Origin of the sequence: Pedobacter aquatilis, from assembly GCF_032678405.1 — a bacterium.
GTDB lineage: Bacteria > Bacteroidota > Bacteroidia > Sphingobacteriales > Sphingobacteriaceae > Pedobacter > Pedobacter aquatilis_A.
Genome location: NZ_JAVTSJ010000003.1, coordinates 57,672 through 288,357, shown reverse-complemented (window position 1 = coordinate 288,357; position 230,686 = coordinate 57,672). Strand labels below are relative to the sequence as shown.

The 230,686-nt window shown below is 37.6% G+C and carries 190 protein-coding genes and 1 tRNA gene (2 of these 191 only partly in view); 107 read left to right on the top strand and 84 right to left on the bottom strand.

All coding sequences use genetic code 11. The features are described 5' to 3' along the window. The 6 genes from rimO to rpmB all read right to left on the bottom strand — a co-directional run. On the bottom strand, positions 1 to 378 hold the 5' portion of the coding sequence (rimO, locus tag R2R71_RS10500; RefSeq protein ID WP_316831233.1) for a 30S ribosomal protein S12 methylthiotransferase RimO. The gene continues 951 nt to the left of window position 1, outside the view; only the first 378 of its 1,329 coding nucleotides appear in the window; its start codon is at positions 376 to 378; the stop codon falls past the left edge of the window. Positions 379 to 441: 63 nt separating this feature from the next. Further along, positions 442 to 816: a GxxExxY protein gene (locus tag R2R71_RS10495; protein ID WP_316831232.1), complete on the bottom strand. Its 375-nt coding sequence runs from the start codon at positions 814 to 816 to the stop codon at positions 442 to 444. Between the two features lie 59 nt (positions 817 to 875). Next, positions 876 to 1,838 carry a signal recognition particle-docking protein FtsY gene (gene ftsY, locus R2R71_RS10490; RefSeq protein ID WP_316831231.1) on the bottom strand — a complete coding sequence of 321 codons (963 nt, stop codon included), beginning with the start codon at positions 1,836 to 1,838 and terminating at the stop codon, positions 876 to 878. Between the two features lie 87 nt (positions 1,839 to 1,925). Further along, complete coding sequence (locus R2R71_RS10485) at positions 1,926 to 2,081, bottom strand: DUF4295 domain-containing protein (RefSeq protein ID WP_010599808.1); 156 nt, start codon at positions 2,079 to 2,081, stop codon at positions 1,926 to 1,928. Positions 2,082 to 2,167: 86 nt separating this feature from the next. Beyond that, a complete protein-coding gene (gene rpmG, locus R2R71_RS10480; RefSeq protein WP_010599807.1) occupies positions 2,168 to 2,350 on the bottom strand; it encodes a 50S ribosomal protein L33 in 183 nt (60 codons plus the stop codon). 44 nt (positions 2,351 to 2,394) lie between these two features. Beyond that, entirely contained in the window at positions 2,395 to 2,628 is a 234-nt protein-coding gene (gene rpmB, locus R2R71_RS10475) for a 50S ribosomal protein L28 (RefSeq protein ID WP_316831230.1), read from the bottom strand. A gap of 212 nt (positions 2,629 to 2,840) precedes the next feature. On the opposite strand from rpmB, the gene acs reads away from it, so the two are divergent. Next, the gene (acs, locus tag R2R71_RS10470; protein WP_316831229.1) at positions 2,841 to 4,736 is read left to right on the top strand and encodes an acetate--CoA ligase; all 1,896 of its coding nucleotides are present in this window, start codon (positions 2,841 to 2,843) and stop codon (positions 4,734 to 4,736) included. A gap of 75 nt (positions 4,737 to 4,811) precedes the next feature. On the opposite strand, the gene R2R71_RS10465 is transcribed toward acs, so the two are convergent. Together R2R71_RS10465 and R2R71_RS10460 are read right to left on the bottom strand one after the other, a co-directional pair. Then, positions 4,812 to 6,176: a RagB/SusD family nutrient uptake outer membrane protein gene (locus R2R71_RS10465; RefSeq protein ID WP_316831228.1), complete on the bottom strand. Its 1,365-nt coding sequence runs from the start codon at positions 6,174 to 6,176 to the stop codon at positions 4,812 to 4,814. An 18-nt stretch (positions 6,177 to 6,194) separates the two neighbouring features. Beyond that, positions 6,195 to 9,290: a TonB-dependent receptor gene (locus R2R71_RS10460; RefSeq protein ID WP_316831227.1), complete on the bottom strand. Its 3,096-nt coding sequence runs from the start codon at positions 9,288 to 9,290 to the stop codon at positions 6,195 to 6,197. 204 nt (positions 9,291 to 9,494) lie between these two features. Between R2R71_RS10460 and R2R71_RS10455 the strand changes: the two genes are divergently transcribed. The 3 genes from R2R71_RS10455 to R2R71_RS10445 all read left to right on the top strand — a co-directional run bounded on the left by R2R71_RS10455 (position 9,495) and on the right by R2R71_RS10445 (position 10,795). Next, complete coding sequence (locus R2R71_RS10455) at positions 9,495 to 9,680, top strand: CsbD family protein (RefSeq protein ID WP_316831226.1); 186 nt, start codon at positions 9,495 to 9,497, stop codon at positions 9,678 to 9,680. 64 nt (positions 9,681 to 9,744) lie between these two features. Beyond that, on the top strand, positions 9,745 to 10,584 hold the full coding sequence (locus R2R71_RS10450; RefSeq protein WP_316831225.1) for a glycosidase: 840 nt from the start codon (positions 9,745 to 9,747) through the stop codon (positions 10,582 to 10,584). After that, positions 10,571 to 10,795, top strand: a complete 225-nt coding sequence (locus R2R71_RS10445) for a hypothetical protein (RefSeq protein ID WP_316831224.1) — start codon at positions 10,571 to 10,573, stop codon at positions 10,793 to 10,795. The genes R2R71_RS10450 and R2R71_RS10445 overlap by 14 nt, the downstream gene beginning before the upstream one ends. A 51-nt stretch (positions 10,796 to 10,846) precedes the next feature. Here the strand turns inward: R2R71_RS10445 and R2R71_RS10440 are convergent, their stop codons facing one another. Then, entirely contained in the window at positions 10,847 to 13,777 is a 2,931-nt protein-coding gene (locus R2R71_RS10440) for a M16 family metallopeptidase (protein WP_316831223.1), read from the bottom strand. Between the two features lie 214 nt (positions 13,778 to 13,991). Between R2R71_RS10440 and surE the strand changes: the two genes are divergently transcribed. The 19 genes from surE (at position 13,992) to R2R71_RS10345 (ending at position 42,191) form a co-directional block, all read left to right on the top strand. After that, positions 13,992 to 14,831, top strand: a complete 840-nt coding sequence (gene surE, locus R2R71_RS10435; protein ID WP_316831222.1) for a 5'/3'-nucleotidase SurE — start codon at positions 13,992 to 13,994, stop codon at positions 14,829 to 14,831. Between the two features lie 6 nt (positions 14,832 to 14,837). Continuing rightward, positions 14,838 to 15,110: a stationary phase survival protein SurE gene (locus R2R71_RS10430; RefSeq protein ID WP_316831221.1), complete on the top strand. Its 273-nt coding sequence runs from the start codon at positions 14,838 to 14,840 to the stop codon at positions 15,108 to 15,110. 89 nt (positions 15,111 to 15,199) lie between these two features. Further along, a complete protein-coding gene (gene lpxB / locus R2R71_RS10425) occupies positions 15,200 to 16,306 on the top strand; it encodes a lipid-A-disaccharide synthase (protein ID WP_316831220.1) in 1,107 nt (368 codons plus the stop codon). A 108-nt stretch (positions 16,307 to 16,414) separates the two neighbouring features. Further along, complete coding sequence (locus R2R71_RS10420) at positions 16,415 to 17,419, top strand: LacI family DNA-binding transcriptional regulator (RefSeq protein WP_316831219.1); 1,005 nt, start codon at positions 16,415 to 16,417, stop codon at positions 17,417 to 17,419. Positions 17,420 to 17,783: 364 nt separating this feature from the next. Continuing rightward, positions 17,784 to 20,816: a SusC/RagA family TonB-linked outer membrane protein gene (locus R2R71_RS10415; protein ID WP_316831218.1), complete on the top strand. Its 3,033-nt coding sequence runs from the start codon at positions 17,784 to 17,786 to the stop codon at positions 20,814 to 20,816. An 11-nt stretch (positions 20,817 to 20,827) separates the two neighbouring features. Then, a complete protein-coding gene (locus R2R71_RS10410) occupies positions 20,828 to 22,468 on the top strand; it encodes a RagB/SusD family nutrient uptake outer membrane protein (RefSeq protein ID WP_316831217.1) in 1,641 nt (546 codons plus the stop codon). Positions 22,469 to 22,658: 190 nt separating this feature from the next. Further along, complete coding sequence (locus tag R2R71_RS10405) at positions 22,659 to 25,103, top strand: glutaminase family protein (protein WP_316831216.1); 2,445 nt, start codon at positions 22,659 to 22,661, stop codon at positions 25,101 to 25,103. Beyond that, positions 25,081 to 27,387 (top strand): GH92 family glycosyl hydrolase, encoded by a 2,307-nt coding sequence (locus tag R2R71_RS10400; RefSeq protein WP_316831439.1) that lies wholly within the window; start codon positions 25,081 to 25,083, stop codon positions 27,385 to 27,387. The genes R2R71_RS10405 and R2R71_RS10400 overlap by 23 nt, the downstream gene beginning before the upstream one ends. A gap of 66 nt (positions 27,388 to 27,453) precedes the next feature. Then, complete coding sequence (locus R2R71_RS10395) at positions 27,454 to 28,377, top strand: ROK family protein (RefSeq protein ID WP_316831215.1); 924 nt, start codon at positions 27,454 to 27,456, stop codon at positions 28,375 to 28,377. Positions 28,378 to 28,481: 104 nt separating this feature from the next. Further along, the gene (locus R2R71_RS10390; RefSeq protein WP_316831214.1) at positions 28,482 to 30,716 is read left to right on the top strand and encodes a GH92 family glycosyl hydrolase; all 2,235 of its coding nucleotides are present in this window, start codon (positions 28,482 to 28,484) and stop codon (positions 30,714 to 30,716) included. A 5-nt stretch (positions 30,717 to 30,721) separates the two neighbouring features. Continuing rightward, a complete protein-coding gene (locus tag R2R71_RS10385; RefSeq protein ID WP_316831213.1) occupies positions 30,722 to 31,393 on the top strand; it encodes a basic secretory protein-like protein in 672 nt (223 codons plus the stop codon). A 48-nt stretch (positions 31,394 to 31,441) separates the two neighbouring features. Beyond that, positions 31,442 to 33,727: a GH92 family glycosyl hydrolase gene (locus R2R71_RS10380; RefSeq protein ID WP_316831212.1), complete on the top strand. Its 2,286-nt coding sequence runs from the start codon at positions 31,442 to 31,444 to the stop codon at positions 33,725 to 33,727. Between the two features lie 59 nt (positions 33,728 to 33,786). Continuing rightward, on the top strand, positions 33,787 to 35,205 hold the full coding sequence (locus tag R2R71_RS10375) for a DUF1080 domain-containing protein (RefSeq protein WP_316831211.1): 1,419 nt from the start codon (positions 33,787 to 33,789) through the stop codon (positions 35,203 to 35,205). An 11-nt stretch (positions 35,206 to 35,216) separates the two neighbouring features. Further along, the gene (locus tag R2R71_RS10370; RefSeq protein ID WP_316831210.1) at positions 35,217 to 37,205 is read left to right on the top strand and encodes a hypothetical protein; all 1,989 of its coding nucleotides are present in this window, start codon (positions 35,217 to 35,219) and stop codon (positions 37,203 to 37,205) included. Between the two features lie 297 nt (positions 37,206 to 37,502). Beyond that, a complete protein-coding gene (gene rpiA, locus R2R71_RS10365) occupies positions 37,503 to 38,192 on the top strand; it encodes a ribose-5-phosphate isomerase RpiA (RefSeq protein WP_316831209.1) in 690 nt (229 codons plus the stop codon). 387 nt (positions 38,193 to 38,579) lie between these two features. Further along, positions 38,580 to 38,966, top strand: a complete 387-nt coding sequence (locus R2R71_RS10360; protein ID WP_316831208.1) for a LiaF transmembrane domain-containing protein — start codon at positions 38,580 to 38,582, stop codon at positions 38,964 to 38,966. Positions 38,967 to 39,248: 282 nt separating this feature from the next. Further along, positions 39,249 to 39,662: a transcriptional regulator gene (locus tag R2R71_RS10355; RefSeq protein ID WP_316831207.1), complete on the top strand. Its 414-nt coding sequence runs from the start codon at positions 39,249 to 39,251 to the stop codon at positions 39,660 to 39,662. 88 nt (positions 39,663 to 39,750) lie between these two features. After that, positions 39,751 to 41,070, top strand: coding sequence for a DUF3887 domain-containing protein (locus R2R71_RS10350; protein WP_316831206.1), 1,320 nt, complete (start codon positions 39,751 to 39,753; stop codon positions 41,068 to 41,070). Between the two features lie 152 nt (positions 41,071 to 41,222). Beyond that, complete coding sequence (locus R2R71_RS10345; protein ID WP_316831205.1) at positions 41,223 to 42,191, top strand: YihY/virulence factor BrkB family protein; 969 nt, start codon at positions 41,223 to 41,225, stop codon at positions 42,189 to 42,191. Positions 42,192 to 42,194: 3 nt separating this feature from the next. On the opposite strand, the gene R2R71_RS10340 is transcribed toward R2R71_RS10345, so the two are convergent. Continuing rightward, positions 42,195 to 42,617: a secondary thiamine-phosphate synthase enzyme YjbQ gene (locus R2R71_RS10340; RefSeq protein ID WP_316831204.1), complete on the bottom strand. Its 423-nt coding sequence runs from the start codon at positions 42,615 to 42,617 to the stop codon at positions 42,195 to 42,197. Between the two features lie 180 nt (positions 42,618 to 42,797). On the opposite strand from R2R71_RS10340, the gene kduI reads away from it, so the two are divergent. Both kduI and R2R71_RS10330 read left to right on the top strand, forming a co-directional pair. Then, entirely contained in the window at positions 42,798 to 43,637 is an 840-nt protein-coding gene (gene kduI, locus R2R71_RS10335; protein WP_316831203.1) for a 5-dehydro-4-deoxy-D-glucuronate isomerase, read from the top strand. 63 nt (positions 43,638 to 43,700) lie between these two features. Continuing rightward, positions 43,701 to 44,465 carry an SDR family NAD(P)-dependent oxidoreductase gene (locus R2R71_RS10330; protein WP_316831202.1) on the top strand — a complete coding sequence of 255 codons (765 nt, stop codon included), beginning with the start codon at positions 43,701 to 43,703 and terminating at the stop codon, positions 44,463 to 44,465. Between the two features lie 77 nt (positions 44,466 to 44,542). Here R2R71_RS10330 and R2R71_RS10325 read toward each other — a convergent pair whose 3' ends face one another. Together R2R71_RS10325 and R2R71_RS10320 are read right to left on the bottom strand one after the other, a co-directional pair. Further along, a complete protein-coding gene (locus tag R2R71_RS10325) occupies positions 44,543 to 45,169 on the bottom strand; it encodes a carbonic anhydrase (RefSeq protein WP_316831201.1) in 627 nt (208 codons plus the stop codon). Positions 45,170 to 45,203: 34 nt separating this feature from the next. Beyond that, on the bottom strand, positions 45,204 to 45,713 hold the full coding sequence (locus R2R71_RS10320) for a flavodoxin family protein (protein WP_316831200.1): 510 nt from the start codon (positions 45,711 to 45,713) through the stop codon (positions 45,204 to 45,206). Between the two features lie 354 nt (positions 45,714 to 46,067). Here R2R71_RS10320 and R2R71_RS10315 point away from each other — a divergent pair, with 354 nt between their 5' ends. Then, positions 46,068 to 49,115, top strand: a complete 3,048-nt coding sequence (locus tag R2R71_RS10315) for a SusC/RagA family TonB-linked outer membrane protein (protein WP_316831199.1) — start codon at positions 46,068 to 46,070, stop codon at positions 49,113 to 49,115. 10 nt (positions 49,116 to 49,125) lie between these two features. After that, the gene (locus R2R71_RS10310) at positions 49,126 to 50,727 is read left to right on the top strand and encodes a RagB/SusD family nutrient uptake outer membrane protein (protein WP_316831198.1); all 1,602 of its coding nucleotides are present in this window, start codon (positions 49,126 to 49,128) and stop codon (positions 50,725 to 50,727) included. A 62-nt stretch (positions 50,728 to 50,789) separates the two neighbouring features. Here R2R71_RS10310 and R2R71_RS10305 read toward each other — a convergent pair whose 3' ends face one another. Then, complete coding sequence (locus tag R2R71_RS10305) at positions 50,790 to 51,410, bottom strand: Crp/Fnr family transcriptional regulator (RefSeq protein ID WP_316831197.1); 621 nt, start codon at positions 51,408 to 51,410, stop codon at positions 50,790 to 50,792. A 76-nt stretch (positions 51,411 to 51,486) separates the two neighbouring features. Between R2R71_RS10305 and R2R71_RS10300 the strand changes: the two genes are divergently transcribed. The 6 genes from R2R71_RS10300 (at position 51,487) to R2R71_RS10280 (ending at position 55,655) form a co-directional block, all read left to right on the top strand. After that, entirely contained in the window at positions 51,487 to 52,182 is a 696-nt protein-coding gene (locus tag R2R71_RS10300; protein ID WP_316831196.1) for an HAD family hydrolase, read from the top strand. After that, positions 52,179 to 52,826, top strand: a complete 648-nt coding sequence (locus R2R71_RS10295; RefSeq protein WP_316831195.1) for a chloramphenicol acetyltransferase — start codon at positions 52,179 to 52,181, stop codon at positions 52,824 to 52,826. Before R2R71_RS10300 ends, R2R71_RS10295 begins: the two co-directional genes overlap by 4 nt. A gap of 325 nt (positions 52,827 to 53,151) precedes the next feature. Further along, positions 53,152 to 53,225, top strand: a tRNA-Ala gene (locus R2R71_RS10290). Positions 53,226 to 53,874: 649 nt separating this feature from the next. Continuing rightward, positions 53,875 to 54,423, top strand: a complete 549-nt coding sequence (locus tag R2R71_RS10285; protein ID WP_316831194.1) for a hypothetical protein — start codon at positions 53,875 to 53,877, stop codon at positions 54,421 to 54,423. Then, positions 54,410 to 54,742, top strand: coding sequence for a type II toxin-antitoxin system PemK/MazF family toxin (locus R2R71_RS21170; protein WP_410478219.1), 333 nt, complete (start codon positions 54,410 to 54,412; stop codon positions 54,740 to 54,742). Before R2R71_RS10285 ends, R2R71_RS21170 begins: the two co-directional genes overlap by 14 nt. Before the next feature lie 169 nt (positions 54,743 to 54,911). After that, the gene (locus R2R71_RS10280) at positions 54,912 to 55,655 is read left to right on the top strand and encodes a hypothetical protein (RefSeq protein ID WP_316831193.1); all 744 of its coding nucleotides are present in this window, start codon (positions 54,912 to 54,914) and stop codon (positions 55,653 to 55,655) included. A 497-nt stretch (positions 55,656 to 56,152) separates the two neighbouring features. Here the strand turns inward: R2R71_RS10280 and R2R71_RS10275 are convergent, their stop codons facing one another. The 3 genes from R2R71_RS10275 to R2R71_RS10265 all read right to left on the bottom strand — a co-directional run bounded on the left by R2R71_RS10275 (position 56,153) and on the right by R2R71_RS10265 (position 58,549). After that, positions 56,153 to 56,530 carry a helix-turn-helix transcriptional regulator gene (locus tag R2R71_RS10275; protein WP_316831192.1) on the bottom strand — a complete coding sequence of 126 codons (378 nt, stop codon included), beginning with the start codon at positions 56,528 to 56,530 and terminating at the stop codon, positions 56,153 to 56,155. Positions 56,531 to 56,618: 88 nt separating this feature from the next. Further along, entirely contained in the window at positions 56,619 to 57,875 is a 1,257-nt protein-coding gene (locus tag R2R71_RS10270; RefSeq protein ID WP_316831191.1) for a HAMP domain-containing sensor histidine kinase, read from the bottom strand. Continuing rightward, a complete protein-coding gene (locus tag R2R71_RS10265) occupies positions 57,875 to 58,549 on the bottom strand; it encodes a response regulator transcription factor (RefSeq protein WP_316831190.1) in 675 nt (224 codons plus the stop codon). Before R2R71_RS10265 ends, R2R71_RS10270 begins: the two co-directional genes overlap by 1 nt. Before the next feature lie 140 nt (positions 58,550 to 58,689). On the opposite strand from R2R71_RS10265, the gene R2R71_RS10260 reads away from it, so the two are divergent. From R2R71_RS10260 to R2R71_RS10245, 4 genes are all read left to right on the top strand, one after another. Next, complete coding sequence (locus R2R71_RS10260) at positions 58,690 to 59,862, top strand: DUF4856 domain-containing protein (protein WP_316831189.1); 1,173 nt, start codon at positions 58,690 to 58,692, stop codon at positions 59,860 to 59,862. Positions 59,863 to 59,937: 75 nt separating this feature from the next. Next, positions 59,938 to 61,089: an imelysin family protein gene (locus R2R71_RS10255; protein ID WP_316831188.1), complete on the top strand. Its 1,152-nt coding sequence runs from the start codon at positions 59,938 to 59,940 to the stop codon at positions 61,087 to 61,089. 9 nt (positions 61,090 to 61,098) lie between these two features. Continuing rightward, on the top strand, positions 61,099 to 62,454 hold the full coding sequence (locus R2R71_RS10250) for an HTTM domain-containing protein (RefSeq protein WP_410478218.1): 1,356 nt from the start codon (positions 61,099 to 61,101) through the stop codon (positions 62,452 to 62,454). Beyond that, entirely contained in the window at positions 62,435 to 64,855 is a 2,421-nt protein-coding gene (locus R2R71_RS10245; protein ID WP_316831186.1) for a TonB-dependent receptor, read from the top strand. The genes R2R71_RS10250 and R2R71_RS10245 overlap by 20 nt, the downstream gene beginning before the upstream one ends. 553 nt (positions 64,856 to 65,408) lie before the next feature. On the opposite strand, the gene bla is transcribed toward R2R71_RS10245, so the two are convergent. Further along, complete coding sequence (gene bla, locus R2R71_RS10240) at positions 65,409 to 66,278, bottom strand: subclass B3 metallo-beta-lactamase (RefSeq protein ID WP_410478223.1); 870 nt, start codon at positions 66,276 to 66,278, stop codon at positions 65,409 to 65,411. Between the two features lie 349 nt (positions 66,279 to 66,627). Between bla and R2R71_RS10235 the strand changes: the two genes are divergently transcribed. The 14 genes from R2R71_RS10235 (at position 66,628) to R2R71_RS10170 (ending at position 81,514) form a co-directional block, all read left to right on the top strand. Then, entirely contained in the window at positions 66,628 to 69,417 is a 2,790-nt protein-coding gene (locus R2R71_RS10235) for an outer membrane beta-barrel family protein (protein ID WP_316831184.1), read from the top strand. Positions 69,418 to 69,419: 2 nt separating this feature from the next. Further along, positions 69,420 to 70,202: a GLPGLI family protein gene (locus tag R2R71_RS10230; RefSeq protein WP_316831183.1), complete on the top strand. Its 783-nt coding sequence runs from the start codon at positions 69,420 to 69,422 to the stop codon at positions 70,200 to 70,202. Positions 70,203 to 70,308: 106 nt separating this feature from the next. After that, positions 70,309 to 70,542, top strand: a complete 234-nt coding sequence (locus R2R71_RS10225; protein WP_316831182.1) for a hypothetical protein — start codon at positions 70,309 to 70,311, stop codon at positions 70,540 to 70,542. 110 nt (positions 70,543 to 70,652) lie between these two features. Then, positions 70,653 to 71,207, top strand: a complete 555-nt coding sequence (locus R2R71_RS10220; protein ID WP_316831181.1) for a hypothetical protein — start codon at positions 70,653 to 70,655, stop codon at positions 71,205 to 71,207. 70 nt (positions 71,208 to 71,277) lie between these two features. Then, complete coding sequence (locus tag R2R71_RS10215; RefSeq protein WP_316831180.1) at positions 71,278 to 71,775, top strand: phosphoheptose isomerase; 498 nt, start codon at positions 71,278 to 71,280, stop codon at positions 71,773 to 71,775. A 156-nt stretch (positions 71,776 to 71,931) separates the two neighbouring features. After that, positions 71,932 to 72,660 (top strand): acyl-CoA desaturase, encoded by a 729-nt coding sequence (locus tag R2R71_RS10210; RefSeq protein WP_316831179.1) that lies wholly within the window; start codon positions 71,932 to 71,934, stop codon positions 72,658 to 72,660. Positions 72,661 to 72,863: 203 nt separating this feature from the next. After that, positions 72,864 to 73,193 carry a DUF1475 family protein gene (locus R2R71_RS10205; RefSeq protein WP_316831178.1) on the top strand — a complete coding sequence of 110 codons (330 nt, stop codon included), beginning with the start codon at positions 72,864 to 72,866 and terminating at the stop codon, positions 73,191 to 73,193. A gap of 58 nt (positions 73,194 to 73,251) precedes the next feature. Continuing rightward, positions 73,252 to 74,058 carry a DUF1295 domain-containing protein gene (locus tag R2R71_RS10200; protein WP_316831177.1) on the top strand — a complete coding sequence of 269 codons (807 nt, stop codon included), beginning with the start codon at positions 73,252 to 73,254 and terminating at the stop codon, positions 74,056 to 74,058. Further along, positions 74,042 to 74,173, top strand: a complete 132-nt coding sequence (locus R2R71_RS10195; RefSeq protein WP_316831176.1) for a hypothetical protein — start codon at positions 74,042 to 74,044, stop codon at positions 74,171 to 74,173. Before R2R71_RS10200 ends, R2R71_RS10195 begins: the two co-directional genes overlap by 17 nt. Beyond that, positions 74,160 to 75,206: a cyclopropane-fatty-acyl-phospholipid synthase family protein gene (locus R2R71_RS10190; protein WP_316831175.1), complete on the top strand. Its 1,047-nt coding sequence runs from the start codon at positions 74,160 to 74,162 to the stop codon at positions 75,204 to 75,206. The genes R2R71_RS10195 and R2R71_RS10190 overlap by 14 nt, the downstream gene beginning before the upstream one ends. Positions 75,207 to 75,302: 96 nt before the next feature. Beyond that, positions 75,303 to 76,547 carry an NAD(P)/FAD-dependent oxidoreductase gene (locus tag R2R71_RS10185; protein WP_316831174.1) on the top strand — a complete coding sequence of 415 codons (1,245 nt, stop codon included), beginning with the start codon at positions 75,303 to 75,305 and terminating at the stop codon, positions 76,545 to 76,547. A 227-nt stretch (positions 76,548 to 76,774) separates the two neighbouring features. After that, entirely contained in the window at positions 76,775 to 77,578 is an 804-nt protein-coding gene (locus R2R71_RS10180; protein WP_316831173.1) for a DUF1365 domain-containing protein, read from the top strand. 17 nt (positions 77,579 to 77,595) lie between these two features. Beyond that, positions 77,596 to 78,834 (top strand): cyclopropane-fatty-acyl-phospholipid synthase family protein, encoded by a 1,239-nt coding sequence (locus R2R71_RS10175; protein ID WP_316831172.1) that lies wholly within the window; start codon positions 77,596 to 77,598, stop codon positions 78,832 to 78,834. Positions 78,835 to 79,084: 250 nt separating this feature from the next. Continuing rightward, entirely contained in the window at positions 79,085 to 81,514 is a 2,430-nt protein-coding gene (locus R2R71_RS10170) for a TonB-dependent receptor domain-containing protein (protein ID WP_316831171.1), read from the top strand. 59 nt (positions 81,515 to 81,573) lie between these two features. Here R2R71_RS10170 and R2R71_RS10165 read toward each other — a convergent pair whose 3' ends face one another. Continuing rightward, the gene (locus tag R2R71_RS10165) at positions 81,574 to 83,235 is read right to left on the bottom strand and encodes an ABC transporter substrate-binding protein (protein WP_316831170.1); all 1,662 of its coding nucleotides are present in this window, start codon (positions 83,233 to 83,235) and stop codon (positions 81,574 to 81,576) included. 19 nt (positions 83,236 to 83,254) lie between these two features. Here R2R71_RS10165 and R2R71_RS10160 point away from each other — a divergent pair, with 19 nt between their 5' ends. After that, on the top strand, positions 83,255 to 83,707 hold the full coding sequence (locus R2R71_RS10160) for a hypothetical protein (RefSeq protein ID WP_316831169.1): 453 nt from the start codon (positions 83,255 to 83,257) through the stop codon (positions 83,705 to 83,707). Between the two features lie 119 nt (positions 83,708 to 83,826). Here the strand turns inward: R2R71_RS10160 and R2R71_RS10155 are convergent, their stop codons facing one another. Further along, positions 83,827 to 84,348 (bottom strand): NADPH-dependent FMN reductase, encoded by a 522-nt coding sequence (locus R2R71_RS10155; RefSeq protein ID WP_316831168.1) that lies wholly within the window; start codon positions 84,346 to 84,348, stop codon positions 83,827 to 83,829. Positions 84,349 to 84,530: 182 nt separating this feature from the next. On the opposite strand from R2R71_RS10155, the gene R2R71_RS10150 reads away from it, so the two are divergent. From R2R71_RS10150 to R2R71_RS10105, 10 genes are all read left to right on the top strand, one after another. Continuing rightward, a complete protein-coding gene (locus R2R71_RS10150) occupies positions 84,531 to 85,334 on the top strand; it encodes an AAA family ATPase (protein WP_316831167.1) in 804 nt (267 codons plus the stop codon). A 7-nt stretch (positions 85,335 to 85,341) separates the two neighbouring features. Beyond that, complete coding sequence (locus tag R2R71_RS10145; RefSeq protein ID WP_316831166.1) at positions 85,342 to 86,250, top strand: ParB/RepB/Spo0J family partition protein; 909 nt, start codon at positions 85,342 to 85,344, stop codon at positions 86,248 to 86,250. Beyond that, positions 86,250 to 86,990: a DUF5683 domain-containing protein gene (locus tag R2R71_RS10140; protein ID WP_316831165.1), complete on the top strand. Its 741-nt coding sequence runs from the start codon at positions 86,250 to 86,252 to the stop codon at positions 86,988 to 86,990. Before R2R71_RS10145 ends, R2R71_RS10140 begins: the two co-directional genes overlap by 1 nt. Before the next feature lie 24 nt (positions 86,991 to 87,014). Continuing rightward, positions 87,015 to 87,749, top strand: coding sequence for a 4-hydroxy-tetrahydrodipicolinate reductase (gene dapB / locus R2R71_RS10135; RefSeq protein ID WP_316831164.1), 735 nt, complete (start codon positions 87,015 to 87,017; stop codon positions 87,747 to 87,749). A 169-nt stretch (positions 87,750 to 87,918) separates the two neighbouring features. Continuing rightward, the gene (gene lepB, locus R2R71_RS10130; protein WP_316831163.1) at positions 87,919 to 89,115 is read left to right on the top strand and encodes a signal peptidase I; all 1,197 of its coding nucleotides are present in this window, start codon (positions 87,919 to 87,921) and stop codon (positions 89,113 to 89,115) included. Between the two features lie 156 nt (positions 89,116 to 89,271). Then, complete coding sequence (lepB, locus tag R2R71_RS10125) at positions 89,272 to 90,462, top strand: signal peptidase I (RefSeq protein ID WP_316831162.1); 1,191 nt, start codon at positions 89,272 to 89,274, stop codon at positions 90,460 to 90,462. A gap of 132 nt (positions 90,463 to 90,594) precedes the next feature. Continuing rightward, positions 90,595 to 91,782, top strand: a complete 1,188-nt coding sequence (locus R2R71_RS10120; RefSeq protein WP_316831161.1) for an ROK family protein — start codon at positions 90,595 to 90,597, stop codon at positions 91,780 to 91,782. 97 nt (positions 91,783 to 91,879) lie between these two features. Next, positions 91,880 to 95,206: a SusC/RagA family TonB-linked outer membrane protein gene (locus R2R71_RS10115; RefSeq protein WP_316831160.1), complete on the top strand. Its 3,327-nt coding sequence runs from the start codon at positions 91,880 to 91,882 to the stop codon at positions 95,204 to 95,206. 31 nt (positions 95,207 to 95,237) lie between these two features. After that, positions 95,238 to 96,833 carry a SusD/RagB family nutrient-binding outer membrane lipoprotein gene (locus tag R2R71_RS10110; protein ID WP_316831159.1) on the top strand — a complete coding sequence of 532 codons (1,596 nt, stop codon included), beginning with the start codon at positions 95,238 to 95,240 and terminating at the stop codon, positions 96,831 to 96,833. A gap of 50 nt (positions 96,834 to 96,883) precedes the next feature. Continuing rightward, positions 96,884 to 98,311, top strand: a complete 1,428-nt coding sequence (locus R2R71_RS10105) for an alpha-L-fucosidase (RefSeq protein ID WP_316831158.1) — start codon at positions 96,884 to 96,886, stop codon at positions 98,309 to 98,311. A 1-nt stretch (position 98,312) separates the two neighbouring features. Here R2R71_RS10105 and R2R71_RS10100 read toward each other — a convergent pair whose 3' ends face one another. From R2R71_RS10100 to R2R71_RS10070, 7 genes are all read right to left on the bottom strand, one after another. After that, positions 98,313 to 99,398 (bottom strand): Ldh family oxidoreductase, encoded by a 1,086-nt coding sequence (locus R2R71_RS10100; RefSeq protein ID WP_316831157.1) that lies wholly within the window; start codon positions 99,396 to 99,398, stop codon positions 98,313 to 98,315. Between the two features lie 50 nt (positions 99,399 to 99,448). Further along, a complete protein-coding gene (gene bshC / locus R2R71_RS10095; RefSeq protein ID WP_316831156.1) occupies positions 99,449 to 101,035 on the bottom strand; it encodes a bacillithiol biosynthesis cysteine-adding enzyme BshC in 1,587 nt (528 codons plus the stop codon). A gap of 72 nt (positions 101,036 to 101,107) precedes the next feature. Then, the gene (locus R2R71_RS10090; RefSeq protein WP_316831155.1) at positions 101,108 to 102,940 is read right to left on the bottom strand and encodes an alpha-L-fucosidase; all 1,833 of its coding nucleotides are present in this window, start codon (positions 102,938 to 102,940) and stop codon (positions 101,108 to 101,110) included. A 106-nt stretch (positions 102,941 to 103,046) separates the two neighbouring features. After that, entirely contained in the window at positions 103,047 to 104,561 is a 1,515-nt protein-coding gene (locus tag R2R71_RS10085) for a heme peroxidase family protein (protein ID WP_316831154.1), read from the bottom strand. Between the two features lie 279 nt (positions 104,562 to 104,840). Continuing rightward, a complete protein-coding gene (locus R2R71_RS10080) occupies positions 104,841 to 106,706 on the bottom strand; it encodes a DEAD/DEAH box helicase (RefSeq protein WP_316831153.1) in 1,866 nt (621 codons plus the stop codon). Between the two features lie 211 nt (positions 106,707 to 106,917). Beyond that, positions 106,918 to 108,102, bottom strand: a complete 1,185-nt coding sequence (locus R2R71_RS10075) for a hypothetical protein (RefSeq protein ID WP_316831152.1) — start codon at positions 108,100 to 108,102, stop codon at positions 106,918 to 106,920. A gap of 44 nt (positions 108,103 to 108,146) precedes the next feature. Continuing rightward, positions 108,147 to 108,614 (bottom strand): DUF4293 domain-containing protein, encoded by a 468-nt coding sequence (locus R2R71_RS10070; protein ID WP_316831151.1) that lies wholly within the window; start codon positions 108,612 to 108,614, stop codon positions 108,147 to 108,149. An 85-nt stretch (positions 108,615 to 108,699) separates the two neighbouring features. Here R2R71_RS10070 and truA point away from each other — a divergent pair, with 85 nt between their 5' ends. From truA to rlmF, 6 genes are all read left to right on the top strand, one after another. Beyond that, a complete protein-coding gene (gene truA, locus R2R71_RS10065; protein WP_316831150.1) occupies positions 108,700 to 109,458 on the top strand; it encodes a tRNA pseudouridine(38-40) synthase TruA in 759 nt (252 codons plus the stop codon). 63 nt (positions 109,459 to 109,521) lie between these two features. Further along, positions 109,522 to 111,285 (top strand): ABC transporter ATP-binding protein, encoded by a 1,764-nt coding sequence (locus R2R71_RS10060; RefSeq protein WP_316831149.1) that lies wholly within the window; start codon positions 109,522 to 109,524, stop codon positions 111,283 to 111,285. A gap of 53 nt (positions 111,286 to 111,338) precedes the next feature. Further along, positions 111,339 to 112,364, top strand: coding sequence for an isoaspartyl peptidase/L-asparaginase (locus R2R71_RS10055; protein ID WP_316831148.1), 1,026 nt, complete (start codon positions 111,339 to 111,341; stop codon positions 112,362 to 112,364). Next, positions 112,364 to 113,197, top strand: coding sequence for a cyanophycinase (locus tag R2R71_RS10050; protein ID WP_316831147.1), 834 nt, complete (start codon positions 112,364 to 112,366; stop codon positions 113,195 to 113,197). Before R2R71_RS10055 ends, R2R71_RS10050 begins: the two co-directional genes overlap by 1 nt. A gap of 54 nt (positions 113,198 to 113,251) precedes the next feature. Further along, positions 113,252 to 114,520, top strand: coding sequence for a C4-dicarboxylate transporter DctA (gene dctA / locus R2R71_RS10045; protein ID WP_316831146.1), 1,269 nt, complete (start codon positions 113,252 to 113,254; stop codon positions 114,518 to 114,520). A gap of 220 nt (positions 114,521 to 114,740) precedes the next feature. After that, positions 114,741 to 115,739: a 23S rRNA (adenine(1618)-N(6))-methyltransferase RlmF gene (gene rlmF / locus R2R71_RS10040; RefSeq protein ID WP_316831145.1), complete on the top strand. Its 999-nt coding sequence runs from the start codon at positions 114,741 to 114,743 to the stop codon at positions 115,737 to 115,739. 194 nt (positions 115,740 to 115,933) lie between these two features. Here the strand turns inward: rlmF and R2R71_RS10035 are convergent, their stop codons facing one another. Both R2R71_RS10035 and R2R71_RS10030 read right to left on the bottom strand, forming a co-directional pair. Continuing rightward, positions 115,934 to 116,356, bottom strand: coding sequence for a cupin domain-containing protein (locus R2R71_RS10035; protein WP_316831144.1), 423 nt, complete (start codon positions 116,354 to 116,356; stop codon positions 115,934 to 115,936). Positions 116,357 to 116,419: 63 nt separating this feature from the next. After that, positions 116,420 to 116,677 carry a hypothetical protein gene (locus R2R71_RS10030; protein WP_316831143.1) on the bottom strand — a complete coding sequence of 86 codons (258 nt, stop codon included), beginning with the start codon at positions 116,675 to 116,677 and terminating at the stop codon, positions 116,420 to 116,422. Between R2R71_RS10030 and sucD the strand changes: the two genes are divergently transcribed. The 11 genes from sucD (at position 116,676) to fabG (ending at position 128,083) form a co-directional block, all read left to right on the top strand. Continuing rightward, positions 116,676 to 117,548 carry a succinate--CoA ligase subunit alpha gene (sucD, locus tag R2R71_RS10025; protein WP_090771663.1) on the top strand — a complete coding sequence of 291 codons (873 nt, stop codon included), beginning with the start codon at positions 116,676 to 116,678 and terminating at the stop codon, positions 117,546 to 117,548. The genes R2R71_RS10030 and sucD overlap by 2 nt on opposite strands. Positions 117,549 to 117,719: 171 nt before the next feature. After that, entirely contained in the window at positions 117,720 to 118,112 is a 393-nt protein-coding gene (locus R2R71_RS10020) for a GxxExxY protein (RefSeq protein WP_316831142.1), read from the top strand. A gap of 238 nt (positions 118,113 to 118,350) precedes the next feature. Continuing rightward, a complete protein-coding gene (locus R2R71_RS10015) occupies positions 118,351 to 118,854 on the top strand; it encodes a methionine-R-sulfoxide reductase (RefSeq protein ID WP_316831141.1) in 504 nt (167 codons plus the stop codon). A 219-nt stretch (positions 118,855 to 119,073) separates the two neighbouring features. Continuing rightward, a complete protein-coding gene (locus R2R71_RS10010; protein ID WP_316831140.1) occupies positions 119,074 to 119,454 on the top strand; it encodes a septal ring lytic transglycosylase RlpA family protein in 381 nt (126 codons plus the stop codon). 453 nt (positions 119,455 to 119,907) lie between these two features. After that, positions 119,908 to 120,879 (top strand): ribonucleoside-diphosphate reductase small subunit, encoded by a 972-nt coding sequence (locus R2R71_RS10005; protein ID WP_316831139.1) that lies wholly within the window; start codon positions 119,908 to 119,910, stop codon positions 120,877 to 120,879. 154 nt (positions 120,880 to 121,033) lie between these two features. Beyond that, the gene (locus R2R71_RS10000) at positions 121,034 to 123,418 is read left to right on the top strand and encodes a ribonucleoside-diphosphate reductase subunit alpha (protein WP_316831138.1); all 2,385 of its coding nucleotides are present in this window, start codon (positions 121,034 to 121,036) and stop codon (positions 123,416 to 123,418) included. Between the two features lie 231 nt (positions 123,419 to 123,649). After that, positions 123,650 to 124,081 carry a hypothetical protein gene (locus R2R71_RS09995; protein ID WP_316831137.1) on the top strand — a complete coding sequence of 144 codons (432 nt, stop codon included), beginning with the start codon at positions 123,650 to 123,652 and terminating at the stop codon, positions 124,079 to 124,081. Positions 124,082 to 124,209: 128 nt separating this feature from the next. Continuing rightward, positions 124,210 to 124,443: a cysteine-rich CWC family protein gene (locus tag R2R71_RS09990; RefSeq protein ID WP_316831136.1), complete on the top strand. Its 234-nt coding sequence runs from the start codon at positions 124,210 to 124,212 to the stop codon at positions 124,441 to 124,443. A gap of 675 nt (positions 124,444 to 125,118) precedes the next feature. Then, positions 125,119 to 125,994 carry a carbon-nitrogen hydrolase gene (locus tag R2R71_RS09985; RefSeq protein ID WP_316831135.1) on the top strand — a complete coding sequence of 292 codons (876 nt, stop codon included), beginning with the start codon at positions 125,119 to 125,121 and terminating at the stop codon, positions 125,992 to 125,994. A gap of 140 nt (positions 125,995 to 126,134) precedes the next feature. After that, complete coding sequence (locus tag R2R71_RS09980) at positions 126,135 to 127,211, top strand: agmatine deiminase family protein (protein WP_316831134.1); 1,077 nt, start codon at positions 126,135 to 126,137, stop codon at positions 127,209 to 127,211. A 128-nt stretch (positions 127,212 to 127,339) separates the two neighbouring features. Then, positions 127,340 to 128,083: a 3-oxoacyl-[acyl-carrier-protein] reductase gene (fabG, locus tag R2R71_RS09975; protein WP_316831133.1), complete on the top strand. Its 744-nt coding sequence runs from the start codon at positions 127,340 to 127,342 to the stop codon at positions 128,081 to 128,083. Between the two features lie 103 nt (positions 128,084 to 128,186). Here fabG and R2R71_RS09970 read toward each other — a convergent pair whose 3' ends face one another. Further along, the gene (locus R2R71_RS09970; protein ID WP_316831132.1) at positions 128,187 to 128,921 is read right to left on the bottom strand and encodes a murein L,D-transpeptidase family protein; all 735 of its coding nucleotides are present in this window, start codon (positions 128,919 to 128,921) and stop codon (positions 128,187 to 128,189) included. A gap of 179 nt (positions 128,922 to 129,100) precedes the next feature. Between R2R71_RS09970 and R2R71_RS09965 the strand changes: the two genes are divergently transcribed. Both R2R71_RS09965 and R2R71_RS09960 read left to right on the top strand, forming a co-directional pair. Next, complete coding sequence (locus R2R71_RS09965) at positions 129,101 to 131,185, top strand: hypothetical protein (RefSeq protein ID WP_316831131.1); 2,085 nt, start codon at positions 129,101 to 129,103, stop codon at positions 131,183 to 131,185. Then, positions 131,172 to 131,792: a trimeric intracellular cation channel family protein gene (locus tag R2R71_RS09960; RefSeq protein WP_316831130.1), complete on the top strand. Its 621-nt coding sequence runs from the start codon at positions 131,172 to 131,174 to the stop codon at positions 131,790 to 131,792. The genes R2R71_RS09965 and R2R71_RS09960 overlap by 14 nt, the downstream gene beginning before the upstream one ends. A gap of 49 nt (positions 131,793 to 131,841) precedes the next feature. Here the strand turns inward: R2R71_RS09960 and R2R71_RS09955 are convergent, their stop codons facing one another. The 3 genes from R2R71_RS09955 to R2R71_RS09945 all read right to left on the bottom strand — a co-directional run bounded on the left by R2R71_RS09955 (position 131,842) and on the right by R2R71_RS09945 (position 134,370). Continuing rightward, complete coding sequence (locus tag R2R71_RS09955; protein WP_316831129.1) at positions 131,842 to 132,141, bottom strand: FtsB family cell division protein; 300 nt, start codon at positions 132,139 to 132,141, stop codon at positions 131,842 to 131,844. Positions 132,142 to 132,316: 175 nt separating this feature from the next. Continuing rightward, positions 132,317 to 133,612 (bottom strand): phosphopyruvate hydratase, encoded by a 1,296-nt coding sequence (eno, locus tag R2R71_RS09950; protein ID WP_316831128.1) that lies wholly within the window; start codon positions 133,610 to 133,612, stop codon positions 132,317 to 132,319. Between the two features lie 233 nt (positions 133,613 to 133,845). Continuing rightward, positions 133,846 to 134,370: a GNAT family protein gene (locus R2R71_RS09945; RefSeq protein WP_316831127.1), complete on the bottom strand. Its 525-nt coding sequence runs from the start codon at positions 134,368 to 134,370 to the stop codon at positions 133,846 to 133,848. 183 nt (positions 134,371 to 134,553) lie between these two features. Between R2R71_RS09945 and R2R71_RS09940 the strand changes: the two genes are divergently transcribed. Further along, a complete protein-coding gene (locus tag R2R71_RS09940; RefSeq protein WP_316831126.1) occupies positions 134,554 to 136,869 on the top strand; it encodes a mechanosensitive ion channel family protein in 2,316 nt (771 codons plus the stop codon). A 9-nt stretch (positions 136,870 to 136,878) separates the two neighbouring features. Here the strand turns inward: R2R71_RS09940 and dacB are convergent, their stop codons facing one another. Beyond that, positions 136,879 to 138,285, bottom strand: a complete 1,407-nt coding sequence (gene dacB / locus R2R71_RS09935) for a D-alanyl-D-alanine carboxypeptidase/D-alanyl-D-alanine-endopeptidase (RefSeq protein WP_316831125.1) — start codon at positions 138,283 to 138,285, stop codon at positions 136,879 to 136,881. 87 nt (positions 138,286 to 138,372) lie between these two features. Next, positions 138,373 to 139,362 carry an aspartate-semialdehyde dehydrogenase gene (locus R2R71_RS09930; RefSeq protein ID WP_316831124.1) on the bottom strand — a complete coding sequence of 330 codons (990 nt, stop codon included), beginning with the start codon at positions 139,360 to 139,362 and terminating at the stop codon, positions 138,373 to 138,375. Between the two features lie 49 nt (positions 139,363 to 139,411). On the opposite strand from R2R71_RS09930, the gene R2R71_RS09925 reads away from it, so the two are divergent. Then, positions 139,412 to 142,021 carry a lamin tail domain-containing protein gene (locus R2R71_RS09925; RefSeq protein ID WP_316831123.1) on the top strand — a complete coding sequence of 870 codons (2,610 nt, stop codon included), beginning with the start codon at positions 139,412 to 139,414 and terminating at the stop codon, positions 142,019 to 142,021. 54 nt (positions 142,022 to 142,075) lie between these two features. On the opposite strand, the gene R2R71_RS09920 is transcribed toward R2R71_RS09925, so the two are convergent. From R2R71_RS09920 to R2R71_RS09850, 15 genes are all read right to left on the bottom strand, one after another. Next, complete coding sequence (locus tag R2R71_RS09920) at positions 142,076 to 142,945, bottom strand: sugar phosphate isomerase/epimerase (protein WP_316831122.1); 870 nt, start codon at positions 142,943 to 142,945, stop codon at positions 142,076 to 142,078. 15 nt (positions 142,946 to 142,960) lie between these two features. Beyond that, the gene (locus R2R71_RS09915) at positions 142,961 to 143,824 is read right to left on the bottom strand and encodes a sugar phosphate isomerase/epimerase (protein ID WP_316831121.1); all 864 of its coding nucleotides are present in this window, start codon (positions 143,822 to 143,824) and stop codon (positions 142,961 to 142,963) included. Positions 143,825 to 143,830: 6 nt separating this feature from the next. Beyond that, on the bottom strand, positions 143,831 to 144,724 hold the full coding sequence (locus tag R2R71_RS09910; RefSeq protein WP_316831120.1) for a hydroxypyruvate isomerase family protein: 894 nt from the start codon (positions 144,722 to 144,724) through the stop codon (positions 143,831 to 143,833). Between the two features lies 1 nt (position 144,725). After that, positions 144,726 to 145,964 carry a nucleoside permease gene (locus R2R71_RS09905; protein ID WP_316831119.1) on the bottom strand — a complete coding sequence of 413 codons (1,239 nt, stop codon included), beginning with the start codon at positions 145,962 to 145,964 and terminating at the stop codon, positions 144,726 to 144,728. Positions 145,965 to 146,049: 85 nt separating this feature from the next. Continuing rightward, positions 146,050 to 146,730: a DUF1080 domain-containing protein gene (locus tag R2R71_RS09900; RefSeq protein WP_316831118.1), complete on the bottom strand. Its 681-nt coding sequence runs from the start codon at positions 146,728 to 146,730 to the stop codon at positions 146,050 to 146,052. Between the two features lie 85 nt (positions 146,731 to 146,815). Beyond that, complete coding sequence (locus R2R71_RS09895; RefSeq protein ID WP_316831117.1) at positions 146,816 to 148,273, bottom strand: Gfo/Idh/MocA family oxidoreductase; 1,458 nt, start codon at positions 148,271 to 148,273, stop codon at positions 146,816 to 146,818. Between the two features lie 26 nt (positions 148,274 to 148,299). Then, positions 148,300 to 148,683, bottom strand: coding sequence for a c-type cytochrome (locus R2R71_RS09890; RefSeq protein WP_316831116.1), 384 nt, complete (start codon positions 148,681 to 148,683; stop codon positions 148,300 to 148,302). A gap of 92 nt (positions 148,684 to 148,775) precedes the next feature. After that, positions 148,776 to 149,828, bottom strand: coding sequence for a sugar phosphate isomerase/epimerase (locus R2R71_RS09885; protein WP_316831115.1), 1,053 nt, complete (start codon positions 149,826 to 149,828; stop codon positions 148,776 to 148,778). 6 nt (positions 149,829 to 149,834) lie between these two features. Further along, on the bottom strand, positions 149,835 to 150,992 hold the full coding sequence (locus R2R71_RS09880) for a Gfo/Idh/MocA family oxidoreductase (protein ID WP_316831114.1): 1,158 nt from the start codon (positions 150,990 to 150,992) through the stop codon (positions 149,835 to 149,837). 82 nt (positions 150,993 to 151,074) lie between these two features. Beyond that, positions 151,075 to 152,775 carry a GMC family oxidoreductase gene (locus tag R2R71_RS09875; RefSeq protein ID WP_316831113.1) on the bottom strand — a complete coding sequence of 567 codons (1,701 nt, stop codon included), beginning with the start codon at positions 152,773 to 152,775 and terminating at the stop codon, positions 151,075 to 151,077. 25 nt (positions 152,776 to 152,800) lie between these two features. Then, positions 152,801 to 153,385 (bottom strand): gluconate 2-dehydrogenase subunit 3 family protein, encoded by a 585-nt coding sequence (locus R2R71_RS09870; RefSeq protein ID WP_316831112.1) that lies wholly within the window; start codon positions 153,383 to 153,385, stop codon positions 152,801 to 152,803. 275 nt (positions 153,386 to 153,660) lie between these two features. Next, positions 153,661 to 154,569 (bottom strand): sugar phosphate isomerase/epimerase, encoded by a 909-nt coding sequence (locus R2R71_RS09865; protein ID WP_316831111.1) that lies wholly within the window; start codon positions 154,567 to 154,569, stop codon positions 153,661 to 153,663. A gap of 54 nt (positions 154,570 to 154,623) precedes the next feature. Next, the gene (locus tag R2R71_RS09860) at positions 154,624 to 157,560 is read right to left on the bottom strand and encodes a TonB-dependent receptor (protein WP_316831110.1); all 2,937 of its coding nucleotides are present in this window, start codon (positions 157,558 to 157,560) and stop codon (positions 154,624 to 154,626) included. A gap of 193 nt (positions 157,561 to 157,753) precedes the next feature. After that, positions 157,754 to 158,773 carry a FecR family protein gene (locus R2R71_RS09855; RefSeq protein ID WP_316831109.1) on the bottom strand — a complete coding sequence of 340 codons (1,020 nt, stop codon included), beginning with the start codon at positions 158,771 to 158,773 and terminating at the stop codon, positions 157,754 to 157,756. 96 nt (positions 158,774 to 158,869) lie between these two features. Further along, positions 158,870 to 159,400 (bottom strand): sigma-70 family RNA polymerase sigma factor, encoded by a 531-nt coding sequence (locus R2R71_RS09850; protein ID WP_316831108.1) that lies wholly within the window; start codon positions 159,398 to 159,400, stop codon positions 158,870 to 158,872. 225 nt (positions 159,401 to 159,625) lie between these two features. On the opposite strand from R2R71_RS09850, the gene R2R71_RS09845 reads away from it, so the two are divergent. Together R2R71_RS09845 and R2R71_RS09840 are read left to right on the top strand one after the other, a co-directional pair. Beyond that, entirely contained in the window at positions 159,626 to 160,573 is a 948-nt protein-coding gene (locus R2R71_RS09845; RefSeq protein ID WP_316831107.1) for an NAD-dependent epimerase/dehydratase family protein, read from the top strand. A gap of 91 nt (positions 160,574 to 160,664) precedes the next feature. Then, positions 160,665 to 161,393, top strand: a complete 729-nt coding sequence (locus R2R71_RS09840) for a YebC/PmpR family DNA-binding transcriptional regulator (protein ID WP_316831106.1) — start codon at positions 160,665 to 160,667, stop codon at positions 161,391 to 161,393. Between the two features lie 55 nt (positions 161,394 to 161,448). On the opposite strand, the gene R2R71_RS09835 is transcribed toward R2R71_RS09840, so the two are convergent. From R2R71_RS09835 to R2R71_RS09780, 12 genes are all read right to left on the bottom strand, one after another. After that, positions 161,449 to 162,228, bottom strand: coding sequence for a dienelactone hydrolase family protein (locus R2R71_RS09835; RefSeq protein WP_316831105.1), 780 nt, complete (start codon positions 162,226 to 162,228; stop codon positions 161,449 to 161,451). 60 nt (positions 162,229 to 162,288) lie between these two features. Beyond that, positions 162,289 to 163,794 carry a sulfatase gene (locus tag R2R71_RS09830; protein ID WP_316831104.1) on the bottom strand — a complete coding sequence of 502 codons (1,506 nt, stop codon included), beginning with the start codon at positions 163,792 to 163,794 and terminating at the stop codon, positions 162,289 to 162,291. A 67-nt stretch (positions 163,795 to 163,861) separates the two neighbouring features. Beyond that, positions 163,862 to 166,159 (bottom strand): beta-glucosidase BglX, encoded by a 2,298-nt coding sequence (gene bglX, locus R2R71_RS09825; protein ID WP_316831103.1) that lies wholly within the window; start codon positions 166,157 to 166,159, stop codon positions 163,862 to 163,864. 27 nt (positions 166,160 to 166,186) lie between these two features. Beyond that, complete coding sequence (locus tag R2R71_RS09820) at positions 166,187 to 167,932, bottom strand: discoidin domain-containing protein (protein WP_316831102.1); 1,746 nt, start codon at positions 167,930 to 167,932, stop codon at positions 166,187 to 166,189. Between the two features lie 74 nt (positions 167,933 to 168,006). Further along, positions 168,007 to 169,374 (bottom strand): glucoamylase family protein, encoded by a 1,368-nt coding sequence (locus R2R71_RS09815; protein ID WP_316831101.1) that lies wholly within the window; start codon positions 169,372 to 169,374, stop codon positions 168,007 to 168,009. A 15-nt stretch (positions 169,375 to 169,389) separates the two neighbouring features. Next, positions 169,390 to 171,057 (bottom strand): glucoamylase family protein, encoded by a 1,668-nt coding sequence (locus R2R71_RS09810; protein WP_316831100.1) that lies wholly within the window; start codon positions 171,055 to 171,057, stop codon positions 169,390 to 169,392. Between the two features lie 60 nt (positions 171,058 to 171,117). Continuing rightward, on the bottom strand, positions 171,118 to 172,599 hold the full coding sequence (locus R2R71_RS09805; protein WP_316831099.1) for a RagB/SusD family nutrient uptake outer membrane protein: 1,482 nt from the start codon (positions 172,597 to 172,599) through the stop codon (positions 171,118 to 171,120). Between the two features lie 11 nt (positions 172,600 to 172,610). Further along, the gene (locus tag R2R71_RS09800; RefSeq protein WP_316831098.1) at positions 172,611 to 175,649 is read right to left on the bottom strand and encodes a TonB-dependent receptor; all 3,039 of its coding nucleotides are present in this window, start codon (positions 175,647 to 175,649) and stop codon (positions 172,611 to 172,613) included. A 345-nt stretch (positions 175,650 to 175,994) separates the two neighbouring features. Next, positions 175,995 to 178,874: a triple tyrosine motif-containing protein gene (locus R2R71_RS09795; RefSeq protein ID WP_316831097.1), complete on the bottom strand. Its 2,880-nt coding sequence runs from the start codon at positions 178,872 to 178,874 to the stop codon at positions 175,995 to 175,997. A 65-nt stretch (positions 178,875 to 178,939) separates the two neighbouring features. Beyond that, complete coding sequence (locus tag R2R71_RS09790; protein ID WP_316831096.1) at positions 178,940 to 179,311, bottom strand: DMT family protein; 372 nt, start codon at positions 179,309 to 179,311, stop codon at positions 178,940 to 178,942. A 54-nt stretch (positions 179,312 to 179,365) separates the two neighbouring features. Further along, the gene (locus tag R2R71_RS09785; protein ID WP_316831095.1) at positions 179,366 to 180,313 is read right to left on the bottom strand and encodes a rhodanese-related sulfurtransferase; all 948 of its coding nucleotides are present in this window, start codon (positions 180,311 to 180,313) and stop codon (positions 179,366 to 179,368) included. Between the two features lie 96 nt (positions 180,314 to 180,409). Continuing rightward, positions 180,410 to 182,857, bottom strand: a complete 2,448-nt coding sequence (locus R2R71_RS09780; protein ID WP_316831094.1) for a DUF5686 and carboxypeptidase regulatory-like domain-containing protein — start codon at positions 182,855 to 182,857, stop codon at positions 180,410 to 180,412. A gap of 213 nt (positions 182,858 to 183,070) precedes the next feature. Between R2R71_RS09780 and kbl the strand changes: the two genes are divergently transcribed. The 4 genes from kbl (at position 183,071) to R2R71_RS09760 (ending at position 186,440) form a co-directional block, all read left to right on the top strand. Further along, complete coding sequence (gene kbl / locus R2R71_RS09775; protein ID WP_316831093.1) at positions 183,071 to 184,258, top strand: glycine C-acetyltransferase; 1,188 nt, start codon at positions 183,071 to 183,073, stop codon at positions 184,256 to 184,258. Positions 184,259 to 184,407: 149 nt separating this feature from the next. Then, entirely contained in the window at positions 184,408 to 185,448 is a 1,041-nt protein-coding gene (gene pheS / locus R2R71_RS09770) for a phenylalanine--tRNA ligase subunit alpha (protein WP_316831092.1), read from the top strand. Between the two features lies 1 nt (position 185,449). Beyond that, a complete protein-coding gene (locus R2R71_RS09765; protein WP_316831091.1) occupies positions 185,450 to 185,863 on the top strand; it encodes a hypothetical protein in 414 nt (137 codons plus the stop codon). A 1-nt stretch (position 185,864) separates the two neighbouring features. After that, positions 185,865 to 186,440, top strand: coding sequence for a TetR/AcrR family transcriptional regulator (locus tag R2R71_RS09760; protein WP_316831090.1), 576 nt, complete (start codon positions 185,865 to 185,867; stop codon positions 186,438 to 186,440). Positions 186,441 to 186,509: 69 nt separating this feature from the next. Here the strand turns inward: R2R71_RS09760 and R2R71_RS09755 are convergent, their stop codons facing one another. The 3 genes from R2R71_RS09755 to carA all read right to left on the bottom strand — a co-directional run bounded on the left by R2R71_RS09755 (position 186,510) and on the right by carA (position 189,805). Next, a complete protein-coding gene (locus R2R71_RS09755; RefSeq protein ID WP_316831089.1) occupies positions 186,510 to 187,586 on the bottom strand; it encodes an ABC transporter permease in 1,077 nt (358 codons plus the stop codon). A 140-nt stretch (positions 187,587 to 187,726) separates the two neighbouring features. Further along, positions 187,727 to 188,491, bottom strand: a complete 765-nt coding sequence (locus R2R71_RS09750; protein WP_316831088.1) for an ABC transporter ATP-binding protein — start codon at positions 188,489 to 188,491, stop codon at positions 187,727 to 187,729. A 201-nt stretch (positions 188,492 to 188,692) separates the two neighbouring features. Next, positions 188,693 to 189,805 (bottom strand): glutamine-hydrolyzing carbamoyl-phosphate synthase small subunit, encoded by a 1,113-nt coding sequence (carA, locus tag R2R71_RS09745; RefSeq protein WP_316831087.1) that lies wholly within the window; start codon positions 189,803 to 189,805, stop codon positions 188,693 to 188,695. A gap of 258 nt (positions 189,806 to 190,063) precedes the next feature. Between carA and panB the strand changes: the two genes are divergently transcribed. Together panB and R2R71_RS09735 are read left to right on the top strand one after the other, a co-directional pair. Further along, positions 190,064 to 190,879, top strand: a complete 816-nt coding sequence (gene panB / locus R2R71_RS09740; protein WP_316831086.1) for a 3-methyl-2-oxobutanoate hydroxymethyltransferase — start codon at positions 190,064 to 190,066, stop codon at positions 190,877 to 190,879. Positions 190,880 to 190,939: 60 nt separating this feature from the next. Beyond that, the gene (locus tag R2R71_RS09735; protein WP_316831085.1) at positions 190,940 to 191,626 is read left to right on the top strand and encodes an RluA family pseudouridine synthase; all 687 of its coding nucleotides are present in this window, start codon (positions 190,940 to 190,942) and stop codon (positions 191,624 to 191,626) included. Between the two features lie 20 nt (positions 191,627 to 191,646). Here R2R71_RS09735 and R2R71_RS09730 read toward each other — a convergent pair whose 3' ends face one another. The 6 genes from R2R71_RS09730 to R2R71_RS09705 all read right to left on the bottom strand — a co-directional run bounded on the left by R2R71_RS09730 (position 191,647) and on the right by R2R71_RS09705 (position 197,804). Further along, positions 191,647 to 192,129: a hypothetical protein gene (locus tag R2R71_RS09730; protein WP_316831084.1), complete on the bottom strand. Its 483-nt coding sequence runs from the start codon at positions 192,127 to 192,129 to the stop codon at positions 191,647 to 191,649. Positions 192,130 to 192,213: 84 nt separating this feature from the next. Then, entirely contained in the window at positions 192,214 to 193,659 is a 1,446-nt protein-coding gene (locus R2R71_RS09725; protein ID WP_316831083.1) for a glycoside hydrolase family 30 protein, read from the bottom strand. A 60-nt stretch (positions 193,660 to 193,719) separates the two neighbouring features. Continuing rightward, positions 193,720 to 195,036, bottom strand: a complete 1,317-nt coding sequence (locus R2R71_RS09720) for a HAMP domain-containing sensor histidine kinase (RefSeq protein WP_316831082.1) — start codon at positions 195,034 to 195,036, stop codon at positions 193,720 to 193,722. Positions 195,037 to 195,071: 35 nt separating this feature from the next. Continuing rightward, complete coding sequence (locus R2R71_RS09715) at positions 195,072 to 195,749, bottom strand: response regulator transcription factor (RefSeq protein WP_316831081.1); 678 nt, start codon at positions 195,747 to 195,749, stop codon at positions 195,072 to 195,074. Between the two features lie 109 nt (positions 195,750 to 195,858). Beyond that, positions 195,859 to 197,058 (bottom strand): aspartate aminotransferase family protein, encoded by a 1,200-nt coding sequence (locus R2R71_RS09710; RefSeq protein ID WP_316831080.1) that lies wholly within the window; start codon positions 197,056 to 197,058, stop codon positions 195,859 to 195,861. 44 nt (positions 197,059 to 197,102) lie between these two features. Next, on the bottom strand, positions 197,103 to 197,804 hold the full coding sequence (locus R2R71_RS09705) for a LytTR family DNA-binding domain-containing protein (protein WP_316831079.1): 702 nt from the start codon (positions 197,802 to 197,804) through the stop codon (positions 197,103 to 197,105). A 253-nt stretch (positions 197,805 to 198,057) separates the two neighbouring features. Between R2R71_RS09705 and R2R71_RS09700 the strand changes: the two genes are divergently transcribed. The 4 genes from R2R71_RS09700 to R2R71_RS09685 are packed head-to-tail and all read left to right on the top strand — an operon-like array spanning position 198,058 to position 202,572. Continuing rightward, entirely contained in the window at positions 198,058 to 198,276 is a 219-nt protein-coding gene (locus tag R2R71_RS09700) for a hypothetical protein (protein ID WP_316831078.1), read from the top strand. Continuing rightward, positions 198,207 to 199,184: a GLPGLI family protein gene (locus R2R71_RS09695; RefSeq protein ID WP_316831077.1), complete on the top strand. Its 978-nt coding sequence runs from the start codon at positions 198,207 to 198,209 to the stop codon at positions 199,182 to 199,184. The genes R2R71_RS09700 and R2R71_RS09695 overlap by 70 nt, the downstream gene beginning before the upstream one ends. Continuing rightward, positions 199,184 to 199,942: a GLPGLI family protein gene (locus tag R2R71_RS09690; RefSeq protein ID WP_316831076.1), complete on the top strand. Its 759-nt coding sequence runs from the start codon at positions 199,184 to 199,186 to the stop codon at positions 199,940 to 199,942. Before R2R71_RS09695 ends, R2R71_RS09690 begins: the two co-directional genes overlap by 1 nt. After that, positions 199,942 to 202,572, top strand: a complete 2,631-nt coding sequence (locus tag R2R71_RS09685; protein ID WP_316831075.1) for a hypothetical protein — start codon at positions 199,942 to 199,944, stop codon at positions 202,570 to 202,572. Before R2R71_RS09690 ends, R2R71_RS09685 begins: the two co-directional genes overlap by 1 nt. Positions 202,573 to 202,628: 56 nt before the next feature. Here R2R71_RS09685 and R2R71_RS09680 read toward each other — a convergent pair whose 3' ends face one another. The 9 genes from R2R71_RS09680 to R2R71_RS09640 all read right to left on the bottom strand — a co-directional run bounded on the left by R2R71_RS09680 (position 202,629) and on the right by R2R71_RS09640 (position 209,922). Then, a complete protein-coding gene (locus R2R71_RS09680) occupies positions 202,629 to 203,063 on the bottom strand; it encodes a hypothetical protein (protein WP_316831074.1) in 435 nt (144 codons plus the stop codon). 14 nt (positions 203,064 to 203,077) lie between these two features. Beyond that, positions 203,078 to 203,734: a hypothetical protein gene (locus R2R71_RS09675; RefSeq protein WP_316831073.1), complete on the bottom strand. Its 657-nt coding sequence runs from the start codon at positions 203,732 to 203,734 to the stop codon at positions 203,078 to 203,080. Positions 203,735 to 203,767: 33 nt separating this feature from the next. Then, a complete protein-coding gene (locus tag R2R71_RS09670; RefSeq protein ID WP_316831072.1) occupies positions 203,768 to 204,328 on the bottom strand; it encodes an RNA polymerase sigma factor in 561 nt (186 codons plus the stop codon). A gap of 97 nt (positions 204,329 to 204,425) precedes the next feature. Further along, entirely contained in the window at positions 204,426 to 205,382 is a 957-nt protein-coding gene (locus R2R71_RS09665) for a transketolase family protein (RefSeq protein ID WP_316831071.1), read from the bottom strand. A gap of 11 nt (positions 205,383 to 205,393) precedes the next feature. After that, complete coding sequence (locus tag R2R71_RS09660; RefSeq protein WP_316831070.1) at positions 205,394 to 206,239, bottom strand: transketolase; 846 nt, start codon at positions 206,237 to 206,239, stop codon at positions 205,394 to 205,396. 56 nt (positions 206,240 to 206,295) lie between these two features. Beyond that, on the bottom strand, positions 206,296 to 206,760 hold the full coding sequence (bcp, locus tag R2R71_RS09655) for a thioredoxin-dependent thiol peroxidase (protein ID WP_316831069.1): 465 nt from the start codon (positions 206,758 to 206,760) through the stop codon (positions 206,296 to 206,298). A gap of 258 nt (positions 206,761 to 207,018) precedes the next feature. Further along, on the bottom strand, positions 207,019 to 208,752 hold the full coding sequence (locus R2R71_RS09650; RefSeq protein ID WP_316831068.1) for a M23 family metallopeptidase: 1,734 nt from the start codon (positions 208,750 to 208,752) through the stop codon (positions 207,019 to 207,021). A gap of 5 nt (positions 208,753 to 208,757) precedes the next feature. Then, entirely contained in the window at positions 208,758 to 209,369 is a 612-nt protein-coding gene (locus tag R2R71_RS09645; RefSeq protein ID WP_316831067.1) for a fumarylacetoacetate hydrolase family protein, read from the bottom strand. A gap of 76 nt (positions 209,370 to 209,445) precedes the next feature. Next, on the bottom strand, positions 209,446 to 209,922 hold the full coding sequence (locus tag R2R71_RS09640) for a T9SS type A sorting domain-containing protein (protein WP_316831066.1): 477 nt from the start codon (positions 209,920 to 209,922) through the stop codon (positions 209,446 to 209,448). A gap of 233 nt (positions 209,923 to 210,155) precedes the next feature. Between R2R71_RS09640 and R2R71_RS09635 the strand changes: the two genes are divergently transcribed. Further along, entirely contained in the window at positions 210,156 to 212,135 is a 1,980-nt protein-coding gene (locus tag R2R71_RS09635) for a KUP/HAK/KT family potassium transporter (RefSeq protein ID WP_316831065.1), read from the top strand. Positions 212,136 to 212,414: 279 nt separating this feature from the next. Here the strand turns inward: R2R71_RS09635 and R2R71_RS09630 are convergent, their stop codons facing one another. The 5 genes from R2R71_RS09630 to yihA form a co-directional block, all read right to left on the bottom strand. Then, entirely contained in the window at positions 212,415 to 214,361 is a 1,947-nt protein-coding gene (locus tag R2R71_RS09630) for an amino acid permease (RefSeq protein ID WP_316831064.1), read from the bottom strand. A gap of 146 nt (positions 214,362 to 214,507) precedes the next feature. After that, the gene (locus tag R2R71_RS09625) at positions 214,508 to 216,931 is read right to left on the bottom strand and encodes an outer membrane beta-barrel protein (RefSeq protein ID WP_316831063.1); all 2,424 of its coding nucleotides are present in this window, start codon (positions 216,929 to 216,931) and stop codon (positions 214,508 to 214,510) included. A gap of 212 nt (positions 216,932 to 217,143) precedes the next feature. After that, positions 217,144 to 218,859, bottom strand: a complete 1,716-nt coding sequence (locus R2R71_RS09620; RefSeq protein ID WP_316831062.1) for a M3 family oligoendopeptidase — start codon at positions 218,857 to 218,859, stop codon at positions 217,144 to 217,146. Between the two features lie 44 nt (positions 218,860 to 218,903). Further along, on the bottom strand, positions 218,904 to 219,776 hold the full coding sequence (locus tag R2R71_RS09615) for a UbiA-like polyprenyltransferase (RefSeq protein ID WP_316831061.1): 873 nt from the start codon (positions 219,774 to 219,776) through the stop codon (positions 218,904 to 218,906). A 6-nt stretch (positions 219,777 to 219,782) separates the two neighbouring features. Beyond that, positions 219,783 to 220,406, bottom strand: coding sequence for a ribosome biogenesis GTP-binding protein YihA/YsxC (gene yihA, locus R2R71_RS09610; protein WP_316831060.1), 624 nt, complete (start codon positions 220,404 to 220,406; stop codon positions 219,783 to 219,785). A gap of 134 nt (positions 220,407 to 220,540) precedes the next feature. Here yihA and ubiE point away from each other — a divergent pair, with 134 nt between their 5' ends. The 11 genes from ubiE to R2R71_RS09555 form a co-directional block, all read left to right on the top strand. Then, positions 220,541 to 221,272, top strand: coding sequence for a bifunctional demethylmenaquinone methyltransferase/2-methoxy-6-polyprenyl-1,4-benzoquinol methylase UbiE (gene ubiE, locus R2R71_RS09605; protein ID WP_316831059.1), 732 nt, complete (start codon positions 220,541 to 220,543; stop codon positions 221,270 to 221,272). Beyond that, positions 221,269 to 222,045, top strand: a complete 777-nt coding sequence (locus tag R2R71_RS09600) for an outer membrane beta-barrel protein (RefSeq protein WP_316831058.1) — start codon at positions 221,269 to 221,271, stop codon at positions 222,043 to 222,045. The genes ubiE and R2R71_RS09600 overlap by 4 nt, the downstream gene beginning before the upstream one ends. Before the next feature lie 81 nt (positions 222,046 to 222,126). Continuing rightward, entirely contained in the window at positions 222,127 to 222,885 is a 759-nt protein-coding gene (locus tag R2R71_RS09595; protein WP_316831057.1) for an SDR family NAD(P)-dependent oxidoreductase, read from the top strand. Between the two features lie 140 nt (positions 222,886 to 223,025). Then, a complete protein-coding gene (locus R2R71_RS09590) occupies positions 223,026 to 223,472 on the top strand; it encodes a GatB/YqeY domain-containing protein (RefSeq protein WP_316831056.1) in 447 nt (148 codons plus the stop codon). Between the two features lie 226 nt (positions 223,473 to 223,698). Next, a complete protein-coding gene (locus tag R2R71_RS09585) occupies positions 223,699 to 224,463 on the top strand; it encodes an alpha/beta hydrolase (RefSeq protein WP_316831055.1) in 765 nt (254 codons plus the stop codon). Further along, on the top strand, positions 224,463 to 225,125 hold the full coding sequence (locus R2R71_RS09580) for a CBS domain-containing protein (RefSeq protein WP_316831054.1): 663 nt from the start codon (positions 224,463 to 224,465) through the stop codon (positions 225,123 to 225,125). The genes R2R71_RS09585 and R2R71_RS09580 overlap by 1 nt, the downstream gene beginning before the upstream one ends. 7 nt (positions 225,126 to 225,132) lie before the next feature. Further along, entirely contained in the window at positions 225,133 to 226,014 is an 882-nt protein-coding gene (locus R2R71_RS09575; RefSeq protein WP_316831053.1) for an NAD kinase, read from the top strand. Between the two features lie 2 nt (positions 226,015 to 226,016). Continuing rightward, complete coding sequence (locus tag R2R71_RS09570; RefSeq protein WP_316831052.1) at positions 226,017 to 226,814, top strand: DUF6089 family protein; 798 nt, start codon at positions 226,017 to 226,019, stop codon at positions 226,812 to 226,814. A 19-nt stretch (positions 226,815 to 226,833) separates the two neighbouring features. Next, positions 226,834 to 227,574: an isoprenyl transferase gene (locus tag R2R71_RS09565; protein ID WP_316831051.1), complete on the top strand. Its 741-nt coding sequence runs from the start codon at positions 226,834 to 226,836 to the stop codon at positions 227,572 to 227,574. 149 nt (positions 227,575 to 227,723) lie between these two features. Further along, positions 227,724 to 230,267, top strand: a complete 2,544-nt coding sequence (gene bamA / locus R2R71_RS09560) for an outer membrane protein assembly factor BamA (RefSeq protein WP_316831050.1) — start codon at positions 227,724 to 227,726, stop codon at positions 230,265 to 230,267. 102 nt (positions 230,268 to 230,369) lie between these two features. Then, on the top strand, positions 230,370 to 230,686 hold the 5' portion of the coding sequence (locus R2R71_RS09555) for an OmpH family outer membrane protein (RefSeq protein ID WP_316831049.1). The gene runs 214 nt beyond the window's last position; 317 of the gene's 531 nt are visible here — the first part of the coding sequence; it begins with the start codon at positions 230,370 to 230,372; the stop codon falls past the right edge of the window.

Genomic DNA, 230,686 nt, shown 5'->3' with positions numbered 1-230,686 from the left:
ATGCAATATATTTTGTAAATCGTTGGTGCCAAAAAATGCATCGACGTTCGTAATTTCTGATTCTAATTCAGGTTTATAGCGTTCAGATAAGCAGCCGGTTACGACCACTTTGCCGATTTTCCCTGCTTCTTTTAGTTCGCTAAATTGTAAAATCGTATCAATGGATTCCTGCTTAGCATTATCAATAAAGCCGCAGGTATTAATAACTACGATATCGTCTTTGCTCATTTTGTCGGCTTCGTGAACAACGTTTAAATTGTTGCCGCGAAGTTGTCCCATTAAAACTTCCGAGTCGTAGATGTTTTTTGAGCAGCCTAAAGTTATTACGTTGATTTTAGGCTGCTTAATTGTAGCTTTTTTTATTGTTTTGGTATTCATGTTATGTGTGATAGCACCGATATAAAATAATTACACCGATTTAGGTGAGTACCGATGATATATTTAAACGGACAGTCGTTTTACTTCGCAGCTTGAGTTGCCAAAGTTAATCAATAATCCTGTTTTAATTTTACTGGCTTTTAAGTATGATATAAGTTGACTTTGAAATAACTTAGGTTGATACCCCGTAACGGATTTTAATTCTACAATTACCTTATCTTCAACGAAAAGATCGCATCTGAACTTCCCAATTATAATATTTTCAAATATTACATTAAATTCCTTTTCTGCAATGTAGTTTAAGCCTGCTTGCTGGAGTTTAATTTTTAGTGCGTTTACGTAGATTTTCTCTAAAAAGCCTGGGCCTAACTGGTTGTGAACTTCATAGCAACAGCCTATAATCTTTTGTGTTAGCGTATCTTTTTCATATTCGATCATATTTAAATCTATATAAAATCTGAGAAATCACATAAATCTGTGAAATCATACGCTTGCGCTTACTTAAACAAACTATTCACAAACTCTTTCTTATCAAAAAGCTGTAAATCGCCTATTTTTTCACCTACACCTATATACTTTACAGGAATTTTAAACTGATCTGAGATTCCGATAACCACACCGCCTTTTGCCGTTCCATCGAGCTTTGTTATGGCAAGAGCGTTTACATCGGTAGCTTCGGTAAATTGCTTACATTGCTCGAAAGCATTTTGTCCTGTCGATGCATCGAGAACAAGTAAAATTTCATGCGGTGCATTTGGAACAACCTTTTGCATAACTTGTTTAATTTTACCCAGCTCGTTCATTAAGCCGATTTTATTATGTAAACGGCCTGCAGTATCGATTATAACAACATCTTCGCCATTGGCAACGGCCGATTGTAAAGTATCAAAAGCTACAGAAGCCGGATCGGAGCCCATTGCCTGTGCTACAACCCTAACGCCTACACGTTCGCCCCAAAGTTTAATCTGGTCTACTGCAGCAGCCCTGAATGTATCGGCAGCACCTAATACAACCTTTAAGTTAGCTTCTTTAAGTTTGTGTGCCAGTTTACCGATTGTTGTTGTTTTACCAACACCATTTACACCAACCACCATAATAACGTAAGGCTTATGGTCGCCGTATTCAAATTGCCGGAAATCGTTGCTGTTGTTTTCGGATAGGAGTAGCTGAATTTCATCACGCAGGAGAAAATTTAACTCCGATGTATTCAGGTATTTATCTTTGGCAACACGTTCTTCAATACGTTTGATGATTTTTAAGGTTGTACTTACACCTACATCAGAAGTTACCAGAACCTCTTCCAGGTTATCGAGCACTTCATCATCTACTGAAGATTTTCCTGCTACTGCTTTGGTAATTTTATTAAAGAAACCATCTTTAGTTTTCTCTAAACCTTTATCCAGTGCTTCCTGGGCTTCAGGAGCAGTTTCTTTCTTCTTGAAAAAATCGAATAAACCCATATCTAAATTTTGATATAACAAAAAAAGCCCTTCCGGTTTAAACGGAACGGCCTTTAATATTTTTAATATTAAAAAATATTAACCTTATTATTTAGATGCGATAGCATCTTTTACGTGGTCGTTATGAACGATAAGTTCTTTGAATGAATAAGCACCAGTTTTAGGTGATTTTACCATTGTAATTACTTTCGAATATTCTTTACCTGTACCTGTTTTAAGGGTTGCAACTACTTTCTTTGCCATGTTTTCTAAAAATTTTAATGATTGAATTAGTGGATGTTAGAATGAGAGAATGTAAAATTCAAACCTTCAGTCAATCTATCATTCAATTATTTTATCTCTTTGTGAACGGTTACTTTTCTCAATACCGGGTTAAATTTTTTCAATTCTAAACGCTCAGTAGTGTTTTTACGGTTTTTGGTAGAAATATATCTAGACATACCTGGCATGCCACTTTCTTTATGTTCAGTACATTCTAAAATAACCTGAACTCTGTTACCTTTTTTTGCCATTTTATTATAAATTATAAACTGTTAATCTCAACAGTTAATGTTTTTTACAAAAATCCTTTTTTTACGAAACGGTTAATTGCTTCGCTAATACCCACTTTATTAATGGTTTTAATTGCTGAAGTAGAAACTTTCAACGTAATCCAACGATTTTCTTCAGGGATATAAAATTTCTGAAGTTGAAGGTTTGGGTTAAATTTGCGTTTGGTTTTAACGTTTGAGTGAGAAACGTTGTTACCTATCATTGCTTTTTTTCCTGTTAAATCACAAACTCTTGACATGACTTGTAAATATAGTTGTTAATATCGTCCGCTTAATTTTTTTAAGAGTGTGCAAATATCTGAATAATAATTGTAAACGGCAAGAGCACAGCTAAATATTTTAATATATTTTTAAAATTGGCTTAGCCGATTCATTTTGATACAATTTCACCATTTCAGGTTATCATTATTTATTTAAATTAGCCGATACTAACAAAATATATAAACGAGCGATGCAAATTACATCTTTTGAGCAATACGAAGAAGACTATAAAAAAAGTGTAGAAAACCCGGAGCAATTCTGGGGCGAGGTTGCACAAAACTTTCAATGGCGTAAACCCTGGTTTAAGGTGTTATCATGGAACTTTAAAGACCCGGAGATTAAATGGTTTGAGGGGGCTAAACTGAATATTACTGAAAATTGTTTAGACCGGCATTTGGCAACAAATGGTGATAAACCGGCGATTATCTGGGAGCCAAACAACCCTGAAGAAGAAAGCGTTACGCTAACTTATAAAATGCTGCACGAACGTGTTTGCCGCTTTGCAAATGTTTTGAAAAGAAACGGCGCAAAGAAAGGCGACCGGATTTGTATTTATATGCCGATGGTTCCGGAACTGGCCATTGCAGTTTTAGCTTGTGCCCGCATCGGTGCTGTACACTCTGTAATTTTTGGCGGTTTCTCTGCTAAATCTATCGCCGACAGGATAAATGATTCTCAGTGCAAACTGGTAATTACTGCTGATGGAGCTTATCGCGGTAATAAACAAATTCCGTTAAAAGATGTAATTGATGATGCTTTAATTGGCTGTCCGACCGTAGAAAAATGTATCGTTTTAACACATGTGCGTACGCCTGTTTCTATGCTTAAAGGAAGAGATGTATGGTGGGAAGATGAAGTAAAACATGTGAATGACAGCTGCGATGCAGAGGAAATGGATGCTGAAGACCTCTTGTTTATTCTTTACACTTCAGGCTCAACGGGAAAACCAAAAGGAGTAGTGCATACCTGCGGGGGATATATGGTTTATGCGGGCTATACTTTTTCAAATGTTTTTAATTATCAGCCGGGCGAAGTTTATTTCTGTACCGCCGATATCGGCTGGATTACAGGTCACTCGTATATCGTTTACGGTCCACTTTCGCAAGGGGCAACTTCGGTTTTATTTGAAGGAATTCCTACTTATCCAAATCCTTCACGGTTTTGGGATATAGTAGAAAAACATAAAGTAAATACGTTGTATACAGCGCCAACGGCTATCCGGTCATTAATGAGTTTTGGCGATGAGCCGTTGAACGGTAAGGATTTAAGTACTATCCGTGTTTTAGGCTCGGTAGGAGAGCCAATTAATGAAGAAGCCTGGCATTGGTTCGATGAAAAAATAGGACACGGTAAAGCGCCTATTGTGGATACCTGGTGGCAAACCGAAACAGGTGGGATTATGATTTCGCCAATTGCTACAGTTACCGAAACAAAACCTAGTTTCGCTACACTTCCATTGCCAGGTATTCAGCCAGTTCTGGTTGATGAAAACGGAAATGAAATTCAAGGCAATGGCGTAAGTGGTAATCTTTGCATTAAGTTTCCGTGGCCGGGTATGTTGCGTACAACTTATGGCGACCATGAACGTTGCCGACAGACCTATTTTTCGACGTACGAGAACCTTTATTTTACCGGTGATGGCTGTTTACGCGATGAGGATGGTTACTACAGAATTACGGGGCGTGTGGATGATGTTTTAAACGTTTCGGGACACCGGATTGGTACTGCCGAAGTTGAAAATGCAATTAACATGCATGCAGGCGTAGTGGAAAGTGCAGTAGTTGGTTATCCGCATGATGTTAAAGGACAGGGAATTTTTGCCTTTGTAATTTATCCGGAAATGCATGGCGAAGCAGAATTATCCAAAAAAGATATTTTGCAAACGGTAACACGGGTTATTGGTGCAATTGCTAAACCGGATAAGATTTTATTTGTTTCAGGCCTACCTAAAACTCGGTCGGGCAAAATTATGCGTCGTATTTTGCGCAAAATTGCTGAAGGAGATACTTCGAACTTAGGCGATACCTCTACCTTGTTAGATCCGGCAGTTGTGGAAGAAATTATAGCAGCATCGAAAAAGATGTAGGCCTAATAAACAGATTTAAACAAGAAATGCCCTCCATTAATGGAGGGCATTTCTTGTTTAAAGGGAAATTTGATCCTAGTAACCAGGATTTTGAACCAAATTTTTATTTGCATCCATTTCCCGTTGCGGGATTGGGAAGACTAAAGCATTTGAATTCCAGGCTAAAGAACCAATATTTGTTTGGGTTCTTTTAGCATCGTGCAAGGCGAAACCTTCAAAAGCAAGTTCTAATTTTCTTTCCGCCAAAATGTTTGCCAGTGTTGCAGTAGTGGTGGTTAGTCCGGCTCTGCTTCTCACAACGGCTAAATCCTGTAATGGTGTTCTGCCGCCAATTGGTGTTGCAGGAGCTAAACGAACATTTGCTTCAGCTCTGATTAAGTACATTTCTGCTAACCTCATTACCGAAACATTTCCGTATGGGTTTGCATATTTAGAAGTGTACATGTCTCCATCGTCATAAAAAGCGTTAATCCTGTCATCATTTGCAGCGTAGGTATTGTCAATCCAGTTCTGAGAAATAACAGCATCACCACGGCCACCGTAAGATGACGAGCCATAGAATTCGTTATAGCCATTAAAACCCGTAAGCGTGGTTACCTGTATCGAGAACACATCTTCGGTTGTATTAACACCCGGAGTAGACCCCATGGCAGGAAAGGCATTTATAAATGAAGTGGTTAACGAATAGTTTCCTGAGGCTATAACCCTGTTGGCCGCTGCCGCTGCTGCTGCATAATTTCCCATTTGCAAGTATATCCTGGCCAGCATTCCTGCAGCTGAAAACTTTGTAACAAAGAAGCCATTTGTGGCTGGTAATTTTGCTTCAGCATCTGTTAAGTCGGCAATTGCCTGTGTGTAAACTGCTGCAACAGTAGCCCTGCTCACATAACTGGCTTCGGTTACCGATGTAGTTGGCGTTAGCACAATTGGAACACCAGGGTTTGTTGTTGGGCTTCCATCATTGTATGCCTTTCCGAATAACCTAACCAAATCGAAATAAGCGGCACCACGTATAAATTTTGCTTCGCCTTCTACTTTATTCTTTTTTGCTGCATCTACCTTATCAACGGCTGCAATTACGTTATTCGCATCATTTATAGCTGTATAACCTGCCGCCCAAACATTGTCTACAAAGACGTTGGTTTTCAGCAGCGATTTATTAATCGTCTGCGTAAGCTCCTCATAAGTTCCATACCATTCAATGGCATCAGTATTGGCTAAAAAATCAGCCATTAAGAACGGCCGGCCACCATAAAAATTACGGCTTCCAAGTGCCGAATAACTTCCCACTAATGCTACTTCAACATCTTTAGAAGTTAAAAGCGCTTTACTTTGTTCTATGGTATCAACCGGATTAATTTCAAGCGCTTTTTTACATGAAGATGCTGCGGCTAAAAGCATCGATGCAAATATTAAATTGTATATATATGTCTTTTTCATAATGAATCTCTATTTAAATTATAGGCCAATGTTTATACCGAATGATATCACTCTTGGTTGAGGAGCAGAATAAAAATCTACACCTTGATTAATGTTTGTCGATTGATAATCGGCGTTAACCTCAGGGTCCCAACCTTTGTAACCTGTAATTGTTGCTAAATTCTGCGCTGTAGCATAGATTCTTAATTTACTTAATTTAAGTTTGCTCAGTACCTCTGGTGTAAATGTGTAGCCTAATGTTAAGGTTTTTAAACGAAGGTATTTACCATCTGATAAATATCTCGTTGAATTTCCAGTACCATTGGCATAGAATAAACGTGGTTCAGGTACCTGCGTAATGTCACCGGGTGCATTCCAATAGCTCATTTGGTCTGCAGTTTGGTTGTCGTATCCGTTAGATGCATTGGCGCTCATGTACTGTCCACCGGCATTAAAGATTTTATTACCACTTACACCCTGAAAAAATACACCTAAGTCGAAATTCTTGTAAGAAAATGTATTGTTAATCCCGAAGATATATTTAGGATTAGGATTTCCTGCGAAAATCCGCTGCGCCTGATTGATATCATTTGTGGTGCCTCTGTTTACGTTGCCGTTTGCATCTGTCGTATTTAAATAATAAATCGCGTCGCCATTGGCAGGGTTTACACCTGCGTATTCAGGTAAATAGAATACACCAATTGGCTGGCCTGCAATTGCAGCATTAATTTCGTTACTGTTCAAAATCTGCCCGCCTAAATCGGTAATTTTGTTATTATTTATTGCCGCTGTTAAAGCAGTTGACCATTTAAATTCCCCGACAAGATTTTCGGTATTAATGCCCAACTCATAACCGGTGTTTTTCAATTTTCCAAGATTCTGTGTCTTTGTAGAGAAACCGGTTGTTTGCGGAACAGGTACATCCAGCAATAAATCGGAAGTATTTTTCTGATAGAAATCAAAAACACCTGTAATTCTGTTCTTAAGGATACCAAAATCCAATCCTAAGTCTAGCTGTTTGGTTTTTTCCCAGGTTAAATCAGGGTTTGCAATTCTGGTAGGGATTTGACCGGCGCTGCCACCGTAAGCACCTGTACCGCTGAATAAACCCCGTGCAGAGTAGTTGCCGATTTCGGCATTTCCTGTTAAACCATAACTAGCCCTGAATTTTAACAGGCTGATAGTGGTGCTGCTTTTTAAGAAATCCTCCTCAGATGCAATCCATGCCAATGAACCGGCCGGGAAATAACCATACCGGTGATTCGCTCCGAAACGTGATGAGCCATCAGCCCTTACACTAAAACCAACTAAATAACGGTCGTTGTATTTATAATTTGCCCTGAAGAAGTACGATAAAAAGCTGAAAGCACTTTCATTCGAGGTAGCCGTAACTTTAGTTGCAGCACTTCCCAACTTGATGTAAGAATCACTAGGGAAATCCTGACCTTCGAGGGTACTATATTTTGCTGTGGATTTTTGATAACTTGTTCCTAAAACAGCATCGAATTTGCTCTTTTCACCAAAGTTTGCATTGTAGGTAAAATAGTTATTGGTGTTAGCATTAATTACGAAAGTAGAAATGTTCTGTCCATCGCCATTAGCTGTACCTGTGTTTCTAAAGGTTAATGAACCATAGTAACTTTCTTCATTCTGGTTTAAGTTATCAATTGAAAACTCAGTGCTGAATTTCAGGCCTTTCACAATGTTAACATTGGCAAAGGCTTTACCGATTGTACGGTACACGGTAGCTTTGTAAAATGCATTGTCAATACCAATAAACGGGTTGTAATATACCGGGTAATTTGATGCTGCACCGGGTAAAGTACCACTTATCAAACCTGAACGCGGATCAATAAATGGCGTAATCGGTGATAAAGCAACTGATTGTAGCGGGCTAGAGAATGCGTTATCATTTGATAGCCTGTTGTTGATGCTGTTTGAGAAGTTTAAATTTACCCCAACCTCAAGAAAATCAGTAACCTTATTGGTTAAATTTAACCGGCCACTGTAACGTTTGTAGCTGTTACCAACAACGATTCCATCCTGATCTAAGGCCTGACCGCCAATGTAGAATTTAGTTTTTTCATTACCACCAGTAAGGTTTAAGTCGTATTGTTGTGTTAAAGGGTTATTTTGAAAAGCCTCTGCTTCCCAGTTTGTGTTAACTTTATAAGTCTGGTAATCGGTGTTTCCTGCCGAATATCTCGTTAATCGACTTTCAATACTTGCTGAATAGTCGACCTTGGCAGCGGCAAGTGTCGAATAATCTCCATTTAAGAAATCCTGATTGGCAGCACCATCTCCTGCACGACGTAGAATTTGTACGTATTGCTGTGCATTCATAAACTCTCTGTGGTTTGAAGGCGAACTTATACCACCTAAGGCACTGAAGTTTATTGTAGTTTTTCCGGCTTTACCTTGTTTGGTCGTGATTAAAACAACCCCATTCGATGCCCTTGCTCCATAAATTGCCGAAGCCGAGGCGTCTTTTAGCACTTCTATGGATTCGATGTCATTCGTATTGATATCAGCCAAAGCACTCGTTGGTGCTGAGGTACTTGAAAAATCTCCGGTAGTAATCGGAATTCCATCTACTACATACAATGGTTCGCTACCCGCTGTAACCGATGCGGCACCCCTTACCCGAACCGTTATACCCTGCCCTAGCTTACCATTTTGTGCTGAAATACTAACCCCGGCAGCTTTACCTTGCAAAGCTTGTTCGAATGATGTTACTGGCAGGTTTTCTAAGTCTTTTGAGCTAACAGATGATTGAGAGCCTTTTAAATCTCTTTTTGATTGCGTACCGTAACCAACAACCACAACATCTGTTAAAGTGGTATTTTCTTCTTCGAGGTTAACATTAATTGTAGCGCCGCTTATAGCAACTTCTTTACTTTTATAACCGATGAAGCTAAAAACCAAGGTTTTCGCATTAGCTGGAACAGCTAATTTATAGGCTCCTGAAGGATCAGTCTGAGTGCCCGAAGCCGGTGAACCCTTAATAGTAATGCTGACACCTGGAATAGGTTCTGCATTTTGGGTCGTTACCTTTCCGCTAATTACTTTGTCCTGTGCGGAGACAAAAGCAATTGTACAAAAAGATAAAAGTAAACATAGGAGTAGTTTTTTCATCAAATTTTCAATTTAGTTAAAGAAATGTTAGTTGATTGGCAATTATATGTACCTAAATGTAACAAAATCAATAGATATAATTATGAAGAAAGCCAGTGTTTTTCTAAAAATCGGTTGATTTTATTTTGCGTGAAACAATGTGTAAGTCTTTGATGTTGTTAAGAAACAAAAACAAATCATAAAAAATATAAAACGATTATTAGTATGGATAAGTTAGAATTAAAAGGGAAATGGAACGAGTTAAAAGGTAAAGTAAAACAGGCATACGCAGATTTAACTGACGATGATTTGAAACATGAAGAGGGACAAGATGAAGAACTGTTAGGAAAATTACAGCAAAAAACAGGAAAGGGGAGAGAAGAGTTGGTGAAGTGGATTAATTCCCTTTAATCTGAATTATCTTAAATTATAAATGGGCAACTCAATGGGTTGCCTGTTTTGTTAACGGAAAAATATGGCAGATATCGCAAAACGTTTCCATCAAAATCCAATTTTATCGCCAAAGGATTTATCACCAGGTACGGCAGGCCTTGAGATTGCCTGCTTACTTAATCCCGGTGTTTTCACTTTTAAAGGGAAGATTTGGTTATTAATCCGCGTGGCAGAAAGGCCCGAACAGAAAGTGGGAATGATATCTTTTCCTGTATTGAAAGACGATGGTATCGAAATTTTGGAGATAAATGCGAACGATTCTGAATTAATTGCTGAAGATCCAAGGGTGATTAATTACAAGGGGACTGATTATTTAACAACCCTATCTCATTTAAGATTGGTTTGCAGTGATGATGGTGTTAATTTTTACCAGGCCGAGGGCTATCCTTTATTGTATGGTGAAGGACAAAATGAAGCTTTTGGGATTGAAGATTGTCGAGTAACTTTAATTGATGGAACATATTACCTTACCTATACAGCAGTTTCAGCCCATGGGGTTTGCGTTGGACTTAGAACAACTACTGATTGGAAAACTTTTAAAAAACATGGCATAATTATTCCCCCACACAATAAGGATTGTGCGATTTTCGAGGAAAAAATTAATGGTAAATTTTATGCCTTACATCGGCCAAGCAGTGTAGATTTAGGTGGTAATTATATCTGGCTTGCGGAGTCTCCTAATGCCCTCCATTGGGGAAACCATCAATGCATCATAAAAACCAGAAAAAATAACTGGGATAGTAAGCGTGTTGGTGCGGGAGCTGCACCGATTAAAACAGAAATAGGCTGGCTTGAAATTTACCATGGCGCCAATGCCGAAAATCAATATGGTTTAGGCGCTTTTTTTAATGGATTTAAATAATCCTTCTAAAGTTCTGGCCCAGACTGATGGATCTATTATGAAACCAACCGCTGATTACGAATTGAATGGCTTTTTCGGAGAGGTAGTTTTTACCAATGGTCATCTGGTTAATGGCGATGAACTTACGATTTATTATGGTGCAGCTGATGAATTTGTTTGTGCAGCAAAATTCTCAATAAGTGAAATATTATCGAAGTTAATTTTTAACTAAAAAAGCGGCTTCCGTTTCCGAAAACCGCTTTTAAATAAGATGTTTTAGCTGTTAATAGCCAAAAATTTGCTCTAAAGTTAAAGTCTTAACGTTCCCAAATTTTTGCATGTCTTCTAATTTTACTTTTTTATCAGAAGCAACAATTAAATAGCTGTATGGCTTATTGGCTACTTTCTCATCATGGAAAGCCTTGATGGTTGCGAAAGTAATCGGTTTTAATTCTTTGTATAAATCAATTCTAGAATCGTAATCATAACCTAGTTTTTTATCGGCAAAGTAGTAATAGAAAATACCATCTTTAGTTACCCTGTTCGATTCAAGATAGGTTAATACATTCGATTTAGCACCATCGAAAGATTTATCGCTTTGCGGCAAAACATTTAATAATTCATTCATGCCATTTACCGCATCAGTCATTTTATCTGCCTGGCTGCCAACATAAGCAATCATGCTGTATTGCTTGTCTGCTCTATCAGGCGATTGATAGGTAGCATAGGTAGAGTAAGCTAATGCTTTAGACTCCCTGATGGTCTGGAATACAATTGATCCCATACCACCACCAAAATAATTGTTAAACACCTCGATATTCGCCCTGTCTGTTTTGTTATATAATCCGGTATTTCTTAACCAGCGGATTTCAGACTGAACCATGTCGTAGTTCGCGAAATATACCCTGTTACTATCCTGAACACTGTAAGTGTAAACTTTTGCAGGTGCTGAAGGCGTAAATTCTTTTGGTAATAAATGTTCCTTTTTAATGTCAGCTGTGAAAGCAGTTACATCTTTCGGGCCGTAATAAGTAATTACATGCTCGTAATTTGTAAGGTTTTTCAACAAATAAATTAAATCATCCGCTTTCATGTTTTTAACATCATCGTTTGATAAAACATTGTTGAAAGGATTTACGCTGCCATATTGCGCATAAGAAGTTAAGCCAGACATGATCTGTCCTTTGTTTAATTTATTGTTTTCCCTGCTTTTTAATATGGTTGTTTTTAAATCGGCCAATGCTTTTTCGTTAGGTTTAACATTAGCAAAAATGTGCTCAACAAGGCTAACAGCTTTATCGAAATTTTCCTGTAAACCACTAATGTTAATCGTTGTATTTTCAGAACCCACACTTAAGCTATAGGTACAGGCAATATTGTAAAATGCTTTGCTGATATCTTCAGCACTATATTTATCAGTACCTAAGAATGGCAGATAACTTGCCGCATAAGGTAATAATTTATAGCTGTTAGCACCATGATTGAACCTGTAAGTCATTCTGAAAATAGAGTTCTCGCTGTTTTTTGTGGTTAAAATATCAGCGATACCAACTTTACCTGTAATGATCTCTTTTTTATAATCTAAAAACTTCGGCTCTAATGGTTTTACCGGTGCTTCTAAAATGTTTTTTACAAAAGGAGAAGTTAAATTACCGTTAGCATTAATCGGGGTAATGGCAGGTTTTTCAACTTTAACCGTATTCTTATCTTCACCCTTGTGCTTAAAACCAATTACGTAATTGTCTTTAAAATAAGTGTTAGCGAAGGCTACCACTTGGGCTTTTGTAATTTTTGCGGTAGCATCAATATCATCAAGGCTTTTATCCCATTTAGTTCCCCTGTTTAAAATAAACTCATTTGAAAGGTATTCTGCCCTGCTGTTATTGCTGTCAAATGCCTGTAAGAAACTTAATTTCTGGTTGGCTACGATTGCTTTGATTAGGTCATCATCAAATTTCCCTTCTTTTAATAAATCAATTTGCTCCAGTAGTAATTTGGATGCCTGTTCCAGGCTCTGCCCCTGACGCGGCTGTGCCGATAAATTAAACACCCCATAATCTTTCATCTGCTGATAACTTGCGCTCGAACGTTGTGTTTTTTGTTGTTTATTTAAGTTAATGTCGATTAAACCAGCTTTTCCGTTAAACAAGATACTTTTAATCAAGTTAAGCATAAGGCTGTTTTGTGTATTCTCCGCAAAACCACGGTAGTAAATTTCAACCATTTCTGCGCTAGGCCCGTAAACATCAACCTTCTGGATTTTTGTTAGTGGTTTTTCAGGCGCAGGATTGTAAAGTGTAGCTGGTTTCGAAACCATGTATCCGAAGGTATTATCAATCTTTTTAATCATTACATCCGGGTTGAAATCTCCAGCAAATACAGCAGCCATGTTGTTTGGAACGTAATACTTATTGTAATAATTCCTGATTTCTACCAGCGATGGATTTTTTAAATGTTCAATCGTACCAATAGTTGTTTGCTGTCCGTAATTGTGGGTAGGAAACAATAACTCCATCATTGCTTCATCCAATTTGTTAGGATCACTATCCAGGCCACGGTTTTTCTCTTCATAAACAGCCTCTAATTCGGTATGGAAAATACGGAAAATTGGTTTACGGAAACGCTCGCCCTGGATGGCTAAGAATTTATCAGTAGCATTTGATGGGAAATCTTCGTTATAAACCGTTTCTTCATACCAGGTATGAGCATTTGAAGAATTACCACCAATACCCGACATCATTTTGTCATATTCATTGGCGATGGAATAATTCGATGCTTCACCAGAAGTCTTGTCTATTTCTTTATAAATTTCTTTACGCTGCGCCGGATCAGTGGTTTTGTTATACTTTTCATAAAGGGCATCAATTTTATCTAAATAAGGTTTTTCTTTTGCCCAGTTTGTAGTACCAAACTTGTCAGTTCCTTTAAATAAAAGGTGCTCCAGATAATGTGCTAAGCCTGTCGCATTCTTCGGGTCAGTATTACTGCCGGCCCTAACACTCATGCGGAACTGTATATTTGGCTCTTTATTGTTTGGGGATAATATAACTGTTAATCCATTTTTTAAAGTATAAAAACGGGTTGAAGACGGGTCGTTCGTTACATATTTGTACGTGTAACCACCCGAGGTGCCTGTTTTCCACTGATAGGTCTGCGCTTTAACAAACGTACCGGTTACGAGGAAGCAAGCCAGCGTAAATAGTTTGAATTTCATTTATTTGATTTTGGTTTATGATTACGATTATAGATTCAGAATTGCGTAAAATGTATAATCGCAGCTAAATAAGTTATTTATCCAAATATATATGCTTTACATTACCAAATGAAATAAATTTTAAGAATAACTAAAGATATAGTAGTAGCTCGCTGGCGACTTTAATTTTCAGGTTTAGTAGTAGCTTAAAATTTATTATCTGTATTTTTACCGAATGACGAAGCAAAGCACAAAACCCAATATTTTAGTTGTAAATGATGATGGTATAACCGCTACCGGGATAAAAAACCTGATGGAAGTTATGCAGGAAATAGGGAACGTAGTTGTGGTTGCACCTGATAGCCCGCAAAGTGGAATGGGCCATGCCATCACTATTGGTAAACCGATTCGCTTTGATAGGGTAGACTTGTATCCCGGCGTTGAAATGTATAAGTGTAGTGGTACTCCTGTTGATTGTGTTAAAATTGCCGTAAACAAAATATTTAAAGGGAAGAAACCCGATTTGTGCGTTTCAGGCATAAATCATGGATTAAATAATTCTATAAATGTAATTTACTCAGGAACAATGTCGGCAGCTGTAGAAGGTGCTATAGAGAAAATTCCTTCAATTGGTTTTTCGCTCGACGATTTTGCGCAGGACGCAGATTTCAGTCATTGTAAAAAATATATCAAAACTATTTGCGAACAGGTTCTGGCACATGGCCTACCCGAAGCAACATTGTTAAACGTGAATTTTCCAAAAGGCAGCAATATAAAAGGTATTAAAATTTGCAGACAGGCAAATGCAAAATGGGCTGAGGAGTTTGAGGAAAGAACCGACCCTTACAAAAGACCATATTATTGGTTAACCGGAGTTTTTCAGAATTTTGATAAAGGTGAAGATACGGATGTTTGGGCGCTAGAACATAATTATGCATCGGTTGTTCCTGTGCAGTTCGATTTAACAGCGCACCATGCGATTCCGATTTTAAATGGTTGGAGCTTTAATGATGAAAACGGAGAAGATAGTACACCTGCTAAAATTTCAGCTCCCGATGGTTTAAATCTGGGTTAATTGGTGATGAATAAACAATTAAGTAGATTAAATAATTCAGTTTGGGTAGGTGTGGCAATAGGATTAACTGTCCCTGCAGTACTTTGCAGCATAGCCTGGTATATTATTCATCATGTTATTTATATGGCAAAGGCCGATTTGTTATATATTGGCGGCATTGCTGTAAATGCTTATCTAATGCAGTATTTTTTTAAATACAATCGCGAAAACATTGGCCGGGGAATACTGGCGGCTACCTTTTTATGTGCATTTATCTTTTTCTATTATAAGGTTTTTTAAATCAATTTGTCCAAGCGAAGTTCTAATCAATCTATGATGCAAAAAGAGATTGCTTAGTATCCGGATAGGGCGGTAAAGTACAATTAACTATGAAATACTACCTCGTAGCAGGCGAAGCATCAGGCGACTTACATGGTGCGAATTTGATGAAAGCACTGAAATCGGAAGATAACGAGGCTGTTTTCAGGTTTTTTGGTGGAAACAAAATGCAGGCAGAGGGCGGGCAGTTGGTAAAACATTACGCCGATATGGCTTTTATGGGCTTTACTGAAGTTTTACTTAACCTCCGAACGATATATAAAAACCTTAGCGCCTGCAAAAATGATTTGCTCGAATGGAATCCCGATGTTTTAATACTGATTGACTTTCCTGGCTTTAATTTAAAAATAGCAGCGTTTGCGAAATCAAAAGGGATTAAGGTTTGCTACTACATTTCTCCGAAAGTATGGGCGTGGAATCAGAAACGCGTTTTAAAGATCAAGAAGGTCGTCGATCACATGTTCTGCATTTTACCTTTCGAGGTAGATTTTTACAAAGAATGGGGCATGGACGTAGATTACGTTGGTAATCCGCTTTTAGATGAAATTGCCGGTTTTGAGCCTAATGCTAACTTCAGGACAAGCCATAAGCTCAATGAAAAGAAAATTATTGCACTGCTGCCAGGCAGCCGGAAACAAGAAATAGAACGATTGCTCCCGGTGATGTTGAGCATTACCGAAGATTACCCTGAATATCAATTTGCGGTTGCAGCAGCACCTACCTTTAGTGAAAACTATTACCAGCAGTTTATTGGTAATAAAGAAGTCCAGCTTTTATTTGATAATACTTATAATTTACTACATCAGGCCCATGCCGCAATTGTTGCTTCCGGCACGGCTACCTTAGAAACTGCTTTGTTTAAAGTGCCTCAGGTTGTTGTTTATAAAGGTAGTACCATATCCATAGCTATTGCAAGGATGCTGGTTAAAATTAAGTTCATATCACTGGTGAACCTTATTGTTAATAAGAAAATTGTAACTGAATTAATTCAGGAAGATTGTAATCCCGTAAAAATTAATAATGAACTAAATATTATTGTTACCGGAAAGGGTAGGGAAGAGATGCTAAACAATTATGATGAACTTTTAGCGCTAATGGGTGAGCCAGGAGCATCAGAAAAAACTGCAAAATTGATTTTTAAGTACATCAAAAGTTAAATTTTAACAGCAAAATGTTAAATGAATATGCTGAATAAGCCTTTATTATTTATTTTCTAGAATTTTTATTTAGTTTTGGTTAAATACATAATGAATTAGCTAACACAAATGAAAGCCCTCTCTATAAAAGATATCGCTGTTAAAGCAAATGTTTCAATAACTACAGTTTCATTTATCATCAATGGAAAAGCAAAAGAAAAATCCATTAGTGAAGCCGTAATAGAGAAAGTTCAGAAAATTATTGATGAAAGTGGTTATAAACCTAATCAGATTGCCCGAAGTTTAAGAACCGGCAATTCAAATATCATTGGTTTAGTAGTGGAGGACATTTCTAACTCCTTCTTCGCCAAAATTGCCCGTCTTATCGAAGATAAAGCTTATAAAAAAGGTTATAAAATTATCTACTCAAGTACTGAGAATAGCGTAGAGAAAGCACAAGAGTTGATTAATATGTTCAAGTCGAGAAAGGTTGACGCCTATATTATATCGCCAATTAAAGGACTGGAAGAAGATATTCAGATGCTATTAAGCGATAATAAACCTGTTATTCTTTTCGATAGAAATTTGCCTGGTCTAAGTACAAATTATGTCGGGGCAAACCATTTTACAGCTTCTTATCAATCTATTGAAAATTTTATTGAGCAGGGTAAAAAGAAAATCGCGTTGGTTACCACTGATATAGATGTAGAACAGATTACTGAACGTTTCGAAGGTTATAAAAAAGCCTTACAGGATTACGGGTTGCCTTACAACGAAGATCTTGTTCTAAAAATTCATTTCAATCAGGGTGAGGAGGCCACCATAAGTCAGATTAAAACTCTTTTCCAATCGCAGGAAATTGATGCCGTTTTGTTTGCAACAAACTATCTTGCTATAAGCGGATTAAAAGTACTTAAAGAAATAAAGAAAAAAATCGGGGCCGATTTCTCAGTAATTGCTTACGATGACCACGAAGCATTCGAATTACATACACCTGGTATTTCTACCGTACAACAGCCACTTGAGGAAATAGCTGAGAATGTTATTAAATTAATATTAAGCCAATTATCTTCAAAATCAAAACTACCTAATCAACAGGTAATCATACCAGCAAAGCTTATCATCAGGGATTAAAAGACATTAGAATTGTTTTAATGTAACGCGTTTTTTACAACTAAAACGTTTTATTAATTGAAAAAGAATTTCTATCATTGATGAAGTAAAACGATTTACTATAACCAAATGTATTTATGAGACTTACGCAGGGCCCTAACTGTATAGCAAGTACCAATATTCTTAAAAACAGTCAGGCGTTTCAGTTCCCAACAGTTTTGTTTTTACAGCTAACTATTTCAATATTTTAAAATAAATAATACCGGGAGTGTAGGGCGAAGAGATTTATGCCTTTCATTTTCATTAACGATATTCTGATATCGATAAGGGAAAATTACAGTAAAACTATACATAACTAATCAATTAAAATTTAACAAAACCGCTAATGAAAATTAATTTACTAAAAATTACGGGGCTGTCGGCTGCAATAATATTGCTAAACGGCCCTGCGTTTTCAATGAATTCGGAGTGGGAAGGAGCGAAAGGATTCTTGAACTCGAACAAGCTGGGGCAGCATGTTCAGGCGCAACAGGTTATTACCGGAACGGTGGTTGATGATAAAAACTCTCCGGTTCCGGGAGTGGGTATCAAAAACCAAACAACTGGTAAAACCACAGTTACCGATGCAAACGGTAAATTTTCTATCGAGGCTAGTGCAGGTGAAATATTACGCTTCACGTACATTGGTTACACAACACAAAATGTTACTGTTGGCACAGGCAGTACTTTAAGTGTAAAACTAGCTGCTTCATCTGAAACTAAATTAGATGACGTAACCGTTGTTGCAGTTGGTTACGGAACGCAGTTACAAAAAGAAGTAACATCGGCGGTTGCTCACGTGGGTGCTGATGATTTCAGACAGAGTGGTTCCAGAAATGCTTTAGACCTTATTCAAGGTAAAGTTGCCGGCTTAGTTTTAACAAGAGCAAGTGGTTCAAATCCTAACAGTGGTGTTAATGTTCAGCTGCGTGGTGTGGTAACCGTAACAGGTAGTTCAAGCCCTCTATTCGTTATTGATGGTATTCCTGGTGGTAATCCTGATTTATTACAGCAGGATGATATCGAATCAATTGATGTTTTAAAGGATGGTTCTGCTGCTGCCATTTACGGTTCAACAGCTAATGCCGGTGTAATTTTAATTACGACTAAAAAAGGTAAGGCCGGAGCACCACAATTTAATTACTCATCTTATGTTAGAAAAGAGTATTACAATCAATGGCTAGATTTCTTAACACCTGCCGAATACAAAGAGAAAATTGCATCGGGACAGTTAGGAACAACAAATTTTGGTAGCGAAACTGATTTTGTTGATCAATTAATTAACCATGATAATATTTCTCAAAACCATAACTTAAACTTTAGCGGTGGTACTGATAAAACAAGTTACAGGGCGAGTTTGAACTATCGTGATTTAGAAGGCATTGCTAAAGCGAATAGTCGCGAAGAATACTCTTTAAGATTTAACATCAATCAAACCGGTTTGGATGATAGATTGAAAGTTCAGGTGAATTTAGTTACCAACTTTAACAAAGCTAATCTATTAGGTGGCGGTGGTTGGGAAAGTGAGCAAACAAAAAACCCTACTTTATCTAACTATAACCCGGATGGAACTTATCGATTTGATTTAACAAGTACAAATGAGTTTGCAAGAATAAATCAACAAACCAGTTATCGTAAACAACAAACCAGTTCTGCTGATGCAAAGGCTGATTTGGATATTTTACCTGGTTTGAAAGCCTCAATCTTTGGGTCGGTAACCCGTGATAACCGCTACGATAGCTCTTATAGACTTAAAGCAAGTGAAGATTCTATGGAGCAAACTGATCTTGCACTTAAAGGTGGTGGTTATGCTGGTAAAGGCGATTTCTTATCACAGGCATGGGCATTAGAACCAACATTACAATACAATAAAACATTCTTCGGAAAACATAACTTATCTGCCTTGGCAGGATATAGCTATCGTTATTACATGGAAGAATCGTCAAGTATGTCTAATCGTGGTTTTATTAATGATTTATTTCGTGAAGATAACATATCTCAAGGTACGGCGCTAGCACTTGGTAAAGCAAGTATGGGGACAAACCGAAATGATAATACACTTATAGCATTCTTCGGTAGAATTAACTACAGCTATGATGGTAAATATTTATTAACAGCTACTTTAAGAAGAGAAGGTTCATCTCGTTTTGGTGACAATAATAAATGGGGTAATTTCCCGGCTGTATCTGGTGCTTGGAATATTGCACAGGAAGATTTCATGAAGAATATATCATGGGTTAACAGCTTAAAATTGAGAGCAGGTTACGGTGAAACTGGTAATAGTGGTTTTAACAACAACGCATCTCGTGTAACACTTGGTGGTGGAGGTAGATACCTTTATCCTGATGGATCGTATGCTGAGACTTATGGCCCGACCAGAAACCCTAATCCAAACCTTAGATGGGAAACAAAAAAAGAAACAAATATTGGGGTAGATTTTAGTTTATTAAATAACAAATTAAGTGGTCAACTTGATTTATTTAAAAGAACCACAAAGGATTTGTTAGATACTTATACCTCACCGCAACCTCCTTTTATTCAAAGTTCAATCTATACTAATGTAGGAACAATTTCATCTAAAGGTATCGAATTGGCACTTAGTTATGCTGCATTAAATACTAAAGATTTTAGTTGGAATATTGATGCAACGGCAAGTACTTTGAGAAATAAATTAGATTCTTACTCTAATGATGAATATAAAATTTTATATAAAACATTTGGTGGTATAGGTGGTGCTGGTGCATTAGGTAATGCTATTGTTACTTATGAAGGTGGAGCTTTAGGCGAGTTCTGGGGTAAAAAATTCGCTGGCTTTACTTCTGATGGTAAATGGTTATTTTATAATAGAAACGGACAGGCGGTTCCGAATGCACAAATTAATAACTCTTTAGATAAAAATGTAACTGATCTGCAAATGATTGGTAATGCAATTCCTAAATACTATGCTTCACTATCTAATAATTTTAGATACAAAGGATTTGATTTACGAGTTTTCTTAAGAGGTAAGTTTGATTATGATATTTTAAATAGAAATGCGATTTCTTATGCTAATAAGACATGGGCAGGTAATGTTTTAAGCAGTACCTTTGATAAATATAGTCAGATAAAAGATACTTATATGTATTCTGATTACTATTTAGAAAGAGGAACCTATGTAAAATTAGATGAGGTAACGATTGGATATAACTTCAAATTTAAAACCAAATTAATTCGTAATATGCGCATCTATGCAACTGGACAGAATTTGGCTACAATTACTGGTTATACTGGTAGTGACCCGGATTATATTAGTGATACTGGCCTAGGCCCAAGTGTTGACAACAGCGGTGCGTATCCAAGTACCCGTTCTTTCTTATTTGGATTAAATGTTGGATTTTAAAGAATAAAAAAATGAAAAATAAATCAATCATATATAGTTTGCTTGCAGGCCTACTGTGCTTAACTAATGCCTGTACCAAGTTAGATGAGAATGCTTACAGTGAGCTTCTCACTAATAACTTTTACAATAATAAAACTGAAGTGTTATCAGCGGTTTTAAGGCCATATACACATGCCAATGCATGGGTAACACCATCAGGCCAGGATGGATGGTGGCGCTTAGCTGAACTATCAGCAGATCAGTTAGCATGGCCAACAAAAGGTCGTCATGGTGAAGATGGTGGTAAATGGAAGAGACTACACTATCATACATGGACTACAGATGAAAATGGAATTAACGGTGCCTGGTCTTTAATGTTCTGGGGTATGGGTTTATGTAATGATCCAATCGAAAACATCCAGAAACGTGATATTTCTGCGATGGGAATCACTCAGACAGAGAAAGATGCTTTTGTTGCAGAATTAAAATTATTAAGGGCATTCCACTACTTAAAATTGATGGATTTGTTTGGAAATATTCCGATTGTAACACAAGTTGGTATTCCTGCTAAGCCTGAAACAAAATCACGCAAAGAGGTATTTAATTTTATCGAATCAGAAATAAAATCAAATATAGATCAGGCGCCAAAGTTATCTCGTGGCATGCTAGGCCGAATGACACAAGCTGGTGGTTATGCAATGTTAGTTGAACTTTATTTAAATGCTGAAGCTTGGACAGGTACTGCTCGTTGGGACGACTGTATTGCGGCGGCTGATAAACTAATAGCAAATCAAGGCGGCGGACAAAATGGAGCAATAGCATTAGATCCAAACATTGTTGATCAATTCAAGTCAACAAATGATTTATCTAAGGAAGTGATTTTCTCTATCGCTTATGATTATAAAGTTGCAAATTTTGAGCCTTCTTGGCCAAGTGAATTCTATCACTTCAAACAGCAGGATATTTATGGTGGTGGTAGAGGTGGTAATGATGGTATCGTTTTAATTCCAGGCGTATTTACTACATACGAAGATGCCGATTTAAGAAAAAGAGGATGGTTATTAGAAGGTCCGATGGTTAAGTTTTCAGATGGTACAACACCAATTACTGGATCTGAAGAGTATACAAATCTTCAACTATCATTCGTTGATAATATTCGCAAAAATAAAACTGGTTCTACCGTTACCAACATGAGCGAAGGTGAAGAAAATAGCGGTGTTCGTTTTAATAAGTATAAATTAGGTAACCAGGTTCCAGGACCAGGCGGTGTTCCAGCTATCGATCCTAATTATAATAATACCGATTGGAATATTTATCGTTTAACCATGATTTACTTTGCTAAAGCTGAGGCAATTATGCGTAAAAACAATGGCGTTGCAACAGCAGAAGCCGTTCAGTTAATTAACGACTGTAAAAAACGTGCTTACTCTGCTGCAGATTGGGCAACCAGAGCGTATACGCCAGCTACTTTAACTTTAGATGAATTACTTGCTGAAAGAGGAAGAGAGTTTATCTTCGAAGGTATGAGAAGAGATGACTTAATCCGTTTTGGTAAATTTGCTACAGGTACTTGGTGGGATCACACTGCTTCTACAGCAACTAAAGCCCTTTATCCAATTCCGCAGGTTCAAAGAAACTTAAATACGAATTTAACTCAAAACCCTGGCTACTAGTTAGCAATCAATATAAAAAGGTGCTCAATTGAGCACCTTTTTTTTGGTACAAATGTAGGTTTATTTTTAGCTGCCTGTAACTTATATATTACATCTTTAATGAACACTAAAATATATTTTTTAATTAATATTGAACCTACTAAAACGTTTTACTCATTACTGCTTTAATTTGTTCTATAACCAAATAGCTATGAAAAAATATTACTCGTTATTTTTATTAGGCACACTGTTTATTTTTAAATCTTTTGCACAGGATAAGGCGCCTGCCTATCCGCTGATTACTCACGATACCTATTTTAGCATCTGGTCGTTTGGTGATGAACTAAACCAATCTGTTACCAAGCACTGGACTGGCAAAAACCAGTCTCTATCAGGTGTATTAAAGGTTGACGGTAAATTTTACCGTTTCTTAGGCGCCGAATCAAAAGAATACAAAGCAATACTTCCGGCATCGGATGAAACTGCCTATCAGGCAAATTATTCATTTACAAAACCTGCCGGAGATTGGACTGCCAATGCATTTAATGATGCATCCTGGCAAAAAGGAATTGCGCCTTTTGGCGACGATAAATCAGCTAAAACCAAATGGACGAGCGATGATTTATATTACAGAAGAAAATTCACGATCGCTAAATTATCAGCGGGAAAAAAATATTTAAAACTTAACCACGATGATAACGTCGAGGTATCGATAAACGGAAAATCGGTTTATAATAAAGAAGGCTGGGTTCACGAATATATTTATATTCCAATTGAAGAAGGAATTTTAAAATCAGGTGAAAACGTATTAGCTATTCATGTAAAAAATACTGCTGGCGGAAGATATCTGGATGCCGGTATTGTAGAAGAAATTCCTCAAAAATCGAGCATCGCCTTAGCTAAACAAATAAACGTAAAGGTAGAAGCAACAACAACTAAATATAATTTTGCATGTGGCAATATCAACCTTGAGGTTACTTTTACCTCGCCATTGTTATTGAATGATATTGCACTTACGGCAAGACCAATCAGCTATATCAGCTATGCTGCAAAATCAACTGATGCAAAACCACACCAGGTAGATTTATATTTTAGCGCTTCGTCAAACATTGCCGTTAATACACCTGACCAGGCTGTTACCGCTAAAAAATCGGTTTCGAATAACCTTTCAATTTTAACTGCTGGTACGGTAGAACAGCCAGTTCTGCAAAAGAAAGCCGATGACTTGCGAATCGACTGGGGCTATATGTATGTAGCTGTTCCTGAAAAATTTAATGCCACACAATACATCAATAAACAGGCTGAAAGCCTTAACAGTTTTTTAGGTGCTAAATATCCTACTGTTTCAGCTGCTAATGGTAAAGAACTAAATTTAAGCAGTATCATCCCATTTGGTACAGTAAATGCCAGCAATGTAGAAAAATACTTAATGATGGGTTACGATGATCTAAAATCGGTAGAGTATTTCGGAACACAGCTGTTACCAATATGGAAAAAGTCAGGCGATAAGTTTGAAACCCAATTGGCCAATGCCGATAAGGATTATCAGGCAATAGTTGAAAAATGTAATGCATTTAATGCAAAGCTTTATGCTGATGCCGAAAAAGCAGGCGGTAAAGAATATGCGGAACTATGCGAACTGGCTTATAGACAGAGCATAGCAGCGCACAAAATAGTTTACGCACCAAATGGCGACATATTATTTCTTTCAAAAGAGAATTACAGTGGCGGTTTCATTAACACGGTTGATGTAACTTATCCATCAGCACCTGAGTATTTAATTTATAATCCTGAATTATTAACCGGTATGCTTAATGGTATTTTCTTCTATTCCGAAAGTGGGAAGTGGAAAAAACCTTATCCTGCTCACGATTTAGGAACTTATCCTTTTGCAAACGGTCAGACTTACGGTGAGGATATGCCTGTTGAAGAAGCAGGTAACATGGTTATCCTAACCGGAGCCATCGCCAAAGCGCAGGGTAATGCAAAATATGCAGAAAAACATTGGGCTACACTAACTACCTGGGCCGATTATTTATCGAAAGAAGGTTTCGATCCTGCAAATCAGCTATGTACTGATGACTTTGCTGGTCACCTGGCAAGAAATGCAAACTTATCGGTAAAAGCCATTGTAGCGCTTGGTGCTTATGCACAAATGGCGCAGGAATTGGGTAAAACAGAACAAGCAACTAAGTACAGGAATATCGCCTTAGATATGGCAAAGAAATGGCAGGAAATGGCTAACGATGGCGACCATTATGCATTAACCTTTAATGATAAAAATACCTGGAGCCAGAAATATAACCTGGTTTGGGATAAACTTTTAGGTCTTAAGCTTTTCCCTGAAGCGGTTTATAAAAAGGAAATAAATTATTATTTAACCAAGCAAAATGCTTTTGGTTTGCCTTTAGATAGCCGTAAAACCTATACAAAATCTGACTGGATTATGTGGACTGCAACTTTAGCTGATAACCAGGCTGATTTCCAAAAATTCATTAAGCCAATTTTCAAATTTGCAAATGAAACAGAGAGCCGTGTTCCGTTAAATGACTGGCACGAAACAACAACAGGTGCTAAAGTAGGCTTTCAAGCAAGAAGTGTTGTTGGCGGCTATTTCATCAAGATGTTAGCAGATAAATGGGGAATTAAAAATTAGGACAACCCGCATCAATATGAAATTTAGCTATTTCTTCGTATTTGTTTTTAACATACTTTCTTTAAACCTGTTTGCTCAGCAGCAGGATTTGGTTCAGTATGTTAATACATTACAGGGCACAAATTCCAAGCACGAATTAACCAGGGGGAATACTTATCCAACTACAGCATTACCTTTCGGTATGCATACCTGGACGCCGCAAACAGGCAAAAATGGCGATGGCTGGAAATATCAATATTTTAAAGATGCGATAAGAGGGTTTCAGCAGGCGCATCAGTGCAGTTCGTGGACCAGAGATTACGCGGTTTTTTCTTTAATGCCGATGATTGATAATCTTGTCGTTGATGAAAATCAACGGGAAGCAAAATTTAGTCATGCCAATGAAATTGCCAAGCCAAATTATTACAAGGCAAAATTCGATAATCAGCTAACCACTGAAATTTCACCTTCTGAACGTGGGGCGCACATCCGCTTTTCTTATCCGAAAGGTAAAAAAAGTTATCTCGTTTTAGATGGTTACATCCGTACAAGCGGGGTTAAAATTTATCCGAAGGAAAATAAAATTACAGGTTATGTGAGCAACGGACAAGGTTTTAAAAAAGAATGGAAAAACTATTTTGTTATCCAGTTCGATCAACCTATAAAATCATTTGGAACCTGGGAAAATAAGAAAAACGTAATAACCGCAGATTCAACAATTGCAGAGGGTTTAGGCAAAGGCGCTTATGTCGAGTTTAAAGCAGGAGCAAAGGTTCAGGTAAAAACAGCATCCTCTTACATTAGTCTGGAGCAGGCAGAACTAAACTTAAAAACGGAATTAGGTGCTGATAAAAATTTGGAACAAACAAAAGCGAAGGCAGCCGCTATCTGGAATAAATCGTTAGGGAAAATTTTAGTAGATGGCGGATCTAAGGAAGATACCGAAACCTTTTACTCATGCTTTTTCAGGGCTAGCCTTTTTTCGAGGAAATTCTACGAAATCGATGCATCGGGAAGACCGTATTATTTCAGTCCTTATGATGGCAAAGTACACCCCGGCTACATGTTTACCGATACAGGTTTCTGGGATACCTTTAGGGCGCAGTTTCCACTGAATACCCTTATCCAACCCGAAATGCATGGCCAATATATGCAAGCCATGATTGATGCTTATAAACAATGTGGTTGGTTGCCATCGTGGTCTTTCCCTAGTGAAGGCGGAAGTATGATTGGTAACCATGCAATTTCATTGTTAACAGATGCCTGGGCAAAGGGAATCAGAACCTTCGACCCGAAGGAAGCCCTTGAGGCTTATCTCCATGAGGCAACTAATAAAGGACCATGGGGGCCTGCAAATGGCCGCGACGGCTGGAAAGAATACTATGAGTTAGGCTATGTTCCTTATCCAAAATACCGGGAATCGACAGCTAAAACCTTAGAATATGCATATGATGATTATTGTGGTTACCAGCTCGCAAAAATGACAGGTAATAAATTTTACATGGACATTTTTGAACGCCAGATGTATAACTACCGTAATGTTTACGATGTTTCTTCAAGATTTATGAGGGGAAGGGATATAAACGGGAACTGGTCGCCAAACTTTGACCCGATTGAATGGGGTGGGCCTTTTACTGAAGGTAATGCATGGCACTGGCAATGGTCGGTTTTTCAGGATACCAAAGGGCTTATCAATTTAATGGGCGGAAATAAAAATTTTGTAGGCAAATTAGACTCTGTTTTTACCGAGCCTAACAAGGTGAAAGTTGGTACCTACGGCGGCATGATTCATGAAATGACTGAAATGGTCATGGCGAATCTTGGTCAGTATGCTCACGGAAACCAACCGATTCAACACATGGTTTATTTATATAACTATGCTAATCAGCCCTGGAAATCACAGTTTCATGCCCGTGAAGTAATGAAAAAGCTATATAATGCTACTGAAAATGGTTATCCTGGTGATGAAGATCAGGGCCAGACATCATCATGGTATGTACTTAGTGCATTGGGTTTTTACAGCGTTACACCGGGTAGCGGAGAATATGTTTTAGGAAGCCCGATGTTCAGGAAAGTAACCATTAATTTAGGCGCTTCAAAAAAGTTCGTAATCGATGCTCCTGCAAACAATAATGTTAATATTTATATAAAAGGCGCAACATTGAACGGAAATAACTATACTCGCAACTTCTTAGCGCACAGCGATATTATTAAGGGCGGTGTTTTTAAGTTGGAAATGGATAGTAAGCCGAATTTAGAAAGAGGATTGCTGGAAGAAGATAAACCATTTTCGTTAAGTAAATAGAAATGTTACTGGTTGTTTATCAGTAATTTACAGGTAGTAATTATTAAGACAAGATAGAATTAGACAATGGAAAAACCTGTTGCATTAGGTGTAGATATAGGAGGTACGCACATTACAGCGGCATTAATTGATTTAGAAACCAGAACGATAATTCAGGATTCAATAAAGAGAAGCGCAGTAGATTCCAGGGAGAGTAAGGAAATTATTATAAATGCCTGGTGCGAGGTAATAACTAAAGTTCTCAAAAAGACAGGTAGTGAAACCAAATTAATAGGTATTGCAATGCCCGGTCCGTTTGATTATGAAAAAGGTATTTCATTAATCAAAGATCAGGACAAGTTTAAAGCGCTTTATGGTATAAATATTAAAGAAGAGCTTTCAAAACGTTTATCTATAGAAACTGCCAATATCCATTTTATAAACGATGCTGCGGGTTTTTTACAAGGTGAGGTTTTTGGCGGAGCTGCAAGGGGAAATGCAAATGTTTTGGGTTTAACGCTTGGTACAGGACTTGGCTCATCATATTGTGAAGGCGGTATTGCCAAAGATGCCGATTTGTGGAACTCACCTTTTATGAATGGCATTGCCGAAGACTACCTTTCTACCCGTTGGTTTGTTAGCCGCTATCAGCAGTTGAGTAATAATACTGTTGCAGGGGTGAAAGAGTTAACAGCTTTAACTGCAACAGATCATCTGGCAACAAGGGTATTTATGGAGTTTGGATACAATTTAGCGCAGTTTTTAATCCCTGTTATAAAGAAATATAAATCTGATGTTGTTATTGTTGGCGGTAATATATCGAGGGCGTTTGCTGCATTTTCTCCTGAATTAATTGCAACTTTAAAAGGCAATGAAATTTATGCTGATGTTAAGGTAACGAAGTTGAAAGAGAATGCTTCACTTATTGGTGCGGCAAGTTGCTGCGACTTAAGTTTTCTTAATGATGATAAAGCAGAAAGTACAGCAATTGCAGATAAGAAATTTCATTAATCAGGATAATCATTCCTTTTTTTTATAGGAACATAGTAAAACCATTTAGTAACCGAATAAAATGATAAAAGCAGGTATTAATCTGCTCTTAACAAGTAATAAATATGAAATACAGAAACCTTAAATTTTATAGTTTTTTATCGATAGTATTTACTTGTACATCATTAAATACCTCCAACACTTTTGCGCAGCAAACGCCGTCGAATATTAAATATGTCGACCCGAAAATTGGGAGCGTAGGTTTAATTCTGGAACCAACCAGGCCTGCAGTTCATTTGCCAAATAGTTTGCTTAGGGTTTTTCCAGTGCGTGCCGATCAGATTGACGACCAGATAGCTTATTTCCCATTAACAATTTCATCGCACAGGCAGAATTGGTTGTTCGGATTAATGCCCTATACAGGTGCGGTAAACGAACAGGCATGGGCAAAGAAATTTACCTACGATAACGAAAAGATAAGTCCCGATTTTTATCAGGTAGTACTCGAAGATCAGGGTACTTCAATTAGTTTCACACCATCAGCCAAAGCAGGTTTCTTTAAGTTTAATTTTTCAGCCAAAACAGATAAATATTTACGTCTGAATATCCTGAATAAGGGAGAAATCAATCTTGAGCAAAAAAATATTATAAGTGGTGTAGAAGAATTCAGAGGGATGAAAGCCTATTTCTATGCAGAGGCCAATACACCTTTGGAAATTATCTACCAGGATGAACAAAAGAAAAGCAAGGCCCTGCTTAAAGTTGCCAACACGGTTCAGAATGTTTCGTTCAAGTACGGTATTTCTTTTATAAGTATTGAACAGGCTAAGAAAAACCTTTCAAACGAAATTCCTGATTGGGATATGGCAAAGCTGCATGCCAAGGCAACAGCGGCCTGGAATAAGGCTTTATCGCAGGTTAACGTAAGTGGAGGAACGGATGCACAAAAACGTGTTTTCTACACCTCACTTTACCGTTCGTACGAAAGAATGGTTGATATTAACGAATACGGAAAATATTACAGTGCCTACGATAAAAAGGTTCATACATCTGATAAACCATTTTTTGTTGATAACTGGCTTTGGGATACTTATATCGCATTAGAACCGCTGCAAACAATTCTTAATCCTAAAATGGAAGGAGATAAAATCCAATCGTATGTTCAGATGTATGAACAAAGTGGATGGATGCCTTCTTTTGCACTTACTTTTGGCGACGACCCTTGCATGACCGGTAACCACGCTGCAGCATGGTTTTTGGATGCACACAACAAAGGAATAAGCAATTTCGATTTAAAGAAAGCTTACGAAGGCGTAAAGAAAAACTCTTTAGAAGCAACTTTATTGCCGTGGAAAAACGGTCCGGCAACTTCCTTAGATACTTTTTACAGTAAAAAAGGATACATGCCTGCACTAAAACCAGGCGAAAAGGAAACTGTAAAAGAAGTGCATGGTTTTGAAAAAAGACAAAGTGTTTCGGTAACCTTAGAAAACAGTTTCGACGACTGGTGCATTGCGCAACTGGCAAAGGCAAGTGGAAATGAAAAAGACAGAGATCTTTTTTTAGATAGAGCTGCGAACTATAAAAATGTTTACAGGGCTGATAAAGGATTTGTATGGCCAAAAGATGCTGACGGAAACTGGATTGAACCTTTTGATCCGAAGTTTTCTGGCGGGCAGGGCGGTCGCGAATATTTTACGGAAAACAATGCCTACACCTACAACTGGGATGTAAAGCATGACTTAAATGGCCTGTTCGATTTAATGGGCGGAAAAACAAAGGCCGAGGAAAAACTCGATGATTTATTCAGAGCGAGCCTTGGCAGAAGTAAATACAACCTTTGGTATACCTTTCCTGATGCAACGGGTTTGGTTGGACAATTTGTAATGGGTAACGAGCCTAGTTTCCACATCCCATACATTTACAACTACCTGGGTTCGCCATGGAAGACACAAAAAAGGGTACGTATGCTTATGGATACCTGGTACACCGATAATCTTTTTGGTATTCCAGGAGATGAAGATGGGGGAGGAATGACAGCTTTCGTTGTATTTTCAATGATGGGCTTTTTCCCGGTTACGCCTGGTGTTCCCGTGTATAGCATTGGCAGCCCCGCTTTTAATACCATTGCTATAAAACTCGATAATGGTAAAACATTTACGTTGAATGCTAAAAATAATTCGGCAGAAAATAAATACATTCAAAGTGCAGTGCTGAATGGTAAAGTTTTAAACCGTTCTTGGTTTACGCACAAAGAACTTACAGAAGGTGGTGTGCTTAATTTAGTAATGGGCAATACGCCGAATAAAACCTGGGGTACAAAAGATTTACCCCCATCATCAATAACCTATAATCCTTAAATAAAATGAAAAAAATAATATTGGCTGGTATTTTGTTTTTCCTTGCAATCGTTCCTTTCTCAAAGGTTCAGGCGCAGGAAATTATCAAGAAAAAAGGCTACACGTTAACTTTCGAAAGTAATTTCCAGGCATTAGATCCAAAATTGAAAAAGCGTTTAATAGAAACGTTTTTCGAGGTTTATCCGAAGCTGGCTAAAGAATATAATCCAAATACACTTAAAGAAGTTAAGTTTTTTGTTGATACAAATTATAAAGGTGTTGCTGCTACAAGCAATGGAAAAGTAACTTTCAGCTCTATCTGGATGGTAAAACATCCTGAAGACATCGATGTGGTAACACACGAAGTGATGCATATCGTTCAGGATTACGGCCGTAGTGTTGGTCCGGGTTGGTTAACAGAAGGCATTGCCGATTATGTGCGTTCTAAATTTGGTGTTGATAATGCAGGAGCAAAATGGACTTTGCCGGCGTTAAAACCAGAGCACAGTTATAAAAACAGTTATCGAATTACAGCCAGATTTTTTACCTGGATAGAAAAAAAGGTTAAACCAGGTACCATTAAGGCTGTTGATGCTTCCTTAAGAGACCATACTTATACTGCTGAAATCTGGACAAAACTTACAGGTAAAGATTTAGATGCACTTTGGGCCGATTACGTTAAAAATCCTGAAATTTAGAAGCTCAATTACCAAAAAAAGCAAAACACATAAACTGATATACAAATAATGAAAAAACTATTCATCGCCTTATTAAGCTTTGCGGCAACAGGAAGTTTCGCACAGCAGGTAGGCAAAATTAGTGACCCCGTTGAGTGGATCAATCCATTGATGGGTTCGGCATCAAAACCAAGTTTATCAAACGGTAATACTTATCCTGCGGTTGGTGTGCCTTGGGGTATGAACATGTGGACACCACAAACCGGTAAAATGGGTGATGGTTGGGCATATACATACGATGCTGATAAAATTCGTGGCTTTAAACAAACTCACCAGCCTTCTCCCTGGATGAATGATTACGGTGCTTTTGCCATTATGCCTGTAACCGGCAAGCTTAAATTTGCCGATGATGAGCGTGCAAGCTGGTTCAGCCATAAAGCTGAGGTTTCTAAACCTTATTATTACAGCGTTTATTTAGCTGATGCTGATGTAACGACTGAATTAACACCAACCGAAAGGGCAGCGCAGTTCAGGTTCACTTTCCCGAAAACAGATAGCTCTTTTGTTGTAGTTGATGCACAAAACAAAGGTTCTTATATCAAGATTTTTCCGAAAGAAAGAAAAATTATCGGTTATACAAGCAAATATGCACGTGGCCCGCTTCCTAAAAATTTCAAAAACTACTTTGTAATCTATTTTGATAAAGACTTTACTTTAGCTAAAACATGGAGTGGTAAAACATTAGGTGATGATTTGGAATTAACAAGCGATCATACCGGAGCAGTTATTGGATTCAAAACAGCAAAAGGTGAAAAGGTTACGGCTAAAACTGCATCTTCTTTCATTAGTTTTGAACAGGCAGAGTTAAACCTGAAAAGAGAATTGGCTAACGACAGTTTTGATGCGACTAAATCAAAAGCGAAAGCCGTTTGGAATAAAACATTAAGTAAAATTGCTGTTGAGGGTGGTACTATTGATCAGATGCGTACTTTCTATTCTTGCCTGTACCGTACTTTATTCTTCCCGAATAAATTATACGAATTGGATGCAAAAAATCAGATTATTCACTGGAGCCCATACACTGGCGATATTAAACCAGGTTACATGTTCGCAGGAACTGGTTTCTGGGATACATTCAGAGCACTTTATCCATTCCTAAACCTTGTTTATCCATCGATAAATAAAGAAATGCAGGAAGGTTTAATCAACGATTACAAAGAAGGAGGTTTCTTGCCTGAGTGGAGCAGCCCTGGTTTTGCCAACATCATGGTGGGTAATAACTCTGCTTCTGTTGTATCTGATGCTTATATCAAAGGTCTTCGTGGTTATGATATCAATACCTTATGGGAAGCTGTTAAACACGGCGCAAATAACGAAGGCCCGATGGCTGCAGTTGGCCGTAATGGTGTAAAATATTATAATGAATTAGGTTATGTGCCATTTGATGTTAAAGTAAATGAAAATGCTGCTAAAACCTTGGAATATTCATACGATGACTTTGCCATTTATCAGTTAGGAAGAGCATTAAAACGCCCTGCTTCTGAGATTGAAATCTACAAGAAAAGAGCAATGAACTACAAAAATCTTTTCGACCCGTCATCAGGCTTAATGCGTGGAAAAAATCAGGATGGAACCTTCCAGAGTCCTTTTAGTCCTTTTAAATGGGGTGGAGCTTTTACCGAAGGTAACAGCTGGCACTATACCTGGTCGGTATTTCAGGATATCGATGGTTTAGCCAAATTAATGGGCGGACACGATAAGTTTGTAACCAAGCTGGATTCTGTTTTCTCAATGCCTCCAATCTTTGATGAGAGTGCTTATGGTGGTGTGATTCACGAAATCCGTGAAATGCAGATTGCCAACATGGGGCAATACGCTCATGGTAATCAGCCAATACAACACATGATCTACTTATATAATTTTGGTGGAGCACCTTATAAAACGCAGTATTGGGTTCGCGAAACCATGGATAGAATGTATAAAGCAACACCTGATGGTTATTGTGGTGATGAAGACAACGGCCAGACATCGGCCTGGTATGTTTTCTCAGCAATGGGCTTCTATCCGGTTACGCCGGCAACCGACCAGTACGTACTTGGCGCTCCGCTATTTAAAAAAGTAACACTTATTTTAGATAATGGTAAAACAGTTGTTATTAATGCAGCTGCAAACAGTGCTGATAACCGTTATGTACAATCGTTGCAGATTGATGGCAAACCATATTCTAAAAATTGGATTAGCCACAGTGGTTTACAAAAAGGAGCTGTTTTGAACTTTAACATGACAGCTACTCCAAACAAAACCAGAGGATCAAATCCGGTTGATTTCCCTTATTCATTATCTACAGAAAAATAAACAATACAAAGTTTGCCGTTTTTAACCGGCAAACTTAATAACTAACAAAACCGAATATTATGAAGATTAGCGTCTTAAAAACAGGTTCATCAGCCCTTGTCTGGCTCCTGGGAACCTGCATGGCATTTGCACAGCAGCCGAATATTCCGCTTACAGATTTATCAGCATTTAAAGAGCCAGGTAATTCCTGGTCATTAGTTGGTGATGTAACTACGGATTTAAACGAAGTGAATGTACTTAAGGGTACCAAAGGAACTGGTATCTTATTAAATACATCAAATCCAAAAAAGAAAGGATTCGATTTATATACCATTAAAGAATATGGTGATATGATTTTGGAACTGGATTACCTGGTTGCGAAAGATGCCAATTCAGGTATTTATCTTCAGTCGAATTACGAAATTCAGATTAAAGATTCATGGGGATTAACCAATCCGGTATCATCAAGCAATGGTGGTGCACACGAGCGTTGGGACAATGATAAACCTGAAGGAGAAAAAGGTTTCGGCGGTGCTGCACCTCGTCAAAATGCCAGCAAGGCGCCAGGTTTATGGCAACACATTAAAATTGTTTTCCAGGCACCAAAATTTGATGCTTCAGGTAAGAAAATTGAAAACGCCCGTTTAATCAGTGTTGATTTAAATGGTGTTACCATTCATGAAAATGTTGAGTTAACAGGAGCAACCAGAGGTGGTTATGGCACTGAAAAAGCATTGGCACCTATTCGTTTTCAGGGCGATCAGGGAACGGTAGCTTTCAGAAATATTTCGATAAGCGATATTCCGGCTGCAGGGCCTCAAAACTTTCGTCGTGGCGGTGGTGGCGACCCGATTTATGTTGAAGCACCGGTTAATACCATGCTTCGTAGTTTTATCGATGTGGTTCCTGGTGTTCGTTCGGTACATGCAATTTCTGTAGGTGCACCTCAACAGGTTGCTTATAGCTACGATTTAGACAATGGCACTTTATTACACGGATGGCACGGTGGTTTCCTTGATGCAACGCCAATGTGGGATGGTCGTGGAAACGGAACTTCACGTCCTTTGGGCAGTGTTACCCGTTTTACTAAAAAACCAGTTTTAGCAATCGCTAAATTGGCAAACGCTGAAGCTGCATGGGTGCCAGATACTACCGGTACAGGTTTCCGTACCAAAGGTTATGTGATGGACAGCCAGGAGCGCCCGGAATTTAAGTATATCATCTACGGAAATAAAGTTACTGATGCAATTAAAGCACTCGATAACGGACAAGGTTTATCAAGAGAAATTACTTTAGACCAGCCGGCAAAAGACCTTTACCTGCTTTTAGGTGAAGTATCAGACATTAACGAAGTTGCCAAAGGTTTATACGTTGTTGATGATAAAGCTTATTACCTGCAATTCCCTAATGGCGAAAAACCTATCGTTAGAGATGTTAACGGTAAGAAACAACTGATTATAGCAATCGGCAGCAAATTAAATTACTCGATTTTATTTTAGTCTGAATTACGATGAGATATACATTTAAAACACTTGCAATAATGGCGCTTAGCTTGAGCTTCTCAACGCTTTTCGCACAAGAAACACCAAAGGAAGAGGATTTTTTCAGAATAAATAAAGTACGTGTTCCGGAAGGTCCGATTTTGGAAGTTGGTGGATTGATTACTTTACCTAACGGCGATTTAGGAATTTCAACCCGTAGGGGAGAAGTTTACATCGTTGAAAACCCAACAAGCTTAAAACCTTACTTCCGTAAGTTTGCTACTGGTTTGCACGAGATATTAGGTATCGCTTATAAAAATGGTGCAATTTACGTTGCACAACGTGGTGAGTTAACCAAACTTGTTGATAAAAACATGGATGGTAAAGCTGACGTTTATGAAACGGTTTACGCATGGCCTTTAAGTGGTCACTACCACGAATACAGCTTTGGTCCGAAGTTAGCAGCCGATGGCTCTTTCTTTGTAACAGCCAACGTAGCTTTCGGAGATGAAGAATGGTGGAGAGGCGAAAGCCGTGTACCAATGCGTGGATGGGCAATGAACATTACCGAAGATGGCAAAATGACACCATATGCAGCTGGTTTCCGCTCGCCTGCAGGTATCGGGATGATTGATAACCAGTTTTATTATACTGAAAATCAAGGTGACTGGGTAGGCTCAGGTGGTCTATGGAAAATTAATAAAGGCGATTTTATGGGCCATCCGGCAAGTTTAAGATGGACTGGAAGATCAGATTCGCCAGTTAAGTTAAGCTCCGATTTCTTCTATTCAAATATTGATGAACGCCGTATCAAAAATGAACAAGGCCGTTATATCAAACCTGAAAACAGGGTAAACGAAACTTTTAAAACACTTTTCGATATGAAGAAAGTGTTCCCTGAATTAAAGTTACCATCAGTTTGGTTACCTTACGGAATTTTAGGTATTTCATCATCAGAACCTGTTAAAATTCCTGATAATGCATTTGGCCCGTTTGCCGGACAAATCTTAGCTGGCGATCAGGGTATGAGTATCATTTCAAGGATCTTCCTTGAAACAGTAAAAGGCGAAGAACAAGGTGCTGCTTTCTTATTCAGAAAAGGTTTCCGCTCGGGTGTTTTAAGAATGGCCTGGGGAACTGATGGTTCGTTATTCGTTGGTGAAACCAATCGTGGTTGGGGTTCGGCAGGTGATGCGAATGAAGGCCTTGAGCGTTTGGTTTACAACAACAAAGTTCCTTTCGAAATGAAGGCGGTAAGATCAATGCCTGATGGTTTTGAAGTTGAGTTCACTAAACCTGTTGATCGTAAATCAGCTGAAGATTTAGCGTCTTATGCAGCAGAAAGTTTCATCTATAAATATCACCCGGTATATGGTTCGCCGCCGGTTAATGTAGAGAAATTAAAAATCACAGGTGTAAAAGTATCTGAAGATGGTATGAAAGCGAGATTAGTTATTCCTAACCTTCGTCAGTATTATATTCATACCTTAACATTAGATGGTGTTCGCGATAAAGAAGGTTTTTATTCTTTAGTACACCCGGTTGCTTATTATACTTTAAACCAGATTGCTGATGGAGAGAAATTATCGATGAGCGAGGTGAGCACAAAGAACTCAGAAGCTGGCCCTAAAGCATCGGCTACGCCAGTGAAAAGTTCTGCAAAACCGAAAGCATCTACAGGAACAAAACCAGAAGCTAAAGGTGCTGCGACTACAACACCTGCTAAAGCAGCAACTGCAACAACGGCATCAACAAAAGCGCCTACTTATAAAGAGGTGGAAGGTTTATTAACCAAGAATACTTGTCTGGCTTGCCACAATCCTACGAAAAGACAAATCGGTCCTCCCTTTGTTGAGATTGCGAAACGCAAATATTCTGGTGAAAAGATTTACTCCTTAATTCATAACCCACAGCCACAAAACTGGCCTGGATATTCTACAGAAATGCCTCCAATGCCGCAGGTAACTAAAGCTGAAGCTTTAAAAATTGCTTCCTGGATCAACTCTCTGGATAAGTAAAAAATAATAATTAGTATAATTTGGTTAAACGGTTGGTGGAAACATCAGCCGTTTTTTGTTTTAAAGCCATTTTGGAATGGGTTTAAAAAAAGAAATGGAGATTCCGCTTATGCAGAATCCCCATCATCTAAATTAACGCTCTCATATACATAAACGCTGTGATTAGGATTTATTGCATGGCATCGAAAATATTTTTCAAAAAAATGATTGCACCTTGTACTCAAAACGCCAAAAGCTAATTTTTTAATGAATTCTCGATGACCTTTTATTGGCCGTTAATTTTCTATTTTTACGGGTATGGAAGCTAAAGGTAAAAGCAAACAGGATCTGGAAAAATTAGCCGCGGCCAGGGCGGCTGTGCAATTGGTTAAAGATAATGATGTAGTAGGTTTAGGTACGGGTACAACAGCCACTTATGCAATACAAGAACTTGCTGAACGGATAAACCAGGGTTTGAAAATAACTGCTGCTGCCAGCTCGGTAAAAACGGAAGCGCTTGCTTCATCGTATGGTATTCAAATTTTAAAGCTCGAAACATTGGGCTCTATTGATATCAGTATTGATGGCGCTGATGAATTTACCTCATCACTTAACCTGATTAAAGGCGGTGGTGGCGCACTTTTCCGTGAGAAGATTGTCGCATCACTAAGTAAGAATCGGATAATTGTAACCGATTCCTCGAAAAAAGTAGACCAATTAGGGGCTTTCACGGTTCCTGTCGAAGTTATTCCGCTTGCTTTACAGTACGTTTTGAACCAGCTGGAAAAACTAAACGGGAAAGGATCACTTAGAAAGCATAATGGTGAAAACTTTATAACAGATAACGGAAACTATATTGTTGATACTGATTTTGGCTTAATAAACGATCCAGAAACGCTTGCAATTGCACTAAACCAGATCGACGGTGTACTGGCCCATGGATTATTCATAAACTTAACTTCGAAAGTGATCATGGCTAGAGGTGAAGAGATTTCAATTTTTGAATAATTTCAGCAGAATTTCTTATAGATAGACGTCATTGCGAGGCACGAAGCAATCTTTATTTTCACAACCAGCTTTTTCGGCTTATCTAACATAATGATTAAGAGCGTAACTGTAATCGCTTTAAGATTCCCGCCTTCGCGGGAAAGACGCCCACTTAAAAGAAAAGATAAGATCATCATTGCTGTAAAGCGATAGGAATTAATGAAGAATGTATATTGCTTTTTTCTTCTCAACAACGAATTTTCACCGACGTTTTACTTCTCCTTAAAATTCCGCTAAAATTTTTACCGATGCTTTTATTTCACTCACCGATAAAGTAAAGTGCTTTAAGGAAAAGCCATTCGCGGGCACTCCTTTTCATGGTACATTTGATATATAAAAACAAAGGTCATGGAAAATTTAATCAGAAAAAACCACACAGATAAACAAATCGGTTTAGGTGTCTTAATTTTAGTAATTGGTTCAGTTTGCTTACTCAGAAATATGGGGGCCGACCTTCCACACTGGATTTTAAGCTGGCACACTATTATGCTGGGTGCAGGTTTATGGATTGGATATCGTAAAAACTTTCAGGGTGGCGGCTGGCTGGCTTTAACAATTATTGGCGGGTTTTTTACCCTTCAGGATATTACCATCCTCGATTTCGAAATGTCGAAAATTACAACAGCCCTGATATTAATTGGCTTAGGTTTATGGGTGATTTTAAAACCTAAAAAATATAAACCTTTAAATAATAATTTTCATGAGGCAAATGAAGTGCATGAAATCAAAAGTTAAAATTCTTAACTCCATCATATAAATTAAAAGGGACATTTTTTTTAACATGTCCCTTTTTTTGCGTTTGTAAGACTGGTGAATTTCTTTTAAAAAAGAAACGGGGATTCCGCCGAAGCAGCATCCCCGTCATCTAAATTAACGCTCTCATATACATAAACGCTTAGTTTCGGTTTTATTGTATAACAGGTGATTTTTTTTCAATTTGTCACATTCAGCCCTTAATGATGTCGCTTTTAATGGTTGCGAAACTGCCCTTATCATCGCATCTTGCAAAAAAAAGATATGGAAACATTTTATTTAAATGAAGATATCAAGGTGATGTACGTTACCGCAACGTCTTTTCCCGATGGTGTAGAAGATGCCCACAAGAAATTACACAACATGTTAGCTTTTGATGAAAAACGCAGGTATTTTGGAATTTCACGGCCGGATGGAAAATCAATTGTTTATAAAGCTGCCGCAGAAGAATTAAATCCAGGTGAGGCTGAAATATTAGGGTTCGAAACGCTGACCATAAAGAAAGGAAATTTTATAAGTGCCTACATCTCCGATTTTATGAAGGATATCCCTCAAATTGGTAAAACATTCGAAAAATTGCTTGCAAACCCAGCCGTTGATCCCAATGGTTATTGCCTTGAAATGTACATAGAAAATAAAGATGTCCGCTGTATGGTACCCTTAAAGAATTCAGAATAAAAAACTAATCAATTAGTTGTATTTTAATAAAATAGGAATCAAATATTGTTAACTTTGGTTTATTGAACTAAACAATACAATATCATTCATGAAGAAAAGTGTTTTAATAGTAATTACACTATTATTTTTTACAACTGCATCATTTGCACAGAATGTGATCAGTTTATTTAACGGTGCAAATAATTTCTTTCAGCTTTTAGAAGACGAGAAATACACAGAAGCCTATGGAAATTTCGATGAAACAGTTAAATCAAAATTATCAGAAGAGCAGCTAAAAAAAATATGGACCGATTTACACGCTGCTTTGGGAAAGGCTAAGTCCATTGAAGCTGTTCAGAGTAAAATCCAGGGCGAATTTTTTGCAGTTACCGTTGAGGGTGAATTCGAAAGAGGTACACAGAATTTCATACTCGGCTTCAATAAAACCCAGAAAATTGTAGGCTTCTTTTTAGCGCCGAAACCGGTAGTAGCGAAGTATCTCGCACCTTCCTATGCCGATACGACATTATATTCAGAAAAAACAGCTTACCTCACCACGCCTGGTCATCAGCTGGCAGCAATTATTACTACACCTAAAAACATTAAAAATTTTCCTGTTGTCGTATTTGTACATGGTTCAGGCCCATCTGATATGGATGAAACTGTAGGGCCGAATAAACCTTTTAAAGACATAGCAGCAGGATTAGCGGCACAGGGAATCGGTTCTATCCGTTATGTTAAACGTACAATGATTTATGCACAGGAATTCATGAAAGCCTTTACCGTTAAGGAAGAAGTTTTAGATGATGCTGTTGCAGCTTTAGCGATGGCCAAGACAGTTCCGGGCGCTGATACCAAAAACATCTATCTTTTCGGTCATAGCTTAGGCGGTATGGTAGCACCACGCATTGCTGCACAGGTTCCTGATTTGAGCGGAATCATTCTAGCTGCAGCGCCGGCACGAAAACTTACCGAAGTAATGCTCGAACAAAATAAATACCTGTTCAGCAAAGTTAGCGATACTGCAAAATCAGTGCAAACACAGCTCGATATGGCTACAGCTGAAATTGCAAAGGGCAACATTACGCAGTTAGGAAATATGAAACCCGATTCGGTTATTTTGGGTATCCCCGCATCTTATTGGGTAGATATTAATAACTACGATCAGGTTGCTGCGGCAAAGAAACTAACAAAACCACGCATCTTTGTTATCCAGGGCGGAAATGATTTTCAGGTTTCGCAGCAGGATTTTGATTTATGGAAAGCTGGATTAGCAGGAAATCCGAATGCAGAATTTAAATTTTATCCGGAGCTGAACCACTTATTAAGCCAGCAGGTAGAAAAAGGAACTGGAACGCAATATCAGGCATTTTCGAGTGTATCTGCTTCATTAATAAACGATATAGTAGCCTGGATAAAAATAAAGTAAACAAGAATCTACATTTTTAAATAAATAGCCTTAGCCTTTTGCTAAGGCTATTTTTTTTGCCTTTTAAAAAATGATTCGAAGACTAGTGTTTAACATTGCCAAACAAAATTTGTACAAAAGGGGTTTTTAGTACAGATTAAGTCAGCTGCTGTATGAATAAGAAGAAAATAACATTTAAAGGGATTTGGGAGGTTTTAAAAGCGTCCTTTTCAGGTTTTAATGATCATAAGGTAACCAAGCTAAGCGGATCGCTGGCCTATTATACTGTTTTTTCAATGGCGCCTTTGCTCGTTATTATCATTTCCCTATGTGGTATTTTTTTGAAACGCGAAGCTGCCGAAGGTCAGGTGTATGCGCAGCTTGCTGGTTTTTTAGGTAAAGATACCGCCTTACAGTTGCAACAGATTATTAAAAGTGCTTATTTAAACGGAAAAAGTACTATAGCTTTCGTAATCGGTTTGGTAACGCTCCTTATTGGCGCAACCACCATATTTGGCGATATTCAGGATTCAATTAATACCATTTGGGGCTTAAAACCCAAACCAAAGAGAGGCTGGTTAAAAATGCTGCAGAACCGTTTTCTTTCTTTTTCTGTGATTGTTAGCCTTGGATTTGTACTGTTGGTTTCATTGGTGGTAAACACCATTGTAGATGCTTTCAGTAAAAGGCTAGAAGCCCGTTTTGAAGAAGTTTCGGTAATCGTTTTTTATGTCTTGAATATGGCGATTACATTGGCAGTAATATCTTTAATGTTTGCCGTAATCTTTAAAGTTTTGCCAGATGCCATCATAAAATGGCGTGATGTAATTTTAGGTTCTATTGTTACGGCCTTACTGTTTATGATTGGTAAATTTGCCATATCCTTTTACATCGGTTCGAGTAATGTTGGCAGTACCTATGGTGCCGCAGGTTCTTTGGTAATTTTACTCCTCTGGACCTACTATTCTTCCATAATCTTATACTTCGGAGCAGAGTTTACAAAGGCCTACGCAGTAGCCTATGGTTCAGAAATTCATCCATCTGCTTATGCTGTAACCACAAAAGAAGTTGAAATCGAAACAGGCAGTAATTCCATTCAGGATAACCATAAGGAACTTCAGGAGCAGGTTCCGGATAAATAAAACTTATTCACCCCAGGCAGTTACAACAATCCTTCTTTGCCCGCCATGGTTCCGGTGTTCGCACAGGTAAATACCTTGCCAGGTTCCTAAATTTAATCTTCCGTTTGTAACTGGGATAATAATTGAATTACCTAAAATTGCAGCTTTTAAATGTGCGGGCATATCATCCGAACCCTCATAATCATGTTCATAATCCGGATCATTTTCAGGTACAGCTTTGTTAAAGTACATTTCAAAATCTATTCGCACAGTGGGGTCGGCATTTTCGTTTATTGTCAATGAAGCCGAAGTATGCTGGATAAAAACCTGGCAAATACCGGTCTTAATTTCTTTAAGCTCCGGAAAAGCATGTACCACCTCATCAGTTATTAAATGGAACCCTCGTTTTCTTTCGCGTATTGCAAATGCCTGCTGGAATATTTTCATGTCTACAAATATCAAAGAATATAAATAATGTTGCTACAATATTTTAATAAGCTCCATAATCGTGTTGTCGACGTTTATTTTAATAAAGTTCGGTATTCATTCAATTATTAGCGCCTGGATAAATATATTTGCCATAACGATTTGAACTAAACTCAAATCCATTACCTCAAATTTTAACCAATGAATAAATTCGAGAGCCGTTATGCTCAAAGCCCTAATGAAGTTAAACAAATGAATACCGCATCTTTGCGTGAAAATTTTTTAATAGAAAATGTTTTTGAAGCCAACCAGGTTAACCTTACCTTATCTCACTTCGACAGGTATATTGTTGGAGGTGCAATGCCTGTTGACCAGAAAATAGATTTGCCTAATCCCGACGATCTGAAAGCCAATTTCTTTTTAGAAAGAAGAGAACTGGGGATTATTAATGTTGGCGGGAAAGCTATCGTAACGGCTGATGATGAGAAATTTGAGCTGGATTATAAAGAGGCATTGTACATTGGGCAAGGAACTAAAGTAGTCGCCTTCGAATCAGCTGATCGTACACAACCTGCAAAATTATATATCAATTCAGCGCCTGCACACCACGCTTATCCAACTAAAAAAGTAAGCAAAGCTGATGCAGAGGTTGTAGAACTAGGAACACCTGAAACGGCTAATCACCGTGTAATAAATAAACTTTTGGTTAACAGTGTTTTGTCAACCTGCCAGTTGCAGATGGGAATGACCGAATTAAAATCTGGTAGTGTATGGAATACGATGCCGGCACACACGCACGACAGAAGGATGGAAGCTTATTTCTACTTTGAGGTTCCTCAGGGACAGAGTGTTTGTCATTTTATGGGGCAGCCACAAGAAACCCGTCACATCTGGATGCAGAACGACCAGGCGGTGATTTCACCAAACTGGTCGATACATTCTGGCGCCGGAACCAGTAACTATACTTTTATCTGGGGAATGGCTGGTGAAAACCTTGATTACGGGGATATGGACCATTGCGCAATTACCGATTTAAAATAATTTAAACATTGTTATCGGGTAAAGATTTTAAGGCTAAACCTGATAAGCCAAACAATTTATAAAATGTCGAACATATTTGATTTAGCAGGAAAAACTGCATTAGTAACGGGTTGCAAGAGAGGGATTGGCAAGGCAATGGCACTGGCACTGGCCGAGGCGGGGGCAGACATAATTGGTGTTTCTGCAAATTTAGAACTCGAAGGCAGTGATGTAGAAAAAGAAGTAATTGCTTTGGGTAGAAAATTTTACGCCTACCAGTGCGATTTCAGTAAACGGGAATCTACACTTGCATTTGCTGCGAAAGTAAAGTCTGCTCATCAGGTTATTGATATCCTGGTTAACAATGCAGGAACCATCCTGCGTAAGCCGATTGCAGAGCATCCTGATGAATATTGGGATGAAGTGATTGCTGTTAACCAAACGGCGCCATTTATTTTAACCAGAGAAATTGGCCGGGACATGGTTGCCAGAGGCAGTGGTAAAATAATTTTTACGGCCTCGTTATTATCGTTTCAAGGTGGAATTACCGTTCCCGGATATGCAGCTAGTAAAGGGGCAATTGCCTCACTTACCAAAGCCTTTGCAAATGAGTGGGCATCAAAAGGTGTAAATGTAAATGCAATTGCTCCTGGTTACATTGCAACAGATAATACTTCTGCCTTGCGTGAAGACCAGGAAAGAAGCACCTCCATATTAGCAAGAATCCCTGCAGGCAGGTGGGGTACACCAGAAGATTTTAAAGGGCCAACGGTTTTTCTGGCTTCAAAGGCCGGTGATTACGTTCATGGAACGATATTGACGGTTGACGGTGGCTGGATGGGCAGATAGTTTTTAAGCCCTGCGTCTTGATGTGAAATATAGACGCAGGGCTTGCTTTAAGCTTTTTGTTTTGAGCTTTTCGCTTCTTAGTACAGATTATAAATCTCCTTAATATCTGTCAATATCGCATCAAAATCTATTTTTAAGTCGATTAACTTGCCTGTGCGGATATCGAATACCCAACCATGAACTGTTATGCCCCTTTCGGTTATGGCTTCCTGAACGGCAGCTGTTTTAAGTAGATTCACACACTGTTCCTGCACGTTAAGCTCTACCAATCGGTCGTATCTTTTGGCTTCATCTTCAATAGCATTTAATTCATTTTTGTGAATACGGTAAACATCACGGATGTTTCTCAACCATGGATTAAGAATCCCCATGTCGGCCGGCTGCATGGCAGCTTTAACACCACCGCAATTGTAGTGGCCACAAACAACAATATGGTTTACCTTTAAGTGGCGTACGGCGTAATTTAAAACGGTCATCACATTTAAATCCACGTTATTCACCAGGTTGGCAACATTACGGTGAACAAATGCCTGCCCAGGCTGAATGCCCATTAAATCTTCAGCAGTTACACGGCTATCGGAACAGCCGATATATAAAAATTCAGGGCTTTGTCCTTTTGATAATTCCGAAAAGTACTGAGGATCGATAGCCAGTTTGTCTGCAATCCATTTTTCGTTATTTTTAAATACGTCTTCTACATTCATTTTGTTAAAATTTTAAAGCTGTGAAAATTCAGTTCTATTCTGATATAAAACTAAAGAAAGATTTTCTGTTTTCTGTTAATTCTTCTTCTGAAATATCCTGGTTCGCGTTGAAGTAAATATGTCGCTTAAAAAGCATTTCCATATAACTGGCGGTCATGAAAAAAGGCGTGATAAAGCCATCAGGTAAAGTTCCGTCGGTGCCAACTGCTATTAAGCTTAGGGTTTTGCCTTTTAAATTGCGGCCAACTTCCTTATTTAAAGTTACCCAGTCAGTTAGCCTGTCGAACAGGTTCTTCATTCTTCCGCTCATCGAATACCAATAAACGGGTGTAGCAAAAATCAAGTGTTTGTGATACAATATTTCCTTGGCGAAAACATTAAACTGATCTTCTACAGGGTATTGATTGTCGTAATTGTATGGCGAAAGGTAATGTTCTGCAAGGTTCAGCTGATTGAACTCAAGGCCTTGAGTTAGCTTACTGATAAATTTCTGCGTATCTCCATTTAATCTTGCACTTCCATTGATGATCAAAATCTCCGACATATAGCATTAACAAACAGGATAGTTAAAATGTTTAACGTATGTTTTAGTTGTTTTTTGAGCTAAAAACTTACAGTTTTAATCATATAAGCTTTTAAGTTAGTATATAAACAGTGTTTTTTGCTAAAATGCTATTTTTTATGGTTGATATTATTATTAAAATTATATAATAACATAATTTATGTTGTTTATTTTATAACTTTTTAATTTATTAAAGAAATTTAACAAATAAACACCTATAGTTTATTAACTTTTTATAGCACAATATTATCATTTGAGAATTCTAATTCGTTTTAGTAAAAGTTTTGTAATAAATTGGTGATAATTAAACCTAAAATTGACTAAACTATATTTATTATGAGGAGAAGACTACTCTTGATTTCTCTCCTGATGCTTTACCTTATACAAGGTATTCATGCACAGGATCGTACAATTTCCGGAACAGTTGTTGGTAAAGACGATGGATTACCACTACCCGGAGTAACTGTTTCAGCAAAGGGCACCAAACTAGCAACCACAACCGGTGCAAGCGGAACATTTAAAATTAACCTGCCTGCTTCAGTTACCGAATTAACTTTTAGTTTCCTGGGCTATGCTACACAATCGGTACAGGTAACAAGCGGAGATATCAAAGTCTCGATGGCGGTAGACTCCAGACAATTATCTGATGTGGTGGTAACCGGTGTGGGTACAGCTACCGATAAACGTAAAATTGGTGTGGATGTAGCAACCTTATCATCAAAAAACTTTGCTAAAAGTGTTGCAACCGGTTCAGTTGAGCAGGCACTTCAGGGACAGATTGCTGGTGCGGTTATCCGTACGGGTTCTGGCCAGCCTGGTGATGGAGCCTCTATCATTTTACGTGGTATTAATACTTTAGGAAGCACCTATCCGATGATATTGGTCGACGGTGTTGAAGTTTCTGATTTGAACGGACTCGATCCGAGTCTGGTTGAAAGAGTGGAGGTGGTTAAAGGTGCTGCTGCAGGTATGCTTTATGGTGCACAGGGTGGAAATGGTGTAATCCAGGTATTTACTAAAAAAGGTACCCGTGGAACTGCACCAACAATTAATTTCAGTTCCAAGTACAGTTCTGACCAGATTATACAGGGTGACGACCTTCTGGCTAAATACCATCACTATGTTACAGATGCACAGGGTTACATTCTGGATAACAACGGTGTGAGAATTGCCCGCGGATCAGACGGAAAATATACAGAGCCTGCTTTATTATCAGGTGCAACTACACTGAACAATAAACCTTATGTTGAAACAATTTACGATCACCTTAAACAAGCATTCCGTACAGCTTCAACCTACAACAACAATTTAAGTATTTCAGGGGGAGGAGAAAAGTCTGACTACGCCATTAATGTGTCTAGATTGGACCAACAGAATGTGATGAAAAATAAATTAACAAGACATACCGCCGGAATTAATTTAGGTGTGGAACTGTTTAAAAACTTTACCTTACGTTCAACTTCACAGGCGGTAATTGAAGATGAAAACCTGATTTCGGGAAACCGCTTTCCAATCCTTAACTCTTACCAGTTTATCGATTTTACCTACAGAGATGCTCTCGGTAACTTAATTGTTCAGCCTAAGGAAGAAAATCAGAGTAACTCTTTAGCAGAAAATGACTGGCATGTAAGGAAAGATAAATCGACCCGTTTTGTTCAAAGTTTAAACCTGAATTACAAGTTCCCGAAATTTGTGGAGCTTGATTATAAGGTAGGTTTGGATTACTATGCGTTGAATAACCTGGATTACTATAAAAACCAGACTTCTACCGGGCAGGATTTATACTTCGGTACAAGAGAAGGTTCTTATGAGCAAAGTAATACCAGAAACACCAAGTTCAACTCCATTGGGTCGGTTTTTTTCAGAACTGATTTTGAGAAAGACTTTAACTCAAAACTACCGATTACCACTTCAACCCAGGTATCGTACGATGTAAGGAAAGAAGCTTATAATTATTTTAACGGCAGAGGTGTTGGTTTGCCTACTTACCCGCCATACAACATCAATGTAGCCACCACAAAAACGGCGACAGGAAATTCAAATGAATTTTTAAGTTATGGTCTTTTATTTAATCAAAGTATCGATTGGGGAACTTTAGCGGGTATTTCTGCTGGTGTACGTTCCGATTACTCTTCAGAATTTGGTGCAGGTGGTAAAGCTTTCACATTCCCGAGGGGAACAGCATATTTTAACCCTTCTGATTTATTGAAATTATCGTGGTTGCCTCAGTGGAAAATTCGTGCTGCTTACGGTGAAGCTGGTATTCAGCCAGGAAGATATGCCCGTCAGGTTACTTTAGATGCCGGAACTCTGGGTGACGGCAGTTATTTAACACTTCCGGGAACGGCCAGTAATCCATTCCTGCGTGTACAAACATCAAAAGAGTTCGAAGCCGGAACAGATTTCGTATTAGCAAGTAATAACAAAGCCTGGTTTAGCCGCATAGCGATAACAGGAACTTACTGGAAAAGAGAAAGCGGTGATGTTATTCAGGCTGCTGATCTATCTCCATCTACCGGTTATGTTGCCATCAACGATAACCTGATGACACTAAAATCAAGTGGATATGAGCTGAGTGCTGATGCAACAATGATTCAGAAGAAAAACCTGACCTGGAATTTCGGAATCCGCTTCGCTCATGCGCAAACCATCGTTGATAAAATTGCCAACGGACAAGATGTCGTATCGGGTAATTTCGCTTTAAAGGCAGGAGAAAGATTTGGTATTTTTTACGGACAGGTTCCGCTTTCTTCTGTTGACCAGCTAAAGCCAGATGGTACGCGTTACATTGCGGCTGCAAACGTTGGCGATTACGAACTGGTTAATGGATTCGTAACCAACAAGACCACAAAACAGGTGGTTGTAACCGGTAGTGATGACAAGAAAAACATGGGCGACCCAACGCCAAAGTTTACCATGTCATTCATCAACAGTTTTAATATTTATCAGGATTTAAGCCTGTCATTTCAGTTCGACTGGAACTACGGAAATAAGGTTTATAACTTAACCCGCCAATGGTTATACAGGGATCAGCTGGCAGCCGATTTTGATAAAGAAGTAACAATTAATGGCCAAACCGGAGCATTCACATCTTACTACGGCAGTTTATATAATTCAACAAACCCAATTAGCTGGTTTACAGAAAGTGGCTCATTTCTACGCTTAAGAGATTTATCGTTATCATACAACCTTCGCAATGCCTTAAATATCAAATGGGCAAAAACAGTTTCAATAACTGCCTCAGCAAGAAATATTTTAACGATCACCAAATACAAAGGATTGGATCCTGAATCGAGCAGTACCGGAACATTAGACAGGGGGGTAGACAGTTTTGGTTTCCCCAACTTAAAATCGTACCAATTTGGTGTTAACATTGGCTTTTAAATCTGAAATCATGAAAAAAATTATTAGCATATTTATTTTGGTTGTTTTTATGAGCAGTTGCCAGAAAACAGACCTTGAACTTATTAATCCTAATTCCCCAACCCCCGACGCTTCACTTACTGTTGAAGACGGTATCTTAGCCTTTTCAAAAGGACTTTACGTAAAAGGCCTTGGTGCCAACTTTGTTATCGCCTGGTCATTACATAGCTTTATGGGCGATGAACTTTACTCTCCTTATGGAAACTGGGGCTGGAGATGGGCCGAACAGGTTACTTCAATTACTTTACCGAACGGTACAGTATTAAAAAACCCGATTGGCCCTGAACAAAAACCACAATTACAAAGTACAAACAGCAGAACAGCAGGCGATTTGAACGTGTTTAAGTATGAGTGGGAATCCATGAATTTATTAAATGCAAGCTGTAATTTGTTGCTTTCGTCGATAGATAAACCTGAGGCGAAATTTACCGGAGATGTTGCAACGAAAAAAGCAACCTTAAGGGCATGGGCTTACTGGTGGAAAGGTTACGCTTATTCGCACATTGGTTCGATGTATATTTCAGGTGTTATCAACAATAACTCGGATGGTACAACCAATGGAAATTTTCTTACCAGAGATGCCATCATAACTGAAGCCACCAGCAATTTCGATAAATGTATTGCGCAGTTAAATACGGTTGCCACTGCAAACATCGATGCCTATAACGCCACCATCGATGCGGTAATTCCTGATTTTGCGGCACGTTCTGCAAGAATTACCCCTGATATGTGGAAAAGACAAATCAGCAGTTATAAAGCCCGTAACCTGATGGCTAATAAAAAAGTTGCGGCCATGACAGCGACTGACTGGGCTGCGGTAACCACTTTTGCCAATGCAGGGATGCTTGCAACAGACAATAACTTTAGGATTGGCATGGACCCTAACGGAACAAACGACTTGTCAGGATCATTTTACCATCCTTACGCTTTGTTAGGTTTAGGTGCGCAGTTTACATTTGTTAGCGAGCGCCTGGTACAGGAATTTGATGCCAGCGATGCCCGGTTAGCCGCTAACTTCTACCTCTTAACTTCTCCAAATTTAAGAAATGACAGGGGTTTTAATTTCGGTACCCGTTATGGCGCAGTACCGATTGAATCGGGAGGTAAGTTTGCTACCAGCGATAACCAGGGTTTTATGGAAATTGGTGCCACTTATGAAGAAACCCGTTTAGATATAGCGGAGGCAAACATCAGAACAGGTGCTGTTGAAGCAGGTTTAACCATTATCGATCAGGTTAGGGCTTATCAGGGTGCAAACGTAGCAGCTACTGCGGGCAGAGGTTTAACACAGGCCGCCGCAATAGCAATTTTACAACGCGAAAGACGTGTGGCCTTATTTCAAAGAGGAACAGCTTTTTATGACGCAAGAAGATGGGGCGTTACACAATCTGCCGCTTCCGGTGGTGGGCGTGCGGCGGCCAATGTGCTTATACAGGGCTCTACTTTAGGTACTACGGCTTCTCAAATCAGAAGTTGTTTCATCGATTATAATTTTATGGATTACTTCGATGTGCCGTTAAACGAATTAGATTTCAATGCGCCTGCTCCAGGTGCAGCACCGGTAAGACAATAAAGCCGGTTAATTCATATTAAAAGCTCAGCAGTGTAACGGCTGAGCTTTTTTGGTTTCTTTAACTACCCTAATCGGGCTAAAAGCTTCTTTAAAGCTTCATCTTCAGTGAAAGTATTTTTAGCTTTTAACTGCTGTAAAGTTCGGTTAAAACTCCTTACCGATATACCGAGATAGGCCGACATGTCTTCTTTCGATACCAGGATGTTTTCTTCTGCCTGCAGCTTAAGTAATTTCATCAAGCCATATTCCAGGGTGTATAACTGTTGAAAAGATGCCCTTGAACTGGTTTGAATGATGCGGGTAGATAATTCCTGGAGCAGTATTTCCGTAAAGTCGGGATTCTCCCTGATTAGTTTTAAAAAGAAATGGTCAGGAATGGCATAAGCCGTAACGTCGCTTATGGCTTCCACGTTGCAAAGGCAGTCTATTTTCTTTATTGCCTCCAGTTCGCCAACCACTTCACCTTTGCCTAAAAATTCGATGATAAAATCTTTGCCGTTTTCTTCTGAGATGAAGCATTTCGTTAACCCTTCTTTAACAATATAAATGTTCCTGATTTTTTCACCCTGTTCAATAAACCTGAATCCGGCAGGAAAAGATTTCAAGGTAATGTTTCGCTGCTCATTGTGATCAGCATAAAAACGCTCAATAAAAGATAAAAAGGTAAGGTTGGTTCGTAACATAGCTACAGGCAAGACAAATGTCCTTTCTTATAAGTTTAGGTTAATTTACTTTTGTGCCACTAAAGTAAGCATAACAATGAACAATAAAATTACGGTAATTGCTTTTGATGCAGACGACACACTTTGGGTAAACGAACCTTATTTTCGTGAAACAGAAGAACAGTTTGCCGCCCTGCTCGAAGATTTTCTTCCGCATCACCGTATTATTGCCGAATTATATAAAACTGAAATCGCCAACCTGCCACTTTATGGCTATGGTATTAAAGGTTTTATATTGAGTATGATTGAAACTGTTTTGCGCATTACCGAAGGAAAGGCAAATCCTGAAATTATTAACCGGGCTATCCAGTTAGGACAGGAAATGTTAAACAAACCGATTGAACTGCTCGATGGCGTTGAAACCGTTTTGAAAGCTTTGCATGGCAAATACAAGCTGGTTGTTGCAACCAAAGGCGATTTGTTAGATCAACAACGCAAGCTTACCAAATCAGGCTTAGACCATTACTTCCACCACATCGAAATCATGAGCGATAAGCAGGAAAAGGATTATGAAAAGTTGCTGAAACACCTGGATTGCAAGCCCAATGAATTTTTAATGCTGGGGAATTCCCTAAAGTCGGATGTATTGCCTGTGCTGGCCCTGGGTGCACATGCTGTTCATATCCCATACCACACCACCTGGATTCATGAGCACATCGATCACCAAATTGAGCACCCTAATTTTTACCAGCTGGAACGTTTAACAGAAGTGTTGCCAAAATTAACTGAATGAGAAAAAAAATAGATATAAACACCTGGTTAAGAAAAGACCATTTTAACTTTTTCAACACCTTTGACGAGCCATTTTTTGGAGTAACGGTAAATGTAGATTGTACTTCGACTTATGAAGAAGCAAAAGCGCTGGGCGCTTCGTTTTTCCTGCTTTACCTGCATAAGTCGCTTGTAGCAGCCAATCAAATCGAAAATTTTAAGTATCGCATTATCGATGGTGAGGTATGGCAGTATGAGGTCATTAACGCTGCGGCAACGATAAACCGGCCAAATGGTACCTTCGGGTTTGGTTACTTCGATTACTTTGAAAAATTTGCAGAATTTAGTGCAGCAGCTACACAGGAAATCGCAAAGGTTCAAAATACTACAGGCCTAATTCCTTCTGCATCGGGCGAAAATGTAATTCACTATTCAGCACTTCCATGGCTAAATTTCACTTCCATGTCGCACGCCCGGAATTATGCATACAAAGATAGCTGCCCCAAAATATCTTTTGGTCAGGTAAATATCGAGAATGGCAGGCGAATCATGCCCGTTTCCATTCATGCCAACCATGCCCTGATGGATGGATTTCATGTCGCACAATTCGTAGAAATTTATCAGTCGCTGCTCAATCAAAGGGCTTTGGAGTTAATTGAAAGTTAACTTCGGCCTAACATAAGGATTTTAATTTCGGAAGATGTTTTCTGCCGTTATTATTATCCCGATTTATATTTTAGCCATCGTAGCCATGTGTTTTATGGATTCTTTATTTAAAGCATTAATGTTTTTTGTGGTGCTTTTAATCGCCACATTTCTACTGTTTTTGTTTATAAACTATCCATTGCCCTCTGCATTATCGATATGCTGTATGATTGCTTTATTCGCATTCCGATTTAAATATTAATTATCGTTTGCTTTAGAAAAACTAATTGCTATTTTTGCTGCGCAGGTAAATAACCCGAACGGGTAATTCGTTTACCACATTTTTGGGGGATTAGCTCATTTGGCTAGAGCGCTTGCCTGGCAGGCAAGAGGTGACCGGTTCGAATCCGGTATTCTCCACCCATAAAAGCCGATTCATTCATTTGAATCGGCTTTTTTATTTCCAAATAAAAAAGCATTTTTGTACTTTTCAACTTAAATTTTTTACAATTTTTTTAAGATTAAAATAAAGAAAAGCAATCTGAAGGAATAAGGTTGAAGGCCTATTATATCGATTGAACAAACGCTTTTTTATTGTGATCGATCGCCTGATCCAGTTAGGTAAGATCAAGAACCTATTTAATTTCTGTGGTATCCATGATCTGCTTTACCCTAATTATCATCGTTTAAAGAAAGAGCCGAATAGAACTCCGAGCTTTTATGTGATAAATCTGCTCAGCGAAAAATATGGGATAAATGCTGACTGGATAATCACTGGTAAGGGGGATTGGTTGGCGAATAGGTGATTTAAGTATAATTCTATAATGATATTTGATTAGATGTTTGTGTAACAAAACGACTTAGTTGTGTAAATATTTGTTAAATTTTTTGTAGATATGAAACCGTTTGCTACATTAGATGTTATTAAGCGGAAGGAGCTGAAATAGGGAATATGTTCAATGAACATATTTTTTTGTACAACAGTGTTTTACTTAAAAAATTTTCCTACTTTTGCAACCCTTTTAGCGGGAACTTAAATTTTACAAATAACAACGTCTCTCTCAAGTACATGTCTGCATATTCAATAAATACCCACGACCAGGAATTGGCAAAGGTTTTTGGAGATCTCGACTCATCAGTCCGCAAGACTAAACTTTACTTTGGTCTTGTAGGACTAAAGATTGCTTTGCCTTTTATCCTGTGTAGTTTTTCAATAAAATTAAGTATTGAAAGACGATTAGTTGCAAGATCATTGAATAAATTAATTAAGAATTTTCATAAACTTGATGAAAGAGAGCAGATGAAAATCGAATTAGATTTATCTAATGACTATCAAGACCTAGCAAATGCGTTAACCCCCTTGGTTAGTTTAATCAAAACTAAAAAACTATACTTTAGTAGATTGTGTATAAGTCAGTTTGAAAAAGCTCAAAATGATTTAAAATATTACTCTGAAAAAATAACCTCTCTCGTTTATCCTGAAACTATAGATCCTGCAAACGATCCTATACTGTTTAAGGAATTAGTTGACTGTTACAAAGATGTAGACTTGTCAGACTGGAAACAGGAAGATAGGTTAGAAAAATCCAAAGTATCAGTTAACCATGTCCAAGTATAGAAGAGGTGATGTCGTAAAGTGCTACTACCCTTATGAAGAAGATCCAGCACAAACCAGTATTAGATCTGCAGTTGTTATTGAAGACGAGGTTGATAACGAGTGCTTAGTTGTAAAATGTACTGGTACGCAACGATCACACGAAAAGGAAATTGAGATTAAGCCAAATACCAAAGCCTACAAGACAATGAGACTCACAAAGACCACTTATCTAAGAGTTGCTCATGAGATATCTTTAAAAAAGATATTCATAATTCGTTTAGTCGGATTTTGTCCCCAAGAAATTATGGATCAAATTGATGAGTTAAGGAACATTAAATGATATCATAGATAAAAACATAATTCAAAGCCCCCACCAAAAACGAGGGCTTTTTTATTTGGTGTAGAATTAACTAGTATTCGTCCTGATAAACCATCATTCCATATAATTTTATTGTTTTTAAACTAAAATGGCTGTATTTTACTAAAACGTAACCATTTAACTAAAAATAATGAAAAAAAATCTAATTTTAACCCTCGCGGTTGGTGTGACCGCGTTGTCTTCGATTCTCAGTTGTAAAAAAGAATCCGTACCACAAGAAAGTACTACAACAACATTTTCGGGCAGAGCGAATGTTTCTGCAGTTGTTGGCTATTATGAAAGTCTGGAAAAAGTGGAACTATTTGAAAAGCCGAATGAGCCGGGCACATGGCAGAGTTTTGCTACATATGATGGTCAGACTTTTGAATTCAGCCGTGTACATCTTCAAGATGGGTATGCAGTTGGGTATTTAAATTTTGTTAGGACTGGCACACAAGAGTTTCCAACTGGCGAATACCCAACAGTGGTTGCTGGTCAACAAAGTGAGTGGATCCCGGCAAAACTGTTCGCATATAAAAGAGCTGTTTGCACTACTAGTATTACTAAATCTACGAAATCTTATTCACAAACAGTTTTTGTTGGGAAAGGCGCAGAAGGAAATACATTTGTAGTTTATAGGGATTCATTACAAAATCACGTTTACTATAGCCCCCTTGATTATGGTGAATTACCTATCGATTTCTATGACCGCGTAAATACAACGGACGTCCGTTTAACAAGAATTACTTTCGGGATGAATTGCTTGGGTCCAGATCGGGTTGTCCCAATAAAATTAAGCGCCTCGAAAGATGCTCAAGGCAAGATTCATTTTTGGGTTGGTAGTGTAAACCTAAAAGAACCGAAAGTATACGAAATTACTGATGTTGTTGACTAGCTCCTCTCTTATTATAGATTTAAATTGTTAAACCGTTAACCCTCCTAGCTATAAAATGTTAAATACATAAATTTAACATCTACTTATACCTATCTTTACATTGTAGGGGGTGAGAGCCTTACATCAACTTAATAGTTGAGAGCGTTAATTTAGATAATAATAGCAGTTGCAATTTTGTGGCTGCTTTTTATTCATAAAGCAGAAACTATATTAGTGCTATGTCGATTTTTATGATTTTGCTTTCAAATGTTTTACAAAACAAGATAAGTTAATTCTTTATTGCTCTGTAAATCAGATATTTGATTGATAAAACATGTTTCGCTGGCAGGCAAGAGGTGACCAGTTAAAATCTGGTATTTTCCACTCTAAGATGGCCTTTTTGCATTCAAAGGATTTTAACTTTAATTATCGTCGATACTTTCGCCATTCTTTCCCCTGGTAATGTATGTTCAAAAATTTGTAGGAAAAGGGCTACTCATGTTTGTCTAAGCAGCTCATTACTTTTTGAGAAGCTCATTTTTTTCTCTCTCACTTGCCAGTAATCTTTCGTATAATTCTACTATCTTCTCAAGTGGATTAATAGTGCATAGATAATTGTTATTATTTGAACTACTGTCTGTAAAAGTGTTGCCAATCATGTTGAAAACAGCTTCCTCATTAAAGTTTCTTATAGCGTCTACTGGCAGACCTAATACCGAAGCTATTTTTTCTAAAGTAGAATCCTCAATTTCTTCGCTTTGTTCAAGCTTGCTAATTGCCTGCTGGCTTACACCCAGTTCGGTTGCCAAAGCCTCCTGTTTCATTCCACGTAACTCGCGGATGCGGCTGATTTTTCTGCCAAGGTGTGTTCTGTTTGGTTTTTCTGAGGTTTCCATATTCAAATATATTCAAAAAATCTTTACAGTAAAAAACAACCGAAAACTTGTAAATAACAACTATTATTAAGCTACAAGAATAGTTCAGTTAAGAGCCTTTTTTATGATTAAAATCAATGTTGAAAATGTGCCATTGATTATCAAATTTGTGGCTTATTTTCCAGTCGTAGAATTTGCAGATTTCATTAACAATAGCAAGGCCAAGGCCATTTCCTTTCGATCCTTGTTTATTTTTCTTAAACCGTTTGAATAAATCTTCTTCCGCAAAATCAAGTGCTGTACCGGTATTAGCGAATTGCATAAAGGAGCTATTTAAAGTAATCTTGCCTAGCTTTTTACCATCAGTATGATTGAGCATATTGGAGAGCATGTTTGAAACCAGGATATTTACCAGTGAAACACTTTTATAAACTTTTTCTGAACTTAACGATATTTCCAGCCCAATGCCCTTGTGACTTACAATATCTTCAAGTAAAGTAATATTTTGTGTGATAACTTCTTTCAAATCAATTTCTGCTTCATCTGGAAAATTACTGTTTTCAAGTTTTGCTAATAATAAAAGGCCTTTATTGATTCGGCTTAACTTGTCCACTGCCACTTTTGCATCAGCAAGGAAGATACTGGTATCTTTGGTTAATTCATATTGACTTATCCTTTCCAGTCTGCTTTTGATGATGGCAAGCGGTGTTTGAATTTCATGTGAAGCGTTTTCAGTAAATTCCCGTAAGGCTATAAATTCTTTTTTGGCATTAGAACTGAAACTTTTAATTACAAGGTTCAAATCCTTGAACTCATCTATTGTTGAATCGATTAGCTCAAGTTGGCCCTGCTGTGAAACAGAATAGTTTTTTATAGTCTTTAGGTTTGCCGAAAATGGTTTCCAGATTTTTTTATTCAGGAGATAATTGGCTACAGATCCGATAAACAATAATACCACGGCGATAAACCCGAATATGTAAATGATTGTTTTGGAATATCCTGTCCACCCGATATGGGAGGTCATTACCGTAATCATGTGAACTTTTTCATTGATTAAACGGGGTTTTCTTAAAAGATAATAGCCTTCCAGTTCCCTCTGTATCGGGTCATAAATCAGTGTATCTTTAAAAACGGGATCAACCATCAATTCATCAGTTGATACAACTGCTATTTTAACCAACGGAAAATTGATTTGTTTGCCTGCACGGATTTCCTGAGAAACCATTTGCTCTTGCAGTTCCAGCTGCTCCTTAATTTCTGTTGAAACTTCAACGAAAAGCAGACCGAATAGCAGAAATGCACCAACGCAAAGTACCGCTATCGAGATCCACAAATAATTTAAACTCGTGCGGGTTAGCAACCTCATTACCCGATGAATTTATAGCCAATTCCCCAGATGGTTTTAATGTAATCTTTGCCACTTGATTTCATTAATTTTTTTCGCAGGTTCACCATATGCACATAAATTGCATCAAAGTTGTCAGCCTCGTCAAAATTATCACCCCAGATGTGTTCGGCTATTGAGGTTTTGCCAACCACGCGGTTTTTATTGATCACAAAGTATATCAATAACTGGTATTCCTTTTTGGTCAGTTTGAGTTCATCATTTTTATAATAAAGAATTTTGGAAGTCGTATCGATCGAAAAATCATCAAAAACAATATTTTCTGCACCTTTAAAAGCTTTTCTTCGATGTAGTGCATTTATCCTGGCATTTAACTCTTCTAAGTAAAATGGCTTGGTTAGGTAATCATCTGCACCGAGGTTCAATCCGGTTATTTTGTCATTTAGGGAATTCCTGGCAGAAAGAATCATGATCCCCGTATCTGTTTGGCAAAGCCTGATCTGCCCAATCAAATCCATTCCATTTCCATCAGGAAGGGTAATGTCAAGCACAATTCCATCATAAGTGTAGCTGTTGATTTTCTCAACCGCCTGGTCGTAGTTGTGGGCTTGCTCACAAATACAACCATTAGAAGAGAAATAGCTTAACATTTCATCTAATAAAATGGGTTCGTCTTCAACGAATAGGAGTTTCATGATTAGTTATTTTAAAAAAAACAATGCTAAAATCTTTTTCTTAAGGATTTCTTAAGAATTGCCTCGAATCTTTGCTGCAAGAATAAGACTTATTTAGACTTAATACAAATAATTGTTTATTAATCATTACACCTTTACAAATGGAAATCAAAAAAATTACCCTGGCGCTAATGCTTGCTACCGCTGCATTTAGTTCTTGTAAAAAAGACAATGCTGTAGAATCAGAAACCAGTCTTCGTACAAAAATTGACTATGCAAAAATCACAGCGGATACCAAATACGATAATACAAACACACTTTTCGTTGATGCTTCCGGTAAATCAACCGTCGATTTAACCAATGGTAATAATCGCTATAAAATGTTTCAGGCTATTAATGCCTACGCAGGAACTGGTACTACGGTTGCTTTAGATGCAAACGTATTGAAAGCGATGTTCAGCAACACCGGCACTCCTTTCACTGGTACTTATGCCAGCTTAAACGGTACAACCGTGCAATTGAGAAACGTTGTGGCAACTACATTCTCCGCCACAGATAAAGCAGCTATTTTAGCAAAATTCGATGCAGATTTTACCAATATGGCAACTGCAAGTTCATCTTTTGCGGCTACAGCATCAAACGGTGTAGCGGGTAAATTAGGTACACGTTTAGTTGATGCTAAAGGTTTAGAAGTCGCACAGATTATCCAGAAAGGATTAATTGGTGCATTGCAAATTGATTATATCAGTAATGTTTTATTAAATACAGGCTTATCTGCCGATAACAAAACTGTCGTATCAGGTAAAAACTATACACAATTAGAGCAAAACTGGGATGAGGCATACGGTTTATTAACCATTAACCCTAATTATCTGGCAGGTTCTACTGATGCCGCCAGGGGTACAACTGAATTTGCTTTAGGTTCATATATTTGGGAATATGGTCAGCCAGCCAGCAACGCAAATTATAATTACACTAAAATTTTAGGTGCTTTCCTAAAAGGAAGAGCTGCAATTGCCAATAATGATTTAACTGAAGTAAAGGCACAGGCCTTAATCATCAGAACTACGATTGAACAATCTATTGCACGTGCAGCGGTAGGTTATCTGACCAAATACGGAACCAGAACAACTGATGCCGACAGAGCTCACGATATTGGCGAAGGTGGCGGTTTTATTTATTCATTACGCTTTTTAAAAATGAGTGGAGGCGATGCAGCATTTTCTGATGGCGTGTTAACCGGTCTGTTGGGTGCAAATGGTAATTTCTGGGAAATTACACCAGCCAAAATTGCTACGGCAACTGCAGCCATCAAAGCAAAATTTAATATCTAAATTTTATTAAATCATATTCTATAACCGAATGGATTGCGCTTTTAAAAGTGCAATCCATTTTATCATTTTTAACCGATGAGCTACCTTAAGACCAAATTGATTTTGCCGATCGGGGCACTATTAGCTTTTATGCTGCTATATGCCTGCTCAAAAAAAAGTGAGGGAACAACGCCTGAACCAACCGATAACAATGCTAAAAACAGGAAAGAAATATTAATTAATATTGCGGATAACATTGTTATACCTGCCTACGCCAATTTTAAAACAAAATTGGATGCCATGGTAGTAAAATCAAACGCATTTAATACTGCGCCAACCCTGACATCTTTAACCGAATTGAGGGCAGCCTGGGTTGAAGCTTACATAGAATGGCAAAAAGTAGAGTTGTTTGACTTCGGGCCGGGGCAAACAGAAGCCATCAGGACTTATGTTAATATTTACCCGGCAAATGTTGCCGGTATCAATAGTAATATTACAGCGGGAACCAGTGTAAATCTGGAATTCACAACTGCTATTGCTACTCAGGGTTTCCCGGCAATCGACTACCTGATTAATGGAACAGGGACAGATGACGCAACAGTTTTGGCTTACTTCACTACAGCTACAGATGCCGTAAAACGTAAAGACTATCTTAAAAGAATTGTCGACCGTATTAATACCCTTTTCACAAAGGTGAATACTTCATGGTCTACCTATCGCGATCAGTTTGTGGCTGCTGCAGGAACAGATGCCAGTTCATCACTTTCGGTTATGGTGAACAGCTACGTATTGAACTATGAAAGGTTTATCCGTTCGGGTAAGTTCGGTATTCCTTCAGGTGCGATGATGAATGGCGTTGTCGCGGCGGAAAAAGTTGAGGCATTTTATAAAAAAGATATCTCACTTTCATTAGCAAAGGCTGCCCAGCAGTCTTCCATTGATTTTTTTAATGGTAAAGGTGTAAAAACAGGGGTAGAAGGCGCTTCAATTAAAACCTACCTGGATGCATTAGGCGCAAAGGACAGTAAAACGGGTACCAAACTTTCCCAAATCATTTTAGATCAGTTTGCTTCAAGCACTGCAAAAATGAATTTGTTAAGTCAGAATTTCTTCAGCGAGGTTTCAACCAGTAACCAGAAAATGATCGATGTATATACAGAAATGCAAAAATCAGTTAGAATGCTGAAGGTAGATATGACATCAGCCATGAGCATAACCATTACCTATACCGATAACGACGGAGATTAAATTTTTACAATGTTGGCGAAAAGTTATTTCCAGCGAACTACGCACTCAGCTCCCTTGGCAACCTACAGGATTGCCATTGGACTGATGCTTTTTATTAGTATATCCAGATTTATGCTCAAAGGATGGGTGGCGGAACTATATATAAAACCACATTATTTTTTTTCTTTCTATGGATTTGAATTTATCAAACCATTGGGAAATTATACCTATATCTTATTTGCTGTTTGTGGTATTAGTTCGCTTCTGGTAGCCATCGGATTGTTTTACCGTGTTTCTAGCGTGTTGCTGTTTTGTAGTTTCACCTACATCGAACTGATGGATAAAAGCACCTACCTGAATCATTACTATTTTATGAGTCTGGTACTGTTTATTATGATGTTTTTGCCAGCACAGCGGTATTTTTCCCTTGATGTAATTAGAAACCCTTATTTGCTTGCTGATCAAATTCCGGCCTGGACGGTAGATTTGCTTAAGCTGCTGGCACTGATCCTTTACTTCTATGCCGGATTGGCTAAAATCAATAGCGATTGGCTGCTTAAAGCCCTACCCTTAAAAATATGGCTACCCTCGAAAAACGACTTGCCGCTGATCGGAAATTTGTTGAATTATCCGGTTACAGCTTTCATATTCAGTTGGTTTGGTTGTGTTTATGATTTAACCATTGCCTTTTTTCTCTGGAATAAGCAAACAAGGTTATGGGCATACTTTACCGTAATTATATTTCACCTTACCACAACCATACTTTTTCCCATCGGAATGTTTCCTTATGTGATGATTGTCGCAGCATTGATATTCTTTTCACCTTCATTCCATTTAAAAATTATCAATGTGTTACGAAAGGTGCTGCGATTGGAGAAGCAGACGGCTCTAACCAATGTTACATTTACCTACCAACCGGCAAAGCAACGTTTTTTACTTGGTTTATTTACCCTGTTTTTAACCGTTCAGCTGCTGCTTCCATTTAGATATTTGTTATATCCGGGCACTTTATTCTGGACAGAGCAAGGTTACCGGTTTTCGTGGCGGGTGATGCTGATGGAAAAGGCAGGTTACGCTCAGTTTACGATTAAAGATAAAAACGGAAAATTCGCTATCGCAAACAATAACGAGTTTTTAACCGTATTGCAGGAAAAAATGATGAGTACCCAACCCGACATGATTTTGCAATACGCTCACATGTTAAAAAAATATTATATAAAACAAGGTTTTGTGTCGCCACAAGTATACGTAGATTCTTACGTAGCCCTTAATGGCCGGACAGGACAGGTTTTAATTAACCCAAAGGTAGATTTGGCAAAGCAGGAAGAATCTTTTTTGCCAAAATCCTGGATATTACCATTAAACGATGAAATTAAAGGTTTTTAACACAATCATATTAAGCTTTCTTACCCTTTCCACATTTGCACAATATCGGATTTCCGGCACATTAAAATCTTTGTCTGATAGTACCGTAATTAGCAATGCTACAATTTACCTGAGCGATGATAAAAGTTCCGGTACATCAAATAAGGAGGGGACTTTTACTTTTGATAATATTGCTAAAGGAGAATATACGATAGTAATTAATGCCCTCGGTTTTAAAAGTGATCGCAGAACATTTGTTATAAATGATGGCGATGTAAAACTTACGGTTTATCTCCATCCTTCGAGCGAACAATTGAATGAAGTGGTAATAACCGATAAAAGAAACGATTTTGGTTTTTCGCACTTAAAGGCTGTAGAAAATCTGGGGATATATGAAGGAAAGAAATCTGAAGTCATCAGGCCCGATCAGCTGGTTGCAAATTTATCAACAAATAATGCCAGGCAGGTTTATTCAAAAGTTGCTGGTCTGAATATCTGGGAAAGCGATGGGGCAGGAATCCAGTTAAGCATTGGCGGCAGAGGACTTGATCCAAACAGAACATCTAATTTCAATACCAGGCAAAATGGTTACGATATCAGCGCCGATGCCTTAGGCTATCCGGAAAGCTACTATACTCCTCCGAACGAAGCTGTTGAGCAGATTCAATTGGTTAGGGGAGCTGCTTCATTGCAATATGGAACACAGTTTGGAGGCTTGCTTAATTTTATCATGAAAAAACCAAATCTGGATAAACCCTTTGAACTTGTTGCACGTCAAACTGTAGGCTCATATGGCTTTTATAATACTTTTACAAGTGTTAGTGGCACGGTAAAAAAATTAAGTTATTATTCGTTTTTTCAATATAAAACAGGGAACGGTTATAGAGGTAATTCTGATTTTAATACTTATACAGGCTTTGCAAATCTTAGCTATCAGTTCAGTAATAAAACCAAACTGAGTCTGGAATATACACTGCTTGATTACCTGGCCCATCAGCCAGGGGGCTTATCTGACGACATGTTTAAAGCTGATCCGACGCAGAGTAACCGCGAAAGAAATTGGTTTAAAGTAAACTGGAATCTTTTTGCTTTAAATTTCGACCACGAATTTGATACCAATAATAAAATTAACTTAAGGGTTTTTGGTCTTGATGCAAACAGGTATACCGTTGGTTTTCGGCCTAACCGGGTGGCTACACAAGATTTCGGGACTGAGCCAAGGGACTTGATAAAGGGCGATTTTAATAACTGGGGTATTGAAGGCCGGTACTTAAAGCGTTATCAGCTGTTTAATAAAACTTCAATTTTATTACTAGGTACACGTTACTACCATGGCAGAAATCATAGTGTGCAAGGTCAGGGAACAACAGGAAAAGATGCTGATTTCAATTTTGTACAACCTGAGGTTTTCACGGCCAACGATTATGTTTTTCCAAACAGGAATACGGCATTTTTTGCTGAAAACATTTTTAAGCTGAGCGAAAAATTTTCGATAATACCAGGCTTGAGGTATGAATTTATACATACAAAAGCAGAAGGATATTACGGAACAGTTGCCTATGACCTTGCCGGAAATATTATTAACCATCAGGTAACACCAGAAACAAGAGATAACCAGCGTAATTTTTTACTGGCCGGTTTAGGTTTAAGTTATAAACCCGTTAGTTCTATCAACATTTATGTAAACCTTTCACAAAATTATCGTTCTATAACTTTTAGCGATATGCGGGTGTCAAACCCTTCTTCTGTAATCGACCCCAATTTGCAGGATGAGAAAGGTTTTTCTTTTGATCTGGGCGTCAGAAGTGAAAACCAAAAGTTGATTAACTATGATATCAGTGCATTTTACCTTAATTATAATAACAGAATAGGTGAGGTGCAATTTTATGACCAGAGCGACAGGATATTACGCTTGAGGACCAATATTGGGCAAGCTGTAATTATCGGTGTAGAATCTTATGGCGAAGCCGATTTAATGAAACTCTTGAATGAGGACAGTAGGTTCAGTACCGTTTTATTTGCTAATGCAGCATATATAAAATCTGAGTATCGAAAAAGTCAGATTCCTGGTGTTAAAGGGAATGAAGTGGAGTTTGTACCTGCGCTTAATCTGAAAAGCGGAATCCGGTTGGGTTACCAGAGGTGGAAAGCATCATTTCAGTACACACACTTATCGGATCAGTTTTCTGATGCATCAAATGCTATAGATGGAGGTCTTTCAGCTGTTGTGGGGGTTATCCCTGCTTACAGCATTATGGATTTTAGTACATCATATGAATATAAACGTTACAGGTTGGAAGCGAGTGTAAATAATCTGGCTAATGCTTATTATTTCACAAGAAGAGCTACAGGATATCCAGGCCCAGGAATTATTCCATCAGATAACAGGACATTTTATTTGACATTACAGGTTAAATTATGAGGTAAGAAGAAAGACTATGCCATGTTTTTAGAAGAAAAGAAACAATGAAAAGACCTGATTATCCTGATGGAATTAGCCCCGAAATTTTAATTCCTTTTAATTGATATTCAATAATCTGTTGAGAAATAATTTTTCTAATTAAGCCCATCACTTGATTTACCTAAAGTTAAACAATCAATTGTATTGTCATAACCTTTAACACCAATTTTATTCGCAATTTAGCCGGACTTTGGTCGGATAGAATTGTCATAATTCCGTCTGAACCCCGACCAAAACCCGACTAATCTGCGACTGAACCTATTAATTAACCCGGGATTTTTAAAGTTTTTTGTACTGCGATATTTTTGTTTTTATACACAATACATTTTTGATCCTTAGTGAGGAATTACTTTAACCAAAATGAATATTGTGATTTTGAAGAGCATATAGCTGTTTTTAATAAGACAAACTGTTTGCAAAACAGTATTACATTGCATAGCATTCACAATGCGAAAGCTCATTCTGAATAGGCTTTTTTATGGTAAGAAATGGAACTAAAACGGTAAAACTTCCATCACTGCACTTTCTTATTATATGCTTTTTGTAGTTCTGCCAGCGAATTTTCATAACCCTGCCGATCGATGAATGCTTCAGGCTTGTAAGGATCACCTGGCTGATGTTTTTTATGAAGCTCGAACTGGCTGGCGTGCGATGATAACCAGATGTCGAACTTCAATGGCTTCATTGCTTTAAGGGTGTAATTATAGTCACTGCTGATGTTTGGGTAATTCTTAACTTCCGCAAAGGGCTTATCGGTAACAATGGTCGGCATGTTTGCGATTAACACTTTATAGGTCTTTTTGCCATCTTTAACATCAAAAATATAGCTGCAAGAGCCTTTCGTGTGTCCCGGGTGGTTCAGCATTTTCAGCGTGGTATTGCCAAGGGTAATAAGGTCGTTATTTTTTAATAACCTGTCGGGATTGACAGGCGCATAAGTCCGTACTCCCTTTCCTAATGCATAATCAGAACTTCCGCCATCTTTCATCACCTGCGCATCCGCTTCGTTAACCATCACTTTTGCACCGGTTTTCTTTTTTAAAAGTGCCATTGCGCCCATGTGGTCGTAATGTGCCTGCGTGGTAAGTAGAATTTTTGTATCTGCCAGTTTAAAACCCAAAGCTTTAATGTTGTCTTCAATAATTTTTCCTGAATTTGCCAGGCCTGTATTAATTAAAATGTTTCCTTTCGATGTAGTAATCAGGTAGCAAGCTAAATCATAGGTGCCAACGTAGTATAAATTTCCCGCAATGCGAAAGGGTTTATAAGTTTTAGACCATTCTGCAGGTGTATCGGTAGGTTCCTTTACGCTCTGGGCAGATGTGATAAAGCTGTTTAAGATGATCAGAAAAGCAAAAAATATTGCTTTACAGAAGTTTTGAATATTGATTTTTAAAGGCATATTCAAAGATACATAATAGAGTTAATTTCCTTTATTTTCTTTTCAAAACGTATTCTTTGTAATACTTTGGAGCAAATTTTAAAAAATGCATTCCAGTTAAGCGGATAGCATATTAAAGATAATAAGGGCCTGAGAATCCTTATCCTGGTTATTGATTAATTATCAGGGAAAATTGTAGTGGTGTGGCCGTAAATTTTACGGTCACATTTTTTGTTTTCTTGTCCTCCAAATCAATTTTTAATCACTCTCTCATTTTCAGGTAAAAAAAATGTTAGGCAGTTTTTTTAACTAGGATATTAGTTATTTTAGTCGGAATATCTAAACAAGCTTCATGACAAAACGACTTCTCGCCGTGTGCCTTTTTATGTTGATATCCTCATACCTGAAAGCGCAAACCCAGCACACGATTAAAGGCAAAACAATCGATACTGCCTCAACCACACTACTTTACAAAAGTTCTGTTTCCGTTTTAAATGCGAAAGATTCCACACTGGTCAAATTTACCCGATCGGCAGAGAACGGTTCATTTGAAATTGGCGGGCTGAAAGCCGGAAAATTTATCCTGCTAATTACCTATCCTAAGTATGCTGATTTTGTTGAACCTTTTACGCTTGATTCGGCAAATACTGCTAAGGATTTTAAAAACATAAATTTAACCGGGATGGCTAAAATTTTAGCAGATGTGGTTATAAAAGGAAACAGGAATGCCATTAAAATTAAGGGCGATACCACTGAGTTTGATCCAAAGGCCTATAATATTGAGGCGAATTCGAAAGTAGAGGACTTGTTAAAGCAGTTTCCCGGATTTCAGATTGATAAGGATGGAAAGATTACGGCACAGGGTAAGAAAATCCAGAAAGTGCTGGTTGATGGTGAGGAGTTTTTTGGCGATGACCCCACGCTGGTAACCAAAAACGTAAGAGCCGATATGGTAGAATCGGTGCAGATGTACGACAAAGCCAGCGACCAGGCGAGTTTTACAGGTGTTGATGATGGTGAAAAGGCAAAAACGTTAAATATTAAACTTAAAGAGGATAAGAAAAACGGTTACTTCGGTAAGCTTCAAGGGGGGATTGGTACAAACGAGTTTTACACCGGACAGGGCATGTTCAATAAATTCTGGGGTAAAAAGAAGTTTTCGGCCTATGGCATTCTGGGAAATACAGGAACTGTTGGCTTAGGCTGGGACGACCGCGATAAATACGGTGGTACATCGATGAATGTGAGTGATGAAGGTTATATGTATTTCAGTAGTGGGGATAACGATGATTTTGACCGTTACGACGGGCAATACAATGGCCAGGGGATTCCCGTTGCCCGTACAGGAGGATTACATTTCGACAGTAAATGGAATAAGGATAAAGAATCGTTAAATACGAATTATAAAATCGGTTCGATCAGGGTAAAAGGCGATAGAAATACCATCAGCCAGAACAACTTATCAACGGGCGTTATCAATACCGTGGCTGATCAGTACAATGATAACGATATGTTCCGTCAGAAATTAGATGCCACCTACGAAATTAAGCTTGATACTACCTTAACCTTAAAAGTGAGTGTTGATGGCTCCCTAAAAGAAAGTAATACTTTCAATTACTACAATACGGAAAGCAGGGACGGAAATGATGCAATGTTAAACTCAACCGAAAGAACCTTACAAAATAAAGTGGATGATCAGCTGTTTAACATGAGTGCTCTTTTATCGAAACGTTTTAAAAAGAAAGGGCGTACGGTGTCACTTAGCTTAAGCGAATCCATTACCAAAAGCAACAGCGATGGTTACCTTAATTCGGATAATAAATTTTACAGTACAACGGGTGTCCGCGATAGTTTAATTAACCAATATAAGGTTAATGATATTACCAGTAATGCCTTCCGTTCAAATTTGGTTTATACCGAACCTTTATCCAAAACCTTCACCCTTGTTGTAAATTATGGTTTAAATGTAATGAACGGTAAATCAGACCGGAAATCATTTAACCAGTCGGCAAATGGAAACTACGATATTTTAGATACCCAGTTTAGTAACAATTATGAGCTTGACCAGCTGATTAACCAAGGGGGCGCCATCTTTAATTACAAAAAAGGAAAGACCATTATTAACTTTGGTTCGAAGTTAAGTGGTGTAAACTTTAAACAGGCCGATATTTATAACAACCGTACGTATAACCGGAATTTTATAAACTATATGCCACAGGCTTCTTACCAGTATAGGTTTTCTCAGCAGAAATCGTTAAGGATTAACTATTACGGAAGTACGAATCAGCCAACATTAGAGCAGATTCAGCCCATCCGGATAAATACCGACCCTTTAAATATTTCACTTGGAAACCCTGATTTAAGGCCTTCTTTCAGAAGTACTTTTAGCGGTAATTATAATTCATATAAGGTTTTGAGCGATCAGTCTATATGGCTTGGTGGTTCTTACAGTTTTACTACAAATCCTATTGTGAGTGATGTAACTACCGATGCATCAACGGGGAAAAGTACCATCCGTTCGGCTAATATTTCGGCTAAAACACCTGCAAACTTTTACTTGTATGCCGATGTCGGGCGAAAAATTAAAGGTATTGATTTAAGTGTGGGGCTTAATCTGGGGCTTGATGGAAGTTCATCGTATAATTATATCAACAGCGAATTAAATAATACAAAAAATTACAGCTACCAGGGAGGGATCAGCCTGTCTAAATATGTTGATAAGAAATATAGTTTTTATGGCCGTTTTGGGCCGACCTATACTATTTCGAGGGCGAGTATTGGTACGCTTGGTAACAGTGATGGTTGGGGTTTGAGCGGATATCTTTCAGGAGGCGTAAAATTGCCAGCCAAATTCGAAATTAATTCGGATGCACAATACGAATATAAAGGAACAACACAAACCTTTAACGAAACCTTTACCCGTCTGCTTTGGAATGCATCATTTGCTAAAAAGTTTTTCAAATCAGAAAACTTAAAACTATCCTTAACGGTAAATGATTTGCTAAATCAGAATGTAGGCTTTGACAGGACTGCCTACAACGGAAACATAACACAAAGCAGCTATACCACGATTAAAAGATATTTCATGTTCTCGGTAAGCTGGGATTTTACTAAAATGGGTGGTGTTAAAACACAAAAATAACGATGAAAACTCTCTTAAAATATATTTTCCTTTTTGTTGCGCTTTTTTCGGGCAACAGGCTTTTTGCTCAAAATGCACACTTTGTTGATCACGGTGTAATTGAATTTGAAAAGCGTTCAAATATGTATGCCATTATTAAAAAGAAAATTAATAAGGATAACGAAACCTATTATTTGCCTGCATTTGAACAGTATAAAAAAACAAATCCCCAGTTTAAGGTTTCGAAAAGTACCCTTAGTTTTTCTAAAAATAAAAGCCTCTATAAATGGGCACCAAGTGAAGAAACAATAAGTAATATGTGGCTGGCCAGAGATGCATTTGCCGATCTGAAAAATACAATTGCGACCAATTTTGATGAGCAGACCAGCTTAAGCCAGAAAAGTGTTTATGAGGAACTTTATCTGGTTAAGGATAGTCTTCGTAAAATAAACTGGAAAATTACCGATGAGACCCGGGAAATTGCGGGCTATGATTGTCGCAGGGCGAATGCCCTGATTATGGATTCGATTTACGTGGTTGCTTACTTTACCAACCAGATCGAAGTATCAGGAGGTCCTGAATCTTTTACCGGATTACCCGGAATGATTTTGGGTTTGGCATTGCCGCATGAAAACATGACCTGGTTTGCCACAAAAGTAAGCGAAGTTGCGGTTCCTGAGAAAGATTTAATTCCTCCAGCCAAGGGAAAGCCAACCACTAACAAAGGGCTTAGTGCAATCATTACTGCCGCCTTAAAAAACTGGGGCCCTGAGGCGTTGTCGGAGGTAAAAGTCTTTATGTTTTGAGGTAAATCTCCTGTTATTTTAAATAATTGACTTTTGTCAATAAAAATAAATGTAAAAAAGGTGTTTTTACTGTATGATTAATTAGTGTAAATTCTACTTTTGCTATATGGAAAATCCAAAAAGAAAATCTGACTTAAGTACTTTCTTGCAAAAGGTTAAACAACTAAGAGGTTTCGGCGATATGAATTCATATAGTCTGGTTACCGAATTTAAAGACCTGGGCAACATTCCTGATTATAAGATTAGAAATATTATCGAAGACATGTCTTCTCCACAAACCTGGAATAATGGCAAGTCAATTTTTATTGAAACTGTTTTAGAGAACATCTCGGCAAACTAAGTTGCTGCGCAAAATATAATAAAGCTTTCATTATTAAAACAATGAAAGCTTTTTTTATGCCCTTCGTAATCTGCCCATAAATTTTTATCTTCAATAAAAATCTAATCATCATGAAAAAAATTATCGCTATTTGCTTTTGCCTGAGCATTGTTTTAGGTGTTAAAGCACAAAAAACCGTCCCTGAAATTAAAGCCGGAACCGTAATGTATGCCGGTGCATTCGTGCAAGGACAGGAGTTCCCTTTAATATTAACCATTAAAAGTTTAACTGCGCCGGTAAGTATTGGCTGGTCGGTAGATGGTTATGGCGAAGGCGCTTTTGAAATGAGCGCTAAAGCTTTTGAAAGTGCAACTGAACTTCTTGCCGTTACACAGCCTGCTTTAGGGGTTACTAAATTATCAGACAAGGAAACTTTTGGCATTATTTCTAAATCGGCATTTAAAACGTTAAGCGACACCAAGGCATTTACTTACAGCGGTGTAAATTTCAAGGTAAAATCGCCTGAAACTGCGGCCCTTAAAATTAGCGGTAAAGAAGTTGATGTTTTTCATGTCGTAAGTGAAGATGGAAAGCAGGAATTATGGATTTTAAACAATGCCGCTTTTCCGTTAATTGTGCAATCGGTAGGCCAGGCCACTGATATTGCAGTATCAGAAATTAAATAGCATTTTGACTATAAAAAATAAAGGCCCGAAAGGGCTTTTTTAATTTCAAAGCACTATTTTTACGCCCATTATGGAAAACGACAAAAGAGAAATATTCGATAACGTTGCACAACGCTTAAAAATTGAAGGTTTTAATGTAGTAAATCGCGATGAGACCCGCCCATGGGGAGGTTTCTTTGTTATTGATGAAGCACAGGCACAACAATTTGCTGATACTTATTTTGACGGATTAGATGTAGAGAGTTTAAAAATCGGCGGTAAATTAAGTCCGAAAATTTTAATAGTAGCACCAAATACACGTCTTTCGTGGCAATATCACCACCGCAGGGCAGAAATCTGGCAAGTGGTAACAGGAACTGTGGGTATTAAAACCAGCGAAACTGACGAAGAAGGTGAAGTGAAAAAATATGCACCGAAAGACCAGATTAAATTACAACAAGGCGAACGCCATCGTTTAATCGGTTTAGAAGACTGGGGTGTAGTTGCAGAAATCTGGCAACATACAGATGCATCAAATCCATCGGATGAGAGCGATATTGTAAGGGTTCAGGACGATTTCGGCAGGTAATACATTCATTTAACATAAAGAAAAGGCACGATTGAGTAATCTTTCGTGCCTTTTTTATTTATCTTTGCACGATTTTTAAACGAATCTGAATAACAGGGAACCCTTTAAAAAACTAAACAACAGCTAATTCCGTTAATATTAGCATACATATTATACATGGTTATTTTCATATTTTTTCTTTGTCACTGGTTTTTATCGCTGTTTAGCCAAACTTTTTTTCTCCACCGTTACTCATCGCATAAGATGTTTAAAATGGAGCCTTTCTGGGAGAGATTCTTCTATTTGGTTTTACTGATTTCGCAAGGTTCGTCCTTTTTAAATCCGAGAGCGTATGCCATTTTACACCGTATGCACCATGCTTACAGCGACACGGAAAAAGATCCGCATTCGCCACATTTCTTTAAAGATGTTTTCGGGATGATGATTGCAACCAAGAACATGTATATGAATTACCTGCATTTCAAAATAGAGCCTGAGCCTGCTTTTCGCGGTAACTATCCGGAGTGGCCTATCGTTGATCGGATAGGTGATTCATGGTTCTGGAGAATTGGCTGCGGTTTATTTTATATCGGCTTTTACATTATGTTTGCTAATCACTGGTGGTTATTTATTTTATTGCCTATTCACTTTTTAATGGGACCATTACATGGTGCTATTGTAAACTGGTGCGGCCATAAATATGGTTATGCTAATCATGATAACGACGACCATAGCAAAAATTCTTTACCCTGGGATTTCTTATTAATGGGAGAGTTGTTTCAGAACAACCATCATAAGAAACCAAACAGTCCGAATTTTGCAACTAAATGGTGGGAGTTTGATCCTACTTATCCGGTGATGAAAGTATTGCACTGGATGAAGATTATTAAGATCAGGAAGGTTTAGTGTCTGGTGTTTAGTATCTAGTAGCAAGACACAGGTATCAATTATCAAGATACAAGTATCAAGATGCTGGAGTGAGACACAAATAAATGCATATAATATTTTTAGAGCCAGTTATTTAACGGGCTTTTTTTATTTTATAAGTAAACCATTGCAACATCTCAGCTGATAGGATTTCCGTATATTTAAGAAAATACAAACCTTAAATGATCAACTTTCTTAAACTCGTTTTTTCGGCACTGTTAGTTTTTATGTGTTATAAAGTAATCTCCACTTCACTGGAAAGCAATTTATTCAAAGAGTGGGATTTTCTGGGTAACATCCCGTGGATGCGTGCAACGTTGTGGGATTTTTATGCAAACATCTTTATTATCACGCTCTGGATGTTTTATAAGGAAAAAAGTATTATTCTTAAAATCTCTATTACGGTTTTGTTCGTATGTTTAGGTAGTATAGCAACTTTAGCCTATGTTTTAGTTCATTTGTTCAAACTAAAAGATGGCGAAGGTGTTAAAGAATTGCTGGTGAAAAGGTAAAGGTTTTTGGAATACCAAAGATCTTAAAAACCTTAAGCCCTAAACCCTAAACCTTAAAATGGATTACAAACATCTTTTTTTTATTGCTCTTCTATCCTTAGTTGCCTGTTGCACCATTATGTCAGTAGTCTGGCTATGGGCAAAAAAAATTAAAAATGCCGGTGTTGTAGATGTTTTCTGGGCATTGAACTTTCCGGTAATTACGCTGATCACTTTTTTTTTATCAGAAGGATTTGAGACGAGAAAAATCATAATATGTACAATATTCATGCTGGCCGAACTGAGGTTAGGTATTCATTTGTGGCAGCGTGTTATCGGGCATTTAGAAGAGGAAGAAGGAAGGTATCAGCAACTCCGTAAGGAATGGGGCGTCCAGGCTAATCGCAATTTTTTTGTGTTTTTCCAGTTTCAGGCAATTTCAAATGTACTGCTGGCAATTCCATTTTTCATCATTACTGCTAATACCGCTAATCAGATCTCAATTTTAGAATATATCGGCCTTGCCATATGGGCAATTGCATTTATTGGAGAAATGATTGCTGATCAGCAACTCGCTTCATTTAAAAAAGATCCGGCAAATAAGGGCAAAGTTTGTGATACTGGCCTATGGTACTACAGCCGTCATCCCAATTATTTTTTTGAGTGGATTACCTGGATGGCATATTTCATATTTGCGCTGGCATCGCCCTGGGGCATTTTAGCCATCATCAGTCCGGCAATCATTTTATACTTATTAACCAGGGTTACTGGTGTTCCTAACAACGAAGAACAAAACTTAAGGAGCAAACCGGTAGCTTACAAAAAATACCAGCAAACCACTTCTTCCTTTTTTCCCTGGATGAAAAAGGATGGAAAAGGGCAGTGATGAACTGGATGATAGAACAGGCTTTGCAAATCCGGTATTCATTTTACTTCGTACATCAACCATTTTCCATTATACATTAACCATCTTACAATTCCATTTATATGTGGTACGATAAACTTTTAGAAAACGATAAACTTCCCGATACCGCATTGCGGATGGGTATCAGAAAACTTTGCAAGCAAAGGCTTGATGATGAAACCTTAGGCGATGAGGAATTACAGCAAGAGAAATTTATGGATTTGGTTGCCGAGTTGAAGCAATCGGCGATAGCGGTAAATACTGCTGAAGCAAATGAACAACACTATGAGCTGCCAACCGAGTTTTTTCAGTACTGCCTGGGCAAAAACTTAAAATACAGCAGTGGTTACTGGAAGCCCGGGGTTAAAGATATTGATACTTCGGAAGATGATATGCTGGCACTAACCTGTAAGCGGGCCGATCTACAAAAGGGGCAGAATGTTTTAGAACTCGGCTGCGGATGGGGCTCTTTATCCTTGTACATGGCCGCTAAATTCCCGGAAAGTGCCTTTACTGTGGTTTCGAATTCTGCAACGCAGAAAATATTTATCGATGCAACGGCCAAAGAAAGGGGCATTCAAAACTTAACGGTTTTAACAGCCGATATGAATACATTCACGATTGCCGATACTTTCGACAGGATTGTATCTGTAGAAATGTTTGAGCACATGCGCAACTATAAGTTTTTGCTTAATAAGGTTGCCGGGTTTTTAAAGCCTGATGGTAAGTTGTTCGTTCATATTTTTACCCACAAAACCCTGGCTTACAAGTTTGAGGTAATTGATGAAACCGATTGGATGAGTAAGTATTTCTTTACCGGGGGGATTATGCCATCGAACCATTTGTTTTTCTATTTCAATGATGACCTGAAGATTGACAAGCACTGGGTAGTAAATGGTACCAATTATGGTAAAACATCAGAAGCCTGGCTGAGCAATATGGATAAGCATAAGAAGGAAATTATGCCCATCCTTGAAAATACCTATGGCAAAGACCAGGCGGTTAAGTGGTGGGTTTACTGGAGGTTGTTTTACATGTCGTGTGCCGAACTTTTTAATTACAATAAAGGAAACGAGTGGATGGTTTGCCACTATTTATTTGAAAAAATAAATAGTGATGTAAAAGGTTAAATGTAAAGATGGATGAAGTAATAGACAGCCATCATCCATTATACATCTTCCATCATCCATTACACATCTTCCATCGTCCATTATACATTTTCCATCATGAATAAACTCGCCATCATTGGCTCCGGAATAGCAGGTATGGGTTGTGCCCACAAACTGCAGCATAAATACGACATTACACTTTTTGAAGAAGCTGATTATATAGGCGGCCATACCAATACCATTACCCTTGAAGAAGATGGCAAAGCCATTTATCTTGATACCGGTTTTATGGTTTTTAATTATGAAACTTATCCTAATCTGACCGAAATGTTTGCTGAAATTGATGCACCCGTAATGAAAACGGATATGTCGTTCAGTGTTCAGTTTTTGCCTAAAAAGCTTGAATATAGTGGTTCAAGTTTGAACCACCTTTTTGCACAGCGGAAAAACCTTTTCAATATTCCTTATTTAAAAATGCTGATGCAGATTAACCGTTTTAACAAACAAAGTGTTGAGATTCTGGATCATCCGGCTTATCAGGATTACTCAATTGCGAAGTTTTTTAAAGAATTTGGTTATAGCGAGGATATGCTTTGGCAATACCTTATTCCCATGAGTGCGGCAGTCTGGAGTGCACCTATGGAGCAAATACTCGATTTTCCGGCGGTAACGTTAATCCGTTTTTTTAAGAACCATGGTTTCTTGGGGTTGAACACTCAGCATCAATGGTATACGCTTCAAAACGGGAGCCAGGCCTATCGCGAGAAACTGATTGAACCTTTTAGGGACAGAATTAAGATCAACAATAAAATTGTTGCCGTTAAACGATTGGAAAATGGAAAGGTTGAAGTAGAAAACTCCGCAGGGGAGCGGTTTGAGTTTGATAAGGTGATTATGGCCAGTCATGCCGACCAGACTTTCGAAATCGTAAAAGATAAAACTGCATTGGAAACAGAGTTGCTTTCGAAGTTTAAATACCAGTTAAATAAAGCGGTGGTTCATACTGATGAAAAGCAGATGCCCGAAAAGAAGCTCGCCTGGAGTAGCTGGAATTATCGGGTAGAAAAGGATGGCGATAAATTATTGCCAAGCACCATTTACTGGATGAACAGTTTACAAGGTGTTTCAAAGAAAACCAATTATTTCGTGTCGATTAATCCAACAGATTCCTTAAATCCGGATAAAATAATTAAGGAAATCGACTACCACCATCCTTTATTTGATGTGGCTGCGATGCAGGCACAGGCGCAGCTCCACAAACTTAATGAAACCGGCCCTGTTTACTATTGTGGAAGTTATTTCAAATATGGTTTTCATGAAGATGCTTATAAGAGTGCAGTGGAGTTGTGTGGGAAGATGTAAAATGTTAGATGTAAAAGTGATTTAATATGGCTGTCATTCTGAGGAACGAAGAATCTGCAAGCGATTAAATGCTGATGTTTGATTGGGTATTTTAGGTGGTAGTTGAATCAAATTTGTGCTAATAGGTTAGGGATTCTTCGCTATGCTCAGAATGACAAGAAGCCTATTTATTACCGCCGTGCTTTAGTCGATGAAAACAAAAATTATTTAGTAAATTGAAATCATTAATGTCTATAAAATCATCCATATATACCGCCAAAGTAATGCATCACCGGCTTGCACCGAAGAAGCATTCATTCTGGTATAACGTATATATGTTTTATATTGATCTGGATGAAATAGACCTGCTGGCGAAGAAATTCAGGTGGTTTAGCCGCAACCGATTTAACCTGTTTTCTTTCAGGGATAAGGAGCATTTACAATTACCCAGGGAAAAGCCTGACCAAAGAAAAAACACCCGGCAACACCTTGAAGATTATTTAAAAGGTTATGGTGTGGACGGAACGAAACTGAAAATTAAGCTGCTGACGAACCTGAATGTACTCGGTTATAATTTCAATCCGGTTTCTTTTTACTACTGTTTCGATGAAAATAACCATGCAGTTTGCTGTGTTGCCGAAATCAGTAACACCTATCGCGAAATGAAACTTTTTTTCTTCGGAAAAGAGGAGTTAGCTGGTGATATGTTCAGCAAGATTACAACTAAATATTTTTATGTTTCGCCATTTATAGATCATGATGACTCGTTTGATTTCAAATTAAAAGTGCCTGCAGCGCATCTGGATATCAAAATTGATGATATTGATAAAAACGGTAACCGTTTTTTTATCAGTACGCTGAAGGGGGATATTAAAACATTTTCAGACCGCAATATGTTGAAATATTTTCTGTCGATTCCCTTAATTCCATTGCAGGTTATGGGCATGATACACTGGCAGGCTTTTAAATTGTGGATTAAAAAAATACCTTTTCATCCGAAAGCCGAAAACCCTGAGCTGCAACGTAACGTATATAGACCATATAAACCTTAATAAATAACCTAAAAATTATGAATACGATTACCGCTTCCAGAACATCAACCGGTTTTTTTGAGAGAGTGGTGCTGAGCGCACTTTCAAAAATGACTTTGGGAAAGTTAGAACTAACGCTAACCAGTGGAGAAACTTTGGTTTTTGGAAATGGCGAAAACAAGATTCATGCAAATATTCAGGTTAACCATCCTGATTTCTTTAAATCGATCGCCTTATATGGTGATATCGGTTTTGGCGAAGGATACACTTCGGGTTTATGGGATACATCTAACATTACAAATGTTATTAAATGGATAATCTTAAACATTGAGCATGCACCATCCGTTACCGGGAGTAAAGTAAAATCGGTGGCACTAAACCTGTTTAAGTTCGTAAATAAACTAAGCCATGTGAGAAGGGCGAATACTTTAGCAGGCTCGCAGAAAAACATATCCGAACATTACGATTTAAACAACGATTTCTTTGCTACATTTCTGGATAAAACCATGACTTACTCGAGTGGTTATTTCCTGAATGAAAATACAAGTCTGGAAGAAGCCCAATATGCCAAATACAATAGGTTAGCAAGACAATTAAAGGTAAAGGCAAGTGATCACGTGCTGGAGATTGGCAGTGGCTGGGGAGGAAATGCAATATTTCTGGCAAAAAACTATGGCTGTAAGGTCACTTCGGTTACCATTTCCAAAGAGCAACAGAAACTGGCATTAGAAAGGGTAAAAGCAGCAGGTTTGCAAGATCAGGTTTCAATCATTATTCAGGACTACCGTAAAATTGAAGGTACTTTTGATAAGATTGTTTCTATCGAAATGCTCGAGGCTGTGGGTCACCAGTTCCTGGAAACCTATTTCGAAAAATGCCAGTCGCTTTTAAAACCTGATGGGATTTTTGCCTTTCAGGTAATTACTTCACCTGATAGCCGCTATGATAAATTGCGGAGTGGTGTAGACTGGATTCAGAAACATATTTTCCCTGGCTCACTGCTACCGTCGGTTGCTGCCATCAATAAGGCTATAAATAACACAGGTGATTTAACAATGGTTGATTTAAAAGATATGGGGCTAGATTATGCAAAGACACTTCACCTCTGGTACCTTGAATTTAATAAGCAACTGGATAAAGTTAAAGCACTAGGTTTTGATGAAGCATTTATCCGTAAATGGAATTACTACCTGAACTATTGCGAAGCCGCCTTTGCGATGCGGAATATTAATGTAATGCAATTGGTTTATACCCGTCCGAATAATACAATGAGATAGATTTGATGTGAGATGGTTTTGATGTGAGATGGATGATGTAAAAGGTATAAGGGAGTTGGCTCCCCATCTTCCAGCTCACCTTTTCCATCATCCATCTCACGTTTCACATCATTCATTTTATACCTAGTTCGTTTACCCCTTTTTTTCGCACTTTTACCGACCAAATAAATGCGGTGGCGTAAAAAGTATTCTACCATGTTGTAACAAATACGACCTTGCGCAGACTAATTACAAAAGACTATTTATTAAGATGAAACGAATTCTACTATTAACTTTTATTCTCGGAATATTTTTTAATGCTAAAGCACAATTCGGAATGGGAGGCGCACAAAAAGCTACTGTTGCAGGCCGCATTTCGATAACTGTTTTAGATTCAGTAAATAAAAAACCAATAGATTACGCAACCATATCCTTATTAAGGATTAAAGACAATAAATCAGTTAACGGAGGGGTTACTGATGATAAAGGTAAACTGGTATTACAGAATGTTGCACCTGACGCTTATAAGCTGATGATTGGTTTTATGGGTTACAAAAATAAAACCATACTGGTAACGACAACGCCTGGAAAGCCAGATTTAAATTTAGGAAACGTGGTTATCTCGTCAACTGAAAATAACCTCGCTGATGTACAGATAACGGGCACAAAGGCAATTATTGAAAATAAAATCGACAGGATGGTTTATAATGCTGAAGCTGACGGCACCAATGCAGGTGGCGATGCTACAGATGTTATGCGTAAGGTTCCGATGCTTTCGGTTGATCCAACAGGAAATATTCAATTACGTGGAGGTGCCGTTCGGGTATTAATTAACGGTAAACCTTCGGGTACAATGGCAAGCAGTGTTGCCGATGCCTTGAAAATGATTCCTGCAGAACAAATTAAAACGGTAGAAGTAATTACCAGTCCGTCGGCAAAATACGATGCTGAAGGTTCTGGCGGGATTATTAATATCATCACCAAAAAATCAAATGCACAGGGCGTTAGTGGTTCGGTAAACGCTGCTGCAGGTACACGCCAGAATAATGGTTCATTTAACTTAACAGCCAAAACCGGCCGCCTTAGCGTAAATACAAGTTTAGGAACAAATCTGGCTTATGCACAAAAATCGCAAACCGAATTTATTACCAATACTACTTATTTAAACGGAACTACAAACAACATTACACAAAGCGGGTTTTCTAAATGGAGCCGCAACGGGTATAATGGTAGTTTAGGTTTAGATTACGATTTTAATGCCTATAATAATATCAGTACTACTGTAAAGCTGAATAGTTTTTCAAATGGTGGACCGAGCGAAACAAACTACATCATTAATAATGCTGCGGCATCTAATATCGGTGATATGGATATGACTTTCAGAAACATGGACTGGAATGTAGATTATCGTAAAACCAGTAAAAAAGAAGGAGAAGAGTTTTCGGTTTCGGCACAGTTATCTACCGGCCGTACACCAACAAGTTTCAGCAACTTGCTTACCTCAGCCACTTATCCATCGGGATTATTAACCAGAAGTAATAATACAGGTAAAAATAATGAGTACACTTTCCAAACAGATTATACTTATCCATTTAATAAGAAAACAACTTTAGAAGTTGGTGCAAAAGCAATTTTAAGAGACATTCAGAGTCAGTTCGATAATACGGCACAGGATTTTGAATATAACCAAAATGTGGGAGCAGCTTATGGTGTAATCAGCTTTGATTTAACCAAAAAACTGAAGTTTAAAGGCGGTTTAAGGGCTGAGTATACACAAATAGATTTTAATACACAGAGCAGTGGCATTCAGAAAAACGATTATTTAAACCTGTTTCCAAGTGCCATCATCTCGCAAAACTTAAAAGGTGGTGCCACCTTAAAACTAAGTTATAACCGACGTGTACAAAGGCCTTCACAATCTTATTTAAATCCTTTCCGAAACGAAAGCGACCAGTTTAACATTATGCAAGGTAACCCTCAATTAAGTCCGGAGCTAAGTGATAATATCGAATTGGGTTACAATACTTTTATTAAAGGCTCGATAATAAATGCATCGATATTCTATCGCCGCACAAGTGATGTAATTGAAAATTCGATCTCACCTATTTCAGAAAATGGCGTAAATAAAACATTAACATCTTATATAAACGTTGGTACTGCACCAGTTTACGGGTTTAACGTGTTTGCTTCTTACAATCCTAAGCCAAAATGGACTTTAATGACCAATTTTGCAGGAAATACCTATTCGGTAACCAATAATGCAACCAATATTAATACAGGTACCTTTTTTAACTTCAACTGGTTTGTACGTTCGGCATATGGTTTTGGTAAGGGATATAATTTTGAGTTGTTTAACGTAATTACTTCCAAAAGACGTACTTATCAGGGTGTAACCAATCCGTTTTACATTTATGGTGCTTCAATTAAAAAGGAGATATTTAAGAAAAAAGGAAGCATCGGTTTAGGTACATTGAATCCGTTTACAAGAGATTTACATATTAAAACCATTAATAATGCAGTTAACCAAACGGGTACAATCTATCAAAGTCAAAACATTTATTACCCGTTACGTAACTACACTTTAAATTTTAGCTATACTTTCGGTAAACTTAAATTTACAGAGAAAAAGAAAATCAAAAACGATGATATTAAACAAGACCAGCAACAACAAGGTGGTGGAATGGGTGGTGTTCAACAATAAATTGTAAAACCCAATTAAATATAAAGTCAAAGCTTCCGGCGTTAAGTCGGAAGCTTTTTTTATTTCTTCTTTACCCTCTTTAAAATCATTAAGCTCAACGGATTCATTGGATAGCCACTGATATTATTCTGAAGCATCACTACCGATTGATCGTAAAAAACAGGAACCACCGGTGCATAATCCATCACCATCTGATCCATCTGCCGGTAAAGTTTAAACCGCTTTTCACTATCAGGTTCATAGTAACTCTCTTCAAACAGTTTATCGAAAGCTTTATTATAAAACGCCGTATAATTTGGTCCATAAGGGACTTTGTTTTTAGAATAAAACATCGAGAGGTAATTTTCTCCGTCGGCATAATCTGCTATCCAGCTTCCGCGGAAAAAGTTTACGTTGTTTTTCGACATTAAATCACGTAAGCTGGCACTGGGGCTTACATCAATTTTTGTTTTAATGCCTATGGCACTCAGTTCGCCCTGAATAAATTCTATTAAATCTTTATAAGTTGTGGTGGTGTTTAAGGTAATTTCCGTTAGTCCTTTTCCTTCAGGAAAACCAGCTTCAGCTAATAACCTGGCCGCGAGTTTGGGGTCGTAATGGTAACCATGAACAGCGGCGCTATCAAAACCAGGCATTCCCTTCGGTATAAATCCCGAAGTTGCAGGTATCCCAATGCCATTTCTCAAGTATTTAATGAGTTTTTCCCTGTCGATGGAATAGTTTATCGCCTGCCTTACTTTTTTTAATCTCAATGGCGAATGTTTCACAATATCAAGGGTGCTATCCACCAGAATCCCAACATACTCCGTGCATAGGTAAGGGCCTTTTCTCAAATTAAACTTGCCTTTATATTTTGAGGTCATTTTGCCACTTTTTGTCAGGATATCATCGCGGTAGCTTCCATCAACACTGTAATAAAAGTCGAGGTCTTTTTTTAGAAAGCTCATAAAGCCACTTTGTTTATCGGTAATGAAAGAAGCTTTCAAGGCATCAATATAGGGCAGGCTAAGTCCGTTTGAATCTTTTTCCCAATAATGTTCGTTTTTCAGGAGCACCAAAATCTCACCTTCTTTCCAGTATTTAAATTTAAAAGGACCTGTTCCAACAGGATGACTTCTGAAATCCTTTCCATAATGCTCAACCACTTCCTTTGGTACCACAGAGCAATATTGAGAGGTAAGTAAATTCATGAATGGTGGAAAGGGACGAACGAGTTTTATCTGAAAAGTGGAATCATTAAGTGCAATAAAATTCTTTTCATCCTTAACCTTGTCGCTGAAAATCCAGCCGCCTGATGAAGCAACCTTAGGATCGATTAATCGATAAAAACTATAAGCGAAATCACTGGCTACAACTTTTCTTCCTTTACCATTTTTAAAAACGGGGTCGTCCTGAAAGTAAACATCATTCCGCAGATTAAAAGTGTAAGTTGTGGCATCGGCCGATATCTGCCAGCTTTTTGCAATGCAGGGAACGGTTTGCAAGGCAGAATCTATTTGAACCAGGCCATTGAAAATCTGGTTGGTCATCCAAATGGCATTCTGGTTGCGGGCGAAAGCCGGATCTAGAGATGTTAAGCCCTGATCGAGGTTTATATTGAATACTTTTTTGTTATTATCATCCGTTGTTTCTTTACAGGAAATGACAATAAGGCTGCAAAAAAAACAAAATATATACTTAAAAGAACCTTGCATGCGGTAAGGAATGTTATTTTTGCACAAATTAATAAATTTAATGCAGATGTCTTTTTTAAACGATTTATTTATCGGGCTGGATGCCACAAAACAGGAAGATTTACAGGAACGTTTAGCTATTGTGGAGCATAAGATTAAGTTTATGGATAAAATGCCTGTTGCCTTGCTTGATGTTAATAATAATCCAAGTTACTTTTTAACCGAAGAGATTGCATTGGCTGGTGGAATGGTCGAATCGGATGTTTTTAATGCTGCATTTGTTATTTATTACCAACCGGGGAAAACCTTAACGGATTTAATGCGTGAAATTCCTTCGGTGCTGAATTCAGATTGGCAGGCCGTTCAAAACAATCGTATCATTTTGTTAAATGATGATGTTAACCGTGAGCGATCGGCAGAAAATGCAGTTTCATTAATAGAAGATATGGCCGAAATGATTCACCCGGGCTCGTTTATTTTTGGACACGAGGGCGATAAATGGATTAGGTTTGGCGCATAAAGCTGAAAGACTAAAGCTCCGAATTGTAGCAGACAGGCACAACGAAATTATAAAACGGTATGTATGTCACAGCTCACGGCAATGAAGCAGTCGCTTATTCTAAATCGCTAAATCCTGACCTAAAATTTTATAAATTTATCTATCTGTTCGTTGGTGAATTTAATGGTATCCTCTTTAATTAGATTACCATCGGCATCAAGTTCGCTTTTAATATTTGGAATGTGCAGGCGTAAGGGTAAAATATTTAAGTGTACATAGTGGCACACCCCTGTAAAATGATCGACACCACGAATATTACCATATTTGCCTGATGAAATACCCACAAGTGCCGCTTTCTTATCATAAAAACTATCAGGAAAAGTGCAGGCATCAATAAGCACTTTTAAAACACCGGGATAACTTCCGTTATATTCGGGCATGATGAAAAGGAATTTATCTGTAGATGAGATTAAATCCTGGATTTTCTGAAATGCAGCCGAACGTTTTCCATACATATCGGTGTTTAAAACATCGGCAGGTAAATGTTCAAGACTGAGCAGCTTAGCTTCAGCTCCTTTTATTTTAAGCTGTTGCTGATAATATCTGGCAATTTTCAGCGTATTGCTATTTGGTCTGTTTGTAGCAGCTATGATTGTAATCATGGGTAAATTGTTAATAAGATGTTTAAAACCCGAAAGCCCTTATTGCTAAAATTGCCATATAGTTTGTATCTTAGCTGATTGAGAAAAAGGGCGTAAACAACGCAAAAATAGAACTTTTTGTCGATTAAAAGGCATATGTTAGTTGGCCTTAAATAAGCGTTAAGTAAATTTCTGATACATAGATGAGCAAAATTATTGCATTAGCAAATCAAAAAGGTGGTGTTGGTAAAACAACTTCATCAATTAACCTGGCTGCTAGTTTAGCCGTACTGGAATACAAAACTTTATTGGTTGATGCTGATCCTCAGGCGAATTCAACTTCAGGTATTGGCTTCGATCCAAGAAATATTAAAGATAGTATCTACGAGTGTATCATTAATGATATCGATCCGTTAAAAGCGATTCAGAAAACGGATACACCAAATTTAGATTTACTTCCGGCACATATCGATTTGGTTGGTGCCGAAATCGAGATGATTAACCTGAACAACCGTGAATATAAAATGAAGGCTGTTCTGGAGAAAGTTAAAGATCAGTACGATTTTATCATTATCGATTGTTCACCATCTTTGGGTTTAATTACCATCAATGCATTAACGGCAGCAGATTCTGTAATCATTCCTGTTCAATGTGAATATTTCGCCCTTGAAGGTTTAGGTAAGTTGTTGAATACAATTAAAATTGTACAAAACCGTTTAAACCCTGAATTGGAAATAGAAGGCATTTTATTAACGATGTACGATGTTCGTTTACGTTTATCGAACCAGGTGGTAGAAGAAGTGAAAACCCATTTCAACGAATTGGTTTTCGAAACAATTATCCAGCGTAATACGCGTTTGAGTGAGGCACCAAGTTATGGTGTTTCGGTTATTATGCACGATGCCAACTGCAAAGGCGCAATTAATTACTTGAACCTTGCCCGCGAAATTGTGAAGAAAAATGGCCTGTTAAAGGAAGAAGAAAATATTGGTACAGCAACTTTATAAATTATAGATGACATCTTTTCAGCGAAAAACAGGTTTAGGTAGAGGATTAAGTGCGCTTTTAGATGATAGCGAATCTACTCATCCACCAAAGCAACAGGTAAATGCCGTAAGTGAAACTGAGCAGGTTGGTAACATCAGTCATGTAAATTTAAGTGAAGTTGAAACCAATCCATACCAGCCGCGTACCGAATTTGATCAGGTAGCTTTAAATGAGCTTGCCGATTCGATAAAAGTGCAAGGTTTAATTCAGCCGATTACCGTTAGAAAACTCAGTGCCAACAAATACCAGTTAATATCTGGTGAAAGAAGGTTCAGGGCATCTAAACTGGCAGGCTTAACACAAGTTCCTGCTTATATACGCAGTGCTAACGACCAGCAGATGCTGGAAATGGCGCTTATTGAGAACATTCAGAGAGAGAATTTAAATGCAATAGAAGTTGCTTTGAGTTTTCAGCGAATGATTGATGAAGTAGGATTAAAACAAGAACAATTAGGTGAACGTGTAGGTAAAAACCGTACCACTGTAACCAATTACCTGCGTTTATTGAAACTTCCACCTGCAATTCAGGCATCTATCCGTGATCAAAGAATTTCGATGGGACATGCACGTGCTTTAATTAATGTTGATGGCGTTGACCGGCAGTTGTTCATTCACCAGGAGATTTTAGAGAAAGGCTTATCGGTGCGTAAAGTAGAAGAGTTGGTTCGTAACCTTCAGCATGCTCCGGTTAAAGCAGAGGATAAACCAAAGGCAAAAGGTGTTTCTTTCCAGTACCAGAAGCTTCAGGACGACCTGGCCTCTAAATTTGCTACTCGTGTAAAATTAAAGGTTAGTCAGAACGGTAAAGGAGCAATTGAAATTCCTTTTGTGAGCGACGACGACCTGAACCGGATTTTAGAGTTATTAGATTGGTAATGCTGACAGTTAAGCGTTTAATACTGCTTTCTATATTTACATTTATACTTGTAAATCTGGCTTCTGCCCAGGTTAAGGATACGGTATTAAAACCAGTTGATTCGACAAAAAATGCTCCGGTTAGGTTGGTCAGAATTGATTCAACAAAAAAAATAACAGACACGACCAAGGTAAAATATGTTAATCCAGGTAAGATTGCCGGGCGAAAAGCGATATTTAAGTCGTTAATTGTTCCGGGCTGGGGGCAACTTTACAATAACCAGATGCTACGCGATAAGCTTAATGCTAAAGGCGAAAAAACGGGCCACTTCTGGCAAAAAACCTATACCCTAAGTAAAGTGGGTATCATTTACGGGGGACTTACGCTGCTTACACTATCCTATATCGATAACAGGAGTAACTATAAAATATTCCTCAAAGAAGCTCAGGTTAGAGCCTTTAATAAGGTACAAACAGATGCGTCGAAAAAGCTAGCCGTAAATCCTGACCTGATTAGGTACGGCGATACCAATATTACCGATGCGCAGGCGATTTATAAAAGGAATACCCAAATCATTATTTTTTCTTATGTTGCAGTTTATGCAATTCAGGTTATCGATGCTTATGTAGCCGCCCGTTTAAATTACTTTAATATTGACGATTCTGTTGCCTTAAAAGTAACCCCATCACTAATGATAAATCAAAATTCGATGTATGGATTTAATACCATGCCTGCATTAAAAGTATCGTTAAGGTTTTAATTACTAATTATAAAAATTACATAAATGAAAATTGCGCTTTTAGGATATGGTAAAATGGGGCAGATTATCGAAAAATTTGCACTTGAGCGTGGCCATGAAATCGTTTTAAAAATATCAATAGATAACCAGGAAGAGTTAACCAGGCAGAACCTTAAGGCTGCTGATGTAGCTATTGATTTTAGTACGCCTGATTCGGTGTTGAATAATATTTATACCTGCTTTGATGCCAATGTACCCGTTGTGGTAGGCACTACGGGCTGGTACGGTAAGCTGCAGGAAGTTAAAAACGAATGCAACACCAGCAATAATACCTTGCTTTATGGCTCTAATTTTAGCATTGGGGTTAACTTGTTTTTTAAGTTAAACCAAACTTTGGCAAAACTGATGAATAAGTATCCAGCTTACGATGTACAGGTGGAAGAAATACACCATACCCAAAAGCTTGATGCGCCAAGCGGAACGGCAATAACTTTAGCTGAAGGTATTGTAGATAACATAGAGCGAAAATCGGAGTGGTTAAACGAAGTTGTGGGAAGCAACGTAGAGTTATTTCCTACAGCTGAACAATTGCTTATCGAATCGCACAGGATTGAAAATATTCCCGGAACCCATACTGTAATTTACAGCAGTGAAGTAGACGAAATTGAGATTAAACATACTGCACATAATCGTGCCGGTTTTGCCTTAGGTGCTGTGGTTGCGGCAGAATGGGTAAAAGACAAAAGAGGATTTTTCAGTATTACTGATATATTTGAGTAAAGCTGAAAGCCTAAAGCCAAAAGATCAAAGCGAAAAATAAAAGCAGAAGATCTAAAGCGGAAAAAGAAATTGGTGTAAACACTTAATTTGTGTTGTCATAAGCAATAAAAAATCAGATACCAGTTAGCCGGATTGCGCAATTAATCCGTTAACCAACTAAACAAAAAATATGAATTATAAATTCTGGCAGAAGAAAAAGGATGCCAACAAAAAGAAAAAAACCAAAACCCGCGAGTGGGTTGATGCAATTGTTTTTGCGGTAGTTGCAGCAACCATAATCAGGGTGTTTTTTATTGAGGCTTATACCATTCCTTCTGGTTCAATGGAGCGCTCTTTACTTATCGGTGATTTCCTGTTTGTAAGTAAAGTAAATTACGGGGCCCGTATTCCGATGACACCTGTTGCTTTCCCTTTTGCACATCACACGATGCCATTTACAAGCTCAACAAAAGCCTATTGGGATGGTGTTCAATGGAAATACCATCGTTTACCGGGTTTATCTGAAGTTAAAAGGAATGATGTCGTTGTATTTAACTTTCCTGAAGGAGATACCGTTGCGGTGGAAGACCAGGTATCTAATTACTATGATATGGAAAGGCAATTTGGCAGAGAGGCGGTAAACAGCCGATTTACCATCATCAGCCGCCCGGTTGATAAGCGTGAAAACTTCATTAAGCGCTGTATTGGTATTCCGGGAGATGTCATCAGTATGAAAAATGGTATTGCAAATGTTAACGGAAAAGACGAACCCTTAAAAAGTACAGGTATGATGCCTTATCGCCTGGTGTTTAAAACCATGGAATTTAATTATTCGGCACTCGACGATTTTAAGTTAAACCTGGGTAATACTCCGGCCGTTGGCCCAAACACCTATGTTGTAAATATTTCTCCTGAAATGGCAGATGAACTTAGGGCTTTGGATTTTGTAAAAAGCGTAACGATGGATGCATCAACGGCTGCTGAAATTGAAGCAGGTGGCATATTTCCGCATGACCCTAAACGCGTTTGGAATCGTGATAATTTCGGTTCTATAAAAATCCCTGCAAAAGGATGGACCGTTAATATTGACAGCAATACGATGCCACTTTATTATAGAGCCATCAGAACTTATGAAGGTAATAAAGTAGAGCAAAAAGGAAAAGACTGGTACATCAATGATAAAATTGCTACATCATACACGTTTAAAATGAATTATTTCTGGATGATGGGTGATAACCGCCATAATTCTGCCGATTCGCGTTACTGGGGTTTTGTACCTGAAGACCATATCGTTGGGAAAGCATTATTCATCTGGATGAGCTGGGATAGCGAAGCCTCGTTCTTCCATAAAATACGATGGAGCAGGTTGCTTAAAGGAATTAATTAAAAAATTAAAGGCAAAAGCGGAAGAATTTAAATCTTCCGCTTTTTTTATGGCTTACTGTTTTGTTTTTAATCAAACTGTTAACTGGTAATCAGTGCTGTAACAAAATTTCCATTCGTTTATCTAAAAGGGGTTATTAAAAACTAAACTGATTTTAACATGAACTGGAAATTCTGGCAAAAAAAGAAGGACACCAATAAAAAGAAAAAAAGCAAAACCCGTGAGTGGGTAGATGCAATTGTTTTTGCAGTAATTGCGGCAACTATTATCCGTGTTTTCTTCATCGAAGCCTATACTATTCCTTCAGGCTCCATGGAACGCTCACTGCTAATTGGCGATTTCCTTTTCGTAAGTAAGGTAAATTATGGCGCCCGTATCCCAATGACCCCTGTTGCTTTTCCTTTTGCCCATCATACCATGCCGTTAACGGGTACCAAAGCCTATTGGGATGGAGTTCAATGGAAATACCATCGTTTACCCGGCCTTTCTAACATAAAAAGGAATGATATTGTCGTTTTTAATTTGCCGGTTGGAGATACCGTTGCTCTGGAAAATCAGGAGCCAAGTTATTACAATTTAGTGCGCCAGTCTGATTGGAAAACTGTTAACAGTCAGTATACCATAACCAGTCGTCCGGTTGATAAAAGGGAAAATATTATTAAGCGTTGCATTGGTATTGCAGGCGATGTTATCAGCATGAAAGATGGCGTGGTAAGTGTGAACGGAAAAGCTGAACCCTTAAAAAATACAGGACAAATGCCTTATAAAATTCAGCTTAAAACTACTGAGGTTAATTTCGATGTATTTAAAGATTTAGGCTTCAGGATTGATGAAATGCAGCAGCTTAGTGATGATACTTACCTGGCTAACGGGACGGCGGAAATGGCCGCAGAATTAAAAAAATTAGATTTCATAAAAGCCGTTGAATTGCAGGTTAAACCAGCATCGGTAGATGATGGAGACCTTTTTCCTTTAGATAAAAACCGCAAATGGAATGTAGATAATTTTGGGCCGGTGCAAATCCCCAAAAAAGGATGGACGGTTAAAATTGACAGTAACACCATGCCTTTATATTACAGGGCTATTAGAACTTACGAGGGTAATAAAGTAGAACAAAAAGGAAAAGACTGGTACATCAATGATAAAATCGCGACAGCATATACCTTTAAGATGAATTATTACTGGATGATGGGAGATAACCGCCATAATTCAATTGATTCACGTTACTGGGGCTTTTTGCCCGAAGATCATGTTGTAGGTAAAGCATTATTTATCTGGATGAGCTGGGATAGTACAGCGTCGTTTTTTCAGAAAATAAGATGGAACAGGTTACTTAAAGGAATACATTAAGCCTCAGATAGTTAATTTTTAAAACAGCCATATTAATGGCTGTTTTTTTATTTGCGAGAATACTTTAAAAAAAAATTAAAAAGTATTTCATTGTTTTAAAATTATTTTATAAGTTTATTAAAACTTTTAGGAATGTCGATAATTGTTGAAAAAAACCAACGTTTGCGAGCCGAAATTCTGAAGCATTTGTATTACCACAAATCGCTTTCTATTAATGCATTAAGTAAATTTGCGCAAAGGAGCATTCCATTAGTAACTTCTGCAGTTACCAGTCTCATAGCCGAAGGTTATATTATTGAAAAAGGACTGGCTCCATCTACCGGTGGCAGAAGGCCTGCAACATTTCTATTAAATCCTGATCAGAAAAAATATATAGTGGCTGTTGCCATGGATCAGTTTATCACCAGGATTTCCGTTTTCGATTTAGGTGGAAGGGTGGTTTTTCGTGGCGAAAAATTAAGCCTTAATATTTCTGATGCGCAGCTGGGATTAAACCAGCTCACCGAATTTATCAAGAGCTCATTAAAAGCTTCAGCAATAGCACATGGCGATTTTCTAGGAATTGGATTAGGTATGCCTGGTTTTACTGATGCAGTTAAAGGAATAAACTATACATTTCTTCAACCTGGCGATGGTTCAACTTTACAAGAATACCTGACCAGGCAGTTGAGTCTTCCCGTTTTTATCGAAAACGACTCTTACCTGGTAGCGCTTGCGGAACTGAAATTTGGTATCGCCATGGGGCTTAAGGATGTACTGGTTGTTAATATTGGCTGGGGTACAGGCTTAGGAATGATTATAAACGGGCAGTTGTATCGTGGTAGTAGTGGTTTTGCAGGGGAGTTTAGTCATATTCCCTTGTCAGATTCGAACAATCTTTGCTCTTGTGGTAAAAGAGGCTGTCTGGAAGTAAATACCTCACTAAAAGTAATGGCAGAACGTGCTGAACAGGCGCTCGCAGAAGGAGCGGAGTCGAGCATGAAAACACTTTTCAGAGATGATTCTAAACTGGCTGGTGAGCACTTTTTGGATGCTGCTGCACAATATGATCCATTGGCTATTTCAATATTATCGAAATCGGCATTTGATTTAGGTAAAGGCTTAGCTACATTGATTCATATTATGAACCCGGAGTGCATTGTGTTAAGTGGTCGCGGAGCTAAAGCCGGGAAAGCGTTATTGCCTTCTATAGAACTTGCCGTTAATGAATTCTCAATTCCAAGAATTGCGGAGCAAACAAAAATTAAATTATCCAGGCTAACTGATGAAGCAGAATTGTTGGGAGCTGCCAGTCTGGTTGTTGAACATATTGAATTATAATAAGTTAAACCTAAAATAAAGTATATGGAAAAATAGAAACACTAAAAACCATCCCTAACTACAAACAACTGATTAAACTTACCAAATTTACTAAATCATGAAGAAAATGTACTTCAAGTGCATGTCTATGCTATTGCTATGCCTTTTTACCATAGCAGCATTTGCACAACAAAAAACCATCTCCGGAACGGTTAAAGATAACCAAGGGCCAGTTCCAGGAGCTACAGTAACCATTAAAGGTTCAAAAAAGGCCACACAAACGGATATTGACGGTAAATTTTCAATTACAGCTCAAAGCACTGAAACCTTAGTTATTTCCATTTTAGGTTACCAAACCAAAGAAGTATTAGTAGGAGGGCAGACGAGTATTGCAGTTAGCTTAACGGCGAGCGACAATAACTTAAATGATGTTGTGGTAACTGCACTGGGCGTTAAAAGGGAAGCTAAATCCCTGGGCTATGCTGTTAACACCATTTCATCAAAAGAGATTACACAAGCCGGGGCAACAAACTTTGCCAGCGCTATGTATGGTAAAGCACCAGGTGTTCGGATCTCTTCAGCACCAGGCGGGGCTACAAGTGGTGTAAATATTAATATCCGTGGTGTAAACTCTATTACGAATAAAACCCAGCCACTTATTGTAGTTGATGGTATTCCAATCCGCGATGGCGATTATAACAATAATGATTATTGGGGCGATCAAAGGATGCGTGGGAACGGACTTTTAGATATCAATAATGAAGATATCGAAAGTATTTCCATTTTAAAGGGTGCATCGGCAGCTGCGCTTTATGGTTCTGATGCGGTAAACGGTGTGGTTTTAATCACTACAAAAAGTGGTAAAGGAACAAAAGGATTCAGTATTGATGTAAACGCAAATTACTCAAATGATAAAGTTGCATATCTGCCAAGATATCAAAATGTTCGTGGCCCAGGGATTGATCCTTTTTATTCTGACGCAGGCCAGGCAGCCGACGGATTCGTTTACGTAGACAGAGATGGTAATGGAACAAAAGAAACCAGAGGTGTAGGTGCATTTACCATTAACTTCGGTCCTTTATTTGATGGTCAGCCAACATTAGCTTGGGATGGCCAGATGCGACCATATGTAGCTCAGGAGAATAATTACGCTAAATTTTTCCAGACTGCACATAATTCGGTAATTAACGTAGCTGTATCAAATGCTACAGAAAATTCAAATACCCGTTTCTCATTAACCCGTCAGGATAATGAGGGTGTTAGTTACGGCACTAAAAATGAAAAAAATATTGCTAACCTGAACACCTCATTTAAGTTGGGTAAGAAATTTACTACTGACCTGGTTGTAAATTATATTAATCAATACACACACAACAGACCATTTATGGTTGATCGTATGATTAATAACTTCACAGGTATGATCGGGCGTTTCGATAACCCGGATTGGTACTATGACCGCTATAAAACAAGTAGAGGTTATAAGTATGTGACCGGCACAAACCAAAGTGTAACGCCTTCAGAAAATATTATCTATAACGGATTTAGATCTGATGTGGCAGATTATATCTGGAATGTAAGAGAAAATAACGAAAATGAATTCAGTGATCGTTTAATCGGTAGTTTAACCAATACCTGGAGCATTATCGATGATTTGAAACTTCGTGCAAGAGTCTCGTCGGATATAACCTCACAGAAAACCGAGAGTTCAAATCCAAACGACAAACCGCTTGCTTTTGGTAATTCAGGTTATTTTGGTTTAATGAATTATAACAGCAAAATCCTTTACGGTGATGCATTGTTAACTTATACTAAAAAAATCAATGAAGATTTCGGTATTACCGCAATGGGTGGTTATACAGCAACACGCGAAACCTATAATTCAGTTCAAAGAGAAACGAATGGTGGTTTAAGCGTAGAAAACTGGTATGATCTTGCTGCTTCAGTTAATCAGTCTACATTTAATTCAAACTTAAATTACAGAAGAAGATTAGTAAAAGATGCTTTGCTAGGAACCATAAACGGAAGTTTCAGAGATTATTTATTTATTGAGGGTACGGTTCGTAGAGATAGAACTTCATCGATGAACCCAAATCAGAATAGTTTCGTTTATCCTTCTGTTAACTCGGGTTTTGTATTCTCAGAAGCTTTCAAAATGCCATCATTCATTAGTTATGGTAAATTACGTGCGTCATGGGGTATAGTAGGTAATTATCCTTCTGTGTATATGGCAAATGTAGCCTACACGCAAAATACTTTGGGTTCTCAGGGCGGTTCGAGCTCGGTGCTTTATACCACAATCCCATCTGCATACGGCAACGAGTTAATTAAGCCAGAACGTAAGAAAGAATTTGAACTTGGTTTAGAAATGCGCATGATCAAAGATCGTTTGCGTCTGGATGTATCTTACTATAATGCACAAATCGCTGATCAGATTCTTCCTTTAACCTTGCCATCTACTTCAGGTGCAACTTCAATTTTGGCTAACGTAGGTACGCTAAGAAATAAAGGTATCGAGGTAGCTTTAAGTGGTTCGCCTGTAAGATCTGCTAACTTTAACTGGAATGCAACCCTTAATTTCTCAAACAACAAAAACGTTGTAGAAAAATTAGCTAATGGTGCAACTGAATTACTGCATGCCGATTATGATGGTAATGCTGCACAATTGAAATCAATTGTTGGTCAGCCAATGGGCGATATTTATGTACACCCGATCTTAAAAAATGCAGCTGGTCAGGATGTGATTAATAGTGATGGACTATATGCGCTTGATGCAAATAATATGGTAAAGGCCGGTAATGCAATGCCAAAGATTATTGGTGGCTTAATCAACAATTTTAACTACAAAAACTTCTCTTTGGATGTAGTAATGGACTTCCGTTATGGCGGGCATGTAATGCCTACGGGTATTAACTGGATGATTAGCCGTGGTTTACTTGAAGAGAGTTTAAACTATATGGATACAGACCATGGAGGTTTAACTTATTATCGTAATGCGGCAGGTGTTGGTGTTCAAACCAGTGGAGCACAAGGTCCTAACGGCGAAAAAGTTTACCACGATGGTATGTTAATGCCGGGCGTTTTAGCCAACGGGCAACCAAATACTAATGTAATTTCTCAATCGTATTACTATTGGAATACGTACAATTGGGGTGGTCCTCAATATAGCTCATCACGCTACGAACTATATGTTGTTAAAAACAACTATATAAAAATGCGTGAAATCACTTTCGGATATAAAATTCCGGCAAACCTGGCTAAAAAAATCGGTGCTAAAAACTTACAGATTTCAGCTTTCGGACGAAACCTGTTTTACGTTTACAGAACGATCAAGGATTTAGATCCTGAGCAACTTACATCAGGTTCGAGATGGACACAAACCATTACTAATGCAGGGTCGAACCCGGCAACAAGAACCTATGGTTTTATGCTTAGAGCAGGTTTTTAATTAGTGGTTAAATGGGAAAAATAAAATTAAGATGAAAAAGACATTATCACTTATAACGATGACTTTATGCACTGCATTAGTTATCTCATCATGTAAGAAATCAGATTTTGCAGATGCTTACAGAAACCCTTCAACCCTTGCTGAGTCGACGGTTGATAAACAATTCGCAGGGTTAATTTACACAAACAGGGAATATGTGGTTCCAAGCTATTGGAATTATTTTGTTGTACAACGTACATCTGTAAACCAATATACTCAAGCTGTAGGCTGGATTAATGCTATTGGCCAATACATTCCGCCGGCTTCGGGCGTTAGCGACAGATGGAACAATTATTACAGTTTTTTAGCGCAATACAGAGAATTGCAGAAAATCTATAATGCTTCTACTGCTGCACAGCAAGCTGATAATAAAATATTTATGATCACAGCGGCGATATATTTTTATGATCACACTGAAAAGGTAGTTGATTTACATGGCGATATTCCTTGGGCTGAGGCAGGTATGTTAAGTACAAATGGTGGCAGTTACAGTGCCTCTTATGCCAAATACCAGAGCGCTGAAAGTATTTATACAACAATGCTTGACGATTTAAAGGGCTTCTCAGATGCATTATCTACCATAACGGTACCTTCAGCTACGGCAAGCAGTTTTAAAACTCAGGATCTGATCAATAAAGGAAACGTTACCCTATGGCAAAAATATTGTAATTCGCTTCGTTTACGTATGTTAATGCGGGTTTCTGCAAGTAGTAACTTTTCATCACGTGCAAATACTGAAATTGCAGCTATTTTAGCAAATCCTACAAAATATCCTTTAGTAACTGTAAACGATGATAATATTTTGCTCAGGGTTTATGATTTAGGTAGCGATATTAATGCTAAAGGATTCCAGGACGGTTTAGAAAGCTCGGGATGGAATTCAAATATTGCCGGTAAGAAAATGATTGATCACATGAAAACATCTGCTGATCCACGTTTAAGGGCTTTGTTTGAGCCAGGAGCAAACGCAGCAGGTGTATATAATGGATTAGATCAGAGCTTAGATGCCGGTGCACAGACTACCCTTGTAAATGGCGGTACTTTAGCAATTTACAACCGTTCTACAGTAAGCAGAAACCAGTATTTTCCAGGTATCCTGATTACAGCTGCCGATGTAAATTTATTATTGGCAGAGTACTACCTGAAGGCAGGTAACGATGCCATGGCTAAATCTACTTACGAAGCAGGTATTAAACAATCGATAAACTTTTATTATTGGGTAAGGACACTGAGTGCCGATAATACTGCTGGCGCTTTAACTGCTACAAGTGATGCAGAGATTGCCACTTATACTGCGAAACCAGCAATTATCTGGACGGGTGCAACCTCTACAGCAACTAAACTAAGTCTTATTGCCACACAAAAATGGTTAAACTATAACGTTATACAGCCAATTGAGGGTTGGGCGGAGTTGAGGAGGTTAGATTTACCGGTATTGGCTTTCAATACTGATAATTCGAGCAATCAAAAACAACCACCTGTAAGATGGTTATATCCTTCAAGCGAAATTTCGTATAATGCAACTAATTATGCGTCGGTTCAGGGAAAAGATAATTTAACAACTAAAATCTTTTGGGATATAAATTAATAACTTTAAAATGGGGCAGCATACCACTGTCCCATTTTTAATTATATACTATGTACAAATTTGCCACCTCCACATTACTCATCCTACTTTCATTAAAGGTTTTTGCACAGCAAAATGATATAATGCCTCAGTCTACCCATTACGAATGGCCGAAAGATAAACTGGTTAAAGAAAAACTGGATAGCTGGCAAGACAAAAAATTTGGAATGATTATTCACTGGGGGCTTTACGCTGTTCCTGGAATTATAGAATCCTGGTCGCTATGCTCTGAAGACTGGATTGAACGAGATACGACAATTTCTTATGATGATTACAAAAAACAATACTGGGATTTCAGCAAACAATTTAATCCGGTAAATTTTAATCCTGAACAATGGGCTAAGGCAGGTAAAAGCGCCGGAATGAAATACCTTGTATTTACCACCAAACACCATGATGGATTTGCGATGTTCGATACAAAACAATCTGATTTTAGCATTGCCAAAGGTCCTTTTGCAGACAATCCTAAAGCTGATGTGGCCAAATATGTTTTTGATGCTTTTAGAAAAGAAGGCTTTATGATCGGGGCATATTTCTCTAAGCCTGATTGGCATTCGCAATACTATTGGTGGCAAAAATATGCTACGGCAGATAGAAATAACAATTATGACATCAGGAAATACCCTTGGCGATGGAATAAATTTAAAGATTTTACCTACAACCAGATTGGGGAGTTGATGCATAATTATGGCAGCGTAGATATTTTATGGTTAGATGGCGGCTGGGTTAGGCCTTTGGAAACAGTTAATGCCGAGGTTTTATCGTGGGGAGCAAACATTCCAAAATGGAGCCAGGATATTGATATGCCCAAAATAGCCGAAATGGCCAGGAAAGCACAACCTGGATTAATTATGGTTGACAGAACGGTTCACGGACCTTACGAAAACTACCAGACACCAGAGCAGAAAATTCCTGAAAAGCAACTGGATTATCCCTGGGAAAGCTGTATGACTTTAGGTGGTGCCTGGGGTTTTGTGCCTAATGATAATTATAAACCTGCTGCTGAAATTATACATAAACTTGCCGAAATTGTTGCCAAGGGAGGAAGTTTACTTTTAGGTGTAGGGCCTAAACCTGATGGTACATTGCCTGCTGATGTTATTACAAAGCTTAATGATATAGGAAGGTGGACTACTGTTAACGGTAAAGCCATCTACAATACCAGGATAACCAAAAATTACAACAGCGAAAATACCTGGTTTACACAAAGTAAAGACGGTAAAAAACGCTTTGCAATTTATTGCATAACCGCACAGGATAAGCCTGCAGGTACAATTACCTGGAATGGAAATACACCTAAAAAGGGAACTGAAGTAATCTTAATTTCTACCGGGCAGAAAGTGAAATGGACGGTTGAAAATGGTAAAACGACATTGAAAGTGCCTGCTATAACCAATAATGAAGCAGCCTTGGCATTTGAATTTACACCGGAAACTTAGTTTATTTCAAACCTTCAATTCCGAGTTTTTCTGCAAGCTCATTTAAATCATTTACAACAACATCAATCAGCGGGATACCGCTGATTTTTCTTTCCTGTTCAAATTCATGTTCAGGTTCGCCAGGAATAATTACTTTCTTATCAGGACTAATTGTCTCAGCACCTTTGAAACGTTCTATCCAATTATCGAGATGGTTTTTAAAGTCAGCGGCCGGACGGAATCCATCTACACGCATGGCGCCTAAAAAGTGACCAAGGCCTTCACCAACCGGATTAGCTGAGGGCTCCAGGAAAGCAACAAATGGCGGTGCCCATGGGCCATAATTTGCCCCGGAAAGTACAGCCGATAAAATGTCTACTGTTGCGCTTAATCCATAGCCTTTATGGCTTCCGTGATCCTTGTCGCTACCCAATGGGAGTAGTGAACCACCATTTTTTAACTCATTGGGATTGATTGAACTTTCACCATTCTTATCCTGAACCCAGCCATCAGGAATAGCTTTGTTCGCCCTTTGGGCAATCTCAAGCTTACCATTTGCAGCTGCGGCCGTAGCCATGTCTACAATAACCGGAGGATATTTTCCAGCAGGAAATGCATAACACATGGGGTTAGTACCTAGCAAACGTTCATTGGCGTAGGTAGGAGCAACCAGTGGGCTTGCATTGGTCATACTGATGCCGACCATATCTTTTTCAACAGCCATCAAGGCATGATAACCAGCTATGCCAAAATGATTTGAATTTTTTACTGAAACCCATCCACTACCATATTTCTCTGCTTTTTCTATGGCAACTTTCATGGCGAAGGGTGCAACTACTAAACCCAATCCGGCATCGCCATCTATTGTGGCGGTTGTTGGCGTTTCGTGAATGATTTTAATAACCGGTGTAGCATTTATCCTGTTCTTTTCCCACAAACGTACATAGCCACTTAAGCGTGCCACTCCGTGTGAATCAATTCCACGTAAATCAGAACGTATTAAAACATCGGTGGCAAGTCTGGCATGCTCGTCGCTGCAGCCCATTCTTTTGAAAACGTTGTAAGTAAATGTTCTGAGATGAGATTCGGTAAAAGTGATAAAATTCATTTTTAGTATCAATTTGTCGTCATTGCGAGGTACGAAGCAATGACGGTGATTTAAGGTAGTAGCAAAGTAAAATCGCCACCCAAAGGCTCAAAGTTTTCGATACAGGTTGAAAGAAAATCCTCACCATAATTCACATACATTGGAGCAATATTCATTGTTCTTTCCTGCATGGTTCCATTGGGAAAGAGTCTTTTCTTTACATTTTCGATTTGAACCAGTGCGGTTTCGTGTTTGCGTTTCTCTGCACGGAACAACTTTTTCTCCAGGTTTGCGAGCAGGTGATTTGTTTTCTGCTTTGCAGTATCTGTTGAAACTGAAAGTGTTTTATCTATTTTGTAAGCATTAAGCTTAATCTGGTCGAAAATACTGTTAATGGCCCTGGTTTCATCTGCTAAAATTAATTGAGCGGTAGAATTCCTTTTCACCCAGATGTTTTTCAATTCATCAACAGGAAGAAAAATGTCCTCTAAGGCAAAACCGAGATTATATAAATTCTCAGCACTGCGTTTATCAATTAATAATGCCGAATTGCGAAGTAATAAAACAGGGAAATCAACTTTGTAGAAATCAAAATTGGCTTTTAACTGCATCCAGTAAGCCACTTCGGCACCACCACCAATGTAGGCAATATTTGGCAGGATAACTTCCTGGTACATGGGGCGCATTACCACATTTGGGCTAAACCGTTCGGAATGCGAATTAATTTCTGCTCTTATTTCTTCTTCAGTAAAACTAATTTCAGTATGGTTAACCAGGTATTTGCCATTTTCGAAAATCAAGCGTTCACGCAAGTTATCTTTAAGGTAAAAGAAATTAATATCACGCCCATTTACCTGGGTTTTGTAACCTAGCGATTCAAGTGCAACCGAACTTTCCTCGATGTTTTTCGAGCTGTTGTGCTGTATAACATCGGCAGTGATAATATTGGCAAAAAGACTTTTTAAGGAAGGTTCGTCGGCATTTACAATAACCAATCCGTATTTTTCGAATAAGCTGTTAACTAAAAAACGGGTTGCATCAGCTAAATTATCATGCTGTAAATAAGCCTGCTGAACCAATTTTGCAATACGCTTTCCATTTTTTGAAATTCCAAGATAACCCTGGTAAGCCAACACAGCAGCTTCAACAGTTTTGGTGCTTAATCTTCCTGTTGCACCATTGGTATTTTGTATCCAGCTGATATTTTTTTCATCGACACTAACGTGATTAATTTCATCAAAATCATGATCTTCAGTTGCCATCCAATAAACCGGAACGAAATTTTTATCAGGATGAGCAATTTTAAGCTCGATAGCCAGATTAATTGCCGTTACAATCTTATAGATGAAGTAAAGCGGTCCGGTGAAAAGATTTAACTGATGCCCGGTAGTCACTGTAAAAGTACTTTCCGAAGCTAAAAGCTCTATGTTTTTTGAAACCGATTTATTGGGTGTAATGTGCTGGTATTGCTTTTTCAAAACATCGACCAATAAATTCCTGTCGCCTTGAAAATTTCTGTTAGCAATTGCCGCTGCAAGGCCATCCATATCAGGACGATAACTGTAAAAAGCTTTTAACTTTTCATCGTTATTAATATAATCCAGAACAAGTTTGGAAAAAGAACCGGTTTCCTGATAGGAGATATATTTTGCCTGCATAATTAACGAAAGTAATGCAAATTAAGGATAATCATAAAGCAGAATAACTATTTTACAATTGTTAAATAATTATTAATTGCTTTCAATGGCGCCAACCTTTTCCCGGTAAAGCTTTATTGGTCCATCTAAAAGTACTGCAATAACCGTTAAAGATTCATCAAGCTTTTCCTGAGGAATATCAATGTATACAATTCCTGGAACTTTGCTCCAATAAAGTTTATTAAATATTTGATGGTTAAGCATTGTTCCTTCGCCAACAACCCTTATCCTGCTAATGTTATTTGATAAACCTTTGATGGCAATCGGGCCAGTTGGTTTACCCTCTACAAATAAATAAAGTGTTTGTTTATCTGCTGATAATGCTGTATTGCCCTGATAGTGCCCTTCGGGAATTCCTTTCCCTGTTTTATAAAGTGCCTCAGCGTTTTTTATTACCCATTTATTGATTGCTTCATCAAGTGGTTTAACACCTGGGTTGAAATTCAGGCCGTCAGCCGGTAAGGATGAACCATCAAAAATATTAGTGCCAGCATTTAGTTCGAGCGAAAGTTGTTTAAGTTTTAGTAGAGATTCGGCAGGTTTCTTATTATCGGTAAATAACTCGTCGAAAGAAATGTTTTTTACCGATGTTTCTGCCAAGCTTAAAGGCTCTTTGAATTGCACTTTGATAACGGTAACATCCTGATCAAAATCCTGCATAGGTATTCTGAATCCATAAGTATTGCTGCTTATTTTGTTTATGGGTATGGATTTGCCGCCAATTAGTTGAATACCGGCTATTTCTGATTTTATACCCCTTAGAAGAATGGTTTCGTCGGTTTTATAATCGATATAGAGGAATAGTGTTTTTTTATCTTTCGAACTTGCCGTTTTACCATTAAAGTGACCTGGAGGAATTCCGGCTTCAGTGCCATAAATGGCTTCCCCGTATTTTTTAGTCCAGCGGCCAAGATCTTTCAGGATTTTTACCTGTTCAGTCGCAATACTACCATCGGCTTTCGGACCGATATCAAGCAGTAAATTGCCGCCCATGCTGATGCAATCAACCAGGGTTCGGATAATCATATTTGATGATTTGTAATGATTATCATAGGGTTGAAATCCCCATGAATCGTTCATGGTATAACACAATTCCCACTCTGATGATGCAGGCCTTACTACCGGTACACCTTGTTCGGGGGTATCATAGTCGCCATGGCCATTTAAACGCGAATTGATGATGACGTTTGGATTTACCTTGCGAAGGTTTTCCAATATGTTTTTAGCCTGCCACTCTTCGCCACTATGCTCCCAGTCGCCATCAAACCAAACTAAATCCGGATTGTATTGCGTAGAAAGTTCATTGAGCTGCCCCTGAAAGTAATGCTGGAATTTTTTAAACCGGGCGGATGCTTGTTTGTAATCGTAACGTTTGCGGTCACGTGTAAAACCATCATAATCTGGATAACTCCAATCGGGTAAGGAAAAATATAAACCGGTTTTTAAGCCCGATTTTTTAAGGCTGGCAACAAATGGTGTAATTAAATCTTTTTTAGCTGCACTATGCTTTACTGTAGTAGTGGCATTTTGCATTTTACTGTCCCAAAGGGCTACGCCATCGTGGTGTTTAGTGGTAATTACCGCATATTTTGCCCCACTTTCCTTAATCAGGTTTACCCATTCTGCAGGCTGGAATCTGGATGCATTAAAACCATTAAGCTGCTTCATGTAAGCGTCGTGGTTTATATAGTTGTTAAAAAACGACCAAGATTCGGAAATCCCGTTAACCGAATAAATTCCCCAATGAATAAAAATGCCCAGTTTCGCGTCGGCAAACCATTGCATTTTATTCGAATCTGCCTCTTTTTGTTGAGCAAAAGTATTGGAAGCGAAGAAAAATAAAATTAAGAATTTTAAAATACGCATAAAATTATGATAGATAGTTTGATAAATATAAACTTCCTATCAAAAAAAGTGCATAATGAAATGGAGTTTAATTTTCAGGCAGAATCGTTACTGCCTGAAAATTAGATTAAAATACTACAGGAACCTTTCCTTCTGCTACCCTTGTCAAATCAGCAATCGTGAAATCTTTCTTGTAGCGATAAGGTTCCCAACAAGGTAAAGTCGGTTTCCAAAACGGATTTTGGCTTAAATAAGAGGTATTATCACCTTCCAATAGCCCAACAAAAACTTCAGTTACAATACGGGCGCCAACATCACCAAGACGTAAACCCATTTGTTGTACTTCTGCCTCTTTTAAAATATAAAACCAAAGTGGCGTGCTATTCTCAAAATTAACTTTATAGTGTTTAAGATCATCAAATACATCAGCGCCTATTGGCTGAAGACGCATAGCATGAGCCACCCTTTGGCCTGAGGGCAAACTGAAAGTCAGGCTTCTTAATAAATTGCGGCTTGCCAAAGAAATCACATCTGCTGAAGCAAAACCAGGTAACTGGAATAGGGGAGATGATAACTTTGTATCTATTAATTTATTTGGGCGCATACTTCCATCTCCGAGATTGAAAAACGTATGCCAATCTAAAAATCTTCTGTCAGCTCGTTTTCCACCGCGTAAATCATTAGGATCGGGGTGATTATGATCTACAGAAAAGTCAAATATATCTGCAAAGAATGGTGTTGTATTTGGTTTGTTCGCAATTCCAAAATTAGCTCTGTAAGAAGGACGAATTTGACTGTGCCCAAAGCGATAGGCAGCTACAGAAAATTCTACAGGAATATAGGGTTGGTTATGCCATCCGTAGAACTTCCTGCCATTTAATAGTACGTCATTTACAATATCTTGTCCACAGAGTAGTGGAAGGAACTCATGCAAAACTATCCATTGATAATGCCAGCGGACTAATTCCTGTGCTTCGTTAAAAACAGTTGAGGGAGATTTTGTAGGGTATTTTATCCTTATAGCGTCTACTAAAACATTGTGAAATCTTAGAAATAAGACTTGTAACTGCGAAACGATTAAATTTTCATCGTTTCTTGGGTCACCGATTAAGGCAGTATTTTGAGTGTTCCTTGGTACATCGAATTTGTCGATATCATCCTTCCCTTTGACATTTAAGGGATGCAATAACATTTTAATTCCCATTCCATCTGATTGGTCATAAAGATGGGGTGATGCACCTGGACCACTGCCATAAACATTATCCAAGGCAAGACTTGGCGTTCTGAAATTCTCGATGAACTCTGGGTCTGCCTGTCGTTCCAGGCTCGAAGTTGGATCGAAGGTAATGTCGTGATCAATGAATTGACCTAAAAAAGTCATTCCTGCACTCATAATCGGTGAATTAGGATTATTTACCTGTAAGGCTGGATTGGTAATTAAATCAATCGGGTTTTGACTTAAGTCATCTTTTGCATCCATTATCCCGCCTTTTTTTCCAATATCCTTTAGTGCTTCCCTAACTTTAGGGGTGTCGGGTGCAAATGATGGTAGTGACGGAAAAATCCGACCGAATTTTCCTTTGTCGTAATAACGTGACGTAAAAGGAACGATGTCCTGATAAAGGGCTCCATGTCTGCTCATAATATTATATTTTGGTTAAGGTTTATTATAAATATAAATAATGAGTATGTATTTTGTTGATTTTATGTGAGTTATACGCTTTTTACGGTATGGTTAAATTGATCTCGACTGAAGAATAACAATATTCTAATAATAGATAAATGATTAAGTAATCGCGATTTGCAAAGCATATCCCAATCTGGTAATTGACTTAATTTATTATTTCCGTACTTAATACATAAAACAAAAAAGCCGCTCTGTAGAAACAGAACGGCTTGTAAAATATTTGGATTTATTAATTTACCATTTTTTGCGGCGTTCGCCACCTTCACGGTTTCCGCCTTCTCTGCGTCCACCTTTATCATCACGGCTACGTCCAGAGAAATCTCTGAAACCGCCACCACCTTCACGGTTGCCACCTTCGCGTCTTCCGCTACCGCCGCCTGATCTTCTCTCACCGCCACGGTAACCACCGCCACCGCCTCTGCGCTCACCGCCGAAACCGCCACGTCTTTCTCCGCCACCGCGTCTTTCACCTCCGCCATCGCCGCTTTTTTCAATACGAACCTGACGGCCATTAAATTCAACGGATTTAAAGCCTTCGAAAACTTTATCAGCAACAGCATCTTCAACTTCGAAGAAAGAGAACACGCCTTTTAAATCAATTTTACCAACGCTCTTACCAGCAATTTTACCGTTGTTACAGATGAATGATAACATATCACCACGAGTAAACTCATCTACGGAACCTAAGTTGATGAATAAACGGGTATAGCCTTCGCTACCACGTCCACGTCTTTCGCCACGATCACCTCTTTCGCCACGTTCATCGCCTGCAGCTGCATTTAAATCTGGTGCTTTAGAATAGTATTCTAGGAAACGGTTAAACTCTAGTGAAGCGAAACGTTTGATTACATCCTCTTTAGATAAATCTTTAAATTCATCCATAATACGAGGAATGTACTGGTCGATTTGCTCTTCGTTAACTTCTACGTTATGTACTTTATGTACTAAAGAGAATAATTGTTTTTCGCAAACATCAAATCCTGTTGGAAGTTCGGCTTTGGTAAATTGTTTACCAATAATGCGTTCTAACTGACGGATTTTACCTAATTCTTTAGAATTGATGATACAAATAGAAATACCGGTTTTACCTGCACGACCTGTACGGCCAGAACGGTGAGTATAACTTTCAATCTCATCAGGTAAAGAATAGTTAACTACGTGTGTTACATTGTTTACATCTATACCGCGGGCAGCAACATCAGTTGCAATTAATAATTGCATGTTACGTTCACGGAAACGTTGCATTACTTTATCACGTTGTTGTTGCGATAAATCACCGTGTAAGGCATCAGCATTGTAACCATCCTTAATTAAATGCTCAGCAATATCCTGTGTATCTAATTTCGTTTTACAGAAGACAACGCCGAAAATATCAGGGTTAAAATCTACAATACGTTTTAAGGCAGCATATTTATCACGTGCACGAACGATATAATATTCGTGTTCGATGTTTGCGTTACCTGTATTTTTTGTGCCCATGGTTAATTCTACAGGGTTTTCCATGTAGTTTTTCGCAATGCGACGAACCTCGGAAGGCATCGTAGCAGAGAATAACCATGTTTTTTTGTCATCAGGAGTAGTTGATAAAATGTCGTTTATGTCATCCTGGAAACCCATGTTTAACATCTCGTCGGCTTCATCAAGCACAACATATTTAACGTTTGAGAAATCGATGGCTTTACGGCCAATGATATCTAACATACGGCCGGGCGTGGCCACTACGATTTGAACGCCTTGGCGTATTTCGCGTAGTTGTTGCATAATGTTAGCACCACCGTAAACGGCAACTACGTGTGCATTAGCAATGTTTTTAGAAAAGTTTTTAAGGTCGTTAGCGATCTGTAAACATAACTCACGGGTAGGGCATAAAATTAATGCCTGTGGTTTATTTACTTTAAAATCGATTAGTTCTAACAGCGGCAAACCAAATGCGGCTGTTTTTCCTGTTCCTGTTTGGGCCAAACCAACAAAATCGTTATTGCCCTCTAACAGTACAGGAATACTTTGCTCCTGAATCGGCGTTGGATTTTCAAATCCAAGGTCCTTTACGGCATTAACGACGTCATCACTTATCCCCAATAATTGAAATGGGTTTGTCATTCGTCTTTTTATTTTTTAATTGAGCCGCAAAGGTACGGTTAATATTCCGTATTTTATTGATGGTTAGCTAAATAGTTTTTTTAGTTAAATAATTGAAAATAAGGAAGAAGTATTGAGGTTAAGCAGGTGCCTTAGAATCTTATAAGCAGTTTTTAGCGAAATTTCATACTTATGGATGTTCAGGTTTAACTTTTTAGATGTTAAATATTCTTTAATCAACAATAAATGTAGATGCGGTAACCGAAGGAATAACGACAATCATATCGAATCCTTTAATAATCCTTAAAAGTTTGATGTCATTAATTTTAATTTTCCCATCACTGATAGCTTCCTGAATTGATTTTAAATCGAAGCAATGCCAGGCGTTGCCATTTACCATTTTAAAAAATGGTTTCAGTGTTTTTAAACTCCCCGAATTTTCATCAACTTTTTCAGCATCGAAACCTTTAAATGGAGATGCCTGAAACCCAGATTTACCAATTACCATTATATGAACTGATTTTTCAAAACGGCTGTCGGCAATGTTATTAACCAAATTACCTGTGTCATATATTTCGAGCAAGCTTTCTCCTTTAGCCATGTGGTTTGCGCCATATTTAAACAGGTTTTTTTTATTAACCCAATTGCTATAGTTATTCATCAGCTGATTTTTCATCAGTTGAACCCTTAAATGATGATCCTGGCTTTTATAAATTTTGGCTGTTAGTTTTAAGTTTGAAATAAGCTGCTGCTCTTTTTTACTTAAAGCAAGTACCTGAAGCTCGTTAAGGTTTTTTTCAAATTCAGGCGTATACATATAAAACCCTTTAGCCTGGTTTTTTAGGAAATTAGCGAAATATGTCTTTGAGTTTATTTCAATGGTTTCATAAATTTTTCTGGCCTTTTCATTCTTCGTGATTTTCTTAAGCTCACTGCAAACTAACCGGTCTGCAACCAATAAAATCTGATCTGTTCCCTGAATTTTAGTGTGATTTTTGCTAAGTTTCTTTAATAAATCAAATTCTGCTTGGAAAGCGTAAAATGAAAACGTATTGCCAAATTCGTTTACATAATTTCTTAAATCACCCGGACTCAGCAAATTGATTTTATCCTGAATAATCTGTGCAGAATAAGGATCTATTTCGCAAAAGAAGTTATCGAATTTTATCTGATCGATAATAGCTGAGAAAAAATATGGTATTTCATTGGTGAAATGGTCTTCACCAATGGCTACGTAATTGCTTTTTTTTGCTTTATCCAGAATCTCGTCCCAACCCGGACCTTTAAAGCCCTTTTCGGTTTTTTCAAATGTTTTTAGGTTTTGTTTAGCAAGGTTGGTAAGAAGACTATCTTGCGCATAAACAATACCTGCGTTTAAGAATCCAAGAAGGATTAGCAATTTTTTTAAAGAGCGCATCAGAAATTGAGGGATTTATAAATATTGTAGTTGGTGAAAATTAATTAACGCAAGCGCTCAGCAGAGCGGATTAACCTTTCATCTTTATTAATCCCAAAAATTGCCAGTACACAAAACAGAATAGCTAATGCCGGCATGTAAGCGCCAATACCAAAAGAAGCACCTTCAATACCGCCTGGCAATTCTTTTGCGTAAATACTGCACCAAAAAGCGAAACCGCCGATAGCAACAATAGTAAAAATTGCGATTTTCTTTTGTTGACTTCTATTTTTGAATTTAAAAATATTAATAAAACATAATACAATTAATATGGCTTGGGTGATTATTAAAGGCAGAAAAACATCAACTGTTAATACTTTTCCAGTTTTTCCTTTAACAAAATAATGAAGTCCATTAGTGAAAATCTGAGCTTCATCACCATTAATTACTTTTGTTGCAATAGGTAAAAATAGCATTAATATAAGTGTTAGCGTTGCAAGGAAAAGCCAGATTGATTGTATTCTTTGTATCATGTTAATTTAATAAGTTGTACAAATATATATTTAATTCCATTTTACAGGCTTATGTAATAAAAGGAAAAAGTATTTTTGCATCGCTTTGAGTAAAAAAAGGTATTTCATACAAATCGCATATGATGGCAGCTTATATCATGGCTGGCAAATTCAACCTAATGCAACAACTGTACAGGCGTTATTAGGCAAGGCCATGTCTACATTTTTCAGGCAACCTATTGAAACCCTTGGCTGTGGCAGAACGGATTCGGGGGTACACGCAACTGAATTTTATGCGCATTTCGATGTCGAGAATATTGCTGAAGAAAAGGTTATGGCAGCTATTGGCGGTATAAATGCAATGTTGCCTTATCAAATTGCAGCAAAAAGAATAATTCCCGTTGATGATGTGGCACATGCCAGATTTGATGCAACCGCCAGAGCTTACAAATATTACATCCACTTCGAAAAAGATCCTTTTAAACTTAACCGTTCGTGGCTGCTTAAAGATAAGCTTGATGTGAGTTTGATGAATATCGCTGCAAAGGAATTATTAAATTATACCGATTTTTCTTGCTTCAGTAAATCAAATACCCAAACTTTTACCAATAATTGTAAAATTGTTCAGGTTGGTTTTGAAGAGATAAACGATGGCCTGGTTTTCACCATTGAGGCCGACCGCTTTCTTCGTAACATGGTTAGGGCGATTGTAGGAACCTTAGTTCGCGTTGGCAAAAGGGAAATTGATATAGCAGGTTTTAAAAATATAATCGACAGTAAAAACAGAAGCAATGCAGGTCAATCAGTGCCCGCCTGTGGTTTGTACCTGGTAAAAGTAGAATACCCGTATATTGGGAAACTATAATAAAATGAATCATGGAATGAGTTTTAGCAGCTAATTCAAAATTCAATCGTTAAGATTAAAAAAATGGCAGTAACAGGCGACGTATATAACAAAGGATTGCTGAAACGTATTTTTAAGTACGTTAAGCCTTATCGTACTGTTTTTATATGGTCGGTTATTCTAACCATTTTACTCGCTGCTATTTCACCAGTAAGGCCTTTCTTAATCGGCTATACTTTGGATAAATTTATCTTTACAAACGATTATAATGGTTTGGTAAGTATGATTATCCTGATGATTTTCATGCTCATTCTGCAAACTATTATTCAGTATAGCCAAACACTTTTAACCAACACTTTGGGTCAGTCGGTTATCCGTGATTTAAGAATCGGTGTATTTAACCACATTACTAAACTCAGGTTAAAATATTTCGATAAAACCCCCATCGGACAATTAATTACAAGAACGGTTTCGGATCTGGAAACTATTGCCGATATTTTTTCAGAAGGATTGATTTCGATGATAGGCGACTCGCTGCAGGTGGTAGCTGTTGTTGGCGTTATGCTTTATATCGACTGGAAAGTAACCATAATAGTTTTAATTCCTGTACCGCTGCTGATTATGGCAACCCGGAAATTTCAGAAGTCAATTAAAGTGGCTTTTCAGGAGGTGAGGAGCGAAGTTACCAACCTGAATACCTTTTTGCAGGAACATATCACTGGAGTTTCCATCGTTCAGTATTTCGCCAGAGAAAGGCAGGAGTATAAAAAGTTTTACAATATAAATAAGCGTTACCGCGATGCGAATATCCGTTCAAACTGGTATTATTCTATCTTTTTTCCGGTTGTAGAGTTAATATCAGCAATGTCTATGGCACTGTTGATATGGTATGGAGGTAAGAGTGTTTTCAATAATATGATTACACCAGGGGTAATTAACCAGTTTATCTTATATCTGGCGATGGTTTACACACCAATCCGTCAGCTGGCCGATAAATTTAACACCTTACAAATGGGTATGGTTGGCGCTGAGCGTGTATTTAAGGTTTTAGATACCGATGAAAGAACGCCTGACACCGGAACACTTAGCCCGGCAAAACTCGATGGTAATATTAAATTCGAGCAGGTCTGGTTTGCCTATAATGAAGATAACTATGTATTGAAAGACTTATCGTTCGAAGTAAAGGCCGGTGAAACAGTGGCCCTTGTTGGTGCAACAGGCGCCGGAAAATCTTCAACTATAAATATCCTTAACCGTTTTTATCAGGTAGAAAAAGGGTGCATAACGGTTGATGGAATTGATATACACGATTTTAAACTCGATTACCTGCGCAGTCATATTGCAACCGTGCTGCAGGATGTTTTTCTTTTTTCGGACACGATTTTAAATAACATTACTTTAAATAATCCTGACATAAAGATTGAAGAAGTTGTTGATGCCGCCAAAAAAGTAGGTGCACATGATTTTATCGAGCGCTTACCGGGTGGTTACCAGTATAACGTAATGGAAAGAGGTTCGACGCTTTCTGCCGGCCAGGCGCAACTGATTTCCTTCATCAGGGCTTTGGTACACAACCCTGCTATTCTTGTTTTAGATGAGGCAACTTCATCAGTAGACACGGAGACAGAATTGCTGATTCAGAAGGCCATCAATAATTTAATGGAAGGCAGGACTTCAATTGTTATCGCCCACCGCTTATCAACCATTCAGAAAGCCAATCAGATTATTGTGCTGGATAAAGGTGAAATCAAAGAAAAAGGTACCCACCAAGAACTGCTAAAGCTCGATGGCTATTATAAAAAGCTTTACGATTTACAGTTTTCTTCTGAAGGTATTGCCAAGGCCTAAGCTTTTCCCGATTAATTTCTTAATTTAACATCTTAAAAACTCAAACCTAAAAGATGAAATCTTTAAAACTAATTGCAGTTCTGCTTTGCTCTTTTCTTACCTTAAATCTTTCGGCCCAGCAAAAAAAATACGTTATGGTAATCCACGGCGGTGCCGGAACTATTTTAAAGAAAAACATGACCCCTGAAAAAGAAGCGGCATATATTGCGGTTTTAACACAGGCCTTGAAAGCAGGCTATGCGCAAATTCAGGCGGGCAAAACAAGTCTTGATGCAGTGGAAACCACCATTCATGTTTTGGAGAACGATCCACATTTTAATGCAGGTAAGGGAGCTGTTTTTACACATGATGGACGTAATGAACTGGATGCAGCAATTATGGATGGTAAAACCTTAATGGCAGGTGCAGTAGCAGGCGTAACCACCATAAAAAATCCAATTTCAGCAGCGAGAGCCGTAATGGAAAAATCAGAACATGTAATGCTGGTTGGTGCAGGAGCTGATCAGTTTGCAAAAGAAGCAGGTTTGGAAATTGTAGATCCTAAATATTTCTGGACTAAAGAGCGCTGGGATGGTTTGCAACAGGCAATTAAAGAAGATTCTACAAAGGCAGTTTTAGATCACGGGAGTAAAAAATCAGAACTTTTAGGAACTAAAAACCACGATTATAAATTCGGTACTGTGGGCTGCGTAGCATTAGATAAAGCAGGTAACTTAGCTGCCGGAACTTCTACTGGTGGTATGACTAACAAAAAATATGGGCGTGTTGGAGATGCACCAATTATCGGAGCCGGTACTTACTGTAATAACGAAACAGCAGGTATTTCATGTACTGGCTGGGGCGAATTCTACATTCGCAATGTTGTAGCCAAAACCATTTCCGATTTGATGGAATACAAAGGATTGTCTGTCGATGCTGCTTCAAAAATTGCCATTGAAAAAGTTGGTAAAATGGGTGGCGACGGAGGTTTAATCGCTTTGGATAGAAAAGGAAATATGACCATGCCATTCAACACCGAAGGAATGTATCGTGGTGCTATAACAGCTGATGGGAAAATAGAAGTAAGCATTTATAAATAATGAAGAGGTTTCTGCTATTGTCCTTTCTGTTCATCGCCTTTTTCGGCGTGAAGGCGCAAAATAAAGGTAGTTTGTTCATTATTGGTGGTGGAAACCGTTCGGATGCATTGATGAAAGAAATGCTGCGAACCGCTGAATTAAAGCCGAATGATTATATTATTGTATTGCCGATGGCGAGTACAATTCCTGATTCGGGTTTCAAAAGCCTTTCAACACAATTAAAGAAGATTGATAATTATCAGGTTAGGAATTTCAATTTTAGCAAGCATGATGTAAAAGATAAAAAATGGATAGATTCTTTATCATCAGCGAAGTTGATTTATATCCTAGGTGGCGATCAAAGCCGTTTCATGAAATCGGTTCTGAATACACCTGTTTACGAAGCTATCCGCCAAGCTTACAAAAATGGCTCTACCATAGCAGGTACTAGTGCCGGAGCGGCAGTAATGAGTAAATATATGATTACCGGAAATCAGCTTCAGGATACCATTTATAAAGAAACCTTTAATAAACTCTGGGATAAAAATATTGAATTTGAGCAGGGGATGGGCTTGCTGGAAAATACCATCATAGATCAGCATTTTCTTAAGAGGAACAGATATAATCGGTTAATTTCTGCATTAGCGTCCCATCCCGATTTAGTAGGGGTTGGTATCGATGAAAGTACAGCTATTATTGTTCATGGTAATAAAGCTAGGGTTGCAGGCGATAGTCAGGTGATTAGGATTGCGAAGCCAAAGGGCTTAAAAATAACCGATAAAGGCTTGCTAAAGTTTAATCAGGCCGAATTTGGTGTTTTTACTGCAGGTGATGTAATTGATATCTTACCTTAATTTCTTTTCAGGCAACAGGAAAAATTTCTATATTTCATTTTCCAAACAACTTAAATGAAGTCAATCCTTTCCAATTTAACCTTTCAGGTTTTAGTAGCCATTACGATAGGCATTTTTGTGGGCGCCTATTTCCCCGGCTTTGCACCAAGCGCTAAATTAATAAGTCAGGGTTTTATTAACCTGATTAGCATGTTAATCGCACCAATTATTTTCTTTACTATCGTGTTGGGTATTGCACACATGGGCGATATGAAAAAGGTTGGCCGTGTAGGAGGGAAAGCACTTTTATATTTCGAAATTGTAAGTACAGTTGCTATAGCTATTGGATTATTAGTAGCTAACGTGCTTAAACCAGGCGTTGGGATGGTAACAAAAGGGGGTGATGCTACCAAGATTGCTGGTTATGCAGAACAAGCCAAAGAAATGAATTGGGCTGAGTTTTTTCTGCATATTATACCTCATAATATCATTGCTTCCTTTGCAGAAGGGAATATTCTGCAAATCCTATTGTTTGCAATACTCTTCGGTTACGGCTTGAACAAGTTGGGTGGCGAAGGAACCGTAGTACTAAATGCTTTTGATAAAATTTCTAAAGTGCTGTTCAAGATTATGAAAGTGATTATGCGCTTAGCACCAATTGGTGCTTTTGGAGGGATGGCTTTTAGTATTGGTACGCATGGTTTAGGTAGTATCTTGGGAATGGCTAAGCTTATGGGATCTGTATATTTAACCTGTATACTATTCATTTTTGTTGTTTTAAATGGTATTTGCAGATATTATAATTTCAGCTTGTGGCAGTATTTGAAATATATCCGTCAGGAGATTTTAATTGTTTTGGGAACATCATCATCCGAATCAGCCTTGCCAAGTATGATGCAAAAGATGGAAGCCATTGGCTGTGATAAATCCGTTGTTGGTCTGGTGATTCCAACTGGTTATTCTTTCAATTTGGACGGGACGGCAATTTACCTGGCCATGGCCGTGATATTTTTATGTCAGGTTTTTCATGTCGATTTATCGCTCGGACAACAGATTACGGTTTTAGGTGTTTTAATGGTGACATCAAAAGGTGCCGCTGGTGTTACAGGAAGTGGTTTTATAGTTTTGGTTTCTACCTTAACAGCACTCAAAATTATGCCTATTGAACATATATCGATTTTGATTGGTGTAGATCGTTTCATGAGCGAGGCCAGGGCAATTACCAATGTAATCGGAAATGGAGTTGCGACAATTGTGATTGCAAAAAGTGAAAATCAATTCGACGAAACAAAGTATTTAAAAGCCATACAGCCGGCGGTGATTGAAAAAAATGAGGAGGGCTAATATGATCCGATTTGTGGGTTATTATCGAGGTAATGACAAAACAAAAAAAGGATAATTAGTTAAACCTTGTTTAGATTTGAATTTCTAAGCATACATCATACATCATACATCATACATCATACATCATACATCATACATCTCACATCTCACATCTCACATCTTTTCCCTACCTTTGTAACAGAAACGTGTAACACAGCATGTTTAATTAAAGCAGATCACATTGGCTCAGGAAGAACAAAATAACCGCAAAGAGAAAAGCGAGTTACACCCACGCAACAAACACCGTTCGCGTTATAATTTCAAACAACTTACCGCAACCTCAAAAGAATTAAAACGTTTCGTTTTCAAAAATGAGCATAACGACGATTCTATTGATTTTGCCGATCAAAATGCAGTTAAGGCTTTAAACAGGGCATTATTAAAGCAATATTACAACATCGGCCAATGGGATATTCCTAAAGATTTTCTTTGTCCGCCTATTCCGGGCAGGGCAGATTATATTCATTATGTTGCCGATCTTTTAGGTTCGAGCAATAAAGGTAAAAATCCAAAAGGCGCAAACGTTAACGTGCTTGATATTGGCGTAGGTGCAAACTGTATTTACCCGATTATTGGCCATCAGGAATATGGCTGGAGTTTTGTTGGTTCGGAGATAGATCCACTTTCTGTTGAATCTGCAAAGCGTATTGTCGAAGCGAATAAACCTTTACAAGGCGCAATCGAAATTCGTCAACAGGGTTCAAAAATGGGTATTTTTAGGGGGATAGTTGGACGCAATGAACGTTTTGATGCAGTGGTTTGTAACCCGCCATTTCATTCTTCGCTTAAAGAAGCGGAGCAAGGTACCCGCCAGAAATGGCGTAATCTTGGTGGAAATGAAAAGGAAGTGAAACACGTTTTAAACTTTGGTGGAAATAAAGCCGAACTGTGGTGCCCGGGCGGCGAGCGTGCTTTTGTAGAGCAAATGATTATTCAAAGTGAGCAAATTAAAAATCAAGTGTTGTGGTTTACTTCGCTGGTTTCGAAAAGTGCTAATTTAAAAAGTATTTATAATGCCTTGATAAAAGTAAATGCTTTCGAGGTGAGAACAGTACAAATGAGTCAAGGGCAAAAAATCAGTCGTTTTGTAGCCTGGACTTTTAAAGACGATGCTGCACAGGCGGAATGGGCTAAGGCCTGGAAAAGCGAGAGCTCAAAACCTGAAGCTAAAAGCGTTTAAAATAAAAATATTTTGAAAAGCAAAGCCGGATGAACGATTAAAGTTGGTCCGGCTTTTTGTTTGTATCTTTTTTTACAATTCCTGTCATGCTTCGTGCCTCAGCATGACAGCGTTTTCACGGTTGAAGCAAAAAAAGTATACCACTTCAATCCGGTTTATGAACAAAGGCCTGAAGCACAGATATGTATGATGGTCTATTTTTTCTCGTACACGATCATAATTACCAAATCATTGTCTTTGTTAGGGGCAATGCCATGCGAGCTTCCCGGGCGGGTTAAAACTGCGTCGCCGGGTTTAACCGGAAATGTTTTTCCGTTCATCTGCATTACACCATAACCGCTTAAAACATAATAAATTTCATCTTCTTTCTGCAGATGATAACCAATTGAAGAACCTGGTTTCAATACTCTTTTCCGGAAAGCAGTTTTAAGGTTTTTAGCCTCAGCAAAGAAATTGTAGCCAATCGTTTCACCACCACCGTTGTGTGTGCCAGGTTCTTTTTTGGCAACGTCTACATCGTTTTGCAAAATGTATTTGCTGGTATCATTAGTTTGCGCTTTTGCAGCTAAAGAAAAGATTGTCGCGAAAAGTACAATAGTTAAAAGTTTATGTATCATTATGTTTTTACTTTAGGTTTCACTTTCAGCCTTAGTCTTTCAGCTTTTAGCTCACCAATAAATTTAGGCCTTTTGTTTGGCTGTTGCCAAAGGCGTATCAACTTTGTTAACTAAACCTGATTGAAACGGAAATACTTTTTGATTAAACCCATAAGGTTTTAAAACCTTATGGGTTTGCAAAAAGATTGAAGTGTAAAGCAGGGCTAAAGTTTCCATAAATGAAATCCTTACATTTTCCTGAAAAAAGGCCGTAAATAATATGCTTTTAGGTTTGACTTTCCACTCAATAATATTAGATTTGCACAAAAAAAATTGATACATGAGCGTTTTAGTAAATAAAGATTCTAAGGTTATCGTTCAGGGTTTTACCGGAAACGAAGGGACTTACCACGCAGAACAGATGTTAGCGTATGGTACAAACGTAGTTGGTGGTGTAACGCCTGGCAAAGGTGGGCAATTACATTTAGATAAGCCTGTTTTTAATACTGTTAAAGATGCTGTTGATAAAACAGGAGCTAATGTATCGATCATTTTCGTTCCACCGGCTTTTGCTGCTGATGCGATTATGGAAGCTGCTGAAGGTGGTATTAAGGTAATTGTTTGTATTACTGAAGGTATTCCAACTAAAGATATGATTCAGGTTAAAGAATATATCTCTGACCGTGATGTAACTTTAATTGGCCCGAACTGCCCAGGTATTATTACTGCTGATGAGGCTAAAATTGGTATTATGCCAGGTTTTATCTTCAAAAAAGGTAATGTTGGTGTGGTTTCTAAATCAGGGACTTTAACTTATGAAGCCGTAGATCAGGTTGTTAAAGCTGGTTTAGGTATTACAACTGCAATCGGCATCGGTGGTGATCCAATTATTGGTACACCAACTGTTGAAGCGGTTAAATTATTAATGAACGATCCTGAAACTCACGGTATCATCATGATTGGTGAAATTGGTGGTGGAATGGAAGCTGAAGCTGCCCGTTGGATTAAAGAACATGGTACTAAACCTGTTGTTGGTTTCATCGCTGGTCAAACTGCGCCTCCGGGACGTAGAATGGGCCACGCAGGTGCAATTGTAGGTGGTGCTGATGATACTGCTGCGGCTAAAATGAAAATTATGGCTGAGTGCGGTATCCGCGTTGTGGAAAGCCCAGCTGAAATTGGTGCTGCTATGGCAGAAGAATTAGCAAAGTAAGATTTTAAAATTTACATAAATGAAAGCGTTTCGATTAAGTTCGGAACGCTTTTTTTTGTTTGTGGCTACGGAAACATAACGCTATATTTTTCTTGCCACGGAAACACAGAGAGAACGGAAAAAAGGGGAGGAATTTTGAGATTTTGATTAGATTAGTTTAAAATTTTCTATATGGATTATCAAATAAGACAAGATAATCTTCCCTATAAAAATGATACGGATTTAATTATTAATGCAGCAATCGGAGTTCATAAAGATCTGGGCTGTGGTTTCTTAGAAATTGTTTACAAAGATGCGTTATGTATTGAATTTGAAAGTAGAGGATGCTTCTTCGAAAGAGAAAGGTATAATCCTGTCTTCTATAGAGATGTTCTGCTCCCACATAGTTTTTATGCAGATTTTATAATTTTTGATGCTATAATACTAGAAGTCAAATCTAAAAGTGGAATCGCTAACGAAGATCTGGCGCAAACAATAAATTATTTAAAATGCTCAGAATGCAAAGTTGGTTTGGTTTTAAACTTCGGTAAACCAACTTTAGAAATTCGACGTGTTATTCTATAAATCAAATTCCGTGTCTTCTGGTTTCCGTGGCAACTTATTTTGCTAAATGCAAAGTGGATTTTGTTTTAAACTTCAGGGTAATTCGACATTGTAAATCAAACTTGTTATTCTATAAATCAAATTCCTGGTCTTCTGTGTTTCCGTGGCAATACTACTCCCAATTATCATTTCTCTGTAAACACTAATCCAAACCATTAAACCGGCAAACCAAAATCAAATCTACACCGTATATTGTTATATGAAAACGATGTTAAATAAACTATTTTTGATTTCGGCTGTTGTTTTAACTGCAGGGCTTTCGGCTTGTGCACAAAAACAAGCTAAAGAGCCTGTAAAACAAGCGGCTGCTACTGAAAAAATATCACCAAAGAATAAGATGAACTGGAATCCGTTAACACCCGAAGAAGAAAGAGTAATTGTGCATAAGGGCACTGAATATCCTGGTACAGGAAAATATGAGCATACAACTGATAAAGGAACTTATACCTGTAAACGTTGTAACGCCGCTTTATACCGCTCAGAAAGTAAGTTTGATGCACACTGTGGCTGGCCAGCTTTCGATGATGAAATTAAGGGCGCTGTAAAACGTATTCCTGATGCAGATGGTTCGCGTACAGAGATTGTTTGTGCTAATTGCGGAGCACATTTAGGACACGTATTTTTAGGAGAAGGATTTACCAATAAAGACACCCGTCACTGTGTGAATTCAATCTCCATGAATTTCGTGCCGGATAAAAAATAAGGTAGATTTAGTTGGGTTAGGTAGAGGCGTACAGCAGTAGTTGTACGCCTTTTTTGTATGCTCAGCTCTAATTTGTCGTTAAAAAACGTACTTGTTTTACCCTGTTGATTTGGTGTTTTTAATCATCAGACTTCATGCTTTGGACCATCGACTTTTCCACAATTTATTGATTATAAACTAAATGCTTATATTTGCAGGCTCGATAAAGAAATTTTGCCTATGAAATATTTTCTGTTATTAAGTTTTTGTTTCCTGTTTTTACAAGGTAAAGCACAAAATACTGATTCAACAAATGAAGCAGACAGCGTAAAAAAAACAGTTCTTGCAACTTATTATCACAGAAAATTCGAAGGCCGCAGAACCACCAGCGGCGCAAAATACAGAGCGAAAAAATTAACAGCAGCACATCGAACCTTACCCTTCGGAACAATGGTTACGGTAACTAATCCGGCAAACGGTAAGTCGGTAGTGGTTAAGGTAAACGATAGAGGTCCATTTTCAAAAAAACTAGCAATTGATTTATCGGAAAGCGCTGCAAAACAAATCGGAATCTACCGTAAGGGCATCGCTCGCGTTAATTTAAGTTACACAGTAGAGTAGTATTAATTAGGTAGATTTTTAGGCTTATTTTTCTCTTCAATTTAAGTTATTAACACTCTTTTTTGTTCGCTAAGCGCTTTAAATTAAATGATTAGCTTTTTTTTCGCTTGAAAATGATATTTAGCTGATGGTTTTCTCCACCACTTTCAAGGCAGTGTTAACAACTTTGGTTCACTAAAAACAGCCCCGGTATATATATTTGTTATAACAAAGTTCTTTAACTTCTTGCGCCAGAAAACAAATATAAAAGCTTAGTTTTTAGTAATTTATACGTACATCTCTCTGATTGTTAATTTAAATTTTCCTAACTAAAAACTCAGTTGTTTGTCTGTAGCCGGGGTTAGCACTTTCACAATAAGAGTTTTGATAAAAGACATTTCAATCATCATATAAAATTGATGGATGCGTGGTTTTGTCGGCTCTATTTAAAATGAAGTAAAAAAATATCAGCGTATGGAACAGGAATTATTACTACAAGAAAACAAGGACAGATTCGTGCTTTTACCCATTAAATATCCAAAAATATGGGAGATGTATAAAAAGACTGAAGCTAGTTTCTGGACTGCAGAAGAAATCGACCTTTCTGATGACCAGAAACACTGGGATAACCTGAATGATGGAGAAAGACATTTTATCTCTCACATTCTTGCTTTTTTCTCTGCCAGTGATGGTATTGTGAATGAAAATCTAGCTGTTAACTTCATGAGTGAAGTGCAGTTGCCAGAAGCACGTTGTTTTTATGGATTTCAGATTATGATGGAAAATATCCATGCTGAAACTTATGCCTTATTAATTGATACTTATATTAAAGATCCGGAAGAAAAAGACCGTTTGTTCCATGCTATTGATACTGTTCCGGCAGTAAAAAGAAAAGCTGAATGGGCTTTACGATGGATTGATAACGGAACTTTTGCTGAGCGTTTAGTTGCTTTTGCCGCGGTTGAAGGTATTTTCTTCAGCGGAAGTTTCTGCTCGATCTTTTGGTTAAAGAAACGTGGTTTAATGCCAGGTTTAACATTCAGTAATGAATTAATTTCAAGAGATGAAGGTTCTCACTGCGAATTCGCCTGCTTATTATACAGTATGTTAAGCAATAAATTAAGCGAAGAGCAAGTACATTCAATCATCAGCGATGCTGTAGAGATTGAAAAAGAATTTGTTACTGATGCCTTACCAGTTGCCCTGATTGGTATGAATGCAAAATTAATGAGCCAGTATATCGAATTTGTTGCTGACAGATGGTTACAGGAGTTAGGCTATAAAAAAATCTATAATGCAACCAACCCATTCGATTTCATGGAAATGATTTCGTTGCAGGGTAAAACGAATTTCTTCGAGAAACGTGTAGGCGATTATCAAAAAAGTGGTGTATTAACCGCTGCTGATAATAAAGCGCAGGCGTTTTCACTTGATGAAGATTTTTAGGAAAGTTTAAAGTAAAAAGACTAAAGCAGAAAGCTCAAGTTTTTGATACTTAATACTCACTACTTGATACTAAAAAAACAAAATTATAAATGTGATTAGCAAGTCTTGATACTTGATACTCATTACTAGATACTAAAATTAAATCTCATAAATTATGTTCGTACTAAAAAGAGATGGCCGCAGAGAAGCGGTACAATTTGACAAAATCACGGCTCGTATTCAAAAACTATGCTATGGTTTAAATGCAGACCTTGTAGACCCTATCGATGTTGCCAAGAAGGTAATTGAAGGTTTATATGATGGTGTAACTACTTCGGAGTTAGATAACCTTGCCGCAGAAACCGCTGCATCGTTAACTACAAAACACCCTGATTATGCCTTGTTAGCTTCACGTATCGCGGTATCTAACTTGCATAAAAACACTACAAAATCATTCTCGGGTACGATGAAAATGTTGTACGAATATTTCGACCCGAAAGCGCAGAAAGCAGCCCCGCTTATCGCTGATGATGTTTATGAGATTATTGAAAAAAATGCAGAAATTTTAGATAGCTCTATTATTTACGACCGCGATTTTGGTTTCGATTATTTCGGTTTTAAAACTTTAGAGAAATCTTACCTTTTAAAAGTTAATAATAAGATTGTTGAGCGTCCTCAGCATCTATTTATGCGTGTTTCTGTTGGTATCCACAAAGAAGATATCGAAAGTGCAATCAAAACGTATAACTTAATGAGTGAGCGTTGGTTTACACATGCTACACCAACATTATTCAATGCGGCTACACCAAAACCTCAAATGTCATCATGCTTCTTGTTAACCATGCAGGATGATAGCATTGAAGGTATTTATGATACTTTAAAACAAACCGCTAAAATTTCACAAAGTGCTGGTGGTATTGGTTTAAGCATTCACAACATCCGTGCAACGGGTTCTTATATTGGTGGTACAAACGGTACAAGTAACGGTATTATTCCAATGTTACGTGTATTTAACGATACTGCCCGTTATGTAGACCAGGGCGGAGGTAAACGTAAAGGTGCTTTCGCTATTTATTTAGAGCCTTGGCATGCAGATGTTTTTGAGTTCTTAGATTTACGTAAAAACCACGGTAAAGAAGAAATGCGTGCCCGCGATTTATTCTATGCCCTTTGGATAAACGATTTGTTTATGCAACGTGTTAAAGATAACGGTGACTGGACATTATTCTGCCCGCACGAAGCACCAGGTTTAGCAGATTGTTTCGGTAAGGAATTCGAAGATTTATATACTAAATATGAAGCTGAAGGACGTGGCCGTAAAACAATCAAAGCACAGGAACTTTGGTTTGCAATTTTAGATTCGCAGATTGAAACCGGTACACCATACATGTTGTTTAAAGATGCAGCGAACAGCAAATCGAACCAACAGAATTTAGGTACAATTAAGTCTTCTAACTTATGTACCGAGATTATCGAGTACACCTCTAAAGATGAAGTTGCCGTTTGTAATTTAGCATCGTTAGCTTTACCTCGTTTTGTAATCAATGGTGCTTTCGACCACCAAAAACTATATGATGTTACTTATCAGGCTACTTTAAACCTGAATAAAATCATCGACCACAACTATTACCCTGTTCAGGAAGCAGAAAACTCAAACATGCGTCACCGTCCGGTTGGATTAGGTGTACAAGGTTTAGCTGATGCTTTTATTTTAATGCGTTTACCATTTGAAAGTGACGAGGCAAAACGCTTAAATAAAGATATCTTCGAAACAATTTACTTTGCTTCGATGACTGCATCACATGATTTAGCAGTTAAACATGGTGCTTATGAAACTTTCAAAGGTTCGCCATTATCGAAAGGTAAATTCCAGTTCGATTTATGGAATGTAACACCAGACAGCGGTCGTTGGGATTGGAATGCCTTACGTAAAAAAGTAGTTAAAGATGGTGTATACAACTCATTATTAGTTGCGCCAATGCCTACAGCATCTACTTCACAAATCTTAGGTAACAATGAGTGTTTTGAGCCATATACTTCAAACATCTATACCCGTCGTGTATTAAGTGGCGAGTTTGTAGTGGTAAACAAACATTTATTGAAAGATTTAGTAGCCTTAGGCTTATGGAACAACGATATGAAAAACCAAATCATATTGGCTAACGGTTCAATCCAGGCTATTCCTGAAATTCCTGATTACATTAAGGAATTATACAAAACGGTTTGGGAGATCAAAATGCGTAACATCATCGATATGGCTGCCGACCGTGGCGCATACATTTGCCAGTCGCAATCGTTAAACTTGTTCGTAAATGCACCAAATACTTCAAAATTAACTTCAATGCATTTCTACGCATGGGAGAAAGGATTGAAAACCGGTATGTATTACTTACGTACACAGGCAGCATCGCAAGCAGTTAAATTTACAGTTGAAAACCAGGGTGGTAAAGCCATTGAAGCAGTTATTCCTGCTGAAATGACTCAAGATCAGGTTGCAGAAGAAATCATTGACGGACCAGTGTGTACAATGGAAGAAGGTTGCATTAGCTGTTCGGGATAAGCTGAACCCTTGCCATCATTGTGAGGGACGAAGCAATCTTAATACACTCGTCATGCTGAATTTATTTCAACATCTCAATAAAATGGACACTGAAACAAGTTCAGAGTGACGAATCTAATAATATCGTAAGGTTTTGGGCAAACACTCAAAACCTTATTTTTTATAATTGTTGTTTAAAATCTAATAGTTTATATAGTTGTAATGCTTAACCATCGTTCGCTCATCAAACCTATGAAAAGGAAGCCAATTCTGATATTGATTTTCATTTCTGTTATCGTACTTCTTTCGAATTGTAAAAAGCATGAAATAGAGGAGAATGGAGCTTTAGATTATCTCACTAAGCGAACCTGGAAAAGGGCAGCAGTAGATAAAAATCCAGGTTCAAATCCTTTGCTTAACATATACTTCTTGCCGTTAGAGTGCGAAAAAGATGATGTTTATTCTTTTTGTATAGATGGTACAATGAAAATTGATAATGGTACTGAAAAATGTGATGCTAAAGAAAATAAAATAGAAATGGGCTCTTACGATATCACGAAATCAGAAATTACCATTAAAGGCGTTAAGTATATTCTTACGGAGGTTTCTCCCCAGCAAATAAAATACGTTTCATTAGTTTCTTCTCAGGTGGGCTATTATTATGCTGTGATGTTATTGCAGTAGCGATTTCAAATTTTAGGCAATGTTAATGTAAGGTTTTGGGCAAACGCTAAAAACCTTATTTTTTGTCCTTATTTTTGTGTTAGTTCAATAGTTCATTAGTTTTTAATGCACCAAAAACCACTGAACTTATGACCACTGAACCAATGAACAATCAAAAACATAGCAAACACGAAATCATTCCCTGTGAAAGATGCGGAACGGCTATAGAATGCAAGGCAAATTCTTATACCAAGTGTCAGTGCAGCGTAGTGCAGCTGAGTATTAATGAAGTACAATATATTTCCGAACTGTACGATGGTTGTTTATGTGCAAAATGTCTTTTCGAATTGCAACAAGAGTATCGGGAAGAAATTGGGGTTTAAAATTTGTCGCTTGTCATGCTGAGCTTGTCGAAGCACGTCTAAGTTCTTTAAATAAAAACTTGAAAAGCAAGTTCTTGTGCTTTTGGGTTACTTTCAGTCCCGCCATTTGCTGCAATCTTTAAAAAACATCGTCTGTTGTGCTGAGGCATGCATCTGTTTCATCGGTTGCAGATTCCTCGTTCCTCGGAATGACAGATTATTTAGGGCTGGTACTTTTTTTAAAGGATTTTCACTACTGTCGGGTTTAAACAACAATTTTTGGTAATTCTTGGCAAGAAATAAACGCAACCTGCCCATTCTTTATTTATTGAAGGCTGCCTCAGCTGCCTGAAGATGTAAGAAATTCAATAGGCTTTAGCCAAAATCTATACAATTCTGCAGCTCTGAATAGCAGTAAAAGCCTATCCCTTTAAACGGGATAGGAGTGGCAGCCTCTTGCTATTGCCCTGAGTGTAGCCGAAGGGAAGCAAGAGCTATAACGGATAGCCCGACTAACAATAATCAGAACCAATGTCTTTGCTTTTCAAAAAACAATTACAAAATTATGCCGTTCTACTTTTAAACAAAATAGTAACTTTGACGAAAATTTTGAATGGGTGAATTTTAAGTGATTGAATGTTTTCTAACAAGCATGCTGTTATTCAATAAATCGGTCATTCTATCATTTCTATAAACATGAAGAAAGTAAACGTTGGCTTAGTGCAGATGAGCTGTACTAAAGATAAGCAGGAAAATTTAGATAAAGCAATTGTAAAGGTACGTGAGGCTGCTGCAAAGGGCGCTCAGATTGTTTGTTTACAGGAGCTTTTTACATCCTTATATTTTTGCGATGTTGAAGATTACGATAATTTTGATTTAGCCGAAGCTATTCCAGGTCCATCAACAGATGCCTTACAGCTTGTGGCGAAGGAATTGGGGGTTGTAATTATCGCCTCTTTATTTGAAAAACGTGCAGAGGGCTTATATCACAATACTACTGCAGTTTTAGATGCTGATGGTACTTACTTAGGTAAATACCGCAAAATGCACATTCCAGACGATCCCGCATTTTACGAGAAATTTTACTTCACTCCAGGGGATTTAGGCTACAAAGTTTTCGAAACGAAATTTGCGAAAATTGGCATCTTAATTTGCTGGGACCAGTGGTATCCTGAAGCTTCACGTATTACAGCTTTAATGGGTGCAGATATCATGTTCTATCCAACTGCAATAGGATGGGCAACAGATCAGGATGAAGAAACCAATAAAGACCAATATAATGCCTGGCAAACGATACAACGTTCGCACTCCGTTGCAAATGGCGTACCAGTAGTAAGCGTTAACCGTGTTGGTTTTGAACAGGATGGCGCCATGAAATTCTGGGGTGGCAGTTTCGCAACCAATGCACAGGGTAAATTGCTTTATTTAGCTTCGCACGATAAGGAGGAAACGGAAGTAGTTGAACTTGATTTAGACCAAAGCGATTTTATGCGTAAACACTGGCCATTTTTGAGGGATAGAAGAATAGATTCTTATCAGCCGATTACAAAAAGATATATTGATGGGGATTAGGCTGAAAGCTTAAAGACCAAAGTATAAAATTAGTTATCGTCATTGCGAGGCACGAAGCAATCTCTTTTTATTAATGGAGTAAGATTGCTTCGTGCCTCGCAATGACGGAGTACATATATGTTAGCATTAACAATAAAAAAATGTCAAATTTCCCTCCCAGAGAAGATTTAAATATCAATCAATTCGATTACGCTCCAAAGCAACAAGGTTACTCTTTTCCGGCTGAATGGGCAAAGCACGAGGCAACCTGGTTAAGCTGGCCGCATAAAGAAGCGAGCTGGCCCGGCAAAATAGAAGCTATTTATAAGCCTTATTGCGAGTTTATTAAAATTGTAGCTGAAGGTGAGAAAGTCCGGATTAATGTTCGTGACGAAGAGATGAAAGCTTTTGCTATTAATGAATTGACAAAAGTAGATGCAGATTTATCGCAGATTGAATTTTATTTCAACGAAACCAACGATGCCTGGTGCCGTGACCATGGGCCTGCCTTTGTACTAAAGGAAAATGAAAAGGCTGTGGTAGATTGGGGTTACAATGCCTGGGGTGGCAAATATCCGCCTTTTGATCTGGATGACGTTGTACCCACCAAAATTGCTAAACATTTTAATTTACCGTTATTTACACCTGATATTGTAATGGAAGGTGGTTCGGTAGAGTTTAATGGTGCGGGAACAATTTTAACAACCACGGCTTGCCTGCTTAACGAAAATAGAAATCCGCATTTAACCAAAGAGCAGATCGAAAAATACCTGCTTGAATATTACGGACAGGAACAAGTATTGTGGTTAGGCGACGGGATTGTTGGTGATGATACTGATGGGCATATTGATGATATCACCCGTTTTGTAAACGAAGACACTGTTTTAACGGTAGTAGAAAGTAATCCCCTGGATGAAAACTATGTATTGTTACAAGAGAACCTGGAAGCCTTAAAAGCGATGAAACTGAAAGATGGCCGGACCTTAAATATTGTGGAGTTGCCTATGCCTTTACCGGTAATTTACGATGACACCCGTTTACCAGCTTCTTACGCTAATTTTTACATTGCCAATTCGGCCGTAATTGTTCCGGTTTTTGATGATGTGAACGACCAAAAAGCTTTGGATATTATTCAGGGTTGTTTCCCTGACCGTAAGGTAGTAGGCATCAATTCGGTTGATATTATCTGGGGATTGGGAAGTTTTCATTGCTTAAGTCAGCAGGAGCCAGCTATTTAACTTATATCATCCTGAGCTTGTCGGTCTAAAATCCAATCAACAATTTAGCAATTAAACAATTTAACAATATCTTTGAAGGAGTTGTTAACTTTACAACATTAAACATTTCAACTTTACAACATTTCATAATGAAATTATTAGAAGGAAAAACAGCATTAGTTACAGGCGCATCAAAAGGAATTGGTCGTAAAATAGCTGAAAAATTTGCAGAGCAAGGTGCTAATGTGGCATTCACCTATTTATCATCAGTAGAAAAAGGAGAAGCTCTAGAGCAAGAATTACAAAGCTTTGGTACTAAGGTTAAAGGTTACCGTTCTGATGCTTCTAAATTTGACCAGGCAGAACAATTAATTAATGATATTGTTGCCGAGTTTGGTACGATTGATATTGTGGTAAATAATGCTGGTATTACTAAAGACGGACTGTTAATGCGCATGAGCGAAGAGAACTGGGATGATGTAATCAACATCAACTTAAAATCTATCTTTAATGTAACCAAAGCAGCATCTAAAGTAATGATGAAAGCCCGTAAAGGTGTTTTTATTAATATGAGTTCAGTTGTAGGTGTTCAAGGAAATGCTGGTCAGGCTAATTATGCAGCTTCAAAAGCCGGAATTATCGGTTTCACAAAATCTGTAGCTAAAGAATTAGGCTCGAGAAATATTCGTGCTAACGTGGTTGCACCAGGTTTTATTCGTACCGAAATGACCGACGTTTTAGATCCTGCTGTTGTTGCAGGCTGGGAGAAAGATATTCCATTGAAACGTGCAGGTGAAACAGAAGATATCGCGAATGTTTGCGTATTCTTAGCTTCGGATATGAGCGCTTACGTAACCGGACAAACGTTATCGGTTTGCGGTGGAATGCTGTAGAAAGTTAAGATGAAAGGTTGGAATGTTGCAATGTTTCGTTTTTAGCGCATTGCAATATTCCAAGCTTTAACATTCTTCCTTCTCAATGTTGCAACCATTCAAACTATCTCACAATATATTTTCCCTTAACTTCTTCAAAAGCCTGTTGTTTCTTATTTTTCTCGAAATCAAGATATCCAGTTTGTAAGGTTTTCCAGAAATTCAACTGAGCCGGATATTGAATCGCATATTTTTTCAGGTTCACATCCGTCATTTTAAAGGGATAGATATTGACTGGAATTTTATCCTGTCCATTATTCTTCGCTTCAACAGCCAACACATAAACTTCCTTAATCTTGTCATCTGTTAGCGGGATGCAACCAACCGTTACACAATTGCCATGTATGTAAATATCGCCACCTGTTTTTCTATCTGTTCCTGTTCTGGCATAATCAACAGAATTAGGATAGTTAACACCTAGTGAAAGATGAAAGCTGCTCATCGGGTTGAAAACATTGATATAATAAAAACCTTCGGGGGTTTGTCCGTCGCCCTCAATTACTTTTGGTCCCAAGGTACCCGAATGTGCACAAAAGTCGTATGTTCTGAATAGCGAATAGGTTTTTTCAGTTTTAGCCTTTAGCCAGATTTCTAATTTTCCTTCGGCCTTGTAAGCATTAATTAGCATCGAAAAGCTATCGCCATAGCCACCAGCTTTTACAAATTTTTCTAAGGTTTCCCATTTTTCGTCATAAGCTTTCGCCACCCTGTCGAATTTAATTTGTGTTGCTTTGAAATTATTTTGGGCATTTGCCATTATACTGATGGATAGTAGAAAGGTTAAAAAGATAAATTTCATAAAATTTGCTTTGTATAAAGCTAGTGATTTAATGTTTAGTTTGATATGGAAGCAAGGATTTGCATAGAACTAAAAAATATTTTTTCCGTGGATTCAACATACCGTGACAAAAAAAAGATGGTTCGCATAATTCTTGCCGCTCTTTGCGGTTAAACACAAAATTAGCATCTTTATAAAATATGAATGGCTTTTTTGATGGTACTTCGATATTATATTTTTTTGCCTGCCTTTCGTTAGGTGTCTTGTATGCCTGGGTGCTGTATCGTGGAAACAAAAATCTCGATAAAAAGTATCAATATGGTTTAGCTACAATCAGAATATTTGCCATTACCGCTATCGCCTGGCTAATTTTTGCCCCTCTAATTAAAACACTAAATTACACTTTAGATAAGCCGATAATTATCATCGGCCAGGACAATTCGCTTTCGGTAAATCAGGTCAAAGCTCCCGGTTTCGATGAGAAACTTTATGAACGAAATCTTAAGTCGCTACAGGATAAGTTATCAAGTAAGTATGAGGTAAAAGTTTATAATTTTGGCGATTCTGTTGCTGATGGTTTTGATTTTAGCAAACAGGGAAAATTAACAGATGGAACAGCTCTTTTTCAAAAAATAAGGGATGAATATACCAATAGGAATATCGGGGCAATTGTTCTTGCAACTGATGGAATTTTCAATAGGGGAGGAAATCCATTATACAGTATTAATCAGATTAATTCGCCCGTTTATACCGTAGCCTTAGGTGATAGCATACCAAAACGTGATGTTTTAATTTCGAATGTTAATTATAATAATATTGTTTACCTGGATGATGATTTTACTGTCGAAATTCAGGTACAGGCATTTCAGAGCGACAAAGAAAATACAACACTTACCGTTAACCAGAACGGTTCAAAAGTGCAACAGAAAAGCATTGCCATTTCCGGTAACGCTTTTATTAAAACGATTCCGTTAAAGTTACATGCAGGTAAAACTGGTGTTCAGAAATACACCGTACAATTAAGTACGCTTCAAAATGAAATTACCACGAGAAATAATTCACAAACTTTTTATGTTGAAGTAATTGATGGAAGACAAAAAGTGTTGCTGGCTTCAGCTGCAACGCATCCTGATTTGGGCGTTTTAAAAGATGCGATAGCATTAAACAAGCATTACGAAGCAAAGATTGCGCTGGCAGATGACTTAGCTGCTACTGACCCATCGAAATTTGATTTAATTGTTCTGTATCAGCTGCCTGATGCTCAAAGTATTTCAGCTCCATTTTTACAGCGATTAACGGCGATTAAAAAGCCCATCTGGTACATTTTGGGTGCGCAGAGTAATATAAGTGCCTTCAACCAAATTCAGAATCAGGTTAATCTAGCCTCTTCAAATACTTCTGTTCAGGAGGTTTATCCCGAGTTTGCGAATGGTTTTACAAATTTTAATTTATCCGAGGAAGACAAAAAACAATTCTACACTTTCGATCCTTTGCTTTCACCCTTTGGCAGGTTAAGCGTTAATGCAAGTGTAACACCGGTATTTAATCAGCGTATAGGCAAAATAAGTACGCAACAGCCATTACTTTTTTTTACAAATGAAAATGGTTTAAAAGCCGGTTATTTGATGGGCGAGGGTTTATGGCGCTGGCGATTATCAGAAGCTGAAAATGAAAACGAACAGTCGGCGTTAAATGATTTGGTGTCGAAAACAGTTCAGTATCTGGCTGTAAAAGATGATAAACGGCGATTTAAAATCTTTACTTCTAAAGCTGCGTACGATGAAAATGAATCCATTCAGTTTAACGGAACATTGTATAATGAAAGTTATCAGCCTGTAAATGAACCCGAAGTTAATCTGCAGGTGAAAAACGAGTTGGGAAAGATATTTAATTATGTTTTTTCTAAAACGGAAAATGCTTATCAGCTAGATGCTGGTGCAATGCCTGCCGGAAATTATACCTACAACGCCAGTACGTCGCTGGGCGGACAAAAATTTGCCGCATCGGGTAGTTTTTATGTGAATGCTTTAATTGCCGAATACCAGCAAACTACAGCCAACCATCAGTTATTAAACACCATTTCTAAACAAAGTAACGGGAAACGCTTTATGCCCGTAGATTTGCTGAAAATTGCGGACGAAATTCTTAAGAATGAAAATATAAAAACCATTAGCTATGAAGACCGGAAATATAACGAACTTATTAACCTGAAATGGTTATTCGGATTGATATTATTTTTGCTTACGTTAGAATGGTTTTTACGCAAGCGCAATGGAGAATTATAATATTTCTACTTCAGAAGTTATTGAGGTTCTAGGTACAATCGCCTTCGCTATATCCGGTACTTTTACTGCTATGCAGCGTAAGTTAGATCCATTTGGTGTATTAATTATCGCATTTGTAACCGCAATTGGTGGCGGTACGGTCAGGGATTTACTAATCGGAGACACACCCGTAGCGTGGATGAGGGATATGCAAACCTGTCTCATCATTTTATTTACAGCACTGATTACCATGTTTTTTAAAACACATGTGCAGAAAATGAAAATTACGCTTTTTCTGTTTGATAGTTTAGGCCTTGGTTTATTTACAATGGTTGGATTATTAAAAGGAATAACTTTCGGATTAAACCCAGGTATCTGCATCACTTTAGGTACAATTACGGGGTGTTTTGGCGGCATTATCAGAGATACCCTGCTCAATACTATTCCTTTGGTTTTTCGTAGGGAAATTTATGCTTCAGCCTGTATTTTAGGAGGATTGCTTTATTATTTGCTGATACAGATAAATGTTGAAAGCGTCGTCGCAAAGCTTGCAGTGGTGGCTTTTATTTTTGTAGTTAGAATTGTAGCCGTAAAGTTTAAGTTATCCTTACCTAAGTTTGAATACTAAGGGCAGCAATGTTCAAAAAAGTAAGAATCTTATAGTTTTCAATTCTGGTCTAGTCCTTTTTCTCTTCGCGAATAATAACAAAAACGTCTTCATTATTTTTTTTCATGAAGTATTTTTCGCGGGCAAACTTTTCAGCGGTATTTAAATTGGTGTTTAGTTCGTTTAAATCTTTCTTTACCTGAGTGGTTTCTTTTTCGAAATATTCTTTTTCTTCCTGTAATTTATTGGCCTGGCTGCGGTATTCGTATTGCGACATCATGTCATTTTTATCGAAAAACAACATCCAAACGGCAAAAGCAGCAGTTGCCAGGAAATATTTATTGCGGAAAAGGTCGATTAAACGTTTCATAAATTTTAGAAAATCGTCATTGCGAGGCACAAAGCAATCTATAGATGAGATTGCTTTGTGCCTCGCAATGACGTAAATGTATAAAAAAACATCCGAAGATTTAAAATCTCCGGATGTTCTGCAAATAAGTTTTTCAACTTTTTAACAATTCTTAGCCGTGGTTTTAACCAACGGTTTATTTCTTAGCGTATTTGAATTTAGAACCGATGAAACGAGCATTTTCACCTAATTCTTCTTCAATACGTAATAATTGGTTGTATTTTGCAATCCTGTCTGAACGTGAAGCTGAACCTGTTTTAATCTGTCCACAGTTTAATGCAACAGCTAAATCAGCAATGGTAACATCTTCAGTTTCACCAGAACGGTGACTCATTACAGAAGTATAACCACTGTTTTGAGCTAAAGTTACTGCATTAATTGTTTCAGTTAAAGAACCAATCTGGTTAACTTTTACTAAGATTGAATTTGCAGTATTTTCGTCGATACCACGTTGTAAGCGAGTTACGTTAGTTACAAATAAATCATCACCAACTAACTGTACACGGTCGCCAACTTTATCTGTTAAGCTTTTCCAGCCAGTCCAGTCGTTTTCGTCCATACCATCTTCAATAGAGATAATTGGATATTTAGCTGATAAATCTGCTAAGTATTGTGCTTGCTCTTCGCTTGAACGAATTACGCCTGTAGCACCTTCAAATTTAGTGTAATCGTATTTTCCGTCTTTGTAGAACTCAGATGAAGCACAATCTAAAGCTAAGCAAATTTGCGATCCTGGTTTGTAGCCTGCAGTTTCAATTGCTTTTAATACAGTTTCAATTGCATCTTCAGTACCATCGAAAGTAGGAGCAAAACCACCTTCATCACCTACAGCTGTAGATAAACCTCTATCGTGAAGGATTTTCTTTAAGCTATGGAAAACTTCAGTTCCCCAACGTAAAGCCTCAGAGAATGATGGTGCACCAACTGGCATAATCATAAACTCCTGGAATGCGATAGGTGCATCAGAGTGAGAACCACCGTTGATGATGTTCATCATTGGGATTGGTAAAGTGTTTGCATTAACACCACCAATGTAACGGTATAATGGTTGGCCAATTTCATCGGCAGCAGCTTTTGCCACAGCTAAAGAAACACCTAAAATAGCATTAGCACCTAAGTTACCTTTGTTTTCTGTGCCATCAAGTTCCAACATTAATTTATCAATTGCGTTTTGCTCAAAAACATCAATACCTCTTAAAGCCGAAGCAATTTTAGTATTTACATTTTCAACAGCTTTTAAAACGCCTTTACCTAAATATGTAGATTTATCTCCGTCGCGTAATTCAACTGCTTCATATTGACCAGTAGATGCACCACTTGGTACAGCTGCACGACCAAAAGCACCTGCTTCTGTTACTACTTCAACTTCTACTGTTGGATTTCCTCTCGAATCGAGGATTTGTCTTGCATGGACATTAACAATTATGCTCATTTCTATTTGATTTTTTGTTGATTTTTTAACCTGCTTAGTGTAAAAAGTACAATTACTAAGCGTAACATCAAAGTTAGTATTATTTTTAAATAAATAAAGCGTTTTTAAGCTTAATGTTATGATAACTATTTAGGTTAACCATGTCTTAATCTTGAATTAATATTGAGCAATATTGCTACTTTCAGCTGCTTGAAATCAAGATCATTGTGAACCATGGTTAAAATAATTTATAACTATCTTACCACTTTATATGGTAACTGTTTTTTTCGAAAGCCAAAAATCAATTCGTTAAAATATTCACCGTTCTTAAATATTGTACCTTTTAGTTCTGCCTCTAAAGTAAAGCCTACCTTTTTTAAAACCCGTTGTGATGGAAGGTTAACATGAGATGTCCGGGCAAAAATCCTTTCTAAATCAAACGTTTCGAAACCGTAATTGAGCATTTCTTTCACAGCTAAGGGAATAATGCCTTTGCCCCATAACGATTCAGAAATCCAATAGCCCATTTCCGCATTTTTAGCATAAATATCTGTCAGCGGGTGAACACCAATAGAACCGACAACCTCATCGTTAACAACAATTGCTTTAATTTGTAACGGTTCATGACTCGTAGCCAATTTAATAAAAGCTTCGCCGTCTTTTTTCAAGTAAGGAAAAGGAAATTTGTTCGTTAAGTTTTTGGCAATATTGAAGTTGTTTGCATTTTTTACAAGTGCATCGATATCGGTCGATTGGAAAGAGCGTAGGGTAAATTGCATTTCAACAAAGTACAAAATAATTGTAGTTTCCGAAATGTTAAATCTTTAATTTTTAGTTATTAATGTTAATTTTGATTTCCCTTTTTACATTTGATTGTATTACACATCTCATCAATTTATTCAGTTATTTATATGTTTCTAACAAGGTTTAAGAAGAGCATACAATCTGTTTTTTTTCTTGCAGTGTGCTTATTTTTGTGGGATTATGGGTTTGCACAACAAAAGACTGATTCTTTAAAGCATAAATCGGTAAAACAAATCGATGAAGCGCAAGTTCCGTTGCTGGTAAATAAAATTGAGACTTATAATTTTACCATCGACCGGAACAAGTTTCTTTTACAGCGAGGCTTCGATATTAAAAAAATACAAAAAGAACTGCCCGCGATAGAAAAGAAGGTTAAAGGCTTTAAATCGAGATTTGAGAAAAATGGCAGCCACATGAATTTACGTAGCTTAAACAGCGCCGTAATTATGCTTGCTGAAATAACCGATGATTTAACTGCTTATAAGAAAGTGTTAAGTGATTATTGTTCACAACTTAGCAAGAGCAGCAACGATTTAAAGAAAATTCTGGCCGATGCAAACCTTAAATCAGAAGTAGAAGATTCTACACTTAAAGCCCAGCTTAACGATGTTCTGGTGGAGGGAAATAAACTCTATCTCGCCCAAAAGAAAATCCTTACCAATATTAACCTGTTAAGCAGCCATATCTCGGTTAGTCTTTTACAAACAAAAAATCTTTCTTCGGATATGGTTTATTTATCCATTTCGAAGAAAATAGCCATGTGGTCGCAGGAAGAATCGCCATTATTTAAAGCTAAGCCAAGTGAGTACGAAAGTTCTTTTTTAGAGGTTATTTTAAAAGCATTTGAACGTTCGGGAAGAATTATTGTAATCTATCTTGGCGGAAAAATCGGCATTGTACTCCTCAGCCTTTTAATTTTTGGAATAATAACCTCGTGGATGATTTCAAATATGCGCCGGGTAAAAAAACTCGATGATTCAGAAAATATCCTGGCACAGGTTAAATTTATTAAAAAGAGTGTCATTGCTGCTTCTGCTTTAGCTTTTTTCACCTACGCACCATTTCTTTTTGGCAATCCGACAATGTCATTACTGCACACCTTAGAGCTTTGTCGTTTAATAGCCTTGTTTTTCTTGTTACCACCATATTTAACAAAATCAGCTAGAATATTGTGGCTGATTCTTTCAGGTTTATGGCTGTTTTATGCTATAGATGATGTTTTACTGGATTCGGCTTTTGGAGAACGCTGGGCCCTGTTTATCGCAGGTATTTTGTTGCTGGTTATATGCGTTAAGATTTTCAGGAATAAATCAAACTTGTTCATCAATATCGAACCTTCAGTTGCCACGAAAGCACTCATAGTTTTTACCATATTTCAGGTCTTATTATCTTTAATGTTTAACCTTACCGGGAGGTTATCATTAGCAAAAATATTCGGTGTAAGTGCTATTCAATGTTTAATGTTGGGTATAAGTTTAAAGGTTTTTTGCACGTTAATCTTAGAAGCTATTTACCTGCAAACAGAAGCCTATCAGGCGAGCAGGTTCTCTGATTTTATTAACTACAAAGAACTTCAGTATCGTTTACAGCGATATTTGTGGGTTATTGCTTCGATTGTTTTCTTTGTTTCTTTTGTCAGGAATATAACGTTGTACGATTTATTTACAACCATGTTATCACAGTTTTTTTATGAAACCCGAAGCATTGGTAGTTATAAATTCACTTTTGCCAGTATTGGGATATTTATTCTTATTATCTGGTTGTCATCCATTATTTCGAGTTTTATTAGTTTCTTTTTCGGGCACGAGAAGGCAGTTTCAGGCGGCAAAAGAAGTGGTTTAAATTCGATGATGCTTTTAATCAGGCTGGCAATATGGACTGTTGGTTTCTTAATTGCCGTAGCGGCGGCAGGCATTCCTATCGATAAACTTTCGATTATGCTTGGTGCTTTAGGGGTTGGTATTGGTTTTGGTTTGCAGAATATTGTTAATAATCTCGTTTCGGGTGTGATTATTGCCTTTGAGCGGCCTATTCAGATAGGTGACCAAATAGAAATCGGCTCCAAATCGGGTGTAGTAAAAGAAATTGGTGTCCGATCAAGTAAAATCCACAGCGCAGAGGGCTCAGATATTATTGTTCCTAACGGCGATTTACTATCGCAGCATTTGATAAACTGGACCATGCAGGATAGAAGTAAACGTGTTGAGTTTACGGTTGGCATACCTTATGAAACAGATATCGAATTTGCCCGAAAATTAATTGCCGACAAACTGGCTGCAAATGAAAAAGTACTTCCGCTTCCAAAACCGGTAATTATTGTTCAGGATTTTGGCGAATATACAATCGGCATCAGAACATTGCTTTGGGTTGCTGATTTATCGGTAGCAGGGGAGGTACGAACTGAAGCCATGATTGACGTTAAAAAGGTATTGAGCGAAGCAGGAATTAACCTTCAGGTAAGGCCGCTAAGCTAATCAAAAACACTATTTCAACTCATCTAAAACCCTGAACAGTTTTTTATTAATGCCACTGCCGCTGTAATTGTTAATGTTGATTACAATGATATATTTATTTCCGGCCGAGTCTGTATGATAACCTGCAAAAGCCGATACATCGTTGATGGTTCCGCTTTTAATTTTCATACCATTATACTCAGGCAGTGCTTTGTAAAAATCGGAAAACCAGTTTTCTTTCTGAGCCTGAAATAGTATGTTAGCCATAGCTGAAGTTGTAATCCTGTCGCCTGGAGAAAGCCCGCTTCCATCAATGATATTTAAAGCTGATCTATCAATACCCTTATCTGCCCAGAAATTAATTTCGGTTTCGGCACCTTTAGCTGTTGTTGCAGGTTTACCCGATTTTAGCGCAATAGTTTTTAATAGGGTTTCACCATAAAGATTGATGCTCTTTTTTAAAAACCAATAAGTGATTTCGCTTAAGGTTGGCGAGCTAATTATACTTATTTTTTGGCTTACTGCTGGAATAGCTTGTTTGTTTAAATCCATTATCCTTGCAGTTGTAGCTTGCCCACTTGCACTAATACCAAGTCTTTTCAGTGTATCCTGTAAGCGATATGCACAATCAAAGGCAGGGTCGGGGAGTGCTACTGATATACCTGGCTTACTGATACCCATTCCCCAGCTGCCGCGAAGATAGGCAACATTAGTGTATGGAGGTAGAAATGCATATGTTCTGTCGCCTGAACCCGGTGCTCCGGTTTTCAATTCATTTACAATTTGAATATATGGTGTTTCAGGAACTGTTTTAATAAGCCTAACTTCGTTATTAATACCAGAACCGGGGCGTAAATGAATATCAAATTGGTTTTCCCGCCATGCCAGACCTGATGTTCCTGCACCATAATAGTTGCCGATGTCTTGCCAAACCCAACCTTCAGGTGTTGTTTGTGTACCAAAAACGCGATCGTCGCCAATAATTGCACCTTCAATTTTTTTTATTCCTGCCGATTTTATTGCCGCAACCCATTGATTTAATACCACATCTTCCTTATTTTGATAACGCCACGAAGCTAAAGTAGGATCGCCGCTACCAACAATAATCAGATTGCCTTTTAAAGTACCATCAGCTGTAATATTGCCTGAATAAGCTAAAGTGGTTTGGAACTGAAAATCCTTTCCTAAAATACTGAACGCGGTTGCAGCAGTAATGGTTTTTAGTGTTGATGCTGTTGCCAGGCCAATCTGCTCGTTCTTCGCGAAAAGCGTCTTACCGCTATTTGCATCTAAAACGCATAGCGATGCAATAGCGTGTTTGGCCTGCTCATCGGCGAGTAAATTATTAAAGGCCTTCTCCAGGTTTTGAATTCTGTTTTGGGCAAAACTATTAATATAGAGGAAAGTTAGAAAAAGGCAGGTTTTAAAAAGCTTCATCTGGTAAAATTAAAGGAAATAAAAAAAGTGATGTGTAACAAACACATCACTTTTAATTATTCTTATCGTCTTGCGACGGATATATTGTTAAACTAATTCTTTCTGAATCAGGTACTCTGCAATTTGAACTGCATTTGTTGCAGCACCTTTACGTAAGTTATCAGCTACGATCCAAAGGTTTAAAGCTTTAGGTGCCGATTCATCTCTACGAATACGACCTACAAAAACCTCGTCCTTTTCATGTGCATCTTTAGGCATTGGGTATTTCAGGTTAGCTACATCATCAACAACAATAACGCCAGGTGCTTTTTCTAAAATACTGCGAACCTCTGCTAAGTCAAAATCGTTTTCAAATTCGATATTTACCGATTCTGAGTGACCCCCCATTACCGGAATACGCACTGTTGTAGCGGTAACTTTAATGCTGTCATCGCTCATAATTTTGTTCGTTTCCTTAACCATTTTCATCTCTTCTTTGGTATATCCATTATCCATGAATACATCAATATGAGGAAGAACGTTAAGGTCAATTTCATAAGCATAAGCTCTTGGGCCATCAACACCTTTACGTTCATTCATTAATTGCTCAACGGCTTTAACACCCGTTCCGGTAACCGACTGGTAGGTAGAAACTACAACGCGTCTAATTTTATATTTATCGTGCAAAGGTTTCAATACCACCACCATTTGTATGGTTGAACAGTTTGGATTTGCAATAATTTTATTATCGATAGAAAGCTCGTGAGCATTTACCTCTGGCACAATTAATTTAATGGCAGGGTCCATTCTCCATGCTGAAGAATTATCGATAACCGTTGTCCCTGCTTCTTTGAAACGCGGAGCGTGTTCTAATGAAGTATTTCCACCTGCAGAAAATAAAGCAATATCAGGTTTCATGCTAATTGCAGTATCCATGCTAACGATTGGGAACTTCTTACCCTTAAAAGTAATTTCCTTACCAACGCTCTTTTCAGATGCTACGGGAATTAACTCTGTTAAAGGGAAATTTCTTTCCTCCAATACTTTTAACATAACGGTACCAACCAACCCGGTTGCACCTACTACTGCTACTTTCATTTTAAATTTTAATTTTTATATTTATTAAACATTTGATATAAGCCCAAATATGAAGAAAATTCTGCTTATATCCCTATTGTTATTTTCTAAAATTGCATTTTCCCAGGTTTCCGATTCATTTGATGATGGTAATTTTACTCAAAATCCCAGCTGGAGTGGCGATACGAATAACTTTCAGATTAATGAACAAAAGCAATTGCAATCAAAAGGACAGCAACTTGCATCGCAAACTATTTCACTATCCACAACAAATCAGCTAAGTTTAAACGCAAGCTGGGAGTTTTTAGTGCGGCTGAATTTTAATCCAACAACTACGAATTTCGTGCGGATTTATTTAACCTCCGATAAACAGGATTTAAAGGGAAGTTTAAATGGATATTTCGTACAGATAGGGGAAACAGGAAGTACTGATGGTTTTCATTTATACAAGCAAACGGGCACTTCTACAACCAGGATTATAACGGGGCCGCAAAAAAACAGAGCAACAGCAGCTGTTGTTTTTGCTAAAATAAAAGTTACCCGAAATGCTGCGGGAAGATGGGAATTGTATACCGATATAACCGGAGGTAATAATTTTAACCTCGAAGGAAGCGTTACCGATAACACATTTACTTCTTCGGCATTTGCTGGAGTATTTTGCCGGTATACAACTGCTACGCGTTATAACCAGTATTTCTTTGATGATTTTAAAATTGAAGATTTAACACCTGATACCACTCCGCCGTTTATTAAGAATGTTGTTATTAACGATACATTTTCTCTTGATGTTACTTTTTCAGAGGCTTTGGAAGCAAATTCAGCTATACTAACGAGTAATTATAACCTGTTACCTGGCTATGGTAATCCTTTGAGTATCGCTCCTACAGCTTCATCAAATGTCTATCGCCTAACATTTCCAAAGGATTTTATCTCAGGTGATTATATTCTAGCAGTTAAGAATATTAAGGATGTAAAAGGAAATGTGATTGCAGAAAACAGTTCAGTTGGTTTTACTTACATCAAGCCCTATAGTGCAAATTATGGTGACGTTGTGATTAACGAAATATTTGCTAATCCAACGGGTAGCCCGGCTTTGCCTCAGAAGGAATTCGTAGAAATCTGGAATACCACAAACGAATATATTTTGACAAAGGATTGGAAATACGCCGATCAAACGTCCGTTTACACATTTCTAACGGATACGTTAAAGCCAAATCAACATGTTATTTTAACAGCAAAAGCTGATGAAGGATTATTTCAAACTTATGGGAAAACCATTGGGTTGTCGCCCTGGCCAAGTTTAAATAATGATAAAGATGTACTTACTTTAAGTGATCATACAGGTAAAGTAATAGATAAAGTAGCGTATTATGATACCTGGTATAAAGATGATGTAAAGAAAAAAGGAGGTTATAGTCTGGAGCTTATCGACCCTAAAAATATTTGTGGTGGTATACAGAATTGGGCCGTTTCTACAGATGCGTCAGGAGGAACTCCAGGTAAAGCGAATTCTATCTATCGTACTCAGCTAAGTACTGAAATACCAAAAATTTTATCAGCAACCATTACCGATAGCGTCACCGTTCAGGTAGTTTTTTCAAAAGCGGTTGATAGCTTGTCGGCCGTTCAAACGATAAATTATTCCATCAATAATGGAATGGGAAGTCCAAAAACTGTAGCTATTTTATCCCCTGATTTCAATTTGGTTACTTTGCAATTCTCATCAGCTTTGACAAGAGGGGTGGAGCATACTTTATCCCTAACGAATTTAACCGATTGCGCAGGCAATATAATTAGCCCTACAGCTAATACAGCGAAGTTATTTATCGCCAGGAAAATTGCAGTGAATGATATTTTGATTTCGGAGATTTTATTTAATCCGAAGTCTGGAAGTGTTGATTTCGTAGAAATTTATAATAATACTGATCATGTGCTGGATTTAAAGGATTTGCAGCTTGCCAATGCTGATGCGAATGGAAAAGCAGGAAGTATTAAAAACCTTTCGGCTAAAAACAGTTTTATCCTGCCAAAAACGTATTGGGTAATCAGCACAAACACTGCAAGTATAAAAGCAAATTACATTTGCGAAAACCCAGATAACTTCGTCCAGTTAGCGTCATTACCATCCTATAACAATGACAAAGGAACAGTAATTTTATTAAACAGTAACCTTCAGATAGACCGGTTCGATTATAATGAAAAAATGCATGTGGCTTTGCTTCAAAATCCTGATGGTGTTTCGTTGGAAAGGGTTTCCTTCCTGAAAGGAGCAAATGAGAAAGGTAATTTTAAATCTGCAGCAGCATCTGTAGGGTTTGCAACACCAACTTATAAAAACTCGCAAGAACCAAATGGAGATGAAAGTTATGTTAAGCTACAATCTAAAACTTTTTCACCCGATGGTGATAATTATGAAGACGTTTTAAGCCTTGATTACCAGGTTACGGAAAATACAAGTTTCGCAACGGTATTAATATACTCTGATAAAGGGAGGTTGGTTAAGAGTCTGATGAAAAACCAATCCATAGGTACTAAAGGAACTTTAAGCTGGGATGGTTTTAACGATACCGGACAAAAAGCTGCAGTTGGAATTTACGTGATTTTGTTCGATGTATTCGATTTGAGCGGGAAAACAAAACGATTTAAAAATACCTGTGTGTTAGCCGCAAAATTAAATTAAAGACTTACGAAGTTTACTTAATTTCAATTGTAAATTTCGTAAGTCTTAAAAGTTTTATATCAAATTTGCTTTAATATAATCGCAACTGGTTTTTATTGAACCAATCGGGTTTGGATTGTAATTTGTTTCGTGTTCTACAAAATAATGTTGCATGCCCGAAAGTTTTGCCTGAGCAAATATCGATTTGAAATCAATTGAGCCTTTGCCAACCTCCGTATTCCACTCTGGTTTTGCTTTATCCATGTCTTTAACGTGCCACATGGTAAAACGGCCAGGATATTTTTTAAACAAGGCAAGCGGGTCGTTTCCAGAACGTACGGCCCAATATAAATCTAATTCAAAATTTACCAGGTTTTTATCTGTTTCTGTTAAATAAACATCGTAGCCTGTAGTATCGCCCAGCTTTTTAAACTCAAAATCGTGGTTATGATAAGCGAATTTTAAGCCCGAAGCTTTAGCAAGTTCCGCAACTTTATTAAAATCATCGGCTACTTTTTTAAAGCCATCCACACCTTTATCCATATCTACATGAGCACCGGCAATGGTGAAATATTTGCCACCAATTGCAGCTGAAGATTCTATATCTGCCTTTAACTTATCAGTTTTACCTGTTTTGGAAAACTCGTCCATTCCATAATGGCCACTTGGTGCTTTCAGCCCGTTATCTTTCAATAACGTTTTGAACTCTTTTGGTGTTAAACCCCAGAATTTTCCATTTGAAAATCCATAAGTTTCAACCTCTTTGTAACCAGCTTCGGCAACCTTGGCAATTACACCTTTAACATCGGCAGGTAATTCTTTACGCAAAGAATAAAGTTGTAGGCCTACATTTTTAGTAACCTTATCAAAAGCAAAAGATGGCACCAACAAAGCTGCTCCTGCGGCTAATCCAACCTGTTTTATAAATGTTCTTCTTGAGTTCATGTTAAAGCTTTTAGGTTATATCAATTCTTTTTTAATGTAATCGCAACTGATTTTTACCGATTCGATTGGATTTGGTTTGTAATTAGTTTCGTGCTCAACAAAGAAATGTTTCATGCCTGAAAGCTTGGCTGCAGCAAAAATTGTTTTGAAATCAATTGAGCCTTTACCAACTTCTGTATTCCACTCTTTTTTGGTTTTATCCATATCCTTAACATGCCACATGGTAAATCTTCCCGGATTTTCTTTAAAGAGTTTTATCGGATCTTTACCCGAGCGTACAACCCAATATAAATCAAGTTCGAAATCTACAAGGCTTTTATCGGTTCCGCTTAATAAAATGTCGTAACCCGTAGTGTCACCAATTTTATCGAATTCGAAATTATGATTATGATAAGCGATGCGAATTCCGGCATTTTTACAAGCCTGGCCTGCTTTATTAATTTTTAATGCCAGTTTTTTATAGTCGTCTGCATTTTTTCTGATGCTTTGGTCTAACCAGGGCACAGTAACATACTCGCTTCCTAAAACTTTGGCAGCAGCAATCGCAGCTTTTAGTTCGGCTTCGTTATCATCAATTAAATAACTGTAATGTCCGCTTACTGCCTTTAATCCATTATCGTCTAAAATCTTTTTAAACTCTACAGGTGTTAAGCCCCAGAACTGGTCTTTTATAGAGAAACCATAAGTTTCAACTTCTTTAAATCCAGCTTTAGCAACTTTTTCTAAAACACCTTTAACATCTTTTGGAAGTTCATCACGAAGTGAATACAACTGTAGTCCTACTACTCTCTCGCGTGGAGCAAAAGCAAAAGAAGGAATTAAAAGTGCAGCTGCGGCTGCCATACTACTATTGGTAATAAATTTTCTTCTGGATATCATAATCATTTAAATATCGCAAATAGAAATGGCCTTTTTTAAGGAAGCCAGTTTATCTGCATTTTTAGGTATAAATTCTTGTGCTACGAAACCTTTAAAGCCTGTTTCGAGTATGGCTTTCATAATTGCAGGATAATAAAGTTCCTGTGTATCATCAATTTCATTCCTTCCCGGAACCCCCGCTGTATGGTAATGTGCAATGTAGTTATGGCTGCTTTTTATAGTGCTGATCACATTACCTTCATCGATTTGCATGTGGTAAATGTCGTATAGTAGTTTGAAATTTTCAGAACCTAAACGTTTGCATAATTCAACTCCCCATGGTGTATTATCACACTGGTAATCTTTATGGTTAACCTTGCTGTTTAATAATTCCATCACGAGGGTTACATTGTGTTTCTCAGCCAAAGGGATTAATTTTTTTAGCCCTTCAACACAATTATTCCAACCTGTTTCGTCGTCAATGCCCCTGCGGTTACCACTGAAGCAAATCAGATTTTTGTAGCCGGCTTCTGCAACTTTAGGAATCATTTCTGAATAGTTTTTTACCAGCTGATCGTGAAATTTTTTATCGTTAAAGCCATCTACAAGATTAATTTCTGCACCGTTACACATGCTCGAGATTAGGCCATGCTTTTTAAGTACAGGCCAATCTTTTGGGCCAACCAAATCAATTCCGGTTAGGCCAAGTTTTTTAGCTTCGATACATAAGGCTTCTACATCAAGGGAACTAAAACACCAGCGACAAACCGAATGGTTTATATTGCCTTTCAGCTTTGTTTTACTTTCGGTTAAATCTGTTTTATCCATAGCCAATGCAGAAAAACCAGAAGAAACACCTATTGCAGTAGTGCCAGCAATAATGTTTTTTAAGGCATTTCTTCGGTTTACGTTCGATTGCATGTTATACAGTTTTAGGGTCTATTTCTGCTTTTGTTTTATCGTTGAAAACTAAAGCAAAAAGTACGAAAACAACTGCAGCAATACCTGCAGGAATAATCCAAACCATTTTCCAGTCCATAACGCCTTCGGCAGATTTGTAGGCGTCAGAAATTTTACCTGCAACGGCAAATCCGATTAACATTCCTACACCATAAGTTGCCAATGTAATTAAACCCTGAGCAGAGCTTTTGAAACGTTCACCAGCTTTAGAGTTCGTATAAATCTGTCCTGAAACAAAGAAGAAGTCATAGCAAACACCATGTAAAGCGATACCTAAAATTAACATAAAGCTTAATTCTCCTGCATTTCCATACGCAAATAATGCATAACGAACCGCCCAGGCAAGCATACCAACGAGAATGGTCATCTTGAAGCCGAATCGTTTAAAAAATACCGGTATAAAAAGTAAGAAAATTACTTCCGAAGCCTGACCAATAGTCATTTTTCCGGTTGGGTTATCTACACCAATATCTGATAAAAATGGATTTGCATTTTGATAGTAAAAGGCAAGAGGGATACAGATAAGGATTGATGAGATGAAGAAAATTAAGAAGTTTTTGTCTTTTAATAATTTCAAAGCATCCAAGCCTAATACATCTGATACTGTAATTTTTTCATCTGTAACTTTTGGAGGTGTTTTAGGAAGTGTAAAGCTAAATAATCCAAGTACTAATGAAACTATTCCTGCCATTAGAAAAGTATTTTTTAAAAGGCCTGACTCCGTTCCTTCTTTAGAATCCCAGTGAAAGAAATAGCTGATTAATAAACCAGCTGCAATCCAGCCGATTGTGCCCCAGATACGAATGTTTGAAAATTCTTTTTCGGGGTCTTTCATCTGGTTAAATGAAACCGAATTTACTAATGCCAGAGTAGGCATGAAAAGAATCATGTAACCTAACACATAAGGATAGAAAACGCTAATGTCTGTTGCATTATACATCTGATACATTAAAACTGCACCGATAATATGTAAAACGCCTAAAATTCTTTCAGCATTGAAATACCTGTCGGCAATTAAGCCCACAATAAATGGCGCAATAATGGCCCCCCATGATTGGGTTGAAAATACAGCTCCGGTTTCTGCCCCGGTAGCTTTTAAGTTATTACCCAGAAATGTTCCTAAGGTAACAAACCATGCGCCCCAGATAAAAAATTCCAGGAACATCATGAAAGAAAGTTTAAAGCGAGTAGTGCTATTCATTTGGTTATTTGGTTTAGAAATAGTTAATAAATTATAAAAGAGGGAATAATTTTCACATTATAAATTCCCTCTTATTTTCAGTAAATTATAATTCTTTAATAGAGATGTTTTTATACCAAACCTCATCGCCGTGATCTTGCAGGGCGATTTTGCCGGTTTTAAAAGTACCCCAATCTTTCCAGGTTGCAAACTTACTTCCTGCTATAAGTGTTTTCCAGTTATCGTCCCAAAGAGTTGTTTTTACAACTGTAACACCATTTAAAATTAAAGTTAATTGTCCCTTTTTGCTGATAATCTCAGCTGTGTTCCATTCACCAACAGGTTTTACCGGTTCTGATGAACTTTTAACTAAATCATATAAATCTCCTGCACGGTGCTTAGTGATTTTTCCGTCAGGATGACCATCATTATCAATCACCTGCATTTCCAATCCGGTAGAGTAGGTTGCACCAAATTTAGGATCTTCGTGAACATAAAAAATTAATCCACTGTTTGCTTTTGGCGTTACTTTCCAGTCGTATTTTAAGTGGAAATCGCCATATTCTTTGTCGGTAACTAAATCGCCACCGCCATCTTTGCCTTTTGTTGCCAAATCTAAATGTAAAGCACCATCCTGAACCTGCCAGGCGCTACCTACAGTAGTTTTGTTATACGTGTGCCAGCCTGTTGTGGTTTTGCCATCAAACAACGGTTTGAAGCCTTTTTGTGCTTGAGATACTTGTGTTACGGCTAACAGGATACAAGCTGATAAAAAAATCTTTTTCATTGTATTATTAAATTATCGTCATTGTAAAGTATGAAGCAATCTATTTGTTAAAGATTGCTCCATACCTCTCAATAACAGAATTATTTTAAAGTGTTAAATTATTCCAGCCTTTGCGGTATTCGCGTTTTACAAACTGGTTTGCTTCATCAAAATTAGTAACTTTCATGTTGTCATTATCCCAAAGCATTTTTGTATACCTTCCTGGATAAGTAACCTTTCCATTAACTGTTTTCTGAATATCGAAGCTTCTGATTGCAAGATTAGCCATTAACAATGCTTCTGTAAGTGGCCCTGCAATTTCGAAAGGAGAACTAACCTCTTGCTTGCCATAACCTGCAATTGCAGCTTCTACCCATTGTTTATAGTGACCATTTGCGCCATCAGGTACACGGGCATATTTAGGTGCAACTTTGATATCATTATTTCTGCTTAAAGGTAAAAGTTTCGGATTTGCGCTATACGTCTCGCTCATCATTTTACCTTTGGTCCCTATAAATAAAGTTCCGTTTCCGCCATCACCAAAGGTTTCATTAGCTTCAAGCTCTGCCGGACGTTCAGGTTGAATACCACCATCCATCCAATGTAAGGTTACATCACCTTTGGTTTTATTTGTTTTAGGGAATTTTAAAGTAACATGGCTTGATGGAGGGCAGCTCTCAGGGAAATAGCCTCGTTTAAATTCATCAACATAAACAGAGCCTACGCTGGCTTCAACTTCTTTTGCATATTTTAGATTTAACACGCTGAAAGGCGCTTCAATTAAATGACAACCCATATCACCTAATGCTCCGGTTCCGTAATCCCACCATCCACGCCAGTTAAAAGGCACTAATTTATCTACGTAATCTTTATCAGGTGCTGTGCCAAGCCATAAGTTCCAGTCTAATTCTTTAGGAATTTCGGCTTTCTTATCAGGCCATGGAATACCCTGAGGCCATACCGGGCGATTTGTCCACGCATAAACCGTATGAACATCACCAATTAAACCAGCTTCATACCACTCTTTCATTTGGCGTGGACCATCATTCGAAGCACCCTGATTACCCATTTGCGTTACTACCTTATACTTTTTAGCGGCAGCAGTTAAAATACGGGCTTCGTAGATATCATGCGTTAATGGTTTCTGAACATAAACATGTTTGCCAAGCTGCATGGCTGCCAACGCCTGGATTGCATGGTTATGGTCAGGGGTTGATACTGAAACAGCATCGAAGTTTTTGTGTTCTTTGTCGAGCAATTCTCGCCAGTCTTTATAATATTTAGCTTTAGGGAAAGCTTTTACACTTGCTGCGGCTCTTCTATCATCAACATCGCAAAGAAAGGCAATATCTGCCTTGCCGCTTTTAGCGAACATTGCGATATCACTTTGTCCTTTACCACCAGCACCAATACCAGCAACGAGTAAACGATCGCTAGGCGCTAAAAATCCTCGGCCACCTAAAACATGGCGTGGAACAATCATAAATGCAGCGGCAGCAATAGCGCTGGTTTTAATAAAATCACGGCGGTTACTCGTGGTTTTATTTTCTTGCTCTGTTTTCATTATTCAGTAGGGTTTATATTAGGTTTTTATTTTTTTAATGATAAAATATATTTTGCCATTAATTTAGCATCTTCCTTTTTCAAGGTTGCGTGTGCTGTCATTGGCATTGTACCCCAAACACCGGTTCCTCCTTTGATGATTTTATCTGCCAGGTAATTAATGTTTTTTTCTGTCGCCGGATATTTTTTAGCAACATCAACATAAGCAGGGCCGATAATTTTATTTGTTTTATTATGGCAACCCAGGCAGTCAGATTTATTGATTAACTTTTCTCCTGCTGAAATTTGAAAAACAGCATGGTTATTTTTTGTAACGATAGCAGCAACAGCTTTTTCTTTATTTAAATCAGCTTTTGAAAAAGACGCCATGAATATTACCACTGCGCCTAAAATTAAAAATGTTTTTTTCATGTGTGTTTTGTTTTTGTTGATATTCAGCTTGCTAAATCGTTTTATATGTTTTTTTCAATCAGCAAGTTTTCATTTGTGTGTTTTACTATTTTTTATAAACCTAATATTTTTTTGTTGAAATCTGCATCGCTTCCAGAAGCTGCAAAATCATCAAAAGCTTTATCGGTTACTCTTATAATATGGTTTTTAATAAATTCTGCTCCTTCGCGGGCACCATCTTGCTGGTTTTTAATGCAACATTCCCACTCCATAACTGCCCAACCTTTAAAATCGTACTGAGCTAATTTACTAAAAATCGTTTTAAAATCAACCTGTCCATCTCCAGGTGAGCGATACCGGCCAGCACGGTTTGCCCAGCTTTGGTAACCACCAAAAGTACCTTGTTTGCCCGTAGCATTAAATTCTGCATCTTTTACATGGAAAGCTTTTATTCTTTCGTGGTAAAAATCGATGTATTGAATATAATCCAATTGTTGCAACACAAAGTGTGATGGATCATACAATAAGCATGCCCGAGGGTGATTGTTTACTGCTGCTAAAAACATTTCGTATGTTTCACCATCAAATAAATCTTCACCGGGGTGTATTTCGTAGCAAACGTCAACACCGCAGTTGTCAAATTCATTTAGTATTGGTGTCCAGCGTTTTGCCAGTTCTGCGAAGCCTTCTTCAACCAAACCTGCAGGGCGCTGTGGCCATGGATGGAAATATTGCCAAAGTAATGAGCCGCTAAAAGTTGCGTGGGCATTTAAACCTAAATTTTGAGAAGCTTTTGCCGCATATTTCATTTGTTGCACCGCCCATTCGGTACGGGCTTTAGCATTTCCATGTACTTCTTTTGGTGCAAAAGCATCAAATAAATCGTTGTAAGCCGGATGAACAGCCATTAACTGACCTTGAAGGTGTGTAGAGAGCTCAGTGATTTCCAAGCCATACGAAGCGATTTTACCTTTAAGCTCATCTGCATAAGTTTTACTTTCGGCAGCTTTTTGCAAATCGATAAACCTCGAATCTAATGTTGGCATCTGAATACCTTTAAAGCCTAATCCTTTTGCCCATTCGCAAATGTTTTCAAGCGAGTTAAACGGCACTTCATCGCTAATAAACTGCGCTAAAAATACAGCTGGTCCTTTTATTGTAGTCATTTTTGATTAGATTTTATAGTCCCACCACTTCTGGTCAGAATTACTTGAACTTACCACATTCTCTATAAATGCCATTCCACGAATACCATCGGTTGTATTTGGGAAATCGAGCATTTCTGCTGTTGGCTGTTGGTTATTCAGTTTAGCATCAACTGTTAACGCAAAATTTCTGTAAATATTTGCAAATGCTTCTAAATAACCTTCGGGATGGCCACCTGGTGTACGGGTATTGTGTTTAGCAAAACTTCCCATATAGCCGTTTCCTGTTCTGTAAATCTGGGCGGGTTCGTTTAACCATCTTACAATTAAGGTATTTGGTTCCATCTGGTGCCATTCTAATCCACCTTTTTCACCATATACTTTGATTTTTAACGCATTTTCCTCACCTGCAGCAATCTGCGATGCAATTAAAACACCATTCGAACCATTATCAAATTTTAATAATAAGTTACCGTCATCATCGATAGCCCGACCAGGTACAACAATACTTAAATCAGCACAAATTTTAGTGATTTTTAATCCTGAAATATATTCTGCCAAATGCGCTGCATGTGTACCTATATCGCCCATGCTACCGCTTTTTCCGGTTTTAGACGGGTCAGTTCTCCAGGCTGCCTGGGCATTTCCTTCTCTTTCAGAAAGTGTGCTTAGCCAACCTTGAGGATACTCTACAACAATTTTTCTAACTGCTCCTAAAGCACCTTCGCTAACCATTTGTTTAGCTTGTTTAACCATTGGATAACCCGAATATGTGTGGGTTAAGCACAGGGTTAAACCAGTTTCTTTAACTTTAGCGTCAAGTTGTTTTGCTTCTTCTAAAGTTAATGTCATTGGTTTTTCGATTACCACATTGAAGCCTAAATCAAGTGCCATCATAGCAGGGGCGAAGTGGGCAAAATTTGGCGTAACGATAGTAACAAAGTCTATTCTTTCGTCAGCAGGTAGTTCGCTTTCCGTCTTCAGCATTTCTTCGTAGGTCTTGTAAATCCTGCTATCGGGTAAAAACAGTATTTTACCTGATTCGTAACCAACTTCAGGGTTTACACTTAAAGCACCCGCAGATAGTTCAATCAAACCATCCATGTTAGCCGCAAGGCGATGTACAGCACCGATAAAAGCGTCTTTTCCACCGCCTATCATGCCCATTCTTAGTTTTCTTTGCATAACGATTTGAGGTTATATGGTAAAAGGTTTAAGGCGATAGGTATGTACCTTGCGCCTTAAACCTTTCAGCCTTTACCTTTATTTAAATATTGTTTTTCTTTAATTCTTTTACTGCATAATCAGCCGCACGAGCTGTTAAAGCCATAAATGTTAATGAAGGATTTTGACACGCAATAGATGGCATACAAGCTCCATCTGTTACAAATACGTTGTTCACTTCGTGCATTTGATTCCATTTATTTAATACAGAAGTTTTTGGATCGTTCCCCATTCTGGCTGTTCCCATCTCGTGGATTGCCATACCCGGATAACAGCCGTTATCGTATGTTTTGATATTTTTCATGCCAGCTTTTTCTAACATTTCAGCAGCATCATTCATCATATCAACACGCATTTTTTTCTCATTCTCTTTGTATTCGCAATCAATTGCAAGTACTGGCTGGCCCCATTTATCTTTTTTGGTTTTATCGATATAAACCCTGTTTTCGTAATAAGGTAACATTTCGCCAAAACCACCTAAGCCCATCGACCATTTTCCTGGTTTAGTCATTTTTTCTTTCAAACCAGAACCGAATGATAGCTCGGCTACATCACTTTGCCAATTTGCCCTGCTTGCACCACCCTGGTAACCGAAACCACGCAAATAATCGCGTTTATCGTTGCCAATGTTTTGATATCTCGGTACATAAATTCCATTAGCACGACGACCATAAGTATATCTGTCATCAAAGCCTTCGGCTTCGCCAGATGCCCCACAACGGAAATGGTGATCCATTAAGTTATGACCTAACTGACCGCTACCATTTCCCAAACCATTAGGGTGAGCCTCGGAAGTTGAATTTAAAAGGATGAATGTTGAACCAAGTGTAGAACCATTAACGAAAACAATTTTAGCATAAAACTCCATTGTTTGGTTGGTTTGTGCATCGATAACCATTACACCTTTAGCTTTTTTCGTATCCTTATCGTAAATAATATGATTAACGATAGAATATGGTCTTAAAGTTAAGCGCTTTGTTGCCATTGCAGCCGGAAGGGTAGAAGATTGTGTACTGAAATAAGCACCAAACGGACAACCACGGCTGCATAAGTTACGATACTGGCAATTGCCACGACCTTTATGCGGAACAGTTAAATTGGCCACACGACCAATCATCATGATGCGTTCTCTTTTGTAATATTCTTCGATACGGGATTTTACCGATTTTTCAACAATGTTTAAATCCATTGGTGGTAAAAATTCCCCATCAGGACAAGTTGGCCAGTTTTCTTTTGAACCACTGATACCTGCAAATTTCTCTGCATAATCGTACCATGGTGAAAGTTCTTTGTAACGAATAGGCCAATCGCTACCATGACCATCCTTCGCGTTATCTTCGAAGTTATGATCGCTTAAACGATAGCTTTGACGGCCCCACATTAATGATTTACCACCAACATGGAAACCACGATACCAGTCGAAACGTTTATCTTCAGTATAAGGACATTCAAGGTCGTTTACCCACCACTTTTCATTTGCTTCCTGGTAGGGATAATCTCTTTTTTGAACCGGGTGAGTCCGTTTTTGTTCCTCGGTTAACCGGCCGGCATGTTTAAACTCCCAAGGGCTTTTCATTGCCGTTTCATAACCAGTAATGTGCTCAATGTTCATTCCTCTTTCGAGCATTAAAACACGTAAGCCTTTTTCTGTAAGTTCTTTTGCAGCCCAGCCGCCACTAATCCCCGATCCTATAACAATAGCATCGTAAGTATTTTCTGCTTTTAAATTTGTATTTAAATTCATGATGTTTTGTTGTTGTGGTTAGAAATTAGGTAGCCCATGATTTTTGACCCGGTTTTAATGGTGCGTTACCATCAAATCTTCCTGGTACAAGTACATATGCACGGGCTTTTGTGCAACCAATTTCCGAAGAATAGTAGCCTAATAAAGTTAAATCTCTTGCTGTGATAAAGAAATAAACCAAATCTTTGTTTTCTTCAGATTTAGTTTCTTTTTGTGCCAGCGAAATTGCCCTTAAATCGATCATTAACTTAGTTCTTTCAGGAACCGTAAGCGCAAGGTAGTTTTTACCGAAATCCTTTGTCGATTTATCCTGAAGTTCTTTAAAACCTTTTGCAAATGAGGTTTGCATCTCTTTAGGGTAGCAATCCTGCATCATCATTGGGATAAACTTGCCTAAACCTGCAGCTTTTGCACCACCTGATGATTTTGTTGTGGGAACAATTATATCTGCAAATTCTGCAAAGATTTTCTCATCCTGTAAGGAATAGGCAACGAAATTTTTTTCGTTTTCAGGGAGCGTAAAACTTTCGAATAAAACGCCCATTGTACTTGCCGAGATTGCGCCTCCCAACAAAAATGCAACGTTCTTTAGTGCTTCTCTTCTATGCATCGTCTTCGTGTGTTTTATATATTGGTTATCTATATATTGGTTGGTAATATTAGAAAAAATATGGGATAAATTCTGCTTAAAATCTTGTAAATAAATACTCTGCAATGCGATTGTTACTGAATGGAATTGTTCTAAATAAGATGCTTTTTATGGCTCTAAATATGCTTAAAGGCATATTTAGAGCGGTTTTTACTTCGTGTAGAAAATACATTTAGTGCTAATGAATATTGTATTTACTAATAAATGTTTTTGGGTTAACTTATTGCATGTTTTTATTAAATCAGCAAACTGTTTTTTATGTAATTATAACTCTCAGTTATGCTTTGGTAAACATCTTTTTTAACCAGGTCCTGTTCTGCAAAAATGTAGTCTAATCCAGCAGTTTTGGATGCAGCAAAAATACTTTTGAAATCTATCTGGCCTGAACCCACTTCTGTGAAAACACCTTTGTCAGCCTTGTCCATATCTTTAACGTGGAACATTTTATAGCGGCCTGGATTTTTCTTAAACATTTCTACCGGATTTAAGCCTGCATTAACTGCCCAGAAAATATCAAGTTCGAAATTTACCAGCTTAACATCTGTTTCATTCAATAGAATATCAAAACCAGTTGCACCGTTGCCCTGATCTTTATATTCGAAATTATGGTTGTGGTAGGCAAGCTTTAATCCCGATTTTTTACATAGTTCAGCAGCTTCATTAAACTTTGCGGCCATTTTTTTGTAATCATCTAAAGTACCGTTAGTGCGGATATCAGTAGGCAAAGCAGGAATTACAAAATATTTCTGATTAACACTAGCGGCAGTTTCTATATGCGATTTTAATGTTTTATCGCCACCACCCGATAAAAATTCAGTTGTATTGTAATGACCGCTTGGCGAGCTTAGGTTATTATCTTTTAAAAGTGATAAGAAATCTTTCGACTCAAAACCCCAGAAGCCTTTTACCTCGTATTTTCCCGGATAGCCGTAATAGGTTTCAACCTGATTATAACCAATGCCTGCAACCTTTTCGATTGTACCTTTTACATCAGCTGTTAGTTGCTCTCTCAATGTAAAAAGCCCAATACCTATTTTGGATATTTTGGCCTGATTTGCTAAAGCTGATGAAATGAATGAAGGGCTTAAATAAGTAGCTGCTACGGCTAAGCCTGCTTTTTGTAAAAATGATCTTCTGTTTGTCATGATAATTGTTTAATTAATTAAGAAAGCCGGAACTTTCGCTCCGGCTTAATTTTGTTAAAATGAATAAGCTAATGAACCCCAGAATGTGCGTTGTAATAACGTTCTTCCGATTAGCAAGGTTCCAGGAGTAATGGTAGAGAAATCTCTGAACTGATCTCCTCTAACATCGCCTTCTGTTAGCACTTTTGCATTTAACAAGTTGTCTGCCCAAAATCTTATTGCAACTTTCTTTGTGAAATTATATCCGGCGCCGGCTTTCATTACCACATAAGCCGGTAATTCATAGCTATCGCTTGGTGATGTATACCTGCTACCCACATAGTTTGCTGCAACGTATAAATTAAATTTCTTGTACTCATAATTAGCACCTAACTCCGTATTTAGTACGGGAACTCTTTCGGTTCTGTTTCCAGTGAAACTATAGATACGATTACCAAATTCTGCCGCAACAGCTGCGTTGCCACTTGTGTTAGCTTCGTAATCAGTATATTTAGAATCTTGTAAAGTTCCGGTTAATCTTAAACTTAAAGGTTTTGCAATTTTGTACGATACTTCGTATTCAGCACTGAAAGTACGAGTAGAACCAAAGGCAACTAAAGCCTGCTGACCAGCAGCTACCGTAGGTACATTGATGGTTAATGATGTATTTTTAATGGCTGAATAACTACCTGAAGCAAAGATTGCAAGATTGTTTTTAGCATATTTAAAACCAACTTCTCCTAAATATACCGGACGTTTTTTAATGTTTGCCGGGTTGTAAGCCGAAGCATTATAATCGCCAATGTTTGGTGCATTGTAAGCCTTTGTAATACGGGCAAACATGCTCGATGTATTGCTGATTTTGTAGTTGGCACCCATTGATGCAGACCAGTTTGTTAACGTTTCGTTATATGCGGTGTAACCTAAAATGTTTGGTGTTGCACCAGCCGATATATTTACTGTTCCGTTGGCATTAAGTGCGTAGTATGGTCTATCACCTTTAACATTCTGGTTATCAATCCTTGCACCAATATCTAAACGCCATTTTTCAGAAAGTTTAATCTCATCACCTGCATAAACAGATAAGGTTCTTGTATCGCCAATGAAAGTGTTTTTAGTTTGGATAGTTCTTTCTAAAGCTGTTGGCGATTGTAAAATAATGCTTGGATGTTCCTTAAATTCAGTGTACGAACGGAAAGCATAGCGTAAATCATCACGGTTATATTGGTGAATACCAGCACCAATGTTTAAACTATGGTTTTTAATTGTCTTCTTTAAATCAAGGTAATCTACAACCTGAATATCGTGGTTAATTTGTCCGTTGGCATTTGAAGTAATCACATAATCGCCTGCTACAAACGGTGCAACTGCTCCACCTGGATAGTAGTATGGAGTAGCCGCCGTTCTTGCTGCAATACCTGCAGCTGCTGTATATATACTATTTGTGTGTGTGTTCTGGTAACGGAAGTTGTTTACAATCTGCCAGCCGCTGTCGGTAGTGTAATTAAACTGGAAACCTGCCGAACCTAATTTGGTATGGATACCATCTGTCAGACTGAAATTGTGAAGTCCTGTAGCCGGGTCAGTGTAGCTCCAATCGGTTTGTCTTGGCACAATAGATTGCTCAGCCATGTTGTAATCACGATAGGTTGTTGGCTTGCCTGTTCCATCATATGGATAATAACTGGTTAATAAGAACTGAACTTTATCATTCAGGTATTTTCCGTACACACGGATGAAACCTTTATTATTTTTAAAGTTGAAAGTCATGTTACCCTTCACTTGTCCGCCTCTGTTTGCCGGATTAAAGCCTTGATCAACCACTCCATTATCGGTACGGTAAAAACCGCCAATGTTATATTTTACATTATCGCTGATTTTTCCACCTGTATTCCCATCAAAACGATATAATCCCTGAGAAAAACCGGTAGTGAATTTAAACTGACCGTATTGTTTGTCGGCACCTACATAACTGATGTTGTTTACTACAGCACCTGGTGTATTTGCCTGAACAATCGAAGCGTTACCTCCTCTGATGGCTTCTATGTTCTGGATAGTTAAATCTGTTTTATAATATTGGTCTACCGATGGGTTAGTGTTGAAACCTGTTGGAAGCAATGGTAAACCATCCTCCTGAATACCTAAAAAGATATATCCACCTTGCTGAGGAAAGCCTCGTACCCAAACGTTACCCGGACCATCACCACCAGTACTTTCTACAGTTAATCCCGGAATAGCTTTTAGTAAATCAGTACTGTTTAAAGGTGCTCTGTTGGTAATATCTTTATTGCTTACTGAAGTTAAAGCCACACTACTCTCTAATTTTTTCTTCGGATTACCGCCAGTTACCATTACACTCTCCAATTGAAGATTATCTTCAGAAAGACTAATGTTTAACGTTTCATCGGCATTGCCGGCAGATAAGTTTACTTCTTTAGAGATGTAACCAACGTAACGAACTACTAAAATACGGCTATCAGCAGTTAGTCCCTTTAAAACGAATGCGCCATTCAAATCGGTTGTTGTACCAATAGTTTTCCCTTTTACGGTAACAGATACACCCGGAATTGGCTCGCCTTTACTATCGGTTACTTTACCTGTAACCGTTCCATCAAAAAGTGCAGTTGGTGCATACTCAGGCTGGTTAATAGGTAGTGTAGAGTAAAGTAAAATCTGATCTTTAAATATTCTGTAACCTACATCGTACGATTTTAATGCGTTTTCAAGAAAATATTTAAGTTTTTGATTAACAATGTTTACGCTGATTTTTCTATCAGAGTTAATCAGTTTCGGGCTGTAAACAAATTTAACATTAGTTAAATTTTCTGCCTTTTCAATAATGCTCTTAATATCCTGGCGGTCGGCTTTAATAGATATTTGCTTGTTCAGGAAATCCTGAGCCTCAACATCTTTGGCGAAAGCACCGCAGGTAAAAATTATTATTACTAGTATTTGATAAATCGAATTTCTCATTGCAAATTTCGCCAGGGAAATAAGTTGTTTTTTTTTCATAAATTTGGTTATTGTTCATTAAATGATTGGATTTATTGGACATAGAAATACCCTGAATACATTTTAATGTATTTAACTCGCCGGCAATGCCCCACATTGTCGGCTTTGTTTTTAAAAATATATCAGGTTTTTTTGGAGCCGCGACTACGGACTGTTTGAGATAAAATTTTTCTTCATAATCATCATATATTGGTTAGTTTTTAATAGAAACCAGAATCCTGGTTCCTGAAATTGAATATTTGCCTGAAATAGACCCACAAATTAGGCTAAGCTGATCATACAAGCCTTTGTTAGTTACGTCGCCGGTAAATGTATAATCTAATATTTGCTCGTTATCTGATTTAATTTCAATACCATAAGCTTCAGATAAGGTCTTAAAAATTGCCCTTAAACTTTCTTCTTTAAAATTGTAACTGATATTGCTTGGCTCGTTGTAAGCAATAGCAAGTGGAATTGGTTTCTCAACTAGTGTGGTTTTTATTTTATGCTCTGCGAAGAGGCCTTTCTGGTTCGGTGTTAAAAGAACAGCTTTCGCTACTTTACTTCCTGGCAGGTTTATAAGGCTGCTTTCTGTATTTTCATTTACCTGAACTTTACCCGTTCTAACCGATACTTCGGCTGGCAGGTTTTCTGATGATTCTTTTACAAAAAAACTTGTGCCTAATACACGTACAACTAATTTGTTATTGTAAACGTAAAAAGGTCTTTTCGGATTTTTAGTAATTGAAAAGAACGCATTACCTTTTAAATAAACCTTGCGGTTATTTGCGGCAAAGGTTTTTGGATAAATTATATTGGCATTTGGCTGTAAGGTTACTTTACTCTCATCGTTTAAATCAACTACAATTGGAGAAGCTGAGGTGTTGGTTTTTGAAATTAAATCTAATCCGCTGTTTTCATCCATAAACGAACTTTCAGCATGGTTTTTAGAAACATATAATCCAGAAATAACAAATGCAATGATTACTGATGCGGCAATTGCAGTTTTAAGCCAGATCAATTTCAATGTTCTTGGTTTTTTTCCTGTTTGTGTATTGTTTTGCAGTTTTAACCAAACATTATCCTTCATTTCATCTAATTCAGTCGAAGAAAGATTATCGATATTTTTATCCCCAAGTAAACCATACCATTGGTCGAGCCACAGCTTTTCACTTTCAGTACAGTTACCTTCCTGGTATCGGGTAAGCAAATCGAAAAACGATTGTTTGTTCATAAAGAATATTTGGTTAATTATATACAAGTAACATAATTCGGGTATTACCCTAAAGCTACTTCAAGATTTATTTGTAAAAACTTGTAAGTTGTTGATTTACAAAACAAAAAAAACGTAAAAATTTTTAAGATGTTCTTTTATGCGTTTAAGTGAGCGGGTAATATGGTATTCTACAGCTTTTTCAGAAATATTAAGATCGTTGGAAATATCTTTAACCGATTGATGCGAATAACGACTCAACCTAAAAACTTCCTGTGTTTTTGAAGGCAACGAATTTAAGCTGAACTCAATAATTTCAGTTAAATCTTTTAAACCAACAATGTTGGCTGTATCATCACTATTTTGCCGATAGGCAATTTTTTCGTACTCGATATATTTGTTTGCAATAACTTCGGCTCTGATGTGGTTAATAATCCCAAATTTTAAGGAGCCATACAGGTAATTTTTAATTTCTTTTATTTCGGCAGTTTCCCGTTTTTCCCAAAGGGAGATGAAAATATTCTGAACCAGTTCCTGGGCTATCACCTTATCACCTGTTTTTTTATAGGCATGCGCCAGGAGTTCTTTACTATAAGTAAGGTATATTTTCTCATAGGCACTCACATCTCCTGATTTAAGACGATTCATTAGATCCGTAAAATCTTCTGGTTGAAGAATGCTCATAATATTTGGAATGCAGGTAAATGTAATAATTTATTTCCTTTAGCATCAATAAATGAACGTATAAATACTTGTGTGCTGGTTTATATGGAATAAATCTATTTTAACGCCATTAAAGCTAATCACTTAGTTTAAATATTTTATAGCCCTTTTATCTCATTTTTTTACCTTTGCTCATTCTCAATAAAAAATATGCAGGAAAATATAATTGTTTTAGGTTCGAACGGACAAATTGGTACCGAACTGGTAACCACATTACGTAAAATATATGGTGATGATCATGTTGTGGCATGCGATATCCGCAGACCCGATTACGATATAAAAAATTCGGCACCATTCGAATTTGTTAACGTTTTGGACAAAGAAATGATTAAGGGTATTTTTCATAAGTACAAACCAACACAGGTTTATCTGCTTGCTGCATTGTTATCTGCAACCGGAGAGCAAAATCCTAAATTAGCCTGGGATTTAAACATGAACGGTTTGTTAAACGTTTTAGATTTGGCACTCGAATATAAAACAGCTAAAGTTTACTGGCCAAGTTCTATTGCAGTTTTCGGGCCAAACTCTCCAAAAGATAATACACCTCAATATTGTACCATGGACCCAAATACGGTTTACGGAATCAGTAAATTAGCCGGAGAAAGATGGTGTGAATATTATCACCAGAAATATGGTTTAGATGTAAGAAGTATCCGTTACCCTGGATTAATTAGCTGGAAAGCTGCACCAGGAGGCGGAACAACAGATTATGCAATTCATATCTTTCATGAAGCGTTAAAAAAAGGTAGTTATCAGAGCTTTTTAAATGCAGGCTCAGAATTGCCAATGATGTATATGGACGATGCTATACGCGGAACGATTGAATTGATGGATGCACCTGCAGACCAGATTTCGGTAAGAAGCAGTTATAATTTTGCGGGTGTAAGTTTTACCCCTGAAATTTTAGCGGCAGAAATAAGAAAACATATTCCGGATTTTAAATTATCTTACGTCGATAATGATCCCCGTCAGCAAATTGCTGATAGCTGGCCTCGTTCTATCGATGATAGTTTTGCCGCAAAAGACTGGAACTGGAAACCGGAGTTCGATTTATCGAAACTTACAATTGATATGTTAAATAATTTAAAGAAAAGCTAAAGCTTTAAGCAAAAATAAAAATAAATAGAGTTGATAGTAATTTCAAGGCTGTGCCTTGATACTTGATACCAAATACTTGATACTTAATAAAATGGGAAGAGCATTCGAATTTAGAAAAGAAAGAAAATTTAAGCGTTGGTCTAAAATGGCGGTACAGTTTACCCGTATTGGTAAAGATATTGTAATGGCTGTTAAAGAATCAGGACCAAATCCTGAAACTAACTCGCGTTTACGTACGGCCATGCAAAATGCTAAAGCTGTAAATATGCCAAAGGATAGGGTAGAAGCGGCCATTAAGCGTGCTTCTGATAAATCTTTGGCTAACTATGAAGAAATTGTTTATGAAGGTTATGCGCCACATGGTGTTGCTGTTTTAATTGAAACTGCTACCGATAACACTAACCGTACAGTTGCAAATGTTCGTAGTTATTTCAATAAAACTGACGGTTCTTTAGGCAAAACCGGTTCTTTGGATTTTGTTTTCAACAGAAAATCTATTTTCAGGTTCGTACCAACAGAGAATTTAGACCTTGAAGAGTTAGAGTTTGAACTAATTGATGCCGGTTTGGAAGAATTATATGTAGAAGCTGATGAGGAAGGTAATGATGTTGTTGTTGCACAAGGTGCTTTTGAAAATTTTGGTTCTTTGCAAAAGGCACTTGAGGAAAAGGGTATTGAATTAAAGAGCTCTAAATTGGAGCGTATTGCTTTATCACATCATGAAGTTACTGAAGAACAAGCTGCTGATGTGTTAAAATTAATTGATAAGCTTGAAGAAGACGATGATGTTCAGGCAGTTTATCATAACATGGCCGAATAGTATTTCTATCTCAAAACAAAGCCCCGGAAGTTTTAAATTTTCGGGGCTTTGTTTTTTATTTTTTGTGCGAAAACAACCATGGTAATAATTGTGGTTCTTCAAAAGCACTATCCCAGCTGTTATGATTAGCTTGCGGATATAGCGTGAATTTTACTTCATCGCCAACAGTTTTTAAACGTTCTGAAATGGCTATAGAGAATGCCGGGTCTACAACATCATCCTTACCACCATGAAATATCCACAATGGTACAGTTTTATACTTATCTATGTTGTTGGTGTTATCGCCCCCACAGATAGAAATTGCTGCCGCAAATGTTTTTCTTTGTCTTCTAAGCAATTCGAAAGTACCCATTCCACCCATAGATAAACCACCAACATAAACCTGCTCCTTATTTACAAATGGTTTTTTAAGAAAATCTTTAACCATAGCTTTTAATGCATGCATGGCTTTTGTTGGTTTTCCACCTTCAACAAAGCTGAAGGTTCTCTTACCTTGCTCATTAGGAGCAATGTTTACATTGGCCCAGTAATCGTTGGCGGGGCATTGCGGAAAAATAACGATTGCCGGGAAGTTCTTCCTTACATCGTCTTTTAAAAATAATTTACCACCATGTACCAGCTGACTTTCATTATTATTACCTCTTTCGCCACTACCGTGTAAAAAAAATACGACCGGATATTTTTGCGCCGGATTAAAGTTTTCAGGAAATAGAATCCGGTAATAGATAGAATCTTTTCCTTTTATAAAGTTACCCTTATCATATTTATTCAGGTCCTGGGCTTTTGTAATAAACACAAAAGCCATCAGAAAAACAGTCAGCAATATTTTCTTCATGTAGCAAAATTAAAAAACAACAGCTATTCTGCAATAGACTTATGTTGTGGAGAAGTTTTATTAATAAGTTCCTCTGTATAAGTGGTCAATTCTTTTCTCATTTACCCTTTTTAGCGGAATTTGCATACCTCCGGTATGTTCCAGCCAATCCCACATCTGTTTCTTCAAATCGCCGGCGATTTCAGCATATTTTGGGTCTCTGATTAAGTTGTTCATTTCTTCGGGGTCGTTCTTAATATCATAAAGCTCATTTGCATCCCAAACCCCATGATTAAAAATATATTTGTATTGATTCGTTCTTACGCCGAACATGGTTGGTGTTTGAGGGAATGCCCATTCCCAATAATACTCATAAAAAATTTTATCACGCCAGGCTGTTTTCTTTCCAGATAGTAAGTTTAAAAAAGAGTCTCCCTGAATCTGCTCTGGTTTTTTAATTCCTGCCAGTTCAAGCAATGTCGGTGCAACATCTATATTTTCAATCATCTCATTAATTACCGTTCCAGGTTTTATCAGCCCTGGTGCATAAGCTAACATAGGTACTCTAATCGAAGCCTCGTATAAATCGCGTTTATCAATAAGGCCGTGTTCGCCAAACTGAAATCCGTTATCACCCATGTAAATTACAAGCGTGTTTTTATCCAGACCTTCTTTCTTTAATTCGGCCATAACCTGAGCTATACTTTCATCAACACTTAGCAAAGTTTCGTTATATCTCCTGTAGAAATCGATAAAGTCAATTCCGCCATCGTACATGTAATCTACACCATGCCAGCTATTCCTTTGTTTCCTCACCCAAAGCGGGATGTCGGCTTTATTTAGTTTGGTTTGAGGTTCGGTAATCCTACCATATTTTTTACTGGAATCAGTGGCGGTGATATACATTGAAGGTGGGCTGATAACTTCCATGTTTTTGTATTTACCGGCATGTCTTTTAGCAGGTTCAAAATCGGCATGAACACCTTTATGAGAAAGGTATAACATGAAAGGTTTATTCTTATCACGCTTATGGATAAAATCTACTGCATAATTTGTTAATAAATCTGTGGTATAGCTATCCTCGGGCTGTTTTATTTGTTTGCCGTCGATATTAAAAACCGGGCTGTAATATACACCCTGACCTTTAAAACTGATCCATTTATTAAATCCGGGTTGAGGTAAATCATCAGTATCGCCCATGTGCCATTTACCCATAAATGCAGTTTGATAACCATGTTCCTGCAGGTATTGAGGAAAAAACTTTAGCCCTTCAGGCATTGGAGCATTATTATCTACAATAGTGTGAGTATGAGCATACTGTCCGGTTAATATTGAAGCCCGGCTTGGCGAACATAAGGAGGTAGTTACGAAGGCATTTTTTAAGTATGCGCCATTTTTGGCCATAAAATCCATTACCGGTGTTTCCAAACCTGGTACTTTTCCGGTAAAACCCATAAAATCAAAGCGATGGTCGTCGCTTAAAATGAATACAATGTTAAAAGGCTTTTTATTATTTGCTACCTGACTAAAGGCGATATTTACCATCACGGCAACTGCAATACATGTAATTATCAATGATTTCCTCATATAACAAAATTAAAAAACCCCAGCTATTCTGCAATAGACTGGGGCGTAACTAACCATTGTTAACTTTTTATTTTAAAGTGAAAGATGCTTCCTTAACATCTCTCGAATTAGTACCGATGAAAACTTTGAAATCTCCGGGTTCTGCAACAAATTTTAAATCTGAATTATAGAATTTTAAATCCTGTTCACTGATAGAGAAAGTTACATTTTTAGTCTCTCCAGGTTTTAAATATATCTTTTGAAAACCTTTTAATTCTTTTACCGGGCGGGTAATGCTGCCAATTAAATCTCTCGTATATAATTGAACAACTTCCTTGCCCCCCACTGAACCATTATTGGTAACAGCAATAGTAGCAGTAATACTTTTACCTTTGGTTAATGTGTTTGAACTAAGTTTGATGTCGCCATAACCGAAATTTGTGTAGCTTAAACCATAACCAAAAGGATAAAGCGGGTCGTTATTTACATCAAGGTAATTTGAACGGAATTTTTCGAACCATTTGCCATCTGCAAGCGGTCTACCTGTGTTTTTGTGCGCATAATAAATCGGAACCTGACCAACATTTTGCGGGAAAGTAGCACTTAATTTACCTGAAGGATTTACATCTCCAAAAAGTACATCAGAAATAGCATTTCCGGCTTCACTTCCTGGGAACCATACATTTAATATTGCAGGAACGTTCTCATTCTCCCAGTTTAAGGCCAGCGGGCGACCAGTGAATAGCACCAATACAACTGGTTTTCCTGTTTGCGTTAAAGCTTTTAGAAGGTTTTTTTGCGTTTGCGGGATTTGAATATCAGTAACACTACTGCTTTCGCCTGAAAACTCAGAACCTTCACCTAAAACAGCAACAACCACATCCGATTTCTTAGCAACATTTACAGCCTCTTTTATCAGTTCCTCTTCGCTTCTCGAATCGCGGGTATAAGTATTGTTGTGGATATTAACATAACGGTGTTCCATTACTGAATCGGCCAGGAAATTAGCGCCACGGGCGGTTAAAATTTTCGCATTCTCGCCCAATACATTTTTCATTCCCTGTAAAACGGTTACTGACTTATCGAAAAGTGCCGCAACACTCCATGTACCATACATGTTTGCTGTATTATCGGCCAATGGGCCAATTAAGCCAATAGTGCCCGATTTTTTTAATGGAAGAACATTATTCTGGTTTTTTAGAAGAACAAAACTTTCTGCTGCAATTTCTCTGGCTGCCTGGCGGTTCTGAGGTGTAAAAACTTCTGTTTCTGCTCTTTTAACATCACAGAATTTATATGGATTTTCGAACAAGCCAAGTTTGTATTTTGCCTGAAGAATTAAACGGCAGGCACGATTAATCTGTTCTATATTCACTTTTTTCTCAGCCAATGATTTTTTTAGTGTACCAAGGAAACCTTCACCAACCATGTCCATATCAACACCCGCATTTAAAGCTAAAGCCGAAACCGTTTGTAAATCGCCCATGCCATGTGCAATCATTTCAGGTATACCCGTATAATCGGTAACAACGAAACCTTTAAAGCCCCATTGGTTACGCAAAACTTCAGTCATTAACCATTTACTTCCGGTTGCCGGAATACCATCAACCTCGTTAAATGATGCCATGATGCTTGCTGCGCCGGCATCAATTGCAGCTTTATATGGGGGTAGGTACTCATTATACATGCGTACTTTGCTCATATCGGTAGTATTATAGTCGCGACCTGCTTCGGCTGCACCGTATAAAGCGTAATGCTTAACGCAGGCTAAAATCTGGTTGTTTGTTTTTAAATCGCCCTGATAACCTTTAACCATTGCTTTAGCAATTGCAGAGCCTAAAAAAGCATCTTCTCCGTTACCTTCAGAGATTCGGCCCCAGCGAGGATCGCGTGAGATATCAACCATAGGAGAGAAGGTCCAGTTGATACCGCTGGCACTCGCTTCAATAGCTGCAATTCTGGCCGATTTTTCTACAGAATACATATCCCAGGTGGCACTCATACCCAAAGGAATCGGGAAAACGGTATTGTAACCATGTATAACATCCATGCCGAAAAGAAGCGGAATTTTCATCCTGCTTTCTTCAACGGCAACTTTTTGTACAGCGGCAATCTTCTCTACACCTTTGATGTTGAAAAGTCCGCCTACTTGCCCCTCTCTAATTTTCTTACCTATATCACTGCTATTAGCCTGTCCTGTAGTAATATCGCCCGAACTTGGTAAATTTAACTGTCCGATTTTCTCGTCGACAGTCATCTTAGCCATCAGGTTATTAATAAAAGTGTTCATCTTCGCCTCTTCGGCAGAAACAGGTTTTTTGGTTTGCGCTGAAGAACTTACAGCTATAACCGCAAGTAAAATAAATAGGATATTCGCTTTTCTCATTATATAATTTGTGTATTTATTCATTGTTTAATCAACTGTTTTTACATCAGTTTTTTTAGATACGCCGTTTTCATTAATTGCCTCAATACTGAAGTAATATGTTTTTTTTAAATCCATTGCTTTAAACCAGTATTCATTAAAATCATGAATCATAATGCAGTTGTAAAGTTTGTCAGGAGCTGTGCCATAGTATAAATTATAGGCAAAAGCATTATCTACGGGCTGCCATTTAATGTAGGCACTTCGTTTATCTTTCTCTGTTCTGAGTACGATGAGATTTTTTACTGCATCGGGCTTTGTTCCGTTTCCGTTACCAAAAACACGTAATCCACTGATTGCAAACTTTCCGGTTGGCATATGGATATTAACCATCTTGATGAACCTTGTTTTTACAGGTTTTTCAAGTTCAACGTAATCATGTGGTACGTCGGTTTTATTCTGGCTTTTGTCAACAAGTACCGACCATTTTTTTCCATCTATTGAGGATAAAATTTTATACTGATGGAAAATGCCGGTTTGTTTGCCTATAAATTCAGCATCCTGATCGGCATAATTAATCTGAATGGCATTAACGGTAGCAAGGGTGCCTAAGTCTGTTTGTATCCATTCGCCACTATTTGCTGTTTTAGCACTCCAATAGGTTTTTATACTTTCGTCAACAGCGTTGTTGGCATTAAAAGTGCCTAATGTTGATGATACCGTTACGGGTTTCTTGTAATTGATCAACATCCATCCTGGCCCGGCAGGACCACCTTCTTTTCTTTCTGATGGAAGATAAAGCGGATAATCGCCAAAAGCTGTGTTTGTCCACATCACATCATCCTTATCAAAGCCCGTTGGCCATATGCCCATTCTTCTTTCCCAGGTATTCTTAACACAGATAATGCTTGTTGATATATGCCAGTATTTTTTATCATTGTCCTGAAATGTTGCTCCATGGCCTGCGCCTCGCGAGAATCCCCCGCCTTTGTAGCTTAAGGGATCGGATTGAGGGATAGCTTCTGTTCCATCAAACAGCGGTTTGGTGCCCACAACAACACCATCCGAATAACCACTGAATTCTGTTCCTGGTGCACCATATTGAAAATAATATTTTCCGTTATGTTTCGTCATCCAGGCGCCCTCAGCAAAGGCATCGAGAAAGGTATTATCCATATATTCGCCAAAACGTTGCCAGCCGTAGCGCCATCCCTGCAGCAGGTACATTGGTGTTCTTGTCCCAATTGGTTTAAAAGTTTTTCGGTCTAATTCTACTCCATACATCGGGTATACGTTACTGCTTCCGTTGTACATGTAAAATTTACCATCATCATCAGTAAAAAAAGCAGGGTCCCAACCGCCAATTTCAAGCGAATCGACCAATGGAAACCATTTGTTGCCCAATGGATCGGTGCTACCCCAAAGGGTGAAGTTTTTAGTATAAGTGCTTCCAAAAACAACAACCGTATCACCTATGATACCTACACCCGGCGCACAAAGTTCATCCTTGGTATTGTTCCACGGGCGAAGAAATTTACGTTCAATAAATTTCCAGTTCAACATATCTGGACTGTGCCAGTAACCCCATTGGTTTGTACTGAACAGTAAAAACTCGCCTTTATAGTTAACGATTACCGGATCGGCGGTTGCCCTGTGTTTTCCCCATTCGGTAAAAGACTCGAAAGGTGTGTAGCCATAATCTACATTTATAGGGTTACAATACGTTTTTTGTTTTTGAGCAAATACGGTTAAGCATGAAGCAAAAAGCAAAAAAGTAAGTATAATTTTTTTCATGTTTTAAAATTTGTTGAGTCGTTATTGCTATGTCACATTCTAATTAAAGATTGTTTCATGATGTGCATTAACGATTATTTTATTTGCGGGCTTTCAAATCCAAGCTTTGTTAAGCCATTCTTTACATCATGGTTTTGCATAAATAATTTCCAAAGCAAACCTGACCGGTAATTTTCGATCATTACCACCATTGGCCCCTGATCAATACCTAAATATCTTTTCGGATACCAGTTGTCGGTTTCAGAAAAGGCATCGTAAAAGCCATATTTTCCCCAAACCTTATCACCTAAATCTTCATACAGATGTCTGATTACTTTTATCGATTCTTTTGGTGTGTAGGGAATTGAAGATATTGCTGCTGTTGGGGAAATTACGCCAAAATCTTCCTGTGGGTTGTGAGCTGCATAGCCCTTTACAGAATAACTTGCCGTAAGCCCCCAGTTATTTACTCCGTAACCTTTAAAGCCTTTTGGATTTGCTACACAATAATCATGAATAGCCAGGGTATGATTAACATTGTTTTCCCAGTAATCTGCATATTGATCTTTTAAGCCTTTTGGATTTAGTCCCAGATAAGAATAATGAGCCCAGAATAAAGGTCCTACTGCGTTTTTCTGGCCCTGGTAATCCATGGTGAAAGGATGTCCATATACTTTGAAGTTTGCTTTTATTCCGCCATTTCTTCCCCAGCCTTCGTGGTATACTTCTGCAGGAATAGTGTGGGTAGGGGAAGAAGCCGCCATAACATACATGATTAAGCATTCGTTATAGCCTTTAACTGCGAAGTTCATTTCCCAGGCATACTCCGGCGACCAGTGCCAGTAAAGTACATTTTGTCCGCCATTTCTGTACCAGCTGAAATCAATTCCTTTCCAAAGTTCATCTGCTTTTTTTGCCAGTTTTTTTTCTGCGGGAGAACCATTTTTATAGTATTCGTTAATGCAGATTAAAGCTTGTGCCACAAAAGATGTTTCCACAAGATCACCGCCATTATCTTTTTTCCCGAAAGGACGTACTTTCCCGGTTTCACCATGAATCCAGTGCGGCCATGCACCGTGAAAGCGATCTGCTTTCTCAAGGAAACCTAAAATTTTATTTAACCTGTCTAAACCTTGTTGCTTAGTTACATAACCTCTATCTATTCCCGATAAAATGGCCATTAGTCCGAAGCCTGTTGCTCCGGTAGCTACCGTACTTTTATCATTCTCAGGGTAGATATTATCGGCGTGATAACGTTCGCGTCCGGCGCCAGAAGTAGGTTCCGCTCCATCCCAGAAATATTCAAAAGTTTGCTTTTGGACAACATCTAGCAAGGCATCGTCTGATAATCCTTTTTTTATCGGGGGAGCAGATTTTATTACTTCGAAGGTTTGTGCTTCGGATGTGCACTGTATGCCAGAGCTGATTAAAACAACAAGAAGAATTCGGAATATAAATTTCATTTTTTAGGGAGATGATTAGAGATTTGGACTACTGAAACCTAAATTGCGCATACCGGTTTTTACTTCGGGAGCGCTCATGAATAAGTTCCATATTAAATTGGAGCGGTAATTTTCTATCATTACAATTATTGGCCCTTGGTCTATTGCAAGTGTAGATGTAGCAAACCACTGATCTTGCAAAGAAAAAGCATCGTAAAAACCGTAATCGCCCCACATTTTATTACCTAACTTATAGTAGTAATATTTTAGTGCCTGCATGGATTCAGTAGGTGTATACGGAAATGAGGCTAACGCTGCGGTAGGCGCAATAACGCCAACATCGTTTCCGGGGGCACTGGCTGTATAACCACCATTGATATCGCTTGCAGTTAGGCCCCAGCAGTTTTCGCCATAGCCATAAAAACCCATAGGATTCGCCTTGCAGTAATTATAATTGATTTGTGTATGTGCTTTAGTCTGTGTTTCGTAATTGGCGTAAGCATCGGTTAACCCTTTCGGATTAATGCCCATAAATGAATAATGTGCAAAAAACAAGGGGCCGCCATTTGCAGTACCTAATGGGAGCTGTACGCCATAATAAGTATTCCCATTTTTCATTGCGCCGTTTTGTGCCCAACCTGTATCGTAAACGGTTTTTGGAATTGAATAAGTAGGGGAGGCGGCCGCCATAACATAGGTAACCAGGCACTCATTCCATCCTTTTATAGGAAGGTTCATATCCCAGTTATAATTCGGGCTCCAATGCCAGTAAAGTGTACTGCTATTATCTTTACGGTACCAGCTCCATTCTACACCGTTGTATATCGTATTAATATCAGTTCTTAATGCTGTTTCGGCTGCATCTGCACCATTAAAATACTGACGGGCAGTTATCAAACCAGCCATCAGGTAAGAGGTTTCTACTAAATCGCCTCCATTATCTTTGGTGCCGAAAGGAACAACCTTTCCGGTACTTCCATCAATCCAGTGCGAGTAAGCACCATGAAAACGGTCTGCTGTTTTCAAAAAGGCTACAATTTTTTGCATTCTTGCCAAACCCTCAGCCCGCGTAATAAAATTGCGACTAATCCCGGTTACTAAAGCCATAATACCAAAACCTGATCCGCCTGATGTAACTATATTTCCAGAAGTGTTTCTTTCCCTGGCTAAACCACTTGTAGGGTGTGCAAAATCCCAAAAGTATTTAAAAGTTTGTTTTTGAACTAAAGTGAGTAATTCATCATCGCTAATTCGGGCAAATTTGTCGGTATCATCAACAGCCGTAATCAGGTTAACTATAACACTACTCTGAAGTTTGCTACCTGTTTTGGATAATAACCCGGTTGAGGCAGTTAAAATATATTTAGTAATCGGTTGTAATGCTGCCGAAGGCATGATTACAAGCGTATTATCGTTATTCTCTAAAGTTGAAGTAAATGCTGTGGTATTTCCTGCAGCATCGGCCAGGGTAACATTTCCGCTAACAGAAGTTAAGTTTACGGGAGATGAAAAAGTGATTTTAACAACTGGCGTGTTGTTTAAACCGTAATAAGTGAGTCCGGTATAATTGCCATTTACCGTTAGGTTCGAAAAGAAATAAGTAGAGGGAGTTGTAGCTGGATTTGAATTATCAGCTGTTTCACTTTTTTTACATGATAAAAAGCTGAATATTATTAAAAAGGAAATTTTCCAGTACTTAGTCATGATAAGATTTAAAATAAAGGCTGCCAGCTATGGGCAGCCTTTATATTTGGATTTTTTAAATTAGTAACCTGCGTTTTGAGTTAGCAAACCACCACTTTTGTCGATTTCATCCTGAGGGATTGGCCAAACTTCATTTTTGCCTGCTTTCCATCCTCTTGCTCCGAAAACAGCCGTTCCTCTTCCTTGTCTGATTACATCAAAGTAACGATCATATTCCATCGCTAATTCAACTTGTCTTTCTTTCCATATAGCATTGCGTAATGTTGTTTGATCAGTTGATGTAACTTTAGGTAAAATAGTTGTACTACCTTGTCTTGCTCTTAACCTAACGGCCTCCAAAGAAGAGATTGCCAAAGTTGAATTGCCTAATTCATTAGCTGCTTCCGCATTCATCAATAAAATATCTGAATAACGAAGTACTCTGAAGTTTTGCTGGCAACCTTCATTGTAGCCACTTACAAATAAGCTAAATGGCACATAAGATTTTTGATTGTACATTGGGTTATCTCCAGTAGCAGGAATTACATCTCCTTCAGGAGTTGTTTCACCTCTGAAAATTATGGTAGCATCTCTTCTAGGATCACCAGTTTCGAACGCTGCGGCTAATGCTGCAGTTGGAACATTGAATCCCCAACCACCACCAGTTGATCCACGTACGCCTTGTACCTGAGAATATTGCGAGTTTGAAGCAGCTGCATTTCCTAATAAAAGAGACGCTTGGATTTCAAAAACTGATTCACTACTATTTTCATTAGCGATTCTAAAAACAGAGTTGAAATTAGGTAGTAAAGAATATCCCATACCCATAACAGTATTTGTATAAGACAGGACATCATTCCATTTTTTTAGGTACATGGCTACTTTAGCATGCAAACCTAATGCAGCACCTTTCGTTGCTCTACCTAAATCTGCTGAAGCATATGTTTGAGGCAAACCTGCAGCAGCATCATTTAAATCTGTTTCAATTTGTGCATAAACCTCAGTTTTTGATGTTTTAGCAATATTATATTGCGATACATCAGTTGGTACCGTTAGTCTCAAAGGAACATCTCCAAATGCTCTTACTAAACGGAAATATGATAGAGCACGAATAAACTTCGCTTCAGCGATGTACCTGCTTTTCAAAGATGCATCCATAGTTATACTAGGGATTCTGGTAATTACCTGATTTGATAAAAGGATATTCTGATATTGAGCATTCCAAAAACCAGATAATTGTCCATCAGCAGGATTTACAGTGAAATTATGGTAGTCGTTGAAGAAAGTCGCATCTGTTGGACTACTTCCTTTTTCTGCTTCATCAGATCCCATGCTTTCAACTGCAATTGCAGGGAAGGCAGTGTTGCCCCATGCTCTTAAATTAGCGTATGCTGCATTTATTGCTTTAGTTGCGTCATCTTGCGACACAAAAAATGTAGATCCAGCTTGCTGTGCCTGAACTGGCACATCTAAAAAGCTTTTTTTACATGCAGGAGCAATTGAAATCAGGCCTATAAAACCGACACCTACTATTGCTTTTTTATATTGATTAATTTTTTTCATTTTGTTATGCTTTAAAAAGTAACGTTAATACCGAAGTTATAGGTTGCGAACAAAGGATATACGTTAGCATCGATACCAGCATTTAATGCAGCTGGAGAATTTTGAGTTGTTGATGCCGTAATCTCAGGGCTAAATCCTTTATATCCAAAAATGTTCAATGCGTTTTGTGCATTCGCGTAAAAACGAACTTTTTGCATTTTCCATTTATCAGTAATAGATTTTGGAAGTGTGTAGCCTAATTGGATATTTCTTACTCTGAAATAAGAACCATCTTCAACATAGAATGAGTTAGGTGAAGAATTGGCAGCAGCACCTACATTTGCAGAAGGATAAGTATTTGAAGTACCAGCTCCATGCCATCTGTTATTATAAAAATCTTTTGTGAAATTTTCATTACCGTAACGGTAAGCGATGTTAGCATTGTATACTTCAACGCCAGCAACGCCTTGAAAATCAACCGCTAAGTCGAAATTTTTGTAGCCAAAATTTGTGTTGAAACCATACGAATACCTTGGGTTAGGGTTACCAAGTACAACCCTGTCTTTAGAGTTAATTACACCATCACCATTAACATCCTGGTATTTGAACCCTCCAGGGGCTGCATTAGATTGTGTTGGTGAAGCAGCAACATCAGCCGCAGATTGAAAAATACCTATAACATTATAACCGAAGAACTGGCCGATTGGCTCTCCAACTACAGTTCTTGTAGCAGAATAACCGTTAGTTATACCAGTACTACCAGCATAAATAGGATTCGCCCCTGAAACTACGTTGGTAACTTTGTTTTTGTTGTATCCAACGTTACCACTGATTGAATAAACAAAACCACCTTCTGTTTGGTCTTTCCATGATACCGAAAGCTCTGCACCTCTGTTTTGTAAATCTGCCTGGTTACCTAAAATTTGAGAGTTAGAAGCACCTAAGCTACCTAATAATGGAAGATTGAAGATTGCTTTTGATGTTTTTCTGTCATAATAGTCCGCTTCAACAGTTAATCTGTTTTTTAAGAATGCAGCTTCAAAGCCAATATTACTTCCTACACCTCTTTCCCATAAAATGGTTGGAGGAACATAAGAGAATATACTTGCACCAGTATTTGCAACATTATTAAAAAAGGCAACAAGAGCTGCTGTTTGTGTAACAGTTTGGATTGAAGGGTTAAACGGTACACTTGCGTTTCCAATTTTACCCCAACTACCTCTAATTTTTAACATGTCAAAAAAGTGTTGGTTTTTCATGAAGCTTTCTTCGGTAAGAACCCAGCCAGCACCAATTGAAGGGAAATAGCCCCATGGTTCAGAACCATAGAATTGAGAAGCACCATCAGCTCTGATTGATGCGTTTAACAAATATTTATTTTTGAAGCTATAATTAACCCTCGCAAAATAAGATGCAAAATTATTTAACTCTCCACCATCGCTTAGCTCTCTTCCTGATGCATCACCTAAAGCTAAATATAAATCGCTATCGGTGTTATATGGAACATTTAATGCTGAACCAGTAAGATTATATGTTTTTCTTTGTTGAGCAGATTGACCTACTAATACTGTTAAATTATGATCTTCAGCAAAAGTATTGTTGTAAGTTAACGTATTTTCCCAGATCCAGTTTCTCGTTTCAGCTCTTGTTATAGCTAATTTGCTCGTATTACTTTGCTGAGCAAATGTTGCATAGTACTTAGGTGAGTAAGCACGACTTTCAGCTTGTGCAAAATCTCCACCTAAACTTGTTTTAAACGTAAAGTGTTTAGCAAATTTAAGTTCTGCATATAAGTTAGCAGTTACTTTGTAGTTTTTAGATTGTTGATTATAAAAATCAAGAGTAGCCTGTGGGTTAAAATTAGCCCCATCACCTAAATTTTGCGATCTAGGATCACCATAACTGCCATTTGCATTGAATACAGGAACTGTAGGCGATGCAGAGTACATTTGATGAAAGATTGAAGACGGAATATCATTGCTTTTACTCATAAGGCCAGCAATGCTATAACCAACCTTTAAAGGTGCAGCAATTTGAATATCATTTGAAAATCTACCAGTATAACGCTTGTAGTTATTGTTTTTAACTATACCATCCTGATCTAAGTATCCTAATGATAAATTATAAGATGACTTATCAGAACCACCCATTACAGATAACTGATGATTGGTAACTAATGCACTTCTTAAAATTTGATCATACCAATTAGTTCCTTCGCCTAAATTGGTGTTCGAAAATAAGGCTGCATTACCATTTGACGTATATAACTCATTAATTAATGTTGCATACTCTGATGCATTAGCCATTTCAACCTGGTTTGTAACTTTTTGAAAACCTACATAGCCATCATAATTTACCGTTGTAGGCATATTAACACGACCTTTTTTAGTAGTTACTAATACAACACCATTTGCTGCACGGATACCGTAGATAGATTGTGCCGAGGCATCTTTCAAAATACTGATATTTTCTATGTCACCAGGATTTAAAAAGCTGATGTCATCGAACCAGTTTCCATCAACTACATAAAGTGGGTTTGCATTTCCATAAATGGTTCCTAAACCCCTTATTTTTATTTGTGGAGAACTGCCAGGAGAACCAGCATTGGTAATCTGAACACCTGCAACCTTACCTTGTAACGAACTTACAGGGTTAACAGATGCCTGCTTAGATATTTCTTCACCTTTTACGCTGGCTACAGAGCCTGTAACATCGATTTTTCTTTGTGTACCATATCCTACTACAACAACTTGCTCTAGTTGTTGTGAAGAAGAAGCTAATTCTACATTGATAGTTGTTCTGTTGTTAACAGGGATTTCCTGAGCAGTGTAACCTAAGTATTGAAATACTAAAGTTGCGTTTGCCGGAGCGCTGATACTGTAAGCTCCTGATGCATCTGTTTGTGTACCATTTTGTGTTCCTTTAACCAACACACTTACGCTAGGGATGGTGGATTTATCTCCTCCATCAGTAACCTTACCTTTTACGGTAATGTTTTGCGCAAATGCTACGTTAATTGCGAGTAAACAAATCCCGGCCAGAACAGAAATTCTTGTAAAGATTCTTTTCATGCTTTATTATAATTTAGTTTAATTGTTAAGCTAAAATTGAGGTTGTTTTTTTGCTTGTGCAAGCCTGTCTACCTCTACATTAATACATCATATTTAAAAGTGTAGTATCTCAAACCTTTAGACCGAATGCGAAATTGGGCTGAAAACGCAGTTTTTAGAATTGTAACTGATTAATTACGGGTACACAAGTGTATAAAATACACGAAGTATTTTGAAAGGATTTGAAAAGGCGTATGAGAGGTAATGATGTAGTGTTTAAAAGCGTTTGTGTGTTAAATTGAAGTTAAAAACGCCAAAATATGCACAAGTTACCGGGAAATTTTATTAGTGTAATTTTGGTTAAATCTACAGTTCCATTAAAAACTCGGTAAGGTTTTTATCATGTGGTACATTTAATTTTTTGCGCAGGCGATACCTTCTGATTTCGACACCCCTTAGTGTAATGTTTAGTAATGATGACATTTCTTTACTACTCATATTCATCCTTAAATAAGCGCAAAGCTTAAGATCGTTTGGTACCAAATCAGGATGATCGATTTTAAGCTTTTTGAAGAAGCTTTCATGTGCTTCGTTGAAACTATTTTCAAATAAATGCCAATCGCGTTCATCATTCATTCCGTCATTTATAACTTTCTGAATTTTGCGCACCTGCTCATCGGCAAGCTTTTTGCCATTTTCATCCTTCAGTTTTACAATATCATCACTAAGCTTTTGAAGAAGCTCATTCTTATAAACGAGGGTCATGGCCGAATTTGCAAGTTCACGGTTTTTTGAGGCCAGTTCGGCTTGCAGTTTCTCTGTTTGAAGTTTATGGATCTGTCTTTCGTTAGCCTCTGATTCCTGCTTAAGAATTTCATCCTGTTCCGCTTGCAGCCTGTCGCTTATTTTCTGGCTATCTTTCTGAAGTTTTCTTTCGTAAATCTTTTTACCTAAAATCAAGGCTATAATAAAAATCAGCGTATAAAATAATATCGCCCAGTTACTCAGGTACCAAGGTCTAAGTATGGTGAATTCGAAGGTTGTTATTTCACTAACTGATGAATCATTTATTTTAGCCCTGACTTTAAAAATATACTTGCCACTGCTAAGGTTGGTAAAATCTTTTTGGGTGGCGTAACTCCAGTCTGACCAGTCTTTTGAATAACCCTCAAGGTAATACTGGAATTTAACTTTTGCTTGCCTGTAATAGGGGAGGGAGAAAGAAATCCGGATATTATTTCTGCTGTTTTTAATCTCAACCTCCGAGCCATCGTTACCATTTTCACTTATAATCGAATATTTATCGGTAATATCTTCAATTCTTCTGATGAGTACATTTTGCTGGGTTTTGTTCGACTGTGCCGCCAGTTTCTGACCGGCATTATAAAATACAAAACCATCATCAACACTGATCAGGTAAATTGAATTACTAATTCGGCTTATATTCTCATAGTATTGAACCATTTTGCCATCGAGAATACTAAACAGATTCGAATCAATGGAAATTTTACCGGCCTCACTGAAATCAGCAAGAGCAGTTTTACCATGATTAATGAACCAGTATTTTTTTGCACCAGCATTGATAATTTTGTTTGATGCGGCAAATGAGCCTAAGGCTTTATTAAGTACATTATATTTAGAAAACCTATCGCTCAGGTTATCGTAGGTGAAGAAACCTGACTCACTGGCGAAAACAATTTTATCTTCCAAATTAAAGAGATTGAGGTTATAGTTACTTGGTAGACCACTATGCTCATCATAATACTTATTGGAAATTACAGTGCTATAATCACTGCTTAATCTTAATTTATAAAGTCCTTTATATGCATGACTAACCCATATTTCGCCTTTGTTATCTTGTTCAACATAACGGGAAGGAATGCTAAAATTGGCAATCTTTTTTAAAAACTGCCATTTACCCTGACTGTTTTTATTGAATAGCAACAATCCGGTATAGGTCCCCTGGATCAGCAGGTTTGGGTTACTGTTTAGTTTTTTGATTGTCCAGCCGCCGCTGTAACTGGTAAGTTTTTCAATTTTATCGCCAACAACGCTGAATGTTCCGTTGTTATGACCGCACAGCAGTTGATCATCAATTATTGTTAATTCCCAAACCTGTCCCTGCGAATTTGGAATGAGCCTGAAGTTCAGATTTGAAAACTGCCCGCCATCTTTCCACTCGCTGTAAAATAAACCCTGGTTGGTTCCAAGATAGATTTTTCCTTTGAAAATAACGCTTGAGTATACTGTGCCAAATACGCCGTTTTTATCAAGGTAAAAGTATAACGGTGAGTTAAGTTCAATCCTGTCGATTCCATTGTCGAGGCCTGCCCATAGATTTTGTTCATTATCGCTGTATAAACTTAAAACGGTATTATTCTGAAGTCCGCTTGATTTGTTAATTCTTTGAATGATATTTCCAGCTTCGTCAATAATAATTATTCCATTCAGAATTGTACCATAAGCATAATATTTATCAAGGATTTTAGCACCATTATTTAGCTGAAAGGCCGATAAAAATGCGTTGGCAGGTGTATTAAAGGGTTTAAAAGTATTTCCATCGAAAATGAATAAACCATTTTTACCAGTACCAATAATCAGGTTATTACCTTGAAATGGTAATATTGATAAAACGCCGGTTTTACATATGATATCGCTTCCGGGTATAAATTCGAGTTTATTACCTTTTAACTCATATAAACCTTTATCCTCAACAATGAAACGATTACCTATCTTATAGGAGAATAGAAAATTACTGGCATTTTTCAGGATGTTGATTTTTCCATTTGTGTAAATATATATAGTACTGAATGATTGAAAAATAATTTTATTACCATAGATATGGATTTTCCAGATCTCATCTTTTAAGGGATCTGATTTTGGGATCAGATTAATAAGCGAGGTGTATTTTAATCTATTTTGCTTAAAAGACCAATACCCGAAATCGCCAAAGCCACCCGTGTAAATTTTACCATTATTATCAGTAGCAACTGAACGTACAATCTGGTTGTTTGGCATTTTGTATTTCTGCCAATAACGTCCATCGAAAGTTAATAATCCTTCAGCATTACCAAAATACATTACACCATTTTTATCTTTAGCAACGCTCCAGTTTTGATTACCTGAAGTGTAAACTGCCTTTGAATAGTTTTCTATATAAGGAACACCAATACTTTTTATATCAGCGGCATTGGATTTGGAAGTAAAAATGATAAATAAAAAAAGGCAGCTTAATAATTTTTGCATGGGTGATTCTGGTAAAACCTTTACTGCACAAAGTAATAAAAATAAAAGGAAGATATTAAATTGAATTACTTCCTGATAAAGGCAAAGAAAACCGCCAGAATAATGAGGCAAAAAGCAACGATATGATTCCAGGCAATTTTTTCGGTTTTGAAAAACAAGATCGAAAATAGCAGGAAAACTGTTATCGATACCGCTTCCTGCGTAACTTTTAATTGCATTAGGCTAAATGGACCACCATTTTCTTTAAAACCAAACTTGTTTGCTGGCACCTGAAAAATGTATTCGAAAAGTGCTATTCCCCAACTAATTGCAATTATGGAAATCAAGCCAAGGCTTTTGCTCCATTCCATTTCCTTAAATTTTAAATGGCCGTACCAGGCAAGTGTCATAAAGGTATTCGACACAAATAGAAAAAAGACGGTGAATAGAGCACGCATAGCAGAGTATCAGGATAAACTCCCGAAACTCAATTTTGTTTTAAAGTTGACTAACTATTCAACAACTTCAGCTTTTTTATTTACTGGCTGAGGTACTTTTACATAATAACCTGTTCCATCGTAAGGACGTTTGCGTGGGTTGGTGGTACAGGCAACTGAACAACATCCCTGAAGTTCTTCTCCACACTCGTCGCATTGGGTAATGTGTTCGTTGCACTCAGGGTTTGCACAGTTAATCATTTTTGGTGTTGTTTTGCCACAATTAAAGCAAACCGAAACAACAGAAGGATTTACATTATTTACATCAACAGCTATCCTGTTATCAAATACATAACATTTTCCTTCGAAATCCTTACCACCTGCTTCTTTGCCATATTTTATAATGCCACCATGTAATTGATAAACATCATTAAAACCGTGGTGAAGCAATAAAGCCGAAGCTTTTTCACATTTGATACCACCAGTACAGTAAGTTAATATCTTTTTGTCTTTATATTGGGCAAGCTGGTTAATCTGCTCAGGGAAATCGCGGAAGTTTTCGATATCTAACGTTACGGCATTTTTAAATTTGCCGAGATTATGCTCGTAGTTAGAGCGGACATCCAGAATAACTACATCATCATCATCTTTCATTTTCATGAAATCAACCGGCTCCAGGTGCTTTCCTGTTTTTTCATTTGGATTAATGATTGATGCATCTCTTAATCCTGAATGAACAATTTCAGACTTGTAACGGCAGTGCATTTTAAGAAAAGAAAGTTCTTCTACATCATCAATTTTGAATTCTGTTTTAGCAAATCTTTCATCAGCATGTATAGCTTTCATGTAAGCTTCGCATGATTCGGCAGTGCCGGAAACGGTACCATTCAAACCCTCGTCAGCAACGATAATCCGGCCAACCAGGTTTAATGATTTACAAAATTTAAGGTGATCTGCAGCAAATTGTTCTGCATTTGCTATGTAACTATAGCAATAGTAAAGGAGTGTCTGATATTTTTTCATAACGCATTGATACCGCTGCAAACGGCGTTTAAAGCGCTGCAAAGATAGTACATTTAAGCCAAAAGCGCAAAAGGATAAAGCTTTTGCACTTTCAATTTAAAAACCATAACTGATTCTGAAACCCTGAGATATTTTTTTAGCAGCATCGTAAGCGAAACCGTAACTCACCCTTAAAACAAGACGCTGTATACCAAAGTAAAATTCTTTATAGTTTCTTTTCTCAGGCGATGATAAATAACCGCCGCCTATAAACTCCTCAAGTTTTGCTTTTCTTAGTAAGGGAACTTTATTTAAAAAGAAACCCGCAAAATTATGCTCTAAATGTGCTTCGAAATATTGCTGGTTGGTACTGAACTCGTAAAACTCCAGATACTGAAATTTCCGCAAGTTTGGTGGAAATATGGTTGAAATGTTTCCGGCAAAATGTTTGTATTCGGGATAATACATTTTGCTGTTGTTCAGGAATTTACCCGCACCAACTAAAAACGATGTATATCCCCACAAACCTAATCCAATTCTATCCTGATAAACTTCGGCTTTTACAAAGTCGTAATCTACATCACTCCCCAATAAACCACTAAATCCTTTTTTGTATAAAGCTGTAATTCTCGGATATCTCGATTCTGTATAAAATTTACCATCGGGCCTTGTGATGTATTTTTGGCCAAAAGTATAAGTCAGGCTCGCTGTTGCGCTTGCAGAAGTATAAGTTGGAAACAATGGTGTTTCAACCGTTGGAGTGAAAGGATTGTTCGAGGTAAATTCACGGTCTTTGTTATCGAAGAATTTAAAATCAGTTGTATTCGTTAAGGTATGATTTCGTGTATAATCCAGACTTATCGAGGCCTGAAGCCCGCTGGCAAGTTCTCTTGTAGTGTTAATATTTACAAAAGTTTTCTCGTAGAACTTCGAAAAGTTTTTCTCGTATAATAAAGAGTTAATAGAGTTGCCGAGTAAAGTCATCGAGCCCAGGTTATTCAGATCGAAAATACCATTGCCAAAAGATGCACCAATGCTTGCTCTTTTTAATGGGTTATAATAGTAAACACCAGATAAGCTTCCGGTTAATTTTTGATTTGCAAATCCATACCTCAACTCCGGCCTTATGCTGTAATACCGCCTGTCGCCAAAAACTTTGCGGTAGGTTACACCGTATTTCATCGCAAAACCTTCAACCGTATTGTACATTAAAGAGCGTAATATCGGGTCGAATGCGATATAAACACTATCATACCGGTCGTTAATGCTGTAACCCCTAAGTAGTAATTTTCCTATTCCAAATTTATTATTCTCTTTTTCAAGTGAGTCGAGATAAGCCTTCGATTCCTTTCTTTTGGCAATACTGTCTTTTACAATGTAGTTGATTTTTTCATCAGGGGTAAGCGGAATCGGCCGGTTATTATTCCAATAAATCGAATCTTTTTTGTTAACCATCTGGGTAACTTTTAAGATTTCACCATTGAAAAAATTCTTCGGGAATGACGGCGAGACATCATAGTTGCTGTATATACCTACATAATAACCTGCAAACTTAAAACCTAATACATTGCCGTTAAACTGAAAATTTACTGCTGTTGGCATATACACGCCTTCAACTTTGGTAAATTGCTGGTTAATGTTTAAGGTATCGATAAAGTTAATGCCTGCACTTTTTGTTAAGAATAAATCGGTATTATAAATTCTCCAGCTATCTTCAAGAATGTAAATAATACCTCTAAAAACAGGGTCGTTGGCACGGCGAGGTATAACTTCAATTTTGTTCACCACTTCACCATTTTCCTTAGTTTCGCCCAGAAACTTGTAGTTATAATAGAATAATGCATTATCTGCAATAGGGGAGATAAAACCCCTTGAGCTTAATTTGTTTTCCAGCAGGTAATTATCGTAAAAATTAATAATTAAATCGGAGGCTTTGTTAAAGCTGAATGCATTATTTCTTCCGGCAACTTTCGAAGAAATCATTTCTTCATGGATATCATTTGGTCTCCTGAAGTTAAATTTACTTTGAGATTCAGATAGGTAAATAATACCTTGTCTGTTGGTGTCGAGTTCCATTACCTTTCGAATATCGCGACCCATGAATTTCTTGGGGGCACTTCTCAGCCTTTGAACCCCCTTTATGTAAACATCACAGGTAAATGAGTTTACCTCTTCAAGATGCGTTTTGCGTTGTTTTATCGCCCTGCGGATGATTGCATAAGCCGGGTCTTCGGCATTTGCCTTAATGGTTACGTTATTTAAAGTATAACTTTCAGAGGTTAAAGCGATGTTGAGATTTGAAGAGGCTAATACATTGACGATATGATCTTGCTGTTTATAACCCACAGCCCTGAAACTCAGTGTATGTTGTCCTTTGGGTAATTTAATCTCATATTTTCCATCAACATTTGCCGAAGTTCCTTTGGTAGTGTTTTTTAAATATACTGATGCAAATGGAACTGGTTGCCCGCTAATATCTTTTATGGTGCCCGAAACTGTGAATTCCTGTGAAAATGAAAAATTGGCTAAAGAGCAAAAGATTAAGAGTGCGCAGATTTTTATCATATGTGTTGACCAGTTAAGCTATAAATATCGAATAAGTTTTAACACTATACATATAGTTAGATGTTAAAGTTTGTTAATCGTGAAAAAAAATAACTAGGTGATAAGAAATAGTCATGCCGATGATTCGAAATACATCGGCCATTTTACATTTTCAACCAATTTCTTCCGGGCTTTTTTTATAACTTTGAGCGCAAATTCAACCGATAAAAAGCCATGTATAAAACATTACAGCCTGTTCTTCAGAAAGAATTAGAAGAAATTGAAAACGCAGGATTATTTAAACGCGAACGCATAATTATTACACCACAGGGTGCAGATATTAAGGTGAGCAGTGGTGCAGAGGTAATTAACTTTTGTGCAAATAATTATTTAGGTTTATCATCACATCCAAAAGTGATCGAGGCGGCTAAGAAAGCCATAGACGATCATGGTTATGGAATGTCTTCAGTTCGTTTTATTTGTGGAACACAAGATGTACATAAAGAACTTGAGGCTAAAATTTCAAAGTTTTTAGGCACAGAAGATACAATTTTATATGCGGCTGCTTTTGATGCCAATGGTGGTGTTTTCGAACCATTATTTAATGCTGAAGATGCAATTATTTCTGATGAACTAAATCATGCTTCGATTATTGATGGTGTTCGTTTATGTAAGGCTCAGCGTTTCCGTTATAAAAATGCGGATATGGAAGATCTGGAAAAACAACTTATTGCAGCTAAAGATTGCAGACACAGAATTATCGTAACAGATGGCGCTTTCTCGATGGATGGTTCTGTAGCGCCATTAGATCAAATTGCTGATTTGGCTGATAAATACGAGGCATTAATTATGATTGATGAGTCGCATTGTTCGGGTTTTATTGGTAAAACCGGTCGCGGTACACACGAGCATTTCAATGTAATGGATAGAATTGATATCATCACCGGAACATTGGGAAAAGCTTTAGGTGGCGCTTCAGGTGGTTTTACGTCGGGTAAGAAAGAAATTATAGATATGTTGCGTCAACGTTCTCGCCCTTATCTTTTCTCAAATACGCTGGCACCGGCCATTGCTGGCGCTTCTATCGCAGTTTTAGATATGTTGAGTGAAACAACATCGCTAAGAGATAAGCTGGAAAGTAATACGAAATATTTCAGGACAAAAATGACAGTGGCTGGTTTTGATATTAAACCTGGCTTCCATCCAATTGTGCCGGTTATGTTATACGATGCTAAAATTGCGCAAACCTTTGCAGCAAAAATGCTTGAAGAAGGTATTTATGTTATCGGATTTTTCTATCCGGTTGTTCCTCAGGGAAAAGCAAGAATTCGTGTGCAGCTATCTGCAGCTCACGAGCAGCATCATCTTGATAAAGCCATTGCAGCTTTTACCAAAGTCGGAAAAGAATTAGGTGTGATTTAATAGCTTTAAAATATTCCTGTTTTCAAAGCCGCATTTTAATGCGGCTTTTTTTGTTTCGGGTTCATTTTCTTTTATAATGCTAGTGTAAACAGATTTTCTGAACCGCTACGCATTTAAAAATTAAGATAATTTGCCGTATATTTGAAGCCATGTTACAAGATAAAATAACACAATATACTGAAAAAATCAATGCTTTTGTAACGGAGAAAGCAGATGAATTGGAGCAGTTTCGTATAAAATATTTAGGGAGCAAAGGTATCATTAAAGAGATTTTTGACGACTTTAAATCGGTTTCTGTCGAAGAAAAAAAGTCGCTTGGTAAAGTACTTAATGAATTTAAACAACTTGCAGAAGCTAAGTATTTAAGTTTAAAGGAAGCTACCGAAGCAAATCAGACTCAAGGAGGAGAAAATACTCAAGACTTGACTTTGCCAGGTGAAGGATTTGAGGTGGGTTCGCGTCATCCGCTTGCTTTAGTACGCCGGGAAATTGTTGAAATTTTTGCCAAATTAGGTTTTACTTTAGCCGAAGGCCCTGAAATTGAAGACGATTGGCATAATTTCTCTGCTTTGAATTTTCCTGAAGAACATCCTGCAAGAGATATGCAAGATACATTCTTCATTAAAAAAGGCGGTGAAAAAGGTGATATCGCTTTGCGTACACATACTTCATCCGTTCAGGTGCGTATGATGGAGCAGGGGCAGCCGCCTTTCAGGGCAATTATGCCCGGACGCGTTTACCGGAATGAAGCGATTTCGGCAAGGGCACATTGTTTCTTCCATCAGATTGAAGGTTTATATGTAGATGAAAATGTTTCGTTTGCCGATTTAAAACAAACACTTTTTTATTTTGTGCAGGAACTTTATGGCGAAGGAACAAAAGTTCGTTTCCGCCCATCGTATTTCCCTTTTACTGAACCATCTGCCGAAATGGATATTTCTTGCACCATCTGTAATGGTGCCGGTTGCCAGTTATGTAAATATAGCGGTTGGGTAGAGATTTTAGGTTGTGGAATGGTTGATCCGAATGTATTGGAAAACTGTGGTATCGATTCGAAAAAATACAGTGGTTTTGCTTTCGGAATGGGTATTGAACGTATTGCAAACCTTAAATATGTAATCAAAGATTTGCGTTTGTTTTCTGAAAATGATGTTCGTTTCTTAAAGCAATACAAGTCTGCTTTAATATAAAATGAAGCATATATACAGCATATTATTTATTCTGGTTCTGTTTACAGGCTGTGGAAAGGATACAGGTTACATCCCTGAAGTTGGTGTTAACCTGAGTTTACCACTTACCGACCCGCGTTTAAGCAGGTTAAGTAGCCCGGGAGGAGCTGTTCTAATCAGCGGTTACGGTGTTGCAGGTTTGGTGCTTTACCGTAGAACAGATAATGGTTATGTGGCTTTCGACCGCTGCAGTACCGTAAATCCGGAACAAAAATGTGCTGTAACTTTAGACGATCCCTCGTTAACGGTAACCGACCCATGTTCGGGTGCAAAATTTTTACTGGAGGATGGAAGCCCGGTAAAAGCGCCTGCAGTAAGAGGATTGAAACAATATACAGTGGCCATTTCCGGGGTCAATTTACATGTAACGAATTAAAATGGAAGCCGAAAAAATTAAGGAAACGGTAAAAAAAGCAGCCAAAGAACTTTTTAGAAAATACGGATACCACAAAACAAGTGTTAACGAAATTGCTAAAAAGGCTCGTATAGCAAAGGCAACTATATACAAATATTTCGAAAGTAAGGAACAGGTGCTTGATAGTATCCTGATGGATTACCTGGATCAGAATCTTCATGAAATCCTTCAGAATAAAGTAAGTTATACTTCAGAAGAGGAGCACCTGAAAGCCCTGGTTATGAAAACCAGTCGTTTATCTTTTACAGCTTGTAATGAATTTATAGGCTGGGATTTCGTTCGTGAAAATGCAAACTCTCAGGAATTTTTAAAACATCTTTCCGATCAGTTGGAGGCATTATTATTGGCAGCTTACTTACAGCTCGATAACTTTAAAAATAATCCGGCGAGAAGAGAGGGACTGGCTTTTTTACTTAAAGCAAGTAAAAGCATCGTTTTCTCCTTTGCCTTCACCTCTGTGAGCGACTCGGATGTGCGTAAGAACTTCGTAAGTTTTCAGAAAGAGATTTTGCCTTTTCTGGTTAAAGCTGCGCTTTAAGAAGATTTAGATACGAAAAAGGGGATGGTGTTTAATAACATCATCCCCTTTTTTATTTGTTGAATAATTTTACTCCCACTTAAATACCTTTACAGCAACAGCATAAATTCCTATTCCCCAGATTACCAAAATCATGATCTGGAATTTTACATCCCAAAGGCCTAAGCCTTCAAAGGCTACCTTACGCATGGCATCATTTAAATAGGTTAAAGGTAGCGCCCTGCTAATGGGTTGAAGCCAATTTGGAAAAGCTTCTATGGAAAAAAACGTTCCTGATAATAAAAACTGTGGTAGGGTTACAATATTCGATATTGGTGGTACCATGCTTTCGTTTTTCGCGATACCTGAAATGATAAACCCAAAACCCATAAATACAATTATACCTAAGGTTGCCAGGATGAGCATATTGATTACAGTTAAAGCCCCGTGAACCAGGGTGAAGCCGAAAAACAGATTCCCTAAAACGATGATGAACAATGCGCCTATTAAGGCAAAACCAATTCGTGCAATCCCTTCGCCAATAACAATGCTCGAACGTTTAACAGGGGTTGCAAAAAAGCGTTTAATTACCAAAGTTTGGCGCAGGCTTAAAAATACAAAAGCGGTTCCGAAAACACCTGTGCTGAGTAATGAGAAACCTAACTGCCCCGGTAAAATGAAATCGATTGTTTTATATTCCCTGCCATGAATAGTACTTTCTTTTATTTCTGCAACCGATGGTTTTAATGTTTTATCGTAGAAAAGATTATTTAAAACTGATTTTAAAATGTTGCCCTTATCCATTGATGCTGATGTGTATACCACATTTACTGAATAGGCAACCGAATTTACTTTCCGGTGTACATCAATCATTGCATCTACATTCCCCTTTTCTAAAAGCTTATCAAAATCGGCTTTTGATTTATCCTTTACCAGGCGAATCATTCCCGTTTTTTCGAGCATCCCGATAACGGGGTTGTTAACATCAGAGCCTGGCGTTATACCAACATCGATATGTGTACCGCCGCCACCCAAAAAGCCGAAAACCAAAATAAATATCAAAGGAAAAGCAAGTGTAAAAACTACTGCTGTAGGGCTTCGCATGATGGAACGGAAGCTTGCCTTAGCAAGTGCTAATGTTGCTTTTGTATTGCTGTATTGTTTCATATACTATTTAGTTAATAGTTGTAATGTTTTAGTTTTTTAAACCCGATTGAAGCGGCAGCTCCCGATTTTTTATCGGGACTATAGCGGAAAGCGGGAGTAACGATAATTGGAAGGCTGAAATTGCTTTTCAAAAAAAATAATTATTCTCTCCACTCTTTACCTGTCAGGTTGATGAAGACATCCTCCAGATTGGCCTTTTTAACTTCCTTTTTACGCTCAAACCCCGAATTTACCAGATTATCTATTAAATTATCGGGCGTATCTAACGCGATGATTTGGCCACGCTCAACAAAGGCTACGCGATCGCAGAGTTGCTCGGCTTCGTCCATGTAGTGCGTAGTAATTACAACTGTTGTTCCGTTATTTCTGATTTCGGTAATTAAATCCCATAAGTTTCTACGTGCCTGAGGATCGAGCCCGGTAGTTGGCTCGTCAAGGAAAATGATTTTTGGTTGATTGATTAGTGTTGTTGCAATGGAAAAACGTTGCTTTTGTCCGCCCGAAAGTGCTTTGTATTTCGCTTTAGCCTTATCCTGAAGGTTTACTTTTTCGAGCATTTCCATTGGTTTAATGTTAGCACCATAAAGCCCTGCAAAAAGTTCAATCAGCTCCACAAGATTAAGATTTGGGTAATATCCTGCTGCCTGTAATTGTACGCCTATAATTTGTTTGATTTCATGCGCCTGTTTATCTACAGAAAAACCATCAACGATAATTTCACCAGAAGTTTTGTCTCTTAAAGTTTCAATTATTTCGAGTGTGGTAGTTTTACCTGCTCCGTTAGGACCCAGTAATCCGAAGATTTCATTTTCATAAACATCGAAACTTAGGTTTTGCACGGCTACAAAATCATCGTAATTCTTTACCAGGTTTTTTACACTGATAATGGCTTTGTTGGTTTCCATGTTGCGAATGTAAGAAGCTTTAAATTAATAGAAAATGAATTTAATTACAAAGCGGTTAAAATGTCGGTAAAATGATGTTTTTTACAGGTGGAATTTGCTATAAAAGAAAAATCTGCGAATTCCGGGCTTGATTTTGCCGCAGATTCGCAGATTTAAAAGTATTTTGCTTTAGTCTTTAAGACTTTTATCTTTTTGCTTTTTCTACCAAACCAGTTCACCTTTCATTACCTCAACAAAGTCGTCGAACAGGTAACGGGAATCATGTGGGCCTGGTGATGATTCAGGGTGATATTGAACCGAGAATGCTTTTTTACCTTTAACACGAATGCCTTCGATAGATTTATCGTTTAGGTTTACGTGGGTAATCTCAACTTTATCAGAGTTCTTAACTTCATCAGGGATAACACCGAAGCCATGGTTTTGAGAAGTAACTTCGCAATGGTTTTTGATAACGTTTTTAACCGGGTGATTTAAACCACGATGGCCGTTAAACATTTTCATGGTGCCAATACCGTTTGCTTCTGCCAGTAGCTGGTGACCTAAACATATTCCGAACAAAGGCTTGTCTGCTGCCAGTATTTCTTTAATAGTTTCAACTGCGTAAGGCATTACCGATGGATCGCCAGGGCCATTTGAAATGAAATAACCATCAGGGCTAAATTTTTCCATTTCAGCAAACTTTGTTTTTGCAGGGAAAACTTTTACGTAAATGTCGCGATTTTCGAAACTGCGTAATATGTTTTTCTTGATACCTAAATCTAATGCAGCAACTTTTAAACTTGCTTCAGGATTACCATAAAAATAAGGCTCAGTAGTACTTACTTTCGATGAAAGTTCAAGGCCTTCCATTGATGGAACTTCAGCAAGCTTTTGCTTTAACTCTTCTAAGTCAGTAATTTCAGATGAAATAATGGCATTCATTGCGCCTTTATCTCTGATGTGACGAACTAAAGCACGCGTGTCGATATCTGAAATAGCCACTAAGTTATCATTCTGAAAATAATCCTGAATAGATTCGGTAGCTTGTTTACGACTGTAAACGATGTTGTAATTTTTACAAACCAAGCCGGCAATTTTGATTGAATCCGATTCGATTTCTTCTTTGTGGATACCATAATTACCAATATGCGAGTTGGTTGTAACCATAATCTGGCCAAAATAACTTGGATCGGTAAAAATTTCCTGATAACCAGTCATCCCGGTATTAAAACAAATTTCGCCAGTAGTAGTTCCAATTTTTCCGGCTGCTTTGCCGTAAAAAACTGTGCCATCGGCCAGTAATAAAATCGCAGGTAACTTGGTGTAGTTAGTCATGGTAATTACAATATGTATTTTGATTTAAAAAAGACTTGAAAAAAGGATGGCTTTCGGCACTGAAGCCGTTTTTGCAGGGTGCAAAAAAAGATGATTTAATCCCTTCCATTTCGGGGTACAAAGATAGAAATTTATGCCATAAAAGTTTAAAGTTTTCATCAGTTTTTTGTAACATCCCTAATAATTAAACATTATGACCAATGAAACTGCCTGTTTTAAAATATAACTTTATACTTTTGGCTCAACAAAACGAAAGCCATGTCGGTACATAAAGAAATCAAACGCGTAACCACACACATCTTACAAGAGATGAAACAGCGTGGTGAAAAAATATCAATGTTAACAGCTTACGATTATTCGATGGCAACTATTTTAGATGATGCCGGATTGGATGTTTTGCTTGTTGGCGATTCTGCCTCAAATGTAATGGCAGGCCATGAAACAACCTTGCCTATTACTTTAGACCAGATGATTTATCATGCTGCATCGGTAATCAGGGCCGTTAAACGTGCTTTTGTTGTAGTTGATTTACCTTTTGGTTCGTACCAGGGTAACTCGAAAGAAGCTTTGAATTCTGCTATTAGAATTATGAAGGAATCAGGAGCACATGGTGTTAAGTTGGAAGGCGGTGAAGAAATTATAGAATCTGTACAGCGTATTATTACAGCCGGAATCCCGGTTATGGGCCACTTAGGTTTAACACCACAATCTATTTATAAATTCGGAACTTATACGGTTAGAGCGAAAGAAGAAGAAGAAGCAAATAAATTAAAAAGCGATGTGCTTGCCTTACAGGCTGCAGGTTGTTTTTCTATTGTATTGGAAAAAATTCCGGCTGCTTTAGGAAAAGAAGTAACCGAAAGCCTGCAAATACCAACAATTGGCATTGGTGCCGGACAGCATTGCGATGGCCAGGTTTTGGTTGTAAACGATATGATTGGGCTTACCAAAGGATTTAAACCACGTTTTTTACGTCAGTATATTAATTTATATGACGAAATTTTAGGCGCAGCGCAATCTTATATACGTGATGTTAAATCGAATGATTTCCCTAGCGAAAAAGAACAATATTAATTACCTGATATCAGCTGAAAGCACCATTTAAAATTGGTGACTTGTGAGGCTAATTTACTTATGCCAATTACCGATAAGGACATACTTTTTGAAGATAATCATCTGATTGCGATTAACAAGCGGGCAGGTGATATTGTACAGGTTGATGAAACGGGTGACGAACCTTTGGATGAACAGGTAAAGAAATATATTGCCAAGAAGTATAATAAGCCGAATGGTGCTTTTTTAGGTGTTGTACACAGGCTTGACAGACCGGTAAGTGGTGTAATTCTGTTTGCAAAAACCAGCAAGGCATTGGAAAGGATGAATGCTGTTTTCAAAAATCGTGAGGTAAAGAAAACTTATTGGGCCGTGGTAAAAAATAAACCAGCCAAAGAATCGGGAACATTGATTCACTGGCTGGTTAAAAATCCACAAAAAAATGTGGTTACCTATTACAACACCGAAGTTCAGGGTTCGCAAAGAGCAGAGCTTTCATATCGTTTAGTGGCACAGCTTGGCGATTATTTTCTTATTGAGGTGGATCCACTTACTGGCCGGTCTCATCAAATCAGGGTTCAGCTTTCCTCAATGGGTTGCCCTATAGTAGGCGATAACAAGTATGGTTATCCCAGAGGAAGTAAAAAGGGCAGTATTTGTTTACATGCCCGCAGGTTACAATTTCTTCATCCCGTAAAAAAGGAACCAGTTAATATTTTTGCAAAACTGCCAGTTGATGGGTTTTGGGAAAGGTTTGAAAGTCTTTAAAATTTAAATCCAGTTGCAGTTTATTCTTTGCATTCAACCTTATCGAATATTATTGATTTTCCAAAAGTAAGTTTGCTTATATCTTTAAACTTAACGCTGTTATTAACTTCATAAATATCACCATAACCTTCCAGAAGCTGATCACCTTGTCGTAGCCAGGCAACTTGCCGGTTAGAATAAACACCTTCAGATTTAAATTTATAATTAACAATTATCGTATCTCCTTTAGTAATTCCAGTGAATTCGCCGTCGTTTTTATCTTTTCCAGATAGCGTGTATGTTATCTTACCTAGTACTTTATTATATCCGGTACCATATATCCGTAAAGAAGCACTTCCACCACCATTTTTATCATTATATGAAAAACACTCATCAGGCTCCTTGTAATCAGCTTGCTGATCACTCATTATGGTCGAGTCAACAGTTGTATACTTTTTACTATCACTTTGGCAGGAAGCCATAATTGATGTTGTAACGGCAATAGCGGCTATTAGTTTTTTCATTACGTTCAGAATTGATTGCTAAAAATGCAAAATGCTTAGCAAGATAAAAAAAATGATTCAATAAAAATTTAAACAGAACGTTGGCTACCATACAAAAGTGCCTACGGCACCTTTTTCCAAGGTTACACTTACAATTTTACCATTGTATTTTATATTGAAAACGCTGTCATTTGCATTTGTATTGCAAACAATAAGCACATTTTTTCCATCAGGCGTTTTAAAAGCAACATTTTGTAGGTTGGCAACAATGTTTGAAGCTATACGGACTGAACCGGTTTTAACAAATTTAGAAGCATGCGCAATCACATAATAAGCAACATTCCGGCTTATTGCAGGCGCAATGGTCAGTGCTCCTAAACAAGTTGTGCAACCCCCTTTATCGGTATGCGGATTATAAGACGGATCTGCCGCTAAATTCCATTCCAATACATTTCTGCTCCAGTTCCGGGTTGCACCCACAATTAAAGTTGAAACATGCCATTTTAAATCTTCACCAAAATTAGATGGGCCGCCTACCCATTGCTCTGTGAAATATATATTTTTATCTGGATGCGCATTGCGTACCTGCGTTAATGCCGAAATATCACCAGCGTACAAATGAAAGGCCGAACCATCAACAAATTTTTTGGCATCGGCATCATTTAAAATCGTTATCGGGTATTCAGGTTTATCGGCATTATGATCGTAAACAATTATTTTAGTGCTTATTCCTGCAGTTTTAAATGCAGGACCTAAAGCATTTTTTATGAATTTTGCCTGGTCTAAAGCTTCCATATACATGCTCGGATTGTTACCTGGATGCAATGGCTCATTTTGAGGGGTTATAGCGTCAATTGTAATTCCTTCAGCTTTCATAACCTGAATATACTTTACAAGGTAATTCGCATAGATTTGGTAATATTCTGGCTTTAAACTACCGCCAATAAAGCTTTTATTTGTTTTCATCCATGTAGGGGCAGTCCATGGTGAACCTAATATTTTAATTGACGGATTTATGGCTACTATTTTCTTTAAAACCGGTATTAAATCTGCTTGTTCCTTTGCAATAGAGAATTTTGCCAGCGCTTCATCTGTTTCTCCATCCGGAAGATCATTATAAGTAAATGCCATAGCACTTAAATCTGATGCACCAATACTAATTCTAAGATAATTAACGCCAATCGCATCATCCGTATTTCCAAATAATTCATTCAGAAGTTTATCTTTATCGGCTGCTGGAAGTGCATTTATTAAACTTGCACTTCCACCGGTTAAGGTGTAACCAAAGCCATCAATACTTTGAAAGGTTGTAGATGGGTCGACCTCAATTGTAGGGTTCGCGTTAGAAGTTGCAGTGAAGTTAAGGGCAATATTTTGCTTTTTAAGTAATGCCGTCTGGTCGCCTTTAGTTAGCCAGAAACTAACATCGGTTTTTACAGGTTCGGTATAAGTTGGTGGTGTTTCGGGCGTGCTTTTCGGACTTTTACTGCAGGCACAGGCAATAATTAATATACTCAGTGCTGCTGCACCCAGGCCATAAAAAGATTTCATAAAATATTTTGGTTAGAAATGATGCTGTAAGGTAGTAATTTTTTTAATTATGCCTTGTGATTAAGTTGCATCCGGAAAAATCAAGGTTATGCTTGTTCCTTTGTTTTCTTCTGATTGGATTTCGATTTCTATTTTATGGAATTTTGCAATACTTTGCACAATAGCCAAGCCTAAGCCAAAACCATTTTCCTCTGTATTTCCTCTTTTAAATCGATCAAAGGCATTTTCAACAAGCTCCTTGCTCATGCCTAAACCATTGTCTTTAATGGTTAAATAATAAAGATGGTTTATCATTTCGTCTTTCACACTTATCTCTCCATTTTCTTTATTATATTTTATTGCATTATTTAAAATGTTTACAAGAAGTGTATGTAGCAATGCCTTATTACCGGTGAAATTGAATTTATGTGTCAGATCAATTTGGTAGGTGATGTTTTTATCCGCGATTCTATCTTCTAAATCATCATAAATATCGTTTAATTCCTCAGCAATGTTAATTTCTTCAGTTTTAAGGTATTGATTGTTTTCAACTTTCGATATCAGCAGCAAACTGTTTATAATAACTTTTAAACGGTTAAGTGTTTTTAACGATGCAAAAATTTTATTTTCATGCTCAATGGGTATATCGGGGGTGTTTAACATGTTTTCGAACCTTGTACTCAAAATTGATATTGGTGTAAGCAGCTCATGCGAAACGTTGGCAATAAACTGCTTTTCGAGCGTAAAAAGCGTGTTTATTTTCCGCATTAACGAGTTAATGCTATTATCTAAAATCTTAAAATCGTCGGTGTTTGTGCGGATGTTCTGGTAATTAAAATGTGCAGGGTCATCAACTTTATTAATCTTTTTATCGATGATTAGGTAAAAAGGTTTAAGAAGGAAATTAGTAAAGGCAAAATCGGTAAGTAAGGTTACAAGTAGCGAAGCGAAAAGGACAATAAGCATGTAAAACCTGATGGAGTTTTTTATGGATTGCAGTGACGTCATGCTCTCGCCAAGTTCTAGTTTGTACCAGTTAGTACGGTAAAGAAACTTATAGTTGAGGATACGGTAGAATTCTACATCACCTTCAATTTCTCTTTTTTCGGTAATTATTTTCGCCGTTGAATCTATATCGTTATCCGGAATATCGGTTAAGATAATAAACTCTTCTTTTAGGATGTTGTAATCGGTAAAGCTTTGCTCGTTGTTAAGCAAGCTATCTATTTCTGCATCATTAAGGTGTTTGATGATTTTACCTTTTTTCTTGATTAAACGGTTATCGAGCTGGTTATAAGCAATTTTATCAAGCGATACCAATATAATGGTTCCCAAAACCAAAATAATTGCAATTTTAGTTATGGCATTATAAAGTGAAAACTTAACCTGTAATTTCATGGCTTAAATCGTCGATATGTATTGAATTATTGCGGCTAACAATTTATCCGGTAACCGATGCTTCGTACAGTTTCAAACCAATCGGTAGAAGTTAGGGATGACAGCTTTTTACGTAGATTTTTTACATGAACATCAACAAAATTCGAATCAGAATTTACCTCCAGGATATCTCCCCAAACATGTTCGGTTAGGCTCATTCTCGAAACCACACGGTTTTTGTTGAGTACGAGGTAATTAAAAATTTCGAATTCTTTCTTTGTGAGGTTTAATCGTTCATCGTTAAAAGAAACCGTTCTGTTTTGTATGCTTAGTAAAAAACCGTGGATATTCACTTCGTTTTTTTCAAGCTTATGCTTTCTGCGGATAATGGCGTGCATCCGGGCCAGAAGCTCATTTAATGAAAATGGTTTAGGTAAATAATCATCAGCACCTTCATCCAAACCCTTAATTCTGTCATCAACTGCACTTCTTGCTGTTAAAATAATAACAGCGTCGTCCCTGTCTTTAAGTGCTTTTAGTTGTTTAAGCACCTCAAAGCCATCGCCATCAGGTAAACCTAAATCGAGCAAAATAAAATCGTAACTATTTACAAAAATTTTTTCTTCTGCTGATGATTTTTTCCAGGCATGCTCAACAATAAAACCTTCATTGCTCAGAAACTCATCCATTTCGAGTGCAAGGCTTTTCTCGTCTTCAACTATTAAAACATTCATTTTAGTATCAGGTATACAGTATCAACAATCATGGTTAATTAACGAATAGTTATATTTCTACTCCTCCATTGCAAGCTAAGCATTGGTCTCGGGTTTTCCTCTTTTAGTTTTAGTTATTTACTTCAACAACTAAGTTAATGTTTTTAAGGATGATTTGGCAAGCCTCTTCAATTTCTGCTTCAGAAATGATTAATGGAGGGGCTATCCGCATGGAGTTGCTGCAATGCAAAAACCAATCAGAAAGTACACCATCTAAAATACAGGCATCGATAATTTTTTTGTTGATTTCGAAATCTTCAAATTCTATGGCCAGCATCAGGCCTTTTCCCCTAATTTCTTTTATTGCCGGGTGTTGAAGGAGTTTTTTAAAAAGCTGGCCTTTGTTTTCAACTTCACTAACAATGTTATTGTCTACCAAAGTTCTTAAAGTAGCAAGGCCGGCGGCGCAACAAACCGGATGACCACCGAAAGTTGTCATATGACCGAGTATTGGTGAGTGCGAGAGTACCGACATAATTTCCAGCGAGCTGATAAACGCACCAATAGGCATTCCACCTCCTATGCCTTTTGCTAAAAGTAAAACATCGGGCACTACGTTATAATGCTCAAAAGCAAACATTTTACCGCTACGGCCAAATCCCGATTGAATTTCATCGAAAATTAATAATGCACCTGTTTCATCGCATTTTGCTTTTAATGCCTGCATGTAAGCCAAATCAGCCACACGAATACCCGCTTCACCTTGTATGGGTTCGATAAATACTGCTGCAACTTCTTCCGTAATTTTAGCTAAATCGGCAACATTGTTATGCTCAATAAAACTAACATTTGGAAGAAAGGGGCCATATCCCGAAGAATAGAAATCACTTTCCATTAAACTTTCTGCACCTTGCGTACTGCCATGGTAGGCATTTTTACAGGCTATAAAACCTTTCCTGCCCGTATAGCGTTTTGCCAGTTTCATGGCACCTTCTACAGCTTCGGTTCCGGAGTTTAAAAAATAAGTACAGTTTAGGCTTTCAGGCAAGATATCGGCAAGTGCCTTTGCAAAATTAACCTGAGGTGTTTGCACATATTCGCCATAAACCATTAAATGCATGTAGGTTTCGGCCTGTTCTTTAATTGCATTTACTACGGCCGGGTGGCAGTGCCCAACATTGCTAACACCTATACCGGCGATTAAATCAAGATGTTTTTTGCCTTGTGCATCATATATATAAACTCCTCTGGCTTTTACAAATTCGAGCATTAAAGGCTCTGGCGATGTTTGTGCATTATGCTGCAGAAACAACTGGCGTTGTGTTAACATGCCACAAAAATACAGAAATGGGATGAATTGACCTTCTGGGGAATTTAGTTTTTCTTAATGGATTTTAAATAAGATGTTCTGTAATTCCGGCCAACCGGAATCACATAACCGTGTTCCAGAATTAAATTATTAGATCCTATTACATTTATGTAGTTAACCGACACGATAAATGAGCGATGCACCTGTAAAAATCTTTCATCCTCAGCAATTTGCTGTTTTGTTTTGGCGAAGCTTTGGTCGCTAATTATTTCCCCTTTTACAGTTTGAATTTTTGTATGACGCAACAGGCTCTCCATGTAAATCACGTCCTTAAATTTAATAATGTGTTTTTTAGTTCTGTTACCCGGTTCTTTTATCAAAAAAGATTCAATAGTTGATTTATTGGCATGGAGAGCTGTATCAATAAACCTGGTAACTAAATTATTGAATTTGTTGAATGAATAGGGCTTTAATAAAAAGTCGGTTTCCAGCTCAAAAGCATCGTAAGCATAGCTGCTGTAGGCAGTTACAAAGACAATTTTATTTGTCTTGTGTCTTGTCAATTTAGCAAGTTCAATACCGCTCATGCTGGGCATCTCTACATCCAGGAAAATGATATCCACAGCCTTGTTTTTCGTAATGTAAGCAAAGGCATCTAATGGGTTGGTAAAAGTTTTTAAGAGTAATAAATCTGATTTAAAACCAATATAATCCTTTAAAATTTCGATAGCTGATGGTTCATCATCAACTGCATAACAGGTTAACATAATATTCCTTAATTGAGCATAGAATTTGGATTGTAATACTTAAGGAATAATTGTAACAAAACTATTGAAATAAAATTATCAAATCAAAAAAATATTTTGTTTATAAACGTTCATCAATTCAAAATATGTCGTTCATGACGTGGCAGATGTTGTTCATAACATGAGGGATGTTATTGGTGACAAAAATTTTATTTTAGTTTTTTTTGGGAGAGGTTTGAGGTAATAAATTAAATATTAACCAAAACCAAAAACAATGAAAAAACTATTATTTATGGGCATGATGTGCTTGTTGAGTGTTGGAGTATCCGTTACTTCTTATGCTTATTATATGTGTACTGCACACCTTATAGTTGTGGATGCTGATGGAGATGTTGTTGCACGCCAAGATTTTACTGCCGATACATGTGTAAACGCTGTCAAGGGGGCAAAATGGGTTTATTGGATGAATACTGGAGACACATCAATTTTTTAATTCGACAACGATTTAAGTATTTGAAATATGAATCAATTGAGTTACTAGATTATCAATACGCATTAGGTTATAATAGCTTGATAATTAGGTCCAATAGAAAGGTATTTCAAATGCTTTGTTTTAAATTTTTAGCAGTGAATATAAGATCATACTACATTAAATTTAATCTCTTTATTTTATTGTCATCTTATTCATTTGTCGTGAAATCCCAAGATGGAACAATCACCTACAAACGAATTATTAACGATAAAATTCTTAAAGAAAACAGAGAACAAAAACTAACAATTTATTTTAATAACTCTAGTTCTATCGAATTAATTAATAAACCTAAAATAGCGGTAACCGATAATTCTAGTGACGAATTAAACCAAATAAAAGTATTTAATAATACGAAACCTTATTTTGTTTTTAAAGATTTTTCGAAGAAGAAATTATTATTTTCTGACTATATCGGATCAACAAAACAGCTTGTAACCGATACTTTGAATAATTTTAAATGGAATGTGAAAAATGAAAGGCAAAAGATTGGAAGTTTTAATTGTAAGAAAGCGACAACCTCTTTTAGAGGTAGATTCTATGAAGCTTGGTATACTGAAGATGTTCCTTTGAGAAATGGCCCTTGGAAGTTCTGTGGTTTACCTGGATTAATCATTAAAATCAAAGATAGCAATTCAGATTTTATTTATGAATTGACAGGAATTAATTTGAAAGAAAAATTTGATGATAAATTAATATCAATTCCTTCAAAATTTGTCAATGATAAAGTTATTACTTACAAAGAATTTAGAAGTTTATATAAGAAAAAACTTGATGCCAATATAAAACTGTCAAGAGTGAATCAAGTGACTCCTGATGGTATTACTGGAACAGTAAAAATTACCCTCCCCGAAAAACAGGAAAAATTCTAATGAAAAAGCTTGTTCTAAATTTTATAATGCTCTCTCTTTTTACCTCTTCTTCTGCTCAAACCGAAGGGATATTGAATTATAAATTAACTACAAATGTTGGATTTGGATTGTATGAAACAAACAAAGTAATCTATTTTAAAGACAGGAGATCGATGGAATATTTTGTTCCAAAAAAAGTTAGTGAGTCAACAGAAAAAGTTTCCGAAACAGAATATAAGGAGGTCAGCATAATTAAATCAAATAAAAGAGCATTTATATTTAAGGATATAGGCAAAAGAAAACTCATCTTAAGCGACAATATAATTAGTAAAGTATTTTTGATTTCTGATACCTTAAATAATTTTAAATGGAAAGTTACTTCCGAACACCAAAAAATATTAAATTTCAATTGTACTAAAGCACTTGTAAATTTTCGAGGTAGAACCTATACCGCCTGGTTTTCTGATAAAATTCCATTACCACTTGGTCCATGGAAATTTGGTGGCTTACCTGGTTTAATAATAAGAGTCAGTGATAATGAAAATAAATTTGTTTATGAGATAACAGGCATTGATCTAAAAACAAGGTTTGGTGATAATTTATTAGAAATTCGATCTGAATACAAGAATGATAAAATTTTGAGCCACAAAGAGTTTTTTTTGTTGTTCGGTAATAAAGTAAAAGACCTGGAGAAACTTTCTCGGACTTATGATGGTAATAATAAATTGGGTATTTCGAATTTTAAAATCGCTATACCCGAAAAACAAGAAAAATTTTAATGGTAAAATTCTTCTTTTTACTTATTTTTACCTTAAGAATTTACAATCTTTCTGCTCAAACTGTAAAAATTAGTGGTTTTGTTCGTTCCGGTAACCAATCACTACCATCAGCGGCTATACAATTAAAAAATATTAATCAGGAGATACTTTTTTATGGTTTCTCCGAAGATAATGGAGATTATAGTATATCTGGAGATTTAGATCAATCAATAAAGTTTTTTTTAATTGCTTCATATATTGGTTATAAAAGAGATACGCTAATTATATCACGTAACGAACTTTTAAAAACAAATTTCTTTCAGTATAATTTCAATTTAACCGAAGACAAAAAACAGCTTGATGAAATTTATATAAAAGCTCCCCCCGCCGTAGAGGTTAATAACGATACTACAAAATATAATGTATTAAGATTTACCAGCCCAGAAGATAGAAACCTGGAAAGTGTTATAAAAAAAATGCCCGGAATGGATGTTAATAAAGACGGAACCATTTTTTTTAAAGGTAAAAAAATTAGTAAGGTTTTATTAGAAGGAGATGATTTGACAGGTGAAGGCTATAAGGCCATAACTAAAAACCTTAAGCCTGAATTTGTAGAAGAAATACAGGCTTTAGAACATTATGTAGAGGATGATTTGCTGAAAGGCATTATAAACAGCGATGATATTGTGTTAAACCTGAAAGTGAGAAATAAAAGAGCCAGAAAAATTGTAGGCAGTGTAGATGGCGGTTTAGGCACAAACGACAGCAGGCAGCTATCAGCCAATTTAATTTCTTTTATTGATAAAACGAAAACCTTTGCTTTCGCTAACCATAATAATTTAAACAGCGAATCGAACAGTAATATTTTAGATTTGGTTGATGAGAATCGGAAATTTACCGGGAACAATCAGATTATAAAACATGAAATTGATACCTACAATCCTTTCGATGATAAAATGTATTCTTTGAGTAATACCACACAAGGAAGTTTAAATGCCATAACCAGACTTAGTGATAAATTTAAAATTAACTATTCTCTTTTTTATTCCTGGAGTAAGCTAATGGGGCAAACATCTATAGAGAACATTTATTTTACGCCAAATAATACTTACACTAAGAATAGTGATAACAGAACAAGCGTTGATAAAATTTTTAAGGCAGATTTTAGTGCTGATTATCTCATAAAAAACAATGCCCGATTTGTATCAAAGTTTACCTACAAACAAGAACCGAAAAACTTTAATATCGCTGCATTTTCAATTTATAATAATATAGCTGGTGATAGTGTTTCGCAAAACCAACAAGATTTAAACCGTACATTTAACGGATTATTAAAATATACAATCAAGGCAAATAAGCGAACCGCTTATTTATTTTCGGCAAGAATTTTAGCAGACGGTGTTAACCAAGATTATTTGGTAAATTCTAATTTATATGAGAACATGCCAATTTTTATCGGCTCGAATAGTTTGTTGCAAGAAGTAGATAATCGAAATTTTAAGCTTAAGATAGATGCTGAAGCATTAAAGCGGTATGATACAAGTTTTCTGTATTTTAATTTAGGTAATGAAATAAACCATTTCAGAATAAATTCGAATTTATTTAGTGCTAATCAGCGCTCGATAGGTGGTGATTATGTTAACAATAATTTGTTTAAGATGAATCAAACTTATCTAACTGCTAAATATGTGTATGACAACCAGCCGGTTAAAATTATAGCTCAGCTAAAATCGACTTTACAGTTTTTGAAAAATATGGGTAAGGATAGTACCTATTATACTTTTGAACCAAATATCACATTTTCTTACAGGCCAGGTCAAGTTCAGCATATTTCTTTGACTTATAATTACAGGAATAATAATCCGCAACCGATAGAATATTATAAGAATTATATTTTAACGGATATCAGAAATTTTAGTAGTGGCCTGACTAATTTTTATAATTATAATATGCACTCAGTTAACTTGGATTATGGTTTTAACGATTTTGCTAACAGTTATTTTAACTTAAATGTTTCTGTAAATGGAAACTACAGTAAATACGGGTTTTTGTATACTAACTTTTTTAATAATACACTAAACTACTCCGAGAAACAACCCTACAAAGGTATAAGAGCTCTTAGTTCCAATATAAATGCTAAAAAATTTATTCCTTTTTTATCAATGAGTTTAACTGTGACTTATGCTCCCTCCATTACAAATTATTACAGTCAGTTTGGTAACGGAGCAAGGAAGTATACTGCTTTAAGTCAATCTTTGGGCGCAAAAATTAATACTGGCTTTAACCTGCCAATAAACTTTGGGTTAGGAACAGATTTGCTATTGAACAGAACAAAAAGTGAAGGTAATTCAATTGCAAAAAGCAATGCTTATAAGTATAGTTTTGAGTACAGGTACAAAATTAGTCCAAAAATTTTCAATTATTCATCCTTCAATATATATAGAATGAATAATCAAAACTTTAATTTAATTGATACCGAGTTTCAATATAATCCTGTAAAGGGAAATTTTAAATACTCATTACAAGGAAAAAATTTAGCAAATCTTAAGGCATTCTCGAATCTAAATATAAATGAAGTTTCTTCCACAAATTATTCCTCATCTATATTAGGCAGATATTTTATGCTGAATGTTTCGATGTCGGTAAAGTAAAAATAACATTGCTTTCTAACAAAAAAGGTCTGGCATTTGTGCCAAACCTTTTCCGTTTATTGTTTATCTCTAAAGCGATTAAGTAATTCTCGCTTAAATGCTTCCTGAGCCCTGTAGTATTTACCAATAATTTTAATTGGTAACACTGCTTTGAACCTGTTGTAGTATTTTTTTTCGATGTTTAAATCACGTTGCCTGAAATCGAATTCTGTGGTGATTAAACTTTGTATCTGTGCGTCGGTAAGATTATCGATTTCTGTTACCTTTCTAAAAGAAATCATTTTTTGAAAACGCTCTTTACGTAGTGCGTCCTGCTCTTCCTGCATATCGTTGTAAATTGGCCAGAAAACTTTTGCCTCTTCTGGCGATAAATCGAGTTTTTTGGTAAAAAAGGCAATTTTTAACGATTCAATTTCTTCACCTTTTGGCCTTTGCGCCCAAAGTATTGATGGTAAAAAAAGCAATAAAGCGGCGAAAAATAAATTCTTCATTTTATATATTAATTTTATAATTCCTGGGCCAAATCTGATGATGAGTAATTACTCAGGAGGTAGTTTTCCACTTCTGTATCTGAGGCAGAAGTTGTTTTGATATCTGTTGTGTTCTGAGCTTCTAAATGATCGATAATCGTACTTTCATCGATATCATAAAGCATTTGCTCGTTCGCAAAATCTGCAGATTGTAATTTCGGCAGATTACTCAAATCGGCAGCGTTGTCATTCTGGTAAAAATAAATTCCAAACGACGAAATCAGTACGAAACATGCTGCACTAGCGTATTTAACAAAGCTACGTCTCCACAAATGGATAATTTTAGCCTCCTTTTTAGTTTCCTGTTCGGCAGCAATTTTATTGTTTATTCTATCCTGTAAAGTTTCGAAATAATTTTCAGGAACAGCAAAACTATTAACTGGCTGTACCGATTGCTCGAAAGCTATACGGGTTTCAATCATTTCCGTAAGTTCTTCAAAATAATTTTCATGAACCAGGAAAGGGTTTCCTTTTGTTTTTTGTTTTAAGCCATCTAAAAATATCAGGCCTGAAACGTTTTCTTCACAATTGTCGAAATATCCGGCAGGAACGGAAAAAGGGTTGCGTTTACCCATTGCAGCAAGGGTAGGTGCCTCTTTTGTCCAATCGTTATTTTCTAAATTTTCATTCATCACAAATATATGAGTCAATTAATGTGAAAAGGTTTAATAGTCAATCTCATCATTTGTAATAAAAGCTTCGATTTTTTTTGCGGCGATGTGAAAAGATGCTTTTAGTGCACCTACAGAAGTTCCGAGTACTTCCGAAATCTCCTCATATTTCATGTCATCAAAGTATTTCATGTTGAAAATGATCCGCTGCTTTTCAGGTAAAGTTAAAATGGCTTTCTGCAACTTCAGTTCGAGTTTATCACCATTAAAATGCGATGAGGCTACCAGGTTTTCTGCCAGCTCTGCCGAAACTTCATCCAATGGGGTATTGTTGCGCTGTTTTTGTTTGTTTAAGAAAGTAATGGATTCGTTTGTTGCAATGCGATAAATCCAGGTGTAGAGTTGAGAATCGCTACGGAATTTATCGAGGTTTTTCCAAACCTTTACAAAAACTTCCTGAATTAAATCGTCGCAATCATCGTGATTTAAAACCAGGCGGCGGATATGCCAGTAAATTTTTTGCTGGTACTTTTTTAATAACAAGTTAAACGCCTCATTTCTGGTACGCTCCACAGCAAACATGGCAAGAATTTCTGAATCTTCAACTTGTTTCATTAAAAACCATTAGGATAAAAAAATAAAGACACAAAGTACACAAAGCTTTGGATATTTCCTTGTGTTCTCTGTGTCTTTAACGTAGACTTCGAATATATTATTTTTTTCTGCCGATTACTTTTTGAACCGCCTCAACAATGTTCACGGCTTCTAAGCCATATTTGGCCATAAGCTGATCAGGTGTTCCGCTTTCGCCAAAAGTATCATTTGTTGCTACAAACTCTTGTGGCGTTGGCAATTCTGTTGTCAATAAACGGGCTACGCTTTCGCCTAAACCACCAAATTTATTGTGCTCTTCGCAGGTAACTACGCAACCAGTTTTCTTAACCGATTTTAAAATTGCTTCGTCATCTAATGGCTTAATGGTGTGAATGTTGATAATCTCAGCATCAATACCTAATTCAGCTAATTTTTCGCCAGCTTCGATGGCTTTCCAAACCATATGGCCTGTTGCAATAATGGTAACATCAGTTCCTTCATTTACCATCCACGCCTTACCGATTTCGAATTTCTGGTCAGGATCGGTGAAAACAGGGATTACCGGGCGGCCGAAGCGCAGGTAAACCGGGCCTTCGTACTCTGCAATGGCCATTGTTGCCGCTTTAGTCTGGTTATAATCGCAAGGATTGATAACCACCATGCCTGGCAACATTTTCATTAAACCGATATCTTCTAAAATCTGGTGGGTTGCACCATCTTCACCTAAAGTTAAACCTGCGTGCGAAGCACAGATTTTTACATTTTTATTGGAGTAAGCTACCGACTGGCGAATCTGATCGTAAACACGACCGGTAGAAAAATTAGCGAAAGTACCTGTGAAAGGAATTTTTCCACCAATGGTCATACCGGCGGCAATGCCGATCATGTTTGCTTCTGCAATACCTACTTGCGTAAAACGCTCAGGAAAGTCTTTAATAAAAGCATCCATTTTTAATGAGCCTACTAAATCGGCACATAAAGCAACAACATTCTCGTTTTTCTTACCTGCTTCGTGTAAGCCAGCACCAAATCCCGAACGTGTATCTTTTTTCTCTGTATATGTGTATTTTTTCACGTTTTTAAATTTTAATAGTCCCCTAAAGTTTCTGGTAATTGTGCCAAAGCAGCAGCTAATTGCTCATCGTTTGGTGCCGTGCCATGCCATTTGTGTGTACCCATCATAAAATCTACTCCGGCACCCATTTGTGTGCTCATTAAATTTAAGATTGGTTTACCTTTTCCGGTAAGGGTTTTTGCATAATGTAAACCTTCTACAATAGATTGCATATCATTACCGTCGGTATTGATTACGTGCCAGCCGAAAGCTTCGAATTTTGCCTGCAAGCTATCTAAAGAAAGTACTTTTTTGGTTGGTCCGTCAATCTGTTGACCGTTATAATCAATGCTACAGATTAAGGTGTCTAATTCATGAAATGGAGCGAACATGGCTGCTTCCCAGTTCTGGCCTTCCTGTAATTCACCATCGCCATGCAACGAGAAAACGTAAGATTTATCACCATTTAATCTTTTGGTTAAAGCAGCGCCAATAGCAACCGACATGCCCTGTCCAAGTGAGCCTGATGCTACGCGAACACCTGGTAAACCTTCGTGTGTAGTTGGGTGTCCTTGTAACCTTGAGTCTAACTTACGGAAAGTTGCCAGTTCACTTTTATCAAAGTAACCTGCGTGAGCCAATGTGCTATACCAAACAGGAGAAATGTGGCCGTTAGAGAGGAAGAATAAATCTTCGCCAATACCGTCCATACTAAAATCTTTATTGTGGTTAAGAACTTCGAAATATAAAGCTGTAAAAAAATCGGCACAGCCTAACGAACCGCCCGGATGGCCCGATTGGCATCCGTGAACCATTCTTACAATATCCCGTCTTATCTGCGAAGCAATATCTTCTAATTCTTTAATTGTATGTTTCATTAAAATAAGAGTTGTTGTTACATAGCAAAGGTAATATTTTACCCGCTATATCATAATTAGTTATTTATTAAATCGAGTACTTGTTGCGTAGCGTTTTTGGTATCTACTTTTTTTATGATGTGTGCAATTTTTCCTTCGCCATCAATAATAAATGTGGTACGTACGGTACCCATATATTTTTTGCCATACATATTCTTTTCTGCCCAAACGCCATAATCGTTAACGATTTGCTGTTCCGTATCGGCCAGTAAAGTAAAGGGTAAACTGTGTTTAGTTACAAATTTCTGGTGCGATTTTTCATCATCTACACTTACGCCTAAAACAACAATTCCCTTAGCTTGCAAACCTTGATAATTATCCCTGAAATCGCATGCTTCAGCCGTGCAGCCAGGGGTGTCATCTTTTGGATAAAAATATAATACAACGGTTTTTCCTTTGTAATCGGTCAAGGAAATCTGATTGCCGTTCTGGTCTTTCGAAGTAATTGCAGGGGCAATATCACCTTCTTTTAACTCTGCCATGTTGTTTATGATTGAAATTTTAAATGCATAAATAATTGAATTCGCAAGTTAAACAGTTTCACGCAGTAAAGTGTTGCCCGAAAAAGAAAATATGACTTAAGCTTGTTCCAAATAAAGATAATTTATCATTTTTAAGCAAAGCAGTTCTAGTATTTCATATTAAGGCCAGCCCCGTTTTACGCTCATACGCCTGCAGGCCTTATGCTCCAAGGCCGGTATCCGCTGCAACCGGGTTTAGAAACCCAGTTATCTCCAAGCCTATCTGTAAAAATTAACGCTGTATTTTCGCGTGTTCTCCTTCATGTCAATCACTACCAGTTCAAGTGTGTGTTTTCCTGTTGAAGTTCTTTCATCGAAACTATGCCAAAGTGTAGCTGTTTTGGTATCGAATTCCATTAACACCCACTTACCATCAATATACCCGTTAAAACTTTTTATCCCAGAAAGGTTATCACTTATCCTGAAGAATATTTTAGCTAAGCCAGCCATGTTTTTCCCTTCAGAAATGTTAACTGGTGCAATCCTCGGTGCTACCGTATCAACAGCAATGTAAAAGCTGCCAAAATTTTTAGGCGTTGCTTTAACAAATCCATTATCAAAATATCCGCCCTGCGATGAGCCATTGGTGTTTACAATTAATGCTTTTTCCCTTAGCTGTTCCGGCAGGTTATCGGCTTTTATCCACAAATCGAAACCAATATGTAGCGGTGTATAGCGATTATGAATCTGATGAATGGCCGAATAAGCATTTCCTTGCGGTTTTGGCAACATTTTGTACGTAAAAGCTAAATCACTGTAAAGTGTTCCTTTCGGAAAGGTAACTTTTACTTCATCATTATTAAATTCATTTACCTTATTATAAGGGTAGATGATTCCCGAAGGGATTACGGTAGCCGAAACTGGTACATTGCCAGCATGAACGGAAAATGATAGGGTAGAAGCATTTCCTTTCGAATCGGTAATGGTATAACGCAATTGATGAACCGCTCCGTCGTTAAAATTTATCCGGCCATTATTTACAAGGTTGCTGTAAATGCTTAAGGGGTTTCCGGGGTCGACAAAACTCTTCTGAATACTTCGTTTCGTATTTAAAAAGGTAGGGTAATCGATATGCGAATTTATTGCTTTACTGTCTTCAAATGCAAATCTTTCTAAAGCCGAAGTGTAAACCATTTTGCCGTCTAATTCGAGTTGAATAGAATAAACACCGTTGGTGCCTGATAAACCGTTATGCCTGTCGGTAGTAACCACACCAAAGCCAACTTCGCCGGTTAAGCTTATGGGTGCTGTAGCTTTATAATTCCCATTGGCACCGCTTATTGCGATGGCTTGTTTAGGTGTCGATTCATTAAAGACTTTTCCGTTTAAGCGATAGGCATATAAACTGTAAATAACAGGCGGGATATTATCTGGAATATCGATGCCGAAAAATTGCGGATTTATAGTTTCTTCAGTTTTACTATCCCGAATTTCGAAATGTAAATGTGGCCCTCCAGAACTTCCACGGTTACCCGACCAGGCAATTATTTCTCCTTTACGTACCGGAATCAGCGCTTCATTAGGAAATTCATCTAGCTCAAAAGATTTTTTCTCATATTCCAGGTTTTTCACGATACTGGCAATTTTTGGCGCGAAACGTTGTAAATGGCCATAAACCGTAGTGAAGCCATTTGGATGATTAATGTATAACGCCTGGCCAAAACCACTGTTTTGAACACGCAACCTCGATATGTAACCATCGGCAACGGCGTAAACAGGATAACCCTCACGTTGGTTCGTTCTGAAATCAATTCCCGAATGAAAATGATTTCCCCTGATTTCCCCAAATGAACCTGCAAGGGCAGGAGGTGTAATGTCTAGCGGCTGCCTGAAATAGGTTAAAGGGTATTTGTTATTGCTGAATATCTGTTGTGCATTTACAGAAACCGTTGAAAATAAAAAACAAAAAAGGAAAGCGTAATTGTTGAATAGGAAACTTGTTTTTTTGTGCATTCTGTTTATTTAACTTCAAAATTTAGTAACTGCCTGCCTGCTAACCAAGCCTCTAATTTATCGCCTTTGTTTACTTTGCCAACACCCGCAGGGGTTCCGGTAAAAATAAGGTCACCTTTTTTTAGCGTGATGTATTCAGAAACAAAGCTGATTATCTTCTCGAACGGGAAGAGCAAATCTTTAGTATGGCCAACCTGACGGCTTTCTCCATTAACTTTTAATTCAAAATCGAGGTTATACAAATCGCCAAATTCAGCTTTTGGTGAGAAAATACTAACTGGTGCAGAATTGTCAAAAGCTTTGGCAAGTTCCCAGGGTAAGCCTTTTTCTTTATGTCTGGCCTGTATGTCGCGGGCAGTAAAGTCTATTCCCAAACCTATCTCATCGTAATAGTTTGCGGCAAATTTTTCTGCAATATGCTTACCTTCTTTACAAACTTTAAGCACCACTTCTAACTCGTAATGTACATCATCTGAGAAATCGGGATGATAAAAAGGTTTGTTATCCTTTAATAATGCCGTATCAGGTTTTAAAAAAATTACCGGTTTAGTTGGAACGGGATTGTTCAGCTCTTTTGCATGTTCAGCGTAATTGCGGCCAATGGCGATGATCTTCATTTTCTATTGGTATAAAATAAATGTAGTAATGATTTGAAATTTTCAAATCAATCCAAAAATAGAAAAGAAAACGGTGTTATAAAACTGAGATTCTTTTTACCTGACTTTCAGTTCCGGCAACAACGCGAAGGAAGTAGATTCCTGCATTAAGTCGTGAGGGAATGGCAAATGTTTTGGTTTGCTCGCCGGCATTTAAGCGTTCGTTTGCCAGGGTTACCACTTCATTACCCAATAAATCGATTATTTTAATTGTTGTTTGCGTACCATCTTTACCAATTGATAGTATAATGTTAAGCTGGTCTTCAACCGGGTTTGGATAAATCTTAACAATGGTAAGTAATTTATCTTTTGATGAGATAGATGTGCCTTTAACGCTTGCTGAATAGCTGTTAAACATACTTCCCCCAGCTAACGACATATATAGCGGCCTGTAAGGTTGAATATTTGCTTTGATTTCAGGAATCCGGCTTGGTCTTTTTGCCCTGTTTTTAAGGCTGATGTGGATACTGTCAATTTGCTGGGCCCTAGAATTTACTCCGCAGAACAAAACCATGCAAAAAATGCATATTAGTTTTGTGAGAAGCGTTATCTTTGGGTAGAGTTTCATCAAATTGTATAGCAAATGTATTAATTTAAAACAAAGAAATTAAACATTTTGTTTAAAAGCCATATTTTAACACAATTTAACAATAAAATTTAAATTTCATAGTGTTGAAAATACACAATAAATTGGTTGTTAAATTGTTATAGTTAGTTTACTTTTGCCGCACTAAAATTTATAAAGAAGTGTCAAATCATAAAAATGTAAATGCGCTAACCGCCGGCGGGGTTCTAATCAGTTTAGGGATTGTTTTCGGCGATATCGGTACTTCACCTTTATATACATTAAATGCAATTTTCACCAGTATTTTAGGCGTAAAAGATGGCGTTGTTGCGCATCCGGGTTCCATAACCAATGATATTGTACTCGGCGTATTGTCTTGTATTATCTGGACCCTTACATTGCAAACTACCGTTAAATATGTAATCATCACCCTGCGGGCCGATAATAAAGGCGAGGGTGGTATTTTTTCATTGTTCTCTTTAGTAAGGAAAAAAGCGAAATGGCTAATTATACCTGCTGTGGTAGGTGGGTGTGCCTTACTTGCCGATGGTGTGATTACGCCAAGTATTACGGTTACTTCAGCAATAGAAGGTTTAACAAATAAATTCGATATTCCGGTAGTACCTGTTGTAATTGCAATTTTAACGGTACTTTTTGTTATCCAGCAATTTGGAACTAACCTTGTTGGTAAACTTTTTGGTCCTGTAATGTTTGTATGGTTTACAGTATTGGGTGTTGCAGGGCTTTTATTCATTGTTAAAGATTTCAGTATTTTAAATGCGTTAAACCCTTACTATGCGGTTCATTTACTTGCATCGAATAGCAAGGCTTTTATAATTTTAGGTGGCGTTTTTCTTTGTACAACCGGGGCTGAAGCCTTATATTCAGATTTAGGCCACTGCGGCAGAAACAACATCAGAATTAGCTGGATTTTTGTTAAAGCTACGCTGATTTTAAATTATTTAGGTCAGGGTGTTTGGATTCTACAGAATGAAGGCACATTCGTTCCAAGTTCAAAAATGAATCCTTTCTTTCAGATTGTTTCAAGCCATTTCCAGGTGCCGATGGTTATCCTTGCAACAATGGCAGCAGTAATTGCCAGTCAGGCATTAATCAGCGGGTCATTTACATTAATATCTGAAGCCGTTAGATTAAACCTTTGGCCAAAAATCAAGATCGTTTATCCTTCAGTTTCAAAAGGTCAGTTATATGTACCATCAATTAACTGGATGCTTTGGTTAGGCTGTTGCAGCATTGTTTTTTTCTGGGAAGAGTCGTCAAAAATGGATGCCGCTTATGGACTTTCGATAACGATTGCCATGTTAATGACAACCATTTTAGTTAGCGTTTACCTCAGGAGCAAGCGTTTTCCTAAATACCTTATTGCCATCTTTATCTCCGTTTACGTAGTTATTGAAGGTACATTCCTGTTCAGTAATCTGCATAAATTTTCTGATGGTGGCTGGTTAACGGTTTTAATTGGTTCGGCTCTTTTTACTGTTATGTGGAGCTGGTTTGTAGCCCGTAAAATTAAAAACCGCTTTGTAAAATATGTCGAGATTGAGGATTATTACCAGATTTTAAGTGAGCTTAGTAACGATGAATCGGTGCCTAAATACTCTTCGCAATTGGTTTATTTAACCAGTGCCAATTTCAAAACGGAAATCGAATCGAAGATTATATATTCCATTATACAAAAAGAACCAAAGCGTGCTGATGTTTATTGGCTGGTTCACGTTGATGTTATGGATGAACCTTATACACTCGATTACAAAGTAGAATTTCTAATCCCAGGAAAGCTAATCCGTATCGACTTCAGATTAGGTTTCAGGATTGAGCAACGCGTAAATTTACTTTACCGTAAAGTTGTGGAGGAACTGGTTAAGAATGGAGAAATTGATATTACAAGTCAGTATACTTCATTAAATAAACACAAGATTGCTGGCGATTTCAGATTTGTGCTTTTAGAAAAACACTTATCTAAATTTACAAAGCTGAGCTTTTATGAACGGACGGTAATGGATTATTACTTTATCCTTAAAAAACTAAGTTTATCTGAAGAACGAAGTTTCGGTTTGGACAGCAGTTATGTAGATGTTGAAAAAGTACCTTTAATTTTCGTTACACCTGATGATATTGAATTGAACAGGTTGCCGGTGTAAGTATGAGAAGGTCTATTTTAATATTGGGGATTTGCTTATTTATTGCAGGTCCTGCGGCAAAAATTTATGAGCTGGATCATGCTAACAATTATATGATTGCATCTGGTTTAGGACTTGTAATGATTACCGCACTTGCGTTTATAAAAAGGAAATAATTAAAAAGCAAAGCCCTCAATTTAAATTGAGGGCTTTGCTTTTTGAGGTGATTTTTTCACCAGGCTGATATTGTATTCTGTTTTTTTATCAGTTTATATTTTCACCACGATATCAATGGTATTATCATTCTGCTTTTGCCAGCTTACTATTTTTAAACCCGTAGGCAAAGTAAACAACGAGGCCAACAACCAGCCAGATGCCAAAGCCAATCCAGTTAGATATACCTAGTTCACACATCATATACAAACAACTGATTAAACCTAGCACAGGGATAAGCGAGAGGTTTTTTGTAATGCAATAAAACGATATTACTACGCAAATAATCAGGAAAATCCACATTGGGATTTTATGCTTAAATAAGTTCCATCCGCTTTCATATTTCTTATCAACTGAAACTTTAGATGCTGAAATAAACTGTTCGTATCGGTCGGCAGGTAAACTGCTTAAATAAGATTCGGCATCTACTTTGTCTGTAAGGATTAGCTGTGGAGCCGCGTTCTTTACAATTTCTTCTTTTACAATTTTTAACTCTTCACCATTTAATGAGGTAACGAAAGAGATTGTTTGAATGGTTTTAGGTGTATTTAAAAAGAACGCTTTGGTTTCTTTACCATACTGCGAAAAAGCAAAAACAATCGCCAGGACAAAGCCGGCAGGAACAATGAATTTACTGTTTACATAAGGTATTTTAAACTTTCCGCGTTGTACATCAGGTCTGTTTTGTAAAACCAGTACACCAGCACAAACCAGTACAAAGGCGAATAATGTTCCGATAGAACAAAGGTCGGTTACAATGGTCAAATTCATGAAAAGGGAAGGTACAGCCACCACAAAGCCTACAACGATCGTTGCAAAAGAAGGGGTTTGGTACTTAGGATGAACCTTTGAAAATGCTTTTGGCAATAAACCGTCGCGGCTCATGCTCATCCATATTCTTGGTTGTCCCATCTGGAAAACAAGGAGTACACTTGCCATGGCAAAAACCGCGCTTACGGCGATAATACCACTCATTAATTTTAGGTCAATCTGGTCAAATACAAAAGCCAAAGGGTCGCCAACAGCCAGTTTATCCGATTTAACAATTCCTGTTAAAACCAACGATATGGCTACGTATAAAATGGTACAAATAATAATTGCCCACATCATTCCGCGGGGTAAATCGCGTTGTGGGTTTTTACATTCTTCGGCTGTTGTAGAAATGGCATCAAAACCGATATAAGCGAAAAATACTGCAGAAACTCCTTTTAAAATTCCCGACACACCATTAGGCGCAAAGGGGTTCCAGTTTTTGGTATCAACATAAAAAATACCAACGGCCAGTACCAGTAAAATTACAGCCAGTTTTACGACAACCATGGCATTACTTGCATTACGGCTCTCTTTCATGCCTCGGTAAATTAACCAGGTAATGAGGATAATAATACCCAATGCAGGGATATCAGCAACGAGATGGAAGCCGCCGATTTGGGGCGCTGTTAACCATGCATTGTTTGCCAATGCCGTTGCTGAGTCTAAATCAGCCAGGTTTTTTCCGGCAGCAAGTAGTGCTTCAGAGTGTTTATGACCATTGTATGCACTTAAGTAATCCATGGTCATCCAGTCTGGAACATGTATGCCATCGATACCCAGAGCAGGGATTTTTATCGTGGAGAGCAGTCCAGTAAAATAATCCGACCAGGAGATTGCTACGGTAATGTTTCCAATGGAATATTCCATAATGAGCGACCAGCCAATAATCCAGGCTACCAACTCACCAAAGGCTACATAAGAGTAAGTATATGCACTACCCGAAACAGGTACCATTGATGCAAATTCGGCATAAGCAAAGGCTGCAAAGCTGCAGGCAATGGCGGTAAAAATAAATAGAAAAATTACAGCCGGACCGCCATCAGCACTTGCTTTACCAATGGTGCTGAAAATACCGGCGCCGATAATTGCAGCAATACCAAAAGCAGTTAAATCGCGAACGCCAAGGGTTTTATGTAGAGAAGTTTCGTGGTCGCCGTAGCCTTTTGCTGCATCTTGTAATATCTTGGAAATAGATTTCTTTCTAAATAGCTTTTCGAACATCTGTTTTGGTTGTTGTATTCTTCAAACTTAAAAAAATATCGGTTAAAAACGTTTAAAGCAGGCTAGAAATTTACTAACGTTAAATTTTAAACCATATTTGAAAGGCAAATTTGTGAGAAATATTTTTCTTAAAAATTTATACTAACCTATTTAATTCTGTTTTCTTCATCTGATAAGCCCGTTTTACGTTCACGGTTTGATTTAATCATGCTGCTGCCAAAATTATAATTCAGGCTAAGCCTGAAAATCCTGCTTTCCTGCTTCTGACTCAGGCTATAGTTTAAAGTTGATAAAGCACTGGTAATTCTTGCCTTTCTGCTGTTCAGGATATCGTTAAGGGCAAATTTTAAATTCAGCCTCTTATCCATAAATGATTTTTTTAAGCCAAAATCGAGCCCATAATAAGGTTTCATGGCATAGGTTCCATAAAGTTGCGCTGAAACAAAATCGCCGGTAAGCTCAGCACTCGCTGTGGGTGTTATCGTAAAGCTATGATTACTATTTAAGCTGAAGTTAACTTTGCCTTTATTGTAAGCAACTCCATCCAAACTTTCAGCTTTAATCTGGTTGTAGGTGCTGGTAATGGTATTATCCATTGTCCAGAATTTTGATATGGTTGTAGGGTAACCAATGCTTAAATTATAAGAAAATTGTTTGTCGAGGTTAGTAACGGTTTGATAAAGTGTTTTTTTGCTATCATCCGGTAGTAATACGTCAATTATTAAATTATTTGTTCTGCTATAGCCAAACGTGACATTCAGTTCTTCCTTATGATTATAAGATAACTCAAAAGCGTTGGTGTATTGAGGATTTAAAAAAGGATTTCCCTGACTAAAGGTATAGAGATCGACAAAGTATACAAACGGATTTAAAGATTTGTAATCTGGTCTGTCGATTCTTCTGCTGTAGGAAAAACCAATCTTGTTGTTTTCAGATAAAGCCTGGTTTACAGCAAAACTGGGGAAAAAGTCGAGATAGCTTCGTTTAACAATTTTCTGTTCGCTAACCGAATTACCATTGGAGTTTGTTTGTTCGGCCCTCAAACCGAATTCGATGGTTGTTGATTTAAAATCGTGCTTGAAATTAACGTATACAGCGTTTATATTCTCGTCATAGATGAAACGATTACTTCTGGTTGCATCATTCTGCCATTGCGAGGCAACTAAATTCTCAAATCTGAAATCGTTATCTGTACTTACCAGGCTACTTTTCAAACCAAAATCGAACCTTGTTTTTGGGTTTAGAGGTAGGCTGTAATCAACTTTTACTGCCTTTATTTTAATCAATGATGGCGTTAAATTTCTGAAGGTTAAAGGCGATTTATAGGCAGCGCCGCTGGCATCCGAAAAATAGTTGTTATATAAAGTGTTTTCTTCACTTCGGTATTGTGCATAATCCAAATCAGCGGTAAACTCCTGTCCAAGTGTATCGATAAGCGATTTGTAATTTAAGTTGTATGCCTGGTTGAGGTATTTGTTCGATGTTGGATTGTCGGCAACAATAGAAGAATCGATATTGCTGAAACTTGTGCCGATATCAGTAACACCATTTGAACGCTCATGGCCATTGTTGAAATACCCCGTGGTCAAAAAACCGATGGTATTTTTATCGTTTATGAAATAATCAATTCCGGCTTTGTAATTGTTATTGTGCGATGAGCGAACCTGTGTATTGTATTGATGAAAGTAAGTGTTTGAAGCTCCATCATTTGTAATCCGGTTAATGTTTAAATCTTCCTGGAATTTATTGTTGTTGTTAGCGAAATTTCCAAAAATATTGAGGTGTTTGTTTCGATGGTTGAGCGAAATACCTGCATCACTTTTAGGGTTTTTCCCATAGCCGAAACCTAAATCTACATTGCCATTGGTGCCGAAAGCGGCGTTTTTCTTTAGCCTGATGTTAATTATACCGGCATTGCCTTCCGCGTCATATTTTGCTGATGGATTTGTAATTAATTCAATGGATTTTAGTTCATTACTGTTTAATGCTTTTAAACGTGCGGCCAGTTGTTCATTAGATAAATAAGTTGATTTCCCATCAATTAAGACATTTACACCCGACTTCCCCCTTACAGTTATTACACCATCCTGGTTAACGGAAACGCCGGGTATTTTTCCCAATACTTCCAGCGCTGTATTTCCTGTGGCAACAATGCTGTTTTCTACATTCAATACCGTTTTATCTGCAAATCTTTCAATTAATGACTTTTTACCCGATATATTCACAGTCTCTAAATTTTGTGCGATGGAGCTGAGCAGAAAGGTTTTACTAATTTCCAATTGACCTGAATCGAGATTTAATTTTTCTATTCTGGTGATCAACCCAATTGAAGTGATTTGAAGCGTATATTTTCCGGGTGATAACTTTTCGAAGCTAAACCGACCTTGTTGATCTGTGCTTGTGTTTCTGAAATTGATTGTACCTCCATCTTTTTTTAGCAGGAGCGAGGCTGAAATTGGCTTGCTGTTTTCATCTGTGATTAAACCTGATAGTTTTACCTGATTTTGCTGGGCTTTTGCCTGCATTAAAAAAGAAAATAGCAATAGTAAAATCGTAGCGATTTGTTTCATGTTAATTTGATAGCCGGATGATTAGTAATTTCCTTATCTGCGGAATATTACACTAAACTAAATCAATGGATTAGTCAAACAGCATGTTTTAACACAGTTTAACTTAATTAACAAAATTTCACAATTCGTTTTCGCAGGAGCGGAATAAACAAAAAAAGTCGTGATAATTAACCACGACTTTTAAAATATAGCCTAAATGCTAAGCTTTTCTTTTAACCCAGTTTCTCCAGTTCGGCTTTAACAAAAGCAGCAAGTTCTTTTACGTAAGCTGCACTGAAATCGAACTTAATGCCTGCAGTTTCGTAAATTTCGTTCATTGGTTTGGTATAACCCAAAGCTAAGGCTGCCAGGTATTGTTCTAATGCCTTTTCCGGATTTTCCTTATAGTTTTTCCATACGGCAATGGCACCTAACTGTGCAATTGCATATTCAATATAGTAGAATGGCACTTCGAATAAATGCAGTTGTTTTTGCCAAACGTTTCCAAATTCTTTTTGTAAATCAGACCAATCGGCAAAGCCAGCTCCAAAACGATTATAAATCTGTTTAAAAGTTTCTTCCCTGTCGGCTGCGGTATGGTTAGGGTTGGTGTAAATCCAGTGCTGGAACTGGTCGATTACGGCAACCCATGGCAGTGTTTTTAAAACATCGGCAAGCTGTTCTTTTTTAGCACGGATTAAATCCTCTGTGTTATCAAAGTAAACATCCCATTTATCCATCGAAATTAATTCCATACTCATCGATGCAAGCTCAGCCACTTCAGAAGGACAGTGCTTAAAGTCGTTTAATTCCAGGTTTGCCGTTAGGAAAGTGTGTATGGCATGTCCACCTTCGTGAACCATGGTTGTTAAATCGCGATGCGAATTGGCCGAGTTCATGAAAATAAAAGGAGCACCAGTTTCTGCCAAAGGATAATTATAACCTCCGGGTGCCTTTCCTTTTCTGCTTTCTACATCGAAAAGGTTATTGGCTTTCATGGTTGCCAGTTTTTCACCAAGTTTTTCATCAATGGCGTTAAAACAAGCAATGCTTTTATCAATAAGTTCTGCACCATTGTTAAATGGCTTTAAAGCCGGCTTTCCGCTTACGCTAACTTCTAAATCCCAAGGTTTCAGGCTTTCCAGATTCAACGCTTCGCGACGCTTTTCTGCCTGCTCCTTTAAAATAGGAACAATTTCCTTTTCAATAGCGTTGGCAAAATCATAACAATCCTGGGGGCTATAGTCGAAACGACCTAAGGCCTGGAACATGTAATCACGATAGTTTTCGAAACCAGCATTTAAGGCAACCTGTGTTCTTAGTTTAATCAGTTCGTCAAACAAGATGTTTAGGTCATCTTTATCAACCAGTCGTCGTTGCTGAATAGTTTTCCATGCATTTTCACGTACCTCACGATTTAAATCCTTAATGAAAACCGAAGCTTGTTCTAATGTATATTCCTGTCCGTTAATTTCTACACTCATGGCGCCGGTAATGCCCTGGTATTTCTGTTGCTTTACCTGAAGTTCAGTAAACAGTTCAATGTTTTCTTCACGATAAAGTTCGAGTGCTTTTTTAATGGCACGGCTGTAAACAAAATACTTTTCTTTATCTAATTCATCCATGAAAGGACTATCAGCAAATTTTTTGTTTAACTCGTTCGATAGTGGTGAAATTCTAGGTTCTATTTCTGTTGCGAAATACTGGAAATTTTTAACCAGTTCTTCATTAGCTGTATCGCAACTCATTTTAATATATCGCCAGGCGAAATCTTCTTCCAAAGCAGCCTCAAGTTCCGAACGGTCTTTAAGCCAGTTTTCCAAACCTTCGGCACTTGTAATTTCGCGGTTTTGTAATTCTGCAAATAATGGCTCAAGGCTTTCCCAGTTAATGGTTAGATCCTGTGGGATATATGTTCTTGGTTTTTTGTTTATGGTTAAGCTGCTCATTGTGTTTTTTGTTGAAATGTTTTAAAATTTAATTTCAGGAAGGATTATCCTAAGAATCCCGACCTGAAAAAAGCATCGGCTAAAAAGCAAAGTGCAAATACTACTGATGCCATTCCGTTTGTTGTGGCAAAAGCTTTATTTACTTTACTAATATCAGTTGGTTTTACTAAAAGGTGCTGATAGATTAATGCAAAGCAGAAAAATACAACGCCGATGTAATAAATCCAGCTGAAAGTATGAGGCATTAAAAATATTGGCGCAATAACACATGCTGCCGAAAAAATGTGTAATCCCACCGATACGTTTAAAGCACTTTTTATGCCAAGAGCTGAAGGAATGGAATGTAAATTTTCTTCACGGTCGAAATCTTCATCCTGCAAAGCATAAATAATATCGAAACCGCTAACCCAGAAAAGCACTGCGAAAGAATATAAAACCGGAACCAAGGCAAAGTGGCCCGTAACCGCTATGTATGCACCAATTGGTGCAAGCGACAAACCCAGGCCTAAAACCAGGTGACAAAGTGCTGTAAATCTTTTGGTGTAGCTATAAAACAGTACAACAAAAAGGGCAACCGGCGAAAGGTAAAAGCAAAGGCTGTTAATGAAAAATGTTGAGACGATAAACAGAACACAGTTTATAATAACAAAAATCAGCGCCTCATTAGCCGAAACTTTCCCTGCAGGAATGTCACGCATTTTTGTACGTGGGTTTTTTGCATCGATATTTCTATCCAGGTAACGGTTAAATGCCATGGCCGAGTTCCTGGCGAAAACCATGCAAAGTAAAACCAATAGTAGTTTTTCCCATCTGAAAGGGCTATCTGTAGTGGTAACACCCAGAAAAAAGCCAATCATTGCAAAGGGTAGGGCAAATATAGAATGTGCGAATAAAACGAGAGAAAAGTATTTTTTCATTGATAATTAAAACTTTTTATAATCAGTTGGTTGTACGAAATCTTTGTTTACTTCGGTAACGAAATTTAAAACCTCATCTTTTCCAACACCTTTTTCGGCTGATGTAATAAAAGTTGCCGGAATTTCCTCAAAGAATTCGCCGAGCTTTCTTTTAAAGGCCGCAACGTTTTTCTGGGTAGTGGTCATTCCCTGTTTATCGGCTTTGGTAAAGATTAGCGAAAAAGGGATTTGTTTTTCGCCAAGCCAGTAGCAGAATTCAATATCAATCTGCTGCGGTTCTAAACGGCTGTCGATTAAAACAAAAACACATTGAAGGCTTTCTCTTTTGGTAATGTAGGCACGGATGAATTTTTCCCATTTCTCGCGGCTGGTTTTCGAAACCTTGGCGTAACCGTAACCTGGTAAATCGACTATATACCATGCATCATTAACTAAAAAATGATTTATAAGCTGGGTTTTACCAGGGCGTTGCGATGTTTTGGCCAATCCGTGATGGTTAACCAACATATTGATCAATGAAGATTTACCTACGTTAGAGCGACCAATAAATGCATATTCGGGCATTGTTGGTGCGGGCAAAGCCGAAACCTGAGTATTGCTGCAAACAAATGTTGCCGTTTTGATAATCATAATGCAAAGGTAATAATTTTGATTGCACGGTTAAGCGTTTGAAAAGTTTAAGGGCTTAACTGTAGCGCATTTGACAATTAACCGATTAAAACAATTTAAACAGTTAAACAATAAACTTATCTTTGCCACATATCATGAATCAGAACATCACTCCATATCAAGTAGAAGATGCAACTAAAAAAGAACAGGTTGCAACCATGTTTAACAATATTTCGGGTACCTACGATTTTTTAAATCACTTCCTTTCATTGGGTATAGATGTTTTGTGGCGTAAAAAGGCGATTAAGGAACTTGTTTCCATTCATCCGCGTATTATGCTTGATGTTGCTACAGGTACCGGCGATTTTGCCTTTGAAGCCATTAAAAAACTTCATCCCGAGAAAATTATCGGTGTAGATATTTCTGAGGGCATGTTGGAGGTAGCCAAAAAGAAAATTAATGACCGCGGTTTGAGCGAAGTTTTCACTGTTCAGCTTGGCGATTCGGAAGGGCTGCATTTTGCTGATAATACTTTCGATGCGATTACTGTAGCCTACGGGGTTAGAAATTTTGAGCACCTGGAGCAGGGTTTGCGTGATATGTTCAGGGTTTTAAAGCCTGGCGGAAAACTTGTGGTTTTAGAATTCTCCAAACCCAAGGTTTTTCCGGTTAAGCAATTATACAATTTCTATTTCGCACAGATTACCCCGTTTTTTGGTAAGTTGTTTTCGAAAGATGCCAGGGCCTATACTTATCTGCCTGAATCAGTAGCTGCTTTCCCTGATGGAAAAGATTTTACCACTTTGATGGAAAAAGTAGGTTTCAAAAGTACCAAACACCGTATTTTAACGTTTGGTATAAGTTCAATCTATACCGGTTCTAAATGATAAAAAAATTAAGCCTCTTCATCCTGCTTTTTACAGTAGCTAATACATCCTTTGCCCAAAACTGGGGAGGAGGTGTTGATGATGAAGACTTACATTTTGGTTTCAGCTTCCAGTACATCTCTGCAGAATATAAAATTTTAAAAACTGCGAACTGGCGTGATGTATATTTCGACCCATTGGACGGCAAGCAGCTAACACAGCCCATGAAAGCCATATCCAGCCCACCGTCTGCCGGCTTTGGTTTGGGTTTCGTTGTAAACAGAAGGATTTCAGAGAATTTTGATGTGCGTGTTACACCATCCCTAATCTTCAGCGATAGAATTGTCAGGTACGAATATGAACCTGCTCCTGAAACCACAGCTCCGGTTAGTAATGGCATTACGCCACCAAGCTATCCGCTTATTTTAGACAAGAAAGTTCAGGCAACAATGTTTGAAATCCCGATAGGTATAAAAATAAAATCGAACAGGTTAAATAACTTCAGGGCGTATTGGCTGGGAGGCTTAAAATATTCGATGGATATTGCTTCGAAAAAGAAAACTTTTGATGAGGGTGAAACACCACTTAACAAGCTGCTGAAAAACAAGCGGAACTATCTTTCTTACGAAACCGGCATTGGCTTTGACCTGTACTTCGAGTATTTCAAAATGTCGCCAGAGATTAAGGTATCCTATTCGATTAAGGATCTTTTGCAGCATGACAATACGGCTTTTGCAAACCCGCTGGAGAAAACCATGTTGCGTCATTTTACATTCAGCTTGTTTTTCGAGTAGTAGCGCAAACCAAAAAAACTTACCTTTGTTGCCATCATAGAAAACATATTGAAATGTTTTCTGGCTTATTATTTTATAGAAATGGCTAAAATTGCTTTAATTACTGGTGCAACTTCGGGTATTGGCGAGGCATGTGCACATATATTTGCTCAAAATGGATATAACCTGATTTTGGTTGCCCGCAGAGCAGATCGTTTATCAAAAATTGCGCATCACCTCGAAGATAAATATGCAATAACCATTAAGCAGGTTTTAGCCGATGTTCGTGAAAAAGAAAGCCTTAACCACGCTTTTGAAGCTATTCCGGCCGATTGGAAAAAAGTGGATGTACTGATTAACAATGCCGGTTTAAGTCAGGGATTGGACCCAATTGATAAAGGCAGCACCGAAGACTGGGATACCATGATTGATACCAATGTTAAGGGTTTGCTTTATGTTACAAAGATTGTATCAAACTGGATGATTCCTAATAAATCAGGTCATATCATTAATATTGGTTCGATTGCCGGTCAGGAAGTATATCCTAACGGAAATGTTTACTGTGCAACAAAACATGCGGTTGATGCTTTAAGCAAGGCCATGAGGATTGACTTGCTGCAACACGAAATTAAAGTAACAGCAATTAACCCTGGGATGGTAGAAACTGAATTTTCGGTTGTTCGCTTTAAAGGAGATGCTGAACGTGCCAAAAATGTTTATGCAGGTTTAGAACCGTTAATAGCCGATGATATTGCCGATGCTATTTGGTACGTGGTAAGCAGGCCAAAGCATGTTAATATAAACGATATGTTAATCATGCCTACTGCCCAGGCAACGGCAACTTTAATTAACAGAGGATAACCGGGTTAACCGTTTAAATTGTATCACTGCAAAACTGGCTCGCAGTTGGCAATTTACAGTTATCACTAACAATTCTGCAATTAAACCATTATACGTATCGAAAAATTAACCGATTAATCAACTCAAACAATTTACCAATAATGATATCAAATACAATAGATCAGGAAATAAAAAAAGCCATGCTGGCTAAAAACGATGCACAGCTAAGAGGTTTAAGAGCTATAAAAGCAGCCCTTTTGCTTGCCAAAACTGAAAAAGGTGCATCTGAAGAAATTACTGAGGAAACTGAATTAAAGATTCTTCAAAAACTGATTAAGCAACGTCGTGAGTCTGCTGATATTTACAAGCAACAGAACCGTGAGGACCTGTTTAAGGTAGAAGAAGAAGAGATTGAAGTTATTAACCAATTTCTACCTAAGCAGCTAGACCGTGGGGAAGTTGAAGCAATAATTGCCGATGTAATCAAACAATCAGGCGCTACATCAGTTAAGGATATGGGTAAGGTTATGGGCCTGGCCAATAAGGCACTTGCCGGTAAAGCCGACGGGAAGCTTATTGCTGAAATTGTTAAAGAAAAACTGGCTTAATTAAGCTGAAAGGCTAAAGCAGAAAGATTAAAGCGGAAAGACTAAAGCCGAAAGGTTGAAGTTTAATAAAGGAAATAAGGTTGAATTTATTCGCTGTTTTGGCTGTATCAGGCTAGAAATGGGGTTTTTATACCGTTTTTGATTTTATTTCACAAAAATGGCAAAGAAATGCCAAAAATTAATTTTACTCTATTAACTTAGTAGCAGTATACTATCAATATTATTTATGAAATACCAGGTAACAGAAGAAGAAGGATTCAAATATGTAGAAGCCGGTCAGGGTGAAACACTGGTACTGCTTCACGGTTTAATGGGCGAACTGAGTAACTGGGAGCTTGTTATCGAGCAGTTTAAAGATCGCTACCGTGTTATTGTACCTATTCTTCCAATTTATGAATTACCAATTTTAACTTTAGGCGTTAAGGCGCTTTCAAGATACCTTCACCGCTTCATTAAATTTAAAAATTTAGGCCAGGTTGTACTTGTTGGTAACTCGTTAGGAGGCCATGTTGGTCTGGTTTTCACTGTTGCCCATCAGGAGTTTGTTAAAGCATTGGTACTTACCGGTAGCTCGGGTTTATATGAAAATGCATTCGGGGGTTCTTTTCCGCGAAGAGAAAGCTATGATTATATCAGGGAGAAGGTAGAATTTACTTTTTACGATCCGGCAACTGCAACACCTGAGCTTGTTGAAGAGGTTTTTAAAACGGTAAACGACAGATCGAGGGTAATACGCATCTTAACTATGGCTAAATCAGCCATTCGCCATAATATGGCTAAGGAATTGTCGAAAATTACCATCCCGGTTTCATTAATTTGGGGCAAGGATGATAAGGTTACCCCGCCAGAAGTTGCCCAAGAATTCCATGAACTATTGCCCAATTCGGAGCTGAACTGGGTTGATAAATGCGGGCATGCCCCAATGATGGAGCATCCGGAGATATTTAATGCGTATCTTGAAAAATTCTTAAACAGAGTATTATTAAAATAATGTTTGCCGAGGAAATCATATCGAATGTTATACCGCCTGTAAGAACGGACGACACGGTGCAGAAAGCCTTAGATCGTATGAACGAGTTTAAGCTAAAGCATATGCCTGTGGTTAACGACGCCCAGTTTTTAGGCTTACTTTCGGAAGATGATTTACTCGAAATCCGCAACCACGATATACTTATTAAAGATGCTTCGGCAAATTTATTAAATGCTTTTGTTTTTAATAACGCCCATGCTTACGATGTAATCAGGTTGCTTAGTTCGTTGAAGTTAACTGCTGTTCCGGTTTTAGATCAGCAAAAAAACTATGCCGGACTTATTTCCATAAACAACATTGTAGATTCGGTAGCCGAATTATATGCTGTTAACGAACCAGGCGGAATTATTGTGCTGGAAATCAGTAACCGCGATAATTCACTGGCACATATATCCCAGATTGTTGAGGCAGACAATGCGCAGATTCTTTCCTCTTATGTTAGTTCCTTTGAAGATTCTACCCGCCTGGAGGTAACTTTAAAAGTCAACAAAACCGAAATTACTTCTTTGGTAGCCTCGTTTGAGCGCTACGATTATCAGGTTAAAGAAGTTTATAATAATACCCAGATTGATGATGGTTCTCAAGAGCGTTTCGACTCTTTTATGAACTACTTAAACGTTTAATTTAATTATGAGGATTGCGATTTATGGACGAGATTTTAATGATACCGTATTACCTTACATTCAGGAGGTTTTCGATCATTTAAAAAGTCATGGTATACAGCCGGTTCTTCATCATAAATTTAAAAATTCCCTTCACGGTAAGATTAAACTGCCATCAGGCACCATTATTTTTCATAATCACGAAGAACTAAAAGCAAATGCCGATGTGCTGCTTAGTCTGGGTGGTGATGGTACCTTGCTGGATACGTTATCATTAATCAGAAATTCCGGCATTCCGGTAATCGGGATTAACTTTGGCCGTTTAGGTTTCCTGGCGAGTATAAATAAAGGCGAAATCGAATCGGCTTTAAAAGCGTTGATTCATGGCGATTATACGCTGGATGAACGATCGTTGTTAAGCCTTGAATCTGATAACGGTTTATTTGGCGAAGAGAATTTTGCCTTAAACGATATTACCATACACCGCAGAGATAACTCAGCGATGATGATTATCCATGCCTCCATGAACGGGGAATTCATTAATTCTTACTGGGCGGATGGATTAATCATTGCAACACCTACCGGTTCAACGGCTTACTCGTTAAGCTGCGGAGGTCCGATTATTTACCCCGATTCGCAAAGCGTTGTTATTACGCCCATTGCACCACATAACTTAAATGTACGTCCGGTAATTATTCCTGATGATAACAGTTTGTCGTTTGAAGTAGAGGCCCGGGAATCTAAATTCCTGGTGTCGTGCGATAGCAGAACCGTTACTGTAGAACGCTCCGTAAAGATTACCATTAAAAAGGCTGGTTTTTGTATAAATCTTATCCGCCTGAACAATGAAACTTACTTAAACACGTTAAGGAATAAATTATTATGGGGCATCGATACCCGTAACTACTAAGTATGGCGCTAAACAAACCTGTCTTATTCATTCTCTTGTTTTTGTCAATTTCGGGGTTAAGTAAAGCACAGTCTTTCGCAACCTGGGAAGTTGGCTTATCGGGTGGGGGAGCAGGTTACATAGGCGATTTGAACCAGACTAACCCGGTGCAGGTAAGCGGTATAAATGCCGGTATTTTCGTGAAACGTAATTTTTCCTCGTATTTCGGTGTAAGGTTAAACTACACTTATGGTCAAATCAGGGCTAATGATGCCGATTCGAATAATGAGCAGTTCAGGGAGCGTAATTTAAGTTTTAAAACCGGCTTAAATGAAGGAAGTGCCCTCTTCGATTTAAACTTTTTCGATTATAAAATAAATGGTGGCAACCGCAGGTTAACGCCTTATTTATATGCTGGGGTTGGTTTAATTAATTTTAAACCATCAATAAAATACCAGGATACAAGATACAGGTTAGACAGGTTAGCAACCGAAGGACAGGAAAACGGTTATCCAAATACTGTTTTAACCATTCCGTATGGCGGGGGAATCAGGTATAACTACAAGGATACCTGGAGTATTTTTACTGAGATCGGTTACAGGACAGCTTTTACCGATTACCTGGACGATGTGAGTGGGGTTTATCCGGTAAATCCGGTATTCGTGGGGAACAACCCGGCACTGAATGTAAGTGACCCATCTTTACATCAAACAGGGCTTGCCGGAACACAACGCGGCGATTTTAGAAAAAGAGATACTTATCTATTTGTTAGTATTGGCATATCTTTTACCTTTGTATCCTCAAAATGCTATTCCTTTTAAGCTGATTTTGACATAATTAATGGGATTTAAAGAACAAATAGACTATAGCCGACTGCCAAAGCACATTGCTGTAATTATGGATGGTAATGGCCGGTGGGCAAAAGGCCAGGGTAAAATGCGTGTTTTCGGGCACGAGCAAGGTGTACTTTCAGTAAAAGATATTGTAGAGGGATGCGTTGAGGTTGGTATCGAATACCTTACCCTTTATGCTTTTTCTACTGAAAACTGGAGCCGTCCGAAAGAGGAGGTTGATGCTTTAATGCAGATCCTGATTTCGACAATTAACAAGGAAACAGAAACACTGAATAAAAATAATGTTAAGCTTAATGCTATAGGCAATATCGAATCGCTGCCACAGGAATGTATAGATGATTTGAAAGAAGCTATGGATAAAACAGCGCATAATACTAAATGCACCTTAACATTGGCATTAAGTTACAGTGCAAAATGGGAGATTGTTAATGCAGCCAAAAAAATTGCAGCAGCAGTTAAAGATAATACCATTGATATTAATGATATCGATGAGCAGTTGTTTTCTTCAAAATTAACAACCGTAAACATACCCGATCCGGAATTAATGATCCGCACCAGCGGGGAGCACAGGATAAGTAATTATTTGCTTTGGCAAATGGCTTATACCGAATTTTATTTTACCGATGTTTTGTGGCCTGATTTCAGGAGAGATAATCTTTTTGAAGCCATTGTTGATTATCAAAAACGCGAACGCCGTTTTGGTAAAATTAGCGAACAATTAAACTAATTTTTCTTTTAACACTTTTTAACAAGGGTTTAAATTAACTTAGCAGCACTTTTATACGATAAATGTAACCACTTCAGGGGTATTAAGAATAAAGCTTTGCTTTATGAAATATGATAACTTTTGTGGCCATTACTGAACAAATTATTTTAATGAAAAGAATATTTCAAGTTTTAATCCTAATAGTTTTAGCCGCTCCGGCCTTTGCCCAAGTTCGTCCTACAGGTCAGGCTCCAGCAACACCATCCTTAAAAGTAGGTGGTCTGGATCTCGATTATTTTAGTCCAAGGGAATTTATTATTGGTGGTACAAAAATTACAGGAACAGAATATCTTGATAAAGAGGTACTGATTACTTTATCTAAACTAACCAAAGGTGATAAAGTTGTTTTACCTGGAGAGGCTACTGCCGATGCGATTAAAACGCTTTGGGCACAAGGTTTATTCGACGATGTTAAATTAAACATTGAAAAATTTGTTCTTGATACAGTTTACTTTGAGATTGAAGTTGTAGAGCGTCCTCGTTTAAGTTCTATCGATTTAAAAGGTGTACGCAAGTCGGAGAAAACTGCAATCCAGGAAAAATTAAATGATAAAACGGGTAAAATCGTTAATGATAACCTTTACAATACTACATCGGCAATTGTAAAGAAATACCTTTTAGATAAGGGTTATTTCTTTACCAAAATCGATTACACTACACGTAAAGACCCAAATTCAGATAACAGTGTTGTTTTAGAGGCTAATATCGATAAAGGGCATCGAGTAAAAGTACAGCATATTGATTTTACGGGTAATAAAGATTTCAAGCCGGCTAAACTCCGTAAGTTCCTTAAAAACCCCAAGCAATTTGCCTGGTGGCGTTTCTGGGGTTCTGGTAAATTCAGTAAAGAGAAGTACGAAGAGAATAAAGTAAAAATGATTTCGAAGCTTCACGAGAAAGGTTATCGTGATGCCGAACTACTAAAAGATAGTATTTACCAGTACAACGATAAAAAGGTAAACATTAAGATGGATATCTATGAGGGTAAAAAATATTACTTCGGTAAAATTACCTGGGCAGGTAACGCCATTTATAGTACAGATGTTTTAAATAAGGTACTTACCATCGAAAAAGGTGATATCTTTAGTGAAGATAAGCTTGATAAGAAGATTAATGGTGGTGGTGAAAACGGTGGAGATATTAACAGTTTATATACCGACAACGGTTATTTAACCTTCAACATAGATCCTGTTCAGACAAAGATTTATAATGATACGGTTGATGTTGAGATGCGTATTTATGAAGGTCCGCAATACACGAATAATCGTATTACCTTAAAAGGAAATACCATTACCAATGATAAGGTAGTGTTACGTGAGATTCGTACAAAACCAGGACAGAAATTTAACAAGAGTGACTTAATCCGTACCGTTCGTGAGATTGGTCAGCTGGGTAACTTTGATGAGCAAAAAACTGTACCAACACCACGTCCTAACCCTGCAGATGGTACTGTAGATATTGAGTATGCTGTTGAGGAAAAACCTTCAGATCAGATTGAGCTATCGGGTGGTTTTGGTGGTGGCCGTATTATCGGTACATTGGGTTTAACCTTTAATAACTTCTCTTTAAGAAACCTGTTTAATTTAAAAGCATATAAACCTCTACCAAAAGGTGATGGACAGAAATTAAGTTTGCGTGGTCAAACTAACGGTAAATATTATCAATCGTATAGTTTCTCATTCTCTCAACCATGGTTTGGTGGTGAGAAGCCGGTAAGCTTTGGTGTTAGTGCCTTTACTTCATTACAATCAAGCGGAACTTCTCCTGATATTTCAGGTTATTATAAAATCCGTTTAAATGGTGTGACAGTAAGTTTAGGAAGAAGGTTAAACTGGCCTGATAACTATTTCCAGTTAACACACTCGGTAAACCTTCAGCAATATATCCTTCAGAATTACCCTGGATATTTATTCAGCACAGGTACTTCTTATAACTTAAACTTAACGCAGGAAATTAGCCGCGATTCAAGGGATTCGCCTATCTTCCCTAAATCGGGTTCATTCATCCGCTTTACGGTTCAGGCTACGCCACCATATTCATTATTTAACAATGTGAATTACGCTACGGCTTCAGATAAAACGAAATACAGGTTTACAGAATACCACAAATGGAAATTCGATTCGCAGTGGTTCCAACGTGTTGCAGGTAACTTTGTAATTAAAGCACAGGCACAGTTTGGTTTCTTAGGTCAGTATACACAAGCTGTTGGTCAGTCGGCATTCGAAAGGTTTAAACTTGGTGGTGATGGTATGCAGGGATTCGATTTCTTACAAGGTTCAGAGTTAATTGCTATGCGTGGTTATGCTAACAATACGGTAATCCCGGTAGGTTCTAACCCAACTATTGCGCAGCAATCAGGTAGCCCGATTTATACGAAGTATGTTCTTGAAGCCCGTTATCCTGTTATTGCAAGTCAGCAGGCTACAGCGTTCGTACTTGCCTTTGCCGAAGGTGGTAATACCTGGAACAGGTTCAGCGATTTCAACCCGTTCAACATCAGAAGATCAGTGGGTGTTGGTGCCCGTATCTTCTTACCAATATTTGGTTTGTTGGGTATTGATTATGGTTATGGTTTCGATGCTATCCCTGGATTACCAGATGCTAACAAAGGCCAGTTCCACTTCAGTATCGCACAACAATTAGGAGGATTTTAATTGCTAATCACTAAAAAAATAATTAATTATGCAATAAAACATTATAAGTGGAGTTTATACAAAGCTTAACTTATAGTAACTAGTCATTAAACACACACACAAATGAAAAAGTATCTTTTTATCGCATTTTTACTTTGCACAACTTTTGGCGCTTTTGCCCAGAAGTTTGCTTATGTAGACACAGAGTATATCTTAAAGCATATGCCTGAGTACAAATCGGCATTAAGCCAGTTAGAGGTAGCTTCGAAACAATGGCAAACACAGGTTGACCAGAATTTCAGTGAAATCGACCGGATGTATAAAGCTTATCAGGCAGACCAGGTTTTGTTAACTGATGATATGCGTAAGCGCCGTGAGAATGAAATTATTGAGAAAGAGAAAGCGGCCAAAGAATTTCAACGTCAGAAATTCGGACCAGA

Coding starts and splice junctions, on each gene's coding strand:
- R2R71_RS09690 (WP_316831076.1), top strand. CDS start 199,184: ATGAAAAAGCTTGTTCTAAATTTTATAATGCTCTCTCTTTTTACCTCT.
- pheS (WP_316831092.1), top strand. CDS start 184,408: ATGTTACAAGATAAAATAACACAATATACTGAAAAAATCAATGCTTTT.
- R2R71_RS10060 (WP_316831149.1), top strand. CDS start 109,522: ATGGCAGTAACAGGCGACGTATATAACAAAGGATTGCTGAAACGTATT.
- R2R71_RS10440 (WP_316831223.1), bottom strand. CDS start 13,777: ATGAAATTCAAACTATTTACGCTGGCTTGCTTCCTCGTAACCGGTACG.
- R2R71_RS10010 (WP_316831140.1), top strand. CDS start 119,074: ATGAAATATTTTCTGTTATTAAGTTTTTGTTTCCTGTTTTTACAAGGT.
- R2R71_RS10275 (WP_316831192.1), bottom strand. CDS start 56,530: ATGGAAACCTCAGAAAAACCAAACAGAACACACCTTGGCAGAAAAATC.
- R2R71_RS10120 (WP_316831161.1), top strand. CDS start 90,595: ATGTCGATAATTGTTGAAAAAAACCAACGTTTGCGAGCCGAAATTCTG.
- R2R71_RS09895 (WP_316831117.1), bottom strand. CDS start 148,273: ATGAAAACAGAGCAAGAAAATAAAACCACGAGTAACCGCCGTGATTTT.
- R2R71_RS10230 (WP_316831183.1), top strand. CDS start 69,420: ATGAAAACTCTCTTAAAATATATTTTCCTTTTTGTTGCGCTTTTTTCG.
- R2R71_RS09755 (WP_316831089.1), bottom strand. CDS start 187,586: ATGAAACAATACAGCAATACAAAAGCAACATTAGCACTTGCTAAGGCA.
- R2R71_RS09945 (WP_316831127.1), bottom strand. CDS start 134,370: ATGCAATTTACCCTACGCTCTTTCCAATCGACCGATATCGATGCACTT.
- R2R71_RS10375 (WP_316831211.1), top strand. CDS start 33,787: ATGAAGATTAGCGTCTTAAAAACAGGTTCATCAGCCCTTGTCTGGCTC.
- R2R71_RS10395 (WP_316831215.1), top strand. CDS start 27,454: ATGGAAAAACCTGTTGCATTAGGTGTAGATATAGGAGGTACGCACATT.
- R2R71_RS10485 (WP_010599808.1), bottom strand. CDS start 2,081: ATGGCAAAGAAAGTAGTTGCAACCCTTAAAACAGGTACAGGTAAAGAA.
- R2R71_RS09840 (WP_316831106.1), top strand. CDS start 160,665: ATGGGAAGAGCATTCGAATTTAGAAAAGAAAGAAAATTTAAGCGTTGG.
- R2R71_RS09900 (WP_316831118.1), bottom strand. CDS start 146,730: ATGAAAAAGATTTTTTTATCAGCTTGTATCCTGTTAGCCGTAACACAA.
- R2R71_RS09815 (WP_316831101.1), bottom strand. CDS start 169,374: ATGAAATTTATATTCCGAATTCTTCTTGTTGTTTTAATCAGCTCTGGC.
- R2R71_RS09720 (WP_316831082.1), bottom strand. CDS start 195,036: ATGAAATTACAGGTTAAGTTTTCACTTTATAATGCCATAACTAAAATT.
- R2R71_RS09890 (WP_316831116.1), bottom strand. CDS start 148,683: ATGAAAAAAACATTTTTAATTTTAGGCGCAGTGGTAATATTCATGGCG.
- bshC (WP_316831156.1), bottom strand. CDS start 101,035: ATGCAGGCAAAATATATCTCCTATCAGGAAACCGGTTCTTTTTCCAAA.
- R2R71_RS10300 (WP_316831196.1), top strand. CDS start 51,487: ATGAACAATAAAATTACGGTAATTGCTTTTGATGCAGACGACACACTT.
- R2R71_RS10205 (WP_316831178.1), top strand. CDS start 72,864: ATGATCAACTTTCTTAAACTCGTTTTTTCGGCACTGTTAGTTTTTATG.
- R2R71_RS10415 (WP_316831218.1), top strand. CDS start 17,784: ATGAAAATTAATTTACTAAAAATTACGGGGCTGTCGGCTGCAATAATA.
- R2R71_RS10355 (WP_316831207.1), top strand. CDS start 39,249: ATGGAAACATTTTATTTAAATGAAGATATCAAGGTGATGTACGTTACC.
- R2R71_RS09750 (WP_316831088.1), bottom strand. CDS start 188,491: ATGGAAACCAACAAAGCCATTATCAGTGTAAAAAACCTGGTAAAGAAT.
- R2R71_RS10370 (WP_316831210.1), top strand. CDS start 35,217: ATGAGATATACATTTAAAACACTTGCAATAATGGCGCTTAGCTTGAGC.
- R2R71_RS09855 (WP_316831109.1), bottom strand. CDS start 158,773: ATGAACAAACAATCGTTTTTCGATTTGCTTACCCGATACCAGGAAGGT.
- kduI (WP_316831203.1), top strand. CDS start 42,798: ATGAATAAATTCGAGAGCCGTTATGCTCAAAGCCCTAATGAAGTTAAA.
- bcp (WP_316831069.1), bottom strand. CDS start 206,760: ATGGCAGAGTTAAAAGAAGGTGATATTGCCCCTGCAATTACTTCGAAA.
- kbl (WP_316831093.1), top strand. CDS start 183,071: ATGTATAAAACATTACAGCCTGTTCTTCAGAAAGAATTAGAAGAAATT.
- R2R71_RS10340 (WP_316831204.1), bottom strand. CDS start 42,617: ATGAAAATATTCCAGCAGGCATTTGCAATACGCGAAAGAAAACGAGGG.
- R2R71_RS10380 (WP_316831212.1), top strand. CDS start 31,442: ATGAAAAAACTATTCATCGCCTTATTAAGCTTTGCGGCAACAGGAAGT.
- R2R71_RS10235 (WP_316831184.1), top strand. CDS start 66,628: ATGACAAAACGACTTCTCGCCGTGTGCCTTTTTATGTTGATATCCTCA.
- R2R71_RS10455 (WP_316831226.1), top strand. CDS start 9,495: ATGGATAAGTTAGAATTAAAAGGGAAATGGAACGAGTTAAAAGGTAAA.
- R2R71_RS10075 (WP_316831152.1), bottom strand. CDS start 108,102: ATGCGCTCTTTAAAAAAATTGCTAATCCTTCTTGGATTCTTAAACGCA.
- R2R71_RS10160 (WP_316831169.1), top strand. CDS start 83,255: ATGTCTTTTTTAAACGATTTATTTATCGGGCTGGATGCCACAAAACAG.
- R2R71_RS10320 (WP_316831200.1), bottom strand. CDS start 45,713: ATGTCGGAGATTTTGATCATCAATGGAAGTGCAAGATTAAATGGAGAT.
- R2R71_RS10255 (WP_316831188.1), top strand. CDS start 59,938: ATGAGCTACCTTAAGACCAAATTGATTTTGCCGATCGGGGCACTATTA.
- R2R71_RS10465 (WP_316831228.1), bottom strand. CDS start 6,176: ATGAAAAAGACATATATATACAATTTAATATTTGCATCGATGCTTTTA.
- R2R71_RS09735 (WP_316831085.1), top strand. CDS start 190,940: ATGCCAATTACCGATAAGGACATACTTTTTGAAGATAATCATCTGATT.
- yihA (WP_316831060.1), bottom strand. CDS start 220,406: ATGATTATCAAAACGGCAACATTTGTTTGCAGCAATACTCAGGTTTCG.
- R2R71_RS09660 (WP_316831070.1), bottom strand. CDS start 206,239: ATGAAACATACAATTAAAGAATTAGAAGATATTGCTTCGCAGATAAGA.
- R2R71_RS09585 (WP_316831055.1), top strand. CDS start 223,699: ATGAAATACCAGGTAACAGAAGAAGAAGGATTCAAATATGTAGAAGCC.
- R2R71_RS10015 (WP_316831141.1), top strand. CDS start 118,351: ATGAAAACGATGTTAAATAAACTATTTTTGATTTCGGCTGTTGTTTTA.
- R2R71_RS09795 (WP_316831097.1), bottom strand. CDS start 178,874: ATGCAAAAATTATTAAGCTGCCTTTTTTTATTTATCATTTTTACTTCC.
- R2R71_RS09830 (WP_316831104.1), bottom strand. CDS start 163,794: ATGAGGAAATCATTGATAATTACATGTATTGCAGTTGCCGTGATGGTA.
- R2R71_RS09800 (WP_316831098.1), bottom strand. CDS start 175,649: ATGAAAAGAATCTTTACAAGAATTTCTGTTCTGGCCGGGATTTGTTTA.
- R2R71_RS09645 (WP_316831067.1), bottom strand. CDS start 209,369: ATGAAGATCATCGCCATTGGCCGCAATTACGCTGAACATGCAAAAGAG.
- R2R71_RS10195 (WP_316831176.1), top strand. CDS start 74,042: ATGGAAAAGGGCAGTGATGAACTGGATGATAGAACAGGCTTTGCAAAT.
- R2R71_RS10150 (WP_316831167.1), top strand. CDS start 84,531: ATGAGCAAAATTATTGCATTAGCAAATCAAAAAGGTGGTGTTGGTAAA.
- R2R71_RS09570 (WP_316831052.1), top strand. CDS start 226,017: ATGGCGCTAAACAAACCTGTCTTATTCATTCTCTTGTTTTTGTCAATT.
- R2R71_RS09885 (WP_316831115.1), bottom strand. CDS start 149,828: ATGACTACAATAAAAGGACCAGCTGTATTTTTAGCGCAGTTTATTAGC.
- R2R71_RS10070 (WP_316831151.1), bottom strand. CDS start 108,614: ATGATACAAAGAATACAATCAATCTGGCTTTTCCTTGCAACGCTAACA.
- R2R71_RS10495 (WP_316831232.1), bottom strand. CDS start 816: ATGATCGAATATGAAAAAGATACGCTAACACAAAAGATTATAGGCTGT.
- R2R71_RS09680 (WP_316831074.1), bottom strand. CDS start 203,063: ATGAAGAATTTATTTTTCGCCGCTTTATTGCTTTTTTTACCATCAATA.
- R2R71_RS09705 (WP_316831079.1), bottom strand. CDS start 197,804: ATGTTAACCTGTTATGCAGTTGATGATGAACCATCAGCTATCGAAATT.
- R2R71_RS10200 (WP_316831177.1), top strand. CDS start 73,252: ATGGATTACAAACATCTTTTTTTTATTGCTCTTCTATCCTTAGTTGCC.
- R2R71_RS09715 (WP_316831081.1), bottom strand. CDS start 195,749: ATGAATGTTTTAATAGTTGAAGACGAGAAAAGCCTTGCACTCGAAATG.
- R2R71_RS09930 (WP_316831124.1), bottom strand. CDS start 139,362: ATGAAAGTAGCAGTAGTAGGTGCAACCGGGTTGGTTGGTACCGTTATG.
- R2R71_RS10115 (WP_316831160.1), top strand. CDS start 91,880: ATGAAGAAAATGTACTTCAAGTGCATGTCTATGCTATTGCTATGCCTT.
- R2R71_RS10450 (WP_316831225.1), top strand. CDS start 9,745: ATGGCAGATATCGCAAAACGTTTCCATCAAAATCCAATTTTATCGCCA.
- ubiE (WP_316831059.1), top strand. CDS start 220,541: ATGAATCAGAACATCACTCCATATCAAGTAGAAGATGCAACTAAAAAA.
- R2R71_RS10100 (WP_316831157.1), bottom strand. CDS start 99,398: ATGAATTTTATCACTTTTACCGAATCTCATCTCAGAACATTTACTTAC.
- R2R71_RS09905 (WP_316831119.1), bottom strand. CDS start 145,964: ATGAATAGCACTACTCGCTTTAAACTTTCTTTCATGATGTTCCTGGAA.
- R2R71_RS09685 (WP_316831075.1), top strand. CDS start 199,942: ATGGTAAAATTCTTCTTTTTACTTATTTTTACCTTAAGAATTTACAAT.
- R2R71_RS09565 (WP_316831051.1), top strand. CDS start 226,834: ATGGGATTTAAAGAACAAATAGACTATAGCCGACTGCCAAAGCACATT.
- R2R71_RS10390 (WP_316831214.1), top strand. CDS start 28,482: ATGAAATACAGAAACCTTAAATTTTATAGTTTTTTATCGATAGTATTT.
- R2R71_RS10410 (WP_316831217.1), top strand. CDS start 20,828: ATGAAAAATAAATCAATCATATATAGTTTGCTTGCAGGCCTACTGTGC.
- R2R71_RS10090 (WP_316831155.1), bottom strand. CDS start 102,940: ATGCGTATTTTAAAATTCTTAATTTTATTTTTCTTCGCTTCCAATACT.
- R2R71_RS09960 (WP_316831130.1), top strand. CDS start 131,172: ATGGAGAATTATAATATTTCTACTTCAGAAGTTATTGAGGTTCTAGGT.
- R2R71_RS10280 (WP_316831193.1), top strand. CDS start 54,912: ATGAAAAAAAATCTAATTTTAACCCTCGCGGTTGGTGTGACCGCGTTG.
- sucD (WP_090771663.1), top strand. CDS start 116,676: ATGAGCGTTTTAGTAAATAAAGATTCTAAGGTTATCGTTCAGGGTTTT.
- lpxB (WP_316831220.1), top strand. CDS start 15,200: ATGAAATACTACCTCGTAGCAGGCGAAGCATCAGGCGACTTACATGGT.
- R2R71_RS09845 (WP_316831107.1), top strand. CDS start 159,626: ATGCAGGAAAATATAATTGTTTTAGGTTCGAACGGACAAATTGGTACC.
- R2R71_RS10385 (WP_316831213.1), top strand. CDS start 30,722: ATGAAAAAAATAATATTGGCTGGTATTTTGTTTTTCCTTGCAATCGTT.
- rpmB (WP_316831230.1), bottom strand. CDS start 2,628: ATGTCAAGAGTTTGTGATTTAACAGGAAAAAAAGCAATGATAGGTAAC.
- R2R71_RS10110 (WP_316831159.1), top strand. CDS start 95,238: ATGAAAAAGACATTATCACTTATAACGATGACTTTATGCACTGCATTA.
- R2R71_RS10245 (WP_316831186.1), top strand. CDS start 62,435: ATGAAATTAAAGGTTTTTAACACAATCATATTAAGCTTTCTTACCCTT.
- R2R71_RS09860 (WP_316831110.1), bottom strand. CDS start 157,560: ATGAAAAAAAAACAACTTATTTCCCTGGCGAAATTTGCAATGAGAAAT.
- R2R71_RS10310 (WP_316831198.1), top strand. CDS start 49,126: ATGAAAAAAATTATTAGCATATTTATTTTGGTTGTTTTTATGAGCAGT.
- R2R71_RS09875 (WP_316831113.1), bottom strand. CDS start 152,775: ATGAATTTAAATACAAATTTAAAAGCAGAAAATACTTACGATGCTATT.
- R2R71_RS10350 (WP_316831206.1), top strand. CDS start 39,751: ATGAAGAAAAGTGTTTTAATAGTAATTACACTATTATTTTTTACAACT.
- carA (WP_316831087.1), bottom strand. CDS start 189,805: ATGACTAACTACACCAAGTTACCTGCGATTTTATTACTGGCCGATGGC.
- R2R71_RS10005 (WP_316831139.1), top strand. CDS start 119,908: ATGGAACAGGAATTATTACTACAAGAAAACAAGGACAGATTCGTGCTT.
- R2R71_RS09670 (WP_316831072.1), bottom strand. CDS start 204,328: ATGAAACAAGTTGAAGATTCAGAAATTCTTGCCATGTTTGCTGTGGAG.
- R2R71_RS09990 (WP_316831136.1), top strand. CDS start 124,210: ATGACCACTGAACCAATGAACAATCAAAAACATAGCAAACACGAAATC.
- R2R71_RS09730 (WP_316831084.1), bottom strand. CDS start 192,129: ATGAAAAAACTAATAGCCGCTATTGCCGTTACAACATCAATTATGGCT.
- R2R71_RS10430 (WP_316831221.1), top strand. CDS start 14,838: ATGAATAAACAATTAAGTAGATTAAATAATTCAGTTTGGGTAGGTGTG.
- R2R71_RS09595 (WP_316831057.1), top strand. CDS start 222,127: ATGGCTAAAATTGCTTTAATTACTGGTGCAACTTCGGGTATTGGCGAG.
- R2R71_RS09880 (WP_316831114.1), bottom strand. CDS start 150,992: ATGCAAAGAAAACTAAGAATGGGCATGATAGGCGGTGGAAAAGACGCT.
- R2R71_RS09810 (WP_316831100.1), bottom strand. CDS start 171,057: ATGACTAAGTACTGGAAAATTTCCTTTTTAATAATATTCAGCTTTTTA.
- R2R71_RS09760 (WP_316831090.1), top strand. CDS start 185,865: ATGGAAGCCGAAAAAATTAAGGAAACGGTAAAAAAAGCAGCCAAAGAA.
- R2R71_RS10140 (WP_316831165.1), top strand. CDS start 86,250: ATGCTGACAGTTAAGCGTTTAATACTGCTTTCTATATTTACATTTATA.
- R2R71_RS09925 (WP_316831123.1), top strand. CDS start 139,412: ATGAAGAAAATTCTGCTTATATCCCTATTGTTATTTTCTAAAATTGCA.
- R2R71_RS10055 (WP_316831148.1), top strand. CDS start 111,339: ATGAAATCTTTAAAACTAATTGCAGTTCTGCTTTGCTCTTTTCTTACC.
- R2R71_RS09965 (WP_316831131.1), top strand. CDS start 129,101: ATGAATGGCTTTTTTGATGGTACTTCGATATTATATTTTTTTGCCTGC.
- R2R71_RS09710 (WP_316831080.1), bottom strand. CDS start 197,058: ATGTTAACACAACGCCAGTTGTTTCTGCAGCATAATGCACAAACATCG.
- R2R71_RS10325 (WP_316831201.1), bottom strand. CDS start 45,169: ATGAATGTAGAAGACGTATTTAAAAATAACGAAAAATGGATTGCAGAC.
- R2R71_RS10050 (WP_316831147.1), top strand. CDS start 112,364: ATGAAGAGGTTTCTGCTATTGTCCTTTCTGTTCATCGCCTTTTTCGGC.
- dacB (WP_316831125.1), bottom strand. CDS start 138,285: ATGAAGCTTTTTAAAACCTGCCTTTTTCTAACTTTCCTCTATATTAAT.
- R2R71_RS09790 (WP_316831096.1), bottom strand. CDS start 179,311: ATGCGTGCTCTATTCACCGTCTTTTTTCTATTTGTGTCGAATACCTTT.
- R2R71_RS10085 (WP_316831154.1), bottom strand. CDS start 104,561: ATGAGCAGACATGGAGCCCTTTATCAGGACATCGTTCCTTTTACGTCA.
- R2R71_RS10250 (WP_410478218.1), top strand. CDS start 61,099: ATGTTGGCGAAAAGTTATTTCCAGCGAACTACGCACTCAGCTCCCTTG.
- R2R71_RS09580 (WP_316831054.1), top strand. CDS start 224,463: ATGTTTGCCGAGGAAATCATATCGAATGTTATACCGCCTGTAAGAACG.
- R2R71_RS10460 (WP_316831227.1), bottom strand. CDS start 9,290: ATGAAAAAACTACTCCTATGTTTACTTTTATCTTTTTGTACAATTGCT.
- R2R71_RS09575 (WP_316831053.1), top strand. CDS start 225,133: ATGAGGATTGCGATTTATGGACGAGATTTTAATGATACCGTATTACCT.
- ftsY (WP_316831231.1), bottom strand. CDS start 1,838: ATGGGTTTATTCGATTTTTTCAAGAAGAAAGAAACTGCTCCTGAAGCC.
- R2R71_RS09970 (WP_316831132.1), bottom strand. CDS start 128,921: ATGAAATTTATCTTTTTAACCTTTCTACTATCCATCAGTATAATGGCA.
- R2R71_RS10445 (WP_316831224.1), top strand. CDS start 10,571: ATGGATTTAAATAATCCTTCTAAAGTTCTGGCCCAGACTGATGGATCT.
- lepB (WP_316831162.1), top strand. CDS start 89,272: ATGAACTGGAAATTCTGGCAAAAAAAGAAGGACACCAATAAAAAGAAA.
- R2R71_RS10225 (WP_316831182.1), top strand. CDS start 70,309: ATGGAAAATCCAAAAAGAAAATCTGACTTAAGTACTTTCTTGCAAAAG.
- R2R71_RS09980 (WP_316831134.1), top strand. CDS start 126,135: ATGTCAAATTTCCCTCCCAGAGAAGATTTAAATATCAATCAATTCGAT.
- R2R71_RS09870 (WP_316831112.1), bottom strand. CDS start 153,385: ATGCATAGAAGAGAAGCACTAAAGAACGTTGCATTTTTGTTGGGAGGC.
- R2R71_RS09625 (WP_316831063.1), bottom strand. CDS start 216,931: ATGAAACAAATCGCTACGATTTTACTATTGCTATTTTCTTTTTTAATG.
- R2R71_RS10360 (WP_316831208.1), top strand. CDS start 38,580: ATGGAAAATTTAATCAGAAAAAACCACACAGATAAACAAATCGGTTTA.
- R2R71_RS10315 (WP_316831199.1), top strand. CDS start 46,068: ATGAGGAGAAGACTACTCTTGATTTCTCTCCTGATGCTTTACCTTATA.
- R2R71_RS10155 (WP_316831168.1), bottom strand. CDS start 84,348: ATGATTACAATCATAGCTGCTACAAACAGACCAAATAGCAATACGCTG.
- surE (WP_316831222.1), top strand. CDS start 13,992: ATGACGAAGCAAAGCACAAAACCCAATATTTTAGTTGTAAATGATGAT.
- R2R71_RS09985 (WP_316831135.1), top strand. CDS start 125,119: ATGAAGAAAGTAAACGTTGGCTTAGTGCAGATGAGCTGTACTAAAGAT.
- R2R71_RS10265 (WP_316831190.1), bottom strand. CDS start 58,549: ATGAAACTCCTATTCGTTGAAGACGAACCCATTTTATTAGATGAAATG.
- R2R71_RS10420 (WP_316831219.1), top strand. CDS start 16,415: ATGAAAGCCCTCTCTATAAAAGATATCGCTGTTAAAGCAAATGTTTCA.
- R2R71_RS09780 (WP_316831094.1), bottom strand. CDS start 182,857: ATGATAAAAATCTGCGCACTCTTAATCTTTTGCTCTTTAGCCAATTTT.
- R2R71_RS10080 (WP_316831153.1), bottom strand. CDS start 106,706: ATGACAAACCCATTTCAATTATTGGGGATAAGTGATGACGTCGTTAAT.
- R2R71_RS10330 (WP_316831202.1), top strand. CDS start 43,701: ATGTCGAACATATTTGATTTAGCAGGAAAAACTGCATTAGTAACGGGT.
- R2R71_RS10190 (WP_316831175.1), top strand. CDS start 74,160: ATGTGGTACGATAAACTTTTAGAAAACGATAAACTTCCCGATACCGCA.
- R2R71_RS10145 (WP_316831166.1), top strand. CDS start 85,342: ATGACATCTTTTCAGCGAAAAACAGGTTTAGGTAGAGGATTAAGTGCG.
- R2R71_RS10030 (WP_316831143.1), bottom strand. CDS start 116,677: ATGTATCAATTTTTTTTGTGCAAATCTAATATTATTGAGTGGAAAGTC.
- R2R71_RS09955 (WP_316831129.1), bottom strand. CDS start 132,141: ATGAAACGTTTAATCGACCTTTTCCGCAATAAATATTTCCTGGCAACT.
- lepB (WP_316831163.1), top strand. CDS start 87,919: ATGAATTATAAATTCTGGCAGAAGAAAAAGGATGCCAACAAAAAGAAA.
- R2R71_RS10175 (WP_316831172.1), top strand. CDS start 77,596: ATGAATACGATTACCGCTTCCAGAACATCAACCGGTTTTTTTGAGAGA.
- R2R71_RS10295 (WP_316831195.1), top strand. CDS start 52,179: ATGAGAAAAAAAATAGATATAAACACCTGGTTAAGAAAAGACCATTTT.
- R2R71_RS10305 (WP_316831197.1), bottom strand. CDS start 51,410: ATGTTACGAACCAACCTTACCTTTTTATCTTTTATTGAGCGTTTTTAT.
- R2R71_RS09850 (WP_316831108.1), bottom strand. CDS start 159,400: ATGAATCGTCTTAAATCAGGAGATGTGAGTGCCTATGAGAAAATATAC.
- R2R71_RS09640 (WP_316831066.1), bottom strand. CDS start 209,922: ATGGTTTTGTTCTGCGGAGTAAATTCTAGGGCCCAGCAAATTGACAGT.
- R2R71_RS10105 (WP_316831158.1), top strand. CDS start 96,884: ATGTACAAATTTGCCACCTCCACATTACTCATCCTACTTTCATTAAAG.
- R2R71_RS10185 (WP_316831174.1), top strand. CDS start 75,303: ATGAATAAACTCGCCATCATTGGCTCCGGAATAGCAGGTATGGGTTGT.
- R2R71_RS10035 (WP_316831144.1), bottom strand. CDS start 116,356: ATGATACATAAACTTTTAACTATTGTACTTTTCGCGACAATCTTTTCT.
- R2R71_RS10210 (WP_316831179.1), top strand. CDS start 71,932: ATGGTTATTTTCATATTTTTTCTTTGTCACTGGTTTTTATCGCTGTTT.
- R2R71_RS09805 (WP_316831099.1), bottom strand. CDS start 172,599: ATGAAAAAAATTAATCAATATAAAAAAGCAATAGTAGGTGTCGGTTTT.
- R2R71_RS09630 (WP_316831064.1), bottom strand. CDS start 214,361: ATGTTCGAAAAGCTATTTAGAAAGAAATCTATTTCCAAGATATTACAA.
- R2R71_RS10180 (WP_316831173.1), top strand. CDS start 76,775: ATGTCTATAAAATCATCCATATATACCGCCAAAGTAATGCATCACCGG.
- R2R71_RS09835 (WP_316831105.1), bottom strand. CDS start 162,228: ATGAAGAAAATATTGCTGACTGTTTTTCTGATGGCTTTTGTGTTTATT.
- R2R71_RS10220 (WP_316831181.1), top strand. CDS start 70,653: ATGAAAAAAATTATCGCTATTTGCTTTTGCCTGAGCATTGTTTTAGGT.
- R2R71_RS09590 (WP_316831056.1), top strand. CDS start 223,026: ATGATATCAAATACAATAGATCAGGAAATAAAAAAAGCCATGCTGGCT.
- fabG (WP_316831133.1), top strand. CDS start 127,340: ATGAAATTATTAGAAGGAAAAACAGCATTAGTTACAGGCGCATCAAAA.
- R2R71_RS10260 (WP_316831189.1), top strand. CDS start 58,690: ATGGAAATCAAAAAAATTACCCTGGCGCTAATGCTTGCTACCGCTGCA.
- R2R71_RS09650 (WP_316831068.1), bottom strand. CDS start 208,752: ATGCACAAAAAAACAAGTTTCCTATTCAACAATTACGCTTTCCTTTTT.
- R2R71_RS10170 (WP_316831171.1), top strand. CDS start 79,085: ATGAAACGAATTCTACTATTAACTTTTATTCTCGGAATATTTTTTAAT.
- R2R71_RS09995 (WP_316831137.1), top strand. CDS start 123,650: ATGAAAAGGAAGCCAATTCTGATATTGATTTTCATTTCTGTTATCGTA.
- dapB (WP_316831164.1), top strand. CDS start 87,015: ATGAAAATTGCGCTTTTAGGATATGGTAAAATGGGGCAGATTATCGAA.
- R2R71_RS09615 (WP_316831061.1), bottom strand. CDS start 219,776: ATGAAAAAATACTTTTCTCTCGTTTTATTCGCACATTCTATATTTGCC.
- acs (WP_316831229.1), top strand. CDS start 2,841: ATGCAAATTACATCTTTTGAGCAATACGAAGAAGACTATAAAAAAAGT.
- R2R71_RS09765 (WP_316831091.1), top strand. CDS start 185,450: ATGAAGCATATATACAGCATATTATTTATTCTGGTTCTGTTTACAGGC.
- R2R71_RS10270 (WP_316831191.1), bottom strand. CDS start 57,875: ATGAGGTTGCTAACCCGCACGAGTTTAAATTATTTGTGGATCTCGATA.
- bglX (WP_316831103.1), bottom strand. CDS start 166,159: ATGAGAAAAGCGAATATCCTATTTATTTTACTTGCGGTTATAGCTGTA.
- R2R71_RS10405 (WP_316831216.1), top strand. CDS start 22,659: ATGAAAAAATATTACTCGTTATTTTTATTAGGCACACTGTTTATTTTT.
- R2R71_RS09725 (WP_316831083.1), bottom strand. CDS start 193,659: ATGAAATCTTTTTATGGCCTGGGTGCAGCAGCACTGAGTATATTAATT.
- R2R71_RS10345 (WP_316831205.1), top strand. CDS start 41,223: ATGAATAAGAAGAAAATAACATTTAAAGGGATTTGGGAGGTTTTAAAA.
- R2R71_RS10215 (WP_316831180.1), top strand. CDS start 71,278: ATGGAAAACGACAAAAGAGAAATATTCGATAACGTTGCACAACGCTTA.
- R2R71_RS09695 (WP_316831077.1), top strand. CDS start 198,207: ATGTGTAAACGCTGTCAAGGGGGCAAAATGGGTTTATTGGATGAATAC.
- R2R71_RS10285 (WP_316831194.1), top strand. CDS start 53,875: ATGTCTGCATATTCAATAAATACCCACGACCAGGAATTGGCAAAGGTT.
- R2R71_RS09910 (WP_316831120.1), bottom strand. CDS start 144,724: ATGCAATCGAACGTAAACCGAAGAAATGCCTTAAAAAACATTATTGCT.
- R2R71_RS09865 (WP_316831111.1), bottom strand. CDS start 154,569: ATGACAAACAGAAGATCATTTTTACAAAAAGCAGGCTTAGCCGTAGCA.
- R2R71_RS09785 (WP_316831095.1), bottom strand. CDS start 180,313: ATGAAAAAATATCAGACACTCCTTTACTATTGCTATAGTTACATAGCA.
- R2R71_RS09820 (WP_316831102.1), bottom strand. CDS start 167,932: ATGAAAAAAATTATACTTACTTTTTTGCTTTTTGCTTCATGCTTAACC.
- R2R71_RS09700 (WP_316831078.1), top strand. CDS start 198,058: ATGAAAAAACTATTATTTATGGGCATGATGTGCTTGTTGAGTGTTGGA.
- rpiA (WP_316831209.1), top strand. CDS start 37,503: ATGGAAGCTAAAGGTAAAAGCAAACAGGATCTGGAAAAATTAGCCGCG.
- dctA (WP_316831146.1), top strand. CDS start 113,252: ATGAAGTCAATCCTTTCCAATTTAACCTTTCAGGTTTTAGTAGCCATT.
- R2R71_RS09620 (WP_316831062.1), bottom strand. CDS start 218,859: ATGAGCAGCTTAACCATAAACAAAAAACCAAGAACATATATCCCACAG.
- R2R71_RS21170 (WP_410478219.1), top strand. CDS start 54,410: ATGTCCAAGTATAGAAGAGGTGATGTCGTAAAGTGCTACTACCCTTAT.
- bamA (WP_316831050.1), top strand. CDS start 227,724: ATGAAAAGAATATTTCAAGTTTTAATCCTAATAGTTTTAGCCGCTCCG.
- R2R71_RS09920 (WP_316831122.1), bottom strand. CDS start 142,945: ATGAACTCAAGAAGAACATTTATAAAACAGGTTGGATTAGCCGCAGGA.
- rpmG (WP_010599807.1), bottom strand. CDS start 2,350: ATGGCAAAAAAAGGTAACAGAGTTCAGGTTATTTTAGAATGTACTGAA.
- R2R71_RS09600 (WP_316831058.1), top strand. CDS start 221,269: ATGATAAAAAAATTAAGCCTCTTCATCCTGCTTTTTACAGTAGCTAAT.
- R2R71_RS10000 (WP_316831138.1), top strand. CDS start 121,034: ATGTTCGTACTAAAAAGAGATGGCCGCAGAGAAGCGGTACAATTTGAC.
- eno (WP_316831128.1), bottom strand. CDS start 133,612: ATGAGCATAATTGTTAATGTCCATGCAAGACAAATCCTCGATTCGAGA.
- R2R71_RS09915 (WP_316831121.1), bottom strand. CDS start 143,824: ATGATATCCAGAAGAAAATTTATTACCAATAGTAGTATGGCAGCCGCA.
- R2R71_RS09675 (WP_316831073.1), bottom strand. CDS start 203,734: ATGAATGAAAATTTAGAAAATAACGATTGGACAAAAGAGGCACCTACC.
- R2R71_RS10020 (WP_316831142.1), top strand. CDS start 117,720: ATGGATTATCAAATAAGACAAGATAATCTTCCCTATAAAAATGATACG.
- panB (WP_316831086.1), top strand. CDS start 190,064: ATGTCGGTACATAAAGAAATCAAACGCGTAACCACACACATCTTACAA.